This is a genomic window from Alkaliphilus metalliredigens QYMF (assembly GCF_000016985.1).
Lineage (GTDB): Bacteria > Bacillota > Clostridia > Peptostreptococcales > Natronincolaceae > Alkaliphilus_A > Alkaliphilus_A metalliredigens.
In genome coordinates, this window is the sequence record NC_009633.1 from 346,028 (window position 1) to 576,713 (window position 230,686).

At 38.0% G+C, this 230,686-nt stretch carries 252 protein-coding genes, 1 pseudogene and 3 riboswitches (2 of these 256 cut by a window edge); of the genes and pseudogenes, 221 read left to right on the forward strand and 32 right to left on the reverse strand.

Translation table 11 applies throughout. The features are described from left to right. From AMET_RS01580 to AMET_RS01615, 9 genes are all read left to right on the forward strand, one after another. On the forward strand, positions 1 to 480 hold the 3' portion of the coding sequence (locus tag AMET_RS01580; RefSeq protein WP_011971447.1) for a polyphosphate polymerase domain-containing protein. The gene continues 267 nt to the left of window position 1, outside the view; 480 of the gene's 747 nt are visible here — the last part of the coding sequence; its start codon lies off the left edge, out of view; it ends in the stop codon at positions 478 to 480. A gap of 11 nt (positions 481 to 491) precedes the next feature. Further along, positions 492 to 1,187 (forward strand): DUF4956 domain-containing protein, encoded by a 696-nt coding sequence (locus tag AMET_RS01585; protein WP_011971448.1) that lies wholly within the window; start codon positions 492 to 494, stop codon positions 1,185 to 1,187. Between the two features lie 50 nt (positions 1,188 to 1,237). Beyond that, a complete protein-coding gene (locus tag AMET_RS01590) occupies positions 1,238 to 3,013 on the forward strand; it encodes a CotH kinase family protein (RefSeq protein ID WP_041720223.1) in 1,776 nt (591 codons plus the stop codon). A 61-nt stretch (positions 3,014 to 3,074) separates the two neighbouring features. Beyond that, positions 3,075 to 4,148 carry an acyltransferase gene (locus AMET_RS01595; RefSeq protein WP_011971450.1) on the forward strand — a complete coding sequence of 358 codons (1,074 nt, stop codon included), beginning with the start codon at positions 3,075 to 3,077 and terminating at the stop codon, positions 4,146 to 4,148. Between the two features lie 384 nt (positions 4,149 to 4,532). After that, positions 4,533 to 5,663: an efflux RND transporter periplasmic adaptor subunit gene (locus tag AMET_RS01600; RefSeq protein WP_198135378.1), complete on the forward strand. Its 1,131-nt coding sequence runs from the start codon at positions 4,533 to 4,535 to the stop codon at positions 5,661 to 5,663. 55 nt (positions 5,664 to 5,718) lie between these two features. Then, positions 5,719 to 5,922 carry an efflux RND transporter permease subunit gene (locus AMET_RS01605; RefSeq protein WP_041720225.1) on the forward strand — a complete coding sequence of 68 codons (204 nt, stop codon included), beginning with the start codon at positions 5,719 to 5,721 and terminating at the stop codon, positions 5,920 to 5,922. A gap of 29 nt (positions 5,923 to 5,951) precedes the next feature. Then, on the forward strand, positions 5,952 to 6,101 hold the full coding sequence (locus AMET_RS27230; protein ID WP_408626386.1) for a hypothetical protein: 150 nt from the start codon (positions 5,952 to 5,954) through the stop codon (positions 6,099 to 6,101). After that, positions 6,032 to 7,093 carry an efflux RND transporter permease subunit gene (locus AMET_RS01610; protein WP_049765132.1) on the forward strand — a complete coding sequence of 354 codons (1,062 nt, stop codon included), beginning with the start codon at positions 6,032 to 6,034 and terminating at the stop codon, positions 7,091 to 7,093. Before AMET_RS27230 ends, AMET_RS01610 begins: the two co-directional genes overlap by 70 nt. 24 nt (positions 7,094 to 7,117) lie before the next feature. Further along, complete coding sequence (locus AMET_RS01615) at positions 7,118 to 7,690, forward strand: TetR/AcrR family transcriptional regulator (RefSeq protein WP_011971452.1); 573 nt, start codon at positions 7,118 to 7,120, stop codon at positions 7,688 to 7,690. A 68-nt stretch (positions 7,691 to 7,758) separates the two neighbouring features. Here AMET_RS01615 and AMET_RS01620 read toward each other — a convergent pair whose 3' ends face one another. Then, positions 7,759 to 9,114 (reverse strand): sodium-dependent transporter, encoded by a 1,356-nt coding sequence (locus tag AMET_RS01620; protein WP_011971453.1) that lies wholly within the window; start codon positions 9,112 to 9,114, stop codon positions 7,759 to 7,761. Positions 9,115 to 9,458: 344 nt separating this feature from the next. Here AMET_RS01620 and AMET_RS01625 point away from each other — a divergent pair, with 344 nt between their 5' ends. The 27 genes from AMET_RS01625 to AMET_RS01750 all read left to right on the forward strand — a co-directional run bounded on the left by AMET_RS01625 (position 9,459) and on the right by AMET_RS01750 (position 34,294). Beyond that, complete coding sequence (locus tag AMET_RS01625; RefSeq protein WP_011971454.1) at positions 9,459 to 9,821, forward strand: response regulator; 363 nt, start codon at positions 9,459 to 9,461, stop codon at positions 9,819 to 9,821. A gap of 119 nt (positions 9,822 to 9,940) precedes the next feature. Continuing rightward, complete coding sequence (kal, locus tag AMET_RS01630) at positions 9,941 to 10,330, forward strand: 3-aminobutyryl-CoA ammonia lyase (protein ID WP_011971455.1); 390 nt, start codon at positions 9,941 to 9,943, stop codon at positions 10,328 to 10,330. Positions 10,331 to 10,343: 13 nt separating this feature from the next. Then, positions 10,344 to 11,156: a 3-keto-5-aminohexanoate cleavage enzyme gene (gene kce, locus AMET_RS01635; RefSeq protein ID WP_011971456.1), complete on the forward strand. Its 813-nt coding sequence runs from the start codon at positions 10,344 to 10,346 to the stop codon at positions 11,154 to 11,156. A gap of 11 nt (positions 11,157 to 11,167) precedes the next feature. Then, entirely contained in the window at positions 11,168 to 11,812 is a 645-nt protein-coding gene (fsa, locus tag AMET_RS01640) for a fructose-6-phosphate aldolase (protein ID WP_011971457.1), read from the forward strand. A gap of 93 nt (positions 11,813 to 11,905) precedes the next feature. Then, positions 11,906 to 12,724, forward strand: a complete 819-nt coding sequence (locus AMET_RS01645) for an alpha/beta fold hydrolase (RefSeq protein WP_011971458.1) — start codon at positions 11,906 to 11,908, stop codon at positions 12,722 to 12,724. Positions 12,725 to 13,216: 492 nt separating this feature from the next. Further along, positions 13,217 to 14,215, forward strand: coding sequence for a class II fructose-bisphosphatase (gene glpX, locus AMET_RS01650; protein ID WP_011971459.1), 999 nt, complete (start codon positions 13,217 to 13,219; stop codon positions 14,213 to 14,215). 31 nt (positions 14,216 to 14,246) lie between these two features. Continuing rightward, on the forward strand, positions 14,247 to 15,215 hold the full coding sequence (gene glpX / locus AMET_RS01655; RefSeq protein ID WP_011971460.1) for a class II fructose-bisphosphatase: 969 nt from the start codon (positions 14,247 to 14,249) through the stop codon (positions 15,213 to 15,215). Between the two features lie 125 nt (positions 15,216 to 15,340). Further along, positions 15,341 to 16,774 (forward strand): transcription termination factor Rho, encoded by a 1,434-nt coding sequence (rho, locus tag AMET_RS01660; protein WP_011971461.1) that lies wholly within the window; start codon positions 15,341 to 15,343, stop codon positions 16,772 to 16,774. 108 nt (positions 16,775 to 16,882) lie between these two features. Next, positions 16,883 to 17,080, forward strand: coding sequence for a 50S ribosomal protein L31 (rpmE, locus tag AMET_RS01665; RefSeq protein WP_011971462.1), 198 nt, complete (start codon positions 16,883 to 16,885; stop codon positions 17,078 to 17,080). A 97-nt stretch (positions 17,081 to 17,177) separates the two neighbouring features. Next, the gene (locus tag AMET_RS01670; RefSeq protein WP_011971463.1) at positions 17,178 to 17,765 is read left to right on the forward strand and encodes a thymidine kinase; all 588 of its coding nucleotides are present in this window, start codon (positions 17,178 to 17,180) and stop codon (positions 17,763 to 17,765) included. A gap of 12 nt (positions 17,766 to 17,777) precedes the next feature. Beyond that, positions 17,778 to 17,942, forward strand: coding sequence for a hypothetical protein (locus AMET_RS25475; protein WP_157047127.1), 165 nt, complete (start codon positions 17,778 to 17,780; stop codon positions 17,940 to 17,942). A 433-nt stretch (positions 17,943 to 18,375) separates the two neighbouring features. Further along, positions 18,376 to 19,197 carry a MerR family transcriptional regulator gene (locus AMET_RS01675; RefSeq protein ID WP_011971464.1) on the forward strand — a complete coding sequence of 274 codons (822 nt, stop codon included), beginning with the start codon at positions 18,376 to 18,378 and terminating at the stop codon, positions 19,195 to 19,197. A gap of 100 nt (positions 19,198 to 19,297) precedes the next feature. Then, the gene (locus AMET_RS01680; protein WP_011971465.1) at positions 19,298 to 21,232 is read left to right on the forward strand and encodes a flavocytochrome c; all 1,935 of its coding nucleotides are present in this window, start codon (positions 19,298 to 19,300) and stop codon (positions 21,230 to 21,232) included. A 564-nt stretch (positions 21,233 to 21,796) separates the two neighbouring features. Further along, on the forward strand, positions 21,797 to 22,024 hold the full coding sequence (locus AMET_RS01685) for a glycosyltransferase family protein (RefSeq protein ID WP_011971466.1): 228 nt from the start codon (positions 21,797 to 21,799) through the stop codon (positions 22,022 to 22,024). 187 nt (positions 22,025 to 22,211) lie between these two features. Next, positions 22,212 to 23,612, forward strand: a complete 1,401-nt coding sequence (locus tag AMET_RS01690; protein WP_011971467.1) for a hypothetical protein — start codon at positions 22,212 to 22,214, stop codon at positions 23,610 to 23,612. 41 nt (positions 23,613 to 23,653) lie between these two features. After that, positions 23,654 to 24,526, forward strand: coding sequence for a peptide chain release factor N(5)-glutamine methyltransferase (prmC, locus tag AMET_RS01695; RefSeq protein ID WP_041721304.1), 873 nt, complete (start codon positions 23,654 to 23,656; stop codon positions 24,524 to 24,526). A 100-nt stretch (positions 24,527 to 24,626) separates the two neighbouring features. After that, positions 24,627 to 25,700, forward strand: a complete 1,074-nt coding sequence (gene prfA, locus AMET_RS01700; RefSeq protein WP_011971469.1) for a peptide chain release factor 1 — start codon at positions 24,627 to 24,629, stop codon at positions 25,698 to 25,700. A gap of 153 nt (positions 25,701 to 25,853) precedes the next feature. Continuing rightward, positions 25,854 to 26,591 (forward strand): ZIP family metal transporter, encoded by a 738-nt coding sequence (locus AMET_RS01705; protein ID WP_041720228.1) that lies wholly within the window; start codon positions 25,854 to 25,856, stop codon positions 26,589 to 26,591. Between the two features lie 100 nt (positions 26,592 to 26,691). After that, positions 26,692 to 27,144 (forward strand): FHA domain-containing protein, encoded by a 453-nt coding sequence (locus AMET_RS01710; RefSeq protein ID WP_011971471.1) that lies wholly within the window; start codon positions 26,692 to 26,694, stop codon positions 27,142 to 27,144. 4 nt (positions 27,145 to 27,148) lie between these two features. Next, entirely contained in the window at positions 27,149 to 28,363 is a 1,215-nt protein-coding gene (locus AMET_RS01715; protein ID WP_011971472.1) for an FtsW/RodA/SpoVE family cell cycle protein, read from the forward strand. After that, entirely contained in the window at positions 28,350 to 29,750 is a 1,401-nt protein-coding gene (locus AMET_RS01720) for a peptidoglycan D,D-transpeptidase FtsI family protein (protein ID WP_011971473.1), read from the forward strand. The genes AMET_RS01715 and AMET_RS01720 overlap by 14 nt, the downstream gene beginning before the upstream one ends. A gap of 2 nt (positions 29,751 to 29,752) precedes the next feature. Beyond that, complete coding sequence (locus AMET_RS01725; RefSeq protein WP_011971474.1) at positions 29,753 to 30,823, forward strand: L-threonylcarbamoyladenylate synthase; 1,071 nt, start codon at positions 29,753 to 29,755, stop codon at positions 30,821 to 30,823. 18 nt (positions 30,824 to 30,841) lie between these two features. Continuing rightward, positions 30,842 to 31,321 carry a low molecular weight protein arginine phosphatase gene (locus AMET_RS01730; protein WP_011971475.1) on the forward strand — a complete coding sequence of 160 codons (480 nt, stop codon included), beginning with the start codon at positions 30,842 to 30,844 and terminating at the stop codon, positions 31,319 to 31,321. A 110-nt stretch (positions 31,322 to 31,431) separates the two neighbouring features. Continuing rightward, a complete protein-coding gene (gene rpiB / locus AMET_RS01735) occupies positions 31,432 to 31,881 on the forward strand; it encodes a ribose 5-phosphate isomerase B (RefSeq protein WP_011971476.1) in 450 nt (149 codons plus the stop codon). 15 nt (positions 31,882 to 31,896) lie between these two features. After that, positions 31,897 to 32,526, forward strand: coding sequence for a uracil phosphoribosyltransferase (gene upp, locus AMET_RS01740; RefSeq protein WP_011971477.1), 630 nt, complete (start codon positions 31,897 to 31,899; stop codon positions 32,524 to 32,526). 203 nt (positions 32,527 to 32,729) lie between these two features. Continuing rightward, complete coding sequence (locus tag AMET_RS01745; protein ID WP_011971478.1) at positions 32,730 to 33,170, forward strand: deoxycytidylate deaminase; 441 nt, start codon at positions 32,730 to 32,732, stop codon at positions 33,168 to 33,170. Between the two features lie 83 nt (positions 33,171 to 33,253). Next, a complete protein-coding gene (locus tag AMET_RS01750; RefSeq protein WP_011971479.1) occupies positions 33,254 to 34,294 on the forward strand; it encodes a glycosyltransferase family 4 protein in 1,041 nt (346 codons plus the stop codon). A 216-nt stretch (positions 34,295 to 34,510) separates the two neighbouring features. Here the strand turns inward: AMET_RS01750 and AMET_RS01755 are convergent, their stop codons facing one another. Beyond that, positions 34,511 to 35,926, reverse strand: coding sequence for a sodium-dependent transporter (locus tag AMET_RS01755; RefSeq protein ID WP_011971480.1), 1,416 nt, complete (start codon positions 35,924 to 35,926; stop codon positions 34,511 to 34,513). 458 nt (positions 35,927 to 36,384) lie between these two features. On the opposite strand from AMET_RS01755, the gene wecB reads away from it, so the two are divergent. The 12 genes from wecB to AMET_RS01815 all read left to right on the forward strand — a co-directional run bounded on the left by wecB (position 36,385) and on the right by AMET_RS01815 (position 45,602). Then, entirely contained in the window at positions 36,385 to 37,518 is a 1,134-nt protein-coding gene (wecB, locus tag AMET_RS01760; protein WP_011971481.1) for a non-hydrolyzing UDP-N-acetylglucosamine 2-epimerase, read from the forward strand. A 366-nt stretch (positions 37,519 to 37,884) separates the two neighbouring features. Then, positions 37,885 to 38,112 (forward strand): AtpZ/AtpI family protein, encoded by a 228-nt coding sequence (locus AMET_RS01765; protein ID WP_011971482.1) that lies wholly within the window; start codon positions 37,885 to 37,887, stop codon positions 38,110 to 38,112. Between the two features lie 4 nt (positions 38,113 to 38,116). Continuing rightward, positions 38,117 to 38,563 (forward strand): ATP synthase subunit I, encoded by a 447-nt coding sequence (locus AMET_RS01770; RefSeq protein ID WP_011971483.1) that lies wholly within the window; start codon positions 38,117 to 38,119, stop codon positions 38,561 to 38,563. Further along, positions 38,529 to 39,227, forward strand: a complete 699-nt coding sequence (gene atpB, locus AMET_RS01775; protein ID WP_011971484.1) for a F0F1 ATP synthase subunit A — start codon at positions 38,529 to 38,531, stop codon at positions 39,225 to 39,227. Before AMET_RS01770 ends, atpB begins: the two co-directional genes overlap by 35 nt. An 83-nt stretch (positions 39,228 to 39,310) precedes the next feature. Continuing rightward, the gene (gene atpE / locus AMET_RS27235) at positions 39,311 to 39,865 is read left to right on the forward strand and encodes an ATP synthase F0 subunit C (RefSeq protein WP_011971485.1); all 555 of its coding nucleotides are present in this window, start codon (positions 39,311 to 39,313) and stop codon (positions 39,863 to 39,865) included. A 97-nt stretch (positions 39,866 to 39,962) separates the two neighbouring features. Then, a complete protein-coding gene (gene atpE / locus AMET_RS01785) occupies positions 39,963 to 40,229 on the forward strand; it encodes an ATP synthase F0 subunit C (RefSeq protein WP_011971486.1) in 267 nt (88 codons plus the stop codon). Between the two features lie 67 nt (positions 40,230 to 40,296). Beyond that, positions 40,297 to 40,803, forward strand: coding sequence for a F0F1 ATP synthase subunit B (gene atpF, locus AMET_RS01790; protein WP_011971487.1), 507 nt, complete (start codon positions 40,297 to 40,299; stop codon positions 40,801 to 40,803). Then, positions 40,791 to 41,333, forward strand: coding sequence for a F0F1 ATP synthase subunit delta (locus AMET_RS01795; protein ID WP_011971488.1), 543 nt, complete (start codon positions 40,791 to 40,793; stop codon positions 41,331 to 41,333). The genes atpF and AMET_RS01795 overlap by 13 nt, the downstream gene beginning before the upstream one ends. Before the next feature lie 17 nt (positions 41,334 to 41,350). Continuing rightward, positions 41,351 to 42,868 (forward strand): F0F1 ATP synthase subunit alpha, encoded by a 1,518-nt coding sequence (atpA, locus tag AMET_RS01800; protein WP_011971489.1) that lies wholly within the window; start codon positions 41,351 to 41,353, stop codon positions 42,866 to 42,868. A gap of 37 nt (positions 42,869 to 42,905) precedes the next feature. After that, positions 42,906 to 43,775 carry an ATP synthase F1 subunit gamma gene (atpG, locus tag AMET_RS01805; RefSeq protein ID WP_011971490.1) on the forward strand — a complete coding sequence of 290 codons (870 nt, stop codon included), beginning with the start codon at positions 42,906 to 42,908 and terminating at the stop codon, positions 43,773 to 43,775. 18 nt (positions 43,776 to 43,793) lie between these two features. Then, the gene (gene atpD / locus AMET_RS01810; RefSeq protein WP_011971491.1) at positions 43,794 to 45,188 is read left to right on the forward strand and encodes a F0F1 ATP synthase subunit beta; all 1,395 of its coding nucleotides are present in this window, start codon (positions 43,794 to 43,796) and stop codon (positions 45,186 to 45,188) included. A gap of 9 nt (positions 45,189 to 45,197) precedes the next feature. Continuing rightward, positions 45,198 to 45,602: a F0F1 ATP synthase subunit epsilon gene (locus tag AMET_RS01815; protein WP_011971492.1), complete on the forward strand. Its 405-nt coding sequence runs from the start codon at positions 45,198 to 45,200 to the stop codon at positions 45,600 to 45,602. A gap of 156 nt (positions 45,603 to 45,758) precedes the next feature. Here the strand turns inward: AMET_RS01815 and AMET_RS01820 are convergent, their stop codons facing one another. Next, positions 45,759 to 46,178 carry a NusG domain II-containing protein gene (locus tag AMET_RS01820; protein WP_011971493.1) on the reverse strand — a complete coding sequence of 140 codons (420 nt, stop codon included), beginning with the start codon at positions 46,176 to 46,178 and terminating at the stop codon, positions 45,759 to 45,761. A gap of 325 nt (positions 46,179 to 46,503) precedes the next feature. Between AMET_RS01820 and AMET_RS01825 the strand changes: the two genes are divergently transcribed. The 26 genes from AMET_RS01825 (at position 46,504) to AMET_RS01940 (ending at position 72,484) form a co-directional block, all read left to right on the forward strand. Further along, on the forward strand, positions 46,504 to 47,055 hold the full coding sequence (locus AMET_RS01825; protein ID WP_011971494.1) for a YueI family protein: 552 nt from the start codon (positions 46,504 to 46,506) through the stop codon (positions 47,053 to 47,055). Between the two features lie 221 nt (positions 47,056 to 47,276). Next, a complete protein-coding gene (locus AMET_RS01830; RefSeq protein ID WP_011971495.1) occupies positions 47,277 to 48,116 on the forward strand; it encodes a YwmB family TATA-box binding protein in 840 nt (279 codons plus the stop codon). A gap of 31 nt (positions 48,117 to 48,147) precedes the next feature. Beyond that, complete coding sequence (murA, locus tag AMET_RS01835) at positions 48,148 to 49,401, forward strand: UDP-N-acetylglucosamine 1-carboxyvinyltransferase (protein WP_011971496.1); 1,254 nt, start codon at positions 48,148 to 48,150, stop codon at positions 49,399 to 49,401. A gap of 106 nt (positions 49,402 to 49,507) precedes the next feature. Then, positions 49,508 to 50,512, forward strand: a complete 1,005-nt coding sequence (gene spoIID / locus AMET_RS01840; RefSeq protein ID WP_011971497.1) for a stage II sporulation protein D — start codon at positions 49,508 to 49,510, stop codon at positions 50,510 to 50,512. A 121-nt stretch (positions 50,513 to 50,633) separates the two neighbouring features. Continuing rightward, a complete protein-coding gene (locus AMET_RS24060; protein ID WP_011971498.1) occupies positions 50,634 to 51,518 on the forward strand; it encodes a M23 family metallopeptidase in 885 nt (294 codons plus the stop codon). 242 nt (positions 51,519 to 51,760) lie between these two features. Then, positions 51,761 to 52,345, forward strand: a complete 585-nt coding sequence (locus AMET_RS01850) for a TetR/AcrR family transcriptional regulator (protein WP_011971499.1) — start codon at positions 51,761 to 51,763, stop codon at positions 52,343 to 52,345. Positions 52,346 to 52,417: 72 nt separating this feature from the next. After that, positions 52,418 to 53,578 carry an efflux RND transporter periplasmic adaptor subunit gene (locus AMET_RS01855; protein WP_011971500.1) on the forward strand — a complete coding sequence of 387 codons (1,161 nt, stop codon included), beginning with the start codon at positions 52,418 to 52,420 and terminating at the stop codon, positions 53,576 to 53,578. Next, a complete protein-coding gene (locus AMET_RS01860; RefSeq protein ID WP_011971501.1) occupies positions 53,575 to 56,646 on the forward strand; it encodes an efflux RND transporter permease subunit in 3,072 nt (1,023 codons plus the stop codon). The genes AMET_RS01855 and AMET_RS01860 overlap by 4 nt, the downstream gene beginning before the upstream one ends. A gap of 140 nt (positions 56,647 to 56,786) precedes the next feature. Continuing rightward, the gene (gene spoIIID, locus AMET_RS01865) at positions 56,787 to 57,050 is read left to right on the forward strand and encodes a sporulation transcriptional regulator SpoIIID (RefSeq protein WP_011971502.1); all 264 of its coding nucleotides are present in this window, start codon (positions 56,787 to 56,789) and stop codon (positions 57,048 to 57,050) included. Positions 57,051 to 57,398: 348 nt separating this feature from the next. Then, the gene (gene mreB, locus AMET_RS01870) at positions 57,399 to 58,424 is read left to right on the forward strand and encodes a rod shape-determining protein (protein WP_011971503.1); all 1,026 of its coding nucleotides are present in this window, start codon (positions 57,399 to 57,401) and stop codon (positions 58,422 to 58,424) included. Positions 58,425 to 58,626: 202 nt separating this feature from the next. Continuing rightward, on the forward strand, positions 58,627 to 59,334 hold the full coding sequence (locus AMET_RS01875) for an ABC transporter ATP-binding protein (protein WP_011971504.1): 708 nt from the start codon (positions 58,627 to 58,629) through the stop codon (positions 59,332 to 59,334). Between the two features lie 3 nt (positions 59,335 to 59,337). After that, entirely contained in the window at positions 59,338 to 61,362 is a 2,025-nt protein-coding gene (locus tag AMET_RS01880; protein WP_011971505.1) for a COG1361 S-layer family protein, read from the forward strand. Then, the gene (locus tag AMET_RS01885) at positions 61,355 to 62,704 is read left to right on the forward strand and encodes an ABC transporter permease (RefSeq protein WP_011971506.1); all 1,350 of its coding nucleotides are present in this window, start codon (positions 61,355 to 61,357) and stop codon (positions 62,702 to 62,704) included. Before AMET_RS01880 ends, AMET_RS01885 begins: the two co-directional genes overlap by 8 nt. A 110-nt stretch (positions 62,705 to 62,814) precedes the next feature. Beyond that, on the forward strand, positions 62,815 to 63,942 hold the full coding sequence (locus AMET_RS01890) for a flagellar hook-basal body complex protein (RefSeq protein WP_242661373.1): 1,128 nt from the start codon (positions 62,815 to 62,817) through the stop codon (positions 63,940 to 63,942). Between the two features lie 49 nt (positions 63,943 to 63,991). Further along, positions 63,992 to 64,786, forward strand: a complete 795-nt coding sequence (flgG, locus tag AMET_RS01895; RefSeq protein ID WP_011971508.1) for a flagellar basal-body rod protein FlgG — start codon at positions 63,992 to 63,994, stop codon at positions 64,784 to 64,786. Positions 64,787 to 64,816: 30 nt separating this feature from the next. Continuing rightward, a complete protein-coding gene (locus AMET_RS01900) occupies positions 64,817 to 65,188 on the forward strand; it encodes a rod-binding protein (protein WP_011971509.1) in 372 nt (123 codons plus the stop codon). Positions 65,189 to 65,206: 18 nt separating this feature from the next. Beyond that, positions 65,207 to 65,650, forward strand: coding sequence for a 3-hydroxyacyl-ACP dehydratase FabZ (gene fabZ / locus AMET_RS01905; protein WP_011971510.1), 444 nt, complete (start codon positions 65,207 to 65,209; stop codon positions 65,648 to 65,650). Positions 65,651 to 65,857: 207 nt separating this feature from the next. Next, the gene (locus AMET_RS24065) at positions 65,858 to 66,697 is read left to right on the forward strand and encodes an REP-associated tyrosine transposase (protein WP_011971511.1); all 840 of its coding nucleotides are present in this window, start codon (positions 65,858 to 65,860) and stop codon (positions 66,695 to 66,697) included. A 171-nt stretch (positions 66,698 to 66,868) separates the two neighbouring features. Continuing rightward, entirely contained in the window at positions 66,869 to 67,756 is an 888-nt protein-coding gene (locus tag AMET_RS01915) for a DUF368 domain-containing protein (RefSeq protein ID WP_011971512.1), read from the forward strand. A 115-nt stretch (positions 67,757 to 67,871) separates the two neighbouring features. Beyond that, positions 67,872 to 68,795, forward strand: a complete 924-nt coding sequence (gene galU / locus AMET_RS01920) for a UTP--glucose-1-phosphate uridylyltransferase GalU (protein WP_011971513.1) — start codon at positions 67,872 to 67,874, stop codon at positions 68,793 to 68,795. A 170-nt stretch (positions 68,796 to 68,965) separates the two neighbouring features. Beyond that, the gene (locus AMET_RS26125; protein ID WP_198135379.1) at positions 68,966 to 69,127 is read left to right on the forward strand and encodes a hypothetical protein; all 162 of its coding nucleotides are present in this window, start codon (positions 68,966 to 68,968) and stop codon (positions 69,125 to 69,127) included. A gap of 382 nt (positions 69,128 to 69,509) precedes the next feature. After that, positions 69,510 to 69,758 (forward strand): type II toxin-antitoxin system prevent-host-death family antitoxin, encoded by a 249-nt coding sequence (locus AMET_RS01925; protein WP_011971514.1) that lies wholly within the window; start codon positions 69,510 to 69,512, stop codon positions 69,756 to 69,758. 4 nt (positions 69,759 to 69,762) lie between these two features. Then, entirely contained in the window at positions 69,763 to 70,089 is a 327-nt protein-coding gene (locus tag AMET_RS01930) for a type II toxin-antitoxin system RelE/ParE family toxin (RefSeq protein WP_011971515.1), read from the forward strand. A gap of 732 nt (positions 70,090 to 70,821) precedes the next feature. Further along, a complete protein-coding gene (locus AMET_RS01935) occupies positions 70,822 to 71,475 on the forward strand; it encodes a hypothetical protein (RefSeq protein ID WP_011971516.1) in 654 nt (217 codons plus the stop codon). A gap of 85 nt (positions 71,476 to 71,560) precedes the next feature. Next, positions 71,561 to 71,731 carry a hypothetical protein gene (locus AMET_RS25480; protein ID WP_011971517.1) on the forward strand — a complete coding sequence of 57 codons (171 nt, stop codon included), beginning with the start codon at positions 71,561 to 71,563 and terminating at the stop codon, positions 71,729 to 71,731. 63 nt (positions 71,732 to 71,794) lie between these two features. Further along, a complete protein-coding gene (locus AMET_RS01940; RefSeq protein WP_041721311.1) occupies positions 71,795 to 72,484 on the forward strand; it encodes a FadR/GntR family transcriptional regulator in 690 nt (229 codons plus the stop codon). 1,030 nt (positions 72,485 to 73,514) lie between these two features. On the opposite strand, the gene AMET_RS24070 is transcribed toward AMET_RS01940, so the two are convergent. Next, positions 73,515 to 74,279 (reverse strand): helix-turn-helix domain-containing protein, encoded by a 765-nt coding sequence (locus tag AMET_RS24070; RefSeq protein ID WP_011971519.1) that lies wholly within the window; start codon positions 74,277 to 74,279, stop codon positions 73,515 to 73,517. A 307-nt stretch (positions 74,280 to 74,586) separates the two neighbouring features. Between AMET_RS24070 and AMET_RS24730 the strand changes: the two genes are divergently transcribed. Further along, entirely contained in the window at positions 74,587 to 74,766 is a 180-nt protein-coding gene (locus AMET_RS24730; protein ID WP_012063119.1) for a hypothetical protein, read from the forward strand. Here the strand turns inward: AMET_RS24730 and AMET_RS01950 are convergent. Next, on the reverse strand, positions 74,763 to 75,011 hold the full coding sequence (locus tag AMET_RS01950; protein WP_041720233.1) for a hypothetical protein: 249 nt from the start codon (positions 75,009 to 75,011) through the stop codon (positions 74,763 to 74,765). The two genes, AMET_RS24730 and AMET_RS01950, sit on opposite strands and share 4 nt — an antisense overlap. Positions 75,012 to 75,111: 100 nt before the next feature. Here AMET_RS01950 and AMET_RS01955 point away from each other — a divergent pair, with 100 nt between their 5' ends. The 69 genes from AMET_RS01955 to AMET_RS02270 all read left to right on the forward strand — a co-directional run bounded on the left by AMET_RS01955 (position 75,112) and on the right by AMET_RS02270 (position 119,210). Next, positions 75,112 to 75,318 carry a hypothetical protein gene (locus tag AMET_RS01955; RefSeq protein WP_011971521.1) on the forward strand — a complete coding sequence of 69 codons (207 nt, stop codon included), beginning with the start codon at positions 75,112 to 75,114 and terminating at the stop codon, positions 75,316 to 75,318. Positions 75,319 to 75,334: 16 nt separating this feature from the next. Further along, positions 75,335 to 75,763, forward strand: a complete 429-nt coding sequence (locus AMET_RS01960; RefSeq protein ID WP_041720235.1) for a BC1881 family protein — start codon at positions 75,335 to 75,337, stop codon at positions 75,761 to 75,763. 24 nt (positions 75,764 to 75,787) lie between these two features. Beyond that, positions 75,788 to 76,012 (forward strand): transcriptional regulator, encoded by a 225-nt coding sequence (locus tag AMET_RS01965; protein WP_011971523.1) that lies wholly within the window; start codon positions 75,788 to 75,790, stop codon positions 76,010 to 76,012. 158 nt (positions 76,013 to 76,170) lie between these two features. Beyond that, positions 76,171 to 78,228 carry a Mu transposase C-terminal domain-containing protein gene (locus AMET_RS01970; RefSeq protein ID WP_011971524.1) on the forward strand — a complete coding sequence of 686 codons (2,058 nt, stop codon included), beginning with the start codon at positions 76,171 to 76,173 and terminating at the stop codon, positions 78,226 to 78,228. Positions 78,229 to 78,243: 15 nt separating this feature from the next. Further along, positions 78,244 to 79,167, forward strand: coding sequence for an AAA family ATPase (locus tag AMET_RS01975; protein WP_011971525.1), 924 nt, complete (start codon positions 78,244 to 78,246; stop codon positions 79,165 to 79,167). Further along, entirely contained in the window at positions 79,167 to 79,421 is a 255-nt protein-coding gene (locus AMET_RS01980; protein ID WP_011971526.1) for a hypothetical protein, read from the forward strand. Before AMET_RS01975 ends, AMET_RS01980 begins: the two co-directional genes overlap by 1 nt. A 1-nt stretch (position 79,422) precedes the next feature. Beyond that, the gene (locus AMET_RS01985) at positions 79,423 to 79,650 is read left to right on the forward strand and encodes a hypothetical protein (RefSeq protein ID WP_011971527.1); all 228 of its coding nucleotides are present in this window, start codon (positions 79,423 to 79,425) and stop codon (positions 79,648 to 79,650) included. Continuing rightward, entirely contained in the window at positions 79,625 to 80,383 is a 759-nt protein-coding gene (locus AMET_RS01990) for a hypothetical protein (RefSeq protein WP_041720237.1), read from the forward strand. Before AMET_RS01985 ends, AMET_RS01990 begins: the two co-directional genes overlap by 26 nt. A 1-nt stretch (position 80,384) precedes the next feature. Further along, positions 80,385 to 80,624 (forward strand): AbrB/MazE/SpoVT family DNA-binding domain-containing protein, encoded by a 240-nt coding sequence (locus AMET_RS01995; protein WP_012063120.1) that lies wholly within the window; start codon positions 80,385 to 80,387, stop codon positions 80,622 to 80,624. Continuing rightward, positions 80,617 to 81,270: a hypothetical protein gene (locus tag AMET_RS02000; protein ID WP_011971530.1), complete on the forward strand. Its 654-nt coding sequence runs from the start codon at positions 80,617 to 80,619 to the stop codon at positions 81,268 to 81,270. Before AMET_RS01995 ends, AMET_RS02000 begins: the two co-directional genes overlap by 8 nt. A gap of 49 nt (positions 81,271 to 81,319) precedes the next feature. Next, complete coding sequence (locus AMET_RS02005; protein ID WP_011971531.1) at positions 81,320 to 81,748, forward strand: regulatory protein GemA; 429 nt, start codon at positions 81,320 to 81,322, stop codon at positions 81,746 to 81,748. Next, positions 81,741 to 81,965: a hypothetical protein gene (locus AMET_RS02010; RefSeq protein ID WP_011971532.1), complete on the forward strand. Its 225-nt coding sequence runs from the start codon at positions 81,741 to 81,743 to the stop codon at positions 81,963 to 81,965. Before AMET_RS02005 ends, AMET_RS02010 begins: the two co-directional genes overlap by 8 nt. Before the next feature lie 70 nt (positions 81,966 to 82,035). Next, positions 82,036 to 82,197, forward strand: a complete 162-nt coding sequence (locus AMET_RS25490; RefSeq protein WP_011971533.1) for a hypothetical protein — start codon at positions 82,036 to 82,038, stop codon at positions 82,195 to 82,197. Positions 82,198 to 82,201: 4 nt separating this feature from the next. Next, complete coding sequence (locus AMET_RS02015) at positions 82,202 to 82,858, forward strand: sigma-70 family RNA polymerase sigma factor (RefSeq protein WP_011971534.1); 657 nt, start codon at positions 82,202 to 82,204, stop codon at positions 82,856 to 82,858. A 15-nt stretch (positions 82,859 to 82,873) separates the two neighbouring features. Next, positions 82,874 to 83,266, forward strand: a complete 393-nt coding sequence (locus AMET_RS02020) for a hypothetical protein (RefSeq protein WP_041720240.1) — start codon at positions 82,874 to 82,876, stop codon at positions 83,264 to 83,266. 32 nt (positions 83,267 to 83,298) lie between these two features. Beyond that, on the forward strand, positions 83,299 to 83,439 hold the full coding sequence (locus AMET_RS25495) for a hypothetical protein (protein WP_157047129.1): 141 nt from the start codon (positions 83,299 to 83,301) through the stop codon (positions 83,437 to 83,439). 120 nt (positions 83,440 to 83,559) lie between these two features. Then, entirely contained in the window at positions 83,560 to 83,871 is a 312-nt protein-coding gene (locus AMET_RS02025; protein WP_011971536.1) for a hypothetical protein, read from the forward strand. Between the two features lie 43 nt (positions 83,872 to 83,914). Then, positions 83,915 to 84,253, forward strand: a complete 339-nt coding sequence (locus AMET_RS02030) for a hypothetical protein (protein ID WP_011971537.1) — start codon at positions 83,915 to 83,917, stop codon at positions 84,251 to 84,253. Positions 84,254 to 84,283: 30 nt separating this feature from the next. Then, positions 84,284 to 84,505 carry a hypothetical protein gene (locus AMET_RS02035; protein WP_011971538.1) on the forward strand — a complete coding sequence of 74 codons (222 nt, stop codon included), beginning with the start codon at positions 84,284 to 84,286 and terminating at the stop codon, positions 84,503 to 84,505. Positions 84,506 to 84,674: 169 nt separating this feature from the next. Beyond that, entirely contained in the window at positions 84,675 to 84,893 is a 219-nt protein-coding gene (locus AMET_RS02040; RefSeq protein ID WP_041720243.1) for a hypothetical protein, read from the forward strand. 18 nt (positions 84,894 to 84,911) lie between these two features. Then, positions 84,912 to 85,091 (forward strand): hypothetical protein, encoded by a 180-nt coding sequence (locus AMET_RS02045; protein ID WP_011971541.1) that lies wholly within the window; start codon positions 84,912 to 84,914, stop codon positions 85,089 to 85,091. 51 nt (positions 85,092 to 85,142) lie between these two features. Beyond that, positions 85,143 to 85,610 carry a 3D domain-containing protein gene (locus AMET_RS02050; RefSeq protein ID WP_198135371.1) on the forward strand — a complete coding sequence of 156 codons (468 nt, stop codon included), beginning with the start codon at positions 85,143 to 85,145 and terminating at the stop codon, positions 85,608 to 85,610. A gap of 14 nt (positions 85,611 to 85,624) precedes the next feature. After that, positions 85,625 to 86,350: a phosphodiester glycosidase family protein gene (locus AMET_RS02055; RefSeq protein WP_041720244.1), complete on the forward strand. Its 726-nt coding sequence runs from the start codon at positions 85,625 to 85,627 to the stop codon at positions 86,348 to 86,350. Between the two features lie 23 nt (positions 86,351 to 86,373). Next, positions 86,374 to 87,147 (forward strand): N-acetylmuramoyl-L-alanine amidase family protein, encoded by a 774-nt coding sequence (locus tag AMET_RS02060; protein WP_083760799.1) that lies wholly within the window; start codon positions 86,374 to 86,376, stop codon positions 87,145 to 87,147. Positions 87,148 to 87,200: 53 nt separating this feature from the next. Next, positions 87,201 to 87,515: a Mor transcription activator family protein gene (locus tag AMET_RS02065; protein WP_011971545.1), complete on the forward strand. Its 315-nt coding sequence runs from the start codon at positions 87,201 to 87,203 to the stop codon at positions 87,513 to 87,515. Between the two features lie 110 nt (positions 87,516 to 87,625). Next, positions 87,626 to 88,165: a hypothetical protein gene (locus AMET_RS02070; protein ID WP_011971546.1), complete on the forward strand. Its 540-nt coding sequence runs from the start codon at positions 87,626 to 87,628 to the stop codon at positions 88,163 to 88,165. A gap of 1 nt (position 88,166) precedes the next feature. After that, positions 88,167 to 88,460 (forward strand): hypothetical protein, encoded by a 294-nt coding sequence (locus AMET_RS02075; protein WP_011971547.1) that lies wholly within the window; start codon positions 88,167 to 88,169, stop codon positions 88,458 to 88,460. 1 nt (position 88,461) lies between these two features. Next, a complete protein-coding gene (locus AMET_RS02080; protein WP_011971548.1) occupies positions 88,462 to 88,755 on the forward strand; it encodes a hypothetical protein in 294 nt (97 codons plus the stop codon). After that, positions 88,755 to 89,321: a DUF3486 family protein gene (locus AMET_RS02085; RefSeq protein ID WP_011971549.1), complete on the forward strand. Its 567-nt coding sequence runs from the start codon at positions 88,755 to 88,757 to the stop codon at positions 89,319 to 89,321. Before AMET_RS02080 ends, AMET_RS02085 begins: the two co-directional genes overlap by 1 nt. Then, complete coding sequence (gene loaP / locus AMET_RS02090; protein WP_041720246.1) at positions 89,317 to 89,823, forward strand: antiterminator LoaP; 507 nt, start codon at positions 89,317 to 89,319, stop codon at positions 89,821 to 89,823. Before AMET_RS02085 ends, loaP begins: the two co-directional genes overlap by 5 nt. Positions 89,824 to 90,079: 256 nt before the next feature. Further along, positions 90,080 to 91,537, forward strand: a complete 1,458-nt coding sequence (gene terL / locus AMET_RS02095) for a phage terminase large subunit (protein WP_011971551.1) — start codon at positions 90,080 to 90,082, stop codon at positions 91,535 to 91,537. A gap of 17 nt (positions 91,538 to 91,554) precedes the next feature. Then, positions 91,555 to 92,904, forward strand: a complete 1,350-nt coding sequence (locus AMET_RS02100; protein ID WP_011971552.1) for a DUF1073 domain-containing protein — start codon at positions 91,555 to 91,557, stop codon at positions 92,902 to 92,904. Continuing rightward, a complete protein-coding gene (locus tag AMET_RS02105) occupies positions 92,897 to 93,679 on the forward strand; it encodes a phage head morphogenesis protein (protein WP_011971553.1) in 783 nt (260 codons plus the stop codon). The genes AMET_RS02100 and AMET_RS02105 overlap by 8 nt, the downstream gene beginning before the upstream one ends. 13 nt (positions 93,680 to 93,692) lie before the next feature. Beyond that, a complete protein-coding gene (locus AMET_RS02110) occupies positions 93,693 to 94,796 on the forward strand; it encodes a DUF2213 domain-containing protein (RefSeq protein WP_011971554.1) in 1,104 nt (367 codons plus the stop codon). Between the two features lie 15 nt (positions 94,797 to 94,811). Next, positions 94,812 to 95,312: a structural cement protein Gp24 gene (locus AMET_RS24075; protein ID WP_011971555.1), complete on the forward strand. Its 501-nt coding sequence runs from the start codon at positions 94,812 to 94,814 to the stop codon at positions 95,310 to 95,312. A 22-nt stretch (positions 95,313 to 95,334) separates the two neighbouring features. Continuing rightward, positions 95,335 to 96,249: a DUF2184 domain-containing protein gene (locus AMET_RS02120; protein ID WP_011971556.1), complete on the forward strand. Its 915-nt coding sequence runs from the start codon at positions 95,335 to 95,337 to the stop codon at positions 96,247 to 96,249. A 15-nt stretch (positions 96,250 to 96,264) separates the two neighbouring features. Beyond that, positions 96,265 to 96,597: a hypothetical protein gene (locus AMET_RS02125; protein WP_011971557.1), complete on the forward strand. Its 333-nt coding sequence runs from the start codon at positions 96,265 to 96,267 to the stop codon at positions 96,595 to 96,597. 2 nt (positions 96,598 to 96,599) lie between these two features. Then, complete coding sequence (locus AMET_RS02130; RefSeq protein WP_011971558.1) at positions 96,600 to 96,932, forward strand: DUF4054 domain-containing protein; 333 nt, start codon at positions 96,600 to 96,602, stop codon at positions 96,930 to 96,932. Between the two features lie 6 nt (positions 96,933 to 96,938). Further along, positions 96,939 to 97,547: a hypothetical protein gene (locus AMET_RS02135; RefSeq protein WP_041720250.1), complete on the forward strand. Its 609-nt coding sequence runs from the start codon at positions 96,939 to 96,941 to the stop codon at positions 97,545 to 97,547. Then, positions 97,544 to 97,906 carry a hypothetical protein gene (locus tag AMET_RS02140; RefSeq protein WP_011971560.1) on the forward strand — a complete coding sequence of 121 codons (363 nt, stop codon included), beginning with the start codon at positions 97,544 to 97,546 and terminating at the stop codon, positions 97,904 to 97,906. The genes AMET_RS02135 and AMET_RS02140 overlap by 4 nt, the downstream gene beginning before the upstream one ends. Then, positions 97,903 to 98,409 (forward strand): phage neck terminator protein, encoded by a 507-nt coding sequence (locus AMET_RS02145; RefSeq protein WP_011971561.1) that lies wholly within the window; start codon positions 97,903 to 97,905, stop codon positions 98,407 to 98,409. Before AMET_RS02140 ends, AMET_RS02145 begins: the two co-directional genes overlap by 4 nt. Before the next feature lie 11 nt (positions 98,410 to 98,420). Further along, positions 98,421 to 99,425: a DUF3383 family protein gene (locus tag AMET_RS02150; protein WP_011971562.1), complete on the forward strand. Its 1,005-nt coding sequence runs from the start codon at positions 98,421 to 98,423 to the stop codon at positions 99,423 to 99,425. An 11-nt stretch (positions 99,426 to 99,436) separates the two neighbouring features. Beyond that, positions 99,437 to 99,841 carry a phage structural protein gene (locus tag AMET_RS02155; protein WP_011971563.1) on the forward strand — a complete coding sequence of 135 codons (405 nt, stop codon included), beginning with the start codon at positions 99,437 to 99,439 and terminating at the stop codon, positions 99,839 to 99,841. 55 nt (positions 99,842 to 99,896) lie between these two features. Then, complete coding sequence (locus AMET_RS02160; RefSeq protein WP_011971564.1) at positions 99,897 to 100,151, forward strand: hypothetical protein; 255 nt, start codon at positions 99,897 to 99,899, stop codon at positions 100,149 to 100,151. 60 nt (positions 100,152 to 100,211) lie between these two features. Next, positions 100,212 to 100,535 (forward strand): hypothetical protein, encoded by a 324-nt coding sequence (locus AMET_RS02165; protein ID WP_011971565.1) that lies wholly within the window; start codon positions 100,212 to 100,214, stop codon positions 100,533 to 100,535. After that, entirely contained in the window at positions 100,519 to 100,647 is a 129-nt protein-coding gene (locus tag AMET_RS26785) for a hypothetical protein (protein ID WP_278184226.1), read from the forward strand. The genes AMET_RS02165 and AMET_RS26785 overlap by 17 nt, the downstream gene beginning before the upstream one ends. Beyond that, the gene (locus AMET_RS02170) at positions 100,644 to 102,401 is read left to right on the forward strand and encodes a phage tail tape measure protein (RefSeq protein ID WP_011971566.1); all 1,758 of its coding nucleotides are present in this window, start codon (positions 100,644 to 100,646) and stop codon (positions 102,399 to 102,401) included. The genes AMET_RS26785 and AMET_RS02170 overlap by 4 nt, the downstream gene beginning before the upstream one ends. Positions 102,402 to 102,413: 12 nt before the next feature. After that, positions 102,414 to 103,004 carry a phage baseplate protein gene (locus tag AMET_RS02175; RefSeq protein WP_011971567.1) on the forward strand — a complete coding sequence of 197 codons (591 nt, stop codon included), beginning with the start codon at positions 102,414 to 102,416 and terminating at the stop codon, positions 103,002 to 103,004. Next, positions 103,001 to 103,330: a phage baseplate plug family protein gene (locus AMET_RS02180; protein ID WP_011971568.1), complete on the forward strand. Its 330-nt coding sequence runs from the start codon at positions 103,001 to 103,003 to the stop codon at positions 103,328 to 103,330. The genes AMET_RS02175 and AMET_RS02180 overlap by 4 nt, the downstream gene beginning before the upstream one ends. Continuing rightward, a complete protein-coding gene (locus tag AMET_RS02185; RefSeq protein ID WP_011971569.1) occupies positions 103,317 to 104,093 on the forward strand; it encodes a phage protein in 777 nt (258 codons plus the stop codon). Before AMET_RS02180 ends, AMET_RS02185 begins: the two co-directional genes overlap by 14 nt. Further along, positions 104,090 to 104,386: a hypothetical protein gene (locus AMET_RS02190; protein WP_011971570.1), complete on the forward strand. Its 297-nt coding sequence runs from the start codon at positions 104,090 to 104,092 to the stop codon at positions 104,384 to 104,386. The genes AMET_RS02185 and AMET_RS02190 overlap by 4 nt, the downstream gene beginning before the upstream one ends. Then, positions 104,383 to 104,748, forward strand: coding sequence for a DUF2634 domain-containing protein (locus tag AMET_RS02195; protein ID WP_157047130.1), 366 nt, complete (start codon positions 104,383 to 104,385; stop codon positions 104,746 to 104,748). Before AMET_RS02190 ends, AMET_RS02195 begins: the two co-directional genes overlap by 4 nt. Continuing rightward, positions 104,741 to 105,928, forward strand: a complete 1,188-nt coding sequence (locus tag AMET_RS02200; RefSeq protein WP_011971572.1) for a baseplate J/gp47 family protein — start codon at positions 104,741 to 104,743, stop codon at positions 105,926 to 105,928. Before AMET_RS02195 ends, AMET_RS02200 begins: the two co-directional genes overlap by 8 nt. Further along, positions 105,921 to 106,550 (forward strand): hypothetical protein, encoded by a 630-nt coding sequence (locus tag AMET_RS02205; RefSeq protein WP_011971573.1) that lies wholly within the window; start codon positions 105,921 to 105,923, stop codon positions 106,548 to 106,550. The genes AMET_RS02200 and AMET_RS02205 overlap by 8 nt, the downstream gene beginning before the upstream one ends. A 10-nt stretch (positions 106,551 to 106,560) precedes the next feature. Further along, complete coding sequence (locus AMET_RS02210; RefSeq protein WP_011971574.1) at positions 106,561 to 107,130, forward strand: hypothetical protein; 570 nt, start codon at positions 106,561 to 106,563, stop codon at positions 107,128 to 107,130. Position 107,131: 1 nt separating this feature from the next. Beyond that, the gene (locus AMET_RS02215; RefSeq protein WP_011971575.1) at positions 107,132 to 107,380 is read left to right on the forward strand and encodes a hypothetical protein; all 249 of its coding nucleotides are present in this window, start codon (positions 107,132 to 107,134) and stop codon (positions 107,378 to 107,380) included. Further along, positions 107,373 to 107,507: an XkdX family protein gene (locus AMET_RS24735; RefSeq protein ID WP_011971576.1), complete on the forward strand. Its 135-nt coding sequence runs from the start codon at positions 107,373 to 107,375 to the stop codon at positions 107,505 to 107,507. Before AMET_RS02215 ends, AMET_RS24735 begins: the two co-directional genes overlap by 8 nt. Before the next feature lie 449 nt (positions 107,508 to 107,956). After that, the gene (locus AMET_RS27020; protein ID WP_330368636.1) at positions 107,957 to 108,508 is read left to right on the forward strand and encodes a tyrosine-type recombinase/integrase; all 552 of its coding nucleotides are present in this window, start codon (positions 107,957 to 107,959) and stop codon (positions 108,506 to 108,508) included. A gap of 46 nt (positions 108,509 to 108,554) precedes the next feature. Next, entirely contained in the window at positions 108,555 to 108,956 is a 402-nt protein-coding gene (locus AMET_RS27025; RefSeq protein WP_330368757.1) for a tyrosine-type recombinase/integrase, read from the forward strand. A 126-nt stretch (positions 108,957 to 109,082) separates the two neighbouring features. Continuing rightward, on the forward strand, positions 109,083 to 109,784 hold the full coding sequence (locus AMET_RS02225; protein WP_278184252.1) for an electron transfer flavoprotein subunit beta/FixA family protein: 702 nt from the start codon (positions 109,083 to 109,085) through the stop codon (positions 109,782 to 109,784). 8 nt (positions 109,785 to 109,792) lie between these two features. Continuing rightward, positions 109,793 to 110,782, forward strand: coding sequence for an electron transfer flavoprotein subunit alpha/FixB family protein (locus tag AMET_RS02230; RefSeq protein ID WP_011971579.1), 990 nt, complete (start codon positions 109,793 to 109,795; stop codon positions 110,780 to 110,782). 125 nt (positions 110,783 to 110,907) lie between these two features. Further along, a complete protein-coding gene (locus AMET_RS02235; RefSeq protein ID WP_011971580.1) occupies positions 110,908 to 112,059 on the forward strand; it encodes a YkvI family membrane protein in 1,152 nt (383 codons plus the stop codon). Between the two features lie 93 nt (positions 112,060 to 112,152). Next, positions 112,153 to 113,535, forward strand: coding sequence for an FAD-binding oxidoreductase (locus AMET_RS02240; RefSeq protein ID WP_011971581.1), 1,383 nt, complete (start codon positions 112,153 to 112,155; stop codon positions 113,533 to 113,535). 535 nt (positions 113,536 to 114,070) lie between these two features. Then, positions 114,071 to 114,316 carry a hypothetical protein gene (locus AMET_RS02245; RefSeq protein WP_157047132.1) on the forward strand — a complete coding sequence of 82 codons (246 nt, stop codon included), beginning with the start codon at positions 114,071 to 114,073 and terminating at the stop codon, positions 114,314 to 114,316. 2 nt (positions 114,317 to 114,318) lie between these two features. Next, positions 114,319 to 114,543 carry a DUF3791 domain-containing protein gene (locus AMET_RS02250; RefSeq protein WP_011971583.1) on the forward strand — a complete coding sequence of 75 codons (225 nt, stop codon included), beginning with the start codon at positions 114,319 to 114,321 and terminating at the stop codon, positions 114,541 to 114,543. Positions 114,544 to 114,879: 336 nt separating this feature from the next. Further along, positions 114,880 to 116,739 (forward strand): IS1634 family transposase, encoded by a 1,860-nt coding sequence (locus AMET_RS02255; protein WP_041720256.1) that lies wholly within the window; start codon positions 114,880 to 114,882, stop codon positions 116,737 to 116,739. Between the two features lie 235 nt (positions 116,740 to 116,974). After that, positions 116,975 to 117,373, forward strand: a complete 399-nt coding sequence (locus AMET_RS02260; protein WP_011971587.1) for a hypothetical protein — start codon at positions 116,975 to 116,977, stop codon at positions 117,371 to 117,373. A 49-nt stretch (positions 117,374 to 117,422) separates the two neighbouring features. Further along, positions 117,423 to 118,193 (forward strand): DnaJ domain-containing protein, encoded by a 771-nt coding sequence (locus tag AMET_RS02265; RefSeq protein ID WP_011971588.1) that lies wholly within the window; start codon positions 117,423 to 117,425, stop codon positions 118,191 to 118,193. Positions 118,194 to 118,730: 537 nt separating this feature from the next. Beyond that, a complete protein-coding gene (locus AMET_RS02270) occupies positions 118,731 to 119,210 on the forward strand; it encodes a VanZ family protein (RefSeq protein ID WP_011971589.1) in 480 nt (159 codons plus the stop codon). Positions 119,211 to 119,282: 72 nt separating this feature from the next. Here the strand turns inward: AMET_RS02270 and AMET_RS02275 are convergent, their stop codons facing one another. Continuing rightward, positions 119,283 to 119,990, reverse strand: coding sequence for a glutamine amidotransferase (locus tag AMET_RS02275; RefSeq protein WP_011971590.1), 708 nt, complete (start codon positions 119,988 to 119,990; stop codon positions 119,283 to 119,285). A 352-nt stretch (positions 119,991 to 120,342) separates the two neighbouring features. On the opposite strand from AMET_RS02275, the gene AMET_RS02280 reads away from it, so the two are divergent. The 6 genes from AMET_RS02280 to AMET_RS02305 all read left to right on the forward strand — a co-directional run bounded on the left by AMET_RS02280 (position 120,343) and on the right by AMET_RS02305 (position 126,991). Next, positions 120,343 to 121,344 (forward strand): LacI family DNA-binding transcriptional regulator, encoded by a 1,002-nt coding sequence (locus AMET_RS02280; protein ID WP_011971591.1) that lies wholly within the window; start codon positions 120,343 to 120,345, stop codon positions 121,342 to 121,344. Positions 121,345 to 121,403: 59 nt separating this feature from the next. After that, complete coding sequence (locus AMET_RS02285) at positions 121,404 to 122,426, forward strand: substrate-binding domain-containing protein (RefSeq protein WP_011971592.1); 1,023 nt, start codon at positions 121,404 to 121,406, stop codon at positions 122,424 to 122,426. 63 nt (positions 122,427 to 122,489) lie between these two features. Beyond that, on the forward strand, positions 122,490 to 124,001 hold the full coding sequence (locus AMET_RS02290; protein WP_011971593.1) for a sugar ABC transporter ATP-binding protein: 1,512 nt from the start codon (positions 122,490 to 122,492) through the stop codon (positions 123,999 to 124,001). Beyond that, a complete protein-coding gene (locus tag AMET_RS02295; protein WP_011971594.1) occupies positions 123,983 to 124,960 on the forward strand; it encodes an ABC transporter permease in 978 nt (325 codons plus the stop codon). Before AMET_RS02290 ends, AMET_RS02295 begins: the two co-directional genes overlap by 19 nt. Positions 124,961 to 124,981: 21 nt before the next feature. Beyond that, complete coding sequence (locus AMET_RS02300; protein ID WP_011971595.1) at positions 124,982 to 125,917, forward strand: sugar phosphate isomerase/epimerase family protein; 936 nt, start codon at positions 124,982 to 124,984, stop codon at positions 125,915 to 125,917. Between the two features lie 24 nt (positions 125,918 to 125,941). Then, positions 125,942 to 126,991 (forward strand): Gfo/Idh/MocA family protein, encoded by a 1,050-nt coding sequence (locus AMET_RS02305; RefSeq protein WP_011971596.1) that lies wholly within the window; start codon positions 125,942 to 125,944, stop codon positions 126,989 to 126,991. A 152-nt stretch (positions 126,992 to 127,143) separates the two neighbouring features. Here AMET_RS02305 and AMET_RS02310 read toward each other — a convergent pair whose 3' ends face one another. Further along, complete coding sequence (locus AMET_RS02310) at positions 127,144 to 127,686, reverse strand: TDE2712 family protein (protein ID WP_011971597.1); 543 nt, start codon at positions 127,684 to 127,686, stop codon at positions 127,144 to 127,146. A gap of 199 nt (positions 127,687 to 127,885) precedes the next feature. Between AMET_RS02310 and AMET_RS02315 the strand changes: the two genes are divergently transcribed. Together AMET_RS02315 and AMET_RS02320 are read left to right on the forward strand one after the other, a co-directional pair. Beyond that, complete coding sequence (locus tag AMET_RS02315; RefSeq protein ID WP_011971598.1) at positions 127,886 to 128,869, forward strand: alpha/beta hydrolase; 984 nt, start codon at positions 127,886 to 127,888, stop codon at positions 128,867 to 128,869. A gap of 43 nt (positions 128,870 to 128,912) precedes the next feature. Next, positions 128,913 to 129,806 carry an MYG1 family protein gene (locus AMET_RS02320; RefSeq protein ID WP_011971599.1) on the forward strand — a complete coding sequence of 298 codons (894 nt, stop codon included), beginning with the start codon at positions 128,913 to 128,915 and terminating at the stop codon, positions 129,804 to 129,806. Positions 129,807 to 129,886: 80 nt separating this feature from the next. Here the strand turns inward: AMET_RS02320 and cobT are convergent, their stop codons facing one another. Beyond that, entirely contained in the window at positions 129,887 to 130,936 is a 1,050-nt protein-coding gene (cobT, locus tag AMET_RS02325; protein ID WP_011971600.1) for a nicotinate-nucleotide--dimethylbenzimidazole phosphoribosyltransferase, read from the reverse strand. Between the two features lie 99 nt (positions 130,937 to 131,035). Beyond that, a riboswitch (cobalamin riboswitch) is annotated at positions 131,036 to 131,215 on the reverse strand. Positions 131,216 to 131,773: 558 nt separating this feature from the next. Between cobT and AMET_RS02335 the strand changes: the two genes are divergently transcribed. From AMET_RS02335 to AMET_RS02350, 4 genes are all read left to right on the forward strand, one after another. Further along, complete coding sequence (locus tag AMET_RS02335) at positions 131,774 to 133,087, forward strand: uracil-xanthine permease family protein (RefSeq protein ID WP_011971601.1); 1,314 nt, start codon at positions 131,774 to 131,776, stop codon at positions 133,085 to 133,087. A gap of 225 nt (positions 133,088 to 133,312) precedes the next feature. Beyond that, positions 133,313 to 133,729, forward strand: coding sequence for a transposase (locus AMET_RS02340; protein WP_011971602.1), 417 nt, complete (start codon positions 133,313 to 133,315; stop codon positions 133,727 to 133,729). Positions 133,730 to 134,043: 314 nt separating this feature from the next. Then, positions 134,044 to 134,133, forward strand: a riboswitch (cyclic di-GMP riboswitch). 427 nt (positions 134,134 to 134,560) lie between these two features. Continuing rightward, on the forward strand, positions 134,561 to 135,868 hold the full coding sequence (locus AMET_RS02345; protein WP_011971603.1) for a methyl-accepting chemotaxis protein: 1,308 nt from the start codon (positions 134,561 to 134,563) through the stop codon (positions 135,866 to 135,868). 11 nt (positions 135,869 to 135,879) lie between these two features. Beyond that, positions 135,880 to 136,089: a hypothetical protein gene (locus AMET_RS02350; RefSeq protein ID WP_011971604.1), complete on the forward strand. Its 210-nt coding sequence runs from the start codon at positions 135,880 to 135,882 to the stop codon at positions 136,087 to 136,089. A gap of 65 nt (positions 136,090 to 136,154) precedes the next feature. Here AMET_RS02350 and AMET_RS27240 read toward each other — a convergent pair whose 3' ends face one another. From AMET_RS27240 to AMET_RS27250, 3 genes and pseudogenes are all read right to left on the reverse strand, one after another. Next, the gene (locus AMET_RS27240; protein ID WP_041720264.1) at positions 136,155 to 136,388 is read right to left on the reverse strand and encodes a hypothetical protein; all 234 of its coding nucleotides are present in this window, start codon (positions 136,386 to 136,388) and stop codon (positions 136,155 to 136,157) included. Positions 136,389 to 136,414: 26 nt separating this feature from the next. Continuing rightward, positions 136,415 to 136,525: a transposase gene (locus AMET_RS27245; protein WP_408626389.1), complete on the reverse strand. Its 111-nt coding sequence runs from the start codon at positions 136,523 to 136,525 to the stop codon at positions 136,415 to 136,417. A gap of 88 nt (positions 136,526 to 136,613) precedes the next feature. Further along, positions 136,614 to 136,909, reverse strand: a pseudogene (locus AMET_RS27250) (transposase). A 463-nt stretch (positions 136,910 to 137,372) separates the two neighbouring features. On the opposite strand from AMET_RS27250, the gene AMET_RS02365 reads away from it, so the two are divergent. The 3 genes from AMET_RS02365 to AMET_RS02375 are packed head-to-tail and all read left to right on the forward strand — an operon-like array spanning position 137,373 to position 140,934. Next, positions 137,373 to 138,173, forward strand: a complete 801-nt coding sequence (locus AMET_RS02365; protein ID WP_408626390.1) for an FAD binding domain-containing protein — start codon at positions 137,373 to 137,375, stop codon at positions 138,171 to 138,173. Then, positions 138,173 to 138,622 (forward strand): (2Fe-2S)-binding protein, encoded by a 450-nt coding sequence (locus AMET_RS02370; RefSeq protein WP_041721323.1) that lies wholly within the window; start codon positions 138,173 to 138,175, stop codon positions 138,620 to 138,622. The genes AMET_RS02365 and AMET_RS02370 overlap by 1 nt, the downstream gene beginning before the upstream one ends. A 2-nt stretch (positions 138,623 to 138,624) precedes the next feature. After that, positions 138,625 to 140,934: a xanthine dehydrogenase family protein molybdopterin-binding subunit gene (locus AMET_RS02375; RefSeq protein ID WP_011971607.1), complete on the forward strand. Its 2,310-nt coding sequence runs from the start codon at positions 138,625 to 138,627 to the stop codon at positions 140,932 to 140,934. A gap of 93 nt (positions 140,935 to 141,027) precedes the next feature. On the opposite strand, the gene AMET_RS02380 is transcribed toward AMET_RS02375, so the two are convergent. Continuing rightward, on the reverse strand, positions 141,028 to 141,564 hold the full coding sequence (locus AMET_RS02380) for a hypothetical protein (protein WP_011971608.1): 537 nt from the start codon (positions 141,562 to 141,564) through the stop codon (positions 141,028 to 141,030). 439 nt (positions 141,565 to 142,003) lie between these two features. On the opposite strand from AMET_RS02380, the gene AMET_RS02385 reads away from it, so the two are divergent. The 3 genes from AMET_RS02385 (at position 142,004) to AMET_RS02395 (ending at position 144,711) form a co-directional block, all read left to right on the forward strand. Continuing rightward, positions 142,004 to 142,336 carry a DUF3870 domain-containing protein gene (locus tag AMET_RS02385; protein ID WP_011971609.1) on the forward strand — a complete coding sequence of 111 codons (333 nt, stop codon included), beginning with the start codon at positions 142,004 to 142,006 and terminating at the stop codon, positions 142,334 to 142,336. Positions 142,337 to 142,658: 322 nt separating this feature from the next. Continuing rightward, on the forward strand, positions 142,659 to 143,750 hold the full coding sequence (locus AMET_RS02390; RefSeq protein WP_011971610.1) for a dipeptide epimerase: 1,092 nt from the start codon (positions 142,659 to 142,661) through the stop codon (positions 143,748 to 143,750). A gap of 31 nt (positions 143,751 to 143,781) precedes the next feature. Further along, positions 143,782 to 144,711 (forward strand): S66 peptidase family protein, encoded by a 930-nt coding sequence (locus AMET_RS02395; RefSeq protein WP_011971611.1) that lies wholly within the window; start codon positions 143,782 to 143,784, stop codon positions 144,709 to 144,711. A 106-nt stretch (positions 144,712 to 144,817) separates the two neighbouring features. On the opposite strand, the gene AMET_RS02400 is transcribed toward AMET_RS02395, so the two are convergent. Beyond that, positions 144,818 to 145,804 carry a dipeptidase gene (locus tag AMET_RS02400; RefSeq protein WP_011971612.1) on the reverse strand — a complete coding sequence of 329 codons (987 nt, stop codon included), beginning with the start codon at positions 145,802 to 145,804 and terminating at the stop codon, positions 144,818 to 144,820. A 155-nt stretch (positions 145,805 to 145,959) separates the two neighbouring features. Here AMET_RS02400 and AMET_RS27255 point away from each other — a divergent pair, with 155 nt between their 5' ends. From AMET_RS27255 to AMET_RS02510, 24 genes are all read left to right on the forward strand, one after another. Then, a complete protein-coding gene (locus AMET_RS27255; RefSeq protein ID WP_083760803.1) occupies positions 145,960 to 146,100 on the forward strand; it encodes a helix-turn-helix domain-containing protein in 141 nt (46 codons plus the stop codon). Between the two features lie 15 nt (positions 146,101 to 146,115). Next, positions 146,116 to 146,934 carry a MerR family transcriptional regulator gene (locus tag AMET_RS02405; RefSeq protein WP_011971613.1) on the forward strand — a complete coding sequence of 273 codons (819 nt, stop codon included), beginning with the start codon at positions 146,116 to 146,118 and terminating at the stop codon, positions 146,932 to 146,934. Positions 146,935 to 147,194: 260 nt separating this feature from the next. Then, the gene (locus AMET_RS02410; protein WP_011971614.1) at positions 147,195 to 149,123 is read left to right on the forward strand and encodes an FAD-dependent oxidoreductase; all 1,929 of its coding nucleotides are present in this window, start codon (positions 147,195 to 147,197) and stop codon (positions 149,121 to 149,123) included. A gap of 325 nt (positions 149,124 to 149,448) precedes the next feature. Then, positions 149,449 to 150,201 carry a nickel pincer cofactor biosynthesis protein LarB gene (gene larB, locus AMET_RS02415; protein WP_011971615.1) on the forward strand — a complete coding sequence of 251 codons (753 nt, stop codon included), beginning with the start codon at positions 149,449 to 149,451 and terminating at the stop codon, positions 150,199 to 150,201. Next, on the forward strand, positions 150,194 to 151,459 hold the full coding sequence (gene larC / locus AMET_RS02420; protein WP_011971616.1) for a nickel pincer cofactor biosynthesis protein LarC: 1,266 nt from the start codon (positions 150,194 to 150,196) through the stop codon (positions 151,457 to 151,459). The genes larB and larC overlap by 8 nt, the downstream gene beginning before the upstream one ends. A 49-nt stretch (positions 151,460 to 151,508) precedes the next feature. After that, positions 151,509 to 152,321 carry an ATP-dependent sacrificial sulfur transferase LarE gene (gene larE / locus AMET_RS02425; protein ID WP_011971617.1) on the forward strand — a complete coding sequence of 271 codons (813 nt, stop codon included), beginning with the start codon at positions 151,509 to 151,511 and terminating at the stop codon, positions 152,319 to 152,321. Between the two features lie 184 nt (positions 152,322 to 152,505). Beyond that, positions 152,506 to 154,164 carry a M20/M25/M40 family metallo-hydrolase gene (locus AMET_RS02430; protein WP_011971618.1) on the forward strand — a complete coding sequence of 553 codons (1,659 nt, stop codon included), beginning with the start codon at positions 152,506 to 152,508 and terminating at the stop codon, positions 154,162 to 154,164. A gap of 38 nt (positions 154,165 to 154,202) precedes the next feature. Further along, positions 154,203 to 155,396 carry an ADP-forming succinate--CoA ligase subunit beta gene (sucC, locus tag AMET_RS02435; protein ID WP_011971619.1) on the forward strand — a complete coding sequence of 398 codons (1,194 nt, stop codon included), beginning with the start codon at positions 154,203 to 154,205 and terminating at the stop codon, positions 155,394 to 155,396. After that, on the forward strand, positions 155,380 to 156,282 hold the full coding sequence (gene sucD, locus AMET_RS02440) for a succinate--CoA ligase subunit alpha (protein ID WP_011971620.1): 903 nt from the start codon (positions 155,380 to 155,382) through the stop codon (positions 156,280 to 156,282). The genes sucC and sucD overlap by 17 nt, the downstream gene beginning before the upstream one ends. A gap of 137 nt (positions 156,283 to 156,419) precedes the next feature. Continuing rightward, the gene (locus AMET_RS02445; RefSeq protein ID WP_011971621.1) at positions 156,420 to 157,442 is read left to right on the forward strand and encodes a MotA/TolQ/ExbB proton channel family protein; all 1,023 of its coding nucleotides are present in this window, start codon (positions 156,420 to 156,422) and stop codon (positions 157,440 to 157,442) included. Between the two features lie 30 nt (positions 157,443 to 157,472). Further along, the gene (locus tag AMET_RS02450) at positions 157,473 to 158,417 is read left to right on the forward strand and encodes an OmpA family protein (RefSeq protein ID WP_011971622.1); all 945 of its coding nucleotides are present in this window, start codon (positions 157,473 to 157,475) and stop codon (positions 158,415 to 158,417) included. A 274-nt stretch (positions 158,418 to 158,691) separates the two neighbouring features. Continuing rightward, a complete protein-coding gene (locus AMET_RS02455) occupies positions 158,692 to 160,404 on the forward strand; it encodes a sensor histidine kinase (RefSeq protein ID WP_011971623.1) in 1,713 nt (570 codons plus the stop codon). Next, positions 160,401 to 161,018 (forward strand): response regulator, encoded by a 618-nt coding sequence (locus AMET_RS02460; protein ID WP_011971624.1) that lies wholly within the window; start codon positions 160,401 to 160,403, stop codon positions 161,016 to 161,018. The genes AMET_RS02455 and AMET_RS02460 overlap by 4 nt, the downstream gene beginning before the upstream one ends. Before the next feature lie 54 nt (positions 161,019 to 161,072). Beyond that, the gene (locus AMET_RS02465; protein ID WP_011971625.1) at positions 161,073 to 161,576 is read left to right on the forward strand and encodes a hypothetical protein; all 504 of its coding nucleotides are present in this window, start codon (positions 161,073 to 161,075) and stop codon (positions 161,574 to 161,576) included. Between the two features lie 70 nt (positions 161,577 to 161,646). Continuing rightward, positions 161,647 to 162,456: a hypothetical protein gene (locus tag AMET_RS24080; RefSeq protein ID WP_011971626.1), complete on the forward strand. Its 810-nt coding sequence runs from the start codon at positions 161,647 to 161,649 to the stop codon at positions 162,454 to 162,456. Between the two features lie 34 nt (positions 162,457 to 162,490). Further along, positions 162,491 to 163,699, forward strand: a complete 1,209-nt coding sequence (locus AMET_RS02475) for a signal peptidase I (protein ID WP_011971627.1) — start codon at positions 162,491 to 162,493, stop codon at positions 163,697 to 163,699. 360 nt (positions 163,700 to 164,059) lie between these two features. After that, positions 164,060 to 164,680: a hypothetical protein gene (locus tag AMET_RS02480; protein WP_011971628.1), complete on the forward strand. Its 621-nt coding sequence runs from the start codon at positions 164,060 to 164,062 to the stop codon at positions 164,678 to 164,680. 49 nt (positions 164,681 to 164,729) lie between these two features. Beyond that, a complete protein-coding gene (locus tag AMET_RS02485; protein WP_011971629.1) occupies positions 164,730 to 165,494 on the forward strand; it encodes a hypothetical protein in 765 nt (254 codons plus the stop codon). 147 nt (positions 165,495 to 165,641) lie between these two features. Further along, a complete protein-coding gene (locus AMET_RS02490) occupies positions 165,642 to 166,751 on the forward strand; it encodes a DUF5305 domain-containing protein (protein ID WP_011971630.1) in 1,110 nt (369 codons plus the stop codon). Between the two features lie 393 nt (positions 166,752 to 167,144). Then, on the forward strand, positions 167,145 to 168,434 hold the full coding sequence (locus tag AMET_RS02495) for an S-layer homology domain-containing protein (RefSeq protein ID WP_011971631.1): 1,290 nt from the start codon (positions 167,145 to 167,147) through the stop codon (positions 168,432 to 168,434). Between the two features lie 43 nt (positions 168,435 to 168,477). Next, on the forward strand, positions 168,478 to 168,786 hold the full coding sequence (locus AMET_RS02500) for a DUF5658 family protein (protein WP_242661376.1): 309 nt from the start codon (positions 168,478 to 168,480) through the stop codon (positions 168,784 to 168,786). 267 nt (positions 168,787 to 169,053) lie between these two features. Continuing rightward, positions 169,054 to 169,206 carry a hypothetical protein gene (locus AMET_RS25500; protein ID WP_157047134.1) on the forward strand — a complete coding sequence of 51 codons (153 nt, stop codon included), beginning with the start codon at positions 169,054 to 169,056 and terminating at the stop codon, positions 169,204 to 169,206. A 95-nt stretch (positions 169,207 to 169,301) separates the two neighbouring features. After that, positions 169,302 to 169,961 (forward strand): MATE family efflux transporter, encoded by a 660-nt coding sequence (locus AMET_RS02505; protein WP_011971633.1) that lies wholly within the window; start codon positions 169,302 to 169,304, stop codon positions 169,959 to 169,961. 104 nt (positions 169,962 to 170,065) lie between these two features. Beyond that, positions 170,066 to 170,527: a hypothetical protein gene (locus AMET_RS02510; RefSeq protein ID WP_198135380.1), complete on the forward strand. Its 462-nt coding sequence runs from the start codon at positions 170,066 to 170,068 to the stop codon at positions 170,525 to 170,527. Positions 170,528 to 170,841: 314 nt separating this feature from the next. Here the strand turns inward: AMET_RS02510 and AMET_RS02515 are convergent, their stop codons facing one another. Beyond that, positions 170,842 to 171,627, reverse strand: coding sequence for an IclR family transcriptional regulator (locus tag AMET_RS02515; protein ID WP_011971635.1), 786 nt, complete (start codon positions 171,625 to 171,627; stop codon positions 170,842 to 170,844). 438 nt (positions 171,628 to 172,065) lie between these two features. Here AMET_RS02515 and AMET_RS02520 point away from each other — a divergent pair, with 438 nt between their 5' ends. The 10 genes from AMET_RS02520 (at position 172,066) to AMET_RS02565 (ending at position 185,065) form a co-directional block, all read left to right on the forward strand. Further along, complete coding sequence (locus tag AMET_RS02520; protein ID WP_011971636.1) at positions 172,066 to 173,496, forward strand: GntP family permease; 1,431 nt, start codon at positions 172,066 to 172,068, stop codon at positions 173,494 to 173,496. A gap of 102 nt (positions 173,497 to 173,598) precedes the next feature. Further along, positions 173,599 to 175,323: a dihydroxy-acid dehydratase gene (gene ilvD, locus AMET_RS02525; protein WP_011971637.1), complete on the forward strand. Its 1,725-nt coding sequence runs from the start codon at positions 173,599 to 173,601 to the stop codon at positions 175,321 to 175,323. A gap of 326 nt (positions 175,324 to 175,649) precedes the next feature. Beyond that, positions 175,650 to 176,552: a fumarylacetoacetate hydrolase family protein gene (locus tag AMET_RS02530; protein ID WP_011971638.1), complete on the forward strand. Its 903-nt coding sequence runs from the start codon at positions 175,650 to 175,652 to the stop codon at positions 176,550 to 176,552. A 32-nt stretch (positions 176,553 to 176,584) separates the two neighbouring features. Beyond that, on the forward strand, positions 176,585 to 177,745 hold the full coding sequence (locus AMET_RS02535; protein WP_011971639.1) for a pyridoxal phosphate-dependent aminotransferase: 1,161 nt from the start codon (positions 176,585 to 176,587) through the stop codon (positions 177,743 to 177,745). A gap of 44 nt (positions 177,746 to 177,789) precedes the next feature. Beyond that, the gene (locus AMET_RS02540) at positions 177,790 to 178,578 is read left to right on the forward strand and encodes an HpcH/HpaI aldolase family protein (RefSeq protein WP_011971640.1); all 789 of its coding nucleotides are present in this window, start codon (positions 177,790 to 177,792) and stop codon (positions 178,576 to 178,578) included. A gap of 64 nt (positions 178,579 to 178,642) precedes the next feature. Further along, positions 178,643 to 181,063, forward strand: a complete 2,421-nt coding sequence (locus AMET_RS02545) for a glycyl radical protein (RefSeq protein ID WP_011971641.1) — start codon at positions 178,643 to 178,645, stop codon at positions 181,061 to 181,063. Positions 181,064 to 181,097: 34 nt separating this feature from the next. Further along, positions 181,098 to 181,874, forward strand: coding sequence for a glycyl-radical enzyme activating protein (locus AMET_RS02550; protein ID WP_011971642.1), 777 nt, complete (start codon positions 181,098 to 181,100; stop codon positions 181,872 to 181,874). A 79-nt stretch (positions 181,875 to 181,953) separates the two neighbouring features. Next, positions 181,954 to 182,268, forward strand: a complete 315-nt coding sequence (ortA, locus tag AMET_RS02555) for a 2-amino-4-oxopentanoate thiolase subunit OrtA (RefSeq protein WP_011971643.1) — start codon at positions 181,954 to 181,956, stop codon at positions 182,266 to 182,268. Then, a complete protein-coding gene (ortB, locus tag AMET_RS02560; protein WP_011971644.1) occupies positions 182,261 to 183,676 on the forward strand; it encodes a 2-amino-4-oxopentanoate thiolase subunit OrtB in 1,416 nt (471 codons plus the stop codon). Before ortA ends, ortB begins: the two co-directional genes overlap by 8 nt. Positions 183,677 to 183,715: 39 nt before the next feature. After that, entirely contained in the window at positions 183,716 to 185,065 is a 1,350-nt protein-coding gene (locus AMET_RS02565) for an aspartate aminotransferase family protein (RefSeq protein ID WP_011971645.1), read from the forward strand. Positions 185,066 to 185,189: 124 nt separating this feature from the next. Here AMET_RS02565 and AMET_RS02570 read toward each other — a convergent pair whose 3' ends face one another. The 4 genes from AMET_RS02570 to AMET_RS02585 form a co-directional block, all read right to left on the reverse strand. Continuing rightward, positions 185,190 to 187,331, reverse strand: coding sequence for a catalase (locus AMET_RS02570; protein WP_011971646.1), 2,142 nt, complete (start codon positions 187,329 to 187,331; stop codon positions 185,190 to 185,192). A gap of 149 nt (positions 187,332 to 187,480) precedes the next feature. After that, a complete protein-coding gene (locus AMET_RS02575; RefSeq protein WP_011971647.1) occupies positions 187,481 to 188,596 on the reverse strand; it encodes a Ger(x)C family spore germination protein in 1,116 nt (371 codons plus the stop codon). A 20-nt stretch (positions 188,597 to 188,616) separates the two neighbouring features. Further along, positions 188,617 to 189,732 (reverse strand): GerAB/ArcD/ProY family transporter, encoded by a 1,116-nt coding sequence (locus tag AMET_RS02580; protein WP_011971648.1) that lies wholly within the window; start codon positions 189,730 to 189,732, stop codon positions 188,617 to 188,619. 18 nt (positions 189,733 to 189,750) lie between these two features. Beyond that, positions 189,751 to 191,304: a spore germination protein gene (locus AMET_RS02585; RefSeq protein WP_011971649.1), complete on the reverse strand. Its 1,554-nt coding sequence runs from the start codon at positions 191,302 to 191,304 to the stop codon at positions 189,751 to 189,753. 278 nt (positions 191,305 to 191,582) lie between these two features. Here AMET_RS02585 and AMET_RS02590 point away from each other — a divergent pair, with 278 nt between their 5' ends. Genes AMET_RS02590 through phnE form a run of 3 tightly spaced genes read left to right on the forward strand, consistent with a single transcriptional unit; the run spans position 191,583 to position 194,807 of the window. Then, on the forward strand, positions 191,583 to 192,455 hold the full coding sequence (locus AMET_RS02590) for a phosphate/phosphite/phosphonate ABC transporter substrate-binding protein (RefSeq protein WP_011971650.1): 873 nt from the start codon (positions 191,583 to 191,585) through the stop codon (positions 192,453 to 192,455). Between the two features lie 11 nt (positions 192,456 to 192,466). Beyond that, positions 192,467 to 193,213 (forward strand): phosphonate ABC transporter ATP-binding protein, encoded by a 747-nt coding sequence (gene phnC / locus AMET_RS02595; RefSeq protein WP_011971651.1) that lies wholly within the window; start codon positions 192,467 to 192,469, stop codon positions 193,211 to 193,213. Positions 193,214 to 193,250: 37 nt separating this feature from the next. Next, complete coding sequence (phnE, locus tag AMET_RS02600; protein ID WP_242661451.1) at positions 193,251 to 194,807, forward strand: phosphonate ABC transporter, permease protein PhnE; 1,557 nt, start codon at positions 193,251 to 193,253, stop codon at positions 194,805 to 194,807. 59 nt (positions 194,808 to 194,866) lie between these two features. Here phnE and AMET_RS02605 read toward each other — a convergent pair whose 3' ends face one another. From AMET_RS02605 to AMET_RS02615, 3 genes are read right to left on the reverse strand one after another with little or no spacing between them, the layout of a single operon-like run. Next, complete coding sequence (locus tag AMET_RS02605; protein ID WP_011971653.1) at positions 194,867 to 195,754, reverse strand: cell division protein FtsX; 888 nt, start codon at positions 195,752 to 195,754, stop codon at positions 194,867 to 194,869. Position 195,755: 1 nt separating this feature from the next. After that, positions 195,756 to 196,430 (reverse strand): cell division ATP-binding protein FtsE, encoded by a 675-nt coding sequence (locus tag AMET_RS02610; RefSeq protein ID WP_011971654.1) that lies wholly within the window; start codon positions 196,428 to 196,430, stop codon positions 195,756 to 195,758. A 26-nt stretch (positions 196,431 to 196,456) separates the two neighbouring features. Beyond that, positions 196,457 to 197,578, reverse strand: coding sequence for a coiled-coil domain-containing protein (locus AMET_RS02615; protein WP_011971655.1), 1,122 nt, complete (start codon positions 197,576 to 197,578; stop codon positions 196,457 to 196,459). Between the two features lie 538 nt (positions 197,579 to 198,116). Here AMET_RS02615 and htpG point away from each other — a divergent pair. From htpG to AMET_RS02645, 6 genes are all read left to right on the forward strand, one after another. Then, complete coding sequence (htpG, locus tag AMET_RS02620) at positions 198,117 to 199,997, forward strand: molecular chaperone HtpG (RefSeq protein ID WP_011971656.1); 1,881 nt, start codon at positions 198,117 to 198,119, stop codon at positions 199,995 to 199,997. Between the two features lie 206 nt (positions 199,998 to 200,203). Next, a riboswitch (cobalamin riboswitch) is annotated at positions 200,204 to 200,385 on the forward strand. Between the two features lie 223 nt (positions 200,386 to 200,608). Further along, the gene (locus AMET_RS02625) at positions 200,609 to 201,112 is read left to right on the forward strand and encodes a hypothetical protein (protein ID WP_041720268.1); all 504 of its coding nucleotides are present in this window, start codon (positions 200,609 to 200,611) and stop codon (positions 201,110 to 201,112) included. Positions 201,113 to 201,133: 21 nt separating this feature from the next. Next, positions 201,134 to 201,805 carry a CbiM family transporter gene (locus tag AMET_RS02630; RefSeq protein WP_011971658.1) on the forward strand — a complete coding sequence of 224 codons (672 nt, stop codon included), beginning with the start codon at positions 201,134 to 201,136 and terminating at the stop codon, positions 201,803 to 201,805. A gap of 28 nt (positions 201,806 to 201,833) precedes the next feature. Then, the gene (locus tag AMET_RS02635; RefSeq protein ID WP_011971659.1) at positions 201,834 to 202,595 is read left to right on the forward strand and encodes an energy-coupling factor transporter transmembrane component T family protein; all 762 of its coding nucleotides are present in this window, start codon (positions 201,834 to 201,836) and stop codon (positions 202,593 to 202,595) included. Continuing rightward, entirely contained in the window at positions 202,592 to 203,404 is an 813-nt protein-coding gene (locus AMET_RS02640; RefSeq protein ID WP_011971660.1) for an energy-coupling factor ABC transporter ATP-binding protein, read from the forward strand. Before AMET_RS02635 ends, AMET_RS02640 begins: the two co-directional genes overlap by 4 nt. A 61-nt stretch (positions 203,405 to 203,465) precedes the next feature. After that, entirely contained in the window at positions 203,466 to 203,903 is a 438-nt protein-coding gene (locus AMET_RS02645) for a hypothetical protein (protein ID WP_011971661.1), read from the forward strand. A 313-nt stretch (positions 203,904 to 204,216) separates the two neighbouring features. On the opposite strand, the gene AMET_RS02650 is transcribed toward AMET_RS02645, so the two are convergent. Beyond that, positions 204,217 to 205,257, reverse strand: coding sequence for an HD-GYP domain-containing protein (locus tag AMET_RS02650; protein WP_011971662.1), 1,041 nt, complete (start codon positions 205,255 to 205,257; stop codon positions 204,217 to 204,219). Positions 205,258 to 205,486: 229 nt separating this feature from the next. Between AMET_RS02650 and AMET_RS02655 the strand changes: the two genes are divergently transcribed. The 4 genes from AMET_RS02655 (at position 205,487) to AMET_RS02670 (ending at position 208,437) form a co-directional block, all read left to right on the forward strand. Then, positions 205,487 to 206,314: a Nif3-like dinuclear metal center hexameric protein gene (locus tag AMET_RS02655; RefSeq protein WP_011971663.1), complete on the forward strand. Its 828-nt coding sequence runs from the start codon at positions 205,487 to 205,489 to the stop codon at positions 206,312 to 206,314. A gap of 180 nt (positions 206,315 to 206,494) precedes the next feature. Next, a complete protein-coding gene (locus AMET_RS24085) occupies positions 206,495 to 207,217 on the forward strand; it encodes a LiaF domain-containing protein (protein WP_198135382.1) in 723 nt (240 codons plus the stop codon). 173 nt (positions 207,218 to 207,390) lie between these two features. Continuing rightward, positions 207,391 to 207,747, forward strand: a complete 357-nt coding sequence (locus AMET_RS02665) for a YcbK family protein (protein WP_011971665.1) — start codon at positions 207,391 to 207,393, stop codon at positions 207,745 to 207,747. Positions 207,748 to 207,813: 66 nt separating this feature from the next. Continuing rightward, positions 207,814 to 208,437: a histidine phosphatase family protein gene (locus tag AMET_RS02670; RefSeq protein WP_242661377.1), complete on the forward strand. Its 624-nt coding sequence runs from the start codon at positions 207,814 to 207,816 to the stop codon at positions 208,435 to 208,437. A 108-nt stretch (positions 208,438 to 208,545) separates the two neighbouring features. Here the strand turns inward: AMET_RS02670 and AMET_RS02675 are convergent, their stop codons facing one another. From AMET_RS02675 to AMET_RS02685, 3 genes are read right to left on the reverse strand one after another with little or no spacing between them, the layout of a single operon-like run. Beyond that, positions 208,546 to 208,857: a YbjQ family protein gene (locus tag AMET_RS02675; RefSeq protein WP_011971667.1), complete on the reverse strand. Its 312-nt coding sequence runs from the start codon at positions 208,855 to 208,857 to the stop codon at positions 208,546 to 208,548. Beyond that, entirely contained in the window at positions 208,838 to 209,062 is a 225-nt protein-coding gene (locus AMET_RS02680) for a hypothetical protein (RefSeq protein WP_041720270.1), read from the reverse strand. The genes AMET_RS02675 and AMET_RS02680 overlap by 20 nt, the downstream gene beginning before the upstream one ends. A gap of 18 nt (positions 209,063 to 209,080) precedes the next feature. Beyond that, positions 209,081 to 209,347, reverse strand: a complete 267-nt coding sequence (locus AMET_RS02685; RefSeq protein ID WP_011971669.1) for a YciI family protein — start codon at positions 209,345 to 209,347, stop codon at positions 209,081 to 209,083. A gap of 150 nt (positions 209,348 to 209,497) precedes the next feature. Here AMET_RS02685 and AMET_RS02690 point away from each other — a divergent pair, with 150 nt between their 5' ends. The 3 genes from AMET_RS02690 (at position 209,498) to AMET_RS02700 (ending at position 211,550) form a co-directional block, all read left to right on the forward strand. Further along, on the forward strand, positions 209,498 to 210,334 hold the full coding sequence (locus AMET_RS02690; protein ID WP_011971670.1) for a Gmad2 immunoglobulin-like domain-containing protein: 837 nt from the start codon (positions 209,498 to 209,500) through the stop codon (positions 210,332 to 210,334). A gap of 63 nt (positions 210,335 to 210,397) precedes the next feature. Then, the gene (locus AMET_RS02695; RefSeq protein ID WP_157047136.1) at positions 210,398 to 210,610 is read left to right on the forward strand and encodes a hypothetical protein; all 213 of its coding nucleotides are present in this window, start codon (positions 210,398 to 210,400) and stop codon (positions 210,608 to 210,610) included. Between the two features lie 316 nt (positions 210,611 to 210,926). Beyond that, entirely contained in the window at positions 210,927 to 211,550 is a 624-nt protein-coding gene (locus tag AMET_RS02700) for an MBL fold metallo-hydrolase (RefSeq protein WP_011971672.1), read from the forward strand. A gap of 164 nt (positions 211,551 to 211,714) precedes the next feature. Here the strand turns inward: AMET_RS02700 and AMET_RS02705 are convergent, their stop codons facing one another. After that, a complete protein-coding gene (locus AMET_RS02705) occupies positions 211,715 to 213,001 on the reverse strand; it encodes a nickel-dependent lactate racemase family protein (protein ID WP_011971673.1) in 1,287 nt (428 codons plus the stop codon). A 339-nt stretch (positions 213,002 to 213,340) separates the two neighbouring features. Between AMET_RS02705 and AMET_RS02710 the strand changes: the two genes are divergently transcribed. Beyond that, positions 213,341 to 214,510 carry a YkvI family membrane protein gene (locus tag AMET_RS02710; protein WP_011971674.1) on the forward strand — a complete coding sequence of 390 codons (1,170 nt, stop codon included), beginning with the start codon at positions 213,341 to 213,343 and terminating at the stop codon, positions 214,508 to 214,510. Between the two features lie 152 nt (positions 214,511 to 214,662). On the opposite strand, the gene AMET_RS02715 is transcribed toward AMET_RS02710, so the two are convergent. Then, on the reverse strand, positions 214,663 to 215,616 hold the full coding sequence (locus AMET_RS02715) for a threonine ammonia-lyase (protein ID WP_011971675.1): 954 nt from the start codon (positions 215,614 to 215,616) through the stop codon (positions 214,663 to 214,665). 141 nt (positions 215,617 to 215,757) lie between these two features. Continuing rightward, positions 215,758 to 216,720, reverse strand: coding sequence for a LysM peptidoglycan-binding domain-containing protein (locus AMET_RS26410; RefSeq protein WP_011971676.1), 963 nt, complete (start codon positions 216,718 to 216,720; stop codon positions 215,758 to 215,760). Between the two features lie 355 nt (positions 216,721 to 217,075). Between AMET_RS26410 and AMET_RS02730 the strand changes: the two genes are divergently transcribed. Next, positions 217,076 to 219,244, forward strand: a complete 2,169-nt coding sequence (locus AMET_RS02730) for a bifunctional 2',3'-cyclic-nucleotide 2'-phosphodiesterase/3'-nucleotidase (RefSeq protein WP_011971677.1) — start codon at positions 217,076 to 217,078, stop codon at positions 219,242 to 219,244. 69 nt (positions 219,245 to 219,313) lie between these two features. On the opposite strand, the gene AMET_RS02735 is transcribed toward AMET_RS02730, so the two are convergent. Beyond that, entirely contained in the window at positions 219,314 to 220,471 is a 1,158-nt protein-coding gene (locus tag AMET_RS02735) for a YibE/F family protein (protein WP_011971678.1), read from the reverse strand. Between the two features lie 53 nt (positions 220,472 to 220,524). Continuing rightward, positions 220,525 to 221,373, reverse strand: coding sequence for a helix-turn-helix domain-containing protein (locus tag AMET_RS02740; RefSeq protein WP_011971679.1), 849 nt, complete (start codon positions 221,371 to 221,373; stop codon positions 220,525 to 220,527). Positions 221,374 to 221,601: 228 nt separating this feature from the next. Between AMET_RS02740 and AMET_RS02745 the strand changes: the two genes are divergently transcribed. From AMET_RS02745 to AMET_RS02755, 3 genes are all read left to right on the forward strand, one after another. Further along, entirely contained in the window at positions 221,602 to 222,999 is a 1,398-nt protein-coding gene (locus AMET_RS02745; protein ID WP_011971680.1) for an MATE family efflux transporter, read from the forward strand. A gap of 154 nt (positions 223,000 to 223,153) precedes the next feature. Continuing rightward, the gene (locus AMET_RS02750; RefSeq protein WP_011971681.1) at positions 223,154 to 223,864 is read left to right on the forward strand and encodes a response regulator transcription factor; all 711 of its coding nucleotides are present in this window, start codon (positions 223,154 to 223,156) and stop codon (positions 223,862 to 223,864) included. Further along, a complete protein-coding gene (locus tag AMET_RS02755; protein ID WP_011971682.1) occupies positions 223,857 to 225,248 on the forward strand; it encodes a sensor histidine kinase in 1,392 nt (463 codons plus the stop codon). Before AMET_RS02750 ends, AMET_RS02755 begins: the two co-directional genes overlap by 8 nt. A gap of 133 nt (positions 225,249 to 225,381) precedes the next feature. On the opposite strand, the gene AMET_RS02760 is transcribed toward AMET_RS02755, so the two are convergent. Both AMET_RS02760 and AMET_RS02765 read right to left on the reverse strand, forming a co-directional pair. Beyond that, a complete protein-coding gene (locus AMET_RS02760; RefSeq protein WP_011971683.1) occupies positions 225,382 to 225,861 on the reverse strand; it encodes a hypothetical protein in 480 nt (159 codons plus the stop codon). A gap of 117 nt (positions 225,862 to 225,978) precedes the next feature. Further along, the gene (locus tag AMET_RS02765; RefSeq protein WP_011971684.1) at positions 225,979 to 226,758 is read right to left on the reverse strand and encodes a zinc dependent phospholipase C family protein; all 780 of its coding nucleotides are present in this window, start codon (positions 226,756 to 226,758) and stop codon (positions 225,979 to 225,981) included. Positions 226,759 to 227,362: 604 nt separating this feature from the next. Between AMET_RS02765 and AMET_RS02770 the strand changes: the two genes are divergently transcribed. The 4 genes from AMET_RS02770 to AMET_RS02785 form a co-directional block, all read left to right on the forward strand. Beyond that, positions 227,363 to 228,397, forward strand: coding sequence for a C4-dicarboxylate TRAP transporter substrate-binding protein (locus tag AMET_RS02770; protein WP_011971685.1), 1,035 nt, complete (start codon positions 227,363 to 227,365; stop codon positions 228,395 to 228,397). 139 nt (positions 228,398 to 228,536) lie between these two features. Then, a complete protein-coding gene (locus tag AMET_RS02775) occupies positions 228,537 to 229,052 on the forward strand; it encodes a TRAP transporter small permease (RefSeq protein WP_011971686.1) in 516 nt (171 codons plus the stop codon). After that, entirely contained in the window at positions 229,043 to 230,332 is a 1,290-nt protein-coding gene (locus tag AMET_RS02780) for a TRAP transporter large permease (protein WP_011971687.1), read from the forward strand. Before AMET_RS02775 ends, AMET_RS02780 begins: the two co-directional genes overlap by 10 nt. A 99-nt stretch (positions 230,333 to 230,431) precedes the next feature. Further along, on the forward strand, positions 230,432 to 230,686 hold the start of the coding sequence (locus AMET_RS02785) for a GntR family transcriptional regulator (RefSeq protein ID WP_011971688.1). The gene runs 402 nt beyond the window's last position; only the first 255 of its 657 coding nucleotides appear in the window; it begins with the start codon at positions 230,432 to 230,434; its stop codon lies off the right edge, out of view.

A 230,686-nucleotide genomic window follows, 5' to 3' on the forward strand; every position in this document is an offset into this window, starting at 1 on the left:
AAGCAAAAGCATAATGGGGTTGTGAATAAAAGAAGAACCCAGATGAGGGTAAAGGATGCCTATGATTTTTTAAAGCTAGGGGTAGATCAAAAGGCTCTTCAGCAATATGCATCCTCAAACAAACAAATTTTAAATGAAATTCACTTTTTAAAGGAGTTTCACCTACTGACTCCTAAGATTTTAGTTTCCTATGACAGACAGGCATTTCAAGGGATTGAAGAAAAAGACCTGAGGGTTACATTTGATACCAACCTAAGAAAGCAGGAATTTGATCTGCGTATAGATGGGGCTAATTTAGGGACACAATTTATGGGTTCAGATGTGAGTGTATTGGAGGTCAAGGTCAATGACCGGATCCCCCTTTGGCTTTCAAGGACTCTGAATGAATGTGGCTGTTATCGACAAAGTGTTTCAAAATATTGTATCGGATACCAGCAGTCATTGACGGCTGCAAACAGCCAAAAGAAACAAGTGGGCTAGGAGGAAATCATATGGAGCAGTTATTTGAAGAAGCAATACAATTAAATGGTGTCACACCTATGCAAATGGTAATTAATGTGATCGTGACCATGATTGTCAGTTTATGTGTGGGGTTGATCATTACCTATACCTATAGAAAGACCCACAAGGGGGCTAATTACTCCCAATCCTTTGTACACACCCTGCTGATCATGAATATTGTCATTTCCGTGGTCATTATGGTTATTGGAAGTAATATTGCAAGGGCTTTTAGTCTAGCCGGTGCACTATCCATTGTTCGCTTTAGGAGTGCCATTCGAGATCCTAAGGATGTGGCCTTTATCTTTTTTGCCATGGCTGTGGGCTTAGCCACTGGAACTGGTAATTACCTGGTGGCCATTGTCTTTGCCATCGTGGTTTCATTTGTGATTTACGGACTTTATACCTTTAATTATGGAGATCGAGGACAAGTTAATAAGATATTAAAGATCACAGTTCCTGAAAATTTAAATTATGAAGGCTTATTTGATGATCTTTTTCAAGAACATTTAATAGACTATTCCCTGGCCAGTGTGAAAACCACAAACCTAGGAACAATGTTTGAGCTCACCTACTTTATTAGAAGTAAGGAAGAGCAGCAGGACAAGGAACTCATTGATGGGATTCGCTGTCGAAATGCCAATCTAAGGGTGGCGATTTTACTCAATGCCCAGGATTATTATGAGTAGGATCATTTGGCAGAGGATGTAACAGGACTCCCTTTAAAGAGGTGTTGAAGGTGAAGGAAAATAACCAAGACAAACTAATATCCGGGAAAAAGCTAATGATATGGCCCCTGATCCCCACTATTTTGCTACTGCTTCTGGTGGCTGTTTTATATGAGGATGAGGGCGCTATCCATACGGGCCAGGCCCCTAGAGATCCAATCAAAGTAGAGAAGGTTTATCTCTATATTGATCAAATGGATCTCAATTATTTATATGAGCGAGATGACTACTCTGATGAGGAGATCCCGGGAGTGGTAAAGTACGATCCTGAAGGGGAAGAAGTGGCCCTGAGGGGATTGCGCTTTCGTGGAAACAGCTCTAGACAAGAGCCTAAAAAATCCTTTCGAATCACCTTTGAGGAATCCCAAGAGGTGATTTTTGGCAGTAGAAGAATGAATTTAAATGCAATGTATACGGATCCTTCTATGATGCGGGAAGGACTTTCCATGGATTTATTTAGTAGATTAGGGCATCCCGCCCCTCGGACCCAGTATGTTGAGTTGTATATTAATGATGTCTATGAAGGATTGTACATGCATGTTGAACGGATCGATGAGGATTTTTTGACAGCCATGGGACTCTCGGACAAGGGAACATTGGTAAGAGATGGCTTTCGGGGAGAAGTCCAGCGGGCAGATATGGAGGATTTATCTTTTTTTGGATTTGATCTAGAGGGGATAGATGATCCTGAAGCCTTTGTAAGGGACAACTTTGATTATCGAGGCAACCCTGATTGGGAGGCTTTACTTGAGCTTGGAAAATGGGTAGAAGAAACCCAACCTGGGGCGGAATATGCCAGGGGTTTTATGGAACGGATTGACATTGAAAGCTTTGTTGATTGGTTGGCGGTTCATTTATTAGTGGGGGATATCGATGCCTTTTATGATGATTATTGGTTGTACCTAGACCATAGGGTGGCGGATGCAAAGTGGCAGTGGATTCCTTGGGATAAGGATTTAACATTTGGCTCTGTGTGGCGTCCAGTTTATAATGTAAGTAATGATTACTTCTATTATCAGTTTCAAATGCGAATGCCCTGGGTGAAGAATGATTTGATTGTTAAGTTTATGGAGACACCCCAGCTAATGGCATTGGTTTATGAACGAACAGAAGTCCTATTAGATGAGGTCTTCACCCTAGAAAAGCTTTCAATTGAGATTGATAGAATCGCAGAAAAAATCAGACCCTCTGTAGAAGTCAGTCCAGGTGTAGGGGCCTTCCGATTGAATCCAAGAAATCATTTTGGACAGCTGGGGAACTTTGAAGATCACGTGGAAGCAATCAAGGATTATGTGGCATTACGAGGGCAGTATTTACGGAAATACATTGGCCATAAAGGACGTTTACCTGCTGAAGGAAGGTTTGAAAGCACGGTTCGTTGGAACGAGCAGCAGCTAGATCAACCACTGTATTTTGTGGATGAGGGTGGCTGGGTCATTGGGAAATGGCAAGGAAAAGCCTTGGCTGAAGAAGGCAAACTCTCCATTGAGGTAAAGGAGGTCCCTTCTGTGGTTGGCATTAATCGCATTTGGACCCTAGTCTATGAAGGAGCACCTATCCAAGGAGAATTGACCCTATATTATTTAAATGACACCGAAAATCGAAATAACTGGTATGAAACATATGAAGCAGTTGGGGGACAAAGAGAACTCCAGATGATTGAATCTAATGGAATAAGATGGCGAGAACTCCCCTCTAGGGTGAACCCCTACTCTAACAAAGTAGTGGCAACTATGGAGTTATCTGGAGTCCATCAGTTGAGCCTGACAAAGGGTTCCCAGCAGTAATCGGCTTTAGGTTATACTTGAAGCAGGTGTTTGTGGCAGTAGAAAGAAGGAAGGTGGTCCTATGGAAAGAGTTGTAATGGAAAAGACCGGCACTGATGAACTCAATATCATTAGAACCCTGACTTGTTTAGCTGTGATTTTTGTTCATTTAACAGCGATTCCTGTTGACACACTGCTACCGGATAGTGTGCATATGATGATCTTTTCTTTTTTAAACCGAGGGACTAAATTTACAACACCTACATTTATTTTTTTAAGTGGGTTCACCCTATTTTATGCCTATCGATCTAGAGAATTGAAATATGGAACATTTATTAAGAAACGATTTAAAAGTGCATTGATTCCTTATTTTGTGTGGACATTAATTTATTATCGCTTCTTTGTCAACGAGGGGACCTACATTCCCTCAACTTCATTTTTTCTGGAGCATCTATTCTGGGCTAAAATGAGCTATCATTTGTATTTTATCTTTATCATTGTGCAGTTTTATATTTCATTCAAATTGTTTTTACGGGGATTTCAAAAATGGAATCCCCATATGCTATTAGTGGGATTATTGATCACTAATCTGCTCTTTCTAAGATACGCAGATTTTGAATATATGGATCGGACATTTTTACGGTATATTTTCTTCTTTGGATTAGGCTGCTATGGAGCTCGTTTTGTAGATGTGTTTCGTGAAAAACTCACACAGTGGAAATGGATGCTTTTATTGGGGTATGTAGCAGTAGCTGGATATTATGCCTATCAGTTTCGTAGCTATCATGCCCGCTATCTGCCGGTGAATGTTTTTGCAGTGGAGGTCACCTGGCTGGCATTTTCTACTATGGCCATCCTTACCCTCTATGCCTTTGGATTTTGGCTCTCGAAGCGGAGTGAAAAAACATCTCCGGTATTTAAGCTGATTAGCCAAAGTTCCTTTTATATTTACTTGAGTCATCCTCTAGGGATTTTTCTAGCAGAAAGAACATGGGACGAGCTAGGGATCTACTCCATTACAGGAAGGTTTGGATTGAATGTCATTTTTGTCTATGGGTTCAGTGTTGGGGGATGTACCCTTTACACATATCTAAAGATGAGATGGCAGCATCATCAAAAAGAAAAAGCGGTTGCAGCCAGTGAAATGATAAAGTGATTTGAGACAAGAGATTTGTTCTTAGGTACGAAATTGAAGAATGGGTTGACATAGATTCATAGAGAGAGCTGCTTATTGAAAAAAATAAGTAGTTCTCTTTTTAAAATGAAAGGGTGCCTATAGAGGCAATATAAATTCCCAAAATAGGAAGTATAAAGTACAAATTATTAAGCATAGACTATGAAATATTAAATATTCTGAACAAATCAATGGATTGATTAAATTTCGTTATATCCTATTATATAATAAAAAGACCGACCGACTGGTAGGTTCTGAAAGTCGAGAGTGAAACCAAGTAGGTCAATTAATAATGAATTAGTAAAAGGAATGAGGAGGAGTAGAGAAATATAAAAATTAGGAATGACTCGATGGTTTTTATTGATTATGATAACAACCGTAATATTAGCAGGTTGTTCAAGCACAACTTCTGTTGAGGGAGATGAAGCTGAACCGACGGATGATTATGTGGCAGTAGAGGTATCTCAGGTTGAAATGAGAGGCCTTGCCAATGAAGCAACATTAAATGGGCGTGTATTTAGTGAAAATGAGGTGATGGTACTGCCTAGAACACCGGGTATTGTGGATTGTGTTAATGTGAAGCTAGGAGATTCAGTGCAAAAGGATCAAGTTCTTTTTGTATTAGAGCAAGACAGTAGTGTTTTATTAGGAATTGAACAAGCTGAAGAAGCAGTCAAATCAGCCACAAAGGGAACAGAGCAAGCAGCCCAAGGGATTGCATTAGCCGAGAATCAATACAAAATGGCTAAGGATCAATATGATGATGCCCAAGCGAACCTAGAAAGAATCAAAAGTCTATATGATGCAGGAGCTGTCCCTAAAACACAGCTAGATCAAGCAGAAATGGCTGCCGCCGATGGAAGTCTCGTGGCGGCAAGATCACAAATCACCCAGGCGGAGATTAGCTATCAGCAAACATTGGGACAGCTAAGACAGGCAGAAATCAGTGTAGATCAGGCGAGAACGAACTTAAATCATTTAGAAGTGAAAGCTCCAGCCAGTGGCATTATTTCAACACTTGATCTTAGAGTTGGACAAATGGTAACCAATGCCCAGCCAGTGGCAACCATTGTGGATGTCAATGCCCTATATATACAGTTTGAATTACCAGAAAATATGATCAACCAATTTAAAAGAGGTCAAGAGGTTGTTGTTTCAATTCCTGCTGCCAATGTGAGAGACGCAAAGGCAACGGTTGGACTAGTCAGCGCTGCGACGGACCAAAGAACCCAGCTTTATCCTGTTAGAATAGACTTAACTAAGTCTGGTGACCTAGTGAGACCGGGAAGTACAGGGGAAGTACAGGTAGCTACCAATCAAACAGGAAATGCATTGATTATTGAAAGTAGAGCCATCCTGAACCAGGACAATGAAACACTGGTTTATGTAGTGGAGAATGATCATGCCGTGGAGAGAAAGGTGACCCTAGGCTTAGATACCGCAGAGTATGTAGAAATTATTGAAGGAGTAAGCGAAGGACAACAAGTCATCATTTGAGGGCAGCAGTATGTAGCCCATGGGGCACAAGTCAAAGTAGTAGAGGTAGATAGCCGTGAATTTATCAGCTCTAGCAGTTAAAAGACCCGTCGCCATTGTGATGATGGTCCTAGTTATTGTGCTATTGGGAACCGTTTCCTTAACTCGACTGCCCTTGGATTTATTACCAGATATAGAAGTGCCAGTTGCAATCGTATCGACTTCCTATTCCGGGGTAGGACCTGAGGAAATGGAAAATCTAATATTCGAACCACTTTAATTATTGGAACGTCGATTCCAGTTTCCATTATGGCCACATTTACTCTATTGTACCTTAATGGGATTACACTCAACCTAATGACCCTTGGAGGATTAGCCCTGGGGGTGGAATGCTGGTGGATAACGCCATTGTTGTACTGGAAAATATCTACCGTTTCCGATCTGAAGGGGATGACCTAGGGGTATTAGATCAGATATCTAATGATATAAAAGGAATTGTGGAATCTGTGGAAGGAACCCGAGAAGCCTCCACAAGTATTGGAGAACGAATGCCAGAGGTACAGGTGACGGTAGATAAAGTTCGGGCCGCTAGCTACGGATTAACAACGGCACAGGTTGCCAATGCTGTTCGGGGGGCTACCGATGGTGTGACCGCCACACGCTACCAAACTGCAGGAAATGAAATTGATGTTGTCATTAGAGGAACTGAGCGTGTCAAAGAGAGTTTGACCAATTTAGAGCAGGTCAACATCACCACACCTATGGGGGCACTGGTTCCCCTAGGCCAGGTTGCCAATGTCTCTGTGGAAAGGGGACCAGTTCAAATCAACCGTGAAAATCAAGTGAGAACCGTCAGTGTCAGTGGGCAAATCACAGGGAGAGACCTGCGAAGTGTCACCGATGACATTGGAACAAAGCTTGCAGATTATGATATGCCTGAAGGATATAGCTATGAGTTTGGGGGACAGGAGCAAGAGCTAAATGATGCCATTGCTGATTTATCCTTAGCCCTTGGATTAGCAGTTATTTTAATCTATATGATTTTAGCAGCACAATTTGAATCATTGCTCCATCCCTTTACAATTATTCTATCGGTTCCATTAGCCTTTGCAGGGGGAGCCCTAGGACTATTTGTAACAGGCAGAAGCTTGAGTGTACCTGCATTCATAGGAGTAATCATATTGGCAGGAATCGTGGTTAACAATGCCATTGTACTGGCGGATTATATCAACACCCTGTGGCTTGAAGGTAAGGACAGAGCCGAAGCCATTACCATAGGAGAGGGCGCGGAGATTCAAGCACCTATGGCCACAGTTGTGATTGGTGGGTTACTGCTGTCTACCGTATTGACACTGGTATTAATTCCAGTGGTGTATACAATCGTTGATGATTTCTCAATCTGGATTAAGCGAAAAATTAAGAAGCTAGATGGAGAACCGGCAGTGGACTAGTAGATGAATCGAGGTGTTTGACTGATGAAGGATAAACGAGAAATCGGGAAGGAAGAAATCATCCAAGCAGCCATGACTGTTTTTGATAAACATGGATTCCATGAAACTAAGATGAAGGACATTGCTACTGAGGCGGGAATTGGTAAAGGAACCCTGTATGAATACTTTGAAAGTAAGAAAGAGTTATTTCGACAAATGATTATCTACAAATTAAATAGTTATATAGAAGGGATCGAAAAGGTCATTGCCCATGAAGGAACCACAAGAGAAAAACTTATGGGCTTTGCAGCCTACCATGGAGGATTTATGCATGAGCATCATAGCAAGGCAGAAATGATTTTCTTGAAATCCGATTCCTTGCCGGAAGAGTTTAAACAGTGGATGGTAGCAGGTCGAAATCAGATATTTCGATTGATGCTTTCGTTGATAGAGGAAGGAATGAATAGAGGAGAGCTCAGGAAAGATTTAAATAAGGAAATAGCAACAGCTGTAATTTTTGGAGGAATAAAAGAGTACTATTTAGACAAAATTTATTGTGTGGGGACAAAACCAGGCCTAGCCCATGATATTGAGAATAGACTACAAAGCGATTATTGAAAAAGGTGGCCTAGGCCACCTTTTTCAATACCCTATTTAATTTCACCTACTAAAGCAGTCGGTTTAAATTAAGATAAAATTCCTTGAACAAATACAACTGCAATGGCAATTGGTGCAACCCACTTAATCATGAAGGACCAGAATCCTGCAAGCTTAAATGGAATGGTACCTTCGTTAGTTGCTTCTTTGATGGCATTTTCTAAGCCCCAAACCCAACCGATGAAGATACAAAGTAAGAATCCACCAACAGGCATTAATACATTACTTGCGATAAAGTCAACGGAGTCTAGAATGTCTAATCCTCTGAAGGGACTAATGTGACTCCAAACGCCAATTCCTAAGGAAGAAGGAATTCCTAATAAGAAGATGACAGCAGCTAAACCGATTGTTGCTTTTTTACGAGTCATATTCCACTCGTCTACTACATAGGCTACGCACACTTCTAATAATGAGATAGAAGAAGTTAGAGCAGCAAACAATACAAGTAGGAAGAAAACAAATCCAAATAAACCTCCTAAAGGCATTTGAGAAAATACTGCTGGTAATGTAACAAATAATAATCCAGGTCCCTCTGCTGGGTCAAACCCGAAGGAAAATACCGCTGGTAGTATAGCTAAACCAGCTAATAAAGCAATACCAGTATCAACTAATGGAATAATGAAAGAACTTTGAGGGATGTTTGCATCCTTGCTTAAGTAGCTTCCGTAGGTGATCATTGCCCCCATACCTAAACTGAGGGAGAAGAATACCTGTCCAAGGGCTGATAAAAGCACGGCTCCAGTAATCATAGAGAAGTCTGGAACTAATAGGAACTTAATTCCTTCCATGGCTCCTGGTAGTGTAACTGATCGAAGCATGGTTAATACCATCATGACAAATAACGCTGGCATTAGAATTTTAGCATATTTTTCGATACCACCCTTAACGCCACCAATAACAATACCTAAGGTAAGAATCATAAAGATTGCATGATAAAATAGTGGTTCAACAGGATTGGAGATAAAGGCACCAAACATGCCACCGAGAAATTCTGGGTCACTTGTTGTAAAAGCGCCGGTGATAGCCTTGAACATATAGTTGATTACCCAACCACCGATAACGCTGTAGAAGGAAAGGATTAAAAATCCAGCTAGGACACCTAGTCCTCCAACCCAAGCCCAGTTATTACGAATTTTTTTATAGGCACCAAGTGCATTTAATTGCGTATGTCTACCCAGTACTAACTCTGCCATCATTAAAGTAAAACCAACTAAAATTAAAATTGCGAAATAAACAAGTACAAAGGCACCCCCACCGTTTTGTCCAGCTGTAACAGGGAATCGCCATAAGTTACCAAGTCCAACAGCAGATCCTGCCGCCGCCAGTATAAATCCAACCTTTGAACCCCATTGGTCTCTTTCTGTGTTGTTATTCAAGTTTGCCATAAAGACCCTCCTTGTGATGAATGATAAAATAAATTGCCGACAGTTCTTCTTTTGGTCACCTCCTTATTATGATTAAATGATGCCAAAATATTCACAAAAAATTTTAATCATTAAACTAGTTTAATAAAACTGAAAATTTTAAAAATTGGCCCTCGATTAATAATTATACAAGAATTTGTCGAAATAGGCAAGCGTTAGTTTATTAACAATTCACGCAATTGTATTTGATATAAAAGCAACTAGGGTATAGATAATTCATAAAATTATTAATACTTTTGCAGGTTTTTTTTCTTGGATGCCGAAATGTATTAAATGTAGAGACTGAAAAGAGGAGCTGAAGAGCATTGCCACATAAAATTCTAATCATTGATGACCAACCAAGAATATGCTCTTTGTTGGAGGAAGTTTTTAAAAAAGATTACGAAGTCTATCTAGCCACAGAGGCTAACAAAGCACTTGAGATCATAGAAACAGCCCAACCGGACTTGGCCATTGTGGATATGAACCTGGGACAAGAGAGCGGTGTGGATCTGATTGAAAAAATGCTAGAAATAAAAAATGACTTACTGCTTGTCATGCTCACGGGCAATTATACTCCTAGGCACAAAGAAAGGGGAGCAGAATTAGGGGTGAAGGCGTTTTTAGAAAAACCCTTCGATATCATAGAGATGAGGAGCTGTATTGCATCCATTTTATCTAACGGATAAGTAGCGTTGGATTTAATAAAAAGTACACGCGATACGGTTTCGCCCATGAATCTTGAGCACTTGGAATTTTTAAAAGAATGTTAAAAATGATTAATAAAATATTTTAGGGGGTAAATTATATGAAAGCAATGATTCGTATGAGAATGAGTATGCATGATGCACATTATGGAGGTAATTTAGTGGATGGGGCAAAGATGCTTCAATTATTTGGGGATGTGGCCACAGAGCTATTGATCCGTCATGATGGAGATGAAGGTCTTTTTGTAGGCTATGACCAGGTGGAATTTACAGCGCCTGTTTATGCCGGGGACTATATTGAAGCTGTGGGTGAGATTGTTAAGGTGGGAAACACCTCTCGGAAGATGGTTTTTGAAGCAAGAAAGGTGATTGTTCCCCGTTACGACATTAATGAATCAGCCTGTGACGTATTGGAGGAGCCTATTGTTGTGTGTAAGGCCTCTGGTACTTGCGTTGTCACAAGGGATAAAAAGAGATTGAAGCGGGAGTAGGAGGAGAGAATAAATGGAAAAACTGATTATTACGGCTGCCCTAACCGGTGCTGAAGTCACCCGGGAACAACAGCCAAATTTACCACTGACACCAGATGAAATTGCACAGGCAGCCTATGAGTGCTATGAAGCTGGGGCATCGATTGTTCACGTACATGCCAGGGATGAAGAGGGAAAACCCACACAATCCTATGAGGTTTATGAAGAAATTAAGCAGAAAATACAAGCAAAATGTGATATCATTTTTCAGCCCTCCACAGGAGGGGCAGTGTGGCATACCCCTGAGGAGCGCTTGCAGCCAGTGGAGCTTAAGCCTGAGATGGCAACCCTAAGTTGTGGGACCTGTAACTTTGGACCCGATGTATTTATGAATTCCCAGGAATATATTGAAAAGTTTGCAAAACGCATGATGGAGTTAGGAGTTAAGCCAGAGATTGAAATTTTTGAAAGAGGGATGATTGAAAATGCCAAAGGGCTGGTTAAGAAGGGTTTAGCCAAGACACCATTGCATTTTGATTTTGTTCTAGGTGTCCCAGGAGCAGCCCCTGGTACGGTGGAGGATCTCCTTTATATGGTGAGATGCATACCGGAGGGATCCACATGGACCGTGGCTGGCATTGGCCGTGCTGAGCTGCCATTGGCAACAATGGCAATGATCATGGGTGGCCATGTTCGGGTGGGCTTCGAGGATAATGTGTACTATGGAAAAGGGGAGCTGGCTGAATCCAATGCCCAATTGGTGGCACGGATCCTTAGAATTGCAAAGGAATTGGGCAGAGAGATCGCTACACCAGAGGAAGCAAGACATATATTGGGACTTAAATAGGAGGTTAAACAATGAAGTTATTTATTGATACAGCCAACATTGAAGAAATTAAAGAAGTGGCCCAGTGGGGTATTTTAAGTGGGGTCACAACAAATCCTTCATTAATTGCGAAGGAAGGACGGGATTTTAAGCAGGTTATTGCGGAAATCACAGCCATCGTAGAGGGACCCATTAGTGCAGAGGTTGTGAGTCTTCAGGCTGAAGAAATGCTTAAAGAAGCCCAAGACCTGGTTGCCATTCATCCAAATGTTGTCATTAAGGTACCCATGACAGCCGAGGGTCTCAAGGCAGTAAAAGGTTTTTCGGAGCAGGGCATTAAAACAAATGTGACCTTAGTATTTTCGGCCAATCAAGCACTGCTGGCAGCCAGAGCCGGTGCTAGCTTTGTCAGTCCCTTTGTGGGGCGACTAGATGACATTGGACAGGAAGGCAGTGAATTGGTGAGACAGATCATCGAGATCTATGACATCCATGGGATTGAGACAGAAATCATTGCAGCCAGCATTCGGCACACACAGCACCTAACAGACGCAGCCTTGGCTGGGGCCCATATTGCCACCGTCCCCTACAAAGTCCTAAAGCAAAGTCTACTACATCCCTTAACGGATCAAGGCATTGAAAAATTTCTAAAGGACTGGGAGGGTCTCGTGAAATAATGAGATAAACGCAATTATCATCGTCAATGGTGGACTGTCCTGAGATATTGGCAAATAAGATTGTTCATTTTATAGAAGAAATCAGGTGATGAAATGCCAAAGGTAAAGATAAACGATGTAGATATCCATTATCGGGTCTCTGGAAAAGGAGACCAAGTATTAATGATCTTAAATGGAATTATGATGAGTGTTGCCAGCTGGATGGAGATGGTACCCACCTATACAAGGGCGGGGTACAAAGTGATCAATGTGGATTTTAGAGACCAGGGAGAATCTGGATCCTCTCCTGGGGGTTACTCCAATGAACAGCATGTGGAGGACCTAAAGGGGTTATTAACCCATTTAGAAATTAAAAGCTGTACTGTACTGGGTATATCCTATGGCGGTCAGGTGGCCATGATGTTGGCCCTTGCGTATCCTGAAATGGTACGGGGACTTATTTTGGCCAATACCATGAGTCGATTCACTCCCTATCTAAGGGCAATCGGTGCTGCCTGGGATGAAGGTGCAAAACTTCAGGATGGAGAAACGTTCTTTAAATTGGCCATGCCTCTCATTTACTCAGATGTTTTTTATGAACGAAAAGAACAATGGCTTCAAGATAGGGCAAGGGAATTTGGGAAAGCGGCTACAGCCCAGTGGTTTCAAAGATATCTAAGGCTTTCAAGTAGTCTAGAGGGCTATGATATTAGTGGGAAAATCCACTCTATTGAGGTGCCTACTCTAGTCATTGCATCGGATAAGGATGTTGTCACCCCCTATGAGGAGCTGTTGATGATTCATAGAAAAATCAAAAACTCTTTATTTGTGATGCTACCAGAGGCCGGGCATGCCTCCTGCTATGAAAAAATGAGGGAATTCAACGTACAAGTTCTTGGTTTTTTAGTGATGAACCAAGGAATGGATGGATAAAAGAATGAAGACTTCTAAAGTAGAAACGGGGAGTATATGAGGCTAAAATCATAACGGTAGAACAAGCGCTACAAAAGATAAAAAGTGGAGATGACATTGTATCAGGGCTAGGGGCAGCAGAGAAATTGAAAATTTGGTAGTGAGGTACGATAAAACTCGGCTAGGATTCAGTGGAAGTGAAAACTCCCATTGAGGACTAGCCGAGTTTTATGGTAAAAAGAGACTATTCACAACATATTATGGAGGTAAATGTGAAATAATACGGTTGAGAATTAGAGGAGAATAGTATATTATATTGGTAGATGTAGAACAGAAAAAGTATGTCACATATAAGTATAAGTAGATAACCGAAATCTGTGATTTCGTGTTAGTCACTTAGCTAGCTGCTTTTAGCTAGCATCATTGATAAAATGATAGCAATATACCGAAGATAACTCATAGCGAAACTTTTACATAGGATAGGGTTGTTTAAAAATCGAGGAGGAAAAAAGAATGGATCGTAATTTAGCATTGGAATTAGTACGTGTAACAGAAACCGCAGCATTGGCTTCCGCCAGTTATATGGGAAGAGGGGACAAGATAGGTGCTGATCAGGCCGCGGTAGATGGCATGAGAAGAGCCTTTAATAGTATTTCTATACGAGGAACTGTGGTTATTGGTGAAGGGGATTTAGATGAAGCGCCGATGTTATATATTGGAGAAACCGTGGGATGCGGAGATGAAACGGAAATAGAAGTGGATATTGCAGTGGATCCCCTAGAGGGAACGACTTTGATTGCCAAGGGACTACCTAATGCCATTGCAGTTCTTGCCATCGCACCAAAGGGAACACTCCTTCATGCGCCGGACATGTACATGAGAAAAATTGCTGTAGGACCAAGGGCAAAGGGTGTCATTAACATCGCAGCCCCAACAAGTGAAAATTTACATGCCATTGCCAAGGCATTAGATAAAAAAATTGAAGACTTAACGGTTACTGTTCAGGATAGACCAAGGCATGAAAAACTGATTGAAGAAATTAGAGAAGCTGGAGCAAGAATTAAGCTCTTTGGAGATGGCGATGTGGCCACGGCCATTGCCACGGGCTTTGAGGAAACCGGTGTGGACGTTCTGATGGGAATTGGTGGTGCTCCAGAAGGGGTGATTGCAGCCGTTGCATTGAAGTGTCTTGGGGGAGATATGCAGGCAATCCTGAATCCCATGAGTCCGGAGGAAGAGACTAGATGTCGGGAGATGGGTTTATCCCAGGACGATGTGAAAAAGGTGTTAACATTAGATGATTTGGTCAGCAGTGAGGATTGTTTCTTTGCAGCCACAGGGATCACCCAGGGAGATTTACTGCAGGGAGTTGTCTACAAAGGGAATAACCGTGCTTCTACCCATTCTGTTGTCATGAGGGGAAAAACCGGAACGGTTCGATTTGTAGAAGCACTACATCGTTTAGATAAAAATGAGACATTAACGGATGTATTAAAGAAGCACCAACGGTAAGGAAACAAGCACAATAAAGGAGTGAGTGGGAATGGATCGGAATTTGGCTATTAATCTAGTGAGAGTAACTGAGGCGGCTGCCATTGGTGCTGCTAAGCATATGGGACGTGGAGATAAGGAAGCTGCTGATCAAGCTGGTGTGGATGGTATGAGGAAAATGTTTGATACCATTAACATTGAAGGAACTGTTGTCATCGGTGAAGGGGAGATGGATGAGGCTCCCATGCTCTATATCGGGGAAGTCGTCGGGGAGAGGGGACACAATGCACCTCAGGTTGACATTGCGGTGGATCCTGTAGAAGGAACCACAGCTGTAGCAAAGGGACTTCCTAATGCCATAGCGGTAGTAGCCATGGCCCCTAAGGGATGTTTGCTTCATGCACCGGATATGTATATGGACAAGATTGCTGTTGGACCGGCGGCTGCCGGAAAGATTCATATTGATTGGCCAGTTCATAAAAACCTAAAGGCAACGGCAGAGGCACTGAACAAAAGCATATCAGATTTAACCGTAACAATATTAGATAGACCGCGGCATGCAGACATTATTCAGCAATGTCGAGATGCTGGGGCTAGAATTAAGCTCTTTAGTGACGGAGATGTGGCCACGGCCATCGCCACTTGCTTTGACGATACGGGAATCGATATTTTATTGGGTATAGGTGGGGCACCGGAGGGTGTGATCGCTGCAGCCGCATTAAAGTCCCTAGGAGGAGAATTCCAAGGGAAGCTCATCGAATTTGAAGAGGGCGAAGCTGAACGATGTATAAAAATGGGTGTATGTGTTAACAAAGTATACTATATGGATGATTTAGTAAAGGGAAATGAAGTGTATTTTGCAGCCACAGGTATTTCTGATGGAGATCTGTTAAAGGGAGTTGTTTATGGTGGGAATGGAATTGTTAAAACCCATTCAGTTGTCATGCGATCTGAAACTGGAACCATTCGGTTTATTGAAGCTATCCATAGGTTAAATCAAAAGCCCACATACTCTTACTAAGGACGCCTACTGATTTCTCATTGACGATTACATCCAAGAGTGATAAAATTAAGCATAAAAGAGAGGGACAAAGATAACTTTTGTCCCTCTTTCAGTAATTTACGTTAACCAAATGGAGGTGCACAGTGGATAAAACAGAATTAGCCACGAAGAAGCTTGAAGACCTGCGGCAAATTGCCAGGGCCTTGGGCATTAAAAACATAGGAAAATATAAAAAAAGTGAACTGATGGAACGGATCATTGGACAAGAACCCACTGAAGACAAAGGAACAACGATAGAAGAAATAGAACAGCCCATAGAGCCTAGTCAAGCAACCCAAGAGCCAGAGAAAACAAGTAAACCGGGAGTTCAAGAAATACCACCAGAAAAAAAGGATAGTCTCGTGGTTCAACAGGCAAAGGAACAAGGGTTGCCCTCACATCTGACAGATGAAATTTCCGAGGATGAATCAGTGAATATAGCACAAGGTATTTTAGAAATACATAGTGATGGATATGGTTTTCTAAGAAGGTATAACTATCTATCCAGTGATGGAGACATTTATATTTCCCCTTCTCAAATTAGACGGTTTAATATGAGAACTGGAGATAAAATCACAGGTATTACAAGACCCCCTAAAAGTGGCGAAAAGTTTAAAGCTCTTCTATATGTGAAGCAAATCAATGACTTGAATCCAGAAACAGCCACCCGTAGACCAAACTTTGAAGATCTGACTCCTATATACCCCAATAAACGAATTAATTTAGAACTGAATACAAAGGAATTATCTACCCGATTAATTGACCTGATTGCACCGATTGGAAAAGGTCAAAGGGGAATGATTGCAGCACCACCAAAGGCAGGAAAAACCATTTTACTGCAGCAGGTGGCCAATAGTGTTGCCCTTAATTATCCTGAGACAGAAATAATTGTTTTACTGATAGATGAACGACCAGAGGAAGTAACGGATATGCAACGGTCAATCAAAGGCGAAGTGGTGTACTCAACATTTGATGAGCTTCCTAGTCATCATGTCAAGGTGGCGGAAATGGTACTGAGCCGTGCCCAAAGACTTGTGGAGCATGGGAAGGACGTTGTTATTTTATTAGATAGTATTACAAGGCTGGCCAGGGCTTACAACCTGACGATTCCTACCACAGGAAGAACTCTATCTGGAGGATTAGACCCAGGGGCACTACACAAACCCAAGCGTTTCTTTGGTGCCGCACGGAATCTTGAAGAGGGGGGGAGCTTAACCATTATTGCCACGGCCTTGATTGAAACAGGCAGTCGAATGGATGAAGTTATTTTTGAAGAATTTAAGGGAACGGGAAATATGGAGCTCCATTTAGACCGAAAGCTTTCAGAAAAACGTATCTTCCCTGCGGTTGACATTAACAAATCTGGAACAAGGCGGGAAGAACTACTTTTGAGCCAGCGTGAGCTTGAAACCATCTGGAAAATCCGCCGAGCTATGGGTAATTCATCTCCTCAGGATGTCACTGAGAAGATTATTGCCTCCCTACTGGAAACCAAGAGCAATCACGAATTCGTAGAAATGTTAGCCAAGCGTTTATAGGCGAATTATGTCTTGCACCAGTAAAAGTTGTATGCTATACTGGAATAGTTAAATTCGACTTGTATGTTTAAAATTATATAAGCGTTTCAGAGGAAAGAGGTGAAGAGCATGAAGAAGGATATTCATCCAGCATATCAACAAATAGACGTACATTGTGTATGTGGAAACAAATTTAAAACAGGATCTACAAATAAAGAAATTAGAGTTGAGGTTTGTTCAGACTGCCATCCATTCTACACAGGTAAGCAAAAGAGTGTAGAAAAAGGTGGACGTGTAGAAAAATTCAAGAAAAAATTCGGTATGTAATTTGTCCCACATGGTGACGCAGATCAAGGTTGGAAAGATTTCTTTCTAACCTTGATTTTTTGCTCACACCGAAGGTAAAATGTAAGGAGATGAAGGCATGGTAGATATTATGGAATACTCAAAGGATGGGAGTATTGAGGTCATTGTAGGACCTATGTATGCTGGAAAGAGTGAAGAGTTGATCCGTAGAATCAATCGAGCTGAAATAGCAGAATTGAAGGTTTTGGCCTTCAAACCCTCAATAGATAATCGTTACTCCGCGCAACACATTACTTCTCATAATGGAAAACAATTGAAATGTATCCCAGTTAAGGACGCAAAGGAAGTAATGGAATACATAGAAAAACAAGATTTTGATATTTTGGCAATTGATGAGGTACAATTCCTAGGTGATGAAGTATTGAAGGTATGTCAAGATGTTGCCAATCGGGGAAAACGAGTCATTTGTTCTGGGCTAGATATGGATTTTAGGGGTGAACCCTTCCAAGTGGTACCGAACTTAATGGCCATTGCTGAGCACGTGACAAAGCTCACGGCTGTGTGTATGACATGTAAGATGCCTGCCACTAGAACACAACGATTAGTCGATGGACGACCTGCTAAGTATGATGATCCCATCATTATGGTAGGGGCTAAGGAAAGCTATGAAGCAAGATGCAGAAAATGCCATGTGGTGATAAGGTAAGGGGGTGTCCTTGTGTCTAATGCATTGATGATTATTGGAATAATTGGAACAGTAGTGGGAATTCTTTCCCCAATTTTCAGAGTATCTAAGCAGAAGTCCAGAAGAAGTGTGGGCTGGGTAAAGGTGATCTTGATCTCATTTTTATTGTTTATAGCAGGTGTGGTAATGGGACTCTAACCGCACAATGATAAGGGATTTTGTGTTAGCGTTATTGGTGTCATTAAACAAAAAATAATAAAAGGGGCGGATTTCATTATTTTGAAATCGCCCCTTTTATCTTCTGTGATTTTGTTGTTTAAAATAGAATTTAAAGTAACTATACCAACCGGTTTTTGATTTAGGTGGACTATTATCTGTCATATCTGTCATATGTTCCATCAACTCTCCTTTAATTTCAAATTTTGTTAATTAAAAAGGATGGTACGTAACTGATTTGTAAATTTTGAATCTACTCTTCATTTGTAAAAAAAATTACTTTGGTTGGTAGGAAGTTACTTGATTCTATTTGATAATAATAAGATACCCAGTAAAAAAAACAATAAACAGAAAATTTTGAAAAAGATTTTAAGAATTTACAGATATAGTTCTGTTAGTTTGAGGAGGTTTATTGATGAATGGAATGAAACACAGTGTTGGTAATGTAGCTAATATACTGGGCCTTTCTCCTGGTATTTTACGACATTATGAAAAACTAGGAATCATAAATCCAGAGCGAGATAACAGTGGATATCGTTCTTATTCAACAAGGGACGTAAACATTTTGATGGGGGTTAGAAAGCTAATTGGAATGGGATTTTCTTTAGAAGAAGTAAAACACCTTATTTATGGTGCTTCTTTAGAAAAAGTAAAACAAAGTTTGGATACCTTGGAAGAAAACATGAAAAAAGAAATCCGTTGGAGGCAGTTGGTTTTAGAATTTATTCAAAAACAAAGACAAGAATATGAAGTTATATCTGAAGAGTCTCATAAATTTGAAATAACAAAGAGCCCTGCAGTTTATAGGATACGAAGTCAATATGAAAATTTTTTATCGGCAGAAGAGGCTGCAAACACCTATGTATATAGATGGATTTCCAAAATGCCTATTGTTAGGATATCGCCTGAGTTTTCAGTAGAAGCAATTTACAATCAAACTGAGGAATATCAATTTGGTTTTGTAGTTGAAGAAGAGTTAGCTGAAGAGCTGGAACTAATGGAGACACCAGATATGATATTCATTCCTTCCCAGCTTTGTTTGACAACAATCATCAGTAGTCAAGGGGAAGACCATATAAAGGCTAGTATGTTAAAGAGAGCAGTAAATTATATAGCAAAACATAATATGAAAATATCTGACAATGCTTGGGGAATGACCATTGGTTCCTATGTGGAAAAGGATATGCATAAGAGATTTCATAAAATTTTCATACCTATAGAGAATGAAAATAAATAAAATTAGAAATATTAATTATTTTGTTGACCTTACAATGGTTGTATGCCTTATGATTAAGTTGCTATATATTTAACAACTAAATTATAAGGGGGAGAATTTAATGAAAGGTTTTAAGAGAAATATTGCTATCGTTTTATTGATTGCTATGTCATTAATGAGTTTTATTGGCTGTAGTCAACAAGCTACTACACAGGGACAGTTTATAGCAGGAACATATGAAGCTAGTGCACGAGGTATGATTGGGGACATAAAGATTGCAGTAACTTTTACTGAGGATCGTATTGAAAAAATTGAAATTTTAGAACATCAAGAAACAGAAGGTATTGCAGATCCAGCGCTGGAGCGTATACCTCAATCCATCGTAGCTAATCAATCTCTTGGTGTAGATTCGATTACAGGTGCTACCATAACCAGTTTAGCTATTTTGAATGCAGTAGAAGATGCAGCAACGCAGGCGGGTGCAGACATAGAGATTTTAAAGAATAAAGCTGTAGCCTCTACAAAGGGTGAGAAAATAGAAAAAACAACAGATGTAATTGTTATTGGTGGCGGTGGAGCCGGTATAGCTGCAGCCGCTTCTTCGGTAGAAAATGGGGCTGAAGTTATTTTAATTGAGAAGGCTGCTGCATTAGGCGGTAATACATTAGCTTCAGGATTTGCATGGAATGCTACTAATCCTGAAATTCAAGGGAAGATAGGCACCATGCCGGGACAAATAGAAATGTTAAAGGGAGTACTGGAACTAGATGAAGAAGGTTTTGGGGAATTTACAGATATATTAAAAACATTGAAGGAGCAAATTACTACTTATTTGGATGGAGATGCTTCGACTGTATTTGATTCTGTAGAATTTCATATTATTCAAGCGTATCAAGGTGGTAGAAGACAGGATCGAGATGGAAATTGGATTGAAAATGATTATGATCTATTAACTACATTTGCAGAAAATAGTCTTCCAACTTTAAATTGGGTACAATCTTTAGGTGGAGCCTTTTCTGAGGAGTTAACTTCACCTGTTGGAGCAATGTGGCTGAGGGGACATAATCCAGTTGGAAAGAAGCAAATATTTGATGCATTAGCTGATTATATTGTAGAAAATGGCAGCGAAATTATGCTGGAAACAAAAGCAGATGAATTGATTGTAAAAGACGGAAGGATTGTTGGAATCAAGGGAACAAAAGCAGATGGAACAGAGGTGGAGTTATATGCTAACAAAGGTGTTATTATGGCAACGGGGGGCTATGGTGCAAATCCTAGTTTAGCAGCAGAGTACAATAACTACTGGCCATCCATTCCTGAAGATATGAAGACCACAAATGTATCTACTGTTACGGGAGATGGCATTATTATGGGAAGAGAAATTGATGCGAATCTGGTAGGAATGGAATTTATCCAATTAATGCCTACTGCCAATGAAAAAAGCGGTTCTTTAACGGATGGGCTTTTAGTAGCACCTCAGAATTATGTTTTTGTAAATAAAGAAGGTAAAAGGTTTATCAACGAATATGCAGCTCGAGATGAACTTGCATTTGCTGCCCTAGAGCAGACGGATGAAATGTTTTACACCATAGCTGACCAGCCTATGGCCTTATCAGCTCAAAATCGTCCTACTCAAGAAATGATTGATAAAATGGTGGAAGACGGTCTTATCTATAGAGCAGATACATTAGAGAAATTAGCAGAGATTATAGGTTGTGATCCACAAACCTTTGTAGATGAGATTGAAAAGTATAATTCCTATGTAGAAGCTGGAAAAGATCCTGAATATGGAAAGGCTGTATTTGAAATGCAAGTAAAAGAAGGACCATTTTATGCTTGTCCTGCAAAACCTGCTATTCACCATACAATGGGTGGATTAGAGATTAATGTAAGAGGTGAAGTACTTGATACAGCAAGCAATGTTATTCCAGGATTTTATGCAGCTGGTGAAGTAACTGGAGGCATACATGGGGGGAATAGACTTGGTGGAAATGCCATAGCTGATGTTTTTGTATTTGGTCGTATAGCAGGAGAAAATGCAGCTACAAACAAATAAATACAAAAAAATAAACACAAATGAATAACAAGGGTAGTGCAATTAGCAAAAATAATAAGAGGGGTGATTTCACTATTTTGAAATCGCCCCTCTTTATTTTAGAAAATAGAATCGGAAGTAGCTGTACCAGCCTATTTCTAACTTTGGTGGACTATTATCTGTCATGTGCTTATCGACGCTCCCTTGAAATCAATTTTGTTAAACGAGAAGGATCTAACTCAAGTAATATGTGAAGAATTGAATCTTTTTTAAATCGAGTAATAGAATTGAGTTGGCTGTTAGGGAGCTACCGGATTCTATTTGTTATTAAGATACCCGGTAAACAAATGGATAAACAGAAAATTATGAAAAAGATTTAAATATTTTATTCTTTACATTTGCGCCGATTGTGGGGATAATATAAAGGATTGGTTTTATAATACATATGAAATGTAGCGAAAAAGTTAATGACGAGGAGATGACAGAATGAAAAAAATAACGATTAACATATTTGGCGTAGAGCCTGAGGGCTGTGGCTGAGGCCCTGTAACTAGTTGTGGATCAACTAAAACAATTATTGATGAAGTGAAGGACTTAGAAGAGGCAATTATTAAGGCAGGGCTTGAAGAGAAGGTTGAACTCCTTCATTTTATTGATGCTTTTTCAGATGAATTAGATCAATATCCTCAAATTGTCATGAAGATAGAAAACATGGAGATTGGCATCCCAGCTGTGTGCTTCGGGGAAGAAGTCATTGTTGAGGACAAAATAGATATTGAGAAGATTGTACAAGCTTTAAAGGAATTATCATAAGCCATATAATACCGTGAAACGATTGACAATATGTTGGTCGTTTTTGTTTTAAGATGTTCAATATGTGATGGCATAGATTTGTTCAACGTAAAACGGGAAAAAAGTCCTGGTATATAAATATAAGCATTTTTGCAAAAAATGTCGATAATATATGGAGATACTTATAAAAAATAGGTGGGTAAATGGGATGAATAATTCATATAGGGATCGATTTCAGGTAGTGGAGATTATAAAAAATAACTCTGTTCAAAAAATTATGATTGCAACAGATATCAAGAAAATACATGAAATTGTGTTAATTAATATTTTAAACAATGAAAAGGGTCTATTAGATAATAATGAAGCATTGTGGCGATCTACATTAGATGGATTGATTTTATTTGAAGCAACTGATGATGAAATTACTTTGATTACAACAGTTCAAAGTAGAGAGACCGTAGAAAGCTATTTGAAGAAAAAAAGTCTTTCTGAAAAAGAAAGGTTTGTATTAATCCATCAGTACTTAAAAGGTATCCTTAGATATGAGCCTCTTCCTAACCATGTTAAAAATATGATGATCGGCCTAGGACAAGTTGTGATAGATGGAGAACATATTGCTTTTACTGAGTTGTTGATTCTGGAGGAAACTGACTTCTCGGAACAAGGATATAAAGTCATTACTAGAAACATTGGGGAAGTCCTAAATTATCTTATGACAGAAGGACAAATAGCAGAGAGTAAAGAAGTGAATAATTTAGGTGAAATCCAGAATTTCATTGAAAATTTACAACAGGATGAACATCATTATCGAGATATAAGGGACATATTTAATTCTTTTCGAGGATTATATACGTATCATATATGGATGCCGCCAACCATTCAACTTCAAGACGAAAAAATCGTAACACAGCTTCGACGAAAACGGGTTGAAGCAGCTAAGAGAGCTCATAATAAGACAAGGAACACATCATTAGTGGTAGGCGTTATTGGGATTTTAATGGTCGGTATAGCGGGAGTTTATTCTAATTGGGGTGGGTTTTTGTTTGATTTATATACGGATGACACCATAGCGGAACCGACGGAAATCCTCGGAGAAGAAGCCACTACAGAAGTACTCAATGAATATGGCGATGAAGTGCAGGAAAAGATAGTTAGAGAAGGAAAAGAACAACAAGAAGAGAATAATGAAAAAAACACAGAACATCCTAGGGAAAGGTTAGAGGATGTAGCGTTAACCTATGGGAAAGAAGAAAACATTGCGAGGGATTATGGGAATTTACGAAGTGGAAAGTATTCACTAAGATTAGATGGTGAAGTTCAAGAACGAGGAAGTGTGCAAATTAAAGATGTTATATTGGAAGTAGAATCCTTTGTTTCGTTTTGGGTTCAAAGCGATGCTGCGGCACCTTTAAAAATCACATTAGAAGGTTATGGAAATGATCATTTACTTGATCAACAAACTATTAATTATCAACCAAGTGTGATAAAATTTTGGGAGAGAATAGATTTCCAACCTAAGAATGGTGAAATAGATGAGCTACATATTATATTTTCAGAAGTCAAGAGTGTCCTCTGGATTGATGATATTAAAATAGACGTGTTTAAATAAGATAGGTTGGAAAAAATCAAGGAGGAAGCCCTTTGAAAACCGTGGTTGATTTATTGAAAGAGGCAACAGCTGTTTTAAAAGAAATCGATGTCGATACACCTCAGCTTGATGCTGAGGTGATTCTATGTCATTTATTAAAAACAGAAAGAATTCAGCTTCATATTTACCCAGAACGTAAAGTTGATGAGGAAGTCCAAGAACAATTTTGGGAAGGTATTCAAAAGCGGAAAAAAAGAATGCCTGTACAATATATTGTGGGGACCCAGGAGTTTATGGGTTTAGACTTTCGGGTTGAATCAGGGGTATTGATTCCCAGGGCAGATACGGAAATATTAGTGGAGAGCGTATTGGGATTATACGAAGTTCACTATAATAATGAGGCAGTTGCGCTTATGGATATTGGTACAGGAAGTGGTGCCATTGCCATTAGCCTGGCTAGGTTCATTGAGAGGTCGAAGATTTATGCCATTGATTTATCGGAAAAGGCATTGGAAATTGCTGAAAACAATGGGCGGACCAATGAAGTGCAGCACAAGATAAGTTTCTTCTATGGAAGCCTATTTGAGCCATTAAAGGGATATGATTTAGAGGGAACCTTTCAATTTGTCATTTCTAATCCACCCTATATCCCACCAGATGTGGTGGAGGAGCTTTCTCCCCAAGTAAAGGATTATGAGCCCCGGATGGCCCTAGAGGGTGGCGCAGACGGACTGGATTTCTATCGTGAAATCGTAGAGAAGGCCCCTCAATATCTCCAGATGAAGGGCTGGCTTTGCTTTGAAATTGGCTATGACCAAGGAGAACAAGTAAAAGGTTTGATGGAGACAAGAGGGTTCAGTCGGGTGGAAGTCATTCGGGATTTAGCTGGATTAGATAGAGTGGTCATTGGACAATGGACTGTTGAAAATAGGTAGTCAAACAGTTATGAATGTGATATAGTATACTGTTGAAGAGCGACGGTAAATGAAGTTAGAGTAAATGTCATATTGACTATAAATAGATGAGGTGAATGAAATGCTAGATAAACTAGCTTTTTTACAAGAAAAGTACGAAGATTTAGGTGAGAAAATCAGTGATCCGGAAATCATTAATGACCAAGTGCAGTGGCAAAAGCTGATTAAAGAGCACTCGGAAATAGAACCGATTGTCATGAAGTACAGGGAATATAAAACCACGCAGCAAGCCTTAGGGGAAACTAAGGAGATTATGCATGATAAGGCTACTGATGCAGAGCTGAAGGAAATGGCCAAGATGGAAGTAGAGGAACTTGAAGAGTCAATTGTTGAAATGGAAGAACAATTGAAGGTGATGCTTTTGCCGACGGATCCTAACGATGATAAGAATGTGATTGTAGAGATTCGTGGAGGAGCCGGTGGAGATGAAGCAGGGCTTTTTGCTGCAGTACTTTTTAGAATGTACACACGATATGCAGAGAGAAGTGGCTGGAAAGTCGAAATGATGAGTTTAAATGAATCTGGTGTGGGTGGATACAAAGAAGTAATCTTCATGATCAAAGGGAAGGGTGCTTACTCTCAGCTAAAATATGAAAGTGGTGCCCATCGTGTCCAAAGAATTCCAACAACAGAGTCAGGTGGACGCATTCATACCTCCACTGCCACCGTGGTAATTATGCCAGAGGCTGAAGATGTGGGAGAGGTCAACATTGATACAAATGAATTGAGAATTGATGTATTCCGTTCCTCAGGAAACGGAGGACAAAGTGTTAACACCACAGATTCCGCTGTTCGAATTACCCACCTTCCAACCGGGTTGGTGGTATCCTGTCAGGATGGAAAGTCTCAGTTAAAGAATAAGGAAAAAGCAATGAAGGTCCTGAAATCTAGACTACTGGATCAAATGATTCAAGAACAAGATGCAGAAATTTCCCAAGATAGAAGAAGCAAGGTGGGAACAGGAGACCGAAGCGAAAGAATCCGAACCTATAACTTCCCCCAGGGAAGAGTGACAGATCATAGAATTAATGTAACTGTTTACAAGCTAGATGCCTTCTTAGATGGTGAAATCAATGAAATGATCGATTCCCTAATTACATCAGCTCAAGCAGAAAAAATGCAAGAAGTACAATAAGCATAACAAGCTAAAAGTGAGGACCCCCCTCACTTTTTATTTGCGTTCAGACACTTTATTCCTTTGGGCTTATCCTAAATGTCATTAACAGCGATAATTATTTCCTCCTATTAATATATATATAGAATGAACGAATTTATGGGGGGAATCAATTTGAGCGATCTTTGGAGAACAACACTCATTGGCTTTTCAACAGGTATCATAGGCACAGGCCTAGGGGGATCCATGGCTTTTCTGTTAAACAATCCAACCAAGCGGTTTTTAAGTGCCATCATGGGGTTATCCAGTGGACTGATGGTGGCCATTGTTACATTTGAACTACTACCAGAGGCATTTATGATTGCCGGGGTGCCTTGGACAGTTGTGGGACTCATTGGAGGGGTCTTGATTGCCACGATACTAGATGGTTTCATTGCCCGTTTAAGCAGTCGAAAACATGGTGGCAAGCATGGATATGTAAAGACCGCTGCATTATTGGGAATTGGAATTGCCCTGCATAACTTTCCGGAGGGAATGGCCATTGGGTCGGGATTCGTAGCCCAGAATCGTTTGGGAATCGGGCTGGCGATTGTCATTGCCCTCCATAATATGCCGGAAGGAGTGGCCATGGTAACACCTTTACGGGTGGGGGGATATAGTCGAAGTAAGGCATTTTTTCTTACGTTGTTAGCTGGGACGCCCATGGGAATCGGAGCATACTTTGGGGCGTTACTTGGACGGGTTGCAGATGGGTTTATTGGGATCTGCCTTGCATTTGCAGGGGGAACCATGCTTTATATCACCTTTGGAGAATTGATTCCCAGAGGGAAGGAATTAGATCAAGGAAGAATATCCACGATTTGTGCTACCTTTGGCTTTGTTTTAGGGATGTTAATCTCAAAAAGGTTCTAACAATGATTGTTAAGTTCTTCCTTTTTGGTATACAATAGTAAAAAGTGAACATGTCACTTACGGGTTGTCTATAAGAAAATGATGATAAAGGTGATGAATAATGTATCAAATACTATCCTGGATCGTACGCTATTTATTGATTGCACTTGTATACTATTTTATTTACAGTATTATCCGTTTGATTTACCTTGATATTAAGGCCATTAACGAAAAGGAAGCAAGGGGTCCAAGGACCCCTTATTTAAAGCTGGTCAATCGTAAGGAGCGATTGGATTTTGAAATAGATGAGCTCTATGATCTCCATGAGGAGACCACCATCGGACGTGGAAAAGAAAATGAGATTCAAATAGTGGATCAATTTATTTCCACAAGGCATGTCAGGATTGCCCTTGATGAGGGCCAATACTTTCTAGAAGATTTAGGCAGTGTCAACGGAACTTATTTAAATGGAGAAAAACTTCAGGATGTGGCAAAGCTAAAAGACGGTGACCGAATTGGTTTGGGACAAGTGGAATTTCTTTTTGTGAAAGAGGAAGAGGAAGAGGAGGATTAGGTGTATGGCAAGACCAATACATATTGTTGTTCTAATTAATCTATTGCTCTTTCCCTTGTTGTTTTTTTATGGAGAAGCCCAGGATCCTTTAATATTGGCAATCGGTGGGGGGATTATTTTATTGACCATTCTATCTCAATTTGCCATTGTAAAGGGGAAGATGGGGGATCCTTATATATTTCTCATTTTGTCTCTCCTTTGTAGCATTAGCATTGCCATGCTTTATCGGTTGGACCCCTTCTATGGCATTCGCCAGACCATATGGTATGGGGTGGGCTTAATTCTCTTTTTCCTGACCTATGTTTTCTTTCGGTGGGTCAAAAAATGGGATGAATACTTTTATCTCTATGTGATTGCAGGAGTAGGGCTCTTTGCTGCAACCTACTTTTTGGGTACCACAATCAAAGGAGCCAACAATTGGATTCGAATAGGTGGCTTTACATTTCAGCCAGCGGAAGCCATCAAGCTCATTTTCGTCTTTATGATAGCAAGTTATTTTAAACATACCCAGAAGGTGAAAAATGTGTATGTTTTTCTGGGGATTGTCTATCTACATATGCTGTTCTTAATGCTTCAACGGGATATGGGCATGGTGCTACTCTTTTATGCTGTTTTTATCAGTCTCTTTTATGTGCATATTGAGGACTATCGTTTGATTTTATATAATACAGTCCCCTTTGGGCTCATGGCGGTGATCAGCTACTTAACCATGAACCATGTTCGGGTGCGATTTGAAGCGTGGCTCAATCCATGGCAGGATATTGCCGGAAGGGGTTATCAGATCACCCAATCCCTCTTTGCCATTGCCGGTGGCGGTTTTTTTGGAACGGGGATCGGATTGGGAAACCCCGGGGTCATTCCAGAGGTACATACGGACTTTATTTTCTCGGCCATTGCAGAGGAATTAGGGGTCTTCGGGGCAATTGCCATGATTTTATTGTACTTTATTTTGATTTACCGGGGGTTTAAGATTGTTTTGACGATTAATGAGCCATTCCGAAAGACAGTAGCCCTAGGAATTACCCTGCTTTATGGTTATCAGACATTTATTATTGTAGGTGGCGTCATTAAGCTGATTCCATTGACGGGGATCACCCTACCCTTTGTGAGCTATGGGGGAAGTGCCTTTGTCTCGGGATTTGTGGCCTTTGGTATTTTACAGGCCCTTTCTACTAAGTGGAAACCGGGAAGGGGGCGGCTGGAAATTGAACGGAAATAAACGAATTGTTCATTTGATTGTTTTGACCAGCGTATTATTTTTAAGTCTCATTTCTTATCTGACTTATTTTCAAGTTTTTAGAGCCACTACCATTGCGGAAAATTCCTTTAACCCAAGACATTGGGCCAGGGAGGACACCACCCTACGAGGCAGGATTTATGACCGAAATGGACTGATATTGGCTGATTCAGATGTAGAAGAAGGAAGACCCATACGAAGCTATCCCCATGGCAGGCTTTATAGCCATGTGATTGGATACCATAATAGGCAATATGGACGGACGGGAATTGAATTTTATTATAATGAGCATCTAATGGATCTCCTCATGGAGCGGCCGGTGGCACGAATTCGAGATCGAATCACGGGAGAAATGATTCAAGGAAATGACCTGGTACTAACCATTGATCACGAGCTACAACAGTTGGCCCATCAACTACTGGGCAATAAAAACGGATCAATTGTGGCATTGGATCCTAGAAATGGGGAAGTACTGGCCATGGTCAGTAAGCCTGATTACAATCCCAATACCTTGGTGGGGGATTGGAATGACTTGATCATCCGGGAGGACAGTCCATTGCTTAATCGAAGCATTGCCGGGCTTTATACACCGGGATCTGTTTATAAAATATTGATGGCGGCAAAGGGTGTGGAGGAAGGACTTGAGACAAATGTGTATGAATCCACCAGTTCTATTGTGGTGGATGGTTATACTCTTTCTAATTATGGTGAAACAGCCCACGGAGAAATCACCTTAGGGGAGGCCTTGGCAGTATCCGCTAATACCAGTTTTGCTAGGCTGGCATTGGAGCTAGGAGAAGGGTCTGTCACTGAGATTTCTAGGCGGTTCTTAATGGGAGAAAGGATTCCATCGGATATGCCTGTGAATCGCAGTCTGTATCCCTATGAGGGTGGCTTGCAGGATACTGAACTGGTGGCGGTGTCCATTGGCCAAGGAAGGCTCCTGGTGACACCACTACATATGGCGGCCATGACCTCTGTTTTTGCCAACGGGGGGGTTATGATGGCTCCTCATATCGTACAAGAGGTACAAAGTCCAACGGGTAGAGTGGTTCTTCGGCCTGGAGGGGAAGTCGTTACTGTTGTGTCCGCTGAAGTAGCTGAGACTGTCAAGGAAATGATGATTAGTGTTGTTGAACAGGGAACAGGTAGAAATGCTGGGGTACAAGGGGTTTCTGTGGCGGGAAAAACAGGGACTGCTGAGAACGTAACAGGAAAAAGTCATGCCTGGTTTGTGGGATTTGCCCCTGCTGAAGCACCGCAAATTGTTGTGGCTGTTATTCTAGAGAGTGAAGGACAAACCGGAGGAGCTGCAGCGGCCCCCATTGCCCGTGATCTGATCGGAAGAGGAATTCAAGGAGGAAATTAGGTGTGAAGAGAACAAAAATAATCAAACTAGAAGAGATGAATGAAAAACAAATAGATGAAATACTAACTGCCTGTGGAGAGATGATAAGAGAGGGTAAAACTGTGGCCTTTCCAACGGAAACTGTCTATGGTCTGGGAGCCAATGCCTTGGATTCTAAAGCCATTAACAAAATTTTTGTTGCAAAAGGGCGCCCCTCGGACAATCCATTAATTGTACATGTGGCTCATCGGGTAGAGGTGGATGCACTGGTGAGAGTCATTCCTGAAAAGGCAAAGAAACTCATGGCCCATTTTTGGCCAGGCCCCTTGACCCTTGTGATGGAAAAATCCCATGGAATTCCTGGGGAAATTTCTGCTGGGCTCTCGACGGTGGCCATACGTATGCCAGTTCATCCCATTGCCAGGACATTAATTGAGAAGGCTGGTGTTCCTGTTGCGGCGCCAAGTGCCAATACCTCAGGCAAGCCCAGTCCCACAAGGGCAGCCCATGTGATCCAAGACTTAAGGGGGAAGGTTGACGCAATTATTGCCGGAGGCCCCTGCGATGTAGGGGTGGAATCCACAGTGCTAGATGTCACTGAAGAGACCCCAATGATATTACGGCCCGGGGGTGTCACCAAGGAAATGCTGGAGGCGGTCATTGGAGAGGTAGCTCTAGACCCAGGCCTATATCATCGAGGTGAAATGAAGGATGTTCCAAGATCTCCAGGAATGAAATATACCCACTATGCACCGAAGGCCAAGGTCATCATTATTGAGGGAGTCGAAGCCGCAGTTGTGAGAAAAATTAGAGAAATGGTAGCATATTATAAAGAAAAGGGATTGTCCGTGGGTGTCATTGTCACCGATGAGTCTCTTGCTTATTATGATCAAGTAGAGGAATGCTGTGTTAAGAGCATGGGAAGTCGTCAAAATCCAGAAACCATTGCAAACAATCTTTTTAGAGTGCTAAGGGAATTTGATGAAACCAATGTGGCAATCATACTATCAGAAGCTGTTGAGGAAGTGGGAATCGGGCAAGCTGTTATGAATCGTTTGATGAAGGCTGCTGGGAATGAAAAAATAAACGCATAGATGAAAGGGTGAAAAAGGATGAAAACAATATTATTTATTTGTACTGGGAATACTTGTAGAAGTATCATGGGTGAGGCTTTAATGAAAGAATTGCTATCAAAACAGCCCCATACCCTAGGTGAAGTGACAGTACTCTCGGCAGGTGTATCAGCAGCATCGGGAGAGCCTGCATCCGGGCAGGCTGTGGAGGTGATGAATGAAAAGGGTATTTCCCTAGGGCAGCATCGTGCCACCCCCATATCAAAGAGCCTCATCGATGAAGCTGACTTGGTTTTGACCATGACAGCGAATCATAAAAAAGTAGTGCTGGAGATTCATCCTAAGGCCAAAGATAAAGTCTATACCCTAAAGGAATATACCGGGACTGTAGATTCCCTGGATATATCAGACCCCTTTGGCCAGCCTGTTGTGATTTATCGTCGAAGTGCTGAAGAAATTGAGGGTCAGCTGAAGCAACTTTTAGAAAAGCTAGAAGATGAAAAAAATGAGAAAAAGTGATTAAAAAATAAAAAATACAAGCAGGAACTTTGCGATATTTGTCGAATTAAGTATAGGTTTATGATTTAATCGGACTTGTTTGATGATAGAAAAATCCTGGAGGTGGATATATGAAAATTGCAATTGGCAGTGATCATGGTGGGTATGAACTAAAGAACTTGATTAAGGAACACCTATTGAATAAGAAGCTGGAAGTGGTGGATTTTGGTACTGAATCCACGGATTCCTGTGATTATGCTGATTATGCCCAAGGGGTGGCGGAGGCAGTTGCCAAGGGAGACTATGCAAGGGGAATTTTAATTTGTGGTACAGGGATTGGGATTTCCATTGCAGCCAATAAGGTGCCGGGAATTCGTTGTGCCCTTGTGGGAGATTGTTTTTCAGCAAAAGCAACAACTGAACACAATGACAGCAATGTATTGGCCCTTGGGGGACGGGTTGTTGGACCGGGCCTCGCATTAGAAATTGTAGATATTTGGTTATCTGCTACATTTCAAGGGGGAAGACACCAAAAGCGAATCGATAAAATCACTGATATTGAAAGTAAATATTATAAATAATAAGGAGGAATTGCGATGAGTAAAGTGTTTGTGATTGATCACCCTTTGATTCAACATAAATTGACGTTAATTAGGGACAAAAATACAGGTTCAAAGGATTTTCGTGATTTGGTAAAGGAAATTTCTCTGCTGATGGGATATGAAGTAACAAGAAATTTGTCATTACAAGAGATCGAGATCGAAACCCCAGTTGGTGTGACAAAATCAAAGGTGATTTCCGGTAGAAAGCTAGGGATTGTACCGATTTTGCGTGCGGGATTAGGAATGGTGGATGGCATTTTACAGCTGATTCCAGCGGCTAAGGTGGGACATGTGGGTCTGTATAGAGATCCCGAGACATTAGAGCCCGTAGAATACTACTGCAAACTTCCTGTGGATGTACAGGAGCGAGAAATTATCGTGTTAGATCCAATGCTTGCCACTGGGGGATCTGCCAATGCCACATTAAAGGCCATCAAAGATCGTGGTGTGGCAAACATGAAATTAGTTTGTATTGTATCCTGTCCAGAGGGAATTGCAGCTGTACAGAAAGCGCATCCAGATGTGGATATTTATGTAGCAGCAATTGACGAAAAGCTAAATGACCATGCTTATATCGTACCGGGCTTAGGGGATGCAGGAGATCGTTTGTTTGGAACAAAGTAAATAGAGTATCTTTAGAAAGAACTTATGGTGTAGAGGAATCTACTCTATAAGTTTTTACTTTTTTATGCGAGCCTTCGGGCGGGGTATTCCCGCCCAGGCACTTGTAAATATTAAGATTTAATGACAATTTACATAAAAGCCCAATTTTATGATAAAATATAGAACTAAGTAGGTGTTTTCAAAAATGTAAGGGGGAAATTGATATGAGACCGTCCTGGGACCAATATTTCATGGAGATGGCAGAAGTAGTTAAGACGCGGTCTACATGTATGCGCAGGCAGGTAGGTGCAGTCGTTGTTAAGGATAAACGAGTGCTGAGTAGCGGATACAATGGTGCCCCAAGTGGCATTGAGCATTGTGAGAAAACCGGCTGTTTACGAGAACAGTTAGGGGTCCCATCTGGAGAACGGCATGAGCTCTGTAGGGGATTACATGCGGAACAGAATGCGATTATTCAAGCGGCTTATCATGGAGTTGAAATTCAAGGGACAACCCTTTATGTCACCTTGCAGCCCTGTGTGCTTTGTGCTAAAATGCTAATCAATGCAGGCGTGAAAAGACTTGTTTTCAAAGGTCAATATCCCGATGATCTTTCAGAGAAAATGCTGACAGAAGCTGGGATTGAAATGGAGAAATTTGAGTAAGTAAGAAGCAATATACATTGCTTGTTTCGAATATTTGTTATAAAATCAGACATATGTATTGATCTCAGATGAGGAGTGAATAAATGGAAAAGTATATGATTACCTTTTTTGTTGCATTGGCAATTTCCTATATACTGACCCCTTATGCCAAAAAACTCGCTTATCGAATTGGTGCCATTGATGTGCCAAAGGATAATCGTAGGATCCATAAAAAACCCATTCCTCGCTTAGGTGGGGTCGCAATTTACACAGCTTTCATGATAACGGCCTTGATTTCCCTACCGATTGATCGCCAACTGATGGCGATTTTAATAGGGGCTACGGTCATTGTTTTAACAGGAATCATTGATGATGTGAAGCCAATTTCAGCAAAATATAAAATGGTAGCACAGATTATTGCTGCATTAATAATCGTATCTAGTGGCTTGAGAATTGTTTATGTTAGTAATCCACTGGTTCCAGGAGCTGGAATGAACTTAGGGATATTGAGTATACCCGTAACCATCTTTTGGATTGTTGGAGTGACCAATGCAGTTAACCTAATTGATGGTTTAGATGGATTAGCAGCAGGGGTATCTGTCATTGCCTCCATCTCATTGGCAGCAGTAGCCTACTTAAATGGACAACCTGAAGTGGCAGTCCTATTGGTGATTTTAGCTGGAGCATCCTTAGGCTTTCTACCTTATAACTTTAATCCAGCACAAATCTTTATGGGAGATACGGGATCTCTCTTTATTGGTTTTATTTTAGCCAGTGTATCCATTGAAGGTGTGATTAAGAGTGCCACAACCATTGCAGTGGCAATTCCTGTGTTAGCATTGGGAGTACCCATCTTTGATACGGCCTTTGCAATCGTTAGGAGACTTGTTAACAAAAGACCGATTATGGAAGCTGATAAAGGGCATTTGCATCATTGCCTGTTAGATAGAGGGTTGAGTCAAAAACAGACTGTGCTGGTTTTATATTCGATTAGTATTATATTAGGAGGAAGTGCCATTATCATCGCTGATGCAACTCGAGGAACGGCATACCTATTAATTGTTTTCATTGCCACATCGGTACTGTTAGGTGCCATCCGGATTGGACTGTTTAAGAAATCAGCAGAGGAAAAGGCAAATTCTTAGTCATGATTGTAGATCAGACAGCCAGTGAATGATAAAATAAGTGATACTATACCAGATATATTAAAGAAGCCAAGAGAAATTTTGGGTTCTTTTTTTGTGTACTTTTGTGTATTTTGTGTGCTTCATGTACTTAAGATTACAAAAAAGTAAGCGGTCACAGTCCGATGCATATCGAACTGTGACCGCCTAGCTTAGCTTTTATTTTTTATAACTTGCTTATAGCTTCTTAGAGAATACTGCCAATACCACGATCATCAGAAGTCCAAAGATCATTAAGCTTGTTTGCTCGATTGATTTAATTCCATAGAATGCAACGATGGAAATTGCCACTGGAATAACATATTTGATTAAGAAATGCCATGCTTCAAATAATGCAAACTTTACGGTTCCACCATTTGTAAGCTCTTTTCTAAGCATTTCCTTATCAAGGAACCATCCAACAAAGACTGAAAGTAAGAGTCCACCGATGGACAAGAAGATCTTGTCAGTTAAGATGTCGAAGAAGTCAAAGAACCCAACTCCGAATAGTGTCACACCTGACATTGATCCCAGAGAAAGGGAGGATAGGATAGACAATACACCCATGGCTGAGGCTACAGAATAAACTGCTTTCTTTCTTTCTATTCCTTTTTCATCAATAAAGTAGGCAACTGCAACTTCCATTAAGGATACAGAAGAAGTAAGAGCTGCAACCGTTAAGGCCACAAAGAAGATGACGGATAATATTGGACCAATACCGCCCATTGCAGCAAACACAGATGGGATAACAACGAATACAAGACCAGGACCAGCATCAGGCGCCATTCCTAAGGCAAATATTGCCGGGAACATAGCAAGACCTGCTAAAAGAGCAACCCCAACGTCCATTCCAGTTACAAGGACAGCGTTAGTTGCAAGATCTTCTTTTTTGTTTAGGTAACTTCCGTAGGTAATCATACAACCCATACCAAGACTAAGGGAGAAGAAAGCTTGACCTAATGCGGCTAAATAGGTTTGACCTGTTACCGCTGAGAAGTCAGGCTTAAACATATAACTAAGTCCTGCCGCTGCACCTGGAAGAGTAAGACTTCGAATGGCAATCAGGACTAAAAGACCAAATAATACAGGCATTAATATTTTACCAGCTTTTTCGATACCACCTGCAATACCTCTAGCCACGATAAACACGTTCAGTGCTAAGAAAACAATCATCCATATTAATGGTGCAGTCGTACTTCCGATAAAGGCACCAAAGGTACCACCTATTGCTTCGGGATTAGACAATAACCCAGTAAAGGTTTGTGCGATATAGGCAAGAGACCAACCTCCAACTACTGGATAGAAGCCCATGATGAAGAATGCACTTAAGACCCCAATTACCCCTGCAAAGGTCCATTTACCACTTTTGCTTTTGTAAGCACCTACAGCTGCACTACCTGAATTTCTACCTACGGCAAATTCCGCAATCATAATACTAATTCCAATAAACACAACGAAAACTAAATAAATAAGAAGAAATGCGGCACCGCCATTTTCACCAAGTAGGTATGGGAATCTCCAAATATTACCAAGTCCAACGGCTGAACCTGCTGCTGCCATGATAAAGCCAATTCTTGAGCCCCAATTCTCTCTTTTTGGTATACTTTTTTCCATTATAAAACACCCTCCTTTAAATAAATTTCTAATATAGATAATAAGACATTAGTGCAATGAATTTCTCGTAATAGAATAAATTGCTTTGATTCACCTCCCAGGCTAAATTATTAGAAAATTTGAATAAATCTATATATTTGATAATTATACACTTGGATAGGGTAATATGCAAGTGTTTTTTAGTTGCAATCTGACAAACTTTGATGCAAATCAAGAGATGGCATCCTGATTGATTGTCTACATAGACAATCGTATATATTAAAGAAGCTAATATAATTCTACCTTCATTTAACTTGAAATGAATTTCTTAAGATTTAAAAAAAGGGAAATGCTATGACTGTGTAGAATTTTACTGAGTGAACTTAAAAGCCCCTGACTCTATGATGTTTTGAACAAGTGAAACGGAAGAGTAAATAAAGTACATAAAACCACATATTTAAATAGAAAGGAAGAGACATATGAAACAGCTTAAAGTGATGACGATATTTGGGACAAGACCAGAGGCCATTAAAATGGCACCCTTGGTGAAGGCTTTGGAAGCAGAGCCGCGGATTCAATCCACTCTTTGTGTCACGGCACAGCATCGGGAAATGCTAGATATGGTGTTGGAGCTCTTTGACATTACCCCGGATTATGATTTAAATGTCATGGCCCATGGTCAGACGATTTCAGATATTACTGTGAAGGTTTTAAAGGGCTTGGAGGCAGTGCTGGAAAAGGAAAAGCCTGATATTGTACTGGTCCATGGAGACACATCCACCACATTTGTAGGTGCCCTGGCGGCCTTTTATCAAAAGATAAAGGTAGGACATGTGGAGGCGGGTCTTCGCAGTGGGAACATTTACTCTCCCTATCCAGAGGAGATGAACCGAAAGCTTACTGGGACCTTGGCCAATCTTCATTTTGCCCCGACCCAAGGGAATTTTGACAATTTAATAAAAGATGGCATTAATCCAGATAAAATTGTGATTACAGGTAATACTGTTATTGATGCCCTGTTACAGGTTGTAAAGGAGGATTATGTTTTTCAAGGGAAAACCCTTAATCAAATAGATTATGCTCATAAGAAGGTCATTGTGGTGACCTGTCACCGTCGAGAAAATTGGGGTGAGCCCATGGAAAACATTTTTCAAGCAATACGAGAAGTGGCCCAGGGTAATGAAATGGTGGAAGTTGTGTTCCCTGTTCATTTAAATCCCAAAATTCAACAGCTGGCCCAGGAATTCCTTGGAGATGTATCAAATGTTCATTTAATTGAGCCCTTAGATTATGAACCCTTTGCAAATCTATTGAACCGTGCCTATCTAATCTTGACAGACTCTGGTGGCATTCAAGAGGAGGCACCGGCCTTAGGGAAGCCAATTTTGGTAATGCGTACTGAAACAGAACGCCCGGAAGCAGTAGCAGCGGGGACTGTGAAGGTGATAGGGGTAAAAAAAGAGCGGATTATAGCTGAGGTGAAAGCTCTCCTCAGTAGCGAAAAAGCATATGAAACCATTGCCAATGCAGTAAACCCCTATGGAGATGGCAAGGCTTGTGGACGAATTGTTGAAGGGTTATTAAATGCTTATAGTAAAGCAAGTGAAATATGAGTATGACGGGAAATTTGATGGTCTGCAAAGATGATATAAAATTAACAAAAAACCTTCATATCACAAGTGATTAAAAACCGATGTGATTAAAATCATAAAATAAACCTAATAAATATACATAAAAAGCAGGAATCTAGGGTAAGGGTATTGAATATTAATTAGGGTTGTCAGAAAGATGCTGATATGAAGCCGATGGAAAGAATATACCAAAAATCTTCTGACGAATTAATAAAAATTTAACAATTTACCCTATTCGAAAATTCTTAATATTATGCTATAATATAAAATAGAACCTAATCATAGGCAGACCAAGCAATACACCGAAGAGTAAGCATTCAGTGAATATTGAAAAATGGGGATAAATCAATGGGAAAAAAAAGACATGTAATGGAAAACCTAAGTTTACTCAGTTTTATTGGTATTTCAATGATTGTACCGATCATTGGAGGTCTTTATATCGGAAGATGGATAGATGCTCGGTTTAATACCCAGCCTATTTTTCTATTTGTGTTTATCATTATGGGGGTCATCGTTTCCTTCATGAATTTATTTAAAGTAGCGGCAAAGGATATAGAGCAAAAGAAAAGGAAGTGATCCAATGTCTGACCCGTTATGGAAAACCCAATTGCGAGTCGTAAAGGGGGTGCTAGTACTTAACGTCATCATTGCAATACTGTTCTTTTTTGCTGTCAAGGAGCCCATACCCTATATAATGGGACTGCTTTTTGGCACAATTATAGTCATACTCAACTTCCGTCTTTTGTACTTGACACTGGAAAAGGCTGTGCACATGGTGCCTCATAAAGCCCAAGCTTATACGGCATCTCGGTACATGGTCAGATATCTAGTGACTGGAATTGTGGTGTATATATCCATCCAGGCGGAACATATTCACGTCTTAGGTACCATTGCTGGTTTATTATCCATTAAACTAGTCATACTTAAAACGGAGTTATTTAATGACAAAGAGTATTTCAAAAACATTTTTAAGAAAGGAAGGAGGAGAAGCGATGGAGGTAGGATTCGGACCAAGGATAATATTTAACATAGGGAACATTCCGATTTCTGAAACAGTTGTGATGACTTGGTTTGTCATGGCGGTATTGTTTGCATTTGCTTTTGTTGCCACCCGAAGGTTTGAACGGGTTCCATCAGGTCTACAAAATGTAACCGAGGCCATTGTGGATGAAATGAATGGTTTAACAGCTCAAACCATGGGTGCGGATAAAAAGGGTTTTGCCCCTTATATGGGAACATTGTTTTTGTTTTTATTGGTTTCTAATATACTAGGAATTTTTGGTCTTCGGCCCCCAACTGCAGATGTGAATGTGACCTTTGCATTGGCATTGACAACATTTGCAATGATTCATTTCTTTGGGGCTAAGACAAAGGGCTTAGGAACGTATTTAAAGGGATTTTTAGAACCATTTGCTTTCATGCTACCACTTAATATTTTGAGTGAGCTTTCATTACCCATTTCATTGGCATTTCGTTTATTCGGAAATATCGTTGGTGGATTCATCATCATGGCCTTGCTTTACGGGGGGCTCGCCAGTGTAAGTGGCATGATAGGACTTGAGTCTTTTCCTATTTTCGCAGCAGGAATTCCTGTTGCATTGCATTTGTACTTTGACCTCTTTGCGGGGGTGCTACAAACCTTTATCTTTGTCATGCTCTCCATGGTGTTCATCGCCATGGCAATGGATTAGAGATGAGTACATAGCAGCCAAGAAAGGCGTCACAATCATCTGGGGAAGAAGACACAATAGAGGAACACAGAGGAGGTGTCAAAATGGGAACCACTGACTTTATCACAATGTTTTTTGAATGGCTTGCTACCTTTGAACCAAGGGCATTGATTCTTGCATCCACTGCCATTGCAGCAGGGCTTGCGATGATTGCTGGAATTGGTCCAGGGATTGGACAAGGCTTTGCCGCGGGTAAGGGTGCCGAAGCAGCGAGTTTAAACCCCAAGAGTGCTAAGTCAGCTTCAATGGTCATGCTACTGGGAGCAGCAGTAGCTGAAACATCGGGGATTTTATCCTTGGTTGTGGCATTAATCATGCTTTATGCCAATCCCCTTGTTAATACGGATGGTGCTGCCATTATATTATCTGCCTCAGTTATTGGAGCAGGATTAGCCATGATCGCCGGCATTGGTCCGGGGATTGGACAAGGATATGCGGCTGGAAAAGGAACTGAAATGGTGGGGAAAAGACCTCAGTACCAACCCATGATTGTTAGAACCATGTTTTTAGGTCAGGCAGTAGCCCAAACTACTGGTATCTATGCATTGATCATTGCGCTCGTTTTGATGTTTGCAAATCCATTAGTTGGGTTGTTATAAAGAAAGTAAGCATTACTTAACCTTGTGAAATTTGAAATACCATTATATTTGTAAAGTTTAAAAAATTCTAAAGGATAATAAAAGGAGGAAATAACTCATGGAACCAATTACAGGAAAAGCATTAATTTTAGCAGCATCTGCCATCGGAGCAGGATTAGCGATGATCGCAGGGATAGGACCAGGAATCGGGCAAGGATATGCCGCTGGTAAGGGAGCTGAGGGTGTTGGTAGACAACCAGAAGCCCAAGGAGATATCGTAAGAACAATGCTACTAGGTGCCGCTGTTGCCGAGACCACAGGGATTTATGGATTAATCATTGCACTAATCCTATTATTTGCGAATCCATTAGTCGGTCTATTATAACAGGGAGAACAAGGAGAACAGGGAGATCAAAGCATCTCCCGATAACTCATAGAAAGGAGGCACGAGAATGCAGGGATTAGTGGAATTTGTGCTATCGAACTTCATTTTTACATTAATCAATCTATGGATCATGTACTGGGTTCTAAAGAAGTTTCTTTTTAAGCCAACAACAGAGTATATGGAAGGACGTAAAAAGTCCATTGCTGATTCAATTCAGGAAGCTGAAATGAAAAATAAAGAGGCAGATGAAAGCAAGGCCCAATATGATATGAAGCTTCAGGATATTAAAAAAGAAAGAAGCCAGATTATTGATGAGGCCACTAAGCGAGCTGAAAAGCGTGGAGATGAGATTATCAAGGCTGCTGAGGATGAAGCTGAAAAGGTCATAGAAAGAGCAATGACTGAAATTCAACGTGAGAAGCAAAAATCCTTAAATGAAATGAAAAATGAAATTTCACAATTGGCCATTGCAGCTGCTACAAAAGTGATTGAAAAAGATTTAGATGAGGGAACCCACCATAAAATGATTCAACAATTTATTGATGAGGTAGGGGAAACAAAATGGCAGAATTAGTTGCAAAGCGATATGCAAAAGCATTGTTTCAAGTGGCCTTTGAAATGAATCGTTATGAGGATGTCACAGAGGAGCTTGCCTTTGTTGCTGAAAATCTAAAGCAACATTCAGATCTTAATGAACTACTGAAAAGCCCTGTGATTACCTTAGGAGAAAAGAAAGAAATCCTCTCCACTATTTTTAAAGAACAGATCAGCCCAGAGGTCTTTAATTTTTTACGCATTTTGCTTGATAAAAGTCGTCAAGGGGATTTTCAAGAAATATATGAAGAATATAAAATACTGGCGGATGCCGGTAAAAACAAAATAGAGGCAGTGGCGATTACAGCACTACCCATGGACAACAATGATTTATTAAAGCTACAAGTAAACCTATCCATGTCTTCAGGAAAAAATGTTAAGCTGAAAAATGAAATCGACCCGACGGTTATTGGTGGTGTCCTTGTGAAAATGGGAGATAAAATCATTGATGGAACGGTTAAAGCCAGACTGAATCAGATGCAGGATCAATTATTACAAATTATAGTATAGAATAGGGGTGATGTCAGATGAATCTGAGACCTGAAGAAATTAGCTCAATAATCCAAGAGCAAATTAAGCGGTATGAGAATAAATTAGAAGTCAAAGATGTAGGAACAGTAATTCAGGTTGGAGACGCGATTGCAAGAATCCATGGACTGGAAAAATGTATGGCTGGAGAGTTATTAGAATTCCCAGGCGGCGTTTACGGCATGGCTTTAAACTTAGAGGAAGACAATGTCGGGTGTGTATTATTAGGATCCGATGACAAGATCAAAGAAGGCGACACAGTTAAAAGAACCGGAAGAATTGTTGAGGTGCCAGTAGGAGAAGCACTACTAGGCCGTGTTGTTAACTCATTAGGACAGCCGATAGATGGTAAAGGACCGATTCAAACTGATAAATATAGGGATATAGAAAGAGTTGCGCCTGGAATCATTGCAAGAAAGTCTGTGCATGAGCCATTACAAACCGGAATCAAAGCCATTGACTCCATGATTCCAATCGGTAGAGGACAAAGAGAGCTGATTATCGGAGACCGTCAAACAGGGAAAACAGCCATTGCCATCGATACAATCATCAACCAAAAACACTCTGATGTTATTTGTATTTATGTAGCCATTGGACAAAAGAAATCCACTGTTTCACAGATTCAAGATACACTAGAAAAAAATGGTGCTATGGAATATACCATCATCGTTGCTTCTACAGCCAGTGAACTAGCCCCATTACAATATATTGCGCCCTATGCTGGTTGTGCCATGGGTGAAGAGTTTATGGAAAACGGCAAGCATGTATTGATTATCTATGATGATTTATCTAAGCATGCGGTGGCTTATCGTGCCATGTCCCTGTTGCTGAGAAGACCACCAGGACGAGAAGCTTATCCTGGAGACGTATTCTATCTACATAGTCGTTTATTGGAAAGAGCGGCAAAGCTAAGTGATGAAAGAGGAGGCGGTTCTTTAACAGCCCTGCCACTGATCGAAACACAGGCGGGAGACGTTTCTGCATATATTCCAACAAATGTAATCTCCATTACTGATGGACAAATATTCCTAGAGTCTGAGCTTTTTTACTCAGGAGTTAGACCAGCGGTTAACCCTGGTATTTCTGTATCCCGTGTTGGAGGAAATGCCCAGATCAAGGCAATGAAGAAGGTTGCAGGTACCCTGAGACTTGAGTTAGCTCAATATCGTGAACTGGCTGCCTTTGCACAATTTGGATCTGAATTAGATAAAGAAACCCAAGCCCGTTTAGCCCAAGGGGAACGTATTATTGAAATGCTAAAACAACCACAATTTAAACCAATGCCTGTGGAAGAACAGGTCATGATGATCTATGCCATTACAAATAAATATCTAACGGATATTGAGGTAGTTGAAATTGGACCATTTGAATCCCAATTCATATCCTATATGGTAGGGCACCATGCTGAAGTTGGTCAGGCAATTCGAGACAATGGGGTCTTGGACCAGGCCTCTGAAACAACCTTAAAAGAGGCTATAGAAGCCTTCAAAAAGCAATTTAAGGCCGAAAGGGAGTAGTGCCAAAGCAACTGCTCAAAGCAGGAGGTGAAAAGTTATGGGTGTAGGTATGCAGGATATTAAACGACGCATTAAAAGTGTTAACAGTACAAAACAGATCACAAAGGCAATGGAGTTGGTTTCCTCAGCAAAGCTTAGGAAAGCAAGACTGAAACTGGAAAAAACCCGTCCTTACTTTAAGGTTGTTGAAGAGACCATCAATGACATTGTTTCTTCTACTCAAGGAATTCGACATGATTTGATTACTCCTAGGGAAGTGAAAAAGACAGCATATATTGTCATCACTGCAGACCGTGGATTATCCGGTGGATACAATGCCAATGTCATTAAGGCGGCGGTGAACCATTTGCAGGAGAAGGAGCGTGTTTCCATCATTGCCATTGGCAAAAAAGGTAGAGGCTTCTTTAGAAAGCGTGGATATGATCTAGACGGGGAATTCACCAAGATATCAGAGAACCCCTCTTTTTCTGATGCCCAAGGGATTGGAAAGCTAGGGATGGAGCTCTATAAACAAGAATTAGTTGATGAGCTTTATTTAGTCTATACTGAATTCGTTAGTACCATCACTCACAAGCCTAGGGTGGTTAAACTACTGCCCCTAGAGCCACAGACTGGTGGAGAAGGAGCTGAAAAGCCAAAGGAACGAGATGAATTTATGTCCTATGAACCCTCTCCAGAGGAGGTATTGGATTATTTAATTCCTAAATATATAGAGAGTATGCTCTATGGTGCCCTGGTGGAGTCTTCCACAAGTCAACAGGGAGCAACAAGAGTTGCCATGGAAAGTGCCACAGATAACGCAACGGATATGATTGACGGGCTACAATTACAATATAACCGAGCGCGACAAGCCTCCATTACTCAAGAGATTGCAGAAATCGTTAGTGGAGCCGAGGCATTAAAATAGAACAAAGGAGGTAGAAGGATGGCTACAGGAAATGTAGGAAAGCTGGTTCAAATTATTGGAGCGGTTGTCGATATAAGATTTAGTAGCGAGGAGATTCCAGCGCTATTAAGTGCGATTACGATCCAAGGACCTGATGGACTTGTTACTGTTGAAGTCGCGCAGCATATCGGTGATGATACCGCTAGATGTGTGGCAATGAGATCAACCGATGGTCTAGTAAGGGGAATGGAAGCCATTGATACAGGGGCACCTATTACGGTCCCTGTAGGAAGAGAAACCCTAGGTCGAATTTTCAACGTATTAGGAGAAGTAGTAGATGAAGGGAAGCCAGTTGAGGCTAAAATGCATTTACCGATTCACCGTGAAGCCCCAAGCTTTGAAGAGCAAGAGGCAGCCACTGAAATTTTCGAAACAGGAATTAAAGTCGTTGACTTGATTGCTCCCTATGCAAGGGGTGGAAAGGTTGGACTATTCGGAGGAGCCGGTGTAGGGAAAACCGTATTAATTATGGAATTAATTAATAATATAGCGAAAGAGCATGGTGGACTCTCTGTATTCGCCGGAGTTGGTGAGCGTACAAGAGAGGGAAATGACCTGTATCATGAGATGATCGAGTCTGGGGTTATTGATAAAACATCCCTTGTGTACGGTCAGATGAATGAGCCACCAGGAGCCAGAATGCGTGTTGGTTTAACAGGATTGACTATGGCAGAATACTTTAGAGATCAAGAGGGACAGGATGTTCTGTTGTTCATTGATAATATATTCCGATTTACCCAAGCCGGTAGTGAGGTGTCGGCCCTATTAGGTCGTATGCCAAGTGCCGTTGGTTACCAGCCGACACTGGCTACGGAGATGGGTGCCCTCCAGGAGCGAATCACTTCTACTAAGAAGGGATCAATCACTTCTGTACAGGCAGTTTATGTACCAGCCGATGACTTAACTGACCCAGCACCAGCCACAACATTTGCCCATTTGGATGCAACCACAGTACTTTCTAGACAGATTTCTGAGCTAGGAATTTACCCAGCGGTGGATCCATTGGACTCAAACTCAAGAATCCTTGATCCAGCCACTGTTGGACAAGAACATTATGAGGTAGCCCGTGGGGTACAGGAAGTATTACAAAGATACAAAGAACTACAAGATATTATTGCTATTCTTGGTATGGATGAATTATCCGATGAAGATAAATTAACAGTAGCAAGAGCAAGAAGGGTACAACGTTTCCTATCTCAACCATTCTTTGTTGCAGAACAATTTACAGGTATGGCAGGAAAGTACGTCCCATTAAAAGAGACAATTAGAGGATTCAAAGAAATACTAGATGGAAAGCATGACGACTTACCAGAATCCGCTTTCTTGTTTGTCGGAAGTATAGACGAGGCTGTAGAAAAAGCAAATAAAGGGTAGGTGGTACGTATGGCTTCTAAGTTCCGTTTGCAAATCGTAACACCAGATCGAACATTCTTAGATGAAGAAGTAGAAATGGCTGTTGTTAGAACTGTTTCTGGTGATGAGGGGATATTAAGTGACCATATGCTAATGGTGACACCTTTGAAAATCGGCAAGATGAAAATCCAAATAGGGGATGAACTTAAGGAAGCCACTATTGCTGGCGGATTTATTCAAGTGGATCAGGATAAGACCATCATCATTACCGATGCAGCTGAATGGCCTGAAGAAATTGATGTATCTAGGGCAGAAGAAGCAAAGCAACGGGCCGAAGAGAGACTTCAGAAAGAACGAGAGGAAGTGGACACCTTTAGAGCAGAGATTGCTTTAAAGAAGGCAACCAATCGTTTGGGGTTGACCAAAAATAAATAAAGAAAGGAGGCAGGGGTAACCCTGGCTCCTTTTTTGAGTACTTGCCATAGCATAAGACGAATTTTTAAGCACTTGTGATTTTTAACAAAGGGGCGTTAAAAATAGAGTGCGCTATGAGTCGTTGCGATAGCATAAGACGAATTTTTTGAGCACTTGCTAATATGATATAATATCAAAATCGTACTCTGGTGGATCTTCCTCCTCGATGGTGATGATGAGGCGGATGGGTAGACTGACAATCATTTGATAGGATTCGCTGATCCAGCCCATGTCGGTGTGGATGGAGAGGGGGGAAATGTCGTCTGAGAGACGGTGGAGCATCACTCGCCCATCCTTCATTTCGATTTTCCCAGTATAGGATTGACCCCTAACTTCGAAGGGAAACTCTAAAAATTCTGCTTCGGGACTCTCTTCTAGTGGAAATCGATGGATCACTGTACCATCTAGGTTGACAACCACCATTTTTCCTTCCTCGACAGTTGTTAAAAGTCTAGGGATTGCAAAGATTGAAGCCACACTCAGCGCCAGTATGGCAAAGATTAAAATTTTATCTCCTTTTGTCATCATTTTAAACATAAAGTGAAACCTCCCAGTAGGTAAAGCGTACTATCGTCATATTGTCATATTCTGCAAATGCACTGTCTTCGTATATTCTAGTAAGCTTTTAAGTTGTGCACACACAGAAAGATAAATTATTCATACACAATCATTTTATATTATATATTATTTAACAAAGTTTTTCAAAAGAATTATGTCCCAGTTTTTTGGGTAACTTAGTAATGAGCATATTAATAAAAGAATATGATTGTAAATGTAGGGGAAAATTTATTCTCCAAAAAGAAAGAAATCCTAAAGGTGCAGGAGAATTCATTCTCCGATAATTACATATAGAGGTGATAAAATGTCCAAGAAAAGTGAATTAGATAAAACAATTGAAGTGGGTCTCCATGGGACACCAGAGATCAAGAGAGAAGAAAAGAAAAAATGGTTGGGAGAATTCAGGGAAAGGGTTGTCCTAGGACTCACCAAGGAACAGGCTGGGATGATGGAGGCTGAAAGATACGTGGAGGAGGCCCTACGGGATCCTATGGGTGAGATGCTCATCTTAAACTATAGCCTACCAATGAAAGTGACTTCCAAGTATATGCGTGTGGCAAAGGACTTAAATAAGGAATACCGCTCTGTCTCAACAGATTATCCAGAGGCTATGGGAATTGTGGTGGCCAGTCGAAATGCAATTGACCGACAGGCTGTGATGCCAGAAATTCAAGGATTCCCAGAAAAATTCAAGCACTTAAGGCATAAGGAGCTCTGTGGAGAATGCTATGGTGAACTAGAACAGATCGCTCCTGATTACGTCAGTCAATTTAAACAGATTAACTTTTTTAATAAGATGATAGGAATCAAATGTAGTGCTTGTGAAAAGAAAGAAGACGGTGGACCGTTGATGTAAAAAAATAAAAAATTTTCACAAAGTGTATAACCTCCTTAGACCGGGTCAATAATTAAACTAAGAAGGGAAGAGGCTCAAGATGTAAAATATAGATGTTTTTCGTCCCCCTTTAACATCGTACTTTACAGACTTAGGTCTCTTCCCTTTGCTTATGCATATTTTTATGGAATTTACCCATTTAAATATGCAACTTTCTAAAAAAGAAAAGGAGGCTACATATTATGAAAAAGATAGCAACCATGGCAATTATTTTTTCGTTGTTTTTTGGACTGGTTTATTATGCATCAGCCTATTTTATAAAGGATCAAGAAAATATTGGAGATGTGGAAATCCATGGAATTATCCAGGCATTTGAAATAAGTGAGAGTCGTTTATTGGAATATAACACCAATACAACTTTATCTATCCCTGACACATTTTGGTCCATTGAGGAAATGAGAATCATAAAAAAGGATTTGATCAAAGCCTTTGAACTTAATGGCCAGAGAAAAGATATAATAAATTATGAGCATCATGACCCTTATTTTATTGAAGATTACGAAGAGATAGAGGGAGATGTTATTTATTCTAACGAGATTCAGGAGGAAGGATATCGACAAATAACATTGACTGCCATTGAAAATAGTGGGAAAATATCTGTAATTATCCTACAAGCAACGGAGTTTGATGGAGAAAAAGAAGCACATATTATTGTTGACATTGTCCAGAATAAAGAGTATAAAGGTATAGTGGAAACATGTAATCAAAGTGAGGGAATTTTATCGAAATATGGAATGGATATGGAAACCACTATTATAATTGTGGGGACCTATGACGAAGAGATAGAAACGAAAGCACAGTTGGCGAAGCTAGAAGAAGTTTTACATGCTGTTATGGGACAAAAAGTCGAACAAGTACAGGATGAGCATTACACAATGCTAACAGGATATACATCCTTGATACCCCAAGCAATTCAGTATGATGGAAAAACTGTCAACTTACAGCTGGCAATGCGCTATAATTCATATGAAAACCGAACTTATTTATGGATTGCAACCCCTTTGATTACCACCACTTACTAATTGAATTGGATATAGAAAGTGAGGAAAAAATGTGGGCAAAATCATTGTAGAAAAAAGTGGACCATTACAAGGAACCATTCGGGTAAGTGGCGCTAAAAATTCAGTTTTACCGATTCTAGCCGCCTCCTTATTAGCCACAGAACAATGTACACTAGAAGACGTTCCTGCCCTCAAAGATGTAGAAGTCATTTGTGAAGTACTCACATCCTTAGGCGCCGACGTAAGAAGGATTTCCAGGGATAAAATAGAAGTGAGTGCTGCAGATATTGATAATTTTGAAGCACCCTATGAATTAGTGAGAAAAATGAGAGCGTCCTTTTTAGTCATGGGACCATTATTAGCTCGATTAGGGAAGGCTCGAATTTCAATGCCTGGAGGGTGTGCCATTGGCACCAGACCTATTGACCTGCATTTAAAAGGGTTTAAAGCATTAGGAGCAAAGATTACAATGGGGCATGGCTTTGTAGAAGCAAAGGCAGACCAGTTAATAGGAAGTCGTATTTATTTAGATTTTCCCAGTGTTGGGGCAACAGAGAATATTATGATGGCTGCAGTTTTAGCTAAGGGGCAGACAGTTATTGAAAATGCTGCTGAAGAGCCAGAGTTAATCGACCTAGCCAACTTTTTAAACAAAATGGGTGCTGATGTGAGAGGCGCTGGAACAGATACCATTAAGATTAATGGGGTAGACAAATTAGGAGGCGCTGTTCATCCAGTGATTCCAGATAGAGTGGAAGCAGGAACCTATATGATTGCGGCAGCCATTACCGGAGGAAACCTATTCATCGATAACGTGATGGTAGATCATCTCAAGCCTATCATGGCTAAGCTCAGGGAATGTAATATTGAAGTCAGCGAAGAAGGAAATGGTGTCCGGGTTATTGCGGAAAACCGTCCTAAGGCAGTGGATATCAAAACCATGCCTTATCCAGGGTTTCCCACGGATATGCAGGCCCAGTTTATGGCCTTGATGTGTGTTGCTGAAGGAACCAGTGTCATTACCGAAACCGTATTTGAAAATCGTTTTATGCATGTCAGTGAGCTCAAGAGAATGGGTGCTGACATCAAAATAGAAGGGCGTAGTACTGTCATTGAAGGACGGACTGATCTCCAGGGAGCTCCTGTAAAGGCAACGGATTTAAGGGCTGGAGCAGCCTTGATTTTAACAGGACTTGTATCTGAAGGTAAAACAGAGATCTCAGATATTTATCATATTGACAGAGGCTATGTGGATATTGAAGAGAAGCTACGAAATGTAGGAGCAATTATATATCGAGAAGAATAAATGAAATGATTGATAACCATCTGTTTCCATTAGGGAATAGGTGGTTATTTTTTTATAGGCAACCGCATATACCTTATTATGGTGCAAAAGTGAGGAGAGGTGACGGATGCGGCGTATTTTTTTTACAGTAATTGCTTTTGCGGTGGCGACACTGCTCATTCCTATGCTGATTATTAGGAGCTGTGATTTATCCACTCCTGAGGAGGACAAGTCACGGGATCCAGCGGTGGTTGAATCGGATTTAAAGGTGAATGTGTATAACCATGATACTGGGGAAATCATGGAGCTCTCATTGGAAGATTATGTGACAAATGTTGTTGCAGCTGAAGTGCCGGCTGCCTTTGAAGTGGAAGCCATCAAAGCCCAGGCTGTTGCCGCAAGAACATTTACAATTTGGAGGCGATATCTATATGGGGAGGAAGGACATCCAAACTATCCTGGTGCCATTTTATCAACAAGTCATAGGGATTCCCAGGAATGGTTATCGGAGGAACAATTATTAGAACGTCATGGAAGCCGATGGATGAATGATTATTGGCCTAAGATCCAAGAGGCGGTGGAAGAAACCCAGGGTGTGATTATGACCTATAACATGCAGCCCATTGAACCCCTATATCACTCCACCAGTGGTGGCATGACGGAAAACTCAGAGGATGTGTTTGCATCAGCAGTCCCTTATCTACGGAGTGTTTCCAGTCCATACGAGGAGAGATCCCCTGTGCTTATTGATGAAAAAATAGTATCGATTAAAGAATTCATTGATACCATAAAAGACAGATATCCTAGAATAGAATTAAACCAAAGTAACCTAGACAGACAAATAGACATTTTAGAAAGAAGTAGCGGAGGAAGAATCACAAGAATTAAGGTGGGGAGTGAAGAACTAACTGGACGAGAAATTCGAGAATTTTTTGAACTGCGCTCTGCAGATTTTGAGATGAATTTTAGTCAAAATAATGTGACGTTTATAACAAAGGGATATGGCCATGGGGTTGGTATGAGCCAATGGGGGGCTAATGGAATGGCAGAACAGGGGTACAGCTTCGAGAAAATTTTAGAGCATTATTATCAAGGGGTGACATTAAGTCGATTGGTGACCTATAGAGAGTAGGGGAGGCTAGATCAAATTAACCTTCCCTGCTTCATCATGTATAAAAAATTACCTTCTTCCATTTGCTAAATTTGTATATTTCATCATGAAATGGTGATAATACCAAATGGAGGTGGGCTTTATGTCAAACGAAAATAATAATAAAAACAATAATGACAAAAAGAAAGACAAAAAAACATTGTACCAGTTTTTAGACAAGGAAGGATTTTATATTATTCTATTTTTATGTGTATGTATTGTTGCAGTGACCGCAATTTGGGTATCGAATCAAAGTGGAGATGACTTTATTAGTGAAGCTCCTGAGGATCGAGGCCCTGATGTTACCTTAGTGGAAGGTGATGGGGAGGAGCAAGAACAAGAAGAGGACTCTAGGGAAACGGCTATTGTAGGTGAATCTGAGGAGGAAGGGGAACCCTCTGAAGAAACCTCTCAGAACACTGAAAAACTTGAAGAGCAAGAGCAAATACAAGAGCAGGAAAGTGAAAAACCAATCGTAGAGGCAACACCAAAGCAAGAAGAGAAACCGAAAACACAGGAAATCATAGAAGACAAGGATGCTAAAGAAGAAGTGGCACCTACAGCTAGCAGTGCCCAAGACATGGCACTGCCTGTGGTTGGGAAGTTAGGCATGTCCTTTGCCGATGACCGTCTTGTTTATCATCGAACACTAGAGCAATGGGCAACACATCATGGGATTGACCTTCATGCTGAAGAGGGTGCACCGGTCAAGACAGTCTTAACTGGAGAGGTTGTTGAGGTCCTTAATGACTCCATCATTGGGATTACCGTGACCATCGATCATGGGGATGGATTGATGACAAGATACAGTAACCTGTCTACCGATGCCATGGTCAATGTAGGAGATCATGTAGAAAAGGGTAAAACCATTAGCGGGGTAGGAAAAACCTCAGTCAATAAAAGAGAAGAAGGGGCACTACTTCATTTCCAAGTATTGAAGGATAACAAACCAGTAGATCCACAGGCTTATTTACCTAAACTAAATTAAGTATTTTAAGTGGCTATTGTTCTAAAAAGAGTTTTGTAGAGGTAAAGTAATAAACAGGGTGGAATAACTAAAGATGCTTTAGTTATTCCACCTTTTATTTATGAAAAATTGCACTATGACTAGAACATATAGGTGGGTATTGTAGATAATCTAAATGGAAAATTACATATTGACAATAGTAAACTAGTAATATACAATAAATGAATAATTATTTATTTATTGTTGCGTAGGGAGGAATAACTGTGGCAAGAATTACTGAACCTGAAAAAATGGAGAATATTAAGAAGGCTGTAATGGGGGCGATCATAGAACATGGATATACGGGTATGTCCATTGCTTCAATCAGTGAAAGAGCTGGTGTATCACCAGGTTATCTATATAGACATTATAGTAGTAAAGAAGAGTTAGTACAGGAATTGGTAGATTCACAAATGAGTAAAATTTTTAACAGCTTCATAGCAGATATTGATACATCCAGCACGATTTATGAAGCCGCATATAAAACCATAGGAAAATTATTTATGAAAGCCAATGAAGAACCAATTTTAGCAAAATTTATGGCTTCAGTTGTGATGGATGTTAGGATACCAGCAAAAAACAAAGCTGATAATTTCAAAAACATCTTAGAACTAGCGAGTAAATGCATCGAATTAGGAAAAAAAACTGGTGAAATTAATCAAAGGGTAACTGCAACGGAAGTATTAACTGTTTCTTTTACGATACCCTTTAGATATTTATTAATCTCATTTGAATTAGATAAAGATAAGAAATTTACACAAGAAGAGATAAAAAGAATAACAACAATATGTGTTAATGCAATGAGATAATTTTTTTTAAATATAAATAAATAAATATTCATTTATTTATAGTGCTGCACACATTAAATAGGGGGTATCAATATGAAGAGAATAACATCAATTCTACTTATTAGTCTTCTAATATTAACAGGCTGTACTGCTGAACACATAGAAGAAGAAAAGGAAGTTGTTAAGAAGGTTTATACAAAAACGATAGAGGCTTCAGCATATTCTAATGACTTAACCCTGAGTGGCAATGTAGTTCCAACTCAAATGGTTAAGCTATCCTTTAAAATCCCTGGAGTTGTTTCCAACGTTTTAGTTAATGAAGGAGATGTTGTAAAAGAGGGTCAACCTATTGCCACAATGGAACAAGGAGATTATTTAATTAGGGTTAAGGCGTCACAAGCAGAGTTAGAAGCAGCTAGACTACAAATTGAAACGGAAATTCCAGCTAAAACGAATCAGGCGAAAGCACAATATGAACTTACAAAGATAAAGTATGATAGAGTCAAAGCTCTATTTGAACAGGGGGCTGTTTCTCAGTCTCAATTGGATGAAATTTCTACAAAATTAATCGTCGACGAAAATACTTATAATCAAGCAGTAGATGCAAAAGAAGTTGCAGAAACAAAACTTCAAATGGCAGAGGCATCTCTTGACTTAGCAAATGCTAATATAAGTGATACGACAATTTACAGTCCTATAGATGGGGTGATTTTACAGAAAATAGTAGCGTCAGGGGAAACAACAAGTGGGGGGCATCCTATCGTCGTAATTGGTGAGGTAAACAAGGTTTGGGCGGAAATCGGTGTCTCGGATGAATATATAAATGCTTTGCGTATCGGTCAAAAATCGGATGTTTATATTTATGGTATAGATAAGACTGTGGAGGGAATCATTGATGAGATTGCGTTTTTAGCAGATACAAAAACCAGAACATTTCCTGTGAAAATTTTACTAAATAATCCTAATGGAGAACTAAAACCAGGGATGATTACGAAGGTAAACCTTAATTTAAGCAATAAGGAAAAAATGCTGATTCCTTTATCCAGTGTCCTACAGCTATCTACTGGTTCAGCTGTTTATGTTTACTCAGAAGAGACTCAAACGGTTAGTATGAGAATGATTGAAACGGGGGAAATCGTAAAGGATAAAATTGAAGTGATTGAAGGATTGGAGCTTGATGAAAAAATAGTTATTGAGGGGCAGTTCCTTCTTCGTGAGGGAGAGCAGGTTGTGGTAGAGGAGCTGATAGTATGATTAAGTGGAGTGTAAATCATAAAAGTATCATTATGCTATTTGTAGTTCTGACACTAATAGTGGGTGGATTTTTATATGGGGCTATGGAGAGACAAGAAAATCCTACTGTTGCAGCTCCAGTAGCTGTAATCAAGATAATCTATCCAGGTGCGACACCTGAAGATATAGAGAAACTCATTATAAAGCCTGTTGAAGATGAAATGAACAGAATTTCTGACATAAAAACAATAGAAAGCTTTGCTCTAGATAGTATTGGCATTGTTAAAGTGACATTGAAGGATCTAAGTGATGGAAAAATTGATGAAGCTTGGAATGAAGTAAAATCTGGGCTGGACACCGTAAAACCATTGTTGCCACCAGATGCTCATGAGCCAACGATGGAAACAGACCTTGCAAGTTCTTATGGTATCATTATAGGTCTTACTTCACAGGACTATACCTACCAGAACTTAAGTGAAGTTGCAAATAAATTGAGGGATGAACTGATAACAGATCCAGGTGTGAAGGCTATTGACATTGATGGAGAGATCAATGATCAAATCCATATCAATCTTGATATGATTAAGCTAGAGCAATATACTGTTTCTCCAACAGACATTGCCACCGCAATAAAGGCTAGAAATATTAATATTCCTGGAGGGAATCTTGTAATGGATCAGGTGAAGATACCGGTCCAAGTGTCGGGAGAATATAAGGACATTGAAGAAATCAAAAACACCATTGTAGCTGTATCCACTGAAACAGGGGCACCCATTTACTTAAAAAATGTTGCAGATGTGGTACGGATACAAGAAAAAAAAGAAATATTCGCCTCTGTCAACAATGAAAAGGCTTTGCTTATTGGTGTAGAATATATGGATGGACAAAATATCGTTGCCATAGGGGAACGATTAAATACCATCCTTGATGAATTTAGCATGAATCAGCTCTATGAAAATATGGAACTTATTACACTGACAGATCAGGCGAATTTTACAAAGGATGCTATCAACTTATTTGAAAAAAATCTTCTTTCTGCTATCCTACTAGTGGTTATGGTGGTAGTTGTAACAATGGGGCTTAGAAGTGCCATCGTTGTGTCTTTGCCCATCCCCATTGTCATAGTCATGGTATTTATTTTCATGTATTTATCGGGTATACCATTGCATCAGGTCTCAATAGCTTCACTCATTATATCTCTTAGTCTATTGGTGGCAAATGGTATTGTTGTCAATGACAATATCAATGTTTACCTGGAAAAGGGACATGACAGACTAACTGCTTGCACAAAGGGGATTCAGGAGGTGAAGATTCCTATTCTAACCTCTACCCTTACGACGGTGGCTTCCTTCATACCTTTGGCTATGATGCAGGGAGTTTCAGGGAAATTTGTAAAAAGTCTGCCTGTTTTGGTTTCGGTTGCTTTAATAGGTTCCTATATTACAGCCTTAACTGTTATACCTGCCCTAGGCTATAAGCTTTTAAAGGTAAAAGAAAAGGATACCGAAGGAAAAGGAATAAAAACAAAGATAGCAAAAGTTTTAAAAGTAGATGGATTTTCCGCATATATATTGAATCTTTATGGAAGGTTGCTTAAGGGAGCATTAAAGATCCCGGTTCTTGTGATATTGTTTTTTGTAGGGACTTTGATAGCAAGTCTATGGGTGATACCATCATTAGGGGTTCAGCTGTTTCCACCTGTAGAGAGAGATCAATATGTTATCGATGTTACGACACAAGACGGTAGTGATGTAGAAAAAACTGAAAAAGCAGCCATAATGATAGGTGATTTACTAAAAGAAGATGTGACTATTAACGACTTTGCATACAAAGTGGGTGATGGTATGCTGCAATATTATGTTACATTTATCCCAAATGACCCAGCTTCTAACAAGGTGCAATTTCTTATAAATGGTGATCGTGATGAGGTTAGTAGAATAGAAAAAGAATTGAGTACAAAGGTTCCAGGGGTCTCCATAAACATAAGGCAATTGGAAAATGCAGCACCTGTTACGTATCCAGTTCAGGTACGGGTATCAGGACAGGAAATATCGGAGCTGAGACGTATAGCAGAGGAAATAAAAGATATTACTCATGATGTGCCAGGCATAAAAAGCATAGAGGATAACTATGGATATGATTCCTATAAGCTTAATATAAGGGTAAACGAAGAAAAAGCAAATTTAGTGGGTGTTACAAACTATGATATCGCCAGCACTGTAAGAATGGCTGTTAACGGACTTACAGTTTCAGAGCTTAAAGAAGAGGACATAGAAAAGGATGCTATTCCTATAATTCTTAAAATTCCTGATGAAAAGAAACAAGATAGAGATGTTCTAAATAATATTTTTATTACTTCTCAAATTACAGATAAAAATATTCCTATCAATCAAATTGCTGAGATAGAGACAGAGACTTCTTTAAACAAAATAGTGAGAAGAAATGGAGGAAGAACCATTACTGTAGGAATATTTGTTGAAAGTAGGTACAACTCAAATGAAATTTCAAAATCTGTGGAAGAACTTTTAAAAGATTATAAATTACCAGATGGATACACCATAGAGTTTGGGGGAGAAAGTGAAGAACGTAGCGATGCCTTTGATTCTATGAAAGTTCCTGCTATCCTTGCAATTGTTATTATTTATCTCATTTTAGTGATACAATTCGGCAACTTAAAAGAACCTTTAATTATCATGGGAACAATTCCTTTATCCTTCATAGGGATTATATGGGGGCTAAAGTGGATGGGATATCCCATAGGATTTATGGCACTTTTAGGGGCTATAAGTTTAATGGGGGTTGTGGTTAATAATGGGATTGTCTTGCTGGATTTTATTAAACTTTTAGTAAAAGAAAAGGATGATGTGAAAGAGGCTATTATTGAGGCGTGTAAAACCAGGATGCGACCGATTATGATAGGCATGATTACCACGGTTATTTCACTGATTCCCTTAGCCTTATCTGGTGGTGCATTGTGGGCACCGATGGCTACTTCAATTATATTTGGTATGTTGGTTTCATCTGTTCTAACATTACTTGTCATTCCTTGTGCATACTTTGTTATTCAGGGGAAGGAAGGCTTAAATTAGTGAATCTATAACAAGATATTCTGAGTATTAAATTAAAGTATTTACCTAAACTAAATTAAGTATTTTAAGTGGCTATTGTTCTAAAGCCACTCCCCCCCTCATATGATAAATTAAGATATGATCATAGAGGGGGGTAAACGTTGAAGGACTATATAGAAAAGCGAGCCGTTGAAATCGCAAACTATATTATAAATCAAGGAGCCACCGTCAGACAAACAGCTCGTGTATTCGGGGTGAGTAAAAGTACAGTCCACAAAGATGTTACAGAGAGACTTCCGAAGATTAACCCTCTAGTGGCTAATCAAGTGAAAGATATACTTGATACCAACAAGGCAGAAAGACACATAAGAGGTGGAAAAGCCACGAGGATGAAATATAAAAGCAAAGATAGAAGAGTGCAGTGAAAAAGTAAAGTGAAAGTAAAGGGATCTCCTCGGTTTTTTTGAGGAGATTTTTTTATATGAATTCATATTTTCATGGTTTAAGAGGACCAAAAGTAAAGGAAGACAAAAAAATTAAAAAAATTAAAAAAAATTAAAGGATTTTGTTTTTTTTTATCGAAACCTATTCATATTGCGTACATATAAGAAGAGACTTAAATCTACTTTTGTGGCAGTCCTTAGTGTGTTTATCCACAGGGAGTCTTGGTAATATACCGAAGATCAAGAAAGGATATTCAATATACCTTGAGTAAACGAATTAATAACATAAATGGAATGACTAACAGCGGATTAAAGAAAGCGGGGATAAGTATGTTTGGTTTTGGATCTGATATTGGAATTGATTTAGGTACTGCAAGTGTTTTAGTATTTGTAAAGGGTAAAGGAATAGTGTTACAGGAACCATCGGTGGTAGCCATTGATAAGAACACCAACAATATTTTGGCTGTAGGAGAAGAAGCAAGAAGGATGCTAGGAAGAACACCGGGAAACATCGTGGCCATTAGACCCCTAAAGGATGGTGTGATTTCTGATTATGAAGTGACAGAGAAGATGTTAAGGTACTTTATCCAAAAGACTACGGGAAAGCGCATTTTCTTTAAACCCAAGATTATTGTGTGTGTACCCAGTGGTGTAACAGAAGTTGAAAAACGAGCTGTAGTAGATGCCACCACAGAGGCTGGGGCCAGAACAGCGTATTTGATAGAAGAGCCTATTGCTGCGGCCATTGGAGCAGGATTGGATATTTCGATACCAAATGGGCATATGATTGTGGACATTGGAGGCGGAACCTGTGATGTTGCTGTTATTTCCCTAGGTGGAATTGTGGTCAGTACATCCATTAAGGTAGCTGGAGATAAGTTTGATGAAGCCATTATTCGCCATATGCGTAAAAGACATAATATTATGATTGGTGAAAGAACTGCTGAGAATATGAAAATCGAAATCGGTTGCGCATATCCTCGGGCAAAGGAAGTGACCATGGATGTTAGGGGGAGAAATCTTGTGTCAGGACTTCCTGTTAACATCAAGATTTCCAGCGAAGAAATATTAGATGCACTGGAGGAATCGGTATCATCCATTGCCGATGCCGTACATAGTGTGTTAGAAAAAACACCACCGGAGTTAGCTGCGGATATTAGTGATCAAGGGATCGTCATGACTGGTGGTGGTGCACTCTTGTGGGGGCTAGATAAGTTGATTTCAAAAAGAACAGGAATTCCTGTTTATATTGCAGAAGATGCGATTTCCTGTGTGGCTAAGGGAACCGGGCAGGCATTAGATTCCATACATCTTTTAGAATCAGGTGCAAATGCCAAAAGAGGTGGCAGACGATAAGGGGTAAAAGTAGAAGAGCTACCTAATAGAACCAACAGATTCAATCACGATAATATAATCAAACTAGAAATGTATAGGAATCCTGGCGCCAAAGGATTCCTATGTTTATGCCAGGAAGTTGGATTTAAAAGTTTGAGTTGTATTGATGTAATGAGTAAGGCAGTCTATGAGTTCAAACAGGGGTTAGGTTTTAGGGGGGATTATGATTAAAAAAGCAATTGAATTAAAAAATGTTAGAAAAGTGTACCGGGTAGGTGAAGAAAAGGTCATCGCATTGAATGATATATCATTTTCGGTAGACTATGGAGAGGTTTGCTGTTTATTGGGGACTTCCGGCTCTGGAAAGTCCACCCTATTAAATATGATGGCGGGGCTTGAAAAACCCACAAGGGGACAGGTGATTGTCAATGGAAGACATGTGGAGAAAATGGATGAGAATCGATTGGTTCAATTCAGACAGAAAAATATTGGGTTTGTCTTTCAGTCCTATAATCTTTTGCCAACATTAACCGCCATAGAAAATGTGAGTTTACCCCTTACCTTTAGAGGGGTGAACAAAAAAATAAGAGAGCGGTTGGCAGTGGAAATGTTAGAGGCTGTGGGATTAAAAACCCATATTAAACACAAGCCAACTCAAATGAGTGGCGGACAGCAACAAAGGGTTGGGATTGCCAGAGCATTCGTGACAAAGGCACCCATTATTTTTGCCGATGAGCCAACGGGAAATTTAGACTCCAAGACAACTGATGAAGTATTAAAACTGATGCTTCGATTAGTTAAGGAGAATAATCAAGCACTTGTTTTAGTGACTCATGATAAGGGTATCTCTAAATTTGCCCACAAAGTATACTATATGTTAGATGGAAATATTGAAAAAGTCGAAGTGAACAGCTCGAAAATGGGGGGATAAAACATGAAGAAAAGAATAAATAAGATATCTATAATATTATTATTAATCTTGATACTGCAACCATTTAGCGGATATGCACAGGATCGAATACAAGATGCTAATCTAGTGATTGGTAGAAACTATAAGGTTCCTGTTTTACAGGCGGGAAATGAAGAGAGACTATCTATACCAATTGAAAACACCACATCTGGTGAAGCGTATAGTATATATGTTTCACCGATAATTGATGACCCGGCTGAATTTCCTTTTGTAATAGATCAAATGATACCTAGTCGGCGGATTGCTGCCATTGCAGGAAAAACGCGTGAAAATGTTCATTTTAATTTCCAAGTACGGTCAAATATAGAGCCTAAAACATATCCGATTCAATTCAATATTGAATATACATTGCCTAGCGGAAACATCGCTAAAACTTCAGAGACAATATATATACAAATAGAAAATGACCAAGAAGTCCCGAATCTAAGGTTGAACCTGATGAAAATGGCTCAGGATAAGCTAGTAGCAGGACAAAATCAACCTGTGACATTAACAATTGAAAATACAGGGGATTTAGTAGCTAAGAATATTGAGGTGCAATTGACTGGCGTGGAAGCCAATGGCATCAGTCTAATCACACCGATTGATACTCATAAAATTGATCAGATGGAAGGAAAAGAGAAAAAAGAGGTTTTCTACACAATTGTAGCAGATGATAATTTAGAGGATGGAACTTATGTTTTAGATCTGATTATGAAATACAAGGATGAATATAATAAAGCTTACGAAGGTGAAAGCAAGGTACGTATTCCTGTAGTTGCAAGTAGTAGCGTGGAGACGAGTTTCTCTTTAGAAAAACTTAATTATCCAGAAACTGCCATTGAACCACATACTGATTTCACCATATCCTTTGATTTGAAAAATACTGGAGCAGAAGATGCACAGAAAGTTAAAGTCAGTATTGATGGTGGCGAAGGAATCCTGCCTAAGTCTATGCCAATTAAAAACATTGGTAATCTAGTAGCAGGTAAACAACAACCTGTAGAGTTTACTCTTTTTGCCAAGGAGGGTATTGAAGACAAAAATTATCCCATTCAAATTACTGTAGAGTATGAGACCGATAGTGGTCGAACCAAAGAGATGAAATCCTTCGAACAATATGTTGGTGTATTTGTTAAGGATAAAAAAACATCTGCCGGAGCTCCTAAAATTATTGTTGATCAATATGATTATGATGGAGAGTATGTTAAGGCGGGAGAACCCTTTGACTTGACGGTTTCATTTTTGAACACCAATCATGAAAAAACAGTCAAGAACATTCGGGTGAGTATTTCTTCCACTGGAGATGTTTTTGCACCGGTGACGGGAAGCAACTCTTTTTTCATTTCGGAAATTACATCCCAGGGGAGTACAATGAAAAATATTTCATTGAGACCTAAGGTGGATGCAGAGTATGATACCCATAACTTATTTATAGACATAGAGTATGAGGATGACCAAGGAGAGGCCTATAGTGTCAAGGAAATGGTGGGAATTCCAGTTGTACAAAATGTCACATTGATGATAGATGAGGTCATGACTTCACCGGAGAACTACTCAGGAAATCCAACGGCACTATCGGTGGAATTTTATAATACTGGTAGGGCTCTCATTAGAAATTTAGTGATACGAACTGAAGGGGATATTGATATCACCGAAGGAAGCTTATATATAGGCAATCTAGAGCCTGGAAAAAACAATTATTATGATGTGACAGTCACCCCTAGGGAACCAGGCACAACAACCGGCCGTATGATCTTTGAGTACGATGATGAGATTGATCAACATTATGTGGTAGAGAAGGAATTCTCTATTGAAGTAATGGATCAAATGGAAATGTATCCACCGGATGATTTTGGTGAGTTTGAAGAGTTTAATGAGCAATCAAACAGCCCCATGATTCGGATCGTAGTAGGCGGAGGAATGCTGCTGTTGGTGATTGGTGGATTTGTGTGGCGGAGAAGAAAGAAAAGAAGAGCGGAGGCAGAGGAAGTGGAAGCCTATGAATAGCCTAGACTTATTTAAAATGGCTTTGGATAATCTTCTTAGGCGAAAGACCAGGACGGTGCTCACAGTATTGGGTGTGGTCATTGGAACCAGCTCCATTGTTGTGATGCTTTCCCTAGGGATTGCCATGAATGAGGGATTTAAAGATCAATTATCTAATATGGGAGATCTAACCATGATTGATGTCCACAACTATGGAGGATATGATGGAGATGGACGTTCTAGCCAAAGTAAGCAGGTGCATCTAAATGATGATGCAGTCCGACGATTTAAACAAATTCCAAAGGTGCAAGGGGTTATGGCCACTAAATCAGCCTATATGAAGATGGCAGCTGGAAACATGGTGGGCTATGTACCCATCATCGGGATTGATCCCCTGGTGATGGAGGCCTTCGGCTTTAAAGTAGCTGAGGGACGCATATTGATGCCCACTGACAAGGAATCCATCGTGTTTGGTAAAAATATTGCCATGAATATGTATAATCCTAGACTCAGAAATGCCCAAAGAGGGGGCTGGGGAAATGAACAGCCCCAGGTTAATTTGATTAGCAATCGTCTGGAGCTCACCACCAATATGGAATATGGTGAAGTGAGGAATGTGGGGCAAGAAACCGATCAAAGCTATACACCCCCGAAGCCCCATAATGTGCAAGGGGTGGGGATTTTAGAAGAAAGCTTTAGTGAGAAGGATTATAATGCCTATATGAATATCACGGCCCTAGAAAAAATATTAGAAGAGGATCGGCGGGCCAATCGTCAGGATCGGTCCATGGGCAATATGCGCCAGAATGAAAATGACTATGAACGGGTGAGTATCAAAGTAAATGAAATCGATGATGTGCTAGGGGTTCAAGAAATTGTAAAGGATATGGGATTTCAAGCCTTTAGTTTAACCGACATGTTAAACTCAATGCAGGAAACTGCTCAAACAATACAAATGGTTCTGGGAGGTATTGGTGCAGTGAGTTTATTTGTAGCTGCCATAGGGATTACGAATACCATGATCATGAGTATATATGAAAGAACAAGAGAGATCGGGATTATTAAAGTCCTAGGGGCAAACTTATCAGATATTCGAAAGCTTTTCCTGATTGAAGCAGCCATGATTGGACTTTTAGGCGGAATAATGGGCCTGGTGTTAAGCTATACCATTTCCTTTGGATTAAATAAAATCAATGTTGGCTTCATGGGACCAGGAGGCGGAGATACAGCAATATCAATCATTCCAATTCAATTATCCCTGGCAGCTGTTGCCTTTGCCACGGTGATCGGTATTGTTTCAGGGTATTCCCCAGCTAGAAGGGCCATGAAATTAAGTGCTTTAGAGGCCATCAAATCAGAGTAAAATCAGCATGTTTTCTAGATGTAATACAGCACTTCCAGTAAGAGGAAGTAAAAAGAATAAAAAATATTGTGGAAAGGCCTTTATAAAGTAGCCCTTAATGCCGATATAAATTGATAGAGAAGAATAGAAAGTTCGAGGTGTACATTATGTTTAGAGGACTTTACACAGCAACCTCTGGAATGCAAACGGCTCAGAGAAAGCTAGATGTCACATCAAATAATATAGCCAACATAAATACAACCGGTTTTAAAAAGGATGTTGTTGCGGCTGAAAGCTTTCCAGAGGTATTGATTCGAAAGATCAACCATGATATTCGTCCAAGGCCATTTAATTTAAATTCTGGAGTTGAAGTGACCAGAGAAGGAGAAGCCCTTGGATTGTCAACGGATGCAGGGTTCTTTCGGGTGGAAACAGATCAAGGAATCAGTCATAATCGTGAGGCGAGTTTTGCCCCGGATGAAGATGGATTCTTACGAACCTATCGAAGAGATCTTAATGGCGAGATTGATGCTTCACGAGGAAACTATTTACTAGATGCCACAGGACAACGGGTCCAAGTAGATAATGGAAATCTAGAGGTAAACAACCAGGGACAGCTCACTTTTGGTGGTGGTGCCACCAATTTACTCTATCGACCATTGGGGCATGTGCTGGGGACTATGAATAGTGGTGTACGCATTCAAAAAATAGAGACAAACTTTGCCCAGGGGGCAGTTGCTGAAACCGCCAATCCCTTAGATGTGGCTTTAAATGGACAAGGATTCTTTAGAATATTAACTCCTAATGGAGAAATGTATACACGAAATGGAAATTTCACAATGAGTAATGAAGGTCAATTAGTGACCACAGAGGGACATGAAGTAGAGGGAAATGCTGGGGCCATTACATTTAACGAAGCCCAATTGATGGCAGCGGAAAACATTCAAATCACCGACAAAGGAGAGATCCTCTTAGATGGCGTTGTAGTAGACCAAATTCAGATTGTTAACATCAACAATGTGAAGGACTTAAGAAAGCATGGACAGTCCTATTATTACGGAGAAGAAGGCTTTGAACTAGAGTTAGCTCCCTTCGAAGGTGAAGTGCTCCAAGGGTATTTAGAGGAATCGAATATTAACAGCATTCAAGAAATGGTGGAAATGATTAGCACATTTAGAGATTATGAAGCAAACCAAAAAGTAGTACAGGCCTATGATGAGATTCTACAGAAGGCGGTTGGTGAAATCGGGAAGTTGTAGTGATGAGGGAGAAACAAAAAAAGCGTACTATTAATTAGGAGGAAAAACAATGAGAGCATTATGGACCGCTGCTTCTGGGATGAAGGCTCAGCAATTAAACATTGATACGGTTGCAAATAATATGGCCAATGTTAACACCACGGCATATAAGGCGCAACGAACCGAGTTTAAGGATTTATTATATGCCAACATGAAAAGAACTAATTTAAATAATGGACAAGGAAGTCCTGTCAATTTACAGGTAGGTCATGGGGTGATGCCGGTGGCGACTTCTAGAATGTTTACAACAGGGAATTTAGAGCAGACTGCCAATCCATTGGATGTTGCCATCGATGGAGAGGGTTTCCTGGCCATTGAAGGCCCTAATGGAGAGATTTACTACACAAGGGATGGTAGCCTCAAGTTCAGCGTAGAGATGGATGAGATGCGTCTTGTGACCTCTGAGGGCTATACAGTGCTTTCGGACTTTGACTTCGAAATTATTTTTGATGAAGGTATGAAAAATATTGCAATTTCTGAAGGTGGTGTCATCACTGCAGAAAATGAGTTTGGGGATATTGAAGAACTAGATACAATCAAGTTAGTGAAATTTTTAAACCCCCAGGGCCTTGAATCAGTAGGGCGGAACCTGTACAAGGAAACAGTGGCCTCGGGAGAAGAAATCCCAATGGAGGGGGAAGGTCGTACCAGTAGTATTTTACAGGGTTTCTTAGAAACCTCTAACGTGCAAATCGTAGATGAGATGGTGAAAATGATTACGGCACAAAGAGCCTATGAAACAAGCTCTAAGACCATCCAAACTGCAGATGAGATGCTAGGGATGGCAAATAACCTTAGAAGGTAATAAATAGGAGTACTGAAGGGAAGAATAATCATGAATCCAATGAATGCTATACATAGATATGTTCCGACGAAATCAGCTCCTGAACTTAAGGGAAACGAAGATGCCCAGGGTCTAAAGGAAGTCACCCAGGATTTCGAGGCGGTTTTCATTAACATGATGCTTAAGCAAATGAGAGCCACCGTTTCTGAAGGGGGCTTGACTGAAAAGAGCTATGGCAGAGGAATCTTCGAAGAGATGCAGGATGAAAACATGGCTGAGGTCATGAGTAAAGGTCGCGGGATTGGCATCGCCCAGGAGCTTTATCGTCAATTGTCTCATCATGTTCAACCGAGAGCCACAGTTTCTCAAGAGGCATCTAATCAGGAGACTGAAGCAATAGACGAAGTTGTGACAGAAGATTAAAAACAGGAGGCTTGCCCTATGGAATTGAACAATATAGAAATTCAAAAAATAATTCCCCATCGTTATCCATTTCTATTAGTAGATAAAATGGTGGAAGTCGAGCTAGGGAAAAGAGGGGTGGGCATTAAAAATGTTACTGCCAATGAACCCTTTTTTCAAGGACACTTTCCAGGTAACCCAATTATGCCAGGGGTACTGATGACAGAAGCACTGGCCCAGGTGGCAGCGCTTATCTGTATGGGTCTAGAAGAAAACAAAGGAAAGCTCGGTGTGTTTACTGGGATCGATAAGTGTAAGTTTCGTAGACAAGTAGTACCAGGGGATGTATTGAGATTAGAAATTGAAATGACGGCACTACGCCGGGGAATTGGAAAAGCAGAAGGAAAGGCCTATGTAGGAGAAGAACTAGCCTGCAGTGCCAGCCTGACATTTGCATTGATTAATCCTAATACTGATAAATAAGTCATCGAAATAATGTGAACTGTCTCAATAAAACATCATATAATACAAAAAATTCTTAGGAGCTAATCCTGGGGATTTTTTTATGCCTTAAAACCTCCCTGAACCTCCGGTGCCTGACACCAACTTATAAACTTGTTTACATTTAGCAATAAATGTAGTAAAATATCAACAAGATTAATAAAAACAATTTCGTTGATGGAGGTAGCCATGGGGAGAAAGCCAAGGGTAGAATATAAGGGCGCGATATACCATGTGATAAAGAGGGGAAATAATAGAGAATATATCTTCCAAAACCGGGAGGATAAAGAAAGTCTTTTAGCCTGTTTAGAAGATGCAAACAAAGAGGAAGTGTTTAATTTATTAGGGTATGTGATCATGGATAATCACTACCATTTGATGATAGAAACAAAAGAAAAGCCTCTTCATAAGATTATGCAAAAGGTGAATAATACATACAGCAAAAACTACAACAAAAGGCATAAACGATCAGACCATGTTTTTGGAGGGAGATATAAAGGGATTTTAGTCAAGGATGACAAATACTTATTTTCTTTGCTGAGATACATCCACTATAATCCAGTTAGAGCTAAAATGTGTGAAAACATAGCCCAATACAACTGGAGTAGTGATCAATTTTATCGTAATAACATTAAAAAACAGGTGCATATCGATAAGATATTGAATATGTTTTCTCCTAATCGAAGAATGGCCCTGGAGGCATATGAAAGATTCATGGATCAAAAGGAGCCAATCATCAAAGCAAAGGACTTCTATGAAGAAGGGCATGAAATAGGAGAATTAGAAAAGGAAAACAACTCTAGCCCTACTGAGAGTCGAAATAATAATAAAAATTTAGATGAAATTCTAAGAGACGTGGTTGATAATGAAGACGATTTTCAACTTATTAAGTCTGGATCAAGAAAAAGATATTTGAGAAATTACAAAATCAGTTATGTAAAAGCCGCTGTAGAACAGGGCTATACATTTAAAGAAATAGGTAACCACGTTGAGGTATCAGCTGTAGCAGCTAATAAAATGGTGCAATGAGGCATCTATCATTTCTAACGTCTTGAGCCAGGGACTTAACTTGTTAACTTATTGTAAATCAAAGCACCTTTTATTAAACCAAAGGTGTCTGTCACGAACTTATTGATTGAGATGAGAGATACGGAGATAAAAGGGGAATAAGAAAAGAAACACTAGGCAGGGGGATGCACTATGGAAAAAGCAATGGAAGATGTTATAGGAGTAAGTAAAAATCAAACCTTACTACTAATGAAAGGAATTATATTAGGTATGGGAGTCATCATTCCAGGGATCAGTGGGGGAACCATTATGATAGCATTTGGAATGTATGAGAAAATGCTGGATGACTTATTGAAGTTTCATATTAAACCGTATATAACTATGGGATTTGGGGCACTGTTAGGCGTTTTTACCGGAAGCTTTGCATTTTCCTACCTATTTGAGTTTTATAGAAATCCTACCTCTGCTTTTATATTAGGTTGTCTTCTTATGTCAATTCCCTTTATCCTTAAAAGAAGCAAAGGTTATACTAGAAAAGATGTAGCTCTATTTGTTATTGGTGGAATTTTAGCCTATGGTTTAATGGAGATGCCAACTCTTTTACAGGCAGGAGGCTTAACTGCTTTTCATATATTTATAGCTGGATTTATCTCTAGTAGCACTATGATGATTCCTGGAGTTTCTGGAAGTGCTGTGCTAATTATTCTAGGGATTTATGAAGAGATGCTCCTTGTGATTAATGGGTTTCAATTAATTAATTTATCCATTTTTGTAATGGGAGCTGCTTTAGGTGTATTTATTTTAGCTAAGTTATTGAAAACTCTTTTTTCAATCCATGGATCTCAAATTTTATTTTTCTTTTCAGGACTGATTCTAGGATCTTCTAGAATCCTTTTTCCTAGTGAACTTGAATTCTTATCCCTTATCACTTTTATTCTGGGGGTAGGGGTTGTATACAAATGGGGTAACTTTAAGTATAAAAAGAATAGTCCTTTCTTAGGACGAACATATAAATCTATTAAGAGTAATATAGAGACTTTATCTTATAAAATAGGACAAGTCATTAGAAGGAAGCAATAAGGGTTGATTTATAATGTTAGTTGTTTATAAACCTTAGGAAATATGTATTTATCTTAGTTGAAGTTAATATTAAGAAATAATATCAGGTAAAGAACTATTGAAGGGGGATAATATAATGAAAGTACGTAAGGCAGTCATACCAGCAGCGGGATTAGGAACACGATTTTTACCGGCAACAAAAGCACTACCTAAAGAAATGCTACCGATCGTAGACAAGCCTACATTACAATATATTATTGAAGAAGCTGTGGATTCAGGTATTGAAGAAATTCTAATTATAACAGGAAGAAATAAATCTTCCATAGAGAACCATTTTGATAAATCTATCGAGCTTGAACTAGAACTAGAGAAAAAAGGTAAAGATGAATTACTAAAGCAGGTGAGAGCAATATCGGATATGGTGAATATCCATTACATAAGACAAAAAGAGCCTAAGGGATTAGGTCATGCGATCCACTGTGCGAAAAGCTTTATCGGAAATGAACCCTTTGCAGTTATGCTGGGGGATGATATTGTTGAAAATGATAAACCTTGTTTGGAACAGATGATGGAGATGTATGACGAGTATAAGACCACGATCCTAGGGGTCCAAGAAGTACCTAAAGAGAGTGTAAACAAGTATGGAATCGTAGATGGAATGCATATTGAGGGTGGCATATACAAAGTAAAGGACTTAGTAGAAAAGCCATCTCCCCAGGAAGCCCCTTCTAATATTGCAATCCTAGGAAGATATATTATTAACCCAGAGATATTTGATATATTGGAAAATACCAAGCCTGGAAAGGGTGGAGAGATCCAATTAACCGATGCCCTAAAGGAACTAGCCCATAGGGAAGCCATGTATGCTTATGTTTTTGAAGGAAGAAGGCATGATGTGGGAGACAAGCAGGGGTTCTTAGAAGCAACTGTGGAGTTTGCTCTGAAACGTGAAGATCTAAGGGAAGGTTTTTTAAACTACCTGGAGGATGTTGTAAAGAAGGAAAGAGAGAGTAAGGCATTAGAGGAAGTTGCCGTAACAACCGAACAAAAGAGCAGTTAAAAATCATAAAACTTCGGTGTTGAACTGCTGGAGTTTTTTAAAAGATAGTGTATTGAATTATAGTCAACTACTGAGTTCTAGATATAGATGAAAGGAAAGTTTGTATGACAATTTAAAAGGTAAAAGCAGCTGTTTATCTTCATCCAGATGGTCCTATAATACCGAATTGGGTGAAATGGAACTATCACCTTATCACTCAAGATAAGTCAGGGAATAAACCCGTCATCAAAGGCGGGAAGGAGTGTGTTCTCTTAGGAAGAACCATTCTTAAAAGTACCATGGACGAGAAGGCAGGCTTTAAAAGCTATTTGTTTGAAATACGAGTAAAATAAAAAGCCCCATTTAAGGGGCCTAAACTACTCAAGTAAAAAATCTAAGATGTAAGATGTTTTGGAAACCAGCGGTGCCTGACACCAACTTGTCAACTTATTCAAAAAAACCGGGTGCCTGAAACCAACTGACCATGCTCTTAAAATATACTTCAAAATAAAAGATAAAGATTTAAATAAACTCATGAAATATGCAGAATTGCTGAGAGTTTAAAATATCCTAATGCTATATTTACACGTCTTGATGTAGAAAGACTGACGGGAAATTAAGTAAATATGCTTTGAAAAAGGAAAAAGTGTAGAAGTACCATTAAGAATGGCGCAGTATATTACGTTGAATTTTAAGTAAAATAAGGGTATAATATTATTAAAGGAGTTGATTATTATGCCTAATATAAAGCCAGTTTCAGATTTAAGAAATTATAATGAAGTTTTAAAAGATATTGCAATTGGCTCCCCGGTGTTTTTGACAAAGAATGGTAGAGGAAAATTTGCAATCGTAGATATTGAAGAGTACGAAAAAAATCAAGCTACTATAAAATTGTTATCAAAACTTATGGAAGCGGAAAACCGAATTAAAACTGATGATGATTGGATGACAGAAGATCAGGTGAAAGAAAAGCTGGGGATTTGATTCAATGCATAAACTCAGAATAAACCCCATGGCAACTGAAGATTTAATCGAGATTAGAGATTATATAATGAAAGAATTGGAAAATCCTACGGCTGCAGTTAATGTGGTAAGAAAGATTATCGAGAGTTATGAGCAATTGAAAGAATTTCCGATGTTGGGAGTAGATTTATCAACGAAGGTAAATGTGCAAACGGATTTTAGATATTTAGTATCGGGAAGTTATATTGTATTTTATCAAGCAGATAATGAATCGGTATCCATCTATCGCATTTTATATGCTAGAAGAGATTATCTTAAAATTCTATTTCCCAATGAAGTTGATATAGATTGAAACCAAGGGTGCCAGGAACTTAACTTATGGTCGCTTTAATACGTCCTAAGAAGCCCCCGCCTCTAAGTATTAGCGTAGGTGGTGGGAAATTGTTACAAAAACTTTTTAAAACAATATCAGAGGAGATATCAGTATGATGTCTGGAGTAAATAGCAAAATCCTTGATGAATAAGATAAACCATGAACGGTACCAGATTATGGAAGATAAGTATCGGAAGGAGTGATTAGTCCATATGGAGTCAGGAGAAATTGAAAGACCATGATTAGCAGTGAGTAGTGCTGCTGGTCATGGTCTTTCTTTTGTAACAGAAAACCCATGGTGCCAGACACCAACTTATCTTAACTTATTTCTGCTAAAGCTTGCCAAAGTGATTTAGAGCCTGAAAAGGCCATATTCTCCATATAGGAAAGTTTATCTGCGTATTCGAATTGTTATATACATAAAATAATGATAAAATAATGCACATAGATTGAATAATAGGCACGTGAGAAAGTTAAAAGCGTTTGATTATAGGGAAATTAATAGTGAATTAATGGTCCCAGAGATAATGAATCTAGTTTCTAAGATTCATGAATATAAAGGGAAACAAGAACTATTCATGAAGGTAAAATCAGATATATTGGAAGCTATGTTGGAAGTTGGAAAAATCCAAAGTACTGGAGCTTCCAATTATATAATTCATCCATTAAGACAGACAACTTACATCAATAAGTTTGAAGGAGCTCAGTCAAATGAAAAAAAGAACATTAATAATTACTGTATCTATCATAATACTTTTATTAGCCACAGGCATGGTGGGTTATCGCTATTTTCTAGGTCCAAATGAAAAACTGAGAGCCGAAATAAGCCAAGAATTTGAGATAGGTTTTTTTGATTTTTCTGATTTAAATTTAGATGAGAAACTTGTAAACGAGGCCCAGGCAGTTGGTGGTGAAACTGATGCTAGTCAAACTGACAAAGAGAAGGATGTCGTAGAGAATTCCAAAGAAAATGAAGATTCATATGTAGATATGATTGAGAAAAAAGTAGTTACTATCACGGAAGAAAATATAGCTAATAAATATACGCCAAGATTTCAACGGCTACAGGATCAGGTCGTAGACAGAATAGATGGGTTAATGGAAATAGGGTATAAGGAATATCAGGAGAAGCGAGGAACTAAGGACTTTAGCAGAACAAGCTTTGCTAGGAAGTACATGCAAGCCGCTACTATGCTTGAAGACTCTGTAGATAGTAGCTTTAATGAGCTTTTAATAGAGATGGAGAGGGAGCTTAAGGCGAATGAATTACCCTTGGGCTTATTAAAGGAAGCAAAGACCACTTATGATAATGCTAAAAAGGCAAAGCGATCAGAGCTGTATAAAATGTATGAAAAGTTTTTATAAACCAACGAATAAAACTAGGAAAAAGGCAACGGTGTCAAGCGCTTAATAAATTAACTTATTTCAATTAACAACACCTTTTGGTAAAATGAAACCAGGAGGTGCTTTTTATTGGGAAGAAAATATAGCTAATAAATATACTCCAAGATTTCAACGGTTACAGGATCAAGTAGTAGACAGAATAGATGAGTTAATGGAAATAGAGCTTAAGGCGAATGAATTACCCTTGGCCTCATTAAAGGAAGCAAAGACCACTTAATCAATAGAGTTGTTTGAGTCATTATACAAAAGAGAATGTTTTTTGGGAGGCAATGCCGTGAGTATGGAACAAAAGACGGATAAAGTATATCAACAGGTAATTGACTATATAAGTTGTCTAATTAAAGAGGGCATATTGAAAAAAGGGGATAAGATTCCTACGGAAAGGGATTTATCAGTTAGGTTTGGTGTGAGTCGGAATTCAATAAGAGAAGCTTTGAAAATTCTAGAAGTCATTGGACTTGTTGTTAGAAGACAAGGAGACGGTACATTTATTAAAGAACAATTTGATGATTGTCTTACGGAGCCCTTGTCCATGGTATTTATGTTAGAAGAAATAGGGATAGATGATATATTTCAATTTAGAAATATGATAGAGGTTCAGACTGTTGTATTGGCTGCTTCGAGAATAACAGATGCAGAAATTCAACAGCTTGAGATGACTTATCAGAATATGATCCGAGAAACTGATGATGTGAATAAGGCTAAATACGACATCGAATTTCATCATATTATTGCAAAGGCCTCAAGGAACGTATTAATTCTTAATAGCTACAATGTCATGTCAAGTTTGATGGGTGCATTTATCAATAATATCAGAATAAAGGTGTTGGAAGGGGGTGGCACTGAGGAAGTGGTGTCAGCAATTCATAAAAAGATATTGGAAGCCTTGAAAAGTAGGGATCCTCAACTTGCTGAAGTGGCAATCAAAGAACACATGGAAGTGATTAATTCTATGTTCAAGCAGGTCTAGTAAAGAGTGGTTTATGAATAACCAAGAGGATAGGTTAATTATTTAACAATGAGTGGCTGTATTTAGCCCTCTTTGTTATTTTTTTGCAAAAATAAATTGACGGAATAATCAAAATGATTGAAAATTCAATATTGTTTCTAAAAAGCAATATAAATTAGTTTGTTAAGTTATTATTAAATTGGTAGGACCATTTACAAAGGCAATCCTGTATGGTAAGATAGACGTTATATTCACGAGAAATGGTAGGACCAATTGAAAAATGATGTATGATAAAAAGATGAAATGGGTTTCATTTTATAAAGGGGGGAAGCGTTTATGAAAATAATTGTTTTAGTAAAACAAGTACCTGATATGGAACGTGTAAAATTTGATAGAGAAAAGGGCGTAATCGACAGAAGCTCAGCCGGTACGGAAATCAATGTAGATTTGTAAGATAACCTGCATAAGACACAGGGTAAAATTAGAACCGGGATAGGTCGAGTTAAGTCACGACAAACCCAGTTATCATGGGAAGCCTAGGGGGAAGTCGGTGTGGAGTGGGATAGGCCTGCGGGATAATTGCAAATTAAAATGCAAATTAAATTTAAAATCAAACGTAAAAGCACTTAAACCTTTGTAATATAAGGGTTTAAGTGCTTTTTTACGTTTTTTGAATTTTAATAAGCAATGGGACATTTTTGAAAAACTCAAAAACCGTTAGTCGAAACGTTAGTGAACGTTACAATTAACAAAATAAAATTCAAGAATTGAGTAAAATCAACCGTTACTAGAGTTTCATCATAAAAAAACAAAGTTGGTTTTTAACCATAATATGTAAAAAATACACTGCAAATTGCCAAAAAGCAATTGAACAAAATCGAGTCTTTTGATAAAACCTGTTCAATTGAAGTTTTTGCAATAGGTAGAAGGCTACAATACGATAAAAATAAGACAAAAAGCAATTGAACAAAAAAACAGTGTATTTTGTATGAAAACTCCAACAAATGGGACAAAAAATAACGTTAGAAAACTCTAACAAAAGACATAAAAATTAAGCCATCTTTTTTTCACTGGCTGCTGCTTGTTCATCGTTTCTGTTGTCTCCATTCGTGGATCTGGATGAGCGTCCCTTTTTGTTACCTTTTTCATGCTTGAATGTAATCATATGTGCAATTTCTTCCTGGTCACTCCTGGATAATTCCCTGAAAAAGTGAAGTGTATCTTGCTCAAATTGAGTCAAGGAATGCCCGAAGTCTGCGTTTTCGGATTTGTATTCCTTATCTATTACTTCTTCTGGATCGAGCAAGAAAAGTGGAAGCACCGAAAGTTCCTTGCATATCCGGTGGATCACATAGGAAGGGATAACCTTTTTTCCTGACTCATAATCCTTTAAAGCCTGTGGTTTAATATTTATAGCTGCTGCCAGCTGCTCAACATCCATCTTGGCATCTTCTCTAACGTGAGTAATATTTTTTCCTATTTCAATGTTATAACGAACGATGTCTTCCACTTGATGGAAGTAAGAAGCTTCTGACTCTGCTACTAGATCCTGTTCTATTACCGGTTCTTGAAAAATAAAATTAGCTGCTTTTTCAGGACCTTTGCCCTTGCCTGTTAGCAACCAATCAATTGAAACTTTGAGAACATCAGATAACTTAACGAGAATTTCGGCATTTGGCACTCTATTGCCATTTATGTAGTTACTCATAGCGTTTTTAGATATTCCAGATGATCTGCATACATCAACAGCTTTAATTCCAAGCACTTCAAGTGATTTTTCTATTCTTTTCCCTACTGTAGAAAAGTTCTCAATCATTACAAACTCCCCCTTAATGTTCTCCTTATTTGTATTAATGTGTTTCTATGTTGAAATAATGAGAATTAATTATTGACTTAGTTCTCATTTGTGGTATAATTTAATTATGTTAGAACTTTCCTACAAACATTTTACCATATTTAAGAAGTATTAACCAAACATATGTATTGTGTACATCCTTTCACGGGTTTTTATCTTAAAGACCTGTATAGAGCTGCAAGGCACACCCTGCATGGTGCCGGAGAAAGAAGGATTTAATGTAGATAAGTATATTTCTTTGAAAATTCAACGTTGAGAGGAGGTGAAAATGATGGTTGAAAAAGATGTAGTTATTAATAAAATAATCAAATTGATAGTTGATGAAATGGAAGAAGAGGGGAAGGGCAATTTAACCGCTCTATACACTATTGGAGTTTTAAAAGAAGCAATAGGGAGAGTAGAGGGAACTGCCCTTATGACCCCAGCAAGAAAGAGTATAAGAGATTAGTCGTTACTTAAAGCAGTTTTAGCACGATTATCAACCGAGATAGTACTGTCATAACGAATTTTGCCATCTACCATAGTTCTAAAATCATGAAGCGCTTCAATGTAGGCTTGGTAATACAGAAATTCATTTGTTGACTCTTTAAGCTTTTCGGACTTAGATATTTTCAGGATAGCTAAGTCGTGAGCTAGTAACTCGGGATCGACATAAAATCCTTTCCCATTAATATCATGTTGTTTGTATTTCATAAGGTTCACCCCCTTCCTATATCACAAAATTCTACAAAGAAGAGGGACAAACCTTTAAAAGGTATCAATTAAATATAAACAAAGGAAAGGAGGCTTAGATATGAAGCTAACATTGCAGCATATCAGGAATTTAAACGAGCAGCAATGGGACAGGCTGAAAGAAATTACATTATTACACACCAGGTTAGCGAAGGAGCACATAGACATTTTTAATACACCTGGTGTGGAGCTAAGAAAGCAGGAGCTAAAAAGACAGATTGTAGCATTACGAAGTGAAAGAGATGAAATACTGGCTACTGCTAGCTAAAGAAGGGGGCGTTTATGTGATAGAGAAAAGAAAGGTTGGCAAGGGTGGATCTATAAGGTATAAAAACAAAAATTATACATCTAATGTGCTGAAGAAGTACGTAGGCAGGACGTTTGAAATAGAACCTTTGTTAGAAGTAAATGTGCTTTGGGTGTTCGATGATGAGAAGAGTAGGATTTGTGAAGCAAGGCAAGAGGGTGTTTCTTTCGAAGAAACATTTGGGATTGCTAAGAAAGAAGAAGTTAAGGGGGACGATGATGTGTTCTTTGGACTAGGAAAGAAGCTAAAGGACTACAAGGAGAAGGAGCTAGCTAAAGAACTAGCCAATCGACATGGAGCTAAGATGATTAAAGTAAGTCCGGGGCAATTTTATCAAGTGAAGGGAAATGGTTCTCGCATTAAAGAGGAAGGACCTGCAACGATATTTGTCATTAGGAACAACTAGTGTAAGAGGAAGGTGGTGAGACATATGAGGAAGAACAAGATGACAGAATTTGGTCTATGGATCAAGCAAAGCCTTCTAGAGCTGGATATGACTCAGCGAGAATTAAGTGAAAGCATAGGCATAGATGAAAGGTTTCTCTCTATGATTTTGTATGGACTGCGCCCTGGCTATGATTACCGTGACAAAATTCGATCTGTAATCGAAGGTGAACAGGCAAAAAAGATAGCGGTAAAAAGTAAAACGGCATGAAAGGAGAACCAATGAAGGGGAATATCTTAGCAAAAAAGAAAAGAGGCATCGCACCAGAGCGACACCTCGAAAAACTAGGATAATTAGAAACTGACAGTACGAGTTCTAATCCCCTTCATTATACACTCTCCCCATGCCAACTGTAAAGGGGGGATATCTTGGAAGCATACATTAGCATAGAGGAAGCGGCTAAGCTAGAAGGAGTTGCCTACTATACGCTTTATAGAAAAATTCAGCGTAACAAAGAAGACTTTGAAACAACAATTGAGCCGTCGGAGAGCGGTGGGAAGGATAGGGTGATGGTAGCCCTGGACTCATTAACTAAAAAAGCTCGACGAACTTATAAAGCAAAGCATGAAGTTCCTGATAATAAAGAGGAAGCTCCTTGGTATACCCAAGTGGACATATCTTGGTACAGAAAGAACTACAGTAAATATTTTTATGAGGCGGTGGAGATTTCTAAGCAAATTGAAATCTATCTCAATTATGAAGGGAAAAACAAAACGAAATTCGCAACGGAAATTGCAAAAAAGTTAGAGGTTAGCAGTCGAACGTTACTAAGTCGCGTGAAAGATTATATAGAAGCTAAAGCCTGGGCAGATACCATGGAAGAAGCTAGCAAGAAAAATTATGACTATTTCATGGTTCTTGCTTTATGCCGAAAGCCACGGGAGAAAAACCAATTCCCGTCTCTGACGGAGCCGGTGAAGACGAAAATTGAAAATATCTTTTATTCCAAAGTATTCCAAGAGAACAATCAACCGCTGACAAACCTATACGAAGACCTGGAGGATTGGACAATTGAAAAAGGATTACCTCTCCCTAGCTATGACACCGTATGGAGATACATTGGACATATAGAGAAGGAAGACGGAGAAGGGGCAACTGCATTAGTGGCTAGAGGGAAACGGCAGTGGAAGAATGATTTTATGATGAAACGGAAAAGAGACGTTGAAAGTCTTCAAGTACTGGAAGTGCTGCAAGGAGATGTTCATTCATTTGACTGTTGGGTGTCTGTGAGAAGATCCAATGGAAAGCTCCAAGCAATACGTCCTGCATTGGTTGGTTGGTTGGATATGAGAAGTAGAACTTTAGTGGGTTGGGCTGTTGCAGAGAATCCTGATGCACTCATCATCAAGAAGAGTTTGATAAATGCTTTTTATCCTAAAGTAAATTCATTACTACCTTACGGGGTTTGTAAATATCTCTTGATTGACAATGGGAAAGAGTATACGGCGGAATCTCTAACAGGAAGGTCTAGAAAAATCAGGGTACAACTGGATGCAGACGTGAAAGGTTTTTACCGTAGCATAGGTATTGAAGATGATATGAGATCTCTTCCATTCCAACCGTGGAGCAAGGCGCAAGTGGAGAGATTTTTTGGAACTGTATGTGAGAAGTTCACAAAGAGAACGATTAGTTACACCGGCACGTTAACGGGATCAAAGACCGACGCCAAGGTGAAGAAAGATATTGCAAAGATGCTAGAAAATGGCGAGTTAATGACAATGGAAGAATTTGCACAGAAATTTGAAAAATGGGTGGTAGAAAAGTATCATACGAGGGTCCATGGCGGATTAAAGGATCAAGGGGAAGAAAGCCCTGTTCCAGTCGATGTATTTCACCACGCTGAAAGATATTATAAAGCAGCGCCACCATTGGAATATGCTTTAAGTCTCTTATTAGAAAGTGAAGAGCGAAGTGTAACCAACATGGGAATCAAGATTACACGGGATGGGAAGGCAATTTACTATCAAAATCAAGATTTATCAAAATACATTGGACAAAGAGTTGATATCAGGTACCATCCAGAAGATATTACAAGAATCTATGTTTATAACAAAGAAGGTAAAAAAGTTTGTGAAGCTGTATCTTATGAACTGTTACGAATCGCACCAAAACTGTCACAAAAGGCCTTTGAAGAGCACAATAAAGATCAAAAACGTCATTTAAGAAATGAGACTGATAAAGTAAAATATCGCCAGATGACTTACGAGGAAAGACAGCAGCATGAGAAAGATATTATTGAAAATGCTGATAAAAAGATTGTCACACCTGAAATGGCGAATAAGAATGACAAAGTTGTGGCGATTCCCCAGGACGAACAATATAAAGATGAACTCAAACACAAAAAGACAAAGCAAAAAAGTGATGAGAATGAATATTTTGAACGTCAATCGGCGAAAGCCTTAGCTGCACTAAAAAAACTAGGATAGAAAGGATGATTAATAATGGCAGTACAACTATATAGAAATGCACCGGAGCTTGCACAGGAGATGGAGGAGCTTTTAAAGAGAACTGGCATGAGTAAAGAAAAAGCAAGCAAGGAGATTGGGTACAGCAGAACTGCATTATCTAGATACTTATCAGGTGACTATGAATCAATCGAGTTAGAACTTGCAATCAGAAGGTTTTTAGATGAAAAACAGGCAGGAAAAGAGAAGGTAGTGCGACAACTAAGAGATGAACTTTTCATTACGCGAGATGTGGAGGACATCATGGGAGTATGCCAGGGGTGCCAAGAAGATCAAGGGCTTGGTGTTATCGTAGGTAAATCAGGCTTTGGAAAGACCGAAACATTGAAGGAATATGCAAAGCTAGACCGAGTGTGTTATGTGGAATGTGATGATTCCATGGGAAGTAGAGACTTAGTGGAGGCTATTGAAGAAGCTATAGGGCTGCCTCAGGGTTACGGTTCGATCTGGAAAAGAGTCAAGGGAATTAAGGAATTTTTCGAAGTGAATCGAGGGTACCTCTTAATCGTGGACGAAGCTGACAAGCTAGTTACAAAGTACACACAAAAAAAGATGGAGATTCTTAGAACAATATTTGACCAGGACACAGTAGGTTTGGTTATTGCCGGAGAACCGAAATTAGAGAGCATGGTAAAGGGCTTTATTGCCAGATTTGCTAACAGAGTAGATTTCTGCATTACTCTTAAAGGCTTGTCTAGGGAAGAAGTAATTGAGTACTTACAGTTTTGCAAAATATCTGATAGAGCAAGGGAAGAACTGATTATTCGTGGCACGAATAGTAACACTGGCTGCTTCCGCTTATTGGATCGAACACTGAGAAACGTATTACGCCTGGTGGAAGACGAACGAGAAATTGACCTGAAGACAATCGAAAAGGTTAGTAAAATGATGATGCTGTAATGGCAAGTGGCTGTATTTTAGACACCTGTTGGGTGTGTGATGATCTCGTTTGGGAAGATGATTGGATTCTCTACAATGAACAATTCATCCACCCAGCATGTGCAGAAAACAAAACGCAATTGATGAAAGATAAAGCCAGCCGACTCCACTATGAGGATGAAATGACAGAAGACCTACAGATGTTGAAGCGTATGCTGGGAAGCTGCCAGAAGGAAATAGAGCGGTTAGAAAACTTAATAAAAAGGAGGGCGTAAAATGGAAGATGTCTTGATCAAGATGGAAGGAGCTGCACAACGGAAGAGACTTGAAGAAAATTTAAAGGTAAATATCAATAGCCTGGTGGAGGGTTTAGAAACAAAAGAAAGGACGATTGAAGAGATAAAAAACTACATCGAAAAAGAATACATCGGCAAAGGAGCTTTAAAGCTCTTTATCAATCGAGTAGAAGCCAAAGGAAATGTTGGAATTTCAAAAGGGAGATAGGATTAAAGTCACTTGCAACTCTAAAAAGCCTAAGAGTTCAAAATCCTTCGAAGGTATCGTTGTAGGTGAATATGACGGCTTCATTACCATCCATCAAGGAAGTTACATTGTTACCACATCGAAGTTGGAAGTTATCAATGGGAACACCACGATAGAAGTATTAGAAAAGGGGGAAACAGAGACTGTGCCTAGGAAAAAAAGTATTGATAAAGAAACCTTGCTCAAAGAATGCATAGCATATGGTTGGAACAATACTGCTATTGAAACAATTAGTGAGAAGTATGGCTTATCAAAGTTAACAATCAAAACCTACTATGGTAAGTGGGGCATCGCGGATCTGATAGCAGAAAAAAGAGATAAAAGTGAAGTTGATGAACTGTTCGAGAATATTAGAAAAGAAGAGGACGAGATTGATTCCAAGAAAGAGACTGACCTTGATTGGAAAGCAAATGATCGCTTAACCAAAGTTATCAATGAAGCTGGATTGTCAAAAGTTAGAACAAAAGCCCAAGAAGCTATAGGAGAGGCGCCACATTCTGAGAAGGGGACTTTAAGAAAGGTAATGACAATATATAAAGGAGACATAATGGAATATGAAATAGATAAAGCCACCATAAAGATTCGCAACGAAGAAAATTATGATAACTACATTATTGTGGCCAAGGAAGAGATATTGAAATTTGTTAATGAGCTCCATGAGCTTACAAAAAATATAATTGAGGAGGCAAAATAATATGAAAACAAAAAAGATTAATAAAAGTGGAGGGTTCACCATTCCTTCGGACATCAGAAGAGAAATTGACATGGACAAAGGGCAAGCAGTTGATATTGAGGTAGAGGCAGGGAAGTTGATAATCTCAAAGCATACTCCAAGATGTATGTTCTGTAGAACTATTGATGGTGTGGTAAGGTACCAAAACAACCATGTATGCTCTAAATGTATTAAAGAAATGGGGGACAAGGTAGATGGATAACATCAAAAAAGTGGTTAATGAACTTGCTAAGTGGGATGCACTGATGGCAGATGGCAGAAAAGAAATGAACAAACATAAACTTTCCATACAGAATGAAGCTGCATCCGCGTTGGAAAATAGCAAGGTAAAGCAAGTAAAGTTTTATGGTGATGACAGCAACTGTGCAATAGTTACCACTGCTGAAAAGGTTGAGTTGGTAAGCATTGAGTATTTAAGAGGAGTAATACCAGAGAACATTCTGAAGGATTTTGCTAAAGAAGAGATACAGTATAAGCTTACAGCACCTTTTAAGAATGTCGTCGGGCCTTTGGTAAGTGGGAATTACACTGAGAGAAAGGTGCTAGATATCATCGAAGAAATGAACCTTTCAGAGGGTAAAGCAAAAGTAGCTAAAAAGAAGCTGAAGGGTAATTTTGAAAAGGATGTAGAATTTCTGAAGACTATAGGACATAGCCAAGAAGAAGCAGAGCATTGGGCTTATTTTATTACAGAGGCAGCAGCTTGGGAAAGAATCGTGAACTTCATGGAAGTATCAGGGTACGAAGAAGGGACACCGGGGTTTCAGGATGCAATTAAAAAACTAAAACATGCTGTTATCGTAGATGAGACATTGAAGATCGGCGTTGAATATGAAAAAGATGAATAGGGACTAGTTTTACTAGTCCTTTTTCATAAAAAAGATAGGAGCTGGCAGTATGGAAGTTATTACAGGTTTGCAAATAAAGAAGATATGGGCGACTGCTAGAGAGATTGGATTAGAAAAGGAAGATCTATACACGATCATTTATAGAGAATCTAAGAAGGAAAGCATGAAGCAATTGACAAAAGCGCAAGCCAACAAAGTAATTGATGCGATGGTTAGGCCCAAGAAGAAGAAAAAGCAAAAAAGAACAGATGATGGTGGTAGAAGTTCGACGAAGGCTCAAAGACAGACTATCTACAGAATGACAGAAGAATTAGGTTGGAACAATGACAATGACAGAATCAATGGATTTGTAAAGAAAATGTTTGAGGTAGAGCGCCTTGAGTGGCTGGACGGTTATGGATGTAGCAGGCTAATCGAAATATTAAAGAAGATGATTAAAAGAATTGAAGTGGAGAAGGTGGTTGAGAAGGATGGCTAAACAAATGATTAGTATCAAAATTGACATTGAGTTTGATATTGAAGACATGAAAAAGTCATTAAAGGAACGGGGAATTCTACCAAACAAAGCTAATACAGACAGAATGGTCAAGATGATTCGGAGCGGAAGGTTTCTAATGAATAAAGGTTTTTTAGCTGGTCAACCCATGGATAAAGAAACACTTCTGATGTATGGATTCACATTTGAAAATGAATGATGTGACGAAGGAACAACTCAATAAAAGCTGCTAATTTGCAAAATAAGTTGCAAAAAAAGGGGGGACAAACGTGCTTCCATCCAAAGAGGAATTTGTGGAAAAGGTTATTGAGTTAAGAACTAAACAAAGGGAGCAGAAGCAAAGAGATTATATGGCGTATGTAAAAGGAGCAACTGTAAGAATGGCCTCTAGAAAATGTAACTGGAAATTAAGAGGAAGTCGCTCTAGCTGAGGCGGTGGAAAAATTGTTACACAAGGTGAATTTTAAAGAACCCATGACAGAAGAGGAAAGTAAACGTTTGATAAATCAATTTAGGGAATTGAATAATGAAGAAATTCGAAAACACCTTATCGAACGAAACTTGAGGTTGGTAGCATATGAAGCTTATAAGTATAAAAATCAAGATAGTGAAGACATATTTAGTGTAGGTTGCATTGGCTTGATTAAAGCAATAGATAGCTATGATCCTAGCAAGCAAACACGATTTGATACTTATGCTAATAGATGCATACAAAACGAAATACTCCTGTATATCAAAAGACTTAAAAAAGGGAGTAGATGGACATTCGTGAGGTTAGATGCTAAAAACTTAAGCTTTGATGATGGATCTAGTATCTATAATTTTGAAACATTAGCTAGTGACGAAAATCTAGAAGAAAGTTTTATTGGAAGAGAAGAGAAGCTCATAGCTAGATCGATCATAAAGGATAATCTAATTGAAGAAAGCATTGAAGAACAATCTACTAAAAGGCAAATGGCTATAAGGCTAAGATATCAGGGATTAACACAAATAGATGTATCACAAAGACTAGGTATATCTCAAAGTTATGTTGCTAGGATCGAGAAGAGATACCAGGATAAGCTTTATCAAAAGTTAAGAAAAATGTTTTGAAGAGGAGTGCTGCTAATGAAATCGGAAGAATGGAAAAAGGTGGAGGTTAAGCTTGAAAGCTTTTATACATCAGTGAAACTGGATTGTGATGGATATGAAGTCACATTAAAGTTAGAGAGGATGGGACAATTTAAAAATGTCATAGCCGTCTATGTAAATGGTTCTATAAAAGGAAAGTGGTATCTTGAAGATTGCGAGGAAAGGCGTAGGTTCTTCAAACCAACGACCAGGTCAATGTTCTCTCAAAAGGATAAAAAAGAAGCTTATAAGAAGTTATCAAAGAAGCTTCTTAAAGAGATGGAAGAAAGATTCAAGTATACTACTTATCAACCCTATTGGACTTCATTCAAGTCATTAAAGAGTCACTTGATTAAGAACAATAATGTGATTGAGTTAATAGCAAGTTAAACAAATTTATTTGAAAAATAAGGGGGATACACATGATATTAAAATTAAAATTTTGGATGAAATGTCTAAGGGTTGTATGGGATGAGAGAGAACACAGAACTTGCAGGAACAAGTTAAGAAGGCTAGCGAGGAAGTTTGAAAAGATAAGACAGGAAGTCGGGTTGGAAAAGTAATCATTAAGTGAAAGGAGAATGAAGATGGATAAATGCATAGACTGTCCATATGCTACAGAAGATGGGGATTGCACGCATGAAGGTGGTTACTGCCTATAATTTAGAAGAGAAGACTTCTAATTGAAACGGAAAAGCAAAGAGGTGATGAAATTGGAGCTACTTGTAAAAGTTAAAAATCTGAAAGTAGGCGAAAAAATCACTATACAATTACAAAGTTGGATAGGTAGTGTAAGTGATGAAAAAGTAACTTATATGGGCGAAATAAGGCATCATGGCTATTACAAAAGAAAACAAGGAGGTTCTTGGGCGTTATCTCCTTGCGAAATTTATAATATTCCATGTTACAAAATACAAGTAAAGCCATATAAAAAGAGAACGATATTTGAATTAGCGTTAAATGGTGATATAAAAGAGATTGAATTAGGATGGTAAGTCGCATTTTTTTAGATTATGCGACATGAAAGGATGGATAAAAATGTATGAGTTAAAATGTAACAAATGTAATAACGAATGGAAAACACACACAATATCTGAAACAACTAGATTTTTATGCGTTTGTTCAAAATGTGGAAGCACAGACGTAGAACCATTTATTAAAATGAAATGTATTAAAGGTTTTTCATTGGAAATGAGCGATGACAATGGGTTTACAATAGAAAATGAATATACAGCTATAGAAGAAGGTACTATTTGGAATATCCAGAAAGATTCATTTAGAGTTGTTGGTGGAGAAATTAGACTAACTAATGATGAATTAGGGTGGTTAGAATTGTCGCAAGAAACACTTGAAGAAAATTTTGAAACTGTAAGTTAAGTCACATTGCAATAAAAAGGAGAAGCATACATGTCAGTCATAGTCGTTAAAAATAATATATTTAATGTGAATAAAATAGTAAATGTTCAAAGGCTACATATAACTGGCAGTAATCCATTTTATGAATTAGCTGTGAGTTGTATTGACAAGAAAATATATAGAGTGAGATATGAAATGCACGAGGAAGAACTACTAGAAGTTGATTTTGAAGATTTTAGATATAAACTTGATCAATTAACTTTATTTAGATAAATAGGCAAGTTATCAACAAGAAAGGATGAAAAGCATGACCAAAATAAAGGATGAATGTTTGTTTTGCAGTAAACGAATTTGTAACACAAGAATTGTTAGAACAGAAGAACCCCAATATGATGAAGTGGCTTGCTATCAACACATAGAATAGTTGGAAGGAGGCGAAAGTATGTTTTTGAAAAAGATAAGACCCTTAAAAGCAATACCTATAAACAGAGAAGATAATCAGTTAGATCCAGATAATCTCGGATTATTAATGAGTTTAGCTCACTGGAGGGATTATGAGTACAAATATGGTAGCTTTAAAAAGGCAAAGAATATACAAAAATCTATAAGAAATATAATGGCTACCAAAAATGCTTATAGAAAATCCAAAAGTGGACATTAACGAAAGGGGTCCCAAGTGATGAAACTTAAAGTTCTAGAAGAGATTGTGGACTTAACCAAAAGCATTATAAGAGATATTTCAGAACCCGATAAGGTATGCATATGTGCTAAAAGAATACAATTTTTAGCTGAAAAAGAAGCATTAGCAAAAGAAGATTATAAAAGGTATCTAGGAAGCGTCCTTGATCCTAGAGACTAACTACTAAATGCTATTTGTAAGAAAAGGGGGATATTGCTTTTAATGGTTATCATGGCTAGTACGAATACTACTGTAAAAGAACACCAGAAACAAAATGAAGAGCTATGGATGCAGATTGATAAGCTGAATTTGGAAAAAGATTTATTGAATAAAAACATAATTAACGAAAAAGAGCTCATCAAAGAACTTCAGGAACAAATAGAGAGATTAGAAGTAATTAGAGCTAAAGTAACGGCCTACAGCCCTAGTGATGATCGAAATGGAATAAATGCAGATGCTAATCCCAGCATAACATCAACAGGAAAAACACCAGGTAAAATATATGCAGCAGCAGATCCCAAGCGCCTCCCTTATGGCACTAAGATATACATACCTAACTTTGGAGAAGTAGAGATTCAAGATACTGGGGGAGCTTTAAGAAATGATAAGAAAAATGTAAGGATAGACATATTCAAGGAGACTTATGAGGGTGCAATTGCATGGGGAATACAGGATTTAGATATTAGATTAGTATACTAAGGGGGATAAGTAAATTGAAATTACAAATAATGAAGTACACAATGAGAAGGTACGATACTACTATTCATGTACTCGAAGTACCAAAACAAGGTGTTGTCATAATGCCTTGCTTGGGAGATAGAACAAAGCGACAACCGGTGCAACAGATAAGACATTCGTATTTTGAAGCTAACGGATACAAGAGAATCGGTGCAGTTAACGGTGGATTCTTTGATGGAAATAGAACGCTTCCTTACGGAATGTTCTACGTAGACTCTGGATTCCTGCTTTCTGAAAGCTGGGCAGGGGACGCATTTTTAGAGCTAGTTCACGAGAACGGTAAATTACACATTGATGATATTACAGCCAATCAACTGAAAACTAAGTATAAAAAAGCAAATTGGGCAATATCATTGTCATACAGCTTGGTAGTCGGTGGGAAAATGAACATTATGAAAGGTGACAAGTTTCCCTTTACAAACCAATCACATCCCCGGACATTGATAGGTGACAATCAGGAAAATTATATATTCGTTGTAACAGAAGGTAGAATGACTAAAGAAAAAGGATTGACTGCTGTAGAGAGCGCAAGGGTAATGTTAGAACTCGGATGTAATACAGCTATTAATGCGGATGGCGGTGGAAGCTCCGCCATGGATGTAGAAGGCAAGATTCAAAACAAGTACTATGACAACAGAGCTGTAGCGGATGGCATCTTGATCTATACAAAGGAGCCATATGAAATTACGGGAAAAAAGTAGATAGCCCTCCATCTAACAAGTACATAGCATTAGATGCAGGGCATGGCGTAGACACATACCCACCGAATAAGGGCGTCCCTGGACTGCCAGAGTTTGCTTTCAATAGCGCAGTAGTAGGGATGGCGAAGGAATTAGCAGAACACAACGGCTTTAAAGTTGTATTAGTACAACCATTGAACGGGAAAGAGGTTCCCCTCTCACACCGAGTCGAAACGGCGAACGCTGAAAAAGTAGATTTATATCTATCCACTCACGCGGATGCAAGCGGTAACGCTGGAGTTAGAGGACATTGGTCCTTTTACTGGGGCACATCTGCAAACTCTAAAAAATTCGCTGAGATATGGAAAAAAAATGCAAAAGAGCTTCTAGAGAATCCATCGAGAGGCATAATAGGTAGTCAATTAAATCACTGGACAAATTTCTATGTTTTACGAGCGACAAATATGCCAGCAAACTTGTCTGAAAATGGGTTCATGACAAACCCACTTGACAAAGAATTACTCCTTTCAAGTGCCTTCCGAAAGAATGCAGCACGGGCACAAATCAAAACGGCATGTGAGTTCTTTGGGCTACCTTTCAAAGATTTACACCAGGAGAAAAAAGAAGAACAAACTCTTGAAGATAGGCATGAAGTTATTACTGAGTCCCTGAATGTTAGAAATGATGTAATGGGAACAATCATAGGTAAATTTAAAGCAGGGTATAAGGTTGACAAGTTGTTTGATTTTGATGGTACCTGGTGGGTAGTGAGACGTGGAGAGTTGATTGGATTTGTTAATTCCAACTTCCTCAAATAAAAAAATGTGTTGATATTTTAAGCCAACTTAATTATGATAAAGGTGGTGAGGTCATGGAAAATTGGTTAGAAAAGATTACGATAGATGATTTGGATGAACCTTATTATACGATAGCAACCAAAATAGGATTCGAAGCTACATTAGAGTTAGCTAAGATGGTTCAAGGAAGTCAAATATATTTCCCTACGATTGTGAAGTCCTGTGACCCCAAGAGAAAAGAGCTCATAAAAGAAGAATTTAATGGATATAATTATCGTGAGTTAGCTGCAAAGTACGGCTTTACTGAGAGATGGGTAAGGGAAATATGTTCGGAGTTGGTTAAAAAAGAAAGAAACAAACCGCATCACAGTCAACTGTCACTGTTCTGAATTCTTTGTTGAAGCCTTCAAAAGTAAATACTAGAAAATAAATGTAAAATCGTAGTGTGATAAAAAATCATACTACGATTTTTTTATATTCAAAAAAAGGAGGGCGAATAATGAGCGCAATTCAAACAGCACTAAGGGAAATTCTTGTCAGCGTGGCAATTGGACTAATCGGGTTAGCAGGGGCATATGTAACATATTTTCTTAACAAAGCATCAAAGAAAATGCAGCTAGAAACAGAAAAGATTCAAGAGGAAAGTAAAAGAGAAGTATTACAGATGGCACTATGGCGTCTGGAAGATGTGGCAGAGAAAACCGTAACCAAAATTGAGGAAAAAACTGCAAAAGTACTTAGAGCAGCAGTAAAGTCTGGAAAGAAAGATAAGACTGAGCTTAGCGATTTAGCAATGCAAGCCTACAGTGAAATTCTGACGACTTTAGAACCAGAGTACAAACAAGCAATTGAAGCAAGTTTAGGAGATGCACAAACCTATATCATGAACACAATTGAGGAAAAGGTAAAGAAAGTTAAAGCTACTAAAACTAATACGATTTTTCCTGAGGTGAAACTTAAAGCAAATGACATTGAGAACATAACAGCTAAAATACAAAAAGCTTTGAGTAATACTGAACGGCTGGGAACGAGGACATAGTATGGAACTTAATCTAAGCTGGGTCATACAAACTATAATAATGCTAGGACTAGGTACAATTGCATATTTCCTCAAAGAATTCAAAAAGAGCATTGATAAAAACATAAGTGAAACTAACTGGAAGACGAACAAAAACCAAGAAGATATTAAGGAATTGAAAGAAGAATTCAATGAACACAAAGTAAGAATTGCCAAGGAATATGTACATAAAGATGATTTCATCAGGGCTATGTCTAACGTTGACAAGAAACTAGACAAAATACACGACGTGTTAGTTGTCAAAAGGAGTGTATGACGTGGAAGCACAAGTAATGAAAAATAAAATGTTAAGAGGTCAAGTTCTTAGGACACTAGCTCTTTTCTACCCCGATTCCGTCAGTGTGAATGGCATACGAAGCGCTCTCATTTCGAGAGGTGTTACATTTTCAGCAGACATGACAAAGATTCTACACTATTTAGAGGATAAGGAGTACATCACTGTTACGGCTATAAAGCTCTCTGAAATTAAAGATGATGATCAGGTGGAGTTGACGGCCAAGGGAGTTGATTTGATTGAAGAGACCATCGATGATCCTGGAGTTGAGCTGTAATGACTAAAGAAAGACAAAGAAACAGAATCAAGTCAAGGGTAGATGAATTACCAGAAGAGATAAGACAGTTATTAGACGATAGACTAGCTGATGTTAACTTTACTTATCATGAAATTGCGGATGAAATAACTGAATTAGGATATGAAATATCAAAATCCAGTGTTGGAAGATATGCATTGCGTCAAAATGCAGTTGTGCAAAGAATGAAGGAAGTAGCTGAACAAACAAGGATTATTGTAGATGCAGCTAAAAAGAACAACAATTTTGATGCCATTGGAGCAACAACTTCAATGTTGACTATTGGCCTAGCACAAAAGATTGCTACAGCTCAAGAAGAAATAGAAAACATGCCAATTGAAAAAGCAGCAAGAATTGTTGTCGCATTAGAACGAAGTGCAGTGTATAAAGAGAAGTTTAAGCTACAGTACAGCAAAGGCATCAAAGATGCCATCACCGCTATCAAGATGGAACTACGGATAGAATTGGAGAATGATCCAGAGCTACTGATGAAACTATCTGAGAAAGTAGATTCCATATCCAAAAAGATGGAGGCGAAGAACAATTAAAAAATGGTATGTAGTGCATGTAAAAAGCAATGAAGAAATGAAAGCAAAGAAGCTTGTGGAGAAAGAAATCGAAGATATCAAAGTGATCGTTCCACAAAGAATAATTCCTGAAAAAAGGCAAGGAGAGACCAGGCATGTTAAAAAGATATTGTTTACAGGCTATCTTTTTTTAAACGTAGAACTAGATGTAGATACATATTACAAATTGAAAAGGATACCAAGTATCCATAGGTTTTTAGGCCTTGAAAAGCCTGAGGCCATCCCCTTAGAAGAAATGCAAAGAGTATTGAGATTGTGCAATCAAGGAGAGCTCATAGGGTTATCCAAGGTAATTGTAAAAGAAGGGAATAAAGTACAGGTTGTGTCAGGACCTCTACTGGGCATGGAAGGGCATATCATTAAGGTTGATAAAAGAAAAGGCAGGGCTAAGGTTTGCTTATCTGTACTAGGTGATGCAAAGACTGTGGATTTAGGCATAGAGATCATAAAGGTATCGGAATAAAACGAGTACATGTTGCGGCTGTGCTTGAGCATTTCGAGAACATAGGACGGCTCAAAATTGGTAACAAGCTTATCTATAAAGGCTGGTTATCAAATGGCGAAGCATGTCCTTTTTAAATTTCAGCAAAAAATGCCTTAAAATCGATTCTAAGGAACTTAGCAGATTAAACAGACCTATCGTACCTCGTGAGGGGAGTAACTTTAAAATAACGCGAAGTAACGGGGAAGTAACGCGATATATAACGGGAGACTAGAATATGAATATCATTCACGAGTTGGTCCAAGGAAAACAGAATAGTGAAAGATCTAAAATTATAGCTGTAGGGCGACGTGATTTTAGAGAGTATTGCAACCGAATGAATCCTGAATTTTTTAGAGAGTCTAGGACGTTTCAGGATAAGGTATGCAAAACCATACAAGCTATTTATGAAAAAAAGCTCATAAATCCTAAGACCAACAAACCTTATAGCATACTTGTAATTAACCTCCCTCCTGGACACGGGAAAAGTTACACTGCTGGAATGTTTTCTACTTGGGCATTTGGAGACAGTGTCAGTAATCAGATTATATCGGTTTCGTATAATCAAACCCTCTCAATTAGATTTGCCAAGATGGTTAGAGAGCATATACAGGACCAAGAAATCGAAGGTGATGACAACTATTATGTAGTTAATAGTTTCTTTCCATCTGTGAAAATCAAAGACGGTGATGGAGCTATGAACCTTTGGAGTTTAGAAGGAGCATATATGAGTTACCTGGCTACATCCTTTGATGGATCAATTACCGGTATGCGTGGAAACATCGGAATCATTGATGATCCTATAAAAAATAAGTCGGAAGCTGTTAATGAAAGGGTCAAAGAAGCGCACTGGGATTGGTATAAAAACACATTCTTATCCAGGATGGTAGAAGGTGCCATACAAATCATCATCCAAACTAGATGGGCTACAGATGACTTAGCAGGAAGGGTGATAGCAAACTTCCCTGAAAAGACATATGTACTAGAGATGCCTGTACTAAATGAAAAAGATGAACCTTTATGTGATGAGATACTATCCTATGATGCCATCATGGACAAAAAAGGCGGTATCGATGAAGACATCTTTGAAGCAAATTATCTACAAAGGCCTATTGATAAAAAAGGCAGCTTGTACAAAGAGTTCAAAACCTATGATGTTGTGGATGACGAAGCATTTGAAGACATTATTGCGTATATTGATACCGCCGATGAAGGGCGCGACTATCTTTGTATGCCTATCGGTGGCGTAATTGGAAGACTTGGTTATGTGAAAGATATTTATTATACCGATGAAGCAATGGAAGTAACGGAGGAAGAAGTGGCAAGAAGACTTCATATTTATGGCGTTAAAAACGCCATATTTGAGTCCAATAATGGTGGCCGTGGCTTCGCCAGAAAAGTTGAAGATATTCTCAGGAAAAAGTATAAAAACAAGAAATGTAACATCAAATGGTTCTTTCAGAGCAAGAACAAGAAAACTCGAATACTGGTCAATAGTTCTAATGTTATAGAGCAAGTTATCATGCCAGAAGATTGGGCTAAAAAGTACAATGAGTACTATTTAGCTATGGCCAAGTATCAAAGAAAAGGCAAAAACGAGCATGATGATGGTCCAGACGCGATAACTGGATTTGTAGAAGTGATCAATGGCGAAGTCAAGGTAAAGGCAAATAGCATAGCTGATGGATACCGTTAAAAGTGGGAGGTGATTACTTGGGAAAAAGACAAGAGACAAAACAAAAGAAAAGTAATAGCGTAAGCAGCGGATACAAAAAAGACTTTTTCGAGTCATCAACCAGTAGTAAGGGAACAGCCAAAGACCCACTGAGCAGACAAAAGGGCATTACAAGGCACAGAATGAGTCAGTGGATGATATCCGACATCTATGCTGTAAACGGTATATTTCAAAATATAGTGAACATCCCAGCCGAGGATGCAACTAGAGAATGGATTTCTATTGCTGGCGTGGAAGATGCACTGGCACAACAGATCATGAATAAACTCTCCAACCTAGGTGCGCAATACAACTTCCAAGAGGCTCTAAAATTTGAAAGACTTAGGGGTGATGGTCTTATATCTATAGGTGCAAAGCAAACAGGGTTATTCAAGATTTCTGATCCAATAGAGATATCAAAGCTAACTGATATTGACTATATCCACGCTTTTAGTGGAGTCAAGTTAATAGACTATATAGAAAATGAAGATGTGTTCTCACCTGAATATGGAAGTACAGAACTTTTTGAAATTCAAGGAGCTGGAGATACAAAGCTAGTTCACAATGATAGAATTATTCATTTTGCAACAAGAAAAATTGAAGATGAAAAACGTGGCATACCTTTGATTGAAATTCTCTATGATTTGCTATTGATATTTGACAATGCAACATGGTCAACAGGTCAATTGATGTACTCGATGGTGCATAAAAGATTGAAAACCGATGGCGTAGATATGTCAGACAAGGAACTGAGACAGAACATACAAAATGAATTAGACTTTGAATTCAATACGTTAAGTCTTGCTGTGATAGGTAAAGAAGATGACCTAGATTATATATCCCCCTCGGTAAGCTTACCCCTGAAAGATATGTACGATTTTCTCTGGGAAATGTTATCTGCTGTGAGTCGAATGCCAAAATCACACATCATGGGTCAACCCCAAGGAACTGTGACAGGTGGGCAGTTTGATAGTCTGAATTACTATATGAGAATAGCAGGAATGCAAGAAGCACATGTAAGAGAGCCTTTGGAATACTTAATAGACCTATCACTTTTAGCGAGTAAAAGTGGAGTTGGGACAAAGTCGATTGAACCCGATAACGTGAAGTACAAAATGAAATTCAATCCCCTGTGGAAGTTAGACGCTGAGACTGATGCAAAGATTAGAAAGATGAATGCTGAGATAGATAACATTTATCTTACTCATAATGTTAGATCACCGGACGAAACCAGGAAAGAGCGCTTTAACGAAACCTCAATGATTGAAAAACTAGATATGAGTGAGGAAGAGCTACTTAAAATTGCAAGAGAAGTAAAAAAAGCAAAAGAGGCGATGGACCATGGCTAAAACACCTAAGTCTAGATTCCCTTCTGGTGCTGCATGGGATTATTTCAAGGAAGTCAGAGGGTTATTAATTAGTAGTCATGCTAATGTTATAGAGACCTTCGAAAAGAAGATATCTCATAATATAAGAAATGATGGTCTTAATGAACGTAATGATAACGCTATTCTGAAAATCAACCTGCTATTAGATACCTTGAGAACAGAAACACTAGAATACTATTTTGATGAAAATAAAATAGTAAAAATTGCAGATGCATTTACGAAGTCCGTTGGAAACAACATTGTTCAGCAATTTGCAAATCAATTTAGGTCAGTTTTAGGGGTAGATCCAATTGGTAGAGATAGTAAACTTTTAGATATTATCACAGCAGCCAACAAAGAAAATATTGCCTATATAAAATCTATACCTGAAAACTATCATAATAACGTTGAAACAGTCATACTTCAAGGTGTCCGTAGGGGTAGGTCGAACAAACAAATTGCCGATGGGCTCCAGGAGGCATATAAAACAAGCAGGACTAAAGCCAAGTTCATCGCACGAGATCAAACAGGTAGTCTAGTTGCAGATATTAATAAAGCAAAGTATGAGCAAAGTGGACTGAAAGGCTTTATTTGGAGTGATGTAGGTGATGGGAATGTAAGAGATAAGCACAAAATATTTAATGGTAAAAGGTTTTTGTGGTCAGAAGGAGCTGGTACAGAAGGCCTGCTTCCAGGTGAAGATTATGGATGCAGATGCACAGCTGAAGTAGATCCCGATGAATTACTTAATATATAAGGGGGGTGAAAAATTGTTAAAGCAAAGATATGACAGAGTTGAAGTCAATATGATGCAAGAAGATGGGAGAGGATTTTTAAACTATAGTCTTGCAGCAGTGAAGCCAGGAGTATACCCCTATATGGATTATGAATCTGGTCAAGTGATTTATGAACTTAAACATCCAGACGATTTGATTAAAGTAGTTGAACAACTAAACAACCTACCTATTACAGATGGACATCCTTATGAGTTGATATCTGCACATAATTCAAAAGAATTAGTTGCTGGTTGGACACATGAAAAGGCAGAGATGCAAGATGTGACTATGGTAAATAAAGCAACTGTGTTTGATGCTAAACTAATCGCCGATATTGTCACAGGTTTGAAAAAAGAATGTTCGCTAGGATTTGAGTGTAGAGTCATCGATGAAAGCGGCGTGTATGAAGGTCAAAAGTATGACAGAAGACAAACAGATTTTAAATTCAATCACTTGGCCATGGTCAAGAAAGGTCGTTGTGGTCCTGAGTGTTCAGCTAGAACTGATGAAAAAGAGAGCTTTGCAGTTCAGATCAGAACTGATGAAATTGAAAATTATAAAGAAAAGGAAGGGATGAAGGAAATGAAAATTAGACTTGACGGAGTGGAGTACGAAGTACCGGAAGTGGTAGCAACAAGAGTAACTGCATTGGAAACAAAGAGTGATGAGTTGACTAAGCAAGTAGGACAACTCGAAGGCAAGCTAGATGGAAAAGAGGACGAAATTAAGAAGCTTCAAGAGAAGAAAGATGAACTAGAAAAAAATCAATTATCAGAAATAAAGTTGGATCAAGCAATTGAAGCCAGATTGAAAGTAGTACAAGATGCGGCCATTATTTTAGATCCAGATTACGACTTTAAGGGCAAGAAGCCTAGAGAAATTAAAGTAGATTGCATCAAGGTTCTAGGCGATGAAAGCTTCACCGGAGAAGGGAAAAGTGAAGAGTACATTGATGCGCGATTTGATACAATTGTTGATTTTTACAAAAATACAGAACACTCTAGCACAGGCGCCAACAACTTAAAAATTAAGAATGATGCAGGTGCAGGGGATCTAGTAACAAGCATGAAAAGCAAAAGACTTCAAATGAAAAAATAGTGAGGAGGAAAAATAATGACTGTACAAAAATATCAACCAGCTGCTACAGGAGCAGGAAGAATCGCAGAAGCTAGTATGTCAGCAACAGCAAGAAGTATGGCAGCAGAAGGAAGTCCAATTAAGTATGGCAAAGCTGTTAAATTAGGAACAGATAAAGAGATTCAGGTGAAAGCCTGGGATGGTGCAGCGTCTACAGATATATTTGCAGGGATTGCTCTAAATAGCGTTACAGGTGATTTGGACAACGATCAATATTTACAAGGTAACCCTGTTTCTGTACTAAAAAAAGGTACTGTATGGGTTAAAGTATCTGCTGATTCTGCTGGTGTAACAGCTGGACAAAAGGCTGCTGTTTTAGAAGATGGAGATTTTACTGCTGCTCCCCTTAGTGTAGATACAAATGGTGTATATGGTGTCGAACTTGAAGGTAGTGAATACCTTACTAGTGCAGCTGCTGGTGAGTTAGTAATGTTAGCTATCAACCTACCAAGTACTACAAAAGTAGTCCAATTATAGAGAGAAGAATGGAGGAGAAAAGATGCGAGGAATGCATGTAAGACAAGATGGAATGTTGCTTAACCAAGATTTAGAAAGTATCGATAAAGTCGCTTATGAAGCAAAGGAAGAAGAATTAACGGCCAGAACCGTGGTTGGTTTAAAAACTGATGACCATGAAGGTGCTGAGACAATCAGTTATGACAAAATGACTAGAAGAGGGGCTGCAAAGATATTTGCCTATGGTGCATCGGATGATATTCCATTAGTGGATGCTGACGTTGAGCGACACACACAGAAAGTATATGGAGTAGTTGTAGGCTTCACGATTGGTATTCAAGAGAAAAGAGCTGCACAAATGGCAAATAGGACTATCGACATTACAAAGGCAATAGCGGCAAGAAGAGCTGTTGCAGAGAAGGAAAACCGCTTTTTCTATGTTGGATCAGAAGCGCATCAAGCTGAAGGACTATTGAACTTCACTGGCATCCAAACGATGCCTGTAGCCCTAAACGCTGGGGAAACATCTACAAAATGGAAAGATAAAACCAGTGAAGAGATTATTGAAGATATTCGTTTAGCTAGAAAGAAAGTTAATGCGCTTCCAGGACTAACAGTGGACACCTTATTATTGCCACCTAATCAGTATGAGGACTTAGATAAACCGGTGAACGCTGAAAACTACAACATGACAATTCGCAAATGGTTACAAGAACAAAAGTGGTTTACTAATATCATTAGAGTTGCAGACCTAGAAGGTGCAGGCGATTCTTCCACAGATTGTCTTGCTGTTTTCGATAGCAGCAAGGATGTCGTAGAAATGGCATTACCTCTTGATATCACAAGACACCCAGAAGTAATGTTAGCAAATATGTCATCTCAGATTAACCTTGAAGAGCGTACTGGTGGAGCTATTGTAAGATTCCCAATGGGGATTTGCAGAGCTGACGGAATATAAGGAGGGGGAACATTAATGGAAATTACAGTAATTAATAATAGTAAATTCATCAAGCATGTTGGAGAAGTGACATTAAATATTGGCGCCAACGAAGTAGAAAAAAAGGATTGGGATAAAGAGAGTAAACATCCTATCGTGAAAGATTGGCTAAAAGATAAAGTGGTTGAAGTGAAAGAAGGACTTATCGAAGACATTTCCGAGATCACTCCAGCTGGCAAGGCGATTGAGATTGTACAAACAACATTTTCGCAAGAAAAATTGCAAAAATGGTCTGAGCAAGAGGAAAGAAAGACTGTTTTAGAGGCTATTCAAAAACAGTTAAAAGAAGCCATCAAGAGTGGTGAGTAACAATGGAAACAACTGTAGAAAGGGTACGGGCAATAGCCTCTCATTTGGGAGGCTTGCCTGATTCTACTATTGAGATCTACATCGAAGATGCAAAGTTAGAAATGAACAGCATGGAATTCAAGGCATCCTTCAAAGAAAAAATCATGAGATATCTAACGGCGCATTATGCCACATTAGACAATCCAAAAATAAAATCAGAGAAGGTGGATGGCCTTGGGGCAATTGCTTTCTCTGATTCAACTTCTGGAAAAGAAGGTTTGAAATCTACTGAATATGGACAAGAGGTGCTAAGATTACTGAAAAAAAGCAATTTAAGCATGCTCGTTACTTCATAGGAGGGTATGTCATTGATAGTAAAAGATGAAAGTCGAGTACCTGAGCTATTAAGAGAATTAGATTATTTAGATTCACATGCTTTAAAAGCAGGAATTATGGGAGAAGAAGATTCTGAGCTGATAATGATTGCTGCAACCCATGAATTTGGAGCAACTATAAAGCCTAAAAATTCAAAGTATCTAGCTATACCTCTTCCTGCTGCTGGGGATACAAGACCAGCAGATCACGATGATCTATTTGTGCCCAGAGGAACAAAAATATTAGCTAAACCTAAAGGCCAGGGAGAAAAAGATTTTATCCCTATGTTTGTATTACTCAAGAGCGTTATGATTCCTGAAAGAAGTTATATACGCTCAACCTTCGATGAAAACAAGAACAAAATTAATGAAATGGGTCAAGATTTATTGATTAATGTTCTAGAGGGGAAACTCACAGGGGAACAGCTCTATAATAGACTGGGATTATATCTACAGACGTTAATTCAAAGAAAAATAAAAGAAACTAAAAGCCCAGCTAATAGTGCGTTAACAGTTGCCAACAAAGGGACAGATAATCCATTAATCCAAACTGGAAGGCTTCGAAATGCAGTCACTTATGAAGTGGTAAGCTTATGATGGATTTTACTAGAATAATTCAAAGATGGGAAAAACAAATTTCAGTTCAACAAAAGACAGGTCAATATATACGTGGCAAATGGACTGAAGGCATAAGCGAAGTAAGACATTTTAGAGGTACATTTTTACCTATGTCTGATAGGGAAATACGTTATAGCGAGGGTGGCAGTTATACTACACAGGATAAGAAGCTTTATGTAAAAGAAAAGCTGAAAGACATGCAAGGCAACGAGTTGTTACTTAAGAAAGGCGATATAATCATAGATTATGACGGTGAATATGAAATCGACAGAGAATTAGAGGCACCCGAGGTCGTGAATTATAAAAAGTATATGACTAAAAAGAAGGTGGTCAAATGAATGAGGAGACATTAGGAGATATTTTGGAGGAGTTAAAAGCATTCACAAATGTTACTAAAGCAATATTTGCGGATCAAAAAGGAGAAAAACCACAGTATCCATACATTACATTCAAAATCATCGCTGAGCCTGATGATCCTAGCGTGGGAATTTACAACTATGAAACAGTAGAAAGTGAAAATCCAAACTTTGATTCTGACATTGAAGTTCAGAAAATAGAAACTTCTGAGCCAAGCTTCTCTATAAATGTATTTGCTAAGACGGCGGAAGAAGCTAAAAGCGTTGCAATGAAAACTAAAGATTTTTTTAAGTTCCATGGGTGTGAATGGCTCAAACGAAAAAATATAGTCACAGTAAGCACATCTACTATAGAAAATAGAGATGCACTGATGATTATAGATTATGAAAGACGATATGGATTTGATGTAATTTTGAGATACACAAGAGAGTTAAAAAAGAAGATCGAAACAATTGAAACATATTCATTCAGTCGGATTGAATAGGAGGTAAGTAGATGAAGAAAGACTTTGTAGTTAATATAAGCAAGTTGACAGCTGCAATCAAACAAAGAGGCTTTGGATTAATTCTTGTTCTAGACACCTCGAAGGATCATCCATACACCCTGTATAATGACATACAAGGTGTGGCGGATGACTATGCTGTTACAGATGATGCCTACAAGATTGCAAGTAGGATATTTGGACAAAACCCAGCGCCTCAGCAAGTAGCTATATTTGGCAAAGAGTATGACAGTGAAATAGGTGAACCAGCTGATTTAGTCACAGCATTAAACGAGCTGGTAAATGTTAATAATGATTGGTTTGCATTAACCTGTACGGAGAATGCAAATGCCGAAGTTATTGCATTGAGTGGATGGATCGACACTCAAGAAAAAATGTATTTTACTACGACTCAGGACCTTAGTTTACCAGCACAAATCGAGTCTGAGCAAACAACAGTAATGTTCCATCACAGCCCTGAAGCTTATGTTGCAGAAGGTTTGGCAGCTTATATGCTTGTTAGAATGATAGGTGGAGTTACTGCAAAATTTAGAAGTATTTCAGGCGTATTGGCATCAGAAATAACGGCCACTGAATTAGCTCAATTGCACGATGACAACGGATTCTCCTACATTAGAAAAATGGGAGTGCTACAGACTACCGAAGGAAAAACAACATCAGGTGAGTACATTGATGTAGTCCTGGGCGCATTCTTCTTGCAATTTAAAATGGAAGAAGAAAGTGCTTTACTTGCTGTTAACACAGAAAAGATTGCTTATGATAATGTTGGCATTGCTTCATTGGTATCTGTAGCTGAAAAGGTATTAAAACTTGGAGTAACACAGGGTATCATTTTACGGGATGATGATGATAATGGAGTTTTTCAAATCAATTACGTTAAACGTGAAGACACTCCTACAAATGATATCGCAAATCGAGTTTATAATGGTGTATCTTGGAGTGCAGACCTTGCAGGGGCTATCCATGAGGGAACTATTAGCGGTGTATTAAAGTACTAGGAGGGATATAGATGGTAACAACTTATGATATGAATGGTGTTAATGTAATTGTTGGCGGTAGGTTCATCACGGGTTTTGCAGATGGTACTGCAATAACATCAGAGGCAAATGAAGATAAATTTTCTGTCCAAGTTGGGGTGAAGGGAGAAGTAACCTTCTCTGAAACAAACGATCCTACGGGTGCGATTGGAATTATTTTAAAGCAAACATCTCCATCAGTGCCATATCTCGATGGCTTGGCAAACAGAAAAGGTGAAAATGCTATTGTATCAGCTCAAATTGTAGACTTAACTGCAAATGGAGTGAATGCAGGTGGGAACCGATGTAGAGTGACAAGGACAAGCAAGAAAGAATTTTCTAATTCAGAGTCAAAACGAGAATATAGGATTTACGTAGCGGATTATTCTGCAAGATAGTGGTAAAATTCCCCTGACTTGTATATAATATAGGCAAAAGGTTAGGGGGGGTATTATGTTTAGGATAGTAAGTGCTTTTATTAGTTTTCCATGGATCGGATATTTACTTGGAGAAACAACAGGGGCTTTTATAGGATTGATACTAGCGGTTCTATATATTCCAATTGAAAAATTTCAGGGTAAGCCTAAAGAAAAAAAAGAAGTAAGTGCAGAAAAAGTAAAACTAACTGGATTTCCTAAATTCGCAAGAATACTTTTGATTGTTTCGTTCACATTTACTACATTAGTAATGTTACTGATTTATTTGTAAAAGTAATAAGAAAGCATCTGAGAAGGTGCTTTTTTAATATCCAAAAATAGGAGGGAAATTATGAAAAATAAAATTACAGTCGAGGGCGTTGAGTATATATTTCAAAAAGTTACACCAAGGGAATGGCTTAAAATTAGGGAAAGGTCAAAAAATAAATACGGAAATTCATCTCAAGAGCTCCTTTACACCGAAGTATTTGAACATGTAATTATAAGTCCTAAAGTGGGAATAGATGATTTCGAAGAAATTGAAACGTTAGAAGAGGTCATAACAGCAGCCATAAACTTTCAATGCAAGCGACAAAGAAAAGAAGAACAAAAACTATCACGACATGGCCAGAAAGAATTGGCTAATATGGAGACTGGTGATGGAGGGCAAGATTAGCTATACGGAAGCTTGTAGTATGAGTGAGGATGACTTAGAAGAAGCTAATGCAGCCCTCGACATATACATTGACCTTATTATAGAGCAACGTAATGAAGGGGGGAAGAAATGAGTCTCAGGAGTTTAATTTTTGATGTTGCATTCAACGGGAATGCGAGCGCTGTTGTACAGATGGATGATGCTACCAATGAGTTAAGAGAAACTGCCATGGGAGCAACCGAAAACATCGAAGGCATGGATTCAGCAACTGATGAACTAGGAAGAACTACAATGGGTGCAGGGAAGGTAATAGAAGAGAATTGGAAGAAGATTACTTTGGCAGCAGGAGCTACAGGATTAGCTATTGAAAAAATGGCCAGACAACAAGCTGAATTGACTACTGCTACTAGAGGATTAGCTGTCACAACAGATATGACAGAAAAGGAAATAAGAACAATGGTTGGTTCACTAACTGATCATACTTTTGCAACTGAGGATGCTCTAGCTGGAATGGACAGGCTTCAACAGTCTGGTTATAACACGCAAAGCCAATTCGAAAGTTTATTGCCTGTGTTTGATACATTTGCAGACGCGACGGGAAAGGATATGGTTTCTGGTATAGACTTCTTTGATCGTACGCTGTCAGCTTTGGATATACCACTGACTGAAGCAGAAGAACATCTTGATACAATGACTTGGCTTATTACTCAAACTACCGTAGGGATGGGCGAGATGGGACAATTAATGAGAAGGGAAGCTCCGACGTTAAGAGCCATGGGATTAAATGTAGATGAAATAGCAATTGCTATGGCAGGATTAGAGGCAGAAGGCATCAGGGGTCCTAGAGCGGTATCTGGATTTCAAAATGCTTTAAAAGATGCCGAAGGCGATATAGAGAGGTTTTGGAAAGAACTAGGCGTGTCACAAGAAGTATTAGAGAATCAAAGTGAAAGACTGTTAGAGGCTGAGGGATTGACGCAAGCTTTAGCAGACGCCAATAACTCTGGTGATACAGCTATGCAAAAATTAACCAGTGCAGCAGAACAATTGGCCTATCAATACGGACCATTGATTGAGCTATCAAGTAGTTTGGTACCCTTATTGCTAGCAGCGGGACCAGCAGCAAAAATAGCTAGTGCAGCATTTGCGGTTTTAGCGACTCCGGTAGGAGCTGTAGGCGGCGCAGTAGCAGTTTTGGGCGTTGGTGTATGGCAACTATGGAGGAACTGGGATGCAGTTACTGAAAGGTCTGGCGATGCCATGGATTGGTTATTAGATAAATCGGATAATGTAGTGAATGGTACAATTGATAAATTTGCTGAACTTGGAAGTAGAGCGAGCGCCTATGTAAATGATATGGCAAGCGACATCATAGATTCTATAATGAGCTATCCACCATTACAAGCTGTAAATGAGGTATGGGATGAGACCCTAGCATATTTGAATGGGATTGATCTTCGTGAAGTAGGATCTGACATTGTACAGGGCTTAATCAATGGTATAACAAGTATGGGTTCGGATGCAGCACAAGCAGCCAGGGATGTAGCGAGTGGTATAGGCAATTCAGTAAAGAGCTTCTTCGGTATTAATTCAGACTCAAAGCTCATGATCGAATATGGAGGGAATATAGTAGGGGGATTAGAAACAGGAATCGATTCCTCTATTCCAAACACAACAAAGTCTATGGAACGCATGACAGACAGAGCATTGAGTGGAGCAGTAACAAACAACTCTAAAATGACATTTAGCCCTAATGTCAAGATAGAAGTGGGAAATGGTACAAATGCTAGGCAAGCAGCAAATGAATTAGAAAGAGAATTTAATTCTCTTATGGATAGATATGCTAAGAAATTAAGCCTGAGGAATCCTGCATTAACAGAGGCATAGCGAGGTGAAAAGATGGCTAGAGTAAAGCTTGGCGAAGTAGAATTTTCAACGGTAGGAAATGAAAGTCCTGAATTCAGTAATGAAATCACAGATAGACCTGTAGAGGATATTGGCACTGTATCTGATCATATCAATAATAAGCCTACAATTCTGGCCATAGATGGGTATGTTACTGGAATACATGCAGGACAAAAAATAAGCGTATTGAGAAGATATTTTAAGACCAAAGAATTATTAAAGTATGTAGGTAGAAATATTTTTGACAACATGTCTATTGAAATATTTAGAACGGATCACAATAATAGGGTCGCTAATGGGTTTAGCTTTACCATGCTATTAAAGGAGATAAAGGTTGCAAAGAGTCAAACGATACAGATACCATTAGCTGATCCTGTAAGTCCTAAACCTCCTGCTGTAGCAGTTGCAGCGGTCAAAACACAGACTAAAGAAGTAACTAACAAAGGGACACAGTCGGTCAGAGGACAATCCGCGGACACACAAAGATACCAAGCTCTGTATGATAAATATGAAGCAGAAAAAAGAAGTGTCGAAGCAGCGGCAAAAATACAAGCTAGCTTTGATAGGGGGTTTAGGTCATTATGATAGATTACATTTCAATAGAAAAAAACTTAATCCCTTATCAATTTGATATCCAGCTAGGTGGGATTACCTTCACGTCAGAAATTAATTACAATGGAGAGTATGATTATTTTACTATCGACCTTTATAAAGGAGAAGAAGTTGTTTTATTGGGAGAAAAGATAGTATATGGAAAACCTTTGTTTACAACATTTCTGCATCTACCCATACCGCCTGTACTGATAGTGCCTCTTGATTTAGCAGATGAAGAGACTAGGGTGACTTACGAGAACCTTAACGTAAAAGTATTTCTATACATTATAGGAGATGAACCTGATGCTATTCAATAGAAAAGTTGAATTGATAATAGGAAATAAATCATATTTGAGCGATAACATTGATATTGATTTCAGTGTGCCATTTGACAGTGATCCAGAACCAAATATATGTGATGTGTCAATATACAATTTGAGTATGGATAGCATTAATAGAATCGGAAAGAGTACTGAAGTAATACTGAATGCAGGGTATGGAGAGGATATAGGGGCTATATTAGTAGGAACAGTTGCTGATTATGAGCAGAGAAATATTGGTACTGACTTAGAATTCAAAATGATGATTGCACCAGGCATTGATAGGTGGATGAGTAAAACTTTTAGCAAGTCCTACAAAGAGGGAATGAAAGCATCCACAATATTAAGGGATGCTTTAAGTAGTTTTGGTCTTGAAATTGGTGAACTGAGACTTGCAAATGATATTACTTACAGTAAAGGCAAGGTAGTAAGTGGAATGCTAAAGAACACAATTAAAAATATTGCCACTGAAGCTGGGAGTAAGCTTTACATTAAAAATAACATTGCATTCGTTAGGCCTCCCAATGCTGGGACTGCCACAGGCTTCTTGCTAAGTAGCAAGACTGGTATGGTTGGTTCTCCTGAGCCTATCATTATCGATGATAAAAAAGGATACAAAGTGAATATGCTATTGAATAATAAAATGAATACAGATAGTTTGGTCCAGATTGAATCTAGAATTGTGACAGGCAACTTTAGAGTAGTGAAAGGCCAGCATCTTGGGGATTTTATTACAGAGGTGGAGGTGTTGCCGATATGATAGATAAAGTGATACAAGATATTTTAGAAGAAAGATTAGCAGACCTACACACTTTTATGTTATGCCGAGTGGTATCTATTACACCGCAATTAACGATAAGACCTATTCCAAAGCGCAAATATAAAAATGGGAGAACGGAAGCTTACCCTATTATTATAAATCCCCTGAAGTTGAAGAATATACCACTAGAGAAGGATGATGTTGTGGCTGTGGCCTTTAGCGAAAGAGCTTTAGACGGAGTCGGAAGTAGGAAACACGATTTAACTGATGCAGTGATACTAGGGGTGATATGATGAAAACCTTTAAAATAGTTGATGACGATATTGTTTTTGATGGACAGAACAACATTGTAATGGTAGAAGGCAAAGATGAAGAAATTCAAAGTATAAATAGGGTTTTCACAACCAGGCTTAATGAATTTTTTTTAGAACCAGAGCATGGCTTTGACTATTCTGTTTTGCAGACAAAGCAAGTGGATGAAGAACAAATAAGGTTAGCGGTTATTGAAGCAGCTAATCAAGACCCAAGAGTCCAGGAGGTAGAAGAGTTAAACATTATAGTTGAAAGAAAAAGCAGAAAGGTCACGATTGACTTTAAAGTTAAAATGCAATCAGGGGAACTCTTAGAAGGTCAGGAGGTGTTAGATATTGCCTAGTTTTGGATTAGGGGCTAAAGGATTTAAAAGAAAGAAATACAATGACATAATTGAAAGCATGAACACTAGAGCAAGAAACCTGTTCGGTGAAGATGTAAATGTTAGTCCCAGAAGTCCATTGGGGCTATTTTTTCGAGTAATTTCATGGAGTGTAGCTATATTATGGCAACTTGCTGAGAAGGTTTACTTTAGTGGTTATGTGGATACAGCAGAAGGGAATCAACTTGATTATGTAGGAAAGTATATTGGCATTGAGAGGAGATTGGCCCAACTGTCGGAAGGTGAACTTACGATTACCGGTGACGCAAGTACTATTGTGCCCCAGGGCTTTGTTGTGGAAACTAATGATGGTATACAGTTTCAAACTATAGAGGAAGCAACAATCGATGGAGCTGGTGAAGTAACAGTGCCTATACAAGCAATTGTAGCAGGTATAGAAAGCAATGTACCAGCTAATACGATTACAGAGATTACAAACCCTACAGAAGGCATCGATGAAGTAACTAATACTGCTCCTACAACAAATGGTAGAAACCCAGAATTAGATCAAGAGTTTAAGGAAAGATATGCTATATCTGTTAGTCGTGGTGGTGCCAGTACATTAGATAGTATTAGAGCTAGTTTACTTGAATTAGATGGAGTCAGAGCATCTCTAGTGGTAGAGAACAACACAATGATTACTGATGCTGATGATAGACCTCCTAAGAGTATAGAGTGCTATGTTTTGGGTGGTAATAGTGAAGATGTAGGTAAATCTATATTAGATACTAAAGCAGCTGGTATAGAAAGCTTTGGTGAAGAAACAGTAACCGTAAATGATGATTCAGGAAATCCACATGATATTAAATTTACTTATGCGGATGTAGTAGATATTTACAGTAACATTAGCATTACTAAAAATGATAAATATCCCACCAATGGGGACGATCTTGTTAGAACTGAATTGATAAAATTCATCGGCGGACTTGATGAAGATTCTAATGTTTACACAGGCTTGGGTATGGGTCAAGATGTTGTCTATACTAGGCTAATTAAAGTTATCTATCGTATAGATGGCATTGATGATGTAGACCTGGAAATAGGGGTAGATGGTATAAACTATAGTGTCAATAATATTGTCATAGCACAGGCAGAAGTAGCTGAAATTGATTACACCAAGGTGGTGGTTACTAGTGCTTAATTTGTTGCAAAGATTAACTGATAACTATAGAAAAGACTCTAGTATCAATATAGGGAAACTTTTAAATGTAGTAGTCGGAGAACTTGAAGAAGTAAAGGATAGTTTAGAAACTACTGAAAAATATCGAGATATAGATCAAGCCATAGGTGCTACTTTAGATAAAATTGGCGTGAACGTGCAACAGTTTAGAGGTGTAGCTCCTGATGAAGTTTATCGAATACTTCTAAAATCAAAGATAGCAAGAAACTTATCTAAAGGTGATATCAACACTATAATAAGAGTCTTAGCTATTACCTTAAACACTGAGCAGAAAAATATCTATATACAAGAGTTGTATCGCACTTTAGATAATGAACCTGCCGCTATATTTGTTAGTGTTCCTGCTGCATTATTAAATTCGGTTGGATTTAGTGTTAATCAGTTTGGACGATTGGTTAATAGAATTGTAGCGGCAGGAGTAAGGGCAAATGTATTATTTACAGGTACTTTTGCCTTTTCTAGCCTTGAAAACGAAAGTGAGTTTGATATTGATGTAGGATTTGCAGATACAGATCAAACATCGGGAGGTATGCTGGGAGAATATTATGATCCTGTAGATGATACAAACTTACCATTAGATTAGGAGGGATACAATGTTTAATGAACAATTACCTGAATGGTTAAACGAGGGCACAGAACCACCAGCACAAAAGAAAAGTGATGGATGGTTGCCAACAGAAAAACCTCCTGCTGGATGGTTTAACTGGTTGTTTAACAAAATATATAAATGCATAAAAGAAATCAGGCAAAAAGTAATGAATTTAGATGAGGACTTAGGTTCGCATGTGGCAGAAAGTGTGTCGGAAGTTATAGATTTTCAAAGAGATGCGAGTATCCTAGGAACACAGCATATTGCTACACCAAGAAAGCCAAAGGGAATTACGCTTTATGCAAACATTACAGGCCAAGCGACTATAAGTATAGGTTTTTTTGGGCAAATAGGAGCACAAAAGTCCTTTTATTCAGGTTCGGGTAGTGGAATATGGCGACCTTACACGGGCTCCGCTATACTTATATCACAGGGAGATACTACAAATAGGCTCAGTGGTAACATTCGCAACGTGGAAAATGATGGGTTTGATATACTATGGAGTCAAGTTTCTGGGGCTAATACGGGTACTATTACAATAACTGCTATGGTTGTTTATCATGGGGAGGGATAAAATGAAATATTGCGTAATTAAAAACACTACAAAGGTAATAGATGGTTCTAGTAATTCCTCTGAAATAATGCTACAAAACGCACTAAATGCAGGACTTACAGAAGAAGAAATTGAGATATTAACAGAAGAAGAATATCAAGCAAGAAAGGATTTAGAACCGATAGCACCGAAAGAACCGACACTTGAAGAAAAGAATAGAGCTGATATTGATTATATAGCCATAATGACAGGGGTTGATATTGATGTTTAATAGAGTAAAAGAGTATTACGAAACAGGACTATGGAGTATTGACAGAGTTTTTAATGTAGTAGGTAAGGCAATTTCAGAAGAAGAATATCAAGAAATAACGGGATTTTTATATCCTGCTAAGTCATAATTAGGAGGTCGTTGTTATTATAAAGCGAATTATTTTTAAAAGACAATTAAAATTTTGGAGACATCAAAAAGAAGGCATAGAACACCTCTTAGAGTATTGCAATATTGATGAATCAAAAGTTATTACGCTTAAAATTAAACATGAATTTTATTGTAAAGCTGTAGATGTATTTAAGTATTTAACAACACAATAGGAACTTTAGACGTCATAAAAGGTTCAAATATCAATAAAAAAAGTTGGAAAATAATTGTAAACAGAACATATGTTTGGTATAATATAGATAGGAACAAAAAAGAGAAAAGAGCCCCCACTCGCAAAGTAAAAGGCTCTTTTCAAATCCAATCTCACGTAGGAGATCTTGCCTATAGTATATCACCATATGTAATTTTTGACAAGAATTGTATTTAGGATTTATATCTCCTGTGTGAGAAACACAGGAGGAGATTAGATTGAGAAAAGAAGAAGCTGTTGTTAGGATCGTAGGAAGACTAGACCTAGAATTTAATGGAATGCTAGATCAGCAAAAGGCTCGACAGATCATCCAAGAAGTGCTCTATGATTATGATGTAAATCCTGCCCAGAGGTCATTAGTTGTCCAAGATGACATGAACGACAAAATTCTACTATATCTAGCTTCTAAGAAAATTGACGGACTAGCAATGAGGACGCTTGAAGGTTATAGTAGAAATCTGAATAGGTTTGCCTATTATATGCGCAAAAACGTTGAGGATGTCACGACAATGGACATCAGGATGTATTTAGCAAGCTACGCTAAAACAGGTGTAAAAAATGGCACGATAGGGACCGAAACAGATATCTTAAGAGGATTTTTTAGATGGCTTGAAGATGAAGAATACATAAATAAAAGTCCACTTAGAAAAATCAAATCCCTTAAGCCAGAAAAAAGAATCAGGAAGGCACTCACAAATGAAGAAATGGAAATACTAAGAGACGGTTGCAAGACTTATAGACAAAAGGCTTTGTTAGAATTTTTTTTATAGTACTGGGTGCAGACTGGAGGAAGTAGAAAATGTTAAAAAGTACGATATAGACTGGCAAAGATTACAGTTAAAGGTTATCGGTAAGGGAAACAAAGAAAGAACGGTTTATATCAATGCTAAGGCAAAAGTACATATCCAGAAGTATCTCATGGCAAGATTAGATGAGGAAGAAGCTCTGTTTGTAACTGAAAGAAATCCAGTAAAAAAACTAGGACGAAGGAGCATAGAACGGGAATTTGACAAGATAGAAAAAACATCGGGAATCAAGAAAAGTATCTATCCTCATTTGATTAGGCACACTATGGCCACTCATTTACTTAATAGCGGGGCTGACTTAGGAACCGTACAGGCAATCCTCGGACACGAAGATGCTTCGATAACTCAAATATATGCTCAGATATCGAACACAAACGTAGAGCACGAATACAGAAAGCACATGATCCAATAGACTAGAAAAATTACATAAAAACATATAAAATAGAACTGTGGATAGGTTAATAAAATAACCCATATATCCACAGTTTTTTTTGAAAGTTATCTTGCGAATTTTTGCAAAAAAGTTTGCGAAACTACAATCAATCCATTTGATTTAAATGCCCTAGAAGCCGCTGTACAAATGAGTGAAAAAATAGAGGCTGAAATTATTGTACTGAGTATGGGACCTCCATCTGCTGAAAATGCCCTGAGGGAAGCCATCGCAAGGGGGGCCCATAAAGGGATACTCCTAAGTGATAGAAAGTTTGGGGGCTCCGATGTGAAAGCAACGGCACTAACCCTTTCTGCTGGTATTAATCACATTGGTGATTATGATTTAATTATTGCTGGGATGCAAACAGTGGATGGGGACACTGGTCAAGTAGGGGCTGAGGTAGCAGAAATCCTAGGGATCCCCCAAATAAGCTATGTTGAAGAACTCAATGACTTTGATGATGAATCCGTGACTGTCACCACAAACATATGGGAAGGTCTTTATTTAAAAAAAATAAAGTTTCCTGCATTAATGACAGTAACAAAAGAGATTAACGATCCGAGATTGCCTTCTTTTAAGAACAAAATGAAGGCAAGGAAGGCAGAAATCACCCTATGGGGGCAAAATGAGTTACGTGATTATCTAAGGGAAGACCAAATCGGACTTAAGGGATCCGCCACTAAGGTAAAGAAAATAGAAGTGCCAGCAGCTGCTGTACGAGAAGGAAAGCTCTGGAGAGATAATCATACTGAAGCCGTGGATGTTTTATATGACTTATTTGAAGTGAAGAAGGTATTGGAGGGGTAGGTGTGGAGATGGAATATAAGGGTGTATTAGTCTATGCAGAGCAAAGAAATCAACAGATACACAAGGTGACCTATGAGCTGTTAGATAAGGGGAGACAGCTGGCAGATCAATTGGGGGTTCAGGTTTATTGTGCATTATTAGGACCTGCTGATATAGATGCCCAGGAGCTTATTTATAGAGGTGCAGATGTGGTTTATTATATTGAAGATAATGAAGCCTTTAATGAACCTGATGAGCTTGTCTATGCTCGTAATTTACAGGACTTAATTGTAAAAATAAAGCCAGAAATCTGTATTTCAGGGGCGACTTCACTGGGAAGATCTGTAGCCCCAAGGGTAGCAGCGGCTATCGGAGCAGGCCTTACAGCTGATTGCACAGACTTACAAATTGATGAAGATAGAAAACTGATACAAATTAGGCCGGCATTTAGTGAAAATATTTTAGCCCACATTAAATCAGAGTGCATGCCTCAAATGGCAACAGTAAGATATAAGGAATTTTCTGAAGCAAAACGTGATATCAGTAGGACTGGAGAAATAATCAAATCCAGCAGTCTAGACTATCAAAATGATGCCATGGTATTTATCCAGGAACTCAGTCAGAAGAAATTAGATATCTCAGAAGCAAGTGTGGTGGTGTCAGCTGGGACGGGATTAAGGAGTCCTGAGGATTTCAAATTACTTAGTGAGCTGGCGGATCTACTTAATGGTGTGGTTGCAGCCTCTAGACCATTGGTTGAGGGGGGCTTTATTTCAAAGGACCATCAGGTGGGATATAGTGGCAATCGAGTGAAGCCAAAGATATATATCGCATGTGGTATATCGGGAGCACCACAGCATTTGGCAGGGATGAAGGATTCAGAGACCATTATTGCCATTAACACCGATCCCTCTGCACCGATTTTTAGTATTGCGGATCATGGGATAGTGGGAGATCTATATGAGGTTGTGCCGCTATTAATCAATAAGATTAAAAGCATGAGGGCTGTAAAGGTTTAACTATTGCAATAATAATACAATGTCCATGGGATTTGTATCAGGAGTTAAAGGCATCTAGAGGCAAAGTATAATTGTGTAGTGATAGATTACTGACGAGTGGGGCTATTAAAAAAGGGGGAGTATAAATGAATAAAAAGTCAGGAATGCCAGTATTTTTTGCATTAGCATTTGTATGGTTTACTACACATTTTGGAGGGGGATTTGCTTCGGGTGCACAGGTAATTCAGTATTTTGTTAAGTTTGGGTGGTTTGCAATTTTTACGCCGATTATATCACAGTTAATTATCGCAATTGTCCTATACTTTGCTTGGAAGTTTGCATTGGAGAAGAAGATGTTTGACTACAGAGACTGGGCCAATGAGTTTTATAAACCAATACAAGGAATTATGTCCAATGTATTTGAAATCATGTATAACTTAGTATTGGTCACTGCAACGGCTGTTGCGTTTGCAACTGGAGGAGCTACCATAGAAGGTGTATTCGGCACCCCCTACCTTTTAAATACAGTGGTCATTGCCATGGCACTATTATTATTAACGATATTTGGTGCAGAGCTAGTCCGAAAAGCAGCATCCATTATTGCTGTGATAATCATATCCGGTGTGGTACTGATTTATGTACCTAATGTCATTAGCTCATTTGGCCAAATCACTAAAAATGTAGCTGATCTAAGAAGCGGTGCCATACAAAATGATACAAGTTTTTTCAGTGCAATGTGGTCATCCCTTGTCTATGCTGGATTTCAGACGACTTGCATCGGTGCGTACATCGTTCATTCCAACATACTTAAGGATAAAAGTGATGCAAAGAAGGCTGCCCTGTGGGGTTTTATCATTAACTCAACGGTGTTAATGCTTTCTACCTTAGGAATATTGGCATTCTATAATGATGGGGTGTTAACAGAAAGTATACCAGCATTATTTGTTGTTAGAAATGGGGTTGGATCTTCATGGATGGTCCCATTAATATCTATTTTGATTATTCTAGGGGCGGTTTCAACCGGGGTCAACTTAATCTATGGTATATCCCGAAGAATTGTGAATTACTTGGGTAGAAGTGAAAGTCCGGCGGTGTTTAAGGAGAAGGAAAGAACAAGAAATATTGGTGCATCTGCCCTCTATGTAGCCATTACCTGGAGTATCGCACAATTTGGATTAATTCCATTAATTGCAAAGGGATATGGGACATTGGGATATATATCCATATTTGTTATCATACTTCCGGTGATCATAAAAGGAATCATTGGGTTGAAACCCAAAACAAAGGCCAAGGCATAGTCAATCACACCTAAGAGGAATCCCCTGTGAACCATGGATAGCACAGGGGATTTAAATAGCATGGTAAAATCAATGTAAAATGGAGGGATATAAATGAAGGTTGAAATCATTGAGAAAATGAAAAACATTGTGGGAGTGGATTGGGTGGTGACTGAGCTATCACGGATGCAGAGTTACCTATCCGATGAGACAGAGCATCTATTAAAGCCTAAGGCAAATGAAGACTGTATTGTTGTGAAGCCAAGTAGTGCACAGGAGATATCTGGAATCATGAAATATGCAAATCAGGAGAAAATACCAGTGGTGCCTAGGGGTGGAGGGACTGGCTTATGTGGCGCAGCCATACCAACTCACTCCAGCATCGTCATGTCCCTAGAACGACTGAATCAATATGTTGAATTAGATGATAAAAACTTAATGGTAACGGTGGACAGTGGCTTTACACTGGCTCAATTAAATGAAGAATTAAACAAACAAAAAAATCTATTTTTTCCAATACATCCTGGTGATGAGGGAGCACAAATAGGCGGTATGGTTGCTGAAAATGCAGGCGGCGTCAGTGCTGTAAAACATGGGATTATGAGAAATCATGTGAAGGGCCTTGAGGTGGTGCTTCCCACGGGAGAAATTGTTAATTTTGGGGGAAAGTTGATTAAGGATAATATGGGTTATGATATGCTGCATATGATGATCGGCAGTGAAGGCACATTAGGAATCATAACCAAGGTAATCCTCAAGCTTTATGCCAAGGAAAATCACAGGGGAACTTTACTGATCTCCTTTGATACTGGGGAAGATGCTGCAGCGGTTGTTCCTAAAATTCTACAAAGAGGAATCACGCCCCTGGCAATGGAGTACATGGAGCGGTATGTAGTGGAAAAGGCAGCAGAGCATCTGGGGCTAACTTGGCCAGCTAAAAAAGGCAGTGTGGATTTAATGTTTATTCTAGAAGAAACAACGGAAGATGAATTGTATGCCAAGAGCGAAATCATTGTAGAAATGTGTGAAAAACATCATGCGGTTGATAGTATGATCGCAGAGACTGCAAAGGAACAGCGTAATATACTGGAAATAAGAAGTAATGCCTATACAGCATTTAAAGAGGAGATCGCTGATGCATTGGATATGGCAGTTGCCCCAGCGTCGGTTCCAGATTTAGTGAGGGATATCAATACAATCGCCAAAAAGTACAATACAATATCGCCGGTGGTGGGTCATATTGGGGATGGTAACACCCATAATTTCATTATGCTTGTCAATGGTGAAAAACCATCATACCTTGATGAAATGAGACAGGAAATGTACGAGGCTGCCATAAAATATGGGGGAACAGTGACAGCGGAACATGGAACAGGTAAGACTAGGAAAAAACATATGAATCTCCAATTCTCAGACAGAGAAATAGAGATAATGAAGGGGATTAAGAAAGCCTTTGATCCTAATGGCATACTGAATCCAGGAACGATTATAGATTAATTGAAATTGAACAAAGAGGTGTTTTTCTTATATTATCCATAATTTCAGCTTGCTGGAACCAGTTCACTTTGAGCTATTGTCCCAAACTCTTTTGGGACTTTTCCATTTCCCACTGTTCTTCAGGCTACCAAACAAACTCTTTGGTGTAGTCCAAACCAAAAGGAGAGCCCCGATTAAAAAGAAAAAAATTGGATACAAGGCACCCAGAAAAGACATTTCTTCATATCCTTGTCTAAGTAATTGTTGACAATGTAGCTTTATAATACAAATATGCGGTTTTAGTTCATTTAGTACACAAAATTTAACTAACAAATATAAAGATAAAAAAGAACCAAAAGTGTCTGACCCAACTTATTAAATTTTATGATGTAGAGTACTTTTTACATTAATAAGTTCGAAGGAGCCCAGGCAGTTGGTGGAAAAACAGATGATGAAATTGATGCTGAGAAACTTATTTCAAGTTATTGATGGGAATATACACCATAAATAATAATGATTTGTTAAGAATGGGGCATATTATCTCTATAGGAGGTGTATGATGAGCCAGATGAAAGAATTTCAACCTGTATTACAAATGATTGTCTGTAGATTGGCACAAATGATTGCCAGGGAGATGGATTTATCTGATAAAGCCGCTTTAGATAGCCTTTATTTATCCAAGTTATACGAAGAGCTAGAGCGGGAAGAAACCAAGGTTTGGAACTTAAGCGTACCGACCCTCTTACGTATGTTTATTGAAGAGCAGGAAACAGGTATCATTAAGTTTCCACAGGAGGGATAGAAATGGATGAGACATTAGATTTTATGGTATATTGTATAGAGAGCTATAAAAATGCGGAAAACCTTAGGGGGAGAGAGGCTGTGGAACTGTTTAACAAGTACCATGTTTTTGATTACATTAAAGCAAGTCATGGAACACAGGATATGGCTTGTAGAGAATATATCATAGAGGATTTAAACATGTATATTGATGCACGAAGGCAAGTCGACACAAGGAGGAATCTTTAGGTGGAGGATAAGGTTTTTAATTTATTAGAAAAAATGTACTCTGATTTAAGTAGTAAAATTGATAACATGGACGAACAAATACAGGAAATGAAATCAATCATGACACCTTTTGGTTAAGTAAAACCAGAGGTGTTTTTCATTGTCTTACAATGATTAGTGTTTTTTCATAAGTTACTGTATAACCTGACTTCAGAACATAAATTCAGAACAAATGATGAGTAAATGTTTAAATTTGAACATTTCTCATTATTTTTTTGTTTATTTACGCCCACGACTTGTCGTGGTGAATAATATGATGTATAATGTAGTTAGAGGGATTTTATGGAGGGATTGTGCATGTATATTAGTAAATCTAAAAGACCAAATGGTAAGTATTTCATATCAATTGCTAAGGGGATTAGAGATCCTGAAACTAAGAAATCAAAAAAAATTCAGATTAAAGGTTTTGGTACTCATGATTTGGATTCTAAATCAGGTAAGAAAGCTCTTGTGCAAGCTGAAGCTGAGCTAAAAGAAATGATTAGACTAGATGAAGCTTCTCGAGGATTTGAAAACTTTGAAGATTTTATTGTATCCATGTCAAAAGATAAGCTTTCTCTTAAGCATAAAAATATTGGCTATCTACCATACTTAGAAATCTTTAACCAATTGAAATTACAAAGTTTCTTTTCTAAGATGGTCAAAGACTCTAAACTTGATTATTCTTTTAGCGATATGATGTTCTATCAAGTACTTGGTAGATTATTCAATCCTTCTAGTAAGCTTGAAGTAGCTACTAGAAAGGATGATTTCCTGTATGATTTTAATTTTGTAAATAACGATAATATTTATTCCTCTTTGGATGTTTTTTCTGGATTTAATAAACATAAATCTAAAGCGTTACAAGATGGCATTCAAGTCATAAACGATATGGAGATTCTCTTAGATACCGTTGATTCAGAGGCTAAAAAAATATTAGAAACTAACATAAACAATACCTCTCACGAATTAGAAGAACTAATAACGTCTTATGATAGTAATTTTGAAATGAATGAAAACAAACTTTTCAAACATCTCAATAAACATATGGAAAAGATTGTTCCAGAAAGAAATATATCTTTAGCCTTTTATGACTGCACAACCTATTACTTTGAGTCTTTTGATGAAGACGGTTTTAGAGAAAGAGGCATGAGTAAGGATAATAAAAGAAATGAAACACAAGTGGTTATGGGTTTATTAATAGACACAAATGGCATCCCTATTTCCTATAGGCTTTTCAAAGGCAACAAACATGAATTACATACCATGGAAGAGGTCATTGACGATATATTAAATAATTACACCATAAAAGAAATTATTATCGTTGCTGACAGAGGCTTAAATTCAAGGGCTAACTTAGAAATGATCCGTGGCAAAGGGCTTAACTACATTGTAGGTTCTAAGGGCAGTGCAGTGCCTAAAGATCTAAAAGAGAAGAAATTCAATTCATCTTGGAACATCACTTCTAAAGCCGAGGCTAAATATAAAAGCGGCTATATCACCAGTAAAAGAAAAGTGAGTCACAATGATGAAACCTATGATGAATTAATCATAAAAAAATATTCAGATGTCTACAAAGAACGGGAGATGTTTAAACAAGATAAAATGCTTGAAAGAGCGAAAAAAAATATAAAAGATTTTACAATTAATTCAACAACTAAATCTAAAAGCAAGTATTACAAAGCTGTTGATAATCCTAAAGAGAAAATAAACATTGAGATCGATGAAGAAAAAATTAAACAAGAACAAGAGAATTTCGGATATTTTTACATCGTTACCAATAAAGTAGAGATGAATCCAGCAGATATAATGGTGGCTTATAAATCCCTGTATAAAATTGAAGAGTCCTTCAGAATATTAAAAACAAATTTAAAAGCAAGACCTGTGTATCACTTTAAAGAACGAAGAATCCGGTCACATTTTTTAATTTGTTATTTGGCCTTAGTCATCCAGAGAGTATTAGAGTATAAATTAGAAGAGAAAAACGTTGAAATATCTACCCATGAAATAATCAATGGTCTAGAAGGGTTTGTTATAGATGAGATTGATTACAAAGTAGACAAATTATATATGATCTCAGACAAATTATTTAAGAGCAAAATAAACCAAGACATATTTAAAATTGAAAAGAATGTTCTACTGAGTAATGAAATCTCCAATATAATTAAAAAGATGTAGTGAGTGCAAAACAAAAATAAAAAGTACTGAAACCTCTGTAAACAGATGGCTTCAGCACTTTTTATTATGAATGATGTTCCGAAGTCAGGAAATACAGGAAATGAAATCAATCATGACACCTTTTGGTTAAGTAAAACCAGAGGTGTTTTTCATTGTCTTACAATGATTAGTGTTTTTTCATAAGTTACTGTATAATGGTGGTTTATAGGAAAGATTTCTTATTTTATTAGGGGTGATGATGATGAATTGGTTAAAAAAGTTTATGATTGGAAGGTCTGGAGGAGATCAACTCTCTATTTATTTACTTGCTTTATCATTGGTGTTAACCGTGATAGGTCAGCTTGCTGGAACATCAATAGTAGTGACAATAGGTTATATTCCTTTATTTGTGGCTATTTCCAGAGTGCTTTCAAAGGATGTGCAAAAGCGTAGGATGGAGAATTATAAGTTTGCTATATTTATTAGCCCCATTTACGCTAAGCTGAAAAAAGTAGAAAGTCGTATTAAAGGCGCCAAGACACATAAACATTTTAAGTGCGCTAATTGTAAGACCATGCTACGGGTTCCAAAGGGCAAAGGGGAAATCCTGGTGACATGTCCCAAGTGTAAAACAAAGTGTACCAGAAAGACATAACAAAATTGCCATTTAATAAAATTTAAAGCAGTAAGGAGAGTAACTGTAGATGAGAGTAATGAAGAAAATAGTAGGTAAAGTCATATATGCAATAGCCAAGGCGCTATCTGCAATACTGGACAGCTTAATACAGCTCATAGAGACCATGGTGCTACTTGCCAGGAGTTTTTCTAAAGGTTGCCTTGCTTTAATGAGCATGGGTGGTTGTTTGTTTTTCTTGTTTTTTGTTTTTCCCATAGGATCTAGGATATTGAGGAATCCCACTGCACTACTTGCCATCTTATTTATTTTAGTGTTTCCGATACTTGGGGCTCTCCTTGTATCCTATTTGAAGTATCTAAAATACATTACGACGGCGTATTTATTTAATTTAGGCAATTACCTGATGGATGGGGTAAATTATCAATATAAAGCCTTTAGTGAATACAAAGTAGCTTACAGAAAAGCAGAAGAGGATAGAAAAAGAAAAGAACAAAACCGTCATTATGAGCAGCAAAGAGAATGGGAAGAGCGATTAAGACAATGGCGGCAGCAAAATGCCCAGAGGGAGCAAGGTAGCTATGGTGGCCAGGGGAACTACGGCCATAGTTATGCAAACCCCATTGTTGAGTTTAAGAAGAAGTATGAAAAATGCTGTGATGTTTTAGGTGTATCCTATGATGCAGATAAATATCAAATAAAATTAGCATATAGAAGAAAAGCAAAACAGTATCATCCAGATGTAAATAAAGCGGCAGATGCAACAAAGATGTTTCAAGGGATCAGTGAGGCATATGAGTTTTTGAATGATGATAATATACAAAGATATAAAAGTGTATAGACTACAATGAACTTGATTCTGTACCTAAGAAAGATCTATCGCTGTGGAATTTTGCGATGGGTCTTTCTTTGTTTTTTAGCCCATTTTAATACACTGCAAATAAGGACTAGTAAAAGAACGGAAACTAAACTTCTCAAAGTGTTAATAGATACATCAAGAATCCGACCACTTCTATTAATTAAAAAATGCTGAAGAGCAATAGATTATCTATTAGAAGCGTAAAGACAGTCCAGCAGCGCTATAAGGAAGAAAAAAATGCAAAAAGGAAGGCTGTGATGGAAAAAATAATGGAGACAAATGATCCTTGAGTTTGTAGGCCTGTCATTAATGCTTATAGTGCCTGCAACCAAGTTGTGACAACAATAGGAATGAAAACAAGTATATATAATGATGGTGTAAAGTAAAAAAAGGGGAGCTAGGGTAGGGAAATATTTTTAAATTTGCAGGTCGCTTACTTTTTTGATAAAATAGAAATAAGGTAGTCCTTATATAAATAGTAATAAGAACCCAAAGCATGTTGAGTGATAGGAGACATATATGTTTAAAAACAAAAAAATAATAGTAATTTCATGGATAGCAGTCCTTCTCTGGATGGGACTGATCTTCTATCTCTCAGCACAGCCGGCTACACAGTCTAGGGAAGTAAGTGAGGGAGTAACAGAGATCTTCATGCAGACAGTAGAGCGAGTTGCTCCTGATGTAGCAGCAGAGCTAGATATAAGAATGTTAAATTATTTAATAAGAAAAAACGCCCACTTTTTTGCTTATTTAACCCTTGGGGTATTGGTTTTAAATGGGATGCGGAGAAGTGGTGTATCAGGTATTCGGGGAATTGTCATTGCATTTTTTATTTGTGTGTTATATGCAATTTCAGATGAAGTCCATCAGCTTTATGTCCCTGGACGTAGCGGTGAGCTAAGGGATGTTTTGATTGATAGTGCTGGGGCTATGGTTGGAATCGGGTTGTATTTAGGATTGGGCAAAATAAAGAAAAAGGTCATGATTAGCCGAGTTTAGAGTGCTGATTGTGATCTTTTGGTATTTTTTTGAATTGGTTTCACGTGAAGCGGTTATGGGTGAGGGACCAAATTATGTAAGTTCCATAAATCTTTGTAATAGAAGTTTTCCGTAACCATGTTCTTTAACCGAGGCGTAGACCTTTTCTAAATTATAGCCTTTTTTTGTAAGAAACCCTTCCTGTTGATGAATATATGAATGCATAATGTCTACATTAAATTCGGGGTGGAACTGTACGCCCCATATGTTTTTATTGATAAAAAACGAATGATGATGATCCATCTCATTCTGGGCTAATACTTGACCATGATTGGGTAGCATGGTAGCTGACTGTGAATGTACCACATGTCCTAAAAAGGTTTTAGGAAGTACACCTAATAATGAGTCTTTTTCTCCTGCTTCAGTAAGGGCGATACTAGCGGTACCAATCTCTATTCCCTTTGGGTTATAATCTGCTTTTCCTCCAAATGTTTGTGCCAATAACTGATGTCCATAACAAATACCAAGCACTGGAATAGGCTGGTATAGAAGTTGTGTTAACCACTGCGACAGATGAACACTCCAGTTTTCATAATCTGTAACCATTGAATGGGAACCAGTAATCATGATGGCTGATACCTGATTTAAATCAGGTAATGATTCATTTTTATAGACCGATGAAACATGAACGTCTTTAGGGCTAATCTCTATTTGATTCATAATAAAATCTTCGAAATCTCCATGAGCCTTTAGGATCGACGGAAATGTTGTACCTGTTTTAATGATTAATAATTTCTTCATATTTGCACCCTCTCTTTTAAAGTTTCACACGCTATACAGATTCTTTCGCTATTCATTGATATATTCCTCTAAAAATCTTATGTAAAGGGTTTGACTATCCACTATGTACTTAGGTTCTTAGATATTTTGGTTTTAAGAGAAATATCAAAAAAATAAATAAATTGAATATTGAATATATATTGACAATTCGAATATATATATATTATATTAGAATTGTAAACGATTACATTCTTTGTTTTACAAGGGTTCAGGTAGGGAAATGTCGACAAAATGTCGACATATAGATAATGAGACATGATAAGATATTTTTTTATAAAAAAATGTAATCCGTTACATTAGTAGGAGGAACTCAATGACAACCATACAGAAAGTAGCTAAAGAAGCAGGTGTATCCGTAGCGACGGTATCAAGAGTATTGAATAAAAGTGATCGCGTTGCACCAAAGACAAAAAGTATAGTTGAAGAGACAATAAAAAGATTAAAGTATCAGCCAAATATGCTTGGAAGAAATCTGAGAAGGTCTGAAAGTCGAATGATTTTAGCACTGCTACCAAGTATTTCAAACCCTTTTTATACGATGATTATCAAGGGAATAGAGGATGTTGCAAGAGAAAATGAGTATAATGTTTTACTTTGTCAAACAAATTCCGAATTAGAAAGAGAATTGGTATATATTAATCTATTAAAACAACGATTAGCAGATGGACTGATTTCTTTAGACCCAACAATAAATATTAATGTATTAAGGGGGGTGTCACAGGATTATCCCATTGTTCAGTCTTGTGAGTATTCAGAAGAGTTAAATTTACCATATGTGACCATAGACAATTTTCAAGCTGGCTATCAGGCAGTAAAACACTTAATTTCTATTGGGAAAAAGAAAATTGCCCTTATCAATTCTGATAATAAATTTATTTATGCCAGACTAAGACAAAAAGGGTATTTAAAAGCCCTTGAAGAAGCTGGACTTGGGATTAATGAAGATTTTATTATCAATGGAGAAAATGATTTTGAATCAGGGCAAAAAAGTATGCAACAACTCTTAGCACGCAAAGACAGACCAGATGCTGTTTTCCTGGTTTCTGATGTTTTAGCAATTGGTGCCCTGAAAACCATTAGAGATATGAAGTTATCTGTACCGGAGGATATTGCAGTGGTGGGATTTGATAATATTGAATTTGCCATTAGGATGAATCCAGCTTTGACAACCATTGCGCAACCAATGTACGAAATAGGGCGTGAATCCTGTAGATTATTGATTAATCGGATAGTGAATAAAGATGTAGAGATTGAAAAAATCATTATGGACTTTGAACTCATTATAAGAGAATCGACAATGAAACAGGTGGAATAACAGAAATTTGTTTACAAAGCGTTATGCTTTTGTAATAAAAAAAAAGATGGAGGGTTAATATGAAAAAGATACGAATCATGCTACTTATGCTAATTCTAGTTGTTTTAATCGTAGGTTGTGGTCAACAAGACACAGGTACTGGAGTAGAAGATGGTAAAGTACTTGGTGTTGTTATGCCAAATGCAACCCACGGGTTTTTAGGCGAGAGTATTCAACATGCTGAAGCAGCAACTAAGCTTTATGCAGAGGAATATGGATTTGAATATCAATTTCTTACCTCTGCAGAGTCTTCAGAACAAAATAATCAACTAGATACATTAATCAATCAAAATGTAGATGCCATTGTTCTATGGCCACATAATGGCGATGAAGTAAGATCGGGTGCTCAGAATGTTATGGATGCAGGGATTCCTCTTATTGTATATGATCGACTCATTGATGGATTTGAACCTACCATGGAGGTTATGGGAGATAATTTTACAATTGGAGAAGAAACTGGTGAATACTTAAATCAGTACTTTGCCAATGAATTAGCTGCAGGAGAAGTGCATATTCTTGAATTCAAGGGAGATAACTCTACAGTACCTCAGCAAAGATCAGATGGCTTGAAAAGAACGGCACATGAAAATATTGTGATTGTACAAGAATTTAGTACTGGATGGCAGAGAGCCACAGCTCAAGAGCAAATGGAAACATTTTTAACAGCCAGTAGTGTTGAAGAGATTGAAGCCATTAAAGCCATTTTCACCCATGACGATGAAGTTGTTTTAGGTGTATTAGATGCAATTATGGATTATAACGGTCCTGCGCAACTTGATATACGTTTAGCAACAGGCGTAGGTGGTAGAAGAGAAAATCTAGATACTTTCAAACCAATAAAAGAGGGTTATGCTATTGATCAAGTTACTTACTTGTTCTCCCCAACAATGGTTAGGGATGCAGTGGAGTATGGTGCTAAAATTTTAAATGGAGAGTCGTTTTCAGGCTTATATTTAATTGATACGATGAAAATTGATGAAAGTAATGAAGTTGAGTTTAGAGGATCCGATATCTATAAAATCAGATACGAGAGCGACTTATAGATTTAACAAGAGTTGACCATGAAAATGGTCGACTCTTATACTATAAACAGGGGGGATGTTAAGATGTTTTTACAAATGAAAAACATCTCAAAAAATTTTGGTCCTGTAAAAGCTTTGCAAGACGTATCGTTAGAAGTAGGGCCTGGGGAAATACATGGCCTGATGGGAGAGAATGGTGCTGGAAAATCAACACTCATGAATATCCTAGCAGGTGCTATGCAGCCGACTTCAGGAGAAATATATTTTAATGATAACAAAATCCATCAAATGACAACGATTAAGGCCACAGAAATAGGCATTAGATTTATTCATCAAGAATTGAATGTGATAAATGACTTGAAGGTTTATGAAAATTTATTTCTTCGTGAGGAAATTGTAAAAAACTTTTTTTTACTAGATCACAAAAAAATGATTGAGAAGTCTGCAGAAATTTTCAAGGGTATGCAAATTGACATCGACCCAAATCAGATGGTAAGTGAATTAGATACATCTAGAAAGCAATTGGTGGAAATAGCGAAAGCACTTTTGTTTCAATCTAAATTAATTATTATGGATGAACCAACAACAGCCCTTACCAACAATGAAATAGAGAACTTATTTTCAATAATGAGGACCCTAAAAAAAGAAGGGGTAAGCATTATTTATATTTCTCACAAAATGCCGGAATTATTTAGTATTTGTGATAATTTCACAGTATTGAGAGACGGAAAGTTTATTAGTAGTGGTGCATTTAAACAGATTGACGAGGAAGAAGCGACAAAAATGTTAGTAGGAAGAAGTATATCTAATATGGCATTTCAGAGAAACGATGTAATGGATGAGACAGTAATGGCAGTAGAGAATCTCAGTTGTGAACCTTTTTTTAAAGATATCAATTTCAGCTTAAATAAAGGAGAGGTAATTGCGATTACAGGATTGCATGGAGACGGTAGAGGTGAGTTAGCGGAGGCCTTATTTGGTGCAAGAAAAGTGACAAGTGGGAAAGTAATCGTCAATGGAAAGGCACTTACCCTTTCTAATATTAGGAAGGTGATGAAGGCAGGTATCGGGATGGTGCCTAGAAATCGAAAAGAACGATCCATTATTCTTGATATGAGTATTAAAGATAATTTATCTATGGCTTATTTTACAACCCATCATAAAAAAGTAAGAGTAAACAAGAAAGAAGAAATGGAAAGATTCGAGCGTAATCGGAAACTCACTGACATTAAGGCCAGTGATCCCAATAACCTGATCACTTCTTTAAGTGGAGGGAATCAGCAAAAGGTAATCATTGCTAGGTGGTTAGAATTAGGTTCTGATATATACATTTTAGACAATCCAACCCAAGGAATTGATGTAGGTGCCAAATATGAAATTTATAGATTAATCAATGAACTAACAAAACACAAAAAAAGTGTGATTATATTTAGTGCAGAATTCTCCGAAATTCAAAAGGTTGCTGATCGCTGTTTGGTAATGTATAAAGGTAGAATTAACGCGGAACTCAAGCAAAATGAGATGACAGAAGTGAAGGTTATGTATTATGCCACAGGGTCTAATATGGAGGGTGTAAAATGCGCATCGAAAATATAATAAAATCAACTAATAAAAAAGATTTAAAAAAGATCTTTAGAGAATATTCTTATGTGTTTTCATTTATCATTTTAGTCATGATTGCAATCGCTGTAAACAATCGATTTTTAACCTATAACAATCTATCTACCATTGTGATGCAATCAAGTATTAAAGGAATTATTGCCCTTGGCATGACCTTAGTCATTATCTCAGGAGAGATTGATTTGTCAGTGGGTTCTACATGTGCTTTTGTAGCAGGGCTTGGTGTCGTGGTTCTTAATTCAACTGAAAATATTTTCATCATGCTTGTGTTTTGTATGGCTTTTGGAACCTTATTAGGAACAGTCAATGGCTTGTTAATCACCAAGGGTAAAATTGCTTCCTTTATCGTTACCTTAGCAACCATGAGTGCTTATCGATCCATTGTTGTTCAATTAGGACAAGGAGGGCCATTTAACGTTAGCAGTGAAATGTATCCCTCTTTTAGAATGATCGCTTCTGGTAAGATTTTAGGTGTTCCCAATTTAGCCATCATCTTCATTTTTATTTCAGTAGCCATGGCATTTTTAATGAGGGAAACTAAGTTTGGTAAGTATGTCTATGCAGTAGGGTCCAATAGTAATGCTGCAAAGCTTACGGGGGTTAATGTAGAACGAATTAAAATGTTAAGTTTTTCAATAACAGGGTTACTAACAGGTATTTCGGCTTTTTTATTATCTGCAAGATTAACCTCAATTACCGCTGCTAATGTTGCCATGGCTTTTGAACTTGACGCCATTGCTGCAGTTGCTATCGGTGGTACGGCAATGAGTGGTGGGCGCGGTAGAATTTTTGGTACTTTTTTAGGAATCATAATGCTTCAAATGATTGAAGGGATTTTAATAGCTGCTAAAATACCACCGTTTTTAAATGGCTTGGTTAAAGGCGTTATTATAGTCGTAGCAGTATTATTGCAAAGGAAAAAATCAGGAGAATAATGACTAAGGAGGTATAAGGATATGAAGTTAGGTTTTTTGACTGGTGCACTGGGGGATATACCCTTAAAAGAAAAAATAGAATGGGCACATCAATCAAAATTTGATTGTATTGAAATCTCGTGTTGGCCCAAAATGAATAGCAGAGATTATTCTGCAAGTGATATTGATGTAGATCACTTTACACAAGAGGATGCAGATGAATTAAATGAATTCTTGAAGGAAAAAAATATGTTCATCTCTTCACTGGCATATTACGATAATCATTTGCATGAGGATCTAAATCTTAGAAAAAGCTATCATGATCATTTGAAAAAGGTAATCAATGCTGCAAGCATGTTAGGTGTTGAATTAGTAGGTACATTTGTAGGCAGACACCAAGGACTCAGTATCGTAGAAAATTTTCAAGAATTTAAAGTTGTTTTTTCTGATATTTTAGACTTTGCACAAGAGAAAAATGTAAAAATAATCATTGAAAATTGTCCAATGCCAGTTTGGCATGAAGATGGATTGGCTGGAACCATTTCTTATTCACCGGAGCTATGGGATGAAATGTTTAAGATATTTCCACATAAACACTTTGGATTAAATTTTGATCCATCTCATTTGGTATGGCTTCAAATCGATTATATTAAAGCACTAAAGGATTATAAAGAAAGAATACTCCATATCCATGCCAAGGATACAAAAATGATTAGAGAAAACCTCAACCGTTATGGGATATATGGAAAACAGCTCCATAAAATGGATCCTTTTGATTTAGGATGGGTTGAAGCGAAGCTGCCTGGAAATGGAGACGTTGATTGGAACAATTTCTTTAAAACACTTAAAGAAATGGACTATAAAGGTGTCGTCAGTATAGAACATGAAGATCCAAGCTATGAGGGGAATTCTGAACTTGTAAAGGAAGGATTATTGATAGGCAAAGAAAATCTTGAGAGGGCCATTTCAAGACAATAATATGAAATAGAAGGGAGGAAGTGGATGAAAATGAAAATAAGAGTGGGTATTGTAGGATGTGGTTCTATCGCAAAGTTTAGACATGCCCCGGAATATCATGAGAATCCAAATGTTGAGATTGAAGGATTCTATGACCACAATGTAGAGCGAGCTGAAGCACTTGCAAAAATATATGGGGGTAAAGTCTACAGCGATTACTTAGATCTAATTCAAGATAAAACCATAGATGCCATCAGTGATTGTAGTACAAATGAGACACATCATATCGTCACTTCTGCTGCTTTAAAAAATAATAAATCTGTTTTGTGTGAAAAACCAATGACAACAACAGTGGAAAATGCGAACATGATACTTGAAACAAAAAAGAATTCTAAGGGAATTTTGATGATAGATCACAATCAAAGATTAACCAGTGCCCATATACGAGCTAAAGCAATATTGAAGAGCGGTGAACTGGGAAAAGTGATTACATTTACTACGACCTTTGGCCATAAGGGCCCTGAATATTGGGGAGCAGATAAAAGTAAGAATACTTGGTTTTTTAATAAAAACAGATCAGTATTAGGGGTAACAGGAGACTTAGGGATTCATAAAGTGGATTTATTAAGATTTTTACTGGAGGATGAAATCGTTGAAGTAAGTGCAATGGCTGGAAGCTTGAATAAAAGAAATGCAAATAACGATTTGATTGACGTGCCAGATAATATGGTATGCCTGTTAAGAACGGAAAAAGGGAATATAGGTACTGCCGCCTTTAGTTGGTCATATTATGGAGACGAAGATAATAGTACGAAAATATATTGTGAAAAAGGGACCATGATGATATATGATAATCCTGATTACCAGATTGTAATTAACAAAATGGGCAAAGAAAAAATTTGTTATGAATTAGAACAAATCCAATCCAATGATAACCAAACTTCAACTGGTGTTATTGATGAGTTTATTGATGCGATAATCAGTAATAGAGAGCCTGTGGTGACTGGAGAAGATGGTATCATGGCATTGAAAATAGTGGAGGCGGCTATGTTGGCAGCTGAAACAAACCAAACCATAAAAATTGATTTACGATAATTTGCCTATAGATGATCATAATGTATGTAAAAAAACACCCTTTTGACCAACTGATTATGGTCCCAAGGGTGTTTATAGATTAGTTGTATGTAACTTTTGTAAGCTCTTCGTTGTTTTTGGAGATTTAGAGGATTGGGTAATAGGTAGCAATTTTATTGACTCACTAGTTCACTCAGTTTTTCTTCAATATAATCCACTAAAAGCTGATCGCCAATCATCACTTTATTTTCTTCGTATAGGTCTGCCTTAACTCTGAAAAAGTTGATGATGAGTTTATTGTCCTTGATTGTATATTCGTCATGATGTCCTGGAAGGAAAATGACTTCAGGTTCCTCATATTGTGAGTTTACAGCTTTATTGTTTAGTTTATCAATCAGTGCATCTAAGTTCAATGTCTTCAATGGTGCGATCATCAAATTTGTATATTCTAAGTCCTCCAGCATCCACATGTTATTATTCCAAAACTTTCGCGCCTTCTTACTTTCACTATTTAGAAGCTCTCTATTGGATATGGCACTGAGGACCTTGCGTACAGATTCTTGGTTAAACTCCTCATCATAGATGTACTGCATCTCTTCTTGTTCAGCCATGGTAATGATATATTTTTCTCCTACCTTATCTTTTTCACTTGTGGCCTGCCAATAATAAAGCATACCTTCAATGACATCTAATTTCGTCTTGATTCTTTTAATCATTTTAACACCCCTTGTCCAAGTTAGTATCAAGATTATTATATGGTATATTTATCACAATATCCAGTTACTATGGAAAAGAGTTTTTAGAAAGGCAAAGAAAGTGATTAGAAGGTTTGTTATTTATATAATGAAGATGAGAATTTTTTTATGCAATTGCCAGCATTTTAGATTATTATATAGGTAAAGGGAGTTGGTATATGTGGATAATCTAGTGGATATTTTTACTGAGACAATCAAAATGTCAGATGGCCAATCCATTCATCTAAAAAGATGGACACCTAGGGTTTCTTCTCTAAAGCCAGTGGTCATACAAATTGCCCATGGCATGGCAGAACATATCCAACGTTATGATGAATTTGCTAAGGCATTAGTCAAGGAAGGCTGGATTGTTCATGGTCATGACCATAGGGGCCATGGGAGTACAGCAAAAGAGAGCGGGGAGTTAGGATATTTTGCTGATGAAGAGGGTTGGGAACGTGTCATCAAGGACTTAAATGAAGTGACTAGAAAAATAAAGGCGGAATATCCTGATTCCCAGGTGATCTTGTTTGGACATAGCATGGGATCCTTTTTAGCACGTAGATATGTTCAACTTTTTCCCCAAGAAGTAGATGCTTTGATCTTAAGTGGAACGGGATGCAGTAAGGGGCTTTTGGGTAGAATAGGGATACAGGTTGCAGCACTAAGCGAAGTGGTATATGGTAAAAAGAAGCAAAACAAATTGTTAGATAAATTAGCCTTTGGGGGATTTAATGTGCGGTTTGAACCAACTGAAACTAGTTTTGACTGGTTAAGCAGGGATCCTCAAATGATCCAAGACTATATAGGGGATCCACTATGTGGATTTATTTTTACCACGGAGGCCTTCTATGACATGTTGAAGGGGATCGAAGAGCTACATAAGCAAAAGAATATAGAAAAAACCCCTAAAAACTTGCCTCTTTATATTTTTTCCGGAGAATGTGATCCTGTGGGGGATTATGGAAAGGGAGTTAAGGTGGTTTATGAAACCTATGTGGGACTTGGGATTGAAGAAGTTCATTATAAGCTTTATCCAGGTGGACGTCATGAGATGTTAAATGAAATTAACCGTGAAGAGGTGTATAGGGATATCATTGTCTGGATTAAGGATGCCCTGGCTGAGAAAAACCACAGTCTTAGCAATGTACCAAAGATAAAATGAGACTTAACACAAAAACATAGAAGGAGAAGGTGATCGAATCGACATGGAAAAACCTTATAAAAGAGTAGGAACCCATCATGGGAGATTTCACGCGGATGAGGTAATGGCAACGGCAATTTTGATGGAACTATTTGAAATAGAAGTCACAAGAACAAGGGACCCCAAAATATTAAGTAAGCTAGATATTGTGTACGATGTGGGGGGAGGTGTTTTTGACCATCATGGCATTGAAAAGGTATACAGGGATGACGGCATTCCCTTTGCAGCATGCGGACTGATCTGGAATGAATTTGGGAGAAAGGTTATTTCGATGAAAGAGTCCTCTTTGGTTGAAAGTGAGATTGAATTGGTTTTTGAATCTGTGGATAGGGCCCTAATGAAAGGGATCGATGCCATTGATAATGGGGTCAGAATAGGGGAACAAATCGTAGATCTCATGGATATTTCATCAATTGTATCAATGTTTAATCCACCATGGGATTTGGAAAAATCTGAGAAAGAATGCTTTGATCGGGCCGTGGCAGTGGCATCATCTGTATTGAATAATACAATTGATCATAAGCTAGCGGTATTAAGGACAAGGATTCCAGTGTCTAAGGCATATAAAAGAAGGGAAAATCCTAAGATTCTAGTCTTGGAAAAATCCTGTCCATGGCAGAAGGTCCTTAGTGAGATTGATGAAAGAAACGAAGTGTTGTTCGTGGTCTATCCTGACAAGGATAATTATGCAATACAGACAGTAAGAGGGGAAGATGGAGAGGACAAAAAATATCTTCCAAAATCCTGGGTAGGGAAAGAAGAAAAGGAACTGGCTGAGGTAACCGGGGTGGCGGATGCGGTGTTTTGTCACACGGGAAGATTCATTGCGGTGGCCAGAAGATTGGAGAGCATCGTGAAAATGGCTGAGCTTGCAATAAATGAAGAAGATAAACCTTAGTGAGCATAAGAAACGCAAAAAACCCCAGTCAATCCACCCTATATGTTACGTAAGGGTTGACTGGGGTTTTTCATAATAATCTAGATTGTAATTCCTGCTTCTTCAAAGGTGGGCATACAATTGATCATATGACAAGCTGCTTCCACAATTGGAAAAACCAAAGCGGCACCGGAGCCTTCACCAAGGCAAAGGTCCATGTGAATCATGGGCTTGATACCTAATAATTCAGTGGCCTTGATGCTTCCGATCTCAGCTGATGCGTGGGAAGGGATGAGATACTGCTTTGTCTTTGGTTCAAGGCTAACGGCAATCAGAGCAGCGGCTGTGGCGATGTACCCATCAACCACAACTGGTATTCTGTTGGCTGCTGCAGCCAGCATCACCCCTGCCATGCCAGCGATTTCTAGACCTCCAACCTTAGCAACAACATCAATACCATCAGTGGCATCAGGCTGATTGACCTCGATAGCCCTTTTAATCACCGCTGCCTTTCGTTGAATTCCTTCTGGAGAAAGCCCTGCTCCTCTACCGGTGATCTCCTTGGGATCAAAATTTCCTAAAACCGATAAGATAGCTGTGCTGGCGGTTGTATTACCTATGCCCATTTCACCAGTTCCTAATAGGGTGACACCATTTTTTATTTCTTCATTGGCTACTTCTATCCCTACTTCTAATGCGCGGATAGCCTCTTCTCTGCTCATGGCCGGGCCCTTAGCCATGTTGTCAGTACCATATTTTATTTTCCTAATTAACACACCGGCATTGGGATCTAAGTCTTCCTTGACACCTATATCCACTGGTATGATTTTTGTTCCGGAAACCTTTCCTAAGGCACATACACCTGTAACTCCTTTTACAAAATTCAGGGTTTGTACCACTGTAATTTCTTGGGGGAAACCAGCAATGCCTTCTTCATAAACCCCATGATCTGCTGCCATAACGATAATGGCTTTATTGGCTACAGTAGGATGGATGGTTTTTGTAATCCCCGCAAGTTGGACTGCTAAGTCCTCTAATCTACCCAGGCTCTTAGGGGGCTTGATTAAATTGTCCACCCGTTCCCTTGCCTTTTGCATTGTCTCTTGATCTAATTCTTCAATCATTCTAATGGTTTCTTTTAATTTGTTCATCTTTTATTCCTCCTCGTATATAACAACCTATTATATAAAAAAAGAAAAGTCCGCAGTTTATTTGAATAACAAATAAACTGCAGACTTTTCCATCATCCACACATAAAAAAGTGATAGGCAGGTCTCCTGACTCAGGATCTTCATTCCATTGCACCTTCCCAAATAAGATATTCAGTGGTATCAGCAATGAAACTCCCCATTACAGTGGTGGGACCGTTGAAGTTTTTCACTTCATTCCCTATTATCCTCAAAAGAGGCACCTATTACTTTTTCTATACTTTTCAATATAATATTATAGGATAAGGTCCATAGAGTCAATCATTTTATTTTTGTTAAAATTGTTAGTTAAGGTTACACTGGCATAATGAAGGAGTACTGGGTAAGGTTCTAAAAATAAAACCAATCAGATGATTCTGATAAAAGCCAAATAACAATTATTGAAGAAAAGTGTTGCAAAATTCTGAAAAATAAATTATAATAATGTTTATATTTTAAAATAACAATTCTTTAAAACCAATACTTCTTAAAATTGAATCCTTCTGATAGGCAATGGCGTCTACAAACAAAAGATTAATTTCTTTTGATTTGTGGACGTTTTTTTTGGTTTAGCAAGAAAGGTAAGGTGAAACTAAATAAAAGGGGGGAAGGAAAGTCAAGGAGAAAAAGGGATGGAAAGTAAAAAACACGAACTATATACTCGAAATTAATGCATATTGTTACTAATATTACAAACTTAAATATAATATACCGAAAAAAGATTCGCAAATTATGTTGTTTTATGTTATGCTATTTCAAAAGAAATATAAAATCATCAACAACAAATAGGGGGGACTTAAAATGGAAAAAAAGTCAAGTGTTTATGAGTTGGAGGGTGTACCACCGTTAAAAGAAGCCATACCGTTAGGTATGCAACATGTGCTGGCAATGTTTGCTGGGAATATTACACCAATCATGGTTATTGCAGGTGCTTTATCAATTTCTGTACAGGATAGAACTTTTTTGATTCAAGCTTCTATGTTCATCGCGGGAGTTGTGACCCTGCTACAATTGTATTTTGGCGCAAAGCTTCCGATTGTCATGGGGACAAGCTCTGGCTTCATAGGAACCAGTCTAGCCATAGGAGCTAAATATGGTTTGGCGGGAATTTTGGGAGCTTCTCTTATTGGAGGTGTTTTTGAAGGGGTCTTAGGTTTTTTTATTAAGCCTTTAAGAAAGTTTTTTCCACCACTGGTTACGGGAACAGTGGTACTTACCATTGGACTTTCACTAATTCCAATAGGAGTAAGATCCTTTGGAGGTGGATCGGGAGCTGCTGATTTTGGTTCTCTATCAAATCTTTTTTTAGGAACTGTGGTTTTGGTAACAATACTAATGCTTAAGCAATTCACAAAAGGATTTTCAAGTGCTTCTGCAATTCTTATCGGAATCATAGTAGGTTATCTGATAGCGATTCCAATGGGTAAGGTAGACTTCGGTACTGTGCAGGGGGCTGGATGGTTCAGTTTCCCGACGCCATTGAAATTTGGTTTAGCCTTTCATTGGGATGCCATTGTAGCAATGGGCGTTATGTACATTGTCACAGCTGTTGAAACTGTAGGTGATATTTCAGGTATCACAATGGGAGGATTAAAAAGAGACGCCACTGATAAGGAATTATCTAGTGGGGTAATAATGGATGGTATTGGTAGCTCTCTTGCGGCACTGTTCGGCGTACTACCCAATACTTCATTTAGTCAGAATGTGGGTATCGTCGCACTGACAGGCGTTGTGAATAGATTTGCCATAGCAACTGGAGCCATATTTTTAATTATTGCGGGATTATTCCCAAAGGTTGGAGCACTAATATCCATTATGCCAAGTAGTGTGCTAGGCGGAGCAGCAATCATTATGTTTTCAATGATCACCATCAGTGGGATTAATTTGGTTACCCAAGAGCCACTGGATGGACGTAATGGAATCATCCTTGCGACTGCTTTAGCATTAGGGCTAGGAATGAGTTCTGTTCCAGAAATATTAGTCAATATGCCGGAAGGAATTCGACTTTTATTTGGTGGTTCGGGTATTGTTATAGCGGCAACAGTTGCTCTTGTGCTTAATATTGTTTTTCCAAAGACAAGTACACCTGAAAAGGCAAAGGAAAGTGCAGTTTAATTTACAAGAACGACACTGAAGATAAATATAACAGTAGGTAAAGTAATACAAAAAGTATCAGATAATATTTTATTATCTGGTACTTTTTTATGTAATAGGATTAGAGTGTCAAAAGCTTACATATAAAAATGAATTATATACACCAGATAATTTAATACAAACACCATTATTTATCCGAATTTGATATAATTAGTTTAATATAACTAATTATGGAGGGATTGAAAAGTGGCTTTTGTAGCAAATGATTATAATCAAATATCTTTAAATGACAGTGCTTTTTCCCTTACACAAAGAGAGAAAAAATTTCTTGCGAAATCATGGGCAAAAGCCTTTGCACAAAAAGTATTTCCTGCTATTGATGAAGAAGAGTTTTCTGTCCTCTATAGCGATAAAGCATTCCGTCCTAATACACCCGTTAATGTTATTATTGGGGCCATGATATTAAAGGAGATGCATGGAGTTACAGATGAAGAGATTTTAGAATCACTTATATTCGATATACGTTTTCAGTATGGCCTGCATACTACCAGTTCTATGGAACAGCCTTTAAGTGACCGAAGCCTAAGTCGTTTTCGCGAAAGATGTACCACTTATGAAGCAATGACAGGAATAGTATTGTTTTATAAGGATAGTTGTATTTAATTTTACTGGAATATATTCCCTGAAGGCTTAATTGTAGAGCTCCATCAACAAAACTGAAAAAAATTTTAAAAATCAATAGAAATATTATCTAATTTTTGAACACTAGTGAAAATAACTGTAATTAAATGAATGTTATAAGGATTATAGTTTGAAAAAATATAAAAATTTGTAAAATAAAGAAGGAATTTGTAGAAAAAATGTCGAAATATAGTTTTAGAGTTGAAGTATAAGTACTATCTAAACGGGACTTATATTAGATAAAAAGTCCTACTGAGAATATAGTTTAATTGAAAATTGCATAATACCAACAATAATGTTGATAAAAGCAAACTTATTGAAAAATAAGGGCGCAAAGCTATGGGTCTAAGGGAAGACACTATTCCTATGATTGCCAGGTTGCCGGAATGCTAATTAGTAAGTGTAAAAGCCAATATGCTTACTGATTAGTTGTGTATTAAGACATCGGGCCCCTTTAATAGAGGCCCATTTTTTATGAAGAGATAAAGATTTTTTATTGATAGTAAGTTCTCACTTACATTCCGCATAAATATTCTAAAATCATAATAAAAATTTGAAATTATTTAAAAATATCACAGTTGCAAATTTCCTTTAATTCAAATAAAAGGATTTAATTTGCATAAATCAATAATTAGTGAAAAATAAATATACATTCAGCGGAATGTGAGTTTTAAAATACGATAACAAATTTGTAAAAAAAAAGGGGGGGGATGAGAAAAATAGATGTATTCATACAAGAAGAAATAGAGGTCCTGATAATACATTTTTAGTTCTAAAATAGTTTGCTACTAAGTGTTTATAGGAGGAATCACAATGTCAAATGGTAACGTTTCTAAGATTAAAAGTATCAGAAAAGCTGGGATGGGTTTACAGTTTAAATTGACTGTTTTTATTGTTCTTGCATTTACTTTTGTCACTACAGGCAACTCTATCTTTCTGCAATATGCATCTCAAGTGATGGATAATCTATTGCTTATGAATGTGATGTCAACTTTAGTTTCAATTTTCTTAGCTGGTTGTGTAGCTTTTGGTATCATTAAGTTTTTTATAAAGAAACCATTAGATAGCTTAACTGATCTAGGAAAAAGATTAGCAAATAACAATCTTACGGAAAAAGTACAAGTTAAAAGTAAAGATGAATTTGGACAATTGTCTGATATGTTTAACCATACTATAGAAAATTTACGGGTCCTAATTGGACAAATACAGAATGCTACTGAAACGATTAACTTGTCTACCCAACAATTAGCTGATAGTTCTAGTGATATGAATGAGTTTAGTGAAGTGATTTCCAATAGCACTCAACAACTAGCCAATGGTTCCAATGAACAAAGTCAAAGCATTACGGATATTGGACATGCAGTTGATGAACTAGCCAAAAATATACAAGATATTGATGTAAAGCTAAAGAAATTAGATGAATCAACAGATAGTGTTATGGAAAAAGCTGCAACTGGACAAGTTACAATAGATGAAAATATGAATGTAATGCAAGAAATAGCGGATTTCACCGATGGTTTAGGGGGAACGATAAGAACATTAAAAAATGATTCCGATGAGATCTCACAAATATTACAAATGATAAATAATATTGCTGAACAAACAAATCTTCTTGCTTTAAATGCTTCTATAGAGGCAGCAAGAGCAGGAGATGCTGGTAGAGGTTTTGCGGTAGTTGCAGAAGAAATTAGAAAGCTTGCTGAAAATTCTAAAGGGGAAACTGAAAACATAGAGGCGTTGATAAAAAATACACAACAGAACACGAGTAAAGCTGTTAGCTTGATGAATGATGCAGATAAGCAAATAGAAAAGGGGTTAGAAACTTCACAAAGAACTAAAGATGCTTTTAGCAGTATTATTCAAGGTACGGAAGAAAGTATATTACAAGTTAAAGAGATTAATAGCTTATCTACAGATGTAGCAAGTATTAGTCAAGAAATCTCTGCTACTGTTCAAGAAATATCGGCAGTGATCGAAGAATCATCCGCAGTCACCGAAGAAGTAGCAAGTGGTACCGAACAACAAGGGACTGAGTTTAAAAAGATGATGGGTTCTATTCAAAAATTATCTACAATAGGTGAAGAATTAACTAGTTTAATTGGACAATTCAAAACAAAGTAGCTAATTGATTAATGATGTTCATAAAAAGTAAGGTAATTGCTAATGATAAACAACGATTGCCAAATCAAAATTTACTAGCAAACAAAGATCAATCTAAAGAAAAAGATGAGATTACTAGAGGAAAAGGCAGTGGAGAAGAGGTTAAGGGACAAATAAGACTATGGAACAGTTCGTATGCAAAGCATACTTTTAGGCAAAGAAAATTTTTAGAATGGGAGTAGTTTAGCCTCCCATCTGGTTTATTAATTATTCTTTGAGCCTGAAAAGGCTAGGATGAAAATTTCACCTAAATGTATTTTTCTAGTCTGTCTTCAAAGATGATTAATAGTTGATTCAACACTTGGTCCCAGTTATGGTAGCGCTGGGTCCATTTACTTTTTACATCCCAGTTATTTTCCCAGCTATTAATCGCATAGGGATATTTAACTCCCCATTTGTCCTTTACAGAGCTTAGATTAGTTAGGGCTGTGCCTTCTTGCTGTATACACAGTTTTAAAATCCCGTGAGAACTCCCAGCCAAAAATTAGAACTTTCATTTTCTCCTATCTATATGCCTAGAATATCCTTGTATCCTTCAACATTCACCCCTAATACTACGTATGCGGCCTTATTGACAATCTGCCCTTCATGACGCACTTTATAATTTATAGCATCCATGCAAACAAAGGGGTACAGGGAATCCAGGGGTCTGTTTTGTCACTCTTTAATCTCTGGAATGACCCTATCAGTGATTTTACTGACCACTTTAAGAGACTTCAATGCCATAAATATCATTAATCTGATCATATATATATCGAGTAGACATACCTCTTACATAAAGAGAGATTACCTGTTCTTCAATACCTGATATATTTTTTTGATACTTCGGAACAATCCTAGGTCAAATTCCCCTTTACGATCTCGAGAGATCTTCAATTCAAACTCACCAAACTGGCTTTTCATCTTCTTAGAAGAATAACCGTTCCTAGCGTTATCTGTCTTCTTGGCCTTCTTCTCATGCTTTGAATATCCAAGACCTACCTCAAGCTCCGCTTCAAGCATCTCCTATAAAGAATCCTTAAATAGATCCTTTAGAAAAGAGTGGATATCCCCTGCAGTAATTAAATCATTGTCCTTGATCATGCTCCTTAATACTTCCTTCGGTAATGTACTCATAACAAAACTCCTCTCTGGTAATTTTTGGTTTTCTAAATTGTGTTGATCGCTTAGTTGTTTCATCCAGCGAAAGCATCGAAGATGCTTTTTTATGGATTAACAAAGTGTAACGATAATAAATCAGATATAAAAATAAAAGCATCGAGAAAAACACGAACAATAAACATGAAAAAACATATTAATTGTTCAGATAATACAAACCTTACAATTCTAAAACAAATAAATGTTCGAATAAAATGTCGTTTTATGTTATACTACATTTAGATGAAATAGTGAAGGATTTATTTACTTGGCGTATTACTGGAGAGATAATAGGCTCTGGTTATATTAGAAAGTAGCGGAATGGGGAGTGATTAAATTGTTTCAAATAAAAAACTATGCCATACCAAATACAATAGAAGAAGCCTATCAACTCTTAAATGAAAAAAGAGCCAACACCCTATTGGGAGGTTGTGGGTTTTTGAAAATGGGCAAAAAAACCATACCAACAGCCATTGATTTGTCCCATCTGGGATTAGATAAGATAAAAGAAGATGAAAACGCCATTGAAATAGGGGCAATGACCAGTTTTAGAGCTGTAGAAGTGAGTTCTATTCTAAATGATCATTTTGATGGCATACTACCAAGGGCCGTAAAGGAAATTTTAGGGGTCCAATTTAGAAATGTGGTAACGGTTGGGGCAACTGTTTATTCAAGGTATGGGTTTTCTGATTTCATTACAGCTCTGCTAGCCCTTGACGCCTATGTGATTTTATACAAAGGTGGAAAAATTCCTTTGGCGGCGTTTTTAGCCCAGGGATGTCAAAAGGATATTTTAATCAAAATAGTGATCCTAAAGAAAAACACAAGAGCAGCTTTTCATGCCATGAGGAATTCTCAAGGAGATTATGCCATATTAAATGTAGCGGTATCTAAAGAAAATAATGAATTCAAAATAGCGGTAGGGGCAAGACCACAAAGGGCGATGATTGCAAGGGAAGCGTCAAAGCTTTTAGGAGAAGGTCAATTAAGTGAAGCAATGATTGAAGAGGTTAGTATCCTGGCAGCTAAGGAGTTGACATTTGGGAGCAATATGAGAGGAACAAAGGAATACAGACAGATTCTTTGTAAGGCGCTAGTTAAAAGAGGAATCAAGGAGGTGCTCTCATGATGAAGATCAATGTGACAGTGAATGATGAACAATTAGAAATGGAAGTTGGTTATGATGAGTTTTTAGTAGAAGCCTTAAGAAGATATGGCTTTAATAGTGTGAAAAGAGGCTGTGACACAGGCTGTTGTGGATTATGTACCATTTGGATAAATGATCAACCCACTCTTTCCTGTAGTAGTCTTGCTGTGAGGGCAAATAATCAAAAGATTACCACCATAGAAGGACTTCAGGAGGAAGCAACAGACTTTGCAAAGGTTTTAGTCAAAGAGGGTGCGGAACAATGTGGGTTCTGTAGTCCTGGTTTCATTATGACGATACTGGCCATGAAAAGAGAACTGAAAAATCCTACTGAAGAGGAGATCATCCATTATTTGACGGGAAACCTGTGTCGATGTACAGGATATCTAGGGCAGCTCAGGGCAGTGAAAAAGTATATGGGGGTGGTGTGAAGATGAAGATAGTCAATCAATCAATCACTAAAATAGACGGAATGGATATCGCCACGGGAAAACCTGTGTATACAGATGATTTAGTCAATGTGAAGGCATTGGTGGTTAAAATATTAAGAAGCCCCCATGCCTTTGCAAAGATTAAATCCATAGATGTAGAAAAGGCAAAAAAAAGAAGTGGTGTGGCCTGTGTGTTAACCCATCAGGATGTTCCCAACCAACGCTTTACCATGGCGGGACAATCCTATCCAGAACCCTCCCCCTATGATCGTTTGGTATTAGATGAGTATGTAAGATATGTAGGAGACGAAGTGGCCATTATTGCGGCAGTAGATGAAAGAACAGCCATTGAAGCCATGAAAATGATTAAGGTAGAATATGAAATACTAGAGCCGGTATTGAATTTTGAAGAAGCCATAGGGCATCCTTCGGTGATCCATCCTGAAGAAAATCTTGAAGTAAACTTTGATATAGGCATGAAAAGGGAAAAAAACATTGCAGCCACAGTCTTGATAGAAAATGGAGATATGGAGGAAGCATTGAAAAATAGCCCTGTAATTGTGGAGGAAACCTATTATACCCAGGCACAGGCCCACGGTATGATGGAGACGCAACGGGCATTTACCTATCTAGATGTCAGTGGCAGATTAACCATTGTGACCTCAACACAAATCCCCTTCCATGTGAGAAGAATTGTGGCCAATGCCCTTGAAATCCCTAAAAGCAAGGTGAGGGTGATCAAACCTAAAATCGGAGGTGGGTTTGGTGGTAAACAAAATGCTTCTGTTGAAGTGTTTCCAGCCATTGTAACATTGAAAACAGGGAAACCTGCAAAAATAATTTATGATAGAAAAGAGAATCTTGGCTGTACAAGTAGTCGACATGCCATGAAAATAAAAGTAAAACTAGGGGCAGATCATGAGGGGAATATCAAGGCAGTTGATATGGAAGCCCTATCGGATACAGGTGCCTATGGAGAGCATGCTTCTACGGTGTTAGGTGTGGCAGGCTATAAAACCCTGCCGTTATACAATACTGCAAAGGCAGTCAGATATAGTGGAGAAGCGGTCTACACCAATAAGATGCCAGCAGGAGCCTTAAGGGGCTATGGGGTGACACAGGGTATTTTTGCTCTGGAATCCGCTATTAATCAGTTGGCGGATCAGCTAAATATGGATCCAGCAGAGGTTAGAGAGAAAAATCTCATTAAACAAGGGGAAACCAATCCTATTTTAAGTGGTTCAAAGGCAGGAGAGCCAGGGAAATTAGATAGTTGTACATTAGATCGATGTATTGAAAAGGGTAAAGAATTGATTGGATGGAAGGAAAAATATCCCAGTCAAAGGGTGAGTGATACGAAGGTAAGGGCTGTAGGCATGGCAATTACAATGCAAGGTTCAGGTATTGCTGGAATTGATACTGCAGCTGTCACCATTAAGTTAAACGATGATGGATTGTATAGTCTGTTAATAGGTGCCACTGAAATGGGAATGGGTTCTGACACCATTTTAACTCAAATGGCGGCGGAGACTTTAGAGATAGGCATGGATAAATTCATTGTCCATGGAATTGATACTGATCTCTCTCCCTATGACACCGGTTCCTATGCCTCTAGTACAACCTATGTAACGGGTAATGCTGTGATTAAGGCAGCTGAAGATTTGAAGGGGAAAATGATGAGACAGGCTTCTGGGATGTTGGGGGTTCCATTGAAGGGCTTACGCTTTAAGGGGGATACAATAGGGGTGATTAATCATCCAGACAAGCAAGTGTCTTTAAATGAAATTGCTGCCGATGTAGGGGCAGGAGAAGGAAAGCAAGAACAATTAATGGGCTCAGGTACCTTTGGAGGAGATAAAAGTCCTCCACCCTTTATTGCAGGATTTGCGGAGGTAGAGGTAGATCTGGAAACAGGAAAAATTGTTTTGATAGACTATGTAGCGGTGATAGACTGTGGTACAGTGATTAATCCTAACCTGGCTCGAATCCAGGCAGAGGGAGGTCTGGTACAGGGGATTGGTATGGCAATGTATGAGGATGTTCTTTACGATAAAGCAGGTAGAATGATGACAAACAGTTTTATGCAATATAAAATTCCCTGTAGAAAAGACATCAATAAAATAACCGTGGCCTTTGAACCTAGCTATGAACCAACAGGGCCCTTCGGTGCGAAGTCAATAGGAGAAGTGGTGATCAATACCCCACCGCCAGCCATTGCCCATGCAGTCTTTAATGCAACAGGAGTCTATGTGAGAAATTTACCTATTACCCCCGAGAAAGTAGTGAAAGGTATGATGGAAAGTAGTAAATAAAAACTGTTGAAAAACCCTCATCTTCTTTGTTAATTCAAAAACCTAGGACCCTTACATCACATATAATCTGGGGTCCCTAGGTTTTTTTAATATCTAGGAAATTATGCTTTTAGAAATTCTGGAAAAGATCACCTTGTTGGATAGATAAGCACCCACTACACCTAAGATATAAATAACAAGGCATAATAGTAGGATCGAGATCCAACCTCCTACCAGTTGATACATTGCATTTCCTGTGAAATAGTAGGATACTAAAAAGGACCACAACACAGAGAACATGGGGTATAGGCCAACGGAGGCTGTGATTTTCCACATCTGATTGTAATTATGAAGGAGTAGCAGTGTAAGCAAATCTGTGGTGATTCCAGTCATAAAAATGGCAATCCCCATAAATACGCTAACAGGAGTCATTAAAGCCGCAAAAACAATACTCACAGCGGAGATAACCCCTACTTTCTGTATTTTACGTGTGGGAATAAATATCATAAATCCTAAAAATGGTGCAAAGATAATAAATTTATATCCGGGAATCGGAAAAAAGCTTCCCACTACATAGAATAGATAACCAATGACCACCGTTAATGCAGCAGTCAGTGCAATAATTGCAATATCTTTTACGTCATACTTCATTTTTGTTCCCCCTATAGATGAATAAACTAAGTGACTAACCGAAAATCAAGGTAGTTAGGCAATTTCATGATTCCTTTGGGATTATTTCGGATGAAAGGAATCATGAAATTTCTAACTAAGTGACTGATACAAAATCAAGGTAGTTAGGGAATTTCATGATTCCTTTAGGATTATTTCGGATGAAAGGAATCATAAAATTTCTAACTAAGTGACTAACACGAAATCAAAGATTTCGGTTATCTACTTATACTTATATACCCATCATAATTGAAAAGGAACAAGGATAATAATGTAATTCAGTACATTGATTTGTTAATTAATTTTTATTCTTTGAGAACATGCAGGATAAAATCACGATATAAAGAATAAATTAAGGAGACGATAAGGAGACGATATTTATAAAAGGGCGAAAGCGTGATTAAAGAAAGGAGCAAATGAGATGTATGATAAAGACACTGTCTATATAGTTGGACATGGTAGAACCAGTAGTGACAATGCAATCACACATCATTACAAAATTTTCTTCATATCCTTTGTGGTCAAAATAGAGACAACAGAGATTATTGATCTAGAGTGTTCGGCTACCGTAGATATAACTAAAAAATTTGTTCATAGTTTATTTATTGGAAAAAAGTTAGGTGAATTTGATGAAGAAATAGAAGAGGAAATAAAACGAAGATACTTTGGTAGTTCCCAACGGGCTATTATTGTGGCTTATAAAGATGGTGTGAAAAAGTTTAACGAATGCAAACAACGATACTATGATCAATAAGGATAATCATTCCCGGGGTTTCTGAAAGTTGGTAATAATTGAATATTTAAATAATTTTACTTGATATAATGAACACATTGTTTTATAATATAACCATAGTAAACTTGTTTCAGAAAGCTGAAACATTGAGGACTCAGGTAAAAATCTGATTCCCGAAGATAAAACAATTGAATAATTGCTGCTTGGTTATCATGATGTCCAAAACATTAACGTAATCAAAGCTCAGTGAATGATGGTTTTCATTTATTGGGCTTTTTTGTTGTCAATTATTTAACACAAACAAATAAAGGGGACCGGTCATATGTAAGGGGGAGATATAAATATGAAAATTATTGACATTAAGGTTGGAAGGATATTAATACCATTAAAAAAACCTTTTAAAACCGCACTTAGAACTGTAGAGCATGTGAATAATATAATCGTAAAAATTGAAACAGATACTGGACATGTGGGATATGGAGAAGCACCTCCTACAGGTGTGATAACAGGAGACACAAGGGGATCAATTGCTGGGGCCATTAAGGAACATATAAAAAACAACATCCTAGGCATGGACATTGCAAACTTTGAAGAAATAATGATTAGACTGGAAAAATCACTTGTGAAAAACACCAGTGCAAAGGCTGCTGTGGATATTGCACTATATGATTTATTCGGACAGCTGTATAATGCACCTGTGTACAAGCTACTAGGGGGATACAGAAAGGAAATGACCACGGATATAACCGTTAGTGTCAATGATCCAGAGGAAATGGTTAAGGATAGTATGGATGCAGTGAGTAGAGGATTTAAGACTTTGAAAATAAAAGTAGGTAAAAATATAAACTTAGACCTTCAAAGAATGGATGCCATCAGAGAAGCTGTGGGTGATGACATTCATCTTAGGTTAGATGCCAATCAAGGTTGGAGTTCTAAGGAAGCCATATATGCTATCAAGAAAATGGAAGATAAGGGATTTAACATAGAATTTGTGGAACAGCCAGTCAAGGCAGAGGATTTAGAAGGAATGAAAGCAGTAACGGAAAACGTGTCAACACTCATATTAGCTGATGAAAGTGTGTTTTCACCGAAGGATGCCATAGAAATAATAAGAAATAGGGCAGCAGATATAATCAACATCAAGCTTATGAAAACTGGTGGCATTAGAAATGCATTAAGGATTTGCGCTATTGCTGAGATGTATGGAGTAGAATGCATGATAGGTTGTATGCTTGAAAGTAAATTAAGTGTGACTGCAGCTGTACATTTAGCAGCAGCAAAAAGTGTCATAACAAAAGTAGATTTAGATGGACCCCTGCTTTGTAAAGAAGATCCCATAGAGGGTGGGGCAATATTCCAAGATTACAAAATTACTGTTTCCGATGATCCAGGGTTTGGATTTAAAAACATAGACGGAATCATATGGGACAGTTAGTCTCAAGGGTCATGGAAAGGAGGAGAAATAGATGTTAAAACCAAAGGCGTTAAAAAAGGGAGATACAATTGGTGTCATTGCACCCTCTAGCCCAGCTCTACCTGAAAAAGTAACTGGGGCAAATAAAAAGTTGGAAGAAATGGGATTCAAAGTAAAGATGGCTTCTAGCTGCTATGAAACTCATGGTTATTTGGCGGGTCAAGATAAGCTGAGAGCTGACGATTTGAATGACATGTTTAAGGATAAAGAAATTGATGGCATCATTTGTCTGAGAGGGGGCTATGGCGCACCTAAAATAGTAGACAAGATTGATTATGAAGCCATTAAAGCCAATCCAAAGGTTTTTGTAGGCTATAGTGACATTACCTCACTGCATATAGCAATGAATCAAATCAGTGGTTTAGTCACATTCCATGGACCTATGGCAGCAACAGATATCGCTGGGGGATTAGATGACTTTTCAGAGAAGGAATTCATCCGTGCTATTACAAATCCAGAGCCTATGGGAATGATACAAAATCCCAATGGAATCAAAGTACAAACTTTAGTCGGGGGAGAAGCCAAAGGAACAATCATTGGTGGGAATCTTGCATTACTTACAGCAACCATGGGGACCCCCTATGAGGTGGATACAAAGGGAAAGCTTTTACTAATTGAAGAAATCGGAGAAGAGCCCTATCGCGTAGACCGTATGTTAACACAATTAGCCCTAGGGGGAAAATTTAAAGATGCAGCAGGAATTATATTAGGGGATTGGAATGACTGCGATCCTCAAAAACATAAAAGTAGTCTGAGTTTAATGGAAGTTTTTAAAGAAATTATTGTGCCCTTTGGAAAACCAACCATTTATGATCTAAAGGCTGGCCATTGTCGTCCAAAGGTGACGGTTCCATTTGGTGTGAATGCCCATTTGAATGCTGATACCGGAGAGCTTGTGATGGAGGAAAGTGCAACCATTTAATAGCTTAAAGAAGTTAGATATTAAATCAATCAAAAAGGTTCTCATATAAAAAACCAGTTTATCTACTTGATAAACTGGTTTTTTATTGCGTTATAAAGCGACTCATCTATAGTATTGTGTTTAATATCCTAATCCAGTTCCCACCGGCTATCTTTCTTATATCTTCAATTGAATGACCTCTGTCTATTAGTAAGGCGATCACATCCTTTATGTTTTCAGCACTTTCAAGTCCTTCAACACCGAAGTCTCCAAGATAGATATTAAAGTCAAATCCGAATGCCACATGATCGTATCCAAGGAGATTCACCATATACTCAATATGTTTTATAAAGTCATCAATGGTTTCAGTATCATCGTCTGAGTGGCGGATTTTATCTGGATTTTCCTTATCAACCTTAGAGAAATAGGAAACTGCCCCAATCACACCACCGTTTTTTGCAATGGCTAACATTTGCTGATCTGTCAGGTTTCTTGGATGGTTAAACAATGCCTTTGCATTTGAATGGGATGCAATGGTAGGTCGTTTATTCAATTGAAGGACATCCCAGAAGCTTTCTTCGTTAAGGTGGGATACATCTACGATGATTCCCAGTTCGTTCATCTTTTCTATTGTTAACTTGCCTAAGTCTGTCAAACCACCCTCTATGTGGTCGGCCCCGGAGGCAAATTCATTGGCACTATTCCAGGTGAGCATTCCGGCCCTGAGACCAAGTTGATAATATATATTTAAAAGCGCTAAACTAGAATCTAAGGGTTCAACCCCTTCTAAGGAAAGAACGATACCTAATTTTTCTGTTTTCAAAACAAAATCTAAATCAGACTTATTTTTGATAAGAACGACATCATCATATTTTGCTATTGTTCCGAGAAGATTTTCAATGTGTAGCATGGCTACTTTCATAGAATCCCTGGGCGGACATTTTGTAAAAATATTAGCGAAAATGATGTTAACACCTGATTTTTTTAATTGTAGGTAATGATTTTCCTTAAATACGTTTTCTTCGCCCTTCTTTTCTCTTAAATAGACATCCCTAGGTATATCAGTATGGCCATCTATGATAATCATGTCTTCAATGATTTTTTTCTTATCCATAATTCACCTCATACTTTCAAAGATAGTATATCAAGAATACCAAGTGATTCTTATTATCTAATTCCATGAGTACACCTTCTTCATATGGTATATTACTAATTATGTATATTATTACATATATTAGGTAGTTTCTCAAGGGACAAACAAAATTAACATTGAAGCAATATGAAAAAATATTAATCATTTATACCTTAAATAAGGTAGGGGGCAATAAAACCAAAGCCTCTGAAATTTTAGACATTAAAAGGCAGACATTGTATAATAAAATTAAGGAATATGATATAGGTAATTCTTGATAGGGGGAGCGTTAAATGAAATATTCTATTGGGCAATTTGCTGCCACACTTGGGGTAACGGTGGATACATTGAGGTTATATGAGAAATATGGTATTATTAGTCCAATTAAAAATAGTGAAAATAATTATAGATATTTCAATGATCTAGATGCAAGAAATTTGCTTACGAGCAGATGGTATAGAAGTATTCAAATACCATTACAGGATGCAGCTATCCTAACTCAAAATGCTTCTTTAGATAATATTGCTGAAAAGGTCAATGAAACACAGCTAAATTTAGAAGCGGAAATAAAGAAAAGCACTATGCTCCTAAATAAGATTGTAGGAATCAACAAAGAGTTAAAGGAGATAAAAACAGAAATAAATAAGTGCAAAATAAAGGCAATGCCTGGGATGTACAGATTGAAGCAAACCAAGGGCAATGTTTTGATACAAGAGGATTTCTTAAGAGATTTGGTAGATACATGGATGAATGCCTTACCCTATACATTTTTCTCCTTTAGGATAGAAAAAAAGGAAATTGTATCCCTAAAAAAAGCTTTTGAATATAGCTGGGGATTGGCTATATTTGAAGATGAAATAGGTTGCTTTGATGTGAAAATGAATGAGAATGTTGAGTACATTAGTCCTAAAGTCTACCTATCCTCTATAATACTTTCCTCCCAGGGGGAGCATATCACTAGGGATTCAATACAATTTATGATGGATTATATAAAAGAAAATAATTATAAGATAACAGAGGATATCATCGGCAAAATAATACTGACTGAAAAAATAAATGGTAAAAACAAATCCTATTTAGAGCTGAATATCCCTATACAGTCTCATGAATAATGTCTTGATAGGTAAGTGTTCACTGACAAATAGGTGGACCTTCTAAATTATAATAAAAAAGCAGATTCTCTTAAGAATCTGTTTTTTTATTTTAATGTTGATTGTTTTTTAACAAACTTCTTGACCTTGGTGCAGTACTAGAGTTTAAAATAGAATAAGGGACGTAATCCACCCTATGAGCATAGTTCATATGAAGATTTTCAGGAGCAATGGATTATGGGACGACTATTATGTATAGAAGAGACGGGAGGAAAAATTAAATGAAAAAGAAACACATAATCAAAAGACTATCCATCATGTCATTTTACATGCTATTAATTGTATTAATGATGAGTGGATGTACACAACAAGAGACAAATTCAATACAAGCCAGTGGGTATACAGCGGGGACCTATGCAGCAGAAGCCGACGGTTATGGTGGCCCTGTAAAGGTAGAAGTAACATTTAGTGAAACGGAAATAACCGATGCTGAGATTTTGAGTCATTCAGAAACTGCAGGTTTAGGAGATGCTGCTCTTGAAAGAATGAAAGAGCAGATATTAGTTGGACAGACATTAGCTGTAGATACTGTAGCTGGAGCTACTATCTCTAGTAGCGCAATGATTGCTGCTATTGAAGATGCTGTACAACAAGCAGGTGGCGATGTTGAAGCCCTAAAAGCTAATGGCGTTGAAAAACCTAGTGAAGGGAAGATTGAAAAACTAGAAGCTGATGTTGTTGTGGTTGGCGCTGGAGCATCTGGGGTTTCAGCGGCAATAGCAGCAGCTGACGAAGGTGCTAATGTGATTATTATTGAAAAAACAGGTGCCATTGGAGGTGCAAGCAACCTATCCTGGGCAGGTAAATTTTTAAATTCTTCTGCAGCAATTGAAGATGAATTGATCATTGATGAGGAAAAAGAAATTGCTGAGTGGATTGAAAATAATCATTGGAGAGTTGATGCAGCAGTCATTAGACAGTATGTGACTCAATCTGGAGAGACCTATGATTGGTTAACTGAAAAAGGATATATGACACAATACATCAACTTTGCTGGGGAGCAAATGCATATGTTGCCACCCTATGAAACACGCCAAGAGACATTGAGGGAAATGTTGGCAGAATCAGTTGAAAAACAAGATGGACAAGTATTTACTGAAACAGCTGCAAAGCAGCTCATGACTAATCAAGCTGGAGATGTGGTCGGTGTCATCGCTGAAAAGGCAGATGGGACGACTCTAGAAATAACAGCAAAGAGTGTGATTATGGCCACAGGTGGTTATGGAGCCAATGCAGAAATGGTCAAAGAGTACTTTGGCTTCGAAGGTGTTAATGGCGGATTGGGCCAAAATATAGGAGAAGGCATAAAAATGGCATGGGAAGCTGGAGCAAGAGTGCCAGATAATATTGGGGGACAAATGCTACACCAAACACTGGCTAGAGCAACTAATGACTTGAAAACTGAGTATGAGTCATTTGAAGCCAGCTATCCACTTATGTTGACATATCTTCCGAACTTTATGAATGTAGGTACCTCGGGAGCAAGATTTAGGGACGAAGCAGCAACATTAAAAGCAGTTGCAGCTGCTAATACCAGTGCATTTCATGGTCCATATCATTACGTTATCGTTTCACAACTTCAATTAGATTCATTGATGGCCGAAGGAATGAATGGTGTTAAGGCTCCTAAGCTTCCGGGAATGCCACCAGAATTCTATATGGACTTTAGTGATCAATTTACATTAGATAATCCTTGGGAAAATGCAGATAAAGTATTTGATTCCATGGTTGAAAAGGGTCATGGGTTTAAAGGAAATACAATGGAAGAATTAGCTGAAAATGCAGGAATGGATGTAGCGGTTTTTGTGGAAACATTGAAAAATTATGAAGAAGCTACGAAAACAGGTGCAGACACTGAGTTTGGAAAAACTGCAGATTATTTAATCTCTATGGGGGAAGAAGGACCATACTATGCAATCATTGCTGAGATAAATAATTTAGGGTCAATTGGAGGAATCGTAGTCAATAGAAACTTCCAAGTCCTTAATGAAGCACGTGTTCCAATCAATGGATTATATGCTGTAGGCGTAGAAGCTGCAGGTGTATTATATAATGATACCTATGTTGGAAACGGTGTGGGAATTGGATATGCATTCACATCAGGACGTCTTGGTGGAATGCAGGCAGCTAGTCATGTATTAGGAAAATAGAAAAATAACAATTCACAAAAAGACCGATAAAATTATCGGTCTTTTTGTCTTTGGGGATCCCTAAGAAATAGTGTATAATATAATGTATCAGACTATATATCTAAAAAAATCAATGAACTGGAAAGACTAAAGTATTTTAAAAATATTGAATGAATAGAAGCCATGAAGGTTTTAATCTCTTGAGAATCAGGGATGGCTTCATGGTTTTTGGTTTTTGTTTTTTGAAAGAGATAGGGAATTTGGAACTTGATTTTAAATATTGTCAAAAGAAGAAAGATTGAGTTGCAAATGAAAATGGATTGTGAATTAAGTAAAGGAGGATCATATGGATATTCATGAATTATTAAAAAAAGTTAAAAACAATGAAATGGATATAGAAAGTGCTGAAGCCCTATTAAAGAAATTACCCTACGAAGATTTAGGATTTGCTAAGCTGGATCATCATAGAAAATTGAGATCTGGATTTGGAGAGGTTGTCTATTGTAGCGGTAAAAGTACAGAACATTTAATTAAGATTTTCCAAAGCTTTAATGAAAAAAAGGTTGATATTTTAGGGACAAGGGCCACTAAGGAGCAATTTCAAGCAGTAAAAGCCATCGTAGAAGAAGCCGAATACGATGAATTATCTAGAATCATTAAGGTAGTCAGATCAGATATCAAAAAAATTGGACTCATCGCCGTATGTACAGGGGGGACTTCAGATATTCCAGTAGCAGAAGAAGCAGCCCAGACGGCAGAATTCTTTGGGAGCAATGTCATGAGAATTCATGACGTTGGCGTCGCTGGTATTCATAGATTATTCTCTAAAATGGAAGAAATTAATAAAGCAAATGTCATTGTAGCCGTTGCTGGCATGGAGGGGACTTTGCCAGGGGTGATCGCGGGTTTAGTGGATAAACCAGTCATTGCAGTACCCACTTCAGTTGGATATGGGTCTAATTTTAATGGATTGTCTGCATTATTAACCATGTTAAATTCCTGTGCCGAAGGAATTTCTGTGGTGAATATTGATAATGGCTTTGGTGCAGGGTATCTAGGTACGCAGATCAATCGATTGGCGGTGAAGGGCAGTGAGTAATCAATTGTACTTAGAATGCTATTCAGGCATCAGTGGGGATATGGCAGTATCGGCCCTATTGGATTTAGGGGCCGATGTAGACGTATTAAAGAAATCCCTGCACAGTTTAAATTTGGAAGGCTATGAAATAAACATAGGAAGAAGACAAAAATGTGGAATCGATGCCTGCTATTTTGATGTGGTACTAGAGGGTGAAGCAAATCATCATCATGACCACCAGGAGAAGCATGACCATCACCATGGAGGGCATCCAGTTCATCGAAATATAAAGGATATCTATGAAATTATAGACAACTCTCAGATTTCAGATAGGTCCAAAATCCTTTCTAAGAAAATTTTTCATGTGGTGGCAAAGGCCGAAGCTAAAGCCCATGGAATTGCAATAGATGAAGTGCATTTTCATGAGGTGGGTGCCGTTGATTCAATTGTAGATATTGTTGCCGCTGCAGTTTGCTTGGATAACCTAGAGATCAACGAGGTGATGATATCAGATTTATATGAAGGAAGTGGACATGTAAAATGTCAACATGGGGTTTTACCTGTTCCTGTACCGGCAGTTGCAAATATAGTGATGGATAACGGACTAAATTTAAGGATAACCGATACAAGGGGAGAGCTGGTGACACCTACTGGTGCGGCAATCGCTGCAGCCATAAAAACAAAGGATACTTTACCAGCAAGCTATGGGATAAAAAAAATAGGGATAGGATCTGGTACCAAGGATCTTCCTAAGGCCAATATATTAAGGGCCTACATAATAGAAGACAATCGTAACTACCCTAAAAAAACCGTAGCTGTAGAGGATCATATAGATAGTCTAGATGATGGAGAAGCCTGGGTTTTAGAAACCAATATAGATGATGCTACCGGTGAAAGCTTGGGATTTACAATGGAAAGGCTTTTAGAAAATGGGGCAAATGATGTTTTTTTCTCACCTATTTATATGAAAAAGAATAGACCTGCCTACAAGCTCAGCGTCATATGTACAAAAGAGAATGTAAAAATAATGGAGTCAATCATTTTTAAAAACACCACCACCATTGGTATCAGAAAACATAAGATTCGTCGTACGGTTCTAAAAAGAGAGGTCACCACAATCGATACAAAATATGGTCAAGTCAGGGTTAAGGTTTGTGAATTTGAAAATGAAACATATTATTATCCTGAATATGAAGATATAAAGCGCATTTGTAATGAAACGGGGCTGGGATTTCAAAGGGTGTATGATGAAGTAGAAAAAACAAAAACAGTTGGTTAGTTGGTCGGTTGGTCAGTTGGCTAGTGAAAAAATAAAGGAGGACATTTAAATGTTATTACAGGAAAAATATGAATTTCTACAGAATTATATAAAAAATTTAGGAAGCTTGGCGGTTTCCTATTCTGGTGGCGTGGATAGTACCTTTTTACTTAAAGTAGCCTATGATGTGCTGGGAGATAATGTGATTGCTGTTACAGCTACTTCTTCTACCTATCCCCAAAGAGAATTTGAAGAAGCCAAAAGGTGGATTAAGGATATTGGGGCAAAGCACATTATTATTGAATCAGAGGAATTAGATATCGATGGGTTTTCTGAAAATCCTATAAATCGTTGTTACTATTGCAAGTCGGAGCTGTTTACTAAGGTTAGGGAAGTGGCTGTAGAAAATAATATTGAATATGTAGCTGATGGTTCTAATCAAGACGATTTAGGAGATTTTCGTCCAGGGATGCAAGCAGCATCTGAGCTGAAAGTTGTATCACCTTTAAGAGAGGCAAAAATGACCAAGGATGAGATTCGAGCCATATCTAAGCAGTTAGATTTGCCCACTTGGAGCAAGCCAGCCTTTGCCTGTTTATCTTCTCGTTTTCCCTATGGTCATCAGATTACCAGAGAAAAACTAACCATGGTAGAACAAGCGGAGGATTACTTATACGGACTAGGATTTCGACAGTTACGGGTACGACATCATGAAGATACAGCCAGGATTGAATTGGGAGAAAGTGAATTTGATCGATTTATCAATAAAGACCTAATGAGACAGGTAGGAAAAAAATTCAATGAGATAGGCTATACCTATGTAGCCCTAGATTTAAATGGCTATAGAACAGGAAGTATGAATGAGGTCTTAAAGGATATTTAAACTTAGGTGCCTGGGAAAGATTAAAATACCAATGCAAAGAAAAGGATCGTTTTCTCGGGCTTATGGCCTGAGGGGATGATCCTTCATTGGTATATTGATTTTATTGAAAATTCTTAAAGGTATATTGGTTTTTTTCACTAATATTGTAGTAAGAGGAGTATATGACTTTGGAGGGGGTGTTGTATTGGGGAATGTAGATGAGCACTTATTAGAATCCATCGATTTACTACTTACTGATTTAGTTGGCATTAAAAGTGATACTGGAACGGAGCTAGAAATCAATGTTGAAAACTTTATGCACAACTGGCTTAAAGAACTGCAATATTTTAGAGAGAAGCCGGAATACCTTGGGTGTTATAAACTACCACAGGATCCATTGAAGCGGGGGGCCATATGGGCCCTAAGAAAAGGTGAAGGAAAAAAAACAATTATCTTACTGAATCATCATGATGTTGTCAATGCAGATGACTATGGTCTGTTGTCTTCTTATGCCTACAATCCAGAAATATTAATGACGAGACTGAAAAAGATAAAACTGCCCCAGGAGGCAAGGGATGACCTAGGTAGTGGCAAGTGGATATTTGGTCGAGGCACCGCAGATATGAAGGCTGGTATAGCCATTCAACTGGCATTACTGGAGCAGTATTCTAAAGTAGCACATTTTAAAGGAAATATCTTATTGTTATCTGTTCCAGATGAAGAATCCCTATCCCGAGGGATGATTGCATCATTGTCTTTATTAAATGATTTGAAAGAAAAGCATAGCCTGAACTATGAGCTTGTTATAAACTGTGAACCCCATGAAAGAAGTGAAGAAGGGGCTGGAACGATCCATGGGGGGTCCGTAGGAAAGATGATGCCTGTGATTTATGTAAGGGGAAAACAGTCCCATATAGGCAATGTATTTCAAGGGTTTAATCCAATTAGCCTCCTCAGTAAAATTGCAGATGAAGTGGAACTAAACCCTGATTTTTCAGATGAAGCCCATAATGAGGTATCTCCACCACCGTCATTTGTGTGTTTTAGAGATCTTAAAAAAACCTATGATGTCTCTATACCTAACGCTGCGGTAGGATATTTTAGTATATTAACCCTTAAAAGCACTCCAGAGGAAATTACCGATAGATTAAAGGACATATCAATAAAGGCTTCTGAGGAGACGATCTATAAAATTGGAAAAAAGCATAAGGATTATATTGATAAGCTTGGTTCATCTGAAAAAGTAGCCAGGTGGGATGTTAAAATTACAACATTTGCTGAATTATATGAAGAGGCCCAAGGGACATCGGGAGAACTCTTTGCGTTAGACTATAATAAAACTGTAGAAAAGATAAAGAAAGAGATTGAAAATAAGTTAATTGGATTGGCTGATGCCACAACAATATTAATTGAAAAGACACTGGCCTATATTGATGATATGGACCCCAGAGTGATTATTGGTTTTATCCCTCCCTATTATCTCCATGTATCCAATCGAGATTTTCACCATTTATCATCCAGTATCGAGGGATTAAGTGATGAAATCAACAGGTTTACCCTTAATAAGTGGAATGAAATGTATAGATCCCAAAATTATTTTATGGGTATATCGGATATGAGTTATTTTTATATGAATGAAAGAACAGATGTGGTAACATCTCTAGGACCTAATATGCCACTATGGAATAAGATATATCATATTCCCTTTGGTGAAATTGAGAAATTATCCATTCCCGTAATCAATATAGGTCCCTGGGGAAAAGACATTCATAAATTCACAGAAAGGGTCTATAAAAGGGATCTTCTAGAGAGAACACCAAGTATAATCAAACATGTAATGGAGCATCTATTGGATGAAAAATAAATCCGATTCTAGGGTTTGATAAGAAGGGTGGCTAGTTTATGAATATCCATGAATATCAAGGCAAAGAAATCATGAAGCAATATGGGATCTCCGTCCCAAGGAGCAGGATTACATTCACAGTTGAAGAGGCGGTTCAAGCAGCCATAGATTTAGGGTGTGAGGTCATAGCTGTCAAAGCCCAGATTCATGCGGGAGGTCGCGGCAAAGCTGGTGGGGTAAAGATTACCAGATCTTTAGAGGAGACCAAAAGCGCAGCAGAAGCAATTTTAGATAAAATCCTCATCACTAAACAAACAGGACCAGAGGGAAAGGTAGTCAATCAAGTACTCATTGAAGAGGGATTAAAAATAGAAAAAGAGTGTTATCTCAGCTGTGCAGTAGATAGTACAACATCTACTGTGGTGCTCATCGGTTCCCCTGAGGGAGGAATGGATATTGAAGAGGTGGCAGAGAAAACCCCCCATAAAATATTTAAAGAGTCCATTGATCCAGCTATTGGATTACAGCAATACCAAGCCCGTCGCCTAGCATTTAATATGGGAATAAATGAAGCATGCTTGCAAGAGGCAGCTCAATGTATTATGAATATCTATCGGTTGTTTATGGAAAAGGATTGTTCAATGGTAGAGATCAATCCACTAATTACAACGGAGGAACATAAGGTGGTGGCATTAGATTGTAAGGTATGCTTTGATGACAATAGCCTTTGTCGGCATCCAGAGATTCTAAAATACCGTGATTTGACTGAAGAAGATCCTAGGGAAGTCCAAGCATCAAAATATGATTTAAGCTATATTTCTTTATCCGGTAATATTGGTTGCATGGTCAATGGAGCGGGATTAGCCATGGCTACCATGGATATGATTGATCATTTCGGTGGGGCACCGGCCAACTTTTTAGATGTTGGTGGTGGGGCTACGGCTGAAAAGGTAAAGGAAGCTTTTAAAATATTAATTTCAGATAAAAAGGTAGCGGGAATATTTGTAAACATATTTGGGGGGATCATGAAATGTGATGTCATCGCCACGGGGATTTTACAGGCGGTAAACGCATTGGATTTAGATGTGCCCTTGGTGGTACGGCTAGAGGGAACCAATGTGGAACTGGGAAAAGAAATACTTAAATCCTCCTGGTTAGATGTGATCACGGTAAATTCTATGGCAGAAGGTGCAGAAAAGATAGTGGCATTAGTCAATGGGAAAGGTGTTGTTAGAGATGAGCGTCTTAATTGATGAAAACACAAAGGTCATCGTTCAAGGAATTACCGGATTTACGGGATTGTTTCATACGAAACAGGCCATGGAATACGGAACCAATATTGTAGCAGGGGTGACACCTACAAAGGGGGGAACCACGGTAGAGGGGATTCCGGTTTTTAATACAGTGAAAGAAGCGGTTAAAGCAACGGGGGGCAATACATCGGTGATTTATGTTCCTCCCATATTTGCAGCCGATGCAATCCTAGAGGCCACTGAGGCTGAACTTGAGCTGGTCATTTGTATTACGGAAGGGATTCCTGTCATGGATATGATCAAGGTGAAAGCATTTATGAAGGGCAAGAAAACCCGATTGATTGGACCCAACTGCCCTGGGGTGATTACGCCAGAGGTCTGTAAAATAGGAATTATGCCGGGCTATATTCATAAAAAAGGACATGTGGGGGTTGTGTCCCGTTCCGGGACATTGACCTATGAAGCCGTGCATCAATTATCCACAAGGGGAATCGGACAATCAACTGCTGTGGGGATCGGAGGCGATCCAGTCAATGGAACTAGCTTTATTGATATGTTAAAAGCATTTAATGAAGACGAAGAAACCTATGCAGTGATGATGATTGGGGAAATTGGGGGAACAGCTGAGGAGGAAGCTGCTGAGTGGATTCAAAGCAATATGACAAAACCGGTTGTTGCCTTTATCGGGGGAAAAACCGCTCCTCCTAGTAAACGGATGGGCCATGCTGGAGCCGTCATATCCGGTGGTAAAGGAAAGGCTTCTTCAAAGATAAAAACATTAGAAGCTTGTGGAATCAAAGTAGCCAGCACACCGGATGTAATGGGAGAAACATTAATTGCTGTTTTGAAAGAAAATCATTTGTTGGAAAAATGTATGATCGATTGATAAAAAATCATCATGTCATTATAGAAGACTTCTTTTTTTCGTGCCATGATATAAATGGATAAGTATTCTAAATGGGTAATTCTAATAAAAATGGGTATATATAGATTATAATTCAGTTATCTAAAGGAGGGCTTACTTTGACAAATTTAATACGAACACTCAACCCATTGGCTATGCTTATGATCCTCATGATTGTGACGATATTAGTCAGTGCAATCATCATGACTTTTATGGTGAAAAAGAAATATGAAAAAATAAGCGAAGATCTACATAACAGCTCGGAAGATGAAAGAAATATCTATGAATATGCGGTGTTAAACAGTATCATCGAAGATTATAAGACGGCAGCCACAAGAAATCCAAATGAAGTCAATACCCAGGCCATTATTGAAAAGAATTTTAACCGGGTTCATAGAGGATTAAGTCTAGGAGAGCGATTTGTCCGTCAAGCGGTTTCTCTTATGATTATTCTCGGTCTACTAGGTACCTTTTACGGATTAACATTATCCATTGCAGACCTGGTGGCATTACTTGGTGGCAGTGGTAGCAGCGAAATGCTTAATAGTATGGATTCCATTGTACAAGGACTGATTAACTCTGTTTCAGGAATGTCCGTTGCCTTTATTACTTCTTTATTTGGTATCGCCTCTTCTATTATATTAACGATTATCATTGTTTTCGTTAATATAGAGGACAGTAAAGAAGCCATCATGGTTGAAATTGAGGAATACCTTGACAATAAAGTGGCCCTAGACTTCGCCCGACAACAGGCATTGGATCCTGCGGCACCAAGAAGCAATTTAGAGATTGGAATGGGACAAGTCATGGAAGGATTCACCAACAGTTTAAATGAAAAGTTAAGTGTTCTACTAGAAACTTCAGCAGAACAATTGATTGCAGCCACAAAGGAGAGTCAGACCTCTGCAGAAGCCATTCAATCCTCAATGGAGTCCTTTAATCATTCCATTGAAACCTTTAGCGAAAATACCAGAGACTTTTCAGAGTTTAATCATAATTTAAGAACAAATATAGAACGAATGGATGTTGCCTTTGCAGATCTTGTTCAGGATCTTAAGGAAAACGGTAAGGACTTATCTAAAAATCAGGAAGCAGTAGAAAGCCTATCCAGGGCCATAGACAAGCTGTCGGAAAGGCTATAGAAATGACCTTATAGATAGGGAGGGATATGAATGAAAGCGAGAAAAAGAAGCTTTAAAAAGTTCAGGGAGGATCAGAACTTCTGGCCTTCTTTCACTGATATGATTTCAACGATAGCATTGATTCTATTCTTCCTGATGATACTAGCCTATGTGCAAAATATCGTAACGGGAAGTAATTTGGAATATGCCAGGAGGCAGTTACAGGATACCCAGCAACGCTTGGAGGCATCAAATTTAGAGATTAGCCAAGCGGAAGATCAACTGCGACTCCTAACGGACCGAGTAGATGAGATCAAGGCAGAAGTAGAGGACGGGGAAATTGCCCTCAGACTTTCTGAGCTACAAATTGAAGACCAAAGTCAAATCATTGCCGAGAGTAATCGGGAGCTAGGAAATCTAAGAAGTCGTCTTCAGGGAATTGCTGTACTGAGACTAGATGTACTGAATCGGGTAAAGGACTCTGTAGAAGAAGAGATGGCAAGGACAAGGGACCGAAGAGATAGTCCAGTTTATATCGCTGATAATGGTAATATTGTCATTGATGAGGAATTGGTATTTGACTTAAATTCCTATCAGATTAAACCCGCTGGACGTCAGGTATTGGATGAATTGGCCATGGCCTTTGAAAATATTTTAAGGGATCCAGAGGTCAGAGTAAATATTGATGCCATCAATATTCAAGGACATACCGATGACATTGGATCAGCCGAATACAATCGAAACCTATCGGCTAATCGATCTGTTGAGGTGGTCAATTATTTACTGAATTCAAACCCCACTTTGGAAAATCGTTATGCATCTTATTTTATGGCCAGTGCCTATTCAAAATTTAGACCTATTGCCAGTAATGCTACAGAAGCAAATCGGGCTCAAAATAGAAGAATTGAAATATCCATCATATTAAAGGATTCTAACATTCAAGAAGTGATCAATGAATATTTAGCGGATTCTATGAATGCTTTTATGAATGAGTAAATGAATGAATGATCTATTAATTCGGCTACAGTTCAGTGAGGGTGAAGATACCCTGGGGATTGTAGTCGAATTTTTGTTTGGTTTGGTATGACTCACCTATTTTGTTTAATAAATAGGTGAGTTTTATTTCTTTATAATTAGGAATAAAGTTATAAATTAGTATAAAGTGGAAATACTCCAAAAGAGGTATTTTTATAGTATATAAGTAGAATCAGGTTAATATACTTGTACTATACAAAGACAAGTAAAATTACACTAAGGAGGAAAATTTTTGATGTATCCACAGCTTTACAAGAAAATATCCTTTTTAAAAGAACAATCAGAAATTATGAAAATAATATTTTTGTATAGATATGTATCTTTGATTGTCACATCTTCTTTTTACCTATTGGCAGATTCAACACATTCATTTGAAAATAAAATATTTATCGTGGCTTGTATCAGCATATCCTCTGTCATCATTAGCTACTTATATATAAAAAATCAAAATTGCACTGATAAAATCATGATATTAATCTTAATTGAAACCATTGGAAATTCTTTTATACTGATCCCATCAGGGGGATTGAATAGTCCATATGTTTGGTATTCACTGAATACAATTGTCATTGCTTCTGTGGCACTACATAAAAAATACTGTTGGATTAACCTAGTGGTCTATCTGTTTAGCTCAACTTATCTTTCACATTTGATTTTACAAAAAGAACAAACCTTGATGCAAATAATCTCTGAAGAGTCTAATCTTATATTGAGTTTTATATTAATCACTGGCATTATCCAACTTCTCACAAAATATGCCAAAAGAGTTCAAGATGAAGGTCTCAAGCTTACGGAAACAAATAGGAAATTAGTGTTAGCGAATAAAAAAAATAAAGAGTCTTTGGGCTATATTATGGAGCTTTATGAAGCAACACAATTATTCACCACTCAGGAAACCCCAAGTGATTTAATTGAACTCATGCTTGATTATAGTCAAAAGGTTATGAAAACCGATACGGTTATATTTATACATCCTAGGAGAGAAGGAAAAAAAGTAGTGATTGAGTCAAACAATTTAGCTGAAGACCTAGAAGAAGTTATTTGTTGTGAAATCTCAAGCATATGGCATAATACGGTGGAATCAGAAATACCTATAGAGATGATTATAAAAGACCAGAAATACGTATTTATAGCTATAAAGTATAATTATAAAGTTTTTGGCATATTAGGGATCACTAGAACATCAACAAAAATGCAGAACAATTATGAAGAAATAACAGAACAATTAAGGTTTTTAGCGAGTCTCAGCTCCATCACTCTTGAAAAGTTTGAGCTAGAAAAAGTAACCGAAGGATTGTTAATCAATGAAGAACAGAACCGAATCGCAAATGAAATTCATGATGGGATACTACAAAGACTTTTTAGCACATCCTGTGGGGTATTTAGCATCGTTAAAAGAGTAAGAGAAATGAACACTGATGAAATAGAAGAAGAGCTAAATATAATCAGAAGGGCTGTAAACAATGTAATGAAGGATCTAAGATCTACGGTCTATGGTTTAAGCTGGAAGAAGGATGGTGCAAACAATTTTATATCAGATATTGAAAGCTATATTAATGAAATAAAAGCTTTAAATAATATAGACATCAAATTTGATTTAACCGGCGATGATGAATTGCTGTCCATAGCGCAAAAAAAGGCCATGTACAGAATCATATGTGAAGGCATTGGCAATGCAGTACGTCATGGAAATGCACAAAACATAGAAGTGAGTATCATAAGTAGAAGACAGGGCATGTCCTTGATAATAAATGATGATGGTAAAGGGTTTAATATGAGAGGCATAGACAAAAGTGAAAGGTTTGGGTTGGGAGTGAAGAATATCTATCATCTAACTCATTCATTAAATGGAACGATTAAATTTGAAAGTCAAATAGGGAAAGGGACTCGGATAAACATTGTGATTCCTAATGTAATACAAGAAATGTACAAGGAGGAGGTAGTATGAGAATTTTGATTGTTGACGACCATCCACTAGTTAGGAAAGGGATTGCATCAATTTTATTCTTGGAAAAGGATGTACATGAAATAAAAGAAGCTGAAAATATCGAAGAAGCAATTGATATGATGGCTAAATTTTCACCTGAGATTACCCTAATAGATCTAAATCTTGGCAGACAAGATGGGTTAGAGATTGTGAACAAAGCAAGAGCTAAAGGTATGGCAACTAAGTTTATTGTTCTGACCTCATCCTCAAAAAGAGAAGACTTTTTAAGGGCCCGAGAGGCGGGGGTGGATGGATACATATTAAAGGAAGCCTTTGCAGAGGATATATTGTATGCCCTCCGTATCGTTTTGAGGGGTAAGAAGTTTATTGATCCAGAAGTGATTCAATATCAAACTTCAGATATTAGAGAAAATAGTCATTTGGATGAACTTACGCCGAGAGAACGAGATGTGCTTACAGAACTAGGTAAGGGACTAAGTAATTTTGAAATAGGAAAGCAGTTATTCATATCAGAACATACGGTAAAGAAGCATGTGAGCAATATATTATCAAAACTAGAATTGAACCATAGAACTCAAGCTGCGTTATTTGTGAATAACTCAATAAATATATAATTTAATCTAGATATAATGGACTTTAAAAAATATATAGTAAGGAGCGTAGCGTAGATGAGAAGAAAAAATAAAAAGAGAAGAAAAACAACTTTGAGTAGCAGGGTAGTAATATATATAACTATAATTGCCATGTTGAACATTATGGGTATAAGTTATGCTGCATGGAGTGAAGGCACGAGGCTTGATTGTAAGGTTTCCACAGGGAACATGGAACTAATATTTGAACATTATGAAATAGAAGGATTAAGCAAGAATATAAACGATGAGCTTGTAATTGAGGATGAGTTTAATATTAGTCATGGTGAAAGAGGAATGAAAATAGGTGGTAGGATCATAGAAAGTGGAAATAGGACATTGACTTTAAGAGTGAAAAATAATGGTTCGGTACCTGTTAGACTTGCTCAAGTGGATAATGGATATTTAGAAAATGGAGAAATAATGTTAGAGCCCCAGAGCACGAAGGAGATAATAATAAATAATATAACGATTAATGCAAGAGAAGAAAGTATAAATAATAACAATCATGATGTTAAATTGACATTTGAACAATTGTATTAAATGAAGTTTAGATAAACAATTAAGTAGAGATTTCTCTAGTTAAGATGATATGGACAAGGAGGGATATAATATGAAGAATAAAACAGTAGTTATCTCTTTGAGCTTAATATTTGCAGTTTATGTAATCAATACTGGATATGGAAATTGGAGAGATGAGATTACGATTGAAATTTCTGATGATATTGAACTGATTCAACCACAGGAATCTTTAGCAGCTCAATCTCCACAAATGCTAGATGTAGGAGGTGTAAGCACTCCTATAGGAGGAGGAGAGACCGTAAAACAACCCACTATAAACAATGATGTTATAACGGGTTCAGGAGGAGAATCATCCCAAGGAAAAGCAGGAAATACGAATACAACACCTCAAGAAAATGCGTCTTCAAAGGATGATATTGTAGAAGAAAATAGTCAAACAGAAGAAGAGGACTTAGTAGATAATGTGATTTCACAGAATGATGTAGAAGTGGAGACATCAGAAAGTGATGAATCAAACGAGACATCAGAAAGTGATGAATCAAACGAGACATCAGAAAGTGATGAATCAAACGAGACATCAGGAAGTGATGAATCAAACGAGGCATCAGGAAGTGATGAATCAAACGAGACATCAGGAAGTGATGAATCAAACGAGACATCAGGAAGTGATGAATCAAACGAGACATCAGGAAGTGATGAATCAAACGAGACATCAGGAAGTGATGAATCAAACGAGACATCAGAAAGTGATGAATCAAACGAGACATCAGGAAGTGATGAATCAAACGAGACATCAGAAAGTGATGAATCAAACGAGACATCAGAAAGTGATGAATCAAACGAGACATCAGGAAGTAATGAATCAAACGAGACATCAGAAAGTGATGAATCAAATAACTGAATAAACAATCAAACGATATAAATGGGGGGAACCAATGATAATCGGGGGGAATTTCTTACCAACTCAAAAATCAAAAGAAAAATGTGTTTTATTGGTATTATTAGTAATTGGAATATATGTCATGGAAAATTCATCGGTTGTAGCATATATTGGCAGTAATCATTTAAATTATATCATCAAACCAATGATTTGGATGGGAATAACCTATACAATTTGGCTATTTCCTAGAGTTAAATCTAAGGCTAAACTAAAACAGAGAAGTTTTTTGAATTTTTGGGCATTGAATTTTGCTGTAATCTATATCATTGTATCAGTTTTAGCTGGAATCGTAGATGGACTAGGAAGAAGTCCATATAGTCATACCCCTATGGGAATACTAAAGAACATAGGTTTCGTAGGAGGAGCAATAGTGGGGAGAGAATTTATAAGAAGCTATTTAGTAAATAATTTGACAGACAAAGAAAACTATTTAGTGTTCACATTAGTTTCAATACTGATGACAGTAACAAGTATTTCCCTGAGTAGGTTTACCAATCTAAGCGGACATGTTGATATAGTGAAATTTATTGCACAATATTTAGCTCCGGGGTTTGCTCAAAACATTTTAGCTACATATCTAGTATTTATAGGAGGTCCATTGACGTCTATAATCTATTTAGGGATTACACAGGGTTTTCATTGGCTGTCGCCAATACTACCTAACCTAAAGTGGATCACGACTGCCTTAATAGGCATATTATGTCCTGTATTCTGCTTAATGTCTATGCAAGGAATATATAATGGAACAACAAAAAAAAATAGAAGAAAAGATGAAGAAAGCTCCCTTAGCTGGATGATCACAAGTGTTATATCCATAGGTATCATATGGTTTGCTGTAGGCGTATTCCCTGTATATCCTTCGGTTATAGCAACTGGGAGTATGGAACCGATGATAAAACCCGGAGATATAATTTTAGTAAAAAAAATAGTGGATATGGAAGGCATAGACAATCTAAAAACAGGTGATATAATACAGTTCAAAAAAGGTCGTATTCTAATTTCTCATAGGATAACAGAGGTCGTTGAAGGGAATGAGGGGATTGCCTTTAGCACTAAGGGGGATAATAATTCCAGTGAAGATAGTGATTTAGTAATGCCAGAACAGCTTAAAGGAAGGATTGTTAATGTTGTTCCTAAAATAGGTTGGCCAACATTACTGATAAAAAGTAAAGATGAGATTCCATTTGAGGAAATAGAATTTTAAATATAGTTGATCGGCAGGGTTTAAACTACCCTGTTTTTTTGTGCATTTCATAGGCAATAGGAAACCCATAACGATAAAGTTAACATTCAATACCTTTGGGCTTACAAGGCTAATCAGAGGAATTTAAGAACTTGCCCATTGGAAATATGGGGTATGAAGCTGTCATTATATTAAGGTGACTGTATGGTACAAAAGTAGTAGATATATTAGGAAATTTGTACTAATAAGATAATCCAATATGATTAGGTATAAAGTAAACTTTTGCATGGCGTAATAAGGTCCTTAACATCTTATAATTACCTATGTAAGAGTTCATAGTAGCTCAAATAAAAATACAAAACAAAAAAGGAGAGATTAAGAATGAAAAGAACAAAATTTTTAGCTTTAGCATTAGTAGTAGCACTTATGATGATGGGTGCAGGATATGCGTATTGGACACAGGATTTGACAATTCAAAACACAGTGAACACGGGTGAATTAGATGTACAATTCACTGAGTTAGAATTAGATGTAGAGGGAGCTGCATATATGGGAAGTGCAAGTTCATTTCTACCTGCGGATACAGACGGAGAATATAATTTAAAATTAGATTTGATTGATGCATATCCAGGCGCAGGTTTTACAGTTTCATTTGACTTAGCAAACACAGGTACTTTAGCAGCAAATGTTAGAAATTTCGACATTACAGACACAAATAATAATGCAGACTTAGTATTAGTAAGAAGTTATACTGTAGGAAACAGCACAGAATCTTTAACTACTGATACGACATTACAAGAGGTTCTTGATGCCTTTAATGCATTAAATGATAACGAAGGAATTTCTGTTGAATATGATGATTCGGTATCAGTAGAGTTGGTTCTTGAAATTAATCCAGATGCAGATAACCAAGTGGATTCAGATCTTTATCTAGAAGAGGATGTGACAGGTGCCATAAGTTTTACCATCAATGCAACTGCATATCAATATAATGAAATCTAATCGGATTTCAAAACGATAAATAGAAATATTGAAGAAGAGAGGTGTATTTATGAAAAAAACTAAATTTTTATCTTTTATTTTAATCATTTCAATAATGGCAATGGGCGCAGGCTATGCCTATTGGTCACAGGATTTATCGATCACAAATACTGTGAGTACTGGAGATTTGGATGTGCAATTCCTTCCGGTTAACATTTTGGAATCTGGAGATTATAGTGGTACAATTCAGCTACCTGATGATATTTTAGCTCTTTTATCTTCACCACGACATTTTGATGGGTCGGATTATATGGATGTAAATTTAGGTTATACTGGTAAAGATACCATAAATGTTACATTTGATAAAATATATCCAGGTGCAGGAGGATTTGTATCATTTATAATCGTTAACCAAGGAACAGTGCCTGCAAAGTTAAAAGACGTGAGAACTGAAGGCGTAGATGAGACTTATGCTGGTTTAAAGGATTATCTTGATTATTCAGTTAGAAGTGTAATTAAATTTCAAAACAATGGTGGTATCTATACCAATTATGAGGTAATAGAGACACCAATCCAAGCGGATACACTAGATGAATTTAGACTGGCATTAAAAGAGCAATTAAAAGACGTTACACTTCAACCAAGTGAGTTAATTATAATCAATCTGCCTTGGTGGCTAGGTGGCGGTACCATAGAATACGATGAAACTGAAGCTTTAAGAAGCGGATATAGCATTTCAATGCCCACGAATATTGATGGCATAGATGATAATGATCTTGAAGGTCAAACTTTAGAGTTTGATTTAAAGCTAGAATATGAACAACAAACACAATGATTTAGTTAGAGTAAATTCATAAATTTAATAAAATAAAGGTTAGGAACGCAATTCCTAACCTTTATTTTATTAGTAATGAATTTTGAAAGGAATTTAACAAATATTGTAGAATATGTATTTTATATCTAAGTATAGGGGTTGATATATATGAAATTTAAAATAAATAAGAAGATTAGAATTGCATTATTGTTTATCATTGCACTTATTTTAGTGACTACAGCTAGCGTTTTGTATAGAGAATATAAAAATCCACGATATCAAGCTGAGATAGTACAATTATATAAATATAATAATAGAACGAATATTAATTATGAGGTTTTTTTAAAACCCAATATATTATATGAGCAAGATCGTCTTGGTGAGGGAGAGGTATATATAACAGAATTTGTAGATTATATAAGAACTTCTTACAGCTATGAATTTGATGGAGAAAGTGATGCACAAATCGAGGGTGATTATGAAATTATCGCGCAGGTTGAGGGGTATACGGGCTCTGGAGAAAGCTACAGGAGCATATGGAAGAAAAATTTTATCTTATTTCCAAAACAAAAGTTTAATACAAAGGAAAAAGGTCTAATACTTAAAGAGGAGATTAGCATAAGCCTAGATGAATATAATGACTTTGCCAAGCAGGTTATTGAAGCTTCGAAAATTAGTACAAGCGTTGAAGTATCTGTAATAATGAATATAAACCTAAAGGCAGATACAGGCAATGGACTTGTTGAAGAAAAGTTGAATCCGATGATCGTAATGCCACTCAATACAAGTAGTTTTGAGATATCAGGGAATTTAGCTGAAGGAAGATCTGGAAATATTGAAGAAACTAAACAAGTACAATTACCAGTAGATAATAAAAAAATCATGATTTATGGAATAATAATTGGTATATTTATTTTAGTATTAATTCTCATGATATTCTTTACCAAGAGCAAAATAATTACAGACCCCCTTGAGAAGAAGCTTAAAAAGATATTTAAAAAACATGGTGATAGACTTGTAGCTCTAAATAGTGACCTAGTAATTACCACTGAAAGTTGCAATAATGTCAAATCTATAGAGGATTTAGTTAGAATCGCTGATGAAATAGGTAAACCTATGATGTATAAGCATAACACAGATTATAAAGAGATAAAGAAGTTTTATGTAACTAATGAGGATGAAGTATACATATTAGACCTAAATGAAACATTTGTTAAAAATGAACTAAGCAACAAAGAAGAATTGAGCAACAAAGAAGACGGTGCAGTAGAATCTTAACTTATTAAATAATAGCGTTATAAGAGCTTTGATTTAGACTATATTTCAATAAAATAGAAGGATAGATTAGGAGTCTTTATACAGAAGGCTTCTTTTTTTGTTATATATAAGGAGTTGGTACAGAATAATATATACTTATGTAACCTTTATCTAAAATGATGAGTAAAGTAGAGGTACCTTCACGTAAAGGTGAAAAATAAGTAATATGCTGCATATTTTGTTGTGCTGAATGTAAGGATTATTCAATATGCTAGTGATTACTCCTTTTGTACCATAAAAATAATACAAAGTAAGGACTACAAAGTAGCCTTATGCAGGGAGAGAAAATACAATAAAAAAGGTACAATAAATGGTGATAAGTGTTTGTATTCTCTAAAGTAGGAGGGGAAAGAAATGAAAAGCAAGAAGAATTTTGTTAAGATGATTTTAAAGTTTCTTGTTCTCATACTGGTTGTAGGTTACTTTGCCAGTGATATTGTAGAATTAACCTACTCCACTATAAACCAAAGTGGCCCTGATGTAACTGTCACCATTAATAACGATGGAAGCATATCACAAGAAGGTAATCTCTTTGGAGATAAATTGTTGTACCCAGGAAAAGAAGCGGATGGGGTTAGTGGTGTTATACGTATACAAAACCAGTATAATGCTGCCCAAATTAGTAACCTAGGTGTGGGGGTTGAACTAAAGAACGTTAATCAAGCCTATGACCAAGGGATGGTGTATGACTCTTTTATCAACCATATGAAATTAAGCATTAGAAAAGGAAAGCTACCTATATCCAATATATTTGAAAAGCATATAATAAAGGATAGGAGTTTAAAAGATTTACTGTATATAAAAAATGATGCCAGTGAAAATGGATATATGTTGGAGTCTTCAGAACAATTTTCCATCAGTAGAAACGATTTTATAGATCTACAGTACGCATTATATATGGACCAAGAAGCTGGAAATGAACTTCAAAGCGTAAGAGCAGACTTATCATTTTTAATTAATGTTCATGGAGATATAATTGATGATCCAGGTAATGGAGGTAACGGAGGTAACGGAGGTAATGGAGGTAATGGAGACAATGGAAACAATGGAGACAATGGAAACAATGGGTCAAATGATAAAGAGGAGTTAGTGGAGGAACCGGTAGAGATCATACCTGATCTAAACGGACACTGGGCCCACGATTGTATCGAGACATTGCTACGAGAGGGAATCATAGTCGGATATCCTGATGGAAGCATAAAGCCAAATAACCCAATTACACGGGCAGAGTCAGCGGTATTGATTGCAAAGGCATTAAAGATTGAAAAACAGGATAAGTTCTTCTCAGGCTATATAGACCCACTACCGGGATGGGCCAAGGGCTATATCATTGCTGTATCAGAGAAGAATATCTTCGTTGGATATCCAATGAAATTATTTAGGCCAAATCGGAATATCACCCGAGAAGAAATGGTGACGGTACTGATAAAGGGATTTGAAAAAGAACTGACTCCTGATATGAAGTTAGAATATACAGATAAAGAGGATATCGGAGAATGGGCATTGGAATATGTCAAGGCAGGAACCAGTCATGAAATATTGCGTGGTTATCCCGATGGAAGCTTTAAACCGAAGCAAGAAATTACCCGAGCTGAGGCATTCACCATAATTTGCAAGCTGCTAGGATTACATGAAGAACATTAGTTAGTCAGTTGTGAAAAATACTCATTCAGCAATGGAGGAGCCTATGTTCAAGGAAAAAAAATATAAATTATTGTGGGTACTGTTGTTTGGAACAGGAGTGTTTAATGTATGTGATTATTTTCTGACATTAAAAGCCATTGGAATGGGTTATGAAGAGGCAAATCCTCTTGTTGATGGGATCCTACATACACCTTTGTTTCCTATCACTAAGCTTTTAATTGTTCCAGCATTGTTGGTGCTTATTTGGTTTTTACGTAAAAGAGTAGGTAAAAGAGTAATGCTATATGCATGGACAGTCTTTATCGCATACTTTTCCTTGATGATCTATTTTGGAGGGATTTTTCTCTCATAATTTCAAGGAGAAGGCAACAATTTATGAAAGAATTTATTGATTACCCAGGATACAAGTTCTCAAAATACCATAACAAAGTAAGGGACTTAGATCGTTCGGGTTATCTAAGTCCTTTTTCTTTGTACATCTTTAGATAAATGGCCACTATGTGATGATAAATGTAACTTTTGCAAAAAAATTAATGAGCGAAAGTTATTTCACAAATTTTGTCCTAAAAAAAGTACAAGCTCATATAGTATAGTAAATGGATTTTAAGGGGGACATAAAATGAAAATTGAAATTTTTTCAGGCTCAAATAGAAAAGCATTGAAAGAGGAAATCAATCTTTTCATTAAAGACAAGCAGGTGATGACCATAGCCCAGTCAGAAAGCTATAGTGCACGACATTGGTTTATCACAATTACTGTATTGTACCAGTAGAGGTGCTATCATTAGAATAAAGTGTCACTTATCGTTGTCAGCAAACTTAAAGAGGTAGGGGTGTCCCAATCAATTAAAAGCCAGATTTACATCATATGAAGGTCATCGCTAGACTGGGACTACCAGCGGGCTTGCAGAGCGGATTATTCACCGTTTTCGCCATGTTCATCGCAAGGATTGTTGCACAATGGGGAGCGGTACCCATTGCAGTACAAAGGGTAGGGTCTCAGATAGAAGCACTCTCATGGATGACGGCAAACGGATTTTCAACGGCCCTCAGTGCCTTTGTTGGACAAAATTATGGAGCTGGAAAGTGGGAGCGAATTCAGAAGGGCTATTATGCTTCTCTGCGGATTATCAGTGTGTTTGGGTTAGGGGTTACCTGTTTGTTGATCTTTGCTGCGAGGCCCATTTTTAGTGTTTTTTTACCGGAGCCAGAAGCAGTGGCTTATGGCATTGTGTATTTGCAAATTTTGGGCCTTTCTCAGGTCTTTATGTGTATTGAGATCACAACGGCTGGAGCCTTTAATGGACTAGGGAGAACCATCCCACCATCCATTGTAGGTATTGCATTTAATGCCCTTCGGATTCCAGCAGCATTGATCCTTTCCGCTAGTATGCTAGGGTTAAATGGGGTTTGGTGGAGTATTAGCATGACAAGCGTTTTCAAGGGGATTGTATTGACAACATGGTTCGTAGCACTGCTTCAAAGACAAGCTTTTCAAGTAACGAATGCTGGTATTAAATCTACCTAGAAGTGGATCAACCTATGGCATTTAATGTAAAAGTCCTCTAAAGAAGAAATTCTTTAGAGGACTTTTGGATTCTGTTGTGGCATTACAAGTTTGTTGGGTTGTCGGTGATGGTAATGTTGATTATGCTTGTTTCTCTCATCATCATTTATAGAAAGCTTAAAATTGGGGAACGGGGAAGTCGTAAAATGGAGGTATTGTTAGTCCATATCAATTTCAGTGTGTACTTAGGTTGGATCAGCATTGCCACCATTGCCAATATTACAGCCTTTCTAGTGGATATTGATTGGAATGGATTTGGGATCTCTCCAGCCATATGGACAGTGAGTGTGATGTCCGTAGGGATAGTATTGGCACTTCTCTTTATTTATTTACACAAGGATATCTTTTATGCTTTAGTGGTGGATTGGGCATTTTTAGGGATTTATTTAAAAAGAACTGCACCAGGTACTGAGGCAGTTCTTTTGGTCATTTCAGCGGCAATTATTGGGATGATTATCATTAGTGTAGCTATTGTGCTGGCAATCATTAAGAAAAGGGTTTATGTAATCAGAAAAAGCGAATTATAGATTATTTGGACATCATAAGTTGTTAGGAATCTAATGAGATAAAATGATTTTCAAAAGTATTTAAATTAGGAAAAGGTGATTAATGAAATAAGGCTTTGAAAAATCTCTGATCATTTTTTTCTCAAGAGAGATAGTATGCATGTCACCAACCTATGAACTTATCAACGTGTTGAGAAAAATGTAAACGTAAAAAATAATCCTCACCTTACTAAAGGGTGGGGATTATTTAAGTTTACAGATAGAGAATGCTTTCATGGAGATGGTGAGTGGCATAAGTGATGATATGATAAGTGGTTAATTCAGATGAGCGTTTGTCAAACAGAGAAAAATTTATCGGGGTCAAAGTTTATATTGTCGAGCAATTGTTCAATTCTTTCTTTTGATTTTAATAATTGTTTTTCAATTTCAAGAAGTTTCTCCTTGTTTACTCTAAATATTGGAATCGAGATACTGATGGCAGCGATAATTTGATTAGATTTTTCTAAGGGAACGGCAATGCATTGAATATGCTCAGCTACCTCCTCTTTTTCATAGGCTATTTTTGTTTTTCTAACTGCCTGTAATTGATGAATAAGTTCTTTAATATTTACAATGGTATTTTCAGTGTAAGGAACTAATGCTTCAGGATATAATATCTGAACCTCTTCGTCGGTAAATTGACTCAATAATGCCTTACCAAGGGCTGTTGCGTAGGCAGGAATTTTTTTCCCCACGTAGGATATAAGCCTTATGGGCTGAGATGAATCTACCTTAGCAATATAGAGCACTTCATTTTTATGCAAAATACCCAGTTGACAGGTTTCTGAACAGGACGCAACGATGGTTTTCATTTCTTCTCTTATATAGGAGACAATATCCAAGTGCTCTATGTAGGAAGACCCAACGATAAAGGAGTTTAGGCCAATCGTATATTTTGAAGAGGATTGATCTAGCGCAATAAAATTTCTCTTGTGGAGTGTTTGAACAATCGGAAAAAGACTACTTTTGGGTGCACCAATAAGTTTAGATATTTCCGTTAGAGAATAACCTTTATCTGAAAAAGCTAGTAGTTTAAGTATATCTAGAACCCTAGCTGTTGAACGATGTTCTTCTTGGCTCATCAATGAAACCTCCTTTTAAAATGCTATACGATAAGGTTCTTGTATGAACCATATAGTAAACATTATACTCAAAACATTGAAAATTTCATAGGGGTTTTACAGTAATCATAGAAAAAGAATCGATAGTTAACTTTTTGACGTAATATTTTGAAAAGGTATTGACATGTTATTAGAAAAATGTTAATCTTTCATTAATAGTTCTTATATACGAAGATGGTTCGCATATAAGAACGTAGCTTGTGTGATATATATCGAAGTCAAGGTGTATATCGAGGTAGTCTTGAAAGCTATTTAATAAAAAAGGGGGCGAATTGTATTCAATAGTAGTTGTGAGGAAGATAGGATAGCTATACTAGGGTATTTTTTTTCAATGATTTGAAAACGATTTCTTTTTAAGAGAAGGATAAGAGATTACAAAAACTAAGGGGGAAAAATAACATGCTACCAAGTACATTTTTACTTATATTAATAGGGGCAGTGGTATTTCTTATGTTTTTTATTCTAAAACTGAAAATGAATCCAGTTTTAGCAATACTACTTGTAACAATTCCGCTGGCAATACTTTTAGGTAACTCACCAGCAGAAGCAATTGAGGCTATTAATCAGGGCTTTGGAGCAACACTGACATCCATAGGTATTGTTATTATTTTAGGTAGTATCATGGCAGTAATTGTTCAAGATACCGGGGCAGCCATACCCATAGCAAATTTCTTTGTAAAATTAGTACGTGGAAAGAATGTTGAGCTTGGGCCAGCTTTGGCAGGATACATACTTTCGATTCCAGTGTTTGGTGACATCACAACACTTTTGATGGCACCCATAGCCAGTACACTTGCACAAAAACATAAGATAAGTATGGCTAAGATGGCAGTATTTATCTGCGTTGGACTAAATATCACCCACGCATTAGTACCGCCAACACCAGGTATATTAGCGGTTACCCTCCAAATGGGTGCTGACTTAGGTAGAGTAATTTTATTCGGTTCAGTTATCGGAATCATCGGATTCTTCATATTATACTTCCTACTCAGAGACTGGTCGGGAAAAGAAATGATACAACCGATTAAAGAGTATCTGGAACTTCCGGAAGAATTGGCTGGTAAACAGGAACAAGCGGCAACCGGTGAAGGGGTGCTTGACAACCTACCATCAACATTCCATTCTTTCTTACCATTATTTTTACCAGTAATACTAATCACAGTTGCTTCCTTTATGAAAGTATCATTTGACCCGCAAAGTACAGCGTATACCATTATTACATTCCTTGGTGACCGTGTAATTGCACTACTGATTGGTGTAGCAGCGGCAATGACACTTGCAATAGGTAGAATGGAAAAAGTGAAAGCAATTGCTAGAAAAAATGATTCAAGACTACGAGAAGATTGTTCTTTACTAGAGTGTATATTTGGCTCTTGGGTAACAAGAGCATTGCAGATGGCAGTACTTCCATTACTTATAACGGGTATGGGTGGGGCCTTTGGTAGAGTACTTGCAGCAGCTCCAGCAGCTGGAGGTTTAGCAGAAACAATAGCTGCATCAGGAATACCAGCTTTAGCAATTCCATGGGTAATTACGATGGCTATGATGGCTTGTTTGGGATCTATGACAATGGCACAATTAACTTCGGCAGCCTTGGTGTTACCAATATTACCATCACTGGGTATATCACCATTGGCAGCAGTATTAGCTATCGGTGCCGGTGCAATTGGACCTAACCATGTAAATAATAGCGGATTCTGGGTATTCAGTGGATTCTACAATCTAAATCCAAAGCAGGCATTAAAATATATTACATTCCCAAGTGTCGTTATGAGTATCATCCTATTCGCAATTGTGTTTGTACTGAACTCAATAGGGCTTTTAGGATAGATTAACATAATTTAATTAGCCAAACTCCCAAGTTTGAACAGTATCATACTGTTCAAACTTGATTTTTAAAAATTATAGTCATTCAGAAGGGAGATTTTAACTATGAGAAATATAAAACAAAAAAGTGCTTCCGAAAGACTTTTATGGGCACAGTTCGATGCATTACAGCTTGGTTCAGGGTGGGACGAGGAAGATATCAAAAAACCACAAATACTAATAGAAGATGTATTTGGAGACAGCCATCCAGGTAGTGTTCATTTAAATAAACTTACGGAGCAGGTGAAATACGGTGTATTTGAAACTGGCGGATTTCCTGCACAATTCCACGCCACAGACATTTGTGATGGTTGCGCACAGGGACATGATGGTATGAACTATATACTAGCTTCTCGTGAAGCAATCTGCGATATGGTAGAGGTTCATGGTTCTGTTTGTTCTTGGGATGGTATGATACTAGCTTCTTCCTGCGATAAGTCTATTCCTGCCCACTTAAAGGCTGCAGCTAGACTTGATATACCAACAATATTTATTCCAGGTGGAAGTATGAGGGTTGGACCCAATATGACAACCTCTTTAGTCGCAGGAGACATCTCCTTACGTCAAAAACGTAAGGGTGAAATTGAAGATCAGGAAGTGAGAGATTACAAGATAACAGGATGTCCTTCAGTTGGGGCTTGTACGTTTTTAGGAACAGCCAGCACGATGCAATGTATGTCGGAAGCCCTGGGATTAGCTTTACCTGGCTCGGCTCTTATGCCAGCAACCATGACAGATATCCTCCGCAACTCCCGTAAAGCGGGTAGAAAGATTATGGAACTAGTTGAAAAGAATATTACACCTAGTCAAATATTAACGAAGGAAGCATTTGTAAATGCGATTATTGTTCACGCTGCAATTGGGGGCTCTACTAATGCAACGATTCATCTTCCAGATATAGCTTCAGAGTTGGGAATAGAGTTAACTCCTGAATTGTTTGATGAAATTAACCATAAAATACCATACATTGGAAACATCAATCCAAGTGGGGAACACTTGACAGAGTCATTTTGGTTTGCTGGAGGAATTCCAATGGTGCAGCTTATGATTAAGGAGCATTTAAACCTTGATGTTATGACAGCTACCGGAAAAACCTTAGGTGAGAATCTTGAAGACTTGCAAAAAGAAAACTTCTTTGATAGAAATCTTGGTTATTTAGCTAATTATGGACTCAAAAGTGAAGATGTAATTTTCCCTATAGAGAAAGCAAAGGAAATAGGATCTATTGCTATCCTTAGGGGTAACATAGCTCCGGAAGGATCTGTGGTTAAGTATTCTGCTTGTGATGAAAGTTTATTTGTTCATAAAGGGACTGCAAGGGTTTATAACAGTGAAGAAGATGCGCACAATGCAGTTGTAAACGGAGAGATTAACCCAGGAGATGTAATTGTAATTCGTTACGAAGGACCTCGGGGAAATGGTATGCCTGAAATGCTAATGACCACAGAGGCGATTGTTTGTGATAAACGGTTAAATGGTACGGTTTCATTAGTGACTGACGGTAGATTTTCAGGCGCTACTCGTGGTGCTGCAATTGGGCATGTGTCTCCAGAGGCTGCTTCAGGAGGACCATTAGCTTGGGTTGCCACAGGAGATATCATAGAATATAACATTCATGAGCGTACATTAAATGTTGTGGGTATTGACGGTGCTGAAGTGTCATCAGAAGAGGTGGATAAGGTATTTGTTGAAAGATCTAAAGACGGTGTTATTCCAAGACCACCTAGAAAAGGACTCTTTAAGAGATATACAACTTCTGCAGTGTCAGCAATGAAAGGTGCGGGCTATTAAATGAGGGAACAGGGTGGAGAGTCTACCACCTGATTATATAACAATCCCGCCTAAGCGTTAGCGTAGGTGGGATTGTTATATACATATAGGTACAGGATATGTATCGAGGTAAACTGAGAAAATAAGTCTCGCAGATTGAGATGAACGTATATTAAAAGATATTGACATGTTACCAGAAAAATGATAATCTTCAATTAGAAGTTCCTATATAAGACTTCTGTTCTTATATAAGAACTGAATTATTGAGTGGGATCTGGTTTTAGGGAATATATCAAGAAATGTAACACTTGATCGATATGTACTTCAAATTAAAGGAGGGGTGTATCATGAAATTTATAGCTTTTACAACAAAGGACAAAGAGAACACACGACTAGGCGTATATAAAAATAGTGAAAGTATAGTGATTGACTTGAATACCATAGGACTAAGTCGCTTTTTCCATGATATGAATGATTTGATTAAGAATATCAAGCCGAAGGATATTGATGTATTAAAGGAAGTCATTAGTTTGGTGGAAGAGAAAGAATACGAAACGTATCATGTAGAGGAAATAACTTTAGGTGCTCCTATTGATAGAACCATTCATGATGTGATTTGTGTTGGACTAAACTACGCGGAACATATTGATGAAACAAAAAAGGGTTTTGATGAAAATATGGAAATACCGCTACACACAGTGTATTTTTCTAAAAGGGCAAATCAGGTGAAGGGCCCTGGAGAAGAAATTGAAAGCCATAGTCATTTAAATGAAAGTATGGATTATGAAGTAGAGTTAGCTGTGATTATTGGCAAAGAGGGAATCAATATTTCAAAAGAAGAAGCCAAGGAGTATATATTTGGATATACGATACTGAATGATCTTTCAGCCAGGGGTCTTCAAAAAAATCATGTTCAGTGGTTTAGAGGGAAAAGTCTTGATGGCTTTACTTCCATGGGACCCTGTATTGTACATGGTTCTTCCGTAGGTTTTCCATTGGAGCTTGATATTAAATCGAGGGTCAATGATGAGTTGAGACAGAACTCCAATACAAAGTTTATGATGAAGGATGTCAGCACAATTATTTCCGAGATTTCACAGGGAATGACGCTACTGCCAGGGGATGTCATTGCCACAGGAACGCCATCAGGAGTGGGGATGGGTTTTACACCTCCAAGGTTTTTGAAGGCGGGAGATACAGTAGAATGTGAAATTCAACATATGGGACTTTTAAAAAATAAAATAAAATAAAAACTTAATCAAAAATTGTAGGAGGAATCAACATGCCGTCATTATCTAAAACAATATTAAACTTAGAAGAATCTGGTATTAGAGAAATTATGAACTTAGCATTGGGTATGGAAGATGTGATTAGACTGGAAATAGGAGAACCACAGTTTGATACACCTGAGCATATCATTGAAGCAACTAGTCAAGCTGCAAGAGATGGGTTTACTAAATATACTGCGAACCTAGGACTGTTATCTCTAAGAGAAACAATATCCAATCATGTAAACAATAGATTTAACTTAGAAACAAGTTGGGAGAATGTAGCTGTATCAGTAGGAGGCGTAGGTGCTGTTTCTTCATTAATCCGTGTGTTAGCAGATGCCGGAGATGAATTACTCATACCTAGTATTGCCTGGCCAAATTATAAGATGGCAATTGATTGTATTGATGCAACACCTGTATTCTATAAATTAGACCCTAACAATGATTTCTTACCATCCATTGAAAATTTAGAAAGTCTTGTGACACCTAAAACCAAGGTACTGGTAATCAACTCACCTTCAAATCCTTTGGGAGTCGTGATTCCACAGAAACTAATAAAAGAGCTAGTAGAATTTGCTAAGAAACATGACTTATTTCTTATCTCTGATGAAGTGTATGAGGAAATCATTTTTGAAGGAGACCATATTAGTACGCTTCCATATGATACTGATGGACGCGTAATTGGCGTATTTAGTTTTTCAAAAACCTATGCCATGACAGGGTATCGATTAGGTTACGCCATCGGTAATAAAGAGATTATAAAAGAAGTAGGTAAATTCCAAGAAGTGAATGTCATGAATGCATGTGGCATTGCTCAAAAGGCTGCTGAAGCTGCTTTAAAAGGATCGCAGGATTGCATTAGAGAAATGGTGGCGGTCTATAAAGACAACATGGAAGCAGCAACTAGACTAATGGACGAATATGAAATTCCTTATCAACAACCAACGGGTGCATTCTATCTATGGGTAAATATAGGGTGCAAGGATGCTACAGTGTTTGCTAAAGACTTTTTAGTACAACATAAGGTAGCAATCGCACCGGGAAATACCTTTGGACCTGAGGGAAGCCCTTATATACGTATTTCTTTGGCATCTAAGAAAGAAGATATATTGGAGGGAATCCATAGACTGGCTGTTATGCTGGGAAAATCAAAGCTTGCTGTGAATGCTTAAAATACGATAAACAAAAAATAGATGAACAATCCGGGGGGATAACAATGAGTAATCGAATACAAAATGAACTGAGTGAAGGAAAATATGTTGTGGGTCCATTTATGAAGCTAGCTAGCCCTGCAATAGTTGAGATTATGGGGAAAGCCGGATTTGACTACGTGATTATAGACTGTGAGCATGGACCTACAAATATGCTCCAGGCTGAAGATATGGTAAGGGCGGCTAAACTTGTAGGGATTTCGCCTGTCATTAGAGTCAGTGCCAATGATCCTGTTATGATATCTAGGGCATTGGATATTGGAGCAGATGCGGTGCAGGTACCACAAATCAGCACAAAAGAAGATGCAGAAAGAGTAGCTAAAGCTGCTAAGTTCGCTCCACTAGGAGAGCGGGGCTCTTGTCCTTATGTTAGAGCTGCTGAGTACAGTCATCTTGATAAGAAAGAATATTTTAAGAAAGCCAATGAAGAAACCATGGTGATTATTCATATAGAGGGAGAAGAGGGAGCTAAGAACATTGATGAAATTTTATCAGTAGAGGGAATAGACGTCATATTTATAGGACCCTATGACTTATCTCAATCATTAGGGGTTCCAGGTGAGGTAGACCACCCTAAAGTGGTGGAAATGATGGAAATGGTTGTTGAAAAAGCCAAAGGAAAAGGAAAGACAGTGGGGACATTTGTTGAAAGTCCAGAAGGCGCTCATAGATGGATTGATTTAGGCGTGCAGTATATATCCTATGCTGGAGATACAGGAATTATTTATCAAGCATGTAAAGATATAATGCAACAAATCCAGTCAGTTGAAGCAATTTCTCAAGACCAAATATAACAGTAGTATCTGGCGTGGTTTGATTTAGAGCGGCACGAGACGAGTTAAAGGTGGTGGAATAAAAATGAAAAATGTTGTGACATATAACGAAAAAGAACTTAGAAGATCCATGACTCCTAGAATTGAAGCCATGAGAAAAGAAATTGTTCATTCAAAGCCAATTTTATGTAGTGAACGAGCGCTTTTGGTGACGGAGGCATATGCTGAAACGGAAGCACTGCCATCGGTCACCCGAAGGGCATTTGCCTTGAAAAAAATCCTAGGAAATATGACGCAAAATATTTTTGAAGGTGAATTAATTGTAGGGAGTCACGGAAGTAATGGGCGAAGATCAGCACCTGTTTTTCCTGAGTTTTCTACAAAGTGGTTGGAAGAGGAATTAGATGAAATATTGGAAACCAGAACCCAAGATACCTTTATTGTTCCGAAAAATGTGAAGGAAGATCTGAAGGACATTTTTCCATATTGGCGAGGCAAAACCATCCATGATCGATACCGGGCCATGCTACCGGATGAAACCAAAAGAGCTAGGGATGCTTATATGTTCACCCGTGGTCTTTTTGAACAAAATGGTTATGGCCATACTGCCTATGATATTCCTAAGCTTTTAAAGGTTGGGCTTGTAGGGATTAAAAGCGAAGTCAATGAAAAAATGCAGACCCTTGATTTAACCACAAGTGAAGGACTTGAAAAGAAGCTTTTTTATGAAGGGTTGATTGTTTGTTGTGATTCGGTGATTGCATATGCTAAACGCTATGCTCAGAGGGCTCTAGAGCTGGCTGACCAAGAGAAGAATCCTGTAAGGAAAAAAGAGCTTGAAAAAATTGCCGATGTTTGCCAATGGGTTCCAGAAAATCCAGCAAGAGATACATGGGATGCAATTCAGGTTGTGGCCTTTATGCAACTGATTATTCAGACTGAAACAAATGGAGACTCAGTTTGTCCCGGGCGTCTGGACCAGTATCTCTACTCTTATTATAAAAATGATATGGCAGAAGGTCGATATACAATAGATGAAATTCAAGAATTATTAGATTGTCTTTGGATCAAATTGAATGAAATCATTAAAATTCAAGCCAGTGAGTCTGTTCGTATTCATCCTGGATTCCCCATGACTCCAACTGTAACCATTGGGGGACAAACACCTGAGGGTGAGGATGCGACAAATGAGTTAAGCTATTTAATGCTAAATAGCCAAGAACATATTCGATTGACAAATCCACAATTTACGGTTCGATTTCATAAGGATACTCCAGAGGATTTTAAGCTGAGGGTGGTAGAAGTCGTGAAGTTAGGAACTGGCATGCCAGCAATGTTCGGGGATGAGGCTTGTATAGCCGCTCTGAAGCGGGGTTGTCCAGATATGCCAATGGAACGGATTCGAGATTATAGAATTGTGGGTTGTGTTGAATTAGCCCCTAGGGGTTTCCAGGGCCGTGTTAATGGTGGATTTTTAAATGTAGCACGTGTTGTTGATTTGGCTCTTAATAATGGTGTGGATCGTTTGACAAATGAGCAGATCGGACCCCAAACAGGTGCACCAGAAGATTTAAAGGATTTTGATGATGTTCTGACAGCAGTTCGAACACAAACAGCATATTTCGTAAAGCACCAAGTGATTAATGCAGCAGTTGTAGATATGGTGCAAAGAGAGCATACACCGCATCTATTCTTGTCATCCCTTGTGGAGGGGTGTATTGAAAATGGTAAGGATATGACCCAGGGAGGCTCCCTATGGGGCGGGACTCCGATTCTCCATGTTGGAGAAGCCACTGCTGCTGATTCGTTGATAGGAGTCAAAAAAGCTGTTTTCGATGATCAACTGATTAGTATGAAGGAGTTAAAAGAAATTTTAGATAGCAATTTTGCCGGTGCTCAGGGGGAAAAAATATATCAAGCTCTCCTAGCTATGCCGAAATACGGAAATGACGACGATTATGCAGATGAAGTCATGCAAAAAATGATCAATATCTTCTTTGATGAAATCGAGAAACATAAGGATATAGATGGCCGTTTCTATACCTCCACCATCCTTACCCTGGGGGCCACAGTTCCCCATGGCTGGACTACAGGGGCCACTGCCAATGGAAGAAAGGCCACAATGCCAGTTGCGGATTCCATGTCTGCATCTAATGGAGCGGATAAAGAAGGGCCCACGGCGATGTTGCTATCTGCTAGTAAAATAGACCAAACCCGTACCATTGAAGGAAATGTGGTTAATCTAAAATTCACGAAGATGGCATTAGAGGAAAAGAAAAACCTACAGCAATTGGTTAATTTGGTCAGTGTATACTTCGATGATCTAAAAGGTCAAGAAATCCAAGTGAATGTAGTGGATGAAAGTACCCTGAAGGATGCCCAAGAGTATCCTGAAAAGCACCAGGATCTCATTATACGTGTAGCTGGCTATAGTGCACGTTTCACAGAGCTGGCTAAGGAGCTGCAGGACGATATCATAAGAAGAACAGAATACAATACACTGTGATTAGAAAATTTGGTAGCTTTAGAGGTGTTTAAATATGGCAGAGTCATTACTTGAAATAGAAGGAGTCATTTACAATATACAACGCTACTCTATCCATGATGGAACTGGTATCCGAACAACGGTCTTTTTTAAGGGGTGTCCATTACGTTGCCTCTGGTGTGCTAACCCAGAATCTCAAAAAATTGAGATTGAGGAAATGGGAGAACGAAAAATTGGTCGTATTGCAACTGTTCAGGAGGTTCTAGATGTGGTTTCTAGAGATAAGATGTTCTACAACCGCTCTGGAGGTGGCATGACTTTATCCGGAGGGGAACCTCTGATGCAGCCAGAATTTGCTTCGGCATTGGTGAAAGAGGCAAAAAGACAAGATATTCATACGGCGATTGAAACATCAGGGTATCAGCAATGGGATCTACTTTGGTCAGTGATTGAAAACATAGATACGGTTTTATTTGATATTAAGACCATGGATGCTCAGCAGCATCTTGAAGTGATGGGTACATCTAATCAGTTGATCCTTGAAAATGCAAAACGGATAGCTAAGATGAATAAAGAGATCATCCTCCGAATTCCCATTGTTCCTGGATACAATGATAGCTGGAGCAATATGGTTGAAACAGTTAATTTCGCTAAGGAGATAGGAATAAAAGAAATGCATCTTTTACCCTATCATCAGTTAGGGGAGTCTAAATATAAACAATTAGATCGGAATTATAAGTTAAAGGGAGTCAGACCCCCATCAAAAGAAAAGCTTCAGGATATGGCTTTGAAAATTCATCGGAATTGGAAAGTAAATGTATCGGTAATTTAAGAGACCTGTCGTTCTTTTTAAGTAAAACTGTATGACGGTGAAGCTTTAAAACTTTTTATACAAGATAGGAGATGTTGTGATGGAAGTCAAGAAAGGTAAATGGGTGGAAATCCATGATATTATTCTACAAACCAGCCAGCGAGCGCATCACTTGCCGGAGGATACAAAACAGGTCCCTCTAGAAATGAGGGTAAAGGGTTTTTTATTACAGGATGCTAAAGTTGGAGAGAGAGTAAAAATAAGAACTTTAATTGGAAGAGTGATTGAGGGAGAGCTGACAATAGATAACCCAAGACATGAATTTGATTATGGAGAGCCTGTACCGGAACTGTTAACCATTGGAACAGAGCTAAAAAGTCGGTTGTTTTCGGAAAGGTGGAAAGATCATGAGTAGAGCGGGTAAATCCTACGATGAAGTAACCCAGAGAAAAAATGAAATTATGAAAGATGCACTGGGAATTGACTATGATAGATTTTCCATAGGGACCATAGGATTTGATTACGAAAAAATGATGGAGGAAGTAGGTTATCCATTAGAGGAAACAATCAGGATCCAAAGAGAGACTGGTGTGGGGCAAACGCCGCTTGTTGAAATGAAGAACATCACTAAATTGGTTCGTAGTATGTCTGAACCCGGAAAGGGAGCCACCATTCTTGTGAAGGACGAAGCCCAAAACCCATCGGGAAGCTTTAAAGCTAGACGGGCTGCATTATCTGTATATGAAGCCCAAAAGAGGGGATATGAAGGTGTGATTGCTGCAACAAGTGGGAACTATGGTGCGGCAGTTGCCAGTCAGGCTGCAATGAGAGGAATGAAATGTATTGTTGTCCAAGAAACCCATGACAGTAGAGGGGTAGGGCAACCGGAAATTTTAGAAAAGGGAAGAATCTGTGAGGCATTAGGGGCGGAGGTTGTTCAATTAACAGTAGGACCTGAGCTTTTTTATCAGTTTTTAGTGCTATTGGAGGAGACTAAGTTCTTTAATGCATCATTATATAGTCCATATGGTATAGCCGGAATTGAAACCCTTGGCTATGAAATCGCCACAGAGGTTAAGGAAAGATATGGAAAAGAACCTGCTGCTGTGATCACGACCCATGCAGGTGGTGGAAATGTGACGGGAACAGCAAGAGGCATTAAAAAGGCTCATTGTGACAATACAAAAATCATTGCAGCTTCAGTGGATCTTTCGGGGCTACATATGGCATCGGATAAAGACTTTAACAAAAAATCCTTTACAACGGGACACACTGGATTTGGAATGCCTTTTATGACTTGGCCAGATAGATCCGATGTTCCGAAAAATGCCGCAAGGCCTCTTCGATATATCGATAGATATGTAACGATGACTCAAGGTGAAGTATTTTATGCATGTGAGATGCTAGCTCAGCTAGAGGGGATAGAGAGAGGACCTGCAGGTAGTATATCATTGGCGGCGGCCATTGCCATTGCAAAGGAATTAAATGATGATGAAGTAATTGTGGTACAAGAAACAGAGTACACAGGTGCAGGAAAGCATCCCACAGCCCAGCTTACCTTTGCCACAAAGCAAGGAATTGAAGTGAGAAGGGGAAATCCTGAAGAAGGTATTCCTGGAAAGTCAGTGGTGATTCCTGAAAAGCCAGAGCAGATGTCAGTAAAGGATTATGATATAGATAAGCTAAGAACTTCTTATCTAAAAAATGCTTTAAAGGATGTTGATATCAAGACCCTTATAAAAGAAGATATTGACTATCTTGCTGAAGAAATAAGAAAAGACAGTAGCTTTGTTAAAGAATATATAGAAAAAATGGGATCATAATATACAAAAATTTATGTGAGTTTTAAAGGGGGGGAGCATATGAATGACATTATAAAAGGCCTTGAAGTGATCCAAAAAGACGATGAATTGATATCCCTTGGGACGAGAATTGCTTTTTATCCACTGGCAATCAAAGAGGCTAAGGGAGCTATATTAATGGATTATGATGGCAATGAGATCATAGACTTTTTATCAGCTGCCTGTGTATCAAATGTTGGGCATAGTCATCCTAGGGTGGTTAATGCAATTATTGAACAAACGAAAAAATTTATTCACTATAACCCGGCTTATGCTGTTCATGAACAAATGGGAAATCTAGCAGAGGAACTGATTCGTATCACACCTGGGGATTTTCCAAAGCGGGTAGCATTCAGTCTTTCCGGTGGTGATGCCAATGACAATGCCATTAAAGTCGCCAGAAGCTATACAAAAAGAACAAAAGTGATTTCATATTTCCGTGCATACCATGGAACAACATATGGTGCATTATCGCTATCGGCGGTTAGTTTACCCATGAGAAGAGATCTAGGACCCTTCGTGCCGGATGTCTATCATATACCCTATCCAGATTGTTATCGATGTAATCGTAAATCACCGGATTCTGGATGTAATATGGATTGCATGGAAAAGTTAAAAGAATTATTTAATACAGTTGTACCGGCGGAGGAAGTGGCTGCAATATTTCTAGAACCATTCCAGGGAGATTCGGGAGTGATAGAGCCACCAGCAGAATATATCGAAGAATTAGTTAAGGTATGCAAAGATAATGGGATTCTTTTGGTGGTGGATGAAGTTCAAAGTGGCTTCGGACGTACTGGCAAATGGTTTGCAAGTGAGCATTATAATTTGGAGCCAGATATTATCGTACTTGGAAAAAGCATTGCATCGGGAATGCCATTGGCAGCCTTAGTGGCACGAAAAGAGATACTTGAGGGCTGGGGAGCACCGGCTGGATCTTATTCAACAGCAGGAAACCCCATATGCTGTGCGGCAGCCCTGGCCACAATAGATATCATTGAAGAAGAAGGACTTGTAAAGAAGGCTGAAGAATTAGGGAACTATACGATTAAACGTTTTGAAGAGATGAAGGAAAAACATCCTTTAATCGGTGATATTCGTGGAAAGGGTCTGATGATAGGAGTCGATCTGGTTAAAGACCGTGGTACAAAAGAGCGGGCAAAGGATGAAACAGCAAAGGTTTCCTATCGATGCTGGGAAAAAGGCTTGTTCATCACATTCTTTAGTGGTAATGTGCTTAGGATTGCCCCACCACTTACCATATCAAAGAAAGAACTTGATAAAGCCCTAGATATTATTGAAGAAGCGTTATGTGATGTTGAAGCAGGAAGGGTCCCTGATGAAATTTTAGAAAGTGTTAAGGGCTGGTAAGAAGATAAGAAATGATAGGAAGCAAACAATAATGTTTAATAGAAATATGGAAAAAACCAGTTCATCTAAATAAAACGATAAACTGGTTTTTTTCATATACTCAATATACATAGAGAGATAGAAACTAAGCAGGGATCATTTGTTTTTTGTTCTGACGACTCCAATGACGATGCTGAGCGATGGCATTGGTGAATTCCTGGCTGAATTGATTGGTGTCTGTCACATTTCGAACTGTGACGACGCCCATTTCTGTAATGAGTTGATCCTGTGTATTGCCACCAGCCATATTGACCCCTTGAATAGCAGAGGCCATCAACAGATCAACGCCTTCATTTGTGGCTCCGATTGCTTTAGCATGCTTAAAGGCTTCGTTGACAAAATGCAATGCATCACCCTGCATCATTAAACTGTTGATGCTTTGTGGACCTCCAGGTACGTAAACCGCATCGTATTTGATAGATGCAGTGGTTGCATAATTTTTACCTACTTCCAACTGCTGGCCATCAACACTTGTCAGCATGCCCAGGTTTTTACTGACAATTTCTGTATGGACGCCGGCGCCATTGAAGGCAGACATTACCTGGGTTACTTCTGGATAATTAAATCCATTTTCTAATAATATGGCAACCTTTCTAGTCCGAGCATCCTTGACGGTATTCTCCTGGCTTACGGCTGGTGAGGTGGCTGTGACGCCATTTCCACCTAGGGCTGCTGGTGAATCTGCCCCCACACCAACTGCAATTTGTGTGGCCAGCTGTCCATCTACATTGTTAAACATGTTCACGACCCGCTGTTTAATTTGTTTATCCATAACGCTTCCCACCTCGAAGTGGAAGGCTTCGATGATATGTTGCTTTTCTGCACTAGACATACTATTCCAGAAAAGGGTTGCTTGTCTATAATGATCTCTAAAGCTCTCACTACGCTCACGAACCTTTTGACCCTCGACCTTCTCTGCATGATGAACATAGCCATGATCAGCTTCGGGAGCTGGATGAGGTGCATCATTTTGGAGGGAGTTTGGTGAATAGCTAACCCGGCCACGGTCTATGGTCATACGATGATAGCCATCCCGCTGATTATTATGTATAGGGGCCATGGGTCGGTTAATGGGGATCTCATGGAAGTTAGGGCCACCCAAACGGATGAGCTGCGTATCTAAGTAGGAAAATAACCTACCCTGTAATAAGGGGTCATTACTAAAATCAATCCCTGGCACCACATGGCCAGGATGGAATGCCACTTGCTCCGTCTCTGCAAAAAAGTTGGCCACATTATTATCCAAGGTCATCTTACCGATTCGTTTAACGGGGATCATTTCCTCAGGCCAAATCTTAGTGGCATCAAGGATATCAAAATCGAAATTGAATTCCTCCTCCTCCTCTACTATTTGTACCCCCAGCTCATATTCTGGATATTCTCCCATGTCAATTGCATCCCATAAATCCCGTCTATGATAATCTGGATCCTTTCCTGCCAGCTTTTGGGCTTCATCCCAAACCAGGGAATGGACACCCAACAAGGGCTTCCAATGGAACTTCACAAACCGTGCCTTGCCCTGTTCATTTACAAATCGAAAGGTATTGACGCCAAAGCCTTCCATCATTCTGAAGCTTCGTGGAATAGCTCGATCTGAGAGTAGCCACATAATCATATGGGCAGTCTCTGGGGTATTGACAACGAAGTCCCAAAAGGTATCGTGGGCGGCAGAAGCCTGTGGAATTTCATTATGAGGCTCTGGCTTAATGGCATGAACTACATCTGGGAATTTAATTGCATCCTGAATAAAGAACACAGGAATGTTATTGGAGACAAGGTCATAATTGCCGTCTTCGGTATAAAACTTAGTGGCAAAACCCCTCACATCCCGGACGGTATCGGCTGAACCCTTAGAACCTACCACTGTTGAAAAACGCACGAATACTGGTGTTTTTTTTGTTGGATCCTGTAGGAATTTAGCCTTAGTAAGTTCGGCCATTGGTTCATAAACTTGAAAGTAGCCATGGACACCAAATCCACGGGCATGGACAACACGCTCTGGAATGCGCTCGTGATCAAAATGAGTCATTTTCTCTCTGAAATGAAAATCCTCCATTAACGTTGGACCCCGGGCACCTGCCTTGAGGGAATCGTCAGTATTAGAGACCCGTCCCCCTTGATTTGTTGTAAGCAATTCATTGTTATGATCTACACGATGCAAATCTAATTTCTCATTTTTACTGTTTTGTTCCATGGTATTTTGAGGCTGTTGTGGTCCTGTATTCATTTTATCCTCCTTCTCCAATTAAATTTGATGTGAATACGTGGAAATATCCAATGTCTTGTGCAATAGTGTGGATGTTTTTATTTATTTTTACATTTATAGTATTTATTAACAGGGGACTTTTTATACTACAATAAAAGGAGTAAGGGTCCTTAAGGACTAATCCCAACAGTTCTAATTCTAACAGAGGGATTAACGTGAATGACAGCCTCTGAAAACTGATGATTCCAATTCTCACCATTAAAAAACTCAGGATGATTGGCTTTCACATATTTTCCATAGCCAACATTATCATTTTGTAATTCATATTGTAATATTTCTACGGTAGACTGCAGATGTTTCTTTACTTCTCCGGCAAGATAATTTTCAGTCTCTTCAATCTTTTCTTCTGTCATGATATGCTCTGATGCTGTGTATTCGCCTAAATTGCCGTTGATTGAAATATCATGATAGATGTATAGTTGTGAGTCAATGAGTTTTGTCTTGATTTTACTCCGTCCCCCCTTAAGGGTAATTGATATAAATTCTCCCTTTTCTGTCCCCTCTGGAATATAGTCAAAAGTATATAGTCCGCCATGGATTTCATCTATTAGAAGCATAAAGGCCTTGCTATCATGTCCCTGAAGGCGATGTATCATCTTGTCGCCCCTAAACAGTGCTACACAGCCTACATTAAGCTCAGTTCTATCGGCACCATAGCAGATAAAGGGCATAGCGGGTTCAATGCCAATGGTATAGTATTGGTTACTGAAATTTCGCAAGGTCGTAATGGGTACTGTTGTGTTTTCATAGTTTTGTTGAATGGAGTCAAAAATAAAAGTACTGACAAAAAGGGCAACAGGAGGTTGTAGTTCAAATAAGTCAGCAGCCCTATCCTTAACAACAGCAAATCGAGTTGTCCCACGAAACAGAGGTTCCCGGAGCATTGAATCAACATGTTGAATAATACCTTGCCTAGCTGCTTCCTCGCCCAAAACAACAATTTTAACATTATCATAGGAGATCGCTCTATAGACCTTTTGCTGTAAATTACTTTTTCCTTTACCAAGAGAAGGGGCCTCTGTGGAGAATTCCGATTTCTGTTCGGGAGCTTCTTCTATGATGGTAGGAAAACCGATGGTAAAGAAATAGTTTTCAGGATTCTCTTCACTCATATCAATACCAAGCCCAAAAACAATTAGTAGCTCCTCTAAGTCTCTAGCATCCCAACAGGCTGACAGAGATGATATCAACAATAATACAATGAGGAGTTTAATTACTTTTTTCATGGGGATTACCCCTCCCTTTATTATCCTGTTCTATTTTCCTTGTTATGTCGATTATCTTTTCCTTTTATCAAATACATAATTAATAATAAAAATGGAAATAAAAACCCAAAAAAGATATTTAGTTGTCCTATTTTTTCTCCCAAGGAAACCACTACTGCTGTGTTTTTAGGATAAAGAGATAATAAAAAAATCACTGGAGATAAAGCATAAACAAAAATATTTGTGGTTTTTGTTTGAAAAATATTTTGTAATAAAATGCCTGCTACTAAATATTGAATGCCAATGGTGGCCAGTACAGTAAAGATCCAAAAAATCGTAAAAAATATCTCTGTCCTTTCAATGATAGGAAAATCGATGGCGGTCAAATAATTAATAGAAGGATATAGCACCACCGCAATTTCGTCAGATCCATACAATGCAATTTGAGACATGACAACAGCAGTGTAAAATATTGTGACAATCATAATGGCGGAAATAGAATACTTCATAATGGGTTTTTGTTTGTTGGAGATATAAGGATAGTAAACCAAAAGGGACTCATAGCCAGCAAAGGCAAAAAAAGAAGGAATAGTACCCTTGAAAATAGAGCTTAAACCAGAACCGCCAATGGGTCTTAGGTTAATGAAGGAGGCTTCTGGTAAGCCTACGAATATCAAAAAGGCAAAGGGAATCAACAAAAATGCAATAGATTCAGTAAATCTTGCTAAAGTAGTAATCCCATTTCGAGTCATATAGACCATTGTGATGACAATCATTAATTTAATGACTGTCATAGGGGTATTGGGCAATAGCCAAGTATAAACCATTTCAGTTAAAAATGTGGTAATGATGGCAGTAACTAATATTGCATAAATGACATAACATAGGGTAACAAAATATCCCAAGGGTTTACTGAGTAGATAGCAATTATATTGAAGGAAATTATGCTGGGGGAACTTGCTAACCGTATAAACAATAATCATCACAACAAAGCTAATGAAGAGTCCATTGATAAAAACTGAAATCCAAGCATCCTGATTTGAGACCTCAGCTACGGATCTAGCGAGACCTAAGATTCCAGTGCCTATCATAATGCTAATCAGAAAGATGGCGGATTGGATAGCAGTTATTTCTCCATTTTTATGTTTTTGATACATGCTCAACCCCTCCTCTCTTTACCATCGACTTCTATTTCCCTTATTAGCTGTTTGTGGTCTTTTTCTAAAACCCCATAGTGTACCTCTAATCAAAGCATCCTTTTTTATATTTGGATCTAAAGGAGCCAAGGGCGAAAGATAGGGATAGCCAAAGGAATCAATACTACATAAATGTATGATAATCCAGGTCCAAGCGATGATAATACCAAAGGCCCCAAAGGTGGCTGCCATTAAAATAATCGGAAATCGTATCATCCGTAGGGGATAGGTGCTGCTGTAATGGGGAAGTACATAGCTTCCCAGAGCAGTAACGGCAACAACAATGATCATAACAGGGCTTACTATATTAGCCTGAATAGCTGCATCTCCTATGACAATGGCCCCAACAATCCCTATGGTCTGTCCAATGGTACCAGGAAGACGGGCACTGGATTCTCTTAAGAGCTCAATGGTTACCTCCATTAATATAGCTTCGATGACTGGGGGAAAGGGAACCTGAGCCCTGGACCTAGAAAGGTCTATGATTAAATCCATGGGGAGCATTTCCTGATGAAAGGAAATGAGGGCCACATAAATAGAGGGTAGTGAAGTCGCGATAAAAAACCCTAAAAAACGTAAAAGTCTTGTGAAATTTCCAAATAAGACTCTTTCATAATAGTCTTCAGGAGATTGAAAAAGCTGAAAAAAGCTTATGGGGAGGATTAAGCTCACAGGGCTCCCATCGACTAAAATAATAATCTTTCCTTCCAATAGATTTCCACAAACCTTATCGGGGCGTTCTGTTATTTGCATTTGAGGAAATGGGGAATAGGGACTCCCTTCTAAATATTGCTCGATGTAGCCGCTCTCAAAAATACCATCTATTTTAATTTCCTTAAGCTTATTCATAATATTAGACAAGGCCTGTTGATTAACGATGTTTTCCATATAACAAACACAAACAATTGTATGGCTTTCGCTTCCAATGATTAATTGTTTGACCTTTAATGAGGGACTTTTAATTTTTTTTCGAATGAGGCCTATATTCACATGAACATTTTCAATGAAGCTATCCCTTGGACCTCTGATAACACTTTCAACATCGGATTCTTCTATGCTTCTGATCTCTCCCCCCTGGGTCCGTAGTAGCAGTCCATCGACATCATGGTCCATGAGTAACAGGGTATCTCCCGATAGAATCCCCTCCATAGCGTACTTCATATTATTTATCCTTTGTATATCATGGGTATTAATGATTTCTTCAATTGTGTTTATATTGATTTTTTCATCCCTGGATTGTACATTATTACTTGCATCATAAGAGTTGAGTGGTTTAATTATGTTTTGATTAATATCCTTTAAATCCACTAAATTATTTAAATAGATTAATAACACTTCGATGGTTTTTTCGTGGTCCTGTAATTTCACTGTTCGGTATGTGAGATCATCACAGTTTTCAAATGCTTTTTCTAAATTTTCTCTATTGATATTCACACTTTTTGAAATGTGAAGGGGGATATGTACTTCATCACTGATTTTGATTTCTGTTTTGCTCTCTTTTTTATTTTTAAAAAAACGATTTAGAAAGTTCAATCAAAAAACCTCCATAATAATACAAGTATTTTTAGTATGTTTAATATGGATTGATTTATGCGTAAGCACGCTGTAAAATTTCGAATAAATAAAAACTCCGGTGCCTACTTAGAAAATATAAGGGATAGGGCTTGTCTTTAATAATGCATCGATACAATTCTAATTAAAAGCTTCGACAGGGGTACAATTTTAGAAATTGTACTGAAAGTGTATTGAAAAAAGATTGAAATTAGTGTAAAATATGAGTAAGGATATAACTATTTAGGGGGACTTGAGAAATGAATAAAAAGTTGATGATTATTTTAATGATTGTGTTGATCAGTGCAGTAGCTGGATGTACCAGTGCAAAGGAGGAAACCATCAGAATGGGCTTTGTACCCATGATGGATGGAGATAAATTAATTGAATCCGTTGAGCCATTAGCTGAAATGCTATCAGAGGAAATTGGCGTAAAAGTAGAAGCTTTTACAGCCACAAACTATGTTGGCGTAGTAGAAGGTTTAGGGTCAGGACAGGTGGATTTCGGGTTTATTCCTCCATTTGCATATGTTTTGGCTAATAGTGAAAGCAATGCCCAAGTTGTATTGACAGCTTTAAATAGTAGTGGAGAAAGTAGTTATCGGTCACAATTTTTAGTGAGAAGTGATTCAGATATTAACGATTTTCAAGACATTCATAATAAGACGGTGGCTTTCGTAGATCCGTCGTCCACATCGGGGTACTTATTTCCAGGAGCTCACTTAATGGCAGAGGGTGTAGAGCTGGAACAGGATATTGAATACATTTATAGCGGTGGACATGATAAGGCCTTACAGCTTCTTTTAAATGGTGATGTCGATGTGGCCACTACATTTGTTGATGTGAGACAGAGATATGAAAAGGATTTTCCTAATGCCATGGAACAAACAAGGGTATTAGGATATACAAATGATATACCTAACATCAGTGTAACGGTAAAGGGAAGCATGGATGCTGACATGCAAGAGAAAATAAAAAATGCGTTATTGACAATAGCAGAAGATGAAGAAGGCTCAGCACTTTTAAAAGAGTTGTTTAATATGTATGGGTTTGTAGAAGCAACAGATGAAGATTATAATATTATCAGAGAAACTGCAAAATCAATGAATGTTGACTTACAAGAGGCCAACTAGGAGCTGAGGAAATGATAAAGCTAGAAAATGTATCTGTCTTATATAATAAAAAAAATCTAGCCGTGGATGACATTAGCTTAGACGTTGAAAGAGGCCAGTTTGTTGGGGTGATAGGCTTGAGTGGAAGCGGAAAGTCAAGCCTATTAAAAACAGTGAATTTACTTGTTAGGCCCTCAAAGGGAAATGTATACATTCAAGGTACAGATATAGGTTTATTAAGGAATGATAAGCTGAGGGATATCAGGAGAGAAATAGGTTTTGTGTTCCAAGATTTTAATCTTGTGGAAAGATCATCTGTATTGGAAAATGTTTTGGTAGGAAGGCTAGGTTACAAGTCTTCCTTAAAATCCTTCTTTGGATTATTTGATGATACAGATTATGAAATAGCGGTAGATGCATTGGAACAGATTGGACTTAAAGACAAAATGTTTGCCAGGACAGATCAATTAAGTGGAGGACAGAAGCAAAGGGTTGCCATTGCCAAAACCCTATGTCAAAAGCCTAAAATTATTTTGGCCGATGAACCCGTATCTAGTCTGGACTTATCATCGGCTCAAGTTGTGATGGACTATTTTAAGCAGATCAATGAAAAAAGCCAGATAACAATTATGATCAACCTTCATGATGTTAACTTAGCAAAAAAATATTGTTCAAGAATCGTAGCATTGAAGGATGGAAAAATTTTTTTTGATAAAGAAGTAGGTGAAATAGATGATAGAGAGCTACAAGAGTTATATGAGAAAAACCAGCAGGTATAAGAAGCATATCAGTAAAACCAACAAGTACAAAGAATATATGAGTCATAAAAGGAAAAAAATATACATTTTTTTAGGACTTGCAATATTCGCCCTTACTTTTTTTTGCGTGATGATAGATTTTAGTTTCCTTAGAATCTATCAAGGGATCCCTAGCATGTATAATCTAGTAGAAAGAATGCTGTCTCCTAATTTGTCCTATACACAGGAGGTTTTTTCCAAGCTTCTAGAAACAATAGAAATTGCAGTGACTTCATCTTTTGTAGGGGTTTTATTAGCCATGCCCTTTGCACTATTGACAGCAGGTAATATAACCCCGAGTAGGCATGTAGCCATGATTTTAAATCGCTTTTTCGCTTTTTTACGAACCATTCCAAATCTCATTTGGGCAGCCCTTTTAGTTAGTGTTTTCAGTATCGGTCAATTTTCAGGAATAGTGGCCCTTACAATCACAGGTTTTTTAATAGCCCTAAAGCTTTTTAGAGAAAATATAGAGACCATTAATGAAAATCTCTTAAATTCAACAAAATCTGTAGGTGCAAATCAAATTCAAGTTCTTAGATACTGTGTATTACCGACTATTTTGGAGTTGGCAGCATCGGTTTTCTTTATGGTGCTTGAAATAAACATAAGAAGTGCCACTGTCCTTGGGCTAGTGGGAGCAGGTGGAATCGGGCAGATCATGTGGCGGGACTTGAACCATTTGAGGTACGATAATCTAGCTACACTGGTTTTAATTTTACTGCTAACAATTGGTACAATTGATGCTTTGAGTTTCATTGTAAGACGTTATATAAAAAGATCATTTATCCTTCATCAATCAATTGAATCCTATAAAAGGGCTCCACAAAAAAGAATATTACAATTAATCCTCCTATCCATAGTACTGGGATTTTGGATTATGAACGCCATAGATATTAACTACGCAAGACTAATCATGGGATTAGAACAAGGCTATTTGATGATCAGTAGAATGATCAGGTTTGAATGGGCCTATGTACCAAGATTACTTGAAGGAATTAGGGAAAGCTTCTTTATCGCTATTTTTGCCACCATGACAGGGGCCATAGGTGCATTGTTCTTATCCTTTTTTACTGCATATAACACGGCACCCTTGAAGGTCACATCCTTCTTGACGAAAGGAATGGTCAATCTTTTAAGGACCTTTCCTCCAATCGTAACTGCAATTATCTTTTTTCGCGGGGTGGGACCTGGACCCTTGGCAGGTGCCATGGCTTTGAGTATTTATACAACCGGTGTTCTGACAAAGCTATATAGCGAAGTCATTGAGAATTCCCATGAAAATATTAAAAATAGTATATTGGTTACTGGATCTACCAATTTAAATGCCTTTAGATACGGGATTTTACCTGAGACCCTACCTGCTTTTATAAGTTTGGTTTTATATAGATTAGAGTCGAATATCAGAACTTCAACTATACTGGGAATCATAGGAGCAGGGGGAATCGGTACGATTCTATCTATGAATATCACTTGGAGAAACTGGGAGCGGGTGGGGCTCCTGATTTTAGGTATTTCCATTATGATTATGTCAATAGATGTACTAAGTTATTATTTAAGAAAAAGGCTTGTCTGATTAATAGCTAAAAAGGAACAGTGCTTTATCTTGGACTTATTGTTGAAAACCTCACTTTTCTAATGATTTTTTGAGGAAGAGAGCCCCAATAGACTACCCATAAGTCCCAGGCTTGCGCTGAGGCTCATGATCAATATAACTAGATTTGACATCAGTATGTCCCGTGGCGGGAGGGGGATAAAGGGAAGGGGACCGGACATCTGGGCATACACTTGCTTTAATGCGGCTGCTGACATCATACTTGCCAATAGGCCTCCTCCTAATGTTAATAACAGTCCTCCCAGTAAGAAGGGTAGGGCAATAAAAAGCTCTGGGGCCCCTAATAGTCTCAGGGTATTAATTTGATCTCTGTTACTATAGATCCCCTGTCGGATAATATGGGAGATAATGACCAGGGTGGAAATACCCACAGCAGCCACCACCAAATATCCTAAAATGCTTAATATGCTTGCAAGACTGCTCAATCGATCTAAAACTTCTCGGTTATCCCTCACATGGGAAACCTCTGGGATCTGATTCAATTCTCCAAGAACTGGATCAATTTCTTCAAGATAGATTTTTGCTTCGATGAAAGGACTGAAGGGATTATCATCAAAGAATGATAGAACCTCGGCCTCTTGTCCAAGGATTGACTCCATTCGGTCATAGGCTTCCGAGGCATCAACGATCCGTGCCTCTCGGACCCCATTAATACCTTGTATCATTTCAACCAGCTGCAGGCTATTGTCAGAATTCATACTTTCATCAAAATAAATATTGATTTCTGATTCTCCTTGGATGACTTCCATGACTTCAGTGCTGATCCACCATCCAGAAATCACCATGGAAAGGATAAAGAAAATAAGACCTGTACTAAAAAGAGAAAAAACATTGGATAGGAGATCTAAGCGGATGATGGTTTTTGCTTCTTTAAAAAAATAACCCGTATTATATAGAATGTTTTTCATGCTACGTTGCCCCCATTCTTTCACCGCAAATACCGCCGGCTTCCATCTGAATAAATTTCCCATCATCGATCTCCTCAATCAAATGGGTTGCATGGGTGGTAATCACCACCGCCGTTTTTTCATCTCTAAAGGAATTTAAAAGCGATAGTATGTTCAATGCATTATCCTTATCTAAATTGCCCGTAGGTTCATCTGCCAAAATTAATGCTGGCTTTCTGGCCACGGCTCGGGCAATGGCCACCCGTTGCCCTTCGCCCCAGGACAGGTTTTCCACCGGTGCAAATTTTTTGTGCTCTAGACCTACCTTGACTAGGGCATCATGGGCATCTTTCTTTATCTGATGATGAGGTAGACCTAGGAACCGCATGCCCAGCATGACATTTTCCATGGCTGTTCTTCCTTTTATCAGCCTGAATTCTTGGAAAACTGGGCCCAGTACCATCCGTAGACGCCTGATGTTGGTAGCTTCCTCCTTAGACATGGGTTGCTCTAACACCCTTAGGGAGCCTCCTGTGGGATACTCAATTCCTAGTAAAAGCTTCAAAAGACTGGTTTTACCTGAGCCACTGGGGCCAGTGATATAAAGGATCTCTCCTGGTTGAACTTGTAAATCAATGTTATGTAAAGCCATGGTACCGTCGGGGTATGTTAAATAGACTCCCTTTGCTTCAATCATGATTTAGCCACCTTCCTGATGGTAGACTAGAATAATCTGAGTCTACTGAGTAATTCTAAGGATCCTTCTTGGACTTCTACAGAACGTAGGGTATTACCGAAAAGCAAGGGTTTGAGGTTGAGTACCAGAGCACCCTCCTTAAATAATTCCTTTACGGCGCTGGAGGTTAATAAAATCCCGTAAAAGCTGCCTTCCTCTGCAACGAATTTTAATGTGTGTCCATTTTCAATCACAAATGTTCCTGTGAGTACCAAATGCTGATTAGGCATTTTTAACTGAACCATTCCAGGATGAAAGTTAAATCGCAGCTCCTCAACATCTAAGTACTCCGAGATCAGGGCATTAATCACATCCTCATCGATGGTTCCTTTAATCCCTAAGGAGGTAAAGGATATTTCCATGGCATCAGTGGGGAGGTTTCCTTCTCCAATAATACGGGAGAATTCTTTGGTGGAGGCTGAAAATATGAGCTTAAGCTCATCCCATACACTCTGGATGTTAGATAAGTGCTCTTGGTAATATTCTCTTTGATCCTCTAAGGATGCTAAGTACGCCTCCTGTTCTACTTGTAGTTGTAAGTTTCTTGCTATGGATTGCTGAAGCTCTTGTTGTTTTGCTTCCACTAGCATGGCTTTTTCAGTTAACTTAGATTTTTCAATGGAGAGCTTCTCCTTACTTTCGGCTAACTCGTCTAAAAGTGCTCCGGTGTTACGGGTCAAATCCCGCAGTGTGTTGAGCCTTCTTAGTAAAGCGGAAAGGCTATCTGAGGATAAAACGATCTCCAGGTAGGAGCCTGGACCTCTTCTTTGATAGCTCTTTAGGACATGCTTTAAGACATCTCGTCTTTCTTCATAGGCCAACTCTTCATTACGGGTTAGGTTCTCTAAAACCTTTAACTCCCCTTCAATGACTGATAGATCTAGGAGGAGCTCCGTTTCTTCATTTTCCATTTCTTCTATTTCCTGTACCAGTATAAATAGGTTTTCAATGATTTGTCTTTCTTCTTGGGAAATGCCAGTCAAATTTTCTTGGATTTCAGAAAAAGGGTCCGCTTGTTCTGTGGCCATACTTAAAGGTAAAAACAGCAAAGTAAATAGTATGGCAAAACTAAAACTCATGATTACTCTTGTCTTTTTTGTTTTGAACATGAAGATTACCCCTCTCTTGAACCAAATCAGTAAATCCTTATGATTTTTCCATTATAAACTAATTCTACCAGAATATTTTATATACGACTACTTTTATATTGGATGTCTTTGTTAGGATGAAAATTTAGGGGGAAAGTACCCATTGAATTAAGTGTTATTTTACCCTACCATTCTCATTTAGCCCTATAGAGATACGATATTTTGTGGTGCACCTAAAGTTAACCACAGGATAATGTGGATAAGGGCATAATACTGTTGATAAGTAAAAATGGTTATCAATAGTTATCAACAGTATATAAATGATGTTAAACAATCTCATGATTCCCTTAGATTTATCTCTGGGGCACTGTCATATTTGCTATTTAAGCAGGGCAAATGGAAATATGTAAAAATAGCAGGGGGCAGCGCCTAAAATGATAAAAGCCCTTGACAAATCCAGTATATTTGATAGATTATAATTAGCACTCTATTCAATAGAGTGCTAATTAAGTTGATTATGGTAGTATCAGACGAATTTTAATAGGAGGAGAAAAATACAATGATAAAAAAAGAATTTAAAGCAGAATCGAAGCGATTACTAGATTTAATGATCAATTCAATTTATACCCATAAGGAAATATTTTTAAGAGAACTGATTTCCAACTCTAGTGATGCAATTGATAAGATATATTATAAAGCATTGACGGATGAAAGCATGATCTTCAACAAAGAGGATTACTACATAAAAATCACGACGGACAAAGAGAATAAGATGCTGATAATATCTGACATGGGAATTGGAATGACAAAGGAAGAGCTGGAGGAAAATCTAGGTGTTATTGCACAGAGTGGTTCCTTTACATTTAAAAAAGAGAATGAAATAAAGGATGGCTTTGATATCATTGGACAGTTTGGGGTAGGTTTTTACTCTGCATTCATGGTTGCGGATTCAGTGACGGTGATTAGTAAAGCATTAGGAAGTGACCAAGGGTATAAATGGGAATCAATAGGTGCAGAGGGATATACAATTGAGCCCTATGAAAAAGAAAGTGTTGGAACAGAAATCATCCTAAAACTCAAAGAAAATACAGAAGATGAAAAATATGAGGATTACCTAGAGGCGTATCGGTTAAAAACCATCATCAAGAAATATTCAGACTTTATCAGATACCCAATTAAGATGGATATTGAGACAAGCAAGCCCAAAGAAGGGGCAGAAGGTGAATATGAAGAAATAGTAGAAGAGCAAGTTGTCAACAGCATGGTGCCAATGTGGCGAAGAAATAAAAATGAGCTAACAAAGGAAGATTATGATCTTTTTTATTCTGAAAAGCACTACGGTTTTGATAAGCCACTAAAGCATATCCATATTAGTGCAGACGGAGCAGTCAGGTACAATGCAATTTTGTTTATACCTGAAAAAATACCCTATGATTTCTACACAAAGGAATATGAAAAGGGATTAGAGCTCTATTCCAGTGGGGTACTCATCATGAACAAGTGCTCAGACTTGCTTCCTGATTATTTCAGCTTTGTAAAGGGAATGGTTGACTCTGAGGACCTATCACTGAACATTTCAAGGGAAATGCTTCAACATGATCGTCAGCTGAAAATCATTGCTAAAAAAATTAAAGAAAAAATTAAAAGTGAATTAGAATTACTGCTGAAAAATGAGAGAGAACGTTATGAAGAATTCTACGATAGCTTTGGTAGACAGATCAAATATGGGGTTTACAGTGATTTTGGACAAAATAAAGAAACACTGAAGGACTTGTTACTATTTTACTCTTCCAAGGAAAAGAAAATGGTCACTTTAGATGAGTATGTAGGTAGAATGAAGGAGGACCAAAAGTACATTTACTATGCTTCGGGAGATTCTATTGAAAAAATTGATAAAATGCCTCAAACAGAGCTCTTGGCAGAGCAGGGCTACGAAATTTTATACTTTGCTGATGACGTAGATGAATTTGCTATTCGCGTGCTGGTAGATTATAAAGAGAAAGAATTTAAGTCTGTATCTAGTGGAGACTTAGGGATTGAAGAGAAGGATGAAAAAGAGGAGCAAGAAGAGCAAACACAAGGTAGTAAAGAAGTGTTCGCATTTATGAAAGAAGCATTATCTCAGAAAGTCAAGGATGTTAGACCCTCTAAGAGATTAAAAAACCATCCAGTATGTCTTGCAACCGATGGGGATGTGACCATCGAGATGGAAAAAATATTAAGTGCAATGCCAAATAATCAAGAAATAAAGGCCGAAAGAGTTTTAGAGATTAACATCAATCATGATGTATTTAAAACCCTAAAGGAAGCCTTTGACAATGATCAGGAAAAGCTAAAGATCTATACAAATGTACTATACAATCAAGCATTGCTGATTGAAGGACTGACAATTAACGATCCTGTAGAATTTACAAACGATATATGTAAGTTAATGTCATAGTTAAAGTTTCTTAAGCTAAGAACAAGACATGTAAATAGTGAGTAGAAACCCTCTGGAGAATGATTGGTATTCAGAGGGTTTGCTATGGGCGGAAGCTGTCACCTTGTCTGACACAAAATAGCCTCATCATCTTTGACCAGTTATTTTCTGTCCCATGGCTAAAACAGTTGATTTATTATTTTTCCAATGTTATACTTAAGTCGAATTGAATATTGTGTTAGACAAGCTTTCATTTAAAAATGAAATGGGAAGTTTGGTGAAAATCCAACGCGGTCCCGCCACTGTAATGGGGAGTCTTTTTATTAAGTATACCACTGGATAATATCTGGGAAGGTGTAAAAAGATGATGAACCTAAGCCAGGATACCTACTTGTTTAATTTGACGTTTTTCAAACCCACGGTGCATGGGTTTGGAGGCTTTTGATTTTATGCTTTTATATCTAGGAATTGCTCTCTATGATTTATATTCTTCTTCCTAAATGTACAGTATAGAGACAAAGTATATAGCCTTTTATTGCCTGCACATACATAGTAAGTGTGGGCTTTTATTTATAAAAATGTCCAGTTACACAATATTCACAATATATTATCACAAAAGGAGTAGATGTGTTGTGAAGAAAAAACTAAGTATTTTATTTGGTGTTGCGTTATTAATGTTAGTTTTGGTGGCTTGTGGAAGTAATGAGGAGGAGGTGAATACTGCTGAGGATGATGGACACGAAATTCCTTATGAATGGAGCGGTGTTTATACCTTTGAAGAAGATACTTATACTTTGAAGTTCAACAAAAATGAAGGAGATGAGAGCTGTATGATAGCCTTTATCTCAAAAGAGAGTGGTATAACAGACATAGAACACCATGCCATTCATATCATGGAGGCTGACATGGAAGACATTGCAGCGGATTCTCATTTTGTTGCAAAAGATGAATATGGCTATAACTTGATTTTAAATCCTGATACAAGCAATTTTACCATTGATATGGAGAAGTCAGGAGAATACTTTTTATTTGTAGAACATTTTCCAGAAGAATTTGACTTACAAGTACTAGATTCCAGTGGAAATGAACTTATGGCAAAAGATATGGTTGAATATGAGGGTGATCATCAGCATTAAGGATGTTATTTTGTACTTTGGATGCTTGCCCGGGCATCCAAGGTGATTTTAAAAGGTATATTTGAACTGGAGGTGATTCAAGTGCATTTGTCAGATGGTGTTTTGAATCTTCCTATGGCTGTAACGACTTCAATCGCAGCCGGGGGAGTTATGATTTATGCGATTAAAGGGATAAAAGAAGAAGAAATACCTAAAATCAGTTTGATGACGGCGGCTTTCTTTACCTTTGCATTAATAAGTATTCCTATAGGACCAAGTAGTGTACATCCTTTATTAGCAGGGTTGCTGGGTATTATGCTGGGTAGGCGTAGTCCTATTGCTATTTTTATTGGATTACTGCTACAGGCCATCATTTTTCAGCATGGAGGACTTACCACTTTGGGAGTCAATACATTGCTTGTTGCTTTACCAGCTTTGGCTTCCTACAAACTATATTCGAAATTAACATGTAACAAAAAATCACCTGCCATATGGGCTGGTTTTATAGGGGGATTTGCTGTTTTCACCTGTGTTTCCTTACTGATATTGGTTCTTTTTATGACAGATAGTCGGTATAGTGAAGGTTTTTTTTCTGTTGTTAATGTCTTGGCAGTAGGCTATCTTCCATTAATTGCAATGGAGGCAATTCTTACTGGATTTATTATTTCATTTATATACCGGATTCGTCCTCATATTTTAGAAACAACATCTTAAATAAATTAGATGTACAAAGGAGTCTTTTATGGTATCCACTAAACCGACAAAGAGAACAGACTATCATAATGGTCACGAAAAATTAATATCTTGGGGGAGAAACTGGGAGACTAGGACCAAAATAATGACTTGCTTTATGACAGCATTTGGTTTAATTGGTTTGGATAAGTTATCACTCCTGATTTTCTCCTTTTCTCTACTGTTGCTCATTGTAATCTCCATGGGATTTTCAATCAAGTATATACTCTCTAAGCTGGTGTTACTACTGCCTTTTCTGGCTTTAATGAGTGTGCCCCTGATCATTGGTCCTGGATTTCCAGTCACCAATGATCGGTTTGTTTTTCCTTTGATATTAACTTTGAAAGCATTATCTGTTTCTTTACTTATGTTTATTATGATTTTAAGTCAACCGCTACAACAATTTTTAAATGCTTTGTCCCATATGCATCTGCCGCCCTTCTTTATTTCGATTCTTTTTTTGTCATGGCGGTATACTTTTGTTTTATGGGATACCTTAAAAAACACCCAAAGTGCATTGGTTTCTAGGCTATTCAATACTTCATTTAGGAAACGTACGTTTAAAACCTATGGAGAGGTTATGGGAGGGATACTCATTAAATCAATTGATAGATCTGAAAAGCTTTATAGAGCAATGATTGCCCGGGGATTTTCAGGTAGAATATCTAGTTCAAAGCCCCAGTCTATTACAAGGTGGGATATCATAAAGTCATTTTTATTTGTGGGTGTGATCATATCACTTAATATCATTGAAAAGTGGTGGTTCGTATGAAGGCAATTATGATCGAGGGGTTGCGTTATAATTATCCTGATGGGACCCTGGCCATAGATAATATATCTCTTACCATAGAGAAACAGAAAAAAATTGCTTTTTTGGGTGCCAATGGTAGTGGGAAATCTACTTTGCTACATCATTTAAATGGACTGATTATTCCCCAGGAAGGGTCCATAAAAATTATGGGAAATGTAATAAACAAAAAAAACATTAGAGAAATCAGAAAAGCAGTGGGAATGGTTTTTGATAATCCTGAAGATCAATTATTTTCCACAACGGTCTATGATGATGTTGCCTTTGGTCCTAGAAATTTAGGTTATGATGAAGACGCGGTACATGACTGTGTTAATAAAGCACTATCCTTGGTAGGGGCAAAAGAACTACAGCAACGGCCCCCCTATAATTTAAGCTTAGGGCAGAAGAAAAAAGTATCCATTGCTGGTATTCTTGCTATGAATCCAGAAATCATGGTGTTGGACGAACCCTTTTCAGGATTAGATCCCTATTCCCTTGAACAACTTTTATGCATATTAGAAAGATTATATAAAGAGGGAAATACATTGATCATTAGCACACATGATGTGGACTTAGCCTATAGCTGGGCTGATGAATGTGTTATATTGAGGGACGGAAAATTATTGGCCCATGGTTCTACCCAGCTACTTGAAGATAAAAGTCTCATGGAAAAAGCCAAGCTACAAGTACCTAATTTATATTCCATTTTTAAAGATACTCCCTTAAGGCCTAAAAATAGTGAAGAGGGAAGGGCGTTATTAGGGAAGTTACTTGAAAAACAGAGTAGATAGAAGTGAATATAGGATATTGAACTATGGATTAAAATAATAATTTCAAGGGGGTTGTTTAATCATGAAGCGTATCAGTATTATTTGTATGATTATATTATTATTTGCTTTTACCGTATCACCGGTTTATGCTCATAAAATGCTTATTGAGCCCATAGAGGATGGGGTGATAAAAGTAAACTACGAGGATGGTAGTGTTTCTAGTAGAACAGAAGTGGTGGTGTATGATTCTAATGGAGCAGAAATTTTAACAGGAAGCTTAGATGAAAATGGCTACTTCTATTATGATACTGATTTAGATGCCACACGTATTGTAGCCGATGATGGGTTAGGTCACCGTGTAGAGTGGCAGGTAGGGGATCCAGCAGTATATAGTAATCATGGCTCCAAGTGGAAGAAAATAAGCTTGGTTGTTGCTATATTCGTGGTCATCGGATCTGTTTTCTTTCTACGGAATAAAAAAGCAAAAGAGAAAGAGTTGTTAGGCACTCCAAGAGACTGAAAATTATGTGGTGATTCTGTAGAATTTACAAACAATCTATTAAAATGGATGTCATCCTTAAATATGAAAGCCACCTTCAAAGGCATGGGACCTGAGGGTGGCTTTTTTTATATAATAGGAAAGTTCTCTTTCCTATTATATAAAAAATAGGGGTTGTAGGGGATGGAATCCCCTGCCCGCTCTCAGGAAGGTGCTCAGCCAGCTTCGCTGGTGTCGAAGGAAACCTAGGGTTTCCTAGCGAAAGCGTCGAAGACGCTTTTTTTATATGATATTTAAATCAAGATTTTCTAAGGAAATGAATCCAAGGCAGATTCTAAAAAACAAGAATATCCAGTATTTTCATTGATGGGGTGACACTCAAGTCAATAAACCTATTACCTATTTTAATCAATGGCTTCATAGGGGAATCTGGGTTTTTGGCAATGATTTCACCAACATCTCCATTTTCCAAGATGACCCTAGAGCCTATATAAAAATCGGATAATTTACTGACAAAGGTTCTAACAATCTTTTGATCAAGTACGCCAAAATAATCATTCATAAGTTCTTCAGCAATTTTTAAAGCAGACTGCTTTCCTTTATAAGGGCGAGTGGAGGTCATGGCATCAAATATATCTGCCACGGCAATGATTTTGCCAAACAAGTGAATTTGTTCTCCATTAATGCCAAGTGGGTATCCTTTTCCATCCTCTCTTTCGTGATGCTGAAGAACGCCTAGGGCGATATCGTGGCTGAAGAGGGTATTCTCTCTAACCAAGTGATATCCATAAATAGGATGTGATTTAATCTCTTGAAACTCCTGGTCATTTAACTTACCAGGTTTAGAGAGGATACTTGGCGAAATTTGTGTTTTCCCAATATCGTGGAGGAAACCAGCATAGATGAGTTTTTTTAGTAACGCATCCTCTAGCTTTAACGATTTTCCAATAAAGGAACAGTAAATTGCCACATTAACGCTATGATGATATGTATACTTGCTCTGATTATTTATCTGTGTGATTGCGTCAAGGGTTAATGAAATGTCGGAGAAACTACTGATGTCATCAATGATTTTTCTGATCTCTTTTAGTTTCAATCGGCTAATTCCTTTAAATCTCACCATAATCCCCTCGGTTGCAGCAATGGTACTTTCATAAAGTTGTGTGGATTGTTGTTGATTTCTTTTCCGTGTGGAGACAATCTCAATGGATTCTTCTTGGATATAAACAGATTTTATCTGCCATCGATTGAGATATTGAATAATATATTGAGATAATACCGTGCCACTAGAGAGAAGCTTGGTACCATTTTTAGCAACGATGTCTCTAGAAGTTCTCGCTCCAGGGGTTAAATGAGTGGTTGGGATAATAGGCAAGTGAATTCCTCCTCTGATTTTAGGATGTGCATCTATATGTAAATAGGACTTTAGTCATGAAACCAATATTATTAATCAGTTTATCATAACTAATTGTCGAAATTATAAAAAAATTGTCAGGAAGTCTAAAAAATTATCTTCTGGGTTTCTTTGTTAATCTCTTGAACTCAACATATAATAGAGTAAGGAAAAGTTTTTAAATTAAATTTATTAATGGGAGGACTGTGTAGTGAATACAAAAGAAATAATGGATATTGCATTAGAACTAGCTGGATTAAATGAAATACCAGCGGATTCTGGTATTATTGTTGAAGGTGAACATATCAAAAAGGTGGCCATTGGTGTAGATATGGAACTGGCAGAGATGCTGCTGGCAAGAGATTTAGGAGTCGATTTAGTCATTACCCATCATCCCTCTGGGGGAAGTCCGAGAATTAACTTACATAAGGTGATGGATAATCAAATAGACAGTATGATCAGGGCAGGGGTACCAATTAACAAAGCACAAAAAGCGTTGAAGGAAAAAAAAGATGAAATAGAAAGGGGACTTCATGTTTCTAACTATGATAGGGCTGTATCGGCGGCTAAGCTATTAAAGATGCCCTTTATGGGAATTCATACACCAACAGATATTCTAGCAGAGCGTAAGGTGCAAGGACTTCTAGATGAAAAGTTGAAGGAGCAGCCCAAAGCAACTTTACAGGATATCATCAAGGCATTGGAAACCCTCCCGGAATATCAAAGAACAATGGCTAAGCCTGCAGTAAGGGTAGGGGCAAAGGATGATTATGCCGGAAAGACCTTCGTCACCATGGCCGGAGGAACAGGCGGTGGTAAGAACGTGATTAAGGCATACTTTGAGGCAGGTGTGGGGACATTGGTCGCCATGCATATGCCAGAGGATGTCATTAAGTCCGTTAGAGAACAAAACATAGGAAATGTTGTTGTGGCAGGGCATATGGCCAGTGATTCTGTAGGGATTAACGAATTTGCCAAGGCTTTAGAGGAAAAGGGCATTGAGGTTATTAGAATGAGTGGGTTAATTGATCCAACATAAGGTGGATTGAAGTGAAATCCTTTGAAGAGTTCTATCTCTTCAGAGGATTTTGCCTTCTATAGCCGAATGTACTGGATTCTCACTGAATATATCTGAATATGATTGCGAGACAAGTCATATAAAGGGTATGATTATATTGTAATAGAATGATAAATTAATATGTGAAGGGATGTGATGGAGATGTCTTTTTTGAAAAGTAGATGGATTGTTGGGGTATTGATTATATTTTTAGGGGTTATCGCTTTGTTAAACAATTTTGGGTTTACTGAACTGAGATTATCGGATATGATTTCTACCTACTGGCCTATTTTATTGGTTTTATGGGGAATTGATGCTTTAATCAGCCGTGGCAGTAAGGGAGAAGTCGTATCAGGGTTGATATTGGTTTTTCTCGGGGTGACATTCATTGGAAGAAATCTAGATTTATTTTATTTAGATCTATCTTTATTCTGGAATCTATTTTGGCCTGTGATCATTATCCTAGTGGGAGTGAGTTTCCTAAAGGGTAGTAACAAGGTGAAAAAATCAAATATGGCCATTATGGGTGGAATTGAAAGAAAAAGAGATCGCTGGGATTTGGAAAGTAGTTCTTATTTTGCCCTTATGGGTGGCGTGGAACTAGATTTAACCCTGGCTAACATACCTGATGAAGAGGTGATACTAGATTTAACAGCCATCATGGGTGGAATAGACATTTGGGTGCCAGATAATATCCAAGTAATTTGTGAGGGAACAAGTATACTGGGAGGGATCGAGCTATTAGATCGTGCCACCGGTGGAATCGTTGCATCTACTAAGGCCAGTCAAAACGGTGATGGAGAAAGTAAGAAGTGTATTAAAATATATAGCCGAGCTATTATGGGTGGGATTTCTGTACAGAGCAAAAAGAACATTGCTATTTGAGAGAAATAAAGAAAACTTGGTTTGGATGGCGATTGACTCTCATCTAAACCAAGTTTTTTTGTATTGACCAATATCATTTTGAACTACTAACTTTTTTTTTCTTAAAACATCTATCATATAAGGGCGGTTAAATAAATGTATTTATAAGCTAAATTTTAAGAGGAGGGAGTTAAATGAATAATATTCAAATTTCAAAAAACTTTAAGTTAAAGGAATTTCAATGTGGAGATGGAGGTTATCAAGTCAGATTAGATAGCCAGGTGTTGAAAAAATTACAGGAACTGAGAGAACAAACGGGAAGGCCTGTTCTCATCAATTCAGGCTATCGAACCCCAAGCTACAACCAGCAGGTGGGAGGCAGTCCTAGAAGTCAGCATCTTTTAGGTAAGGCAGCAGACATCATGGTACCTGGAATGGAATTAGAATCACTTGCAAGGGTGGCAGAGGGAATCGGATTTGGAGGGATTGGCATCTATAGGACATTCATTCATGTGGATGTTCGAAGTGAAAAAGTCAGATGGAAGGGATAGGTTTATGTGATTATCCTCCTATGATATAATGGAGCCAACTAATGGATATAAGGGGGAATTAGGTTGTTGAATCTATATATAGTGCGTCATGGAGAGACAGAATGGAACACCCAAAGAAGAATGCAGGGATGGCAGGATTCTAATTTAACAGAAAGAGGAATAGAAGACGCAAGAGCGCTACATGATCATCTCATAAAGGTTGAGTTTGACAGTATATATGCCAGTCCCAGCAGTCGCGCTTTCAAAACTGCGGAGTTGATTAAAGGAGAACGAAAGCTAAAAATTATAAAAGATGATAATATAAGGGAAATTGGATTAGGAAACTGGGAAGGAAAAACCACTGAGGAGATTGAGCAGATGGATCCAAAGGCGTACCAGCATTTTTGGAAAGCGCCTCACTTATATAATCGTGAAAGTGTAGAAACTTTTACATGTGTTCAAAAGAGAGCATTAAAAACAATAAATAAATTGATAGAAGAGGAGTCTGCAGGTAATATACTAATCGTAACCCATGCGGTAACGGTAAAAACCATTATGGGCCATTTTCAAAAACAATCCTTAGAAAAGCTATGGGAACCCCCATTTATTCAAAATACTAGTGTCAGTTTAATACGGATAGAAAATAATCTGCCTAGCATCGTACTCTATGGAGATACCAGTCATCTTCAGGAGGCATATGAGACTTATTGAATTTCTAAATTAATTAGAGAAAACAATGAAAAAAAGTAGAGATTCTCCAGTAAATCAATTGGAAGGATCTCTACTTTTCTCTTCAGTGATGGGTCGATGGGGGTAGCATCAGACGAATTTAACTGCAGTTCCATAGACCATAATTTCAGCTGCACCACCCATAACGGCACTGGAGGCATAACGGATATTAATTATGGCATCGGCACCTACTCCTTGGGCTTCCGCAACCATTCTTTTAGTGGCTATGGCCCGAGCTTCATTCATCATATCGGAATAAGCTGTCAGCTCACCTCCAACCAAGGTTTTGAACCCACTTAAAATATCCTTCCCTAAATGCTTTGATTGAATGGTAGAGCCTTTTACGATCGTAAGGGTTTCTAGTTCTTTTTTTGAAATGTAATCAGTATTTACTAAGATCATCGTCATCTTCCTTTCGAATTTCTTTTATTCGTTGTATGAGTGTATACCCTAAAGAAGCAATTAATCCAACAAATACGATGCTAATGATTATCGTAATGAGAAGTGGTGCGTTCATACTGTCTAGAACAAAAAGGACACCAAAACCATAGAGTCCTATAAGTCCAGCGATTAAGATAATAATCAGGATGGGAGCTATATATTTCATGAAATCTCTCCTCATTTTTTACTCTGGTAATGTACTTTTCCATTGCTTGAAAATCATTTTACGGGTGTTTTCTTTAATCACAGGATCATTTTCTGCCAGGGTTTTAGCTTCTTCATAGGAGTTGGTTTGATAGATGATGAGGCCTCCTGTATGATCTGTAAAGGGACCCTTAGCGAATATTTTTCCCTCGGCTATGTATTTCTGTAAGTAAGCCTTATGGATATCTAAAATCTGTGCATCCTTTTCAGGATCTAGTATTTCTAAAATGGCTACAAAATATGGCATTGATACACCTCCAAACTATTCTTATTTAAATTGTAATCAATTTAGTACATAAATACAATCCTATTATTGGGAAAAATTAGAATGTAGGTAAATTGGGTAAATAAAATATAGGATCCAATCAAATACTAATGGTAAAAAGGAGGGATTTTATTGAAGAAAATTTTGTTCTTAATAATCAGTGCACTATTGATATTTGCCCTATTAGGCTGTGCCCAAGAAAGCGAACCGCCACCCCCAGAAGAACCCATAGAGGAAGAAGATGTCATAGACAATGGGGAATCTGAGGAAGTGGTACCAGATGAAGCCCATACCATTGAAGATAATTTAAAGGATGATATCGAAATTTTTGGAGAGGAAGAAGTACTGGAAGAAGCAGGAGAATGGTTTGCACAATTTGATGAAGCGGAAGAAGGCGCCTATGTGTACCAGCATCCTGACATGACCTACATTAAAATTAACGCTGGAGAACGAAGAACAGGGGGATATGGCATTCATGTGAAGGACTATGATGAGGATGCGTATCCAAGGCTGGTCACAATTGAAATAAGAGAACCTGGAGAAGATGAAATGGTGACTCAGGCCCTTACTTATCCCTCGATTATCCTAGGAATTGAGTCGGAAATGGCTAGCCAGTACGAGGTACAAACCGTAGACGGGAATGTATTTGACTTAGAGGATAAGTTGGTTTTTGCAAAGTTTGAAATGCCTGAAGCCGATGAAGAGATCGATAATCCTGTCCCAGTGAAGGGAAAAATCATTGCCTTCGAAGGAGCCTTTGTTTTGAGAATTTTAGATGATGAAGAGGAGCTTATTCATGAAGAACACCTACAGGCAGATACTGGAGGACCTAATTGGGGAAGCTTTGATGAAGAAATAGAATATCCGGAACCGGAAACCCAAGGGGGAAGCTTAGAAATTGGAGAATACAGTGCTAAGGATGGCGAATATATAATGAGAGAGAAGATTTCAGTGAAGTTTAATAAATAGCAAAAAACACTCCCTCAAATTACCTTGTATATAAGGAGCCATTATGCAAAAAATACAATCGAGGTGATGAGAGTGAAGAAAAATCAACCTAAAAGAGCCATGGATGAAAACTTTTTCAAAGAAATGAATTATGAGCTAGCCGGAGACATTGGTGCCATTGATAATGAAGATATGGTGAATAATCGAAAGCTTAAGTCAAATCAAACAGAAAAAAACAATGAAAAAGAAAAAGAAAAGATAAAAAACAGGGTAAAGATACCAGATAGCTGTGATTAAACATTGGTGATCCGTTAAGATCATACAAAAATGCACAAAAAGCCTTTCAAGGAAACGATCCCTTGAAAGGCTTTATTTAAGTGCGCCATGAGTCGATGCAGTAGCATCAGACGAATTTTATTTAAGCACTTGAAATTTTAAACAAAGCCCGTTTTAAATTTAAGTGCGCCATGAGTCGATGCGGTAGCATCAGACGAATTTTAAGGATATAATTAAATCTAAAAAAATGATAGAATGAGATGAAATCACACATGGGATTTATGCAATAAATGTTGAAAAATCAGTGCATTATTTAAAATACAGGAGGGATTATAGAATGAAATTTGAAAAAATTGTTGTTGGTATAGAAGAAGCCAATGGGTACATTTTTTATGATGAAAACTCATTGGAAGCAGTTGTCATTGACCCCGGGGACGAAGCAAAAACATTTATGAAGTATATTGACAAAAGGTATTTGAAACCCATAGGAATTATCTTAACCCATTATCATTATGACCATATAGCAGCAGCGGAAGCCTTAAAGAAAAAATATCAATGTCCTATCAATGCTCACAAAAAAGAAATTGATGGATTGAAGGATCCTGAAATTAACTACTCTAAACGGGAATATGCAAAAGAAGTATCAATTACTCCCGATGTGCTGTTATCCCATGGGGATACCATTTCTGTGGGAGCATTGCAACTGGAAGTTATTCATACTCCAGGACATACTCCAGGAAGTATTTGTTTAGCCGTCAAGGATGAAAAGGTTATCTTCACAGGGGATACTGTTTTTAGTGATGCCTTAGGTAGAACGGACTTAGCTGGTGGAAGTGAAGCAATGCTAAGGAAAACCATCAGAAATAAGGTCTCTAAATGGGATGATGATGTAAGGGTTTATCCAGGACATGGAGAATCTGCTTTGATGGCACAGTTAAGAAGTAGAAGAGAGATCAAATAGCAAGTGATTTGATCCTCATTTGATCTGTCCTTCAACTTGTTTGAATTCAGCACCTACTCTTTCGACAAAATCCTGATCCTTGATATAATTTAAGTTAAAACTTATATGATAAATTCTAGCAACCATCTCCCCATCTGATTTCTTGATGTTTCAGTTCACTGAAACTATTTCACTTGTGGTAAGGTGTTGGCGCCCTGAGGCATTAAATGTGTCTTGAGGTTTTTTCCCATCTCTTTATAGGTGAGGGTCAATGCTTCTTCTATGGTTTTTACCACCCTTATGTTTGCCCTTTCCACCAAGGATTGTTCCATTTCCGACACTAGAATTAGATTAAATCTCTCTGCAGCCTCACTGACAAAATATCCAATATACTTTGCAATGGAAAAGTCCTCCCTCAATGCATTCTCTCTTTCCACAACGGTGTCATAGTTTTGAATAATCTCTTGCACATGATCGTTTCCAAAGCCTTCAATACATTGACTAAGAATGATGATCGTACCGCCATCCTTAACAGCTTCCTTTGCATTAATCAGTGTTTTGGAGGTTTGATACAGGTTGATGTCCTTTGGATATCCACCGGCGCTTGCAATAACTAGATCCGCCTTTTCTTGAATTTCAACACCGTCCATTTCTTGCACAACCTGACAGCCTGCCTCATGGGCTTTCACATAGTGGCCAGAGACAGCATGACAGATGCTTCCATCAGCTCCCACAATGACATTTAGCATAAAGGAGGGATTGACAAAGCTTGAAGCCTCTAGCATATCCTCATGGAGGGGATTATCTACCCAGTTTCCACTCCTGACAAGGGGATTGCTTCCTTCTCCAACATTGGGGCTAAGGGATAGGGCATGGTTAGTCATGATTGTATTGTAGCTACAGATTCCAGGAAGGACAGATTTTTTACCCCCTCCCCAGCCAGCCAAAAGATGGAAGACAATGGCACCTGTTAAAACAATATGATCACATTCCATAGCTCGCTTATTAACTGAAACAGGTGTCCCAAAGCTTGTTGTTCCCAAGTAAACTAAGTTTTCTTCATTCAAACAATCATGATCGATTATCTCACATCGAGAAGTTATATCTGCACCAAGTAACCAACTATGTTCTTCCTTTGTATGTCCCCTATGGGAACCTGTAGAGGAGATAAATAAAATGTCCTCGTCTTTAATTCCTGCCTGGTTTAATTCCGCTACAATATATGGAATAAAGGTGCTCATTTTTTGCCAAGCCCTGGTGATATCAGAAAAAACGATACATATTTTTTCACCTGGATGAACGATTTCTCTTAATTTGGGGGTTCCAACGGGTTTTTCTAAGGAATTAAGGATAATTTCTTCTTCAGTTCCATTTATGTTCATAGGATTATTTTTGATAATGCTGAGTAAATGCTCAGCGGGTATAGAAACATTTGTGGAACCAGTACCATATTTCATTTCAACAGTTTTCATAGTAGACTCCCCCTCATATTTATTAATATTTATTAAAACCTGAAATTTCAGTTTAGTGGGTAATTGTTTTTCATTATAAGTCTTCAAAATACAGATGTCAACTGTTATTTTTTTATATAAAATGTTCATTTGAAATGACTTAAAATTTATAAATATACAATAAAATTGTTTAACAATAACAAACTAAAAAGTCTAACAATTCAGATAAATGGAGGAAGTAAGTCATATATAGAGCTAATAAGCTCAGAAGAAGAATGGTTACGTTTTCCTGACATTTGTATTAAGCTCCCTTTAGATATATAATTCATGAAATCACTTTAAAAGAGGGGGTCGCCAAGAATGAAAAGGAATCCGATGGATTTTATGCCAGCTTATTTTACCGTTGCATTTGTATGGTTTACGACACACTTTGGGGGAGGCTTTGCCTCTGGGAGGCAACTTGTTGAATTTTTTGTCCAATATGGATGGTATGCATTGTTTACACCGGTCATTGCCATTGCTATCAATGCCCTGGTATTTTACTATGCATGGGATTTTAGTGTGGCCCATCAAAAATTTCAATATCGAAGCTGGACTGATGCATTTTATAAGCCCTATGAAAGAGTATTTTCTAATCTTTATGATGTTGTATTTAACCTGGTTTTGGTTGTGGCAACTGCAGTAGCCTTTGCTACAGGAGGAGCAACATTGGCTGACGTATTAGGGACACCCTATCTACTCAACACCCTTGTCATTGCAATAATTATGTTTATATTAACTATATATGGGGCAAATATTGTTCGGGCAGCGGCTTCATGGATTGCAGTCATTGTCATTACAGGACTACTGTTTATCTATGGTAGCAATTTAGTTGTGACACTACCAAACCTAATGACAGTGTTAAATGAGGCACCAGCACCAAGGGGGTTCTGGTACGCACTTTGGCAGTCAATAAAATATGCAGGCTTACAGGCTGCTTTACTAGGCGGATATGTTGCAGTAACTGATGTATTGAAGAATAAGCAGGATGTAAAAAGAGCTGCAATTTGTGGGTTCATTTTAAATGCTGGGATTATGGTATTGGCTTCTGCGGTAGTTTTAAGTTACTATCCGACAATTATATCCGAGGCTGTACCGGTGGTTTTTATCATTAGAAATGGCTTTGGGGGTGTTGCTTTAGAGCTATTAGTATCACTTCTGATATTCTTAGGGGTTATCTCCACCGGTGTCAATTTAATCTACGGAGGATCTAAAAGAATTGTCAGTGTTTGGGCAAAGCCTGAAGAAGGTGAAAAAAGCATCAAAAATAAACGTATTATCGCCTCAGGGATCTATGTATTTATTACTTGGTCTATTGCATTAATGGGATTGATCCCACTTGTTGCAATCGGGTACAGCTATGTGGCTTATTTGGCTCTGCCGATTGTTGTGATTCCTGTACTATATAAGGGAATCACTAAACGGGGAGGAGAGAAAGGGAAATCAAATGAATTAGATGCAATGACAGCTGCTGATGGACCTAAGGCATAGTAATTCAGTTGGATCTAACTAAATAGAGATTTACAAAATGTAGTGTTGGCAGAATTTAAAAGCCCTTTGGAGGATGAGGATCCTTCAAAGGGCTTAATTTGGTCTATACTCTCTACCATGGATGGTAGAGAGTATGTTGCCGGTTCTATGTATTATTCTGTTAGTAGTCGTTTCATCAAGGCTGGATCAAGGTTTCCTCCTGTGATGACAATGGCGACATTCTTGCCTTCAAACAATTCTTGCCGGAGCATAATCGCAGCCACACCTGTGGCACTGGAGGGCTCTGCCACTACCTTTTCTTCGGTTAAGAGCATTGCAGTGGCTTGTTTGATTGTTACTTCATCTACTACGATAATGTCATCAATGCATTGTGCTGCCATTTTGTAGGGAATCTCACCAACCCCTCCAACTAAGGCATCACATAGGCTTTCTTCTGAGGGATATTCTAAGTAGCAGGTTTTATCTTCTAAGGATTTCACCATGGCAGGACAGGCAGTTGGCTGCACCCCGATCACCTGAATGTTGGGGTTGATATGTTTGGCTGCAATACTGATGCCTGTAATAATGCCACCGCCACCGATGGGAACAACAATAACATCGATGTCAGGGTTTTGTTCTAGAATTTCCAATCCAATGGTTCCTTGGCCTGCGATCACCATTGTATCTGAACAGGAGTCAATAAAGGTTAACTTTTCTTCTTGGATGATCTCCATGGCAATTTTGTGGGTTTCATCATAATGACGCCCTACTTGGACAACCTCGGCACCATAATAGTTAATTTTTTTAACCTTGGCTAGGGGCGTTGTTTCTGGAACAAATATTTTGACTCTTTGTATGTCTAGCAAGCTAGAGGCATAGCTCATACCAGCTCCATGGTTACCGGATGAAATGGTAGTGACTCCTTTTTTCTTTTCTTCATTGGTTAATGAGGTCATTTTACTTAATACACCCCTGGTTTTAAAGGATTTCATTTTTTGCTGACACTCTAACTTTAAATAAATCTTCATTGTCTTAGTACTCAAACCCATAGAAAAATCTAAGGGTGTGACCGTAATGTAATCTTGAATACGTTCTCTGGCATTTAGTATATCTTGTACACTGATCATTATGATTCCCCCTAAAATAGTAGATAAAATTTCGTAAAAGGATATATATGAGTGAATTATATCTAATTCTTAGAGAGCTGACAAGGGCTTCATAAGCAATGAAAAAGGCTCCTGTTAAGGAGCCTTTTGATTCTACTAGAATCATGGTAGTGGAATACAAATGATTTGCCCAATGATCAAGTTCTGTGGATCAACATTTGGATTCGCTCTTCTAATGGCTTCTACAGTGGTATTGTATTGTATAGCAAGATTATAGAAGCTGTCTCTGAGTTCTATCGTATGTGGAGCTGTTCCCGTAGGACAAGTAGGCGATGGTGGTGTAGTGACTGGAATACAAATTCTTTGGCCGACTTGCAGGTTATCTGGATTAACATTTGGATTTGCTCTTCTAATGGCGTCTACGGTCGTGTTGTACTGTATAGCAAGATTATAGAATGTATCTCCTGCTACAATGGTATGAGGTGTTGTTCCTGTAGGACAAGTAGGTGATGGCGGTGTCGGTGGTACCGGTGGTGCCGTACAATCTACACCAAGTCCAGTCCATGTTCGAGGACCTACAATGCCATCGGCAACGATATTCAAGTCCCTCTGGAAAGCGATGACTGCTAATTGTGTTCTAGTTCCAAAGATGCCATCAATGGGTCCTGGGTCATAGCCATTATCCCTTAAAAGTCGCTGAAGTCGTTCCACATCAGGGCCTCTACTTCCAACTCTCAAAGTAGGGCATGCAGTAGTGGGTGGTGGTGTGTTTCTGGGTACACAAATGACTTGCCCAACCATCAACCTGTCTGGGTTGACTCCAGGGTTAGCTGTTAGCAGTGCATCTAGTGGAATGTTGTTGGTTGTAGCTATGGAATAAAAAGTATCTCCAGCCCTAATGGTATAAGGGACTGTTCCCACGGGGCAGCCAGTTGATGGTGGTGTGCTGATTGGTATACAAATCCTCTGCCCAACCATCAATCTATCTGGGTTGACTCCGGGGTTAGCCGCTAGCAAAACATCTAGGGAGATATTATAAGCTCTGGCTATGGCATAAAAGGTATCGCCAGATTGAATGGTGTAAGAGATTGTTCCGGTGGGGCACGGTGCTTGACTATAGTACATAATTTAACCCTCCTCTTAAAATGATGTGATGTATACTATGACATGATAGTATACTACATTCTATTCTAGTAGAGGAAAGAGGTTCGATAAAGTTTAGAAGATTACTGGTATGAAAATAGGTATTTTTAGTGGCAGGCTGAATAGAATTAATATCATAGAAGGCTTGGCAACTATTTAGTCCAAATAAAGGGAAATAAGTAAGAAAAACAAGCCACAAAGAATAGGATCAATTAGGAAAACGTGTAAAATAATTACATTGCATTAAAGGGTTTATCTATCATTTACCGAAATATAAGAGAGGGTAGTATTTTTACTTATTTTACTTTATTTCAAAAAAAAAGAATGGGGGAAGAAAATGTTACAAAAAGGAAAACGCACATGTAAAAAGGCTTTTAGCAGAACGACGATCATGGTATTGGCTTTTGTTCTAATTTTTGCATTAGTTGCTGTTCCACAGGTTAGTGCAGCGGAAAAAGTTGTTCATGAACTGGTTATTATGGGGACCACTGACATCCACTCCTACATCATGCCCTATGATTATCTAAAGGATGCAGAGGCTCCAAAGATTGGATTATCAAAAACGGCCACACTGGTGGATCAAAAAAGAGTACAACATGCCAACACACTTCTTTTTGATGCTGGAGATGCCATTCAAGGAAGCATGCTAGCGTATTTAGAGGCCGTAGTGGAACCACTGAAAGAGGGGGAAGTTCACTCTACTATTAACGCCATGAATATCATGGAGTATGATGGGGCTGTAATCGGAAATCATGAGTTTGATTTTGGCTTAGATTTTTTACAACGTGCACATGAAGATGCACAATTCCCTATTGTTAGTGCAAATATTTACAAAGTAGGCACTGATGAAACCTATTTTACTCCCTATGTTATTCTTGACAGAGAAGTAGATGGAAAGGCAATTAAAGTAGGTGTAATTGGTTTTGTACCTCCTCAAGTTACTACATGGAGCAAGCTACACCTAGAGGGTAAGGTAGAAGCACGAGAAATCGTTGAAACTGCTGAAAAGTTTATTCCTATGATGAGGGAAGACGGAGCAGACTTAATCATTGCAGTAGGACATACTGGTATTGATATATCTGAAAACGCCAGTGAGAATGTAGGATACCAGTTGAGTCAGGTTGAAGGTATTGATGCAATGATCCTAGGACATCAGCATAGACTGTTTCCTAGTGAAACCTATGCTGACATGGAAGGAATTGATGTTGAAAAAGGACTGATCAACGGGGTTCCAACTATTATGCCAGGATCCTGGGGAAATCACTTAGGATTAATTAAACTAGAGCTTGTTCATCGTGATGGTGTTTGGGAAGTAATAGATTCTCAATCGATTGTTGAAGGCGTGGAAGAGGTAGAAGCAAAACCGAGTATTGTTGAATTTGTTAAGGAAAGACATACAGCAACAATTGAATATGTAAATGGTGCTGTAGGTAGAACAGTTGCAAACTTAAACACCTTCTTTGGTCGTGTTATGGATAACAAGGTAACGAAGCTTGTTAATGATGCACAACTTTGGTATGCAAATAACTTCTTTAAAGGAACAGAGTATGAGGATGCTAATTTGATTTCTTCAACAGCACCTTTTAAAATGGGACGCCAAGGGCCAACCTACTTTACAAATGTTGAAGCTGGTGGAATCGCAATTAAGGATGTAGCGGATATTTATATTTATGACAATACACTTCACGTTGTTAAAGTGAATGGAGAAGAATTACTTCAGTGGATTGAAACAGCCGCTGATAACTTTGAACAAATTGATCCAAGTAAGACGGAGGATCAGGTGTTGTTGGATTATGCTTTTGCAGGATACAACTTCGATGTATTTACAGATATTGAGTATCAAATCGATGTCACACAGCCTTCTGGTAGCCGAGTGGTTAATTTAAGCTATGAGGGAGAACCTGTAACAGCAGAAATGGAATTTGTTGTTGTCACAAACAACTATAGAGCCACTGGTGGTGGAGACCATTTAAAGGGCGCTGAGATCATATTGTCGTCAACAGATGAAAACCGTAACATTATTATTGATTATATTAGAGAAATGGGAGAAGCTGACCCACAGGAAGAAAATAATTGGTCTATTTTACCGATTGAAACTGCGGGAAGACTTATCTTTAGAAGTTCACTTTTAGGTAAGGATTATATCGAGAGTGAAGGATTAACAAATGTAAGCTATATTGGTGAAGAAGAGGGTTGGGGACTATACACCTATAACTTCCCGCCTGTAGTAGCTACTGAGGAAGTAATAGAACCTGAAGTGATTCAAGAAGAAGTGGTAGAGGTAGAAGTAACAATACCCGAAGTTGTACAGGAAGTTGTAGAGGAGAGTGCGACACTGTCTGAAACAGCAAGGGTTCATGTTGTTCAATCTGGAGATAACCTATGGAACATTGCAAGAAAGCACTATGGTAGTGGAACCTATTATTATCAAATTCTTGAGGTAAATCAAGAAATAATTAATCAAGCGGCATTAATTTATCCAGGTCAACAATTAATGCTTCCATAGTATGAATCATTTAATAGAATGCAGAAAAAGAGCATATCGTTATGATATGCTCTTTTTCGTTGTGAGAACTTAAACCTTGTTTTTAATGGGTTTCTTTTGCTGTAAAGCAGGACTGTTATAAAGAAAGCCTGCCGCAATGGCAGTCAATGGAATTGCATAAATCAATCCAATACTACCAGATAAGATTCGGATGACCTCTGTGGCAATGGGCTCCACACTCATAATACGGGATAAGGGCACATCATAAGCACTTAAGACCAGCAGTAGATGCATAGAAGCACCTGTATAGGCTAGGATCAAGGTGTTTGACATGGTTCCCATAATATCCCTTCCTATATTTAATCCTGAACCGATGAGTTCCTTTGTGGTAAGTGAGGGGTTGGCTCGACTGATCTCATCCATGCTAGAAGAGATAGACATACCAACATCTAATACAGCACCCATGGCCCCGATGATCATACCAGAAAAAAGGAGTCCTTGAAAATTAAATCTGGTTCCCTGGGGAAGATACATCAGGGTTTGTGCCTCATTATTTGATAGACCAGTTAGCCTTGTTAAGGAGGTCATGGTTGAAGCAAGAATACCAGCTATAATCACGCCTCCTATGGTACCGATAATGGCTGCATAGGTTTTTCTGTTGAAGCCGCTGATGATAATGAGGGTACTAGAAACAATAATTGACGCAATGACGATGGTGACGATGGTTGGATTAAAACCCTCAAGAATAAGGGGAAGAAGTACTTTAATGACTAGTAGACCCGTAATGCATAGGGTAATAATGGCCTTAGCTCCTTTTTTTCCACCGATCAGCAGTAGAGAAAAAATAAAAAAGAGGGTTAAATACATGAGGTAATGATCCCTTGTTACTTCTCTTATGTAGGCTCTGGACATTTCACCATTGGTAGACTCTATCCATAGTAGGACCCGATCTCCTTCTTGGTAGTAGAAGTCTCTGGCCATGTTTCCTGATAGGGTGTGATCGATGGTGATTTCACTATCCCTAAACTCTCCTTGGGTGACTTGTACTAATACGGATTGCACATCTGTTGTGAAACTACCGTGTTTTTCCTCATCAACCTCCGGAGTTTCAATACTTATAATACGACCTCTAACAACCTCAGATAAAGGTTGGAGGGGGGCGTCTGTATTAGCCCAGCTGACCATAGGAGTAGAGAGAAAAAAGATGATGACAAAGAATATCGTAAAAAACTGTTTTAAAGATCTCATAGCTGTCCTCCTTAGATTAAAAAATGAACTGAAACCATATTATTTAGCTTATACTATTCTGTGTTTAACCTTCTATAATTCAATGGAGAAAAACGTGTCACTTCTTTAAAAACCCTACCAAAATGTGAGATGCTACCAAATCCAACTGCTTCAGAAATATCAATAACCTTATGATTTGTTTCTCTAAGTAAACGCTGGGCTTCTCGAATTCTAATGTTATTGATGTACTCCACAAATGTAAATCCTGTGGCCTGTTTAAAGGTTCTACTTAAATAATACTGACTGACGAAAAAATTTTGAGCAACAGAGGAGAGGGTAAGAGGGGTTTGGTAATTGGTATTGATATATTGAACAATTTGCGATATTTTTTCGTGTACCTGACTTGGGGGGGCTAAGACGTCGTGACGGTTGGATTCGATATATCTACTGGTATAAACTAAAAGATCCATTAAAAGTGCCTGTAGTGCCACTTGGAATCCCGTGGATTGGTGCTCAATTTCATGGATCATTTTATCCAATAGAACTTCCACATATTGTTGTTCAGCTGACAAAAACGGTATCACATAATTGTTGTTCATAAAAAGGCCATCCAACAGTGCAATTACATAGGGTGAGGACAAGAGATAATCTTTACTAAAGTTAAGCAAAACCCGAACATGGTCCTGTGTGTCTGCGTCGGTTGTTCTATGCACATCTTGCCTGTTAATTAAAACCAAGGTTCCTGATTTAACATGGAAAATTCGATCTTTGATAAAATAATGCCGTTCTCCAGATAAGAGATAATAAATCTCGTACTGATCATGGAAATGATTAGAAAGCATTGTATAATGTCCAAATACCTCTCGAGCAGAAAAATGAAAGGAGCGGTCTGGGTAGTCGAAATCTATATTTGTTTTTTTCATATTCATCACCTGCTTCACATTATATCATGCACTGTGAATGGGAAAAAGCAAAATATGCACATAATCGGAACAAAAGAACAAAATATGTGCAGAATGATAGGGGGAATTTAAGTATAATGATAAAAGTAAAGGCTGTGATGTCAAATGAAATCAAATAGAAGGAGACTCATTGCGAAAGTGGATTGAAAATATAAGGAGGTTAAAAGAAAAGGTGAGGATGAATAGAATATGAGTATTCAGCTAAATAAGAAAGATAGTAAAAGAAGAAAATTTATATTGGAGGGGGACCTATGGCAAGTGGTTTTATCTATATCCATGCCCTTGGCTATCTATAATGGCTTCAATCATTTATTTAGCTTTTTAGATACCATGATGGCAGCTCATATAGGCTCTGAGGTTGTCTCTGCTATATCTTATCTTGTTCAAATTAAAACCATGATTATGGCAATAGGAGCTGGTTTAGCCATTGGTGGTGGTATTATCATCGCTAGATATTATGGTGCAGATGATATCAGAAATGCTAAGAAATGTGCTAATACATTGGTTTTTCTAACCATTGGGATTAGTTTAATACTTTTAGCTGTCTTGTTGCCCTTTACGAAACAAATACTGAGGCTAGCCAACACACCAGAGGAATTAATTGCTGTTGGCAGTGGTTACTTTACTGTTGAAATTATAATGATTATTTCTATATTTATCAATAATGTATATATAGCCATAGAAAAGGCAAAGGGGAATACCAAGAGTATTCTACACTTAAATTTAATGGTACTTGCAGTAAAGCTAGCGCTGACAGCACTATTTGTATACGTTTTAAACTATGGCATCACAATGATGGCTATGGCTACATTAATCGCCCATCTGATGTTAACGGTGTTTGCTATGACCCATATGCTTAGGCCGGATAATGTATTTAGGATATCCTTTAAAGATGTGGATTTATCTCTTAAGTTTATTTGGCCAATATTAGTTTTAGCATTACCTATTTTTTTTGAGAGATTTACATTTAGCTTTGGTAAGGTCATCGTCAATTCCATGAGTGCATTTTATGGAAGTATGGTGGTGGGAGCCCTTGGTGTTTCTAATAACATTGGAGGGGTGATCATTAGTATCGGGAATGGTTTTCAGGAGGGAGAAGCCTCGATTATCAGTCAAAATTTAGGAAATGAGAATTTTGAGAGAGCCGTAAATGTCTTTAAAAAGACATTGATTGTTAGCTTGGTTCTTGGCGGTATGGGGTTGTTATTAACAACGGTTTTTATGGACCAGATTATTAGGGTATTTGCCAGGGGGGATTTAGCATTTGCAGAGGAAATTACAAACGTTTTTAAATACGAACGGTGGGCTGTGGTCACAATGACAGTTTCATCTGCAGTCATGGGACTCTTATATGGCTTTGGCTATACGAAACTATCACTGGTAATCAACTTTATGCGTTTGTTTGCCCTTAGAATACCGACTTTATACTTATTTCAAACATTCACCAATTTAGGCAGTGAGAGTGTGGGGATCGCTATGCTTGTTAGCAATGGATTAATTGGGGTGACGTCAGTCATTATAGGGTTCGTGATAATTGAAAAAATGAAAAAAGAAGGACGGTACCATAAAATTGTGACTACCCATTAATGGAATATATACTGACATAGCATGTAAAAAGAACAAACAATACACTAGAAAGACACTCTAATGCAGATACAATTTAGGACATAGTTGAATATAAAGACTCCTTCTGATATGCTGAAGAAATAAGATGTCGTAGGTATAGACAAGGGGTGAAGTAGTGAAGGACAAAAAGATTCTTTTAGTTGAAGATGATGAAAATATTAGTAAAATTATTAAGTTGTATTTAGAAAAAGAAGGATTTGTCGTATCATGCTGCTATGATGGAATCGTTGCTTGTGAAACCTTCTTAAAAAACAAATATGATTTAGTGTTACTGGACCTAATGCTCCCAGGATTAGATGGGTACCAGGTTTGTCAAAAAATTCGAGAAACAAGCTATACACCTATTATTATGCTTACAGCCAAAGGAGACTTGGAGGAAAAAGTAAAGGGTCTTCATATTGGGGCAGATGATTATGTAACCAAGCCATTTGAAATTCATGAACTCCTTGCTCGGATCCATGCCATGCTTCGGCGTATAGAGCAGGATCATGAGGAAGTTAATCGTAAAGAGGGTAATCGATTAGAATACGATAATTTGATATTTGATATAGACGCCTTTATTATTTATTTAAATGAGGATATTATTAATGTTCCAAGACGAGAAGCACAGCTCTTGAAGTATCTAATGATGTATCCCAATCAGGTATTCAAAAGAGAGGAATTGATTGAAGGGATATGGGGATGGGATTTTGAAGGAGAAGATCGTGTGATTGATTTATATATTAAACGTCTACGAAAGCGATTAAAAAGTAAAACCAAACAAAGCTGGTCTATTAAAACCGTTTGGGGAATCGGATATAAATTTGAGGTGGAGAAAAGTGTTTAAATCTATTTTCAAAAAATTTCTACTTACCTATATGGCAATTTCTATTATCAGTCTATTAATGGTGGCCGGTGTTGCTAGTTATTTTATGGAGCAGGAGATTTATGGACAAAGGGAACAATTTTTAGAGCAGAAGGCGTTGCAGGTAAATCGACTGTTTTTTCAGTTAGAAGACAATAAAATTTCAGTGGATTACTTTATCAATATGTTAAACATGATTCAAACCAACGATAAAATAGGAATTTCAGTGATCTTGGATGAGCACAAGCCAGCAAACATAGAAGAGTTTGGTAGGAGGCCTGTCAGTTCAAATCGTTCAGGCACCAATCATGAAATGCAAGAAAATGAATATTTTATTGCTTATTTTGAATCGGAAGAAGAACGAGACATTCAGATGATGACAGTATCCATACCTTTGATAATAGATGATGCATTAATGGGAGAGGTTTTAATTTATAATCCAGTGGCCAATGTGGAGTTGATCACCGCTAATGTGAATAAATCAATCTTTTTGACATTTATAGCCATTAGTATACCACTGGCTTTGTTACTTTTTTTCATCTCACGAAAATTTACTACTCCCTTAATTCATATGAATGAAGTAGCCCATAATATTTCAAGGGGAGATTTTTCCCAGTCAGTGGCGGTTCAAGGTAAAGATGAGGTGGCGGAGCTAGGCCATGCATTAAATCATATGGCCTTTAAAATTCAAGGATTAGAGGAGTTACGAAAGGACTCAATTGCCAATGTATCCCATGAGTTAAAAACCCCCTTAACGACGATCCAAAATTTCATAGAGGGGATTTTAGATGGAGTAGTACCAAAGGACCAAGAGGAAAATTTTATGGAAATTGCCCTAGATGAGACCAAGAGATTAGGAAGAATGGTAGAAGAGTTAATCGTTCTTTCATCCTTTGAGAAAAAGCTTGTGAAGCTTGATGTGTCTCCCAATAATATAGGAAATTTAGTTGATGGCGTGTTCCTTCAAATGAAATTTCACCTTCAAGAAAAAAAGATACGAGTAGAAAAAAGGCTAGATACAACAATTATTGCAGAGGTAGATCAAGAACGCTTTAGACAAGTACTCATAAATTTATTGGATAATGCCATCCGTCATATGCCTGAAAATGGAAAAATTGAAGTGTGCTTAGAGAAGTCCTTGGATAAGAATTTTATATTAGAAATTCATGATTCGGGTCCTGGGATTAAAGAAGAACATCTTCCCTATATCTTTGAGCGATTTTATAAGGCTGACCCCAGCAGAAAGAAATCTGGTGGTGCAGGCTTAGGACTCACCATCAGTAAGCATATCGTTGAGGCACATGGTGGTGAAATCAACATTAAGAATGGTAGAGATAAAGGATTAAGTGTAGAGATTACACTATAGTATGTGAAACATAAGAATTTGCAAAGAAAAAAGCACTCTGGAGATTTTCCAGAGTGCTTTTTTACTGTATCTAATTTCTATTTAAAAGGGGGGGAAATCTATTATATAAACTTGAGCTTATTTAACTACAACTCTATCCAAGTAAGGCTTGTAGATAAGCTTCAAGGGTTGCTTGCATTAACACATCAATTTCTTGTGGTTCACCTGACACTTCATCTACTGAAAAATATTCAATGGCTTTATTATTCAAAAGTTCTGCTCTAAAGCTTTCAACTGTGGATTCATCTAGTTCAATACCATCTTGTGCAATGACTTTAAAGTCATTAATTTGTGCATCCACTACGGTCAATTCTACTTCTATTTGACCTTGTTCATCTTGAGTCATTCCCATTGCTGTGTAAGTACCGTCGGTTGGGACCATTTCTTCTTCACTATATTCAGCCTGAGATGGCTCATTATTGGTAACGGGTTCTTCAATCCCAATTTCATTTTCATTGGCGTCATCCTCCCAAGGGCTATCCTCTGCGCCGCCACCACATGCTGCCAAGGTAACCATACTGACAGCCAATACACCTATAAATAATAATTTTTTAAATTTTGTGTTCATTTTCATTTTTATTGCCTCCTAAAGATATATTTTAATCCGTTGATTTCGTGTCCATCAACTTATCTATAGTCTAGTCGACAAATGTGTCATGGTGATGTCGGAATAAGATTTTGTTTTAAAGGTTTATTGATTTTTCGAAAAGACATCTTTATAAAACATAATCATTGCTCCAGCTGTGGTCTTCTTGGCTAAGGGCAGACCACACTTTGTCAGACGATAGTAACGATGCTCTTCATCTACGATTTTCTTAAATCGTTTATGTATTTTAAGGGCGATTCTGGCATTGAATCGAATATAGTCCTCTACGGAATCTAATAGGTAGGTGCCTCTTTCCACTTTGAAGTCATCTATATATTGGTAGGTACGCTTAACAAAGGTCTCATATTGACGATGACTGTCTAGTAATCGGATGTTGGCGTGCTGAGGAATGGTCATATCCTGAATAATGTGCAAGGCTGCACCTAAATAAAACAGGGACTCATTAAATGCCCCTTCTCTCCATAAACCAATGGCTTGAAAATAATAGTCCACTCCCAGTTCCATGGCGCTTCTTCTGCCATAGAGTCCCTTCTTCTTATAGGGATTATAAAAATGGTTTGAGCTTTTAAAATCTTGATCGGCCCAAACGGCTCCTTTATTAATGTCTAAGATATAACTGCTAAAAAAGTTGTATTCCTCAGCATAGCCATCATTTCTGAGGATCTTCAAGGCCTGGATATTAATAAATTTATGAACCTTACATTGGGTTTTGATAATTGATTTTTTAATGGGATTTGCAATGCCAAAGACTGTCCTTAGAAAATAATCATAAGTTGTTTCGAAAAATTCTATTGTAATCACCTTCATTCCTTTGAGTTTAAGTAGATGACCAAAAGTTTGTTCTTTAACTTTTGTGTCAGTCACTTAGTCAGCTATACGTTGATTGCCCTCCTCCAATTTAAACCCAAGGCAATCAATGGATTGATGACATCCTACTTTGTTTAAGTAGATGACCAAAAGTTTGTACTTTAACTTTTGTGTCAGTCACTTAGTCAGCTATACGTTGATTGCCCTCCTCCAATTTAAACCCAAGGCAATCAATGGATTGATGACATCCTACTTTGTTTAAGTAGATGACCAAAAGTTTGTACTTTAACTTTTCTGTTGGTCACATAGCTAACATCTTTCATATTTTATTATTTGTGATTTGCTGAATAATACACATAGACTTTTAGTTAATTATAAAAGTTCTTCTAAGGTACAGGGTTTAATCCTGTTAAGTTAAGGTGTGACACCATGAGGGTGAAGTAATGGACAAGTTGATTTAACTAATAATATTTTATATTAAAAAAGAGGAGAATATGTTGACAGAAAAATGGAAATACTATATAGTTACTCTTGTGATATATCAGTAATATATCAACAATATATTGCTGATATATGAAAACGATTACAGATTAACATCCTAGCTTTAAGTGTGCTACTGCACATTTAAATAGATAATTGTCTATATAAGGAGGAGAAAGAAATGAAAAAGCTTATTACCATGTTTCTAGGAACCATATTGCTAGTATCTTTACTTACTGCATGTAGTTCCCCTGCTACACCAACAGAGGGTGACGCGGAAGATGCAACTGAAAGCGTTCAGCCAGTAACAATTCAAATAGGTTATGAAAATCACCCTGGTGAGCCACTTGATCTTGCTGTAAATGAGTGGAAAAGACTTGTTGAAGAAAGAAGTAATGGAAATATGACGGTTCAGGTATTTCCTTCTAGTCAACTTGGATCTAAAAATGACATCATAGACCAAATGATGGCAGGGGATTCGGTTATTACATTGGCTGATGGTGCTTTCTATGCAGATCGTGGTGTTCCAGACTTTGGTATTGTGTTTGGACCATACCTATTTGATACTTGGGAAGAGGCTTGGAAGCTGACTGAAAGTGATTGGTATGCTGGACAATCTGGTCTGCTTGAAGAAAAAGGATTAAAGTTATTAACTTCTAACTGGATGTATGGGGACAGACACACGCTTACAACAAATCCAGTAAGGACAGTAGAAGATCTTAAAGGTATGAAGATTCGTGTTCCAAATAACACAATTCAAGTTAAAGGGTTTGAGGTTTTAGGAGCGACACCAACACCTATGGCATTAGGCGATGTGTACACAGCCCTACAACAAGGAACAATCGATGGACTTGAAAATCCACTACCAGTACTTTACAATGGTAAATTCCATGAAGTTGCTAAGTACTTAACACTAGATGGACATGTTAGAAACTTTACTACTTGGGTTATGGGTGCAGAATTCTTCAACTCCCTAACTGCTGAACAACAACAAATTTTAATGGAAACAGGTAATGAAGCTGGCCTATACAACAACGAACTTCAAGAACAAGTAAATGAAGAGACATTAGAATTATTTAAAGCTGAAGGTGTTGAAATAATTGAGGTAGATCCAGCAGTATTCCAAGAAGCTGCGAAATCTTTCTACTCTCTTCCAGAATTTACATCTATCTGGTCAGAAGGACTATATGACACAGTGAAAGATGCTATGAAATAAAGCATAGTTTCAGTTATCACTAAGGATATTTTATAAGGTGTATATCGTATCCGGAGACTATCTAGTCTCCGGATACTAAGATATAGCAAAAACAATAAAATTTAACGGTTTTCTGGATATTTACTTGAGGAGGGCATACATGGAGATTAAAAATAAAGTACTTAAGTACTTGTTAGATATGGATTATTTTATTGCAGGCATATCATTGATTATGCTTATTGGGACAACATTTATGGGTGTTCTAATGCGTTATTTCTTCAACAACCCTTATACTTGGTTAGAGGAGTTTCAGCTTTGGTGTTTTGTTTGGTTAGTGTTTTTTGGATCTGGGGCAGCATTTCGCAGTGGTAGCCATGTATCCATAGATGTTGTGGTGGATCTTATGCCACCTATTGCAAGAAAAATAGTAGGGGTATTTGGATATATAGTGGTTATGTTTATACTTGCTTATATCATGTTTCATGGATCGAATCTTGTAAAACAACTATTAGATACAGGTAGGTATACAAATATACTAAAGGTACCGTATCCTGTTATCTATTCAGCGCTTCCAATCGGTTGTGTATTAATGATGATCAATCACACAATTGTTACAGCCCTGTTATTTTTTACAGAAAAAGTTGAGACAGAAGGGACTGAGGAAGAATGGATATAAGTGCTGTTGGCTTAGGAGCTATTATTGTATTGGTATTTTTATTTTTACAGATTCCAGTTTTTGCTTCCTTGCTTGCTGGTTCTGTTACGTATTTCATGCTAACGCCAAATATTCCAACACAGATCATTGCACAACGTGTTATTTCTGGTATTGAGAGTATCCCTCTTCTTGCAGTTCCATTTTTTGTTTGTGCAGGCGTATTTATGAATTATTCAGGAGTAACAAAACGAGTAATGGAATTTTGTGAAATCCTTATGGGTAGGACGTCTGGAGGACTGGCACAGGTAAACGTATTATTATCTACGCTAATGGGTGGTTTGTCGGGATCTAATTTAGCGGATGCAGCAATGCAGGCAAAAATGTTGGTTCCTGAGATGGAGAAAAAGGGTTTTTCTAAGGAATTCTCTTCAGTAGTTACAGCTTCTTCTGCTATGATTACACCATTGATTCCGCCCGGTATTGCAATGATTATCTATGGATCTATCGCAAATGTTTCCATAGGCAGATTGTTTATAGCTGGGATTGGACCTGGTATATTATTATGCGTTTCAATGATGATATTAGTATCGGTCATTTCTAAAAAACGTGGCTATAAGCCAGCTCGAGAGACCCGTGTCACACCGAAGGAATTAATCAGTGGGCTTGGAACCGCAGCGTTACCTCTCTTCTTACCTGTTATTATCATTGGGGGGATTCGTTTAGGAATATTCACACCAACTGAAGCTGGTGCTGTTGCAATTATCTATTCACTTATACTTGGGGCGGTTTATCGAGAAATGAAGTTTTCACACATCATTACAGGACTGAAGGAGACCATCACTAGTACTGCTTCTATTATGCTTATTGTTGGGGCAGCTTCTGCCTTTGCATGGGTACTGACTAGAGAGCAGATTCCACAACAAATGACAGGACTCATTGTCAGTATGATTTCCAACAAATATGTATTCCTTATTGCAGTAAATATATTTCTAATTTTCGTAGGTATGTTTATTGAAGGAAATGCGGCTATGATTGTATTAGTACCATTATTAGCACCAGTTGCTGTAGAGTACGGTGTTAATGAAATACAATTTGCAATGATATTCATATTTAACATGGCTGTTGGCTGTTTAACACCACCTATGGGGACACTTATGTTTGTCACATGTGGAATCACAAAGTGCAAAATCAAAAATTTTATTAAAGAAGCGATACCATTCTATATACTACTTTTGATATGTTTAATGCTATTAACATTCGTGCCAGTATTTTCCACTGGTCTTGTGGATTTGATATACTAAGAGATGCAAGTAGAAATTAAGAATTCCATATTAAACTTATAAAAATCAGGGATTTGAATTGTCTACTAATAAAATTCCAAAATAGGTGGGATCGTCTAAATGAATAAATCTAATGCAGTACAATTACCCTTGAAAGATAAAGCCTACAACTTAATAAAAGAGCAAATTATTAAATGCCAACTCATGCCAGGGAGTGATCTGTCAGAGGCACAGATTGCCATGGAACTGGGGATTAGTAGAACACCCGTGAGAGAGGCCGTATTACAATTGAACCGAGAGGGATTTATAACGATATATCCTCGAAAAGGAATGATTGTTTCCTCAATATCTGTTAAGGACATACAAGAAGTGTTT

Coding starts and splice junctions, on each gene's coding strand:
- wecB (WP_011971481.1), top strand. CDS start 36,385: ATGAAACAGCTTAAAGTGATGACGATATTTGGGACAAGACCAGAGGCC.
- AMET_RS25480 (WP_011971517.1), top strand. CDS start 71,561: ATGAAACCAGGAGGTGCTTTTTATTGGGAAGAAAATATAGCTAATAAA.
- AMET_RS02070 (WP_011971546.1), top strand. CDS start 87,626: ATGAGCGCAATTCAAACAGCACTAAGGGAAATTCTTGTCAGCGTGGCA.
- AMET_RS02400 (WP_011971612.1), bottom strand. CDS start 145,804: ATGGATAAGAAAAAAATCATTGAAGACATGATTATCATAGATGGCCAT.
- AMET_RS02450 (WP_011971622.1), top strand. CDS start 157,473: ATGAAAGCGAGAAAAAGAAGCTTTAAAAAGTTCAGGGAGGATCAGAAC.
- AMET_RS02405 (WP_011971613.1), top strand. CDS start 146,116: ATGAAATATTCTATTGGGCAATTTGCTGCCACACTTGGGGTAACGGTG.
- upp (WP_011971477.1), top strand. CDS start 31,897: ATGAGTAAAGTGTTTGTGATTGATCACCCTTTGATTCAACATAAATTG.
- AMET_RS02640 (WP_011971660.1), top strand. CDS start 202,592: ATGAAGGCAATTATGATCGAGGGGTTGCGTTATAATTATCCTGATGGG.
- AMET_RS24065 (WP_011971511.1), top strand. CDS start 65,858: ATGGGGAGAAAGCCAAGGGTAGAATATAAGGGCGCGATATACCATGTG.
- AMET_RS25495 (WP_157047129.1), top strand. CDS start 83,299: ATGATATTAAAATTAAAATTTTGGATGAAATGTCTAAGGGTTGTATGG.
- AMET_RS02565 (WP_011971645.1), top strand. CDS start 183,716: ATGAATGACATTATAAAAGGCCTTGAAGTGATCCAAAAAGACGATGAA.
- AMET_RS01995 (WP_012063120.1), top strand. CDS start 80,385: ATGAAAACAAAAAAGATTAATAAAAGTGGAGGGTTCACCATTCCTTCG.
- glpX (WP_011971459.1), top strand. CDS start 13,217: ATGGATCGTAATTTAGCATTGGAATTAGTACGTGTAACAGAAACCGCA.
- AMET_RS02635 (WP_011971659.1), top strand. CDS start 201,834: ATGGTATCCACTAAACCGACAAAGAGAACAGACTATCATAATGGTCAC.
- AMET_RS02210 (WP_011971574.1), top strand. CDS start 106,561: ATGTTTAATGAACAATTACCTGAATGGTTAAACGAGGGCACAGAACCA.
- AMET_RS02665 (WP_011971665.1), top strand. CDS start 207,391: ATGAATAATATTCAAATTTCAAAAAACTTTAAGTTAAAGGAATTTCAA.
- AMET_RS02350 (WP_011971604.1), top strand. CDS start 135,880: ATGATGTTCATAAAAAGTAAGGTAATTGCTAATGATAAACAACGATTG.
- AMET_RS02030 (WP_011971537.1), top strand. CDS start 83,915: ATGTATGAGTTAAAATGTAACAAATGTAATAACGAATGGAAAACACAC.
- AMET_RS02165 (WP_011971565.1), top strand. CDS start 100,212: ATGAAAAATAAAATTACAGTCGAGGGCGTTGAGTATATATTTCAAAAA.
- AMET_RS25500 (WP_157047134.1), top strand. CDS start 169,054: ATGAAAATTGAAATTTTTTCAGGCTCAAATAGAAAAGCATTGAAAGAG.
- AMET_RS01680 (WP_011971465.1), top strand. CDS start 19,298: ATGAAAGGTTTTAAGAGAAATATTGCTATCGTTTTATTGATTGCTATG.
- atpB (WP_011971484.1), top strand. CDS start 38,529: ATGGAGGTAGGATTCGGACCAAGGATAATATTTAACATAGGGAACATT.
- sucC (WP_011971619.1), top strand. CDS start 154,203: ATGAATATCCATGAATATCAAGGCAAAGAAATCATGAAGCAATATGGG.
- AMET_RS02505 (WP_011971633.1), top strand. CDS start 169,302: ATGAAGGTCATCGCTAGACTGGGACTACCAGCGGGCTTGCAGAGCGGA.
- AMET_RS02300 (WP_011971595.1), top strand. CDS start 124,982: ATGAAGTTAGGTTTTTTGACTGGTGCACTGGGGGATATACCCTTAAAA.
- AMET_RS02615 (WP_011971655.1), bottom strand. CDS start 197,578: ATGTTCAAAACAAAAAAGACAAGAGTAATCATGAGTTTTAGTTTTGCC.
- rpiB (WP_011971476.1), top strand. CDS start 31,432: ATGAAAATTGCAATTGGCAGTGATCATGGTGGGTATGAACTAAAGAAC.
- AMET_RS01610 (WP_049765132.1), top strand. CDS start 6,032: ATGCTGGTGGATAACGCCATTGTTGTACTGGAAAATATCTACCGTTTC.
- AMET_RS02770 (WP_011971685.1), top strand. CDS start 227,363: ATGAAAAAGCTTATTACCATGTTTCTAGGAACCATATTGCTAGTATCT.
- fabZ (WP_011971510.1), top strand. CDS start 65,207: ATGGAATTGAACAATATAGAAATTCAAAAAATAATTCCCCATCGTTAT.
- rpmE (WP_011971462.1), top strand. CDS start 16,883: ATGAAGAAGGATATTCATCCAGCATATCAACAAATAGACGTACATTGT.
- AMET_RS02305 (WP_011971596.1), top strand. CDS start 125,942: ATGAAAATGAAAATAAGAGTGGGTATTGTAGGATGTGGTTCTATCGCA.
- AMET_RS01930 (WP_011971515.1), top strand. CDS start 69,763: ATGCATAAACTCAGAATAAACCCCATGGCAACTGAAGATTTAATCGAG.
- phnC (WP_011971651.1), top strand. CDS start 192,467: ATGATAAAGCTAGAAAATGTATCTGTCTTATATAATAAAAAAAATCTA.
- AMET_RS02455 (WP_011971623.1), top strand. CDS start 158,692: ATGTATCCACAGCTTTACAAGAAAATATCCTTTTTAAAAGAACAATCA.
- AMET_RS02285 (WP_011971592.1), top strand. CDS start 121,404: ATGAAAAAGATACGAATCATGCTACTTATGCTAATTCTAGTTGTTTTA.
- AMET_RS02180 (WP_011971568.1), top strand. CDS start 103,001: ATGATAGATTACATTTCAATAGAAAAAAACTTAATCCCTTATCAATTT.
- flgG (WP_011971508.1), top strand. CDS start 63,992: ATGAGAGCATTATGGACCGCTGCTTCTGGGATGAAGGCTCAGCAATTA.
- AMET_RS02320 (WP_011971599.1), top strand. CDS start 128,913: ATGGAAAAACCTTATAAAAGAGTAGGAACCCATCATGGGAGATTTCAC.
- AMET_RS02705 (WP_011971673.1), bottom strand. CDS start 213,001: ATGAAAACTGTTGAAATGAAATATGGTACTGGTTCCACAAATGTTTCT.
- fsa (WP_011971457.1), top strand. CDS start 11,168: ATGAAGTTATTTATTGATACAGCCAACATTGAAGAAATTAAAGAAGTG.
- AMET_RS01880 (WP_011971505.1), top strand. CDS start 59,338: ATGAAGAAAAGAATAAATAAGATATCTATAATATTATTATTAATCTTG.
- AMET_RS02630 (WP_011971658.1), top strand. CDS start 201,134: ATGCTTGCCCGGGCATCCAAGGTGATTTTAAAAGGTATATTTGAACTG.
- AMET_RS02545 (WP_011971641.1), top strand. CDS start 178,643: ATGAAAAATGTTGTGACATATAACGAAAAAGAACTTAGAAGATCCATG.
- AMET_RS02130 (WP_011971558.1), top strand. CDS start 96,600: ATGGAAACAACTGTAGAAAGGGTACGGGCAATAGCCTCTCATTTGGGA.
- AMET_RS02515 (WP_011971635.1), bottom strand. CDS start 171,627: ATGAGCCAAGAAGAACATCGTTCAACAGCTAGGGTTCTAGATATACTT.
- AMET_RS01620 (WP_011971453.1), bottom strand. CDS start 9,114: ATGGCAAACTTGAATAACAACACAGAAAGAGACCAATGGGGTTCAAAG.
- AMET_RS02075 (WP_011971547.1), top strand. CDS start 88,167: ATGGAACTTAATCTAAGCTGGGTCATACAAACTATAATAATGCTAGGA.
- AMET_RS02105 (WP_011971553.1), top strand. CDS start 92,897: ATGGCTAAAACACCTAAGTCTAGATTCCCTTCTGGTGCTGCATGGGAT.
- AMET_RS02215 (WP_011971575.1), top strand. CDS start 107,132: ATGAAATATTGCGTAATTAAAAACACTACAAAGGTAATAGATGGTTCT.
- AMET_RS02085 (WP_011971549.1), top strand. CDS start 88,755: ATGACTAAAGAAAGACAAAGAAACAGAATCAAGTCAAGGGTAGATGAA.
- AMET_RS01820 (WP_011971493.1), bottom strand. CDS start 46,178: ATGTTTAAAATGATGACAAAAGGAGATAAAATTTTAATCTTTGCCATA.
- AMET_RS01975 (WP_011971525.1), top strand. CDS start 78,244: ATGGCAGTACAACTATATAGAAATGCACCGGAGCTTGCACAGGAGATG.
- AMET_RS24085 (WP_198135382.1), top strand. CDS start 206,495: ATGTCTTTTTTGAAAAGTAGATGGATTGTTGGGGTATTGATTATATTT.
- AMET_RS02155 (WP_011971563.1), top strand. CDS start 99,437: ATGGTAACAACTTATGATATGAATGGTGTTAATGTAATTGTTGGCGGT.
- AMET_RS02135 (WP_041720250.1), top strand. CDS start 96,939: ATGTCATTGATAGTAAAAGATGAAAGTCGAGTACCTGAGCTATTAAGA.
- AMET_RS02185 (WP_011971569.1), top strand. CDS start 103,317: ATGCTATTCAATAGAAAAGTTGAATTGATAATAGGAAATAAATCATAT.
- AMET_RS02735 (WP_011971678.1), bottom strand. CDS start 220,471: ATGAGATCTTTAAAACAGTTTTTTACGATATTCTTTGTCATCATCTTT.
- AMET_RS01990 (WP_041720237.1), top strand. CDS start 79,625: ATGTTGGAATTTCAAAAGGGAGATAGGATTAAAGTCACTTGCAACTCT.
- AMET_RS02675 (WP_011971667.1), bottom strand. CDS start 208,857: ATGATCTTAGTAAATACTGATTACATTTCAAAAAAAGAACTAGAAACC.
- AMET_RS02680 (WP_041720270.1), bottom strand. CDS start 209,062: ATGAAATATATAGCTCCCATCCTGATTATTATCTTAATCGCTGGACTT.
- ortA (WP_011971643.1), top strand. CDS start 181,954: ATGGAAGTCAAGAAAGGTAAATGGGTGGAAATCCATGATATTATTCTA.
- AMET_RS02245 (WP_157047132.1), top strand. CDS start 114,071: ATGATGAGCCAGATGAAAGAATTTCAACCTGTATTACAAATGATTGTC.
- AMET_RS01745 (WP_011971478.1), top strand. CDS start 32,730: ATGAGACCGTCCTGGGACCAATATTTCATGGAGATGGCAGAAGTAGTT.
- AMET_RS02275 (WP_011971590.1), bottom strand. CDS start 119,990: ATGAAGAAATTATTAATCATTAAAACAGGTACAACATTTCCGTCGATC.
- AMET_RS01900 (WP_011971509.1), top strand. CDS start 64,817: ATGAATCCAATGAATGCTATACATAGATATGTTCCGACGAAATCAGCT.
- AMET_RS02005 (WP_011971531.1), top strand. CDS start 81,320: ATGGAAGTTATTACAGGTTTGCAAATAAAGAAGATATGGGCGACTGCT.
- AMET_RS01755 (WP_011971480.1), bottom strand. CDS start 35,926: ATGGAAAAAAGTATACCAAAAAGAGAGAATTGGGGCTCAAGAATTGGC.
- AMET_RS02160 (WP_011971564.1), top strand. CDS start 99,897: ATGTTTAGGATAGTAAGTGCTTTTATTAGTTTTCCATGGATCGGATAT.
- AMET_RS01825 (WP_011971494.1), top strand. CDS start 46,504: ATGTCCAAGAAAAGTGAATTAGATAAAACAATTGAAGTGGGTCTCCAT.
- glpX (WP_011971460.1), top strand. CDS start 14,247: ATGGATCGGAATTTGGCTATTAATCTAGTGAGAGTAACTGAGGCGGCT.
- AMET_RS02150 (WP_011971562.1), top strand. CDS start 98,421: ATGAAGAAAGACTTTGTAGTTAATATAAGCAAGTTGACAGCTGCAATC.
- AMET_RS01860 (WP_011971501.1), top strand. CDS start 53,575: ATGATTAAGTGGAGTGTAAATCATAAAAGTATCATTATGCTATTTGTA.
- AMET_RS24735 (WP_011971576.1), top strand. CDS start 107,373: ATGTTTAATAGAGTAAAAGAGTATTACGAAACAGGACTATGGAGTATT.
- AMET_RS02580 (WP_011971648.1), bottom strand. CDS start 189,732: ATGTATCAAAAACATAAAAATGGAGAAATAACTGCTATCCAATCCGCC.
- phnE (WP_242661451.1), top strand. CDS start 193,251: ATGAGTCATAAAAGGAAAAAAATATACATTTTTTTAGGACTTGCAATA.
- AMET_RS02040 (WP_041720243.1), top strand. CDS start 84,675: ATGTTTTTGAAAAAGATAAGACCCTTAAAAGCAATACCTATAAACAGA.
- AMET_RS02255 (WP_041720256.1), top strand. CDS start 114,880: ATGTATATTAGTAAATCTAAAAGACCAAATGGTAAGTATTTCATATCA.
- AMET_RS02345 (WP_011971603.1), top strand. CDS start 134,561: ATGTCAAATGGTAACGTTTCTAAGATTAAAAGTATCAGAAAAGCTGGG.
- AMET_RS02530 (WP_011971638.1), top strand. CDS start 175,650: ATGAAATTTATAGCTTTTACAACAAAGGACAAAGAGAACACACGACTA.
- AMET_RS01765 (WP_011971482.1), top strand. CDS start 37,885: ATGGGAAAAAAAAGACATGTAATGGAAAACCTAAGTTTACTCAGTTTT.
- AMET_RS27245 (WP_408626389.1), bottom strand. CDS start 136,525: ATGGATGCTATAAATTATAAAGTGCGTCATGAAGGGCAGATTGTCAAT.
- AMET_RS01915 (WP_011971512.1), top strand. CDS start 66,869: ATGGAAAAAGCAATGGAAGATGTTATAGGAGTAAGTAAAAATCAAACC.
- AMET_RS01715 (WP_011971472.1), top strand. CDS start 27,149: ATGGCAAGACCAATACATATTGTTGTTCTAATTAATCTATTGCTCTTT.
- AMET_RS02265 (WP_011971588.1), top strand. CDS start 117,423: ATGAGAGTAATGAAGAAAATAGTAGGTAAAGTCATATATGCAATAGCC.
- AMET_RS02700 (WP_011971672.1), top strand. CDS start 210,927: ATGAAATTTGAAAAAATTGTTGTTGGTATAGAAGAAGCCAATGGGTAC.
- AMET_RS02485 (WP_011971629.1), top strand. CDS start 164,730: ATGAAAAAAACTAAATTTTTATCTTTTATTTTAATCATTTCAATAATG.
- AMET_RS02250 (WP_011971583.1), top strand. CDS start 114,319: ATGGATGAGACATTAGATTTTATGGTATATTGTATAGAGAGCTATAAA.
- htpG (WP_011971656.1), top strand. CDS start 198,117: ATGATAAAAAAAGAATTTAAAGCAGAATCGAAGCGATTACTAGATTTA.
- AMET_RS24730 (WP_012063119.1), top strand. CDS start 74,587: ATGATGGTTGAAAAAGATGTAGTTATTAATAAAATAATCAAATTGATA.
- AMET_RS01595 (WP_011971450.1), top strand. CDS start 3,075: ATGGAAAGAGTTGTAATGGAAAAGACCGGCACTGATGAACTCAATATC.
- AMET_RS02295 (WP_011971594.1), top strand. CDS start 123,983: ATGCGCATCGAAAATATAATAAAATCAACTAATAAAAAAGATTTAAAA.
- AMET_RS01670 (WP_011971463.1), top strand. CDS start 17,178: ATGGTAGATATTATGGAATACTCAAAGGATGGGAGTATTGAGGTCATT.
- AMET_RS02230 (WP_011971579.1), top strand. CDS start 109,793: ATGGAATATAAGGGTGTATTAGTCTATGCAGAGCAAAGAAATCAACAG.
- AMET_RS01925 (WP_011971514.1), top strand. CDS start 69,510: ATGCCTAATATAAAGCCAGTTTCAGATTTAAGAAATTATAATGAAGTT.
- atpG (WP_011971490.1), top strand. CDS start 42,906: ATGGGTGTAGGTATGCAGGATATTAAACGACGCATTAAAAGTGTTAAC.
- mreB (WP_011971503.1), top strand. CDS start 57,399: ATGTTTGGTTTTGGATCTGATATTGGAATTGATTTAGGTACTGCAAGT.
- galU (WP_011971513.1), top strand. CDS start 67,872: ATGAAAGTACGTAAGGCAGTCATACCAGCAGCGGGATTAGGAACACGA.
- AMET_RS01950 (WP_041720233.1), bottom strand. CDS start 75,011: ATGAAATACAAACAACATGATATTAATGGGAAAGGATTTTATGTCGAT.
- AMET_RS24075 (WP_011971555.1), top strand. CDS start 94,812: ATGACTGTACAAAAATATCAACCAGCTGCTACAGGAGCAGGAAGAATC.
- AMET_RS02390 (WP_011971610.1), top strand. CDS start 142,659: ATGAAAATTATTGACATTAAGGTTGGAAGGATATTAATACCATTAAAA.
- AMET_RS01750 (WP_011971479.1), top strand. CDS start 33,254: ATGGAAAAGTATATGATTACCTTTTTTGTTGCATTGGCAATTTCCTAT.
- AMET_RS02495 (WP_011971631.1), top strand. CDS start 167,145: ATGAAAAGCAAGAAGAATTTTGTTAAGATGATTTTAAAGTTTCTTGTT.
- larE (WP_011971617.1), top strand. CDS start 151,509: ATGTTATTACAGGAAAAATATGAATTTCTACAGAATTATATAAAAAAT.
- AMET_RS02190 (WP_011971570.1), top strand. CDS start 104,090: ATGATAGATAAAGTGATACAAGATATTTTAGAAGAAAGATTAGCAGAC.
- AMET_RS01985 (WP_011971527.1), top strand. CDS start 79,423: ATGGAAGATGTCTTGATCAAGATGGAAGGAGCTGCACAACGGAAGAGA.
- AMET_RS02235 (WP_011971580.1), top strand. CDS start 110,908: ATGAATAAAAAGTCAGGAATGCCAGTATTTTTTGCATTAGCATTTGTA.
- atpE (WP_011971486.1), top strand. CDS start 39,963: ATGGAACCAATTACAGGAAAAGCATTAATTTTAGCAGCATCTGCCATC.
- AMET_RS02065 (WP_011971545.1), top strand. CDS start 87,201: ATGGAAAATTGGTTAGAAAAGATTACGATAGATGATTTGGATGAACCT.
- larB (WP_011971615.1), top strand. CDS start 149,449: ATGGATATTCATGAATTATTAAAAAAAGTTAAAAACAATGAAATGGAT.
- AMET_RS02380 (WP_011971608.1), bottom strand. CDS start 141,564: ATGAAGTATGACGTAAAAGATATTGCAATTATTGCACTGACTGCTGCA.
- AMET_RS01935 (WP_011971516.1), top strand. CDS start 70,822: ATGAAAAAAAGAACATTAATAATTACTGTATCTATCATAATACTTTTA.
- atpD (WP_011971491.1), top strand. CDS start 43,794: ATGGCTACAGGAAATGTAGGAAAGCTGGTTCAAATTATTGGAGCGGTT.
- terL (WP_011971551.1), top strand. CDS start 90,080: ATGAATATCATTCACGAGTTGGTCCAAGGAAAACAGAATAGTGAAAGA.
- AMET_RS01730 (WP_011971475.1), top strand. CDS start 30,842: ATGAAAACAATATTATTTATTTGTACTGGGAATACTTGTAGAAGTATC.
- AMET_RS02175 (WP_011971567.1), top strand. CDS start 102,414: ATGGCTAGAGTAAAGCTTGGCGAAGTAGAATTTTCAACGGTAGGAAAT.
- AMET_RS02410 (WP_011971614.1), top strand. CDS start 147,195: ATGAAAAAGAAACACATAATCAAAAGACTATCCATCATGTCATTTTAC.
- ortB (WP_011971644.1), top strand. CDS start 182,261: ATGAGTAGAGCGGGTAAATCCTACGATGAAGTAACCCAGAGAAAAAAT.
- AMET_RS01830 (WP_011971495.1), top strand. CDS start 47,277: ATGAAAAAGATAGCAACCATGGCAATTATTTTTTCGTTGTTTTTTGGA.
- AMET_RS01710 (WP_011971471.1), top strand. CDS start 26,692: ATGTATCAAATACTATCCTGGATCGTACGCTATTTATTGATTGCACTT.
- AMET_RS02710 (WP_011971674.1), top strand. CDS start 213,341: ATGAAAAGGAATCCGATGGATTTTATGCCAGCTTATTTTACCGTTGCA.
- sucD (WP_011971620.1), top strand. CDS start 155,380: ATGAGCGTCTTAATTGATGAAAACACAAAGGTCATCGTTCAAGGAATT.
- AMET_RS02460 (WP_011971624.1), top strand. CDS start 160,401: ATGAGAATTTTGATTGTTGACGACCATCCACTAGTTAGGAAAGGGATT.
- AMET_RS02310 (WP_011971597.1), bottom strand. CDS start 127,686: ATGATTAAAAGAATCAAGACGAAATTAGATGTCATTGAAGGTATGCTT.
- AMET_RS01875 (WP_011971504.1), top strand. CDS start 58,627: ATGATTAAAAAAGCAATTGAATTAAAAAATGTTAGAAAAGTGTACCGG.
- AMET_RS02715 (WP_011971675.1), bottom strand. CDS start 215,616: ATGATCAGTGTACAAGATATACTAAATGCCAGAGAACGTATTCAAGAT.
- AMET_RS02540 (WP_011971640.1), top strand. CDS start 177,790: ATGAGTAATCGAATACAAAATGAACTGAGTGAAGGAAAATATGTTGTG.
- AMET_RS02260 (WP_011971587.1), top strand. CDS start 116,975: ATGATGATGAATTGGTTAAAAAAGTTTATGATTGGAAGGTCTGGAGGA.
- atpF (WP_011971487.1), top strand. CDS start 40,297: ATGCAGGGATTAGTGGAATTTGTGCTATCGAACTTCATTTTTACATTA.
- AMET_RS01600 (WP_198135378.1), top strand. CDS start 4,533: ATGATAACAACCGTAATATTAGCAGGTTGTTCAAGCACAACTTCTGTT.
- AMET_RS01815 (WP_011971492.1), top strand. CDS start 45,198: ATGGCTTCTAAGTTCCGTTTGCAAATCGTAACACCAGATCGAACATTC.
- AMET_RS02575 (WP_011971647.1), bottom strand. CDS start 188,596: ATGAAAAAAGTAATTAAACTCCTCATTGTATTATTGTTGATATCATCT.
- AMET_RS02240 (WP_011971581.1), top strand. CDS start 112,153: ATGAAGGTTGAAATCATTGAGAAAATGAAAAACATTGTGGGAGTGGAT.
- AMET_RS02780 (WP_011971687.1), top strand. CDS start 229,043: ATGGATATAAGTGCTGTTGGCTTAGGAGCTATTATTGTATTGGTATTT.
- atpE (WP_011971485.1), top strand. CDS start 39,311: ATGGGAACCACTGACTTTATCACAATGTTTTTTGAATGGCTTGCTACC.
- AMET_RS01770 (WP_011971483.1), top strand. CDS start 38,117: ATGTCTGACCCGTTATGGAAAACCCAATTGCGAGTCGTAAAGGGGGTG.
- AMET_RS02120 (WP_011971556.1), top strand. CDS start 95,335: ATGCGAGGAATGCATGTAAGACAAGATGGAATGTTGCTTAACCAAGAT.
- AMET_RS02475 (WP_011971627.1), top strand. CDS start 162,491: ATGATAATCGGGGGGAATTTCTTACCAACTCAAAAATCAAAAGAAAAA.
- AMET_RS02480 (WP_011971628.1), top strand. CDS start 164,060: ATGAAAAGAACAAAATTTTTAGCTTTAGCATTAGTAGTAGCACTTATG.
- AMET_RS01645 (WP_011971458.1), top strand. CDS start 11,906: ATGCCAAAGGTAAAGATAAACGATGTAGATATCCATTATCGGGTCTCT.
- AMET_RS01585 (WP_011971448.1), top strand. CDS start 492: ATGGAGCAGTTATTTGAAGAAGCAATACAATTAAATGGTGTCACACCT.
- AMET_RS02605 (WP_011971653.1), bottom strand. CDS start 195,754: ATGAAAAACATTCTATATAATACGGGTTATTTTTTTAAAGAAGCAAAA.
- AMET_RS24070 (WP_011971519.1), bottom strand. CDS start 74,279: ATGATTGAGAACTTTTCTACAGTAGGGAAAAGAATAGAAAAATCACTT.
- AMET_RS02740 (WP_011971679.1), bottom strand. CDS start 221,373: ATGAAAAAAACAAATATAGATTTCGACTACCCAGACCGCTCCTTTCAT.
- AMET_RS02335 (WP_011971601.1), top strand. CDS start 131,774: ATGGAAAAAAAGTCAAGTGTTTATGAGTTGGAGGGTGTACCACCGTTA.
- AMET_RS02140 (WP_011971560.1), top strand. CDS start 97,544: ATGATGGATTTTACTAGAATAATTCAAAGATGGGAAAAACAAATTTCA.
- AMET_RS02045 (WP_011971541.1), top strand. CDS start 84,912: ATGAAACTTAAAGTTCTAGAAGAGATTGTGGACTTAACCAAAAGCATT.
- AMET_RS02145 (WP_011971561.1), top strand. CDS start 97,903: ATGAATGAGGAGACATTAGGAGATATTTTGGAGGAGTTAAAAGCATTC.
- kal (WP_011971455.1), top strand. CDS start 9,941: ATGAAAGCAATGATTCGTATGAGAATGAGTATGCATGATGCACATTAT.
- AMET_RS02730 (WP_011971677.1), top strand. CDS start 217,076: ATGTTACAAAAAGGAAAACGCACATGTAAAAAGGCTTTTAGCAGAACG.
- kce (WP_011971456.1), top strand. CDS start 10,344: ATGGAAAAACTGATTATTACGGCTGCCCTAACCGGTGCTGAAGTCACC.
- AMET_RS01940 (WP_041721311.1), top strand. CDS start 71,795: ATGGAACAAAAGACGGATAAAGTATATCAACAGGTAATTGACTATATA.
- AMET_RS02035 (WP_011971538.1), top strand. CDS start 84,284: ATGTCAGTCATAGTCGTTAAAAATAATATATTTAATGTGAATAAAATA.
- AMET_RS02195 (WP_157047130.1), top strand. CDS start 104,383: ATGATGAAAACCTTTAAAATAGTTGATGACGATATTGTTTTTGATGGA.
- AMET_RS02385 (WP_011971609.1), top strand. CDS start 142,004: ATGTATGATAAAGACACTGTCTATATAGTTGGACATGGTAGAACCAGT.
- AMET_RS02745 (WP_011971680.1), top strand. CDS start 221,602: ATGAGTATTCAGCTAAATAAGAAAGATAGTAAAAGAAGAAAATTTATA.
- AMET_RS02645 (WP_011971661.1), top strand. CDS start 203,466: ATGAAGCGTATCAGTATTATTTGTATGATTATATTATTATTTGCTTTT.
- AMET_RS02610 (WP_011971654.1), bottom strand. CDS start 196,430: ATGATTGAAGCAAAGGGAGTCTATTTAACATACCCCGACGGTACCATG.
- AMET_RS02535 (WP_011971639.1), top strand. CDS start 176,585: ATGCCGTCATTATCTAAAACAATATTAAACTTAGAAGAATCTGGTATT.
- spoIID (WP_011971497.1), top strand. CDS start 49,508: ATGCGGCGTATTTTTTTTACAGTAATTGCTTTTGCGGTGGCGACACTG.
- cobT (WP_011971600.1), bottom strand. CDS start 130,936: ATGAACAAATTAAAAGAAACCATTAGAATGATTGAAGAATTAGATCAA.
- atpA (WP_011971489.1), top strand. CDS start 41,351: ATGAATCTGAGACCTGAAGAAATTAGCTCAATAATCCAAGAGCAAATT.
- AMET_RS24080 (WP_011971626.1), top strand. CDS start 161,647: ATGAAGAATAAAACAGTAGTTATCTCTTTGAGCTTAATATTTGCAGTT.
- ilvD (WP_011971637.1), top strand. CDS start 173,599: ATGAGAAATATAAAACAAAAAAGTGCTTCCGAAAGACTTTTATGGGCA.
- AMET_RS02125 (WP_011971557.1), top strand. CDS start 96,265: ATGGAAATTACAGTAATTAATAATAGTAAATTCATCAAGCATGTTGGA.
- AMET_RS02590 (WP_011971650.1), top strand. CDS start 191,583: ATGAATAAAAAGTTGATGATTATTTTAATGATTGTGTTGATCAGTGCA.
- AMET_RS02020 (WP_041720240.1), top strand. CDS start 82,874: ATGAAATCGGAAGAATGGAAAAAGGTGGAGGTTAAGCTTGAAAGCTTT.
- AMET_RS01955 (WP_011971521.1), top strand. CDS start 75,112: ATGAAGCTAACATTGCAGCATATCAGGAATTTAAACGAGCAGCAATGG.
- prfA (WP_011971469.1), top strand. CDS start 24,627: ATGCTAGATAAACTAGCTTTTTTACAAGAAAAGTACGAAGATTTAGGT.
- AMET_RS26410 (WP_011971676.1), bottom strand. CDS start 216,720: ATGTACTATAGTCAAGCACCGTGCCCCACCGGAACAATCTCTTACACC.
- AMET_RS02520 (WP_011971636.1), top strand. CDS start 172,066: ATGCTACCAAGTACATTTTTACTTATATTAATAGGGGCAGTGGTATTT.
- AMET_RS26785 (WP_278184226.1), top strand. CDS start 100,519: ATGGAGGGCAAGATTAGCTATACGGAAGCTTGTAGTATGAGTGAGGAT.
- AMET_RS01980 (WP_011971526.1), top strand. CDS start 79,167: ATGGCAAGTGGCTGTATTTTAGACACCTGTTGGGTGTGTGATGATCTC.
- AMET_RS01795 (WP_011971488.1), top strand. CDS start 40,791: ATGGCAGAATTAGTTGCAAAGCGATATGCAAAAGCATTGTTTCAAGTG.
- AMET_RS01885 (WP_011971506.1), top strand. CDS start 61,355: ATGAATAGCCTAGACTTATTTAAAATGGCTTTGGATAATCTTCTTAGG.
- AMET_RS01965 (WP_011971523.1), top strand. CDS start 75,788: ATGAGGAAGAACAAGATGACAGAATTTGGTCTATGGATCAAGCAAAGC.
- AMET_RS02280 (WP_011971591.1), top strand. CDS start 120,343: ATGACAACCATACAGAAAGTAGCTAAAGAAGCAGGTGTATCCGTAGCG.
- AMET_RS01675 (WP_011971464.1), top strand. CDS start 18,376: ATGAATGGAATGAAACACAGTGTTGGTAATGTAGCTAATATACTGGGC.
- AMET_RS02375 (WP_011971607.1), top strand. CDS start 138,625: ATGAAGATAGTCAATCAATCAATCACTAAAATAGACGGAATGGATATC.
- AMET_RS02050 (WP_198135371.1), top strand. CDS start 85,143: ATGGCTAGTACGAATACTACTGTAAAAGAACACCAGAAACAAAATGAA.
- AMET_RS02010 (WP_011971532.1), top strand. CDS start 81,741: ATGGCTAAACAAATGATTAGTATCAAAATTGACATTGAGTTTGATATT.
- AMET_RS02170 (WP_011971566.1), top strand. CDS start 100,644: ATGAGTCTCAGGAGTTTAATTTTTGATGTTGCATTCAACGGGAATGCG.
- AMET_RS02550 (WP_011971642.1), top strand. CDS start 181,098: ATGGCAGAGTCATTACTTGAAATAGAAGGAGTCATTTACAATATACAA.
- AMET_RS02395 (WP_011971611.1), top strand. CDS start 143,782: ATGTTAAAACCAAAGGCGTTAAAAAAGGGAGATACAATTGGTGTCATT.
- AMET_RS02290 (WP_011971593.1), top strand. CDS start 122,490: ATGTTTTTACAAATGAAAAACATCTCAAAAAATTTTGGTCCTGTAAAA.
- AMET_RS27230 (WP_408626386.1), top strand. CDS start 5,952: ATGGCCACATTTACTCTATTGTACCTTAATGGGATTACACTCAACCTA.
- AMET_RS02500 (WP_242661376.1), top strand. CDS start 168,478: ATGTTCAAGGAAAAAAAATATAAATTATTGTGGGTACTGTTGTTTGGA.
- AMET_RS02270 (WP_011971589.1), top strand. CDS start 118,731: ATGTTTAAAAACAAAAAAATAATAGTAATTTCATGGATAGCAGTCCTT.
- AMET_RS02775 (WP_011971686.1), top strand. CDS start 228,537: ATGGAGATTAAAAATAAAGTACTTAAGTACTTGTTAGATATGGATTAT.
- AMET_RS02570 (WP_011971646.1), bottom strand. CDS start 187,331: ATGAATACAGGACCACAACAGCCTCAAAATACCATGGAACAAAACAGT.
- AMET_RS02685 (WP_011971669.1), bottom strand. CDS start 209,347: ATGCCATATTTTGTAGCCATTTTAGAAATACTAGATCCTGAAAAGGAT.
- AMET_RS02000 (WP_011971530.1), top strand. CDS start 80,617: ATGGATAACATCAAAAAAGTGGTTAATGAACTTGCTAAGTGGGATGCA.
- AMET_RS01855 (WP_011971500.1), top strand. CDS start 52,418: ATGAAGAGAATAACATCAATTCTACTTATTAGTCTTCTAATATTAACA.
- AMET_RS24060 (WP_011971498.1), top strand. CDS start 50,634: ATGTCAAACGAAAATAATAATAAAAACAATAATGACAAAAAGAAAGAC.
- AMET_RS02490 (WP_011971630.1), top strand. CDS start 165,642: ATGAAATTTAAAATAAATAAGAAGATTAGAATTGCATTATTGTTTATC.
- AMET_RS01615 (WP_011971452.1), top strand. CDS start 7,118: ATGAAGGATAAACGAGAAATCGGGAAGGAAGAAATCATCCAAGCAGCC.
- AMET_RS01690 (WP_011971467.1), top strand. CDS start 22,212: ATGAATAATTCATATAGGGATCGATTTCAGGTAGTGGAGATTATAAAA.
- AMET_RS02370 (WP_041721323.1), top strand. CDS start 138,173: ATGAAGATCAATGTGACAGTGAATGATGAACAATTAGAAATGGAAGTT.
- AMET_RS02760 (WP_011971683.1), bottom strand. CDS start 225,861: ATGAAAATGAACACAAAATTTAAAAAATTATTATTTATAGGTGTATTG.
- AMET_RS02465 (WP_011971625.1), top strand. CDS start 161,073: ATGAGAAGAAAAAATAAAAAGAGAAGAAAAACAACTTTGAGTAGCAGG.